Annotated in this window: 189 protein-coding genes and 19 pseudogenes (1 of these 208 cut by a window edge); 102 read left to right on the top strand and 106 right to left on the bottom strand. The window is 71.4% G+C overall.

Features of this window, described 5'->3' with window-relative positions; translation table 11 throughout:
* The 5 genes from AV521_RS09515 to AV521_RS09495 all read left to right on the top strand — a co-directional run.
* A protein-coding gene (locus AV521_RS09515) for an urease subunit alpha (protein ID WP_076086290.1) crosses the window boundary here: on the top strand, positions 1–552 show its end. 1,170 nt of this gene lie to the left of the window's left edge; the window shows 552 of its 1,722 coding nt (coding positions 1,171–1,722); the start codon falls outside the window, past its left edge; its stop codon occupies positions 550–552.
* Between the two features lie 10 nt (positions 553–562).
* Entirely contained in the window at positions 563–1,237 is a 675-nt protein-coding gene (locus tag AV521_RS09510) for an urease accessory protein UreF (protein ID WP_076086287.1), read from the top strand.
* 175 nt (positions 1,238–1,412) lie between these two features.
* On the top strand, positions 1,413–2,090 hold the full coding sequence (gene ureG, locus AV521_RS09505) for an urease accessory protein UreG (protein WP_076086284.1): 678 nt from the start codon (positions 1,413–1,415) through the stop codon (positions 2,088–2,090).
* Positions 2,087–2,845: an urease accessory protein UreD gene (locus AV521_RS09500; RefSeq protein ID WP_076086730.1), complete on the top strand. Its 759-nt coding sequence runs from the start codon at positions 2,087–2,089 to the stop codon at positions 2,843–2,845. Before ureG ends, AV521_RS09500 begins: the two co-directional genes overlap by 4 nt.
* Before the next feature lie 173 nt (positions 2,846–3,018).
* The gene (locus AV521_RS09495) at positions 3,019–4,620 is read left to right on the top strand and encodes an alpha/beta hydrolase (protein ID WP_179022955.1); all 1,602 of its coding nucleotides are present in this window, start codon (positions 3,019–3,021) and stop codon (positions 4,618–4,620) included.
* Positions 4,621–4,671: 51 nt separating this feature from the next.
* On the opposite strand, the gene AV521_RS09490 is transcribed toward AV521_RS09495, so the two are convergent.
* On the bottom strand, positions 4,672–5,697 hold the full coding sequence (locus AV521_RS09490) for an NAD(P)-dependent oxidoreductase (RefSeq protein WP_256725484.1): 1,026 nt from the start codon (positions 5,695–5,697) through the stop codon (positions 4,672–4,674).
* Positions 5,698–5,758: 61 nt separating this feature from the next.
* Entirely contained in the window at positions 5,759–6,484 is a 726-nt protein-coding gene (locus tag AV521_RS09485) for a 1-acyl-sn-glycerol-3-phosphate acyltransferase (RefSeq protein ID WP_076086278.1), read from the bottom strand.
* A 728-nt stretch (positions 6,485–7,212) separates the two neighbouring features.
* Between AV521_RS09485 and AV521_RS50645 the strand changes: the two genes are divergently transcribed.
* On the top strand, positions 7,213–7,521 hold the full coding sequence (locus tag AV521_RS50645; protein ID WP_256725483.1) for a hypothetical protein: 309 nt from the start codon (positions 7,213–7,215) through the stop codon (positions 7,519–7,521).
* 123 nt (positions 7,522–7,644) lie between these two features.
* Here AV521_RS50645 and AV521_RS09470 read toward each other — a convergent pair.
* Positions 7,645–7,801 (bottom strand): annotated as a pseudogene (locus tag AV521_RS09470) (cold shock domain-containing protein).
* 12 nt (positions 7,802–7,813) lie between these two features.
* Positions 7,814–9,961, bottom strand: coding sequence for a serine protease (locus AV521_RS09465; protein ID WP_076086272.1), 2,148 nt, complete (start codon positions 9,959–9,961; stop codon positions 7,814–7,816).
* 769 nt (positions 9,962–10,730) lie between these two features.
* Between AV521_RS09465 and AV521_RS47565 the strand changes: the two are divergent.
* Positions 10,731–11,472, top strand: a pseudogene (locus AV521_RS47565) (transposase).
* Positions 11,469–12,020 carry a hypothetical protein gene (locus AV521_RS09445; protein WP_076086265.1) on the top strand — a complete coding sequence of 184 codons (552 nt, stop codon included), beginning with the start codon at positions 11,469–11,471 and terminating at the stop codon, positions 12,018–12,020. Before AV521_RS47565 ends, AV521_RS09445 begins: the two are co-directional and overlap by 4 nt.
* A 22-nt stretch (positions 12,021–12,042) precedes the next feature.
* On the opposite strand, the pseudogene AV521_RS50640 reads toward AV521_RS09445, so the two are convergent.
* A pseudogene (locus AV521_RS50640) lies at positions 12,043–12,194 on the bottom strand (transposase); the annotation flags it as partial.
* Positions 12,195–12,272: 78 nt separating this feature from the next.
* On the opposite strand from AV521_RS50640, the pseudogene AV521_RS52615 reads away from it, so the two are divergent.
* The 4 genes and pseudogenes from AV521_RS52615 to AV521_RS09410 form a co-directional block, all read left to right on the top strand.
* Positions 12,273–13,016 (top strand): annotated as a pseudogene (locus AV521_RS52615) (WD40 repeat domain-containing protein); the annotation flags it as partial.
* A 58-nt stretch (positions 13,017–13,074) separates the two neighbouring features.
* Positions 13,075–13,317 (top strand): WD40 repeat domain-containing protein, encoded by a 243-nt coding sequence (locus AV521_RS52610; protein WP_371917015.1) that lies wholly within the window; start codon positions 13,075–13,077, stop codon positions 13,315–13,317.
* A gap of 439 nt (positions 13,318–13,756) precedes the next feature.
* Complete coding sequence (locus tag AV521_RS09415) at positions 13,757–14,173, top strand: DUF6153 family protein (RefSeq protein ID WP_076086262.1); 417 nt, start codon at positions 13,757–13,759, stop codon at positions 14,171–14,173.
* Between the two features lie 98 nt (positions 14,174–14,271).
* Positions 14,272–14,952 carry a DUF305 domain-containing protein gene (locus AV521_RS09410; protein WP_076086260.1) on the top strand — a complete coding sequence of 227 codons (681 nt, stop codon included), beginning with the start codon at positions 14,272–14,274 and terminating at the stop codon, positions 14,950–14,952.
* An 87-nt stretch (positions 14,953–15,039) separates the two neighbouring features.
* On the opposite strand, the pseudogene AV521_RS09405 reads toward AV521_RS09410, so the two are convergent.
* The 10 genes and pseudogenes from AV521_RS09405 to AV521_RS09365 all read right to left on the bottom strand — a co-directional run.
* Positions 15,040–16,113, bottom strand: a pseudogene (locus tag AV521_RS09405) (PP2C family protein-serine/threonine phosphatase); the annotation flags it as partial.
* A gap of 69 nt (positions 16,114–16,182) precedes the next feature.
* Positions 16,183–18,642, bottom strand: a complete 2,460-nt coding sequence (locus AV521_RS09400) for a SpoIIE family protein phosphatase (RefSeq protein ID WP_076086257.1) — start codon at positions 18,640–18,642, stop codon at positions 16,183–16,185.
* Positions 18,643–18,762: 120 nt separating this feature from the next.
* Positions 18,763–19,983 carry an ornithine--oxo-acid transaminase gene (gene rocD / locus AV521_RS09395; protein WP_076086254.1) on the bottom strand — a complete coding sequence of 407 codons (1,221 nt, stop codon included), beginning with the start codon at positions 19,981–19,983 and terminating at the stop codon, positions 18,763–18,765.
* Positions 19,983–20,792, bottom strand: a complete 810-nt coding sequence (ddaH, locus tag AV521_RS09390; RefSeq protein ID WP_076086251.1) for a dimethylargininase — start codon at positions 20,790–20,792, stop codon at positions 19,983–19,985. Before ddaH ends, rocD begins: the two co-directional genes overlap by 1 nt.
* Positions 20,793–20,946: 154 nt before the next feature.
* A complete protein-coding gene (locus AV521_RS09385) occupies positions 20,947–21,432 on the bottom strand; it encodes an Lrp/AsnC family transcriptional regulator (protein ID WP_076086248.1) in 486 nt (161 codons plus the stop codon).
* 307 nt (positions 21,433–21,739) lie between these two features.
* The gene (locus AV521_RS47560) at positions 21,740–21,907 is read right to left on the bottom strand and encodes a hypothetical protein (protein ID WP_023552597.1); all 168 of its coding nucleotides are present in this window, start codon (positions 21,905–21,907) and stop codon (positions 21,740–21,742) included.
* 104 nt (positions 21,908–22,011) lie between these two features.
* Positions 22,012–22,962, bottom strand: a complete 951-nt coding sequence (locus tag AV521_RS09380; protein ID WP_076086245.1) for a cytochrome c oxidase assembly protein — start codon at positions 22,960–22,962, stop codon at positions 22,012–22,014.
* 122 nt (positions 22,963–23,084) lie between these two features.
* Positions 23,085–24,110, bottom strand: coding sequence for a 6-phosphofructokinase (locus AV521_RS09375; RefSeq protein WP_076086242.1), 1,026 nt, complete (start codon positions 24,108–24,110; stop codon positions 23,085–23,087).
* A gap of 201 nt (positions 24,111–24,311) precedes the next feature.
* The gene (locus tag AV521_RS09370; protein WP_076086239.1) at positions 24,312–25,040 is read right to left on the bottom strand and encodes a type 1 glutamine amidotransferase; all 729 of its coding nucleotides are present in this window, start codon (positions 25,038–25,040) and stop codon (positions 24,312–24,314) included.
* A 21-nt stretch (positions 25,041–25,061) separates the two neighbouring features.
* Entirely contained in the window at positions 25,062–26,300 is a 1,239-nt protein-coding gene (locus tag AV521_RS09365; RefSeq protein ID WP_076086236.1) for a MurT ligase domain-containing protein, read from the bottom strand.
* A gap of 152 nt (positions 26,301–26,452) precedes the next feature.
* On the opposite strand from AV521_RS09365, the gene def reads away from it, so the two are divergent.
* Positions 26,453–26,992, top strand: coding sequence for a peptide deformylase (gene def, locus AV521_RS09360; RefSeq protein WP_076086233.1), 540 nt, complete (start codon positions 26,453–26,455; stop codon positions 26,990–26,992).
* 13 nt (positions 26,993–27,005) lie between these two features.
* On the opposite strand, the gene AV521_RS09355 is transcribed toward def, so the two are convergent.
* Positions 27,006–27,650, bottom strand: a complete 645-nt coding sequence (locus AV521_RS09355) for a TetR family transcriptional regulator (RefSeq protein WP_023552603.1) — start codon at positions 27,648–27,650, stop codon at positions 27,006–27,008.
* 170 nt (positions 27,651–27,820) lie between these two features.
* Here AV521_RS09355 and AV521_RS09350 point away from each other — a divergent pair, with 170 nt between their 5' ends.
* Complete coding sequence (locus AV521_RS09350) at positions 27,821–29,050, top strand: acyl-CoA dehydrogenase family protein (protein WP_076086230.1); 1,230 nt, start codon at positions 27,821–27,823, stop codon at positions 29,048–29,050.
* Positions 29,051–29,133: 83 nt separating this feature from the next.
* Here the strand turns inward: AV521_RS09350 and AV521_RS09345 are convergent, their stop codons facing one another.
* From AV521_RS09345 to AV521_RS09335, 3 genes are read right to left on the bottom strand one after another with little or no spacing between them, the layout of a single operon-like run.
* Entirely contained in the window at positions 29,134–29,655 is a 522-nt protein-coding gene (locus AV521_RS09345) for a cupin domain-containing protein (protein ID WP_076086227.1), read from the bottom strand.
* 7 nt (positions 29,656–29,662) lie between these two features.
* The gene (locus AV521_RS09340) at positions 29,663–30,877 is read right to left on the bottom strand and encodes a cytochrome P450 (RefSeq protein WP_076086224.1); all 1,215 of its coding nucleotides are present in this window, start codon (positions 30,875–30,877) and stop codon (positions 29,663–29,665) included.
* A 7-nt stretch (positions 30,878–30,884) separates the two neighbouring features.
* Complete coding sequence (locus tag AV521_RS09335; RefSeq protein WP_076086221.1) at positions 30,885–31,949, bottom strand: type III polyketide synthase; 1,065 nt, start codon at positions 31,947–31,949, stop codon at positions 30,885–30,887.
* A gap of 184 nt (positions 31,950–32,133) precedes the next feature.
* Between AV521_RS09335 and AV521_RS09330 the strand changes: the two genes are divergently transcribed.
* On the top strand, positions 32,134–32,781 hold the full coding sequence (locus AV521_RS09330) for a transcriptional regulator (RefSeq protein WP_076086218.1): 648 nt from the start codon (positions 32,134–32,136) through the stop codon (positions 32,779–32,781).
* A 14-nt stretch (positions 32,782–32,795) separates the two neighbouring features.
* Here the strand turns inward: AV521_RS09330 and AV521_RS09325 are convergent, their stop codons facing one another.
* The 5 genes from AV521_RS09325 to AV521_RS09305 all read right to left on the bottom strand — a co-directional run bounded on the left by AV521_RS09325 (position 32,796) and on the right by AV521_RS09305 (position 37,495).
* Positions 32,796–33,029: a DUF6213 family protein gene (locus AV521_RS09325; RefSeq protein ID WP_023552609.1), complete on the bottom strand. Its 234-nt coding sequence runs from the start codon at positions 33,027–33,029 to the stop codon at positions 32,796–32,798.
* Positions 33,030–33,054: 25 nt separating this feature from the next.
* Entirely contained in the window at positions 33,055–34,440 is a 1,386-nt protein-coding gene (locus AV521_RS09320; protein ID WP_076086215.1) for an NADP-dependent succinic semialdehyde dehydrogenase, read from the bottom strand.
* Positions 34,441–34,515: 75 nt separating this feature from the next.
* Positions 34,516–34,989 (bottom strand): NUDIX domain-containing protein, encoded by a 474-nt coding sequence (locus AV521_RS09315; RefSeq protein WP_076086212.1) that lies wholly within the window; start codon positions 34,987–34,989, stop codon positions 34,516–34,518.
* Positions 34,986–36,524: an ATP-dependent DNA ligase gene (locus AV521_RS09310; protein ID WP_076086208.1), complete on the bottom strand. Its 1,539-nt coding sequence runs from the start codon at positions 36,522–36,524 to the stop codon at positions 34,986–34,988. Before AV521_RS09310 ends, AV521_RS09315 begins: the two co-directional genes overlap by 4 nt.
* Positions 36,525–36,553: 29 nt before the next feature.
* Positions 36,554–37,495, bottom strand: a complete 942-nt coding sequence (locus tag AV521_RS09305; protein ID WP_076086205.1) for an NAD(P)/FAD-dependent oxidoreductase — start codon at positions 37,493–37,495, stop codon at positions 36,554–36,556.
* A gap of 65 nt (positions 37,496–37,560) precedes the next feature.
* On the opposite strand from AV521_RS09305, the gene AV521_RS09300 reads away from it, so the two are divergent.
* The 6 genes from AV521_RS09300 to AV521_RS09275 all read left to right on the top strand — a co-directional run bounded on the left by AV521_RS09300 (position 37,561) and on the right by AV521_RS09275 (position 42,779).
* Positions 37,561–38,136, top strand: a complete 576-nt coding sequence (locus AV521_RS09300; RefSeq protein WP_076086202.1) for a helix-turn-helix domain-containing protein — start codon at positions 37,561–37,563, stop codon at positions 38,134–38,136.
* A gap of 107 nt (positions 38,137–38,243) precedes the next feature.
* Positions 38,244–39,209, top strand: coding sequence for an NADPH:quinone oxidoreductase family protein (locus AV521_RS09295; protein WP_076086199.1), 966 nt, complete (start codon positions 38,244–38,246; stop codon positions 39,207–39,209).
* The gene (locus AV521_RS09290; protein WP_076086196.1) at positions 39,206–40,387 is read left to right on the top strand and encodes an acyl-CoA dehydrogenase family protein; all 1,182 of its coding nucleotides are present in this window, start codon (positions 39,206–39,208) and stop codon (positions 40,385–40,387) included. The genes AV521_RS09295 and AV521_RS09290 overlap by 4 nt, the downstream gene beginning before the upstream one ends.
* Positions 40,384–41,457: an acyl-CoA dehydrogenase family protein gene (locus AV521_RS09285; RefSeq protein ID WP_076086193.1), complete on the top strand. Its 1,074-nt coding sequence runs from the start codon at positions 40,384–40,386 to the stop codon at positions 41,455–41,457. The genes AV521_RS09290 and AV521_RS09285 overlap by 4 nt, the downstream gene beginning before the upstream one ends.
* A gap of 161 nt (positions 41,458–41,618) precedes the next feature.
* Positions 41,619–42,482 carry a phosphatidylinositol-specific phospholipase C/glycerophosphodiester phosphodiesterase family protein gene (locus AV521_RS09280; protein ID WP_076086190.1) on the top strand — a complete coding sequence of 288 codons (864 nt, stop codon included), beginning with the start codon at positions 41,619–41,621 and terminating at the stop codon, positions 42,480–42,482.
* Between the two features lie 102 nt (positions 42,483–42,584).
* Entirely contained in the window at positions 42,585–42,779 is a 195-nt protein-coding gene (locus AV521_RS09275) for a hypothetical protein (protein ID WP_076086187.1), read from the top strand.
* Positions 42,780–42,781: 2 nt separating this feature from the next.
* On the opposite strand, the gene AV521_RS09270 is transcribed toward AV521_RS09275, so the two are convergent.
* From AV521_RS09270 to AV521_RS09260, 3 genes are all read right to left on the bottom strand, one after another.
* Complete coding sequence (locus AV521_RS09270; protein ID WP_076086184.1) at positions 42,782–43,954, bottom strand: phosphodiester glycosidase family protein; 1,173 nt, start codon at positions 43,952–43,954, stop codon at positions 42,782–42,784.
* Positions 43,955–44,103: 149 nt separating this feature from the next.
* Positions 44,104–44,463 (bottom strand): DUF779 domain-containing protein, encoded by a 360-nt coding sequence (locus tag AV521_RS09265; protein ID WP_076086180.1) that lies wholly within the window; start codon positions 44,461–44,463, stop codon positions 44,104–44,106.
* Between the two features lie 103 nt (positions 44,464–44,566).
* Entirely contained in the window at positions 44,567–44,914 is a 348-nt protein-coding gene (locus AV521_RS09260; RefSeq protein ID WP_076086177.1) for a VOC family protein, read from the bottom strand.
* A 76-nt stretch (positions 44,915–44,990) separates the two neighbouring features.
* Here AV521_RS09260 and AV521_RS09255 point away from each other — a divergent pair, with 76 nt between their 5' ends.
* The 3 genes and pseudogenes from AV521_RS09255 to AV521_RS50635 all read left to right on the top strand — a co-directional run bounded on the left by AV521_RS09255 (position 44,991) and on the right by AV521_RS50635 (position 46,346).
* Positions 44,991–45,479 (top strand): hypothetical protein, encoded by a 489-nt coding sequence (locus tag AV521_RS09255; protein ID WP_076086174.1) that lies wholly within the window; start codon positions 44,991–44,993, stop codon positions 45,477–45,479.
* A gap of 108 nt (positions 45,480–45,587) precedes the next feature.
* Positions 45,588–46,196: pseudogene (locus AV521_RS09250) on the top strand (amidohydrolase family protein); the annotation flags it as partial.
* Positions 46,197–46,346, top strand: coding sequence for an amidohydrolase family protein (locus AV521_RS50635; protein WP_371917014.1), 150 nt, complete (start codon positions 46,197–46,199; stop codon positions 46,344–46,346).
* Between the two features lie 115 nt (positions 46,347–46,461).
* On the opposite strand, the gene AV521_RS09245 is transcribed toward AV521_RS50635, so the two are convergent.
* The 5 genes from AV521_RS09245 to AV521_RS09230 all read right to left on the bottom strand — a co-directional run bounded on the left by AV521_RS09245 (position 46,462) and on the right by AV521_RS09230 (position 50,553).
* Positions 46,462–47,088: a DedA family protein gene (locus tag AV521_RS09245; RefSeq protein ID WP_076086170.1), complete on the bottom strand. Its 627-nt coding sequence runs from the start codon at positions 47,086–47,088 to the stop codon at positions 46,462–46,464.
* A gap of 124 nt (positions 47,089–47,212) precedes the next feature.
* Positions 47,213–47,416: an isochorismatase family protein gene (locus AV521_RS09240; protein WP_305965155.1), complete on the bottom strand. Its 204-nt coding sequence runs from the start codon at positions 47,414–47,416 to the stop codon at positions 47,213–47,215.
* 23 nt (positions 47,417–47,439) lie between these two features.
* Positions 47,440–47,571, bottom strand: a complete 132-nt coding sequence (locus tag AV521_RS50630) for a hypothetical protein (RefSeq protein ID WP_256725494.1) — start codon at positions 47,569–47,571, stop codon at positions 47,440–47,442.
* Between the two features lie 861 nt (positions 47,572–48,432).
* Positions 48,433–49,395 (bottom strand): alpha/beta fold hydrolase, encoded by a 963-nt coding sequence (locus tag AV521_RS09235; RefSeq protein ID WP_076086168.1) that lies wholly within the window; start codon positions 49,393–49,395, stop codon positions 48,433–48,435.
* A 108-nt stretch (positions 49,396–49,503) separates the two neighbouring features.
* Positions 49,504–50,553 carry a YncE family protein gene (locus AV521_RS09230; RefSeq protein WP_076086166.1) on the bottom strand — a complete coding sequence of 350 codons (1,050 nt, stop codon included), beginning with the start codon at positions 50,551–50,553 and terminating at the stop codon, positions 49,504–49,506.
* Between the two features lie 146 nt (positions 50,554–50,699).
* On the opposite strand from AV521_RS09230, the gene AV521_RS09225 reads away from it, so the two are divergent.
* Entirely contained in the window at positions 50,700–51,611 is a 912-nt protein-coding gene (locus AV521_RS09225; protein ID WP_076086164.1) for a LysR family transcriptional regulator, read from the top strand.
* Here the strand turns inward: AV521_RS09225 and AV521_RS09220 are convergent.
* The 10 genes from AV521_RS09220 to xylB all read right to left on the bottom strand — a co-directional run bounded on the left by AV521_RS09220 (position 51,593) and on the right by xylB (position 68,647).
* On the bottom strand, positions 51,593–52,366 hold the full coding sequence (locus AV521_RS09220) for an SDR family NAD(P)-dependent oxidoreductase (protein ID WP_076086162.1): 774 nt from the start codon (positions 52,364–52,366) through the stop codon (positions 51,593–51,595). The genes AV521_RS09225 and AV521_RS09220 overlap by 19 nt on opposite strands.
* Positions 52,367–52,995: 629 nt before the next feature.
* On the bottom strand, positions 52,996–54,405 hold the full coding sequence (locus tag AV521_RS09215; protein ID WP_076086160.1) for a M1 family metallopeptidase: 1,410 nt from the start codon (positions 54,403–54,405) through the stop codon (positions 52,996–52,998).
* Positions 54,402–58,367 carry a Pls/PosA family non-ribosomal peptide synthetase gene (locus tag AV521_RS09210; RefSeq protein ID WP_079249188.1) on the bottom strand — a complete coding sequence of 1,322 codons (3,966 nt, stop codon included), beginning with the start codon at positions 58,365–58,367 and terminating at the stop codon, positions 54,402–54,404. The genes AV521_RS09215 and AV521_RS09210 overlap by 4 nt, the downstream gene beginning before the upstream one ends.
* 777 nt (positions 58,368–59,144) lie before the next feature.
* Positions 59,145–60,668 (bottom strand): aldehyde dehydrogenase, encoded by a 1,524-nt coding sequence (adh, locus tag AV521_RS09205; protein WP_076086158.1) that lies wholly within the window; start codon positions 60,666–60,668, stop codon positions 59,145–59,147.
* A gap of 56 nt (positions 60,669–60,724) precedes the next feature.
* Entirely contained in the window at positions 60,725–62,032 is a 1,308-nt protein-coding gene (locus AV521_RS09200) for a GAF domain-containing protein (protein ID WP_076086718.1), read from the bottom strand.
* Positions 62,033–62,090: 58 nt separating this feature from the next.
* Positions 62,091–62,735, bottom strand: a complete 645-nt coding sequence (locus AV521_RS09195; protein WP_076086715.1) for an N-acetylmuramoyl-L-alanine amidase — start codon at positions 62,733–62,735, stop codon at positions 62,091–62,093.
* 258 nt (positions 62,736–62,993) lie between these two features.
* Positions 62,994–64,007: an acetamidase/formamidase family protein gene (locus AV521_RS09190; protein WP_076086156.1), complete on the bottom strand. Its 1,014-nt coding sequence runs from the start codon at positions 64,005–64,007 to the stop codon at positions 62,994–62,996.
* A gap of 145 nt (positions 64,008–64,152) precedes the next feature.
* Positions 64,153–65,637, bottom strand: coding sequence for an APC family permease (locus AV521_RS09185; RefSeq protein ID WP_076086153.1), 1,485 nt, complete (start codon positions 65,635–65,637; stop codon positions 64,153–64,155).
* Positions 65,638–65,948: 311 nt separating this feature from the next.
* A complete protein-coding gene (locus AV521_RS09180; RefSeq protein WP_076086150.1) occupies positions 65,949–67,157 on the bottom strand; it encodes an ROK family transcriptional regulator in 1,209 nt (402 codons plus the stop codon).
* A 35-nt stretch (positions 67,158–67,192) separates the two neighbouring features.
* On the bottom strand, positions 67,193–68,647 hold the full coding sequence (xylB, locus tag AV521_RS09175; RefSeq protein ID WP_076086148.1) for a xylulokinase: 1,455 nt from the start codon (positions 68,645–68,647) through the stop codon (positions 67,193–67,195).
* A gap of 134 nt (positions 68,648–68,781) precedes the next feature.
* Here xylB and xylA point away from each other — a divergent pair, with 134 nt between their 5' ends.
* Positions 68,782–69,948, top strand: a complete 1,167-nt coding sequence (xylA, locus tag AV521_RS09170) for a xylose isomerase (protein WP_076086146.1) — start codon at positions 68,782–68,784, stop codon at positions 69,946–69,948.
* Between the two features lie 56 nt (positions 69,949–70,004).
* On the opposite strand, the gene AV521_RS09165 is transcribed toward xylA, so the two are convergent.
* Positions 70,005–71,312, bottom strand: coding sequence for an SWF or SNF family helicase (locus tag AV521_RS09165; protein ID WP_076086144.1), 1,308 nt, complete (start codon positions 71,310–71,312; stop codon positions 70,005–70,007).
* Positions 71,309–74,179 carry a DEAD/DEAH box helicase gene (locus tag AV521_RS09160; RefSeq protein WP_076086142.1) on the bottom strand — a complete coding sequence of 957 codons (2,871 nt, stop codon included), beginning with the start codon at positions 74,177–74,179 and terminating at the stop codon, positions 71,309–71,311. Before AV521_RS09160 ends, AV521_RS09165 begins: the two co-directional genes overlap by 4 nt.
* A gap of 256 nt (positions 74,180–74,435) precedes the next feature.
* On the opposite strand from AV521_RS09160, the gene AV521_RS09155 reads away from it, so the two are divergent.
* Positions 74,436–74,618, top strand: a complete 183-nt coding sequence (locus AV521_RS09155) for a hypothetical protein (RefSeq protein ID WP_031226809.1) — start codon at positions 74,436–74,438, stop codon at positions 74,616–74,618.
* A gap of 235 nt (positions 74,619–74,853) precedes the next feature.
* Here AV521_RS09155 and AV521_RS09150 read toward each other — a convergent pair whose 3' ends face one another.
* Entirely contained in the window at positions 74,854–75,768 is a 915-nt protein-coding gene (locus tag AV521_RS09150; protein ID WP_076086140.1) for a hypothetical protein, read from the bottom strand.
* Between the two features lie 138 nt (positions 75,769–75,906).
* Complete coding sequence (locus AV521_RS09145; RefSeq protein ID WP_076086712.1) at positions 75,907–76,203, bottom strand: hypothetical protein; 297 nt, start codon at positions 76,201–76,203, stop codon at positions 75,907–75,909.
* Between the two features lie 97 nt (positions 76,204–76,300).
* Between AV521_RS09145 and AV521_RS09140 the strand changes: the two genes are divergently transcribed.
* Positions 76,301–77,206, top strand: coding sequence for an oxygenase MpaB family protein (locus AV521_RS09140; protein WP_076086709.1), 906 nt, complete (start codon positions 76,301–76,303; stop codon positions 77,204–77,206).
* Here AV521_RS09140 and AV521_RS09135 read toward each other — a convergent pair.
* Positions 77,183–77,716 carry a PadR family transcriptional regulator gene (locus tag AV521_RS09135; protein WP_076086138.1) on the bottom strand — a complete coding sequence of 178 codons (534 nt, stop codon included), beginning with the start codon at positions 77,714–77,716 and terminating at the stop codon, positions 77,183–77,185. The genes AV521_RS09140 and AV521_RS09135 overlap by 24 nt on opposite strands.
* A gap of 113 nt (positions 77,717–77,829) precedes the next feature.
* Here AV521_RS09135 and AV521_RS09130 point away from each other — a divergent pair, with 113 nt between their 5' ends.
* On the top strand, positions 77,830–78,585 hold the full coding sequence (locus AV521_RS09130; RefSeq protein ID WP_076086136.1) for an alpha/beta fold hydrolase: 756 nt from the start codon (positions 77,830–77,832) through the stop codon (positions 78,583–78,585).
* 27 nt (positions 78,586–78,612) lie between these two features.
* Here AV521_RS09130 and AV521_RS09125 read toward each other — a convergent pair whose 3' ends face one another.
* Entirely contained in the window at positions 78,613–79,212 is a 600-nt protein-coding gene (locus AV521_RS09125) for a class I SAM-dependent methyltransferase (RefSeq protein ID WP_076086134.1), read from the bottom strand.
* 151 nt (positions 79,213–79,363) lie between these two features.
* Here AV521_RS09125 and AV521_RS09120 point away from each other — a divergent pair, with 151 nt between their 5' ends.
* The 5 genes from AV521_RS09120 to AV521_RS09100 all read left to right on the top strand — a co-directional run bounded on the left by AV521_RS09120 (position 79,364) and on the right by AV521_RS09100 (position 84,465).
* Positions 79,364–80,137, top strand: a complete 774-nt coding sequence (locus tag AV521_RS09120) for an MHYT domain-containing protein (RefSeq protein ID WP_076086132.1) — start codon at positions 79,364–79,366, stop codon at positions 80,135–80,137.
* A gap of 48 nt (positions 80,138–80,185) precedes the next feature.
* On the top strand, positions 80,186–82,726 hold the full coding sequence (locus AV521_RS09115; RefSeq protein ID WP_179022951.1) for a nitrate- and nitrite sensing domain-containing protein: 2,541 nt from the start codon (positions 80,186–80,188) through the stop codon (positions 82,724–82,726).
* Positions 82,723–83,160 carry a roadblock/LC7 domain-containing protein gene (locus AV521_RS09110; protein WP_076086129.1) on the top strand — a complete coding sequence of 146 codons (438 nt, stop codon included), beginning with the start codon at positions 82,723–82,725 and terminating at the stop codon, positions 83,158–83,160. Before AV521_RS09115 ends, AV521_RS09110 begins: the two co-directional genes overlap by 4 nt.
* Positions 83,161–83,179: 19 nt before the next feature.
* Entirely contained in the window at positions 83,180–83,590 is a 411-nt protein-coding gene (locus tag AV521_RS09105) for a DUF742 domain-containing protein (RefSeq protein WP_076086126.1), read from the top strand.
* 272 nt (positions 83,591–83,862) lie between these two features.
* Positions 83,863–84,465 carry an ATP/GTP-binding protein gene (locus tag AV521_RS09100; protein WP_076086703.1) on the top strand — a complete coding sequence of 201 codons (603 nt, stop codon included), beginning with the start codon at positions 83,863–83,865 and terminating at the stop codon, positions 84,463–84,465.
* A 10-nt stretch (positions 84,466–84,475) separates the two neighbouring features.
* On the opposite strand, the gene AV521_RS09095 is transcribed toward AV521_RS09100, so the two are convergent.
* A complete protein-coding gene (locus AV521_RS09095; protein WP_076086123.1) occupies positions 84,476–84,904 on the bottom strand; it encodes a PPOX class F420-dependent oxidoreductase in 429 nt (142 codons plus the stop codon).
* Positions 84,905–84,993: 89 nt separating this feature from the next.
* On the opposite strand from AV521_RS09095, the gene AV521_RS09090 reads away from it, so the two are divergent.
* Both AV521_RS09090 and AV521_RS09085 read left to right on the top strand, forming a co-directional pair.
* On the top strand, positions 84,994–85,407 hold the full coding sequence (locus tag AV521_RS09090; protein ID WP_076086120.1) for a roadblock/LC7 domain-containing protein: 414 nt from the start codon (positions 84,994–84,996) through the stop codon (positions 85,405–85,407).
* A gap of 126 nt (positions 85,408–85,533) precedes the next feature.
* Positions 85,534–86,370, top strand: a pseudogene (locus AV521_RS09085) (DUF6397 family protein); the annotation flags it as partial.
* 387 nt (positions 86,371–86,757) lie between these two features.
* Here the strand turns inward: AV521_RS09085 and AV521_RS09080 are convergent.
* Both AV521_RS09080 and AV521_RS09075 read right to left on the bottom strand, forming a co-directional pair.
* A complete protein-coding gene (locus tag AV521_RS09080) occupies positions 86,758–87,624 on the bottom strand; it encodes an acyl-CoA thioesterase II (RefSeq protein WP_076086117.1) in 867 nt (288 codons plus the stop codon).
* Between the two features lie 40 nt (positions 87,625–87,664).
* Positions 87,665–90,178, bottom strand: coding sequence for an RNA helicase (locus AV521_RS09075; protein WP_076086114.1), 2,514 nt, complete (start codon positions 90,176–90,178; stop codon positions 87,665–87,667).
* Between the two features lie 145 nt (positions 90,179–90,323).
* Here AV521_RS09075 and AV521_RS09070 point away from each other — a divergent pair, with 145 nt between their 5' ends.
* Complete coding sequence (locus AV521_RS09070) at positions 90,324–91,118, top strand: metal-dependent hydrolase (RefSeq protein WP_076086110.1); 795 nt, start codon at positions 90,324–90,326, stop codon at positions 91,116–91,118.
* A gap of 77 nt (positions 91,119–91,195) precedes the next feature.
* Here the strand turns inward: AV521_RS09070 and AV521_RS09065 are convergent, their stop codons facing one another.
* The 4 genes from AV521_RS09065 to AV521_RS09050 all read right to left on the bottom strand — a co-directional run bounded on the left by AV521_RS09065 (position 91,196) and on the right by AV521_RS09050 (position 95,922).
* Positions 91,196–91,459 (bottom strand): type B 50S ribosomal protein L31, encoded by a 264-nt coding sequence (locus AV521_RS09065; RefSeq protein ID WP_076086106.1) that lies wholly within the window; start codon positions 91,457–91,459, stop codon positions 91,196–91,198.
* Between the two features lie 42 nt (positions 91,460–91,501).
* On the bottom strand, positions 91,502–91,972 hold the full coding sequence (locus AV521_RS09060; protein WP_076086103.1) for a DUF5709 domain-containing protein: 471 nt from the start codon (positions 91,970–91,972) through the stop codon (positions 91,502–91,504).
* A 339-nt stretch (positions 91,973–92,311) separates the two neighbouring features.
* Positions 92,312–94,093: an ABC transporter ATP-binding protein gene (locus AV521_RS09055; protein ID WP_076086100.1), complete on the bottom strand. Its 1,782-nt coding sequence runs from the start codon at positions 94,091–94,093 to the stop codon at positions 92,312–92,314.
* Entirely contained in the window at positions 94,090–95,922 is a 1,833-nt protein-coding gene (locus tag AV521_RS09050; protein ID WP_076086096.1) for an ABC transporter ATP-binding protein, read from the bottom strand. Before AV521_RS09050 ends, AV521_RS09055 begins: the two co-directional genes overlap by 4 nt.
* A gap of 473 nt (positions 95,923–96,395) precedes the next feature.
* Here AV521_RS09050 and AV521_RS09045 point away from each other — a divergent pair, with 473 nt between their 5' ends.
* The 3 genes from AV521_RS09045 to AV521_RS09035 all read left to right on the top strand — a co-directional run bounded on the left by AV521_RS09045 (position 96,396) and on the right by AV521_RS09035 (position 100,327).
* On the top strand, positions 96,396–97,001 hold the full coding sequence (locus tag AV521_RS09045) for a L,D-transpeptidase family protein (RefSeq protein ID WP_371917008.1): 606 nt from the start codon (positions 96,396–96,398) through the stop codon (positions 96,999–97,001).
* A 171-nt stretch (positions 97,002–97,172) separates the two neighbouring features.
* Positions 97,173–98,783 carry a peptide-N4-asparagine amidase gene (locus AV521_RS09040; protein ID WP_305965154.1) on the top strand — a complete coding sequence of 537 codons (1,611 nt, stop codon included), beginning with the start codon at positions 97,173–97,175 and terminating at the stop codon, positions 98,781–98,783.
* Between the two features lie 167 nt (positions 98,784–98,950).
* A complete protein-coding gene (locus AV521_RS09035; protein ID WP_076086087.1) occupies positions 98,951–100,327 on the top strand; it encodes a cation:dicarboxylate symporter family transporter in 1,377 nt (458 codons plus the stop codon).
* 19 nt (positions 100,328–100,346) lie between these two features.
* On the opposite strand, the gene AV521_RS09030 is transcribed toward AV521_RS09035, so the two are convergent.
* The gene (locus tag AV521_RS09030) at positions 100,347–100,796 is read right to left on the bottom strand and encodes a MarR family winged helix-turn-helix transcriptional regulator (RefSeq protein ID WP_076086084.1); all 450 of its coding nucleotides are present in this window, start codon (positions 100,794–100,796) and stop codon (positions 100,347–100,349) included.
* A 114-nt stretch (positions 100,797–100,910) separates the two neighbouring features.
* Between AV521_RS09030 and AV521_RS09025 the strand changes: the two genes are divergently transcribed.
* The 3 genes from AV521_RS09025 to AV521_RS52605 all read left to right on the top strand — a co-directional run bounded on the left by AV521_RS09025 (position 100,911) and on the right by AV521_RS52605 (position 103,299).
* Positions 100,911–102,719, top strand: a complete 1,809-nt coding sequence (locus AV521_RS09025; protein WP_076086081.1) for an ABC transporter ATP-binding protein — start codon at positions 100,911–100,913, stop codon at positions 102,717–102,719.
* Between the two features lie 84 nt (positions 102,720–102,803).
* Positions 102,804–103,160, top strand: a complete 357-nt coding sequence (locus tag AV521_RS09020) for a hypothetical protein (RefSeq protein ID WP_371917007.1) — start codon at positions 102,804–102,806, stop codon at positions 103,158–103,160.
* Positions 103,150–103,299, top strand: coding sequence for a hypothetical protein (locus AV521_RS52605; protein WP_371917006.1), 150 nt, complete (start codon positions 103,150–103,152; stop codon positions 103,297–103,299). The genes AV521_RS09020 and AV521_RS52605 overlap by 11 nt, the downstream gene beginning before the upstream one ends.
* A 12-nt stretch (positions 103,300–103,311) precedes the next feature.
* On the opposite strand, the gene AV521_RS09015 is transcribed toward AV521_RS52605, so the two are convergent.
* The 5 genes from AV521_RS09015 to AV521_RS52600 form a co-directional block, all read right to left on the bottom strand.
* Positions 103,312–104,391 carry an NAD(P)-binding domain-containing protein gene (locus AV521_RS09015; RefSeq protein ID WP_076086075.1) on the bottom strand — a complete coding sequence of 360 codons (1,080 nt, stop codon included), beginning with the start codon at positions 104,389–104,391 and terminating at the stop codon, positions 103,312–103,314.
* 451 nt (positions 104,392–104,842) lie between these two features.
* Complete coding sequence (locus tag AV521_RS09010) at positions 104,843–105,856, bottom strand: ABC transporter substrate-binding protein (protein ID WP_076086072.1); 1,014 nt, start codon at positions 105,854–105,856, stop codon at positions 104,843–104,845.
* Positions 105,857–105,901: 45 nt separating this feature from the next.
* A complete protein-coding gene (locus AV521_RS09005; RefSeq protein ID WP_076086069.1) occupies positions 105,902–106,639 on the bottom strand; it encodes an ABC transporter ATP-binding protein in 738 nt (245 codons plus the stop codon).
* Entirely contained in the window at positions 106,612–107,502 is an 891-nt protein-coding gene (locus AV521_RS09000; RefSeq protein WP_076086066.1) for an ABC transporter permease, read from the bottom strand. Before AV521_RS09000 ends, AV521_RS09005 begins: the two co-directional genes overlap by 28 nt.
* A 145-nt stretch (positions 107,503–107,647) precedes the next feature.
* Positions 107,648–107,731, bottom strand: coding sequence for a putative leader peptide (locus AV521_RS52600; RefSeq protein WP_313884353.1), 84 nt, complete (start codon positions 107,729–107,731; stop codon positions 107,648–107,650).
* Positions 107,732–107,853: 122 nt separating this feature from the next.
* Between AV521_RS52600 and AV521_RS08995 the strand changes: the two genes are divergently transcribed.
* Both AV521_RS08995 and AV521_RS08990 read left to right on the top strand, forming a co-directional pair.
* Positions 107,854–108,276, top strand: coding sequence for a YjbQ family protein (locus AV521_RS08995; protein ID WP_076086063.1), 423 nt, complete (start codon positions 107,854–107,856; stop codon positions 108,274–108,276).
* A gap of 544 nt (positions 108,277–108,820) precedes the next feature.
* Positions 108,821–109,366: an aminotransferase class I/II-fold pyridoxal phosphate-dependent enzyme gene (locus AV521_RS08990; RefSeq protein WP_076086060.1), complete on the top strand. Its 546-nt coding sequence runs from the start codon at positions 108,821–108,823 to the stop codon at positions 109,364–109,366.
* Between the two features lie 196 nt (positions 109,367–109,562).
* Here AV521_RS08990 and AV521_RS08985 read toward each other — a convergent pair whose 3' ends face one another.
* The gene (locus AV521_RS08985; RefSeq protein WP_076086057.1) at positions 109,563–110,123 is read right to left on the bottom strand and encodes a nucleoside-triphosphatase; all 561 of its coding nucleotides are present in this window, start codon (positions 110,121–110,123) and stop codon (positions 109,563–109,565) included.
* Positions 110,124–110,231: 108 nt separating this feature from the next.
* Between AV521_RS08985 and AV521_RS08980 the strand changes: the two genes are divergently transcribed.
* Entirely contained in the window at positions 110,232–110,684 is a 453-nt protein-coding gene (locus tag AV521_RS08980) for a YbhB/YbcL family Raf kinase inhibitor-like protein (RefSeq protein WP_076086700.1), read from the top strand.
* 5 nt (positions 110,685–110,689) lie between these two features.
* On the opposite strand, the gene AV521_RS50615 is transcribed toward AV521_RS08980, so the two are convergent.
* The 4 genes and pseudogenes from AV521_RS50615 to AV521_RS52595 form a co-directional block, all read right to left on the bottom strand.
* Positions 110,690–110,896, bottom strand: a complete 207-nt coding sequence (locus tag AV521_RS50615) for a hypothetical protein (RefSeq protein ID WP_256725491.1) — start codon at positions 110,894–110,896, stop codon at positions 110,690–110,692.
* 146 nt (positions 110,897–111,042) lie between these two features.
* A pseudogene (locus tag AV521_RS50610) lies at positions 111,043–111,279 on the bottom strand (protein-L-isoaspartate O-methyltransferase); the annotation flags it as partial.
* A 401-nt stretch (positions 111,280–111,680) separates the two neighbouring features.
* Positions 111,681–112,778: a hypothetical protein gene (locus AV521_RS08970; protein ID WP_076086054.1), complete on the bottom strand. Its 1,098-nt coding sequence runs from the start codon at positions 112,776–112,778 to the stop codon at positions 111,681–111,683.
* A gap of 96 nt (positions 112,779–112,874) precedes the next feature.
* A pseudogene (locus tag AV521_RS52595) lies at positions 112,875–112,993 on the bottom strand (amino acid transporter); the annotation flags it as partial.
* Positions 112,994–114,197: 1,204 nt separating this feature from the next.
* Here AV521_RS52595 and AV521_RS08960 point away from each other — a divergent pair.
* The 3 genes from AV521_RS08960 to AV521_RS08950 are packed head-to-tail and all read left to right on the top strand — an operon-like array spanning position 114,198 to position 118,593.
* Entirely contained in the window at positions 114,198–114,560 is a 363-nt protein-coding gene (locus AV521_RS08960; protein WP_076086048.1) for a hypothetical protein, read from the top strand.
* A gap of 4 nt (positions 114,561–114,564) precedes the next feature.
* Positions 114,565–117,168 carry a substrate-binding domain-containing protein gene (locus AV521_RS08955; RefSeq protein ID WP_107480861.1) on the top strand — a complete coding sequence of 868 codons (2,604 nt, stop codon included), beginning with the start codon at positions 114,565–114,567 and terminating at the stop codon, positions 117,166–117,168.
* Positions 117,169–117,207: 39 nt separating this feature from the next.
* Positions 117,208–118,593: an extracellular solute-binding protein gene (locus tag AV521_RS08950; RefSeq protein WP_076086045.1), complete on the top strand. Its 1,386-nt coding sequence runs from the start codon at positions 117,208–117,210 to the stop codon at positions 118,591–118,593.
* 69 nt (positions 118,594–118,662) lie between these two features.
* Here the strand turns inward: AV521_RS08950 and AV521_RS50605 are convergent, their stop codons facing one another.
* Positions 118,663–119,361: an LLM class flavin-dependent oxidoreductase gene (locus tag AV521_RS50605; RefSeq protein ID WP_107480860.1), complete on the bottom strand. Its 699-nt coding sequence runs from the start codon at positions 119,359–119,361 to the stop codon at positions 118,663–118,665.
* A gap of 372 nt (positions 119,362–119,733) precedes the next feature.
* Here AV521_RS50605 and AV521_RS08940 point away from each other — a divergent pair, with 372 nt between their 5' ends.
* The 22 genes from AV521_RS08940 (at position 119,734) to AV521_RS08835 (ending at position 151,807) form a co-directional block, all read left to right on the top strand.
* On the top strand, positions 119,734–121,494 hold the full coding sequence (locus tag AV521_RS08940; RefSeq protein WP_076086039.1) for a peptidoglycan-binding protein: 1,761 nt from the start codon (positions 119,734–119,736) through the stop codon (positions 121,492–121,494).
* Between the two features lie 30 nt (positions 121,495–121,524).
* The gene (locus tag AV521_RS08935; RefSeq protein ID WP_076086036.1) at positions 121,525–121,818 is read left to right on the top strand and encodes a hypothetical protein; all 294 of its coding nucleotides are present in this window, start codon (positions 121,525–121,527) and stop codon (positions 121,816–121,818) included.
* 385 nt (positions 121,819–122,203) lie between these two features.
* Positions 122,204–124,051: a phage tail sheath C-terminal domain-containing protein gene (locus tag AV521_RS08930; protein ID WP_256725482.1), complete on the top strand. Its 1,848-nt coding sequence runs from the start codon at positions 122,204–122,206 to the stop codon at positions 124,049–124,051.
* A 25-nt stretch (positions 124,052–124,076) separates the two neighbouring features.
* Positions 124,077–124,601, top strand: coding sequence for a phage tail protein (locus tag AV521_RS08925; protein WP_076086030.1), 525 nt, complete (start codon positions 124,077–124,079; stop codon positions 124,599–124,601).
* A 6-nt stretch (positions 124,602–124,607) separates the two neighbouring features.
* Positions 124,608–125,354 carry a hypothetical protein gene (locus AV521_RS08920; RefSeq protein ID WP_076086028.1) on the top strand — a complete coding sequence of 249 codons (747 nt, stop codon included), beginning with the start codon at positions 124,608–124,610 and terminating at the stop codon, positions 125,352–125,354.
* On the top strand, positions 125,347–126,126 hold the full coding sequence (locus tag AV521_RS08915) for a hypothetical protein (RefSeq protein WP_076086025.1): 780 nt from the start codon (positions 125,347–125,349) through the stop codon (positions 126,124–126,126). The genes AV521_RS08920 and AV521_RS08915 overlap by 8 nt, the downstream gene beginning before the upstream one ends.
* The gene (locus AV521_RS08910) at positions 126,123–126,740 is read left to right on the top strand and encodes a DUF4255 domain-containing protein (RefSeq protein WP_076086022.1); all 618 of its coding nucleotides are present in this window, start codon (positions 126,123–126,125) and stop codon (positions 126,738–126,740) included. The genes AV521_RS08915 and AV521_RS08910 overlap by 4 nt, the downstream gene beginning before the upstream one ends.
* A gap of 20 nt (positions 126,741–126,760) precedes the next feature.
* Positions 126,761–128,791, top strand: coding sequence for an ATP-binding protein (locus tag AV521_RS08905; protein ID WP_076086019.1), 2,031 nt, complete (start codon positions 126,761–126,763; stop codon positions 128,789–128,791).
* Positions 128,782–129,150: a hypothetical protein gene (locus AV521_RS08900; RefSeq protein ID WP_079249187.1), complete on the top strand. Its 369-nt coding sequence runs from the start codon at positions 128,782–128,784 to the stop codon at positions 129,148–129,150. Before AV521_RS08905 ends, AV521_RS08900 begins: the two co-directional genes overlap by 10 nt.
* The gene (locus tag AV521_RS08895) at positions 129,147–135,989 is read left to right on the top strand and encodes a DUF4157 domain-containing protein (RefSeq protein ID WP_076086016.1); all 6,843 of its coding nucleotides are present in this window, start codon (positions 129,147–129,149) and stop codon (positions 135,987–135,989) included. Before AV521_RS08900 ends, AV521_RS08895 begins: the two co-directional genes overlap by 4 nt.
* Before the next feature lie 37 nt (positions 135,990–136,026).
* Positions 136,027–136,590 carry a hypothetical protein gene (locus AV521_RS08890; RefSeq protein WP_143658589.1) on the top strand — a complete coding sequence of 188 codons (564 nt, stop codon included), beginning with the start codon at positions 136,027–136,029 and terminating at the stop codon, positions 136,588–136,590.
* Entirely contained in the window at positions 136,591–137,250 is a 660-nt protein-coding gene (locus AV521_RS08885) for a hypothetical protein (protein ID WP_076086010.1), read from the top strand.
* Positions 137,251–137,256: 6 nt separating this feature from the next.
* On the top strand, positions 137,257–137,622 hold the full coding sequence (locus AV521_RS08880) for a hypothetical protein (protein ID WP_076086008.1): 366 nt from the start codon (positions 137,257–137,259) through the stop codon (positions 137,620–137,622).
* Complete coding sequence (locus AV521_RS08875; protein WP_076086006.1) at positions 137,615–138,760, top strand: hypothetical protein; 1,146 nt, start codon at positions 137,615–137,617, stop codon at positions 138,758–138,760. Before AV521_RS08880 ends, AV521_RS08875 begins: the two co-directional genes overlap by 8 nt.
* Positions 138,761–138,770: 10 nt before the next feature.
* Entirely contained in the window at positions 138,771–139,283 is a 513-nt protein-coding gene (locus AV521_RS08870) for a phage baseplate assembly protein V (RefSeq protein WP_023552719.1), read from the top strand.
* Between the two features lie 27 nt (positions 139,284–139,310).
* The gene (locus tag AV521_RS08865; protein WP_076086004.1) at positions 139,311–139,643 is read left to right on the top strand and encodes a hypothetical protein; all 333 of its coding nucleotides are present in this window, start codon (positions 139,311–139,313) and stop codon (positions 139,641–139,643) included.
* Positions 139,644–139,717: 74 nt separating this feature from the next.
* Positions 139,718–140,113 carry a GPW/gp25 family protein gene (locus AV521_RS08860; protein ID WP_076086692.1) on the top strand — a complete coding sequence of 132 codons (396 nt, stop codon included), beginning with the start codon at positions 139,718–139,720 and terminating at the stop codon, positions 140,111–140,113.
* Positions 140,110–143,313, top strand: a complete 3,204-nt coding sequence (locus AV521_RS08855) for a putative baseplate assembly protein (protein WP_076086002.1) — start codon at positions 140,110–140,112, stop codon at positions 143,311–143,313. The genes AV521_RS08860 and AV521_RS08855 overlap by 4 nt, the downstream gene beginning before the upstream one ends.
* Positions 143,310–147,209, top strand: a complete 3,900-nt coding sequence (locus tag AV521_RS08850; protein ID WP_076086000.1) for a putative baseplate assembly protein — start codon at positions 143,310–143,312, stop codon at positions 147,207–147,209. The genes AV521_RS08855 and AV521_RS08850 overlap by 4 nt, the downstream gene beginning before the upstream one ends.
* Positions 147,206–149,404: a hypothetical protein gene (locus tag AV521_RS08845; protein ID WP_076085998.1), complete on the top strand. Its 2,199-nt coding sequence runs from the start codon at positions 147,206–147,208 to the stop codon at positions 149,402–149,404. The genes AV521_RS08850 and AV521_RS08845 overlap by 4 nt, the downstream gene beginning before the upstream one ends.
* Positions 149,405–149,475: 71 nt before the next feature.
* Positions 149,476–150,966: a DUF6519 domain-containing protein gene (locus AV521_RS08840; protein ID WP_076085996.1), complete on the top strand. Its 1,491-nt coding sequence runs from the start codon at positions 149,476–149,478 to the stop codon at positions 150,964–150,966.
* 1 nt (position 150,967) lies between these two features.
* Positions 150,968–151,807 (top strand): N-acetylmuramoyl-L-alanine amidase, encoded by an 840-nt coding sequence (locus AV521_RS08835; RefSeq protein ID WP_076085994.1) that lies wholly within the window; start codon positions 150,968–150,970, stop codon positions 151,805–151,807.
* A gap of 124 nt (positions 151,808–151,931) precedes the next feature.
* Here the strand turns inward: AV521_RS08835 and AV521_RS08830 are convergent, their stop codons facing one another.
* Both AV521_RS08830 and AV521_RS08825 read right to left on the bottom strand, forming a co-directional pair.
* Entirely contained in the window at positions 151,932–152,549 is a 618-nt protein-coding gene (locus AV521_RS08830) for a LuxR C-terminal-related transcriptional regulator (protein WP_305965153.1), read from the bottom strand.
* 395 nt (positions 152,550–152,944) lie between these two features.
* Complete coding sequence (locus AV521_RS08825; protein ID WP_076085992.1) at positions 152,945–153,346, bottom strand: DUF5997 family protein; 402 nt, start codon at positions 153,344–153,346, stop codon at positions 152,945–152,947.
* Between the two features lie 130 nt (positions 153,347–153,476).
* Between AV521_RS08825 and AV521_RS08820 the strand changes: the two genes are divergently transcribed.
* Positions 153,477–154,259, top strand: a complete 783-nt coding sequence (locus AV521_RS08820; protein WP_076085989.1) for a LysR family transcriptional regulator substrate-binding protein — start codon at positions 153,477–153,479, stop codon at positions 154,257–154,259.
* Positions 154,260–154,304: 45 nt separating this feature from the next.
* Here AV521_RS08820 and AV521_RS08815 read toward each other — a convergent pair whose 3' ends face one another.
* From AV521_RS08815 to AV521_RS08805, 3 genes are all read right to left on the bottom strand, one after another.
* Complete coding sequence (locus AV521_RS08815; protein ID WP_076085986.1) at positions 154,305–155,768, bottom strand: MFS transporter; 1,464 nt, start codon at positions 155,766–155,768, stop codon at positions 154,305–154,307.
* Positions 155,769–156,391: 623 nt separating this feature from the next.
* The gene (locus tag AV521_RS08810) at positions 156,392–157,081 is read right to left on the bottom strand and encodes an HAD family phosphatase (RefSeq protein WP_076085983.1); all 690 of its coding nucleotides are present in this window, start codon (positions 157,079–157,081) and stop codon (positions 156,392–156,394) included.
* 27 nt (positions 157,082–157,108) lie between these two features.
* Entirely contained in the window at positions 157,109–157,585 is a 477-nt protein-coding gene (locus AV521_RS08805; protein ID WP_179022949.1) for an Lrp/AsnC family transcriptional regulator, read from the bottom strand.
* 230 nt (positions 157,586–157,815) lie between these two features.
* On the opposite strand from AV521_RS08805, the pseudogene AV521_RS08800 reads away from it, so the two are divergent.
* From AV521_RS08800 to AV521_RS08785, 3 genes and pseudogenes are all read left to right on the top strand, one after another.
* Positions 157,816–158,679, top strand: a pseudogene (locus AV521_RS08800) (FUSC family protein); the annotation flags it as partial.
* 199 nt (positions 158,680–158,878) lie between these two features.
* Positions 158,879–160,375 (top strand): FUSC family protein, encoded by a 1,497-nt coding sequence (locus tag AV521_RS08795; RefSeq protein WP_076085980.1) that lies wholly within the window; start codon positions 158,879–158,881, stop codon positions 160,373–160,375.
* Positions 160,376–160,992: 617 nt separating this feature from the next.
* Positions 160,993–161,273, top strand: a pseudogene (locus AV521_RS08785) (4-hydroxy-2-oxovalerate aldolase); the annotation flags it as partial.
* A 72-nt stretch (positions 161,274–161,345) separates the two neighbouring features.
* Here AV521_RS08785 and AV521_RS08780 read toward each other — a convergent pair.
* From AV521_RS08780 to AV521_RS08755, 6 genes are all read right to left on the bottom strand, one after another.
* On the bottom strand, positions 161,346–162,050 hold the full coding sequence (locus tag AV521_RS08780) for a hypothetical protein (RefSeq protein WP_143658588.1): 705 nt from the start codon (positions 162,048–162,050) through the stop codon (positions 161,346–161,348).
* Between the two features lie 72 nt (positions 162,051–162,122).
* Positions 162,123–162,470 carry a DoxX family protein gene (locus tag AV521_RS08775; RefSeq protein WP_076085974.1) on the bottom strand — a complete coding sequence of 116 codons (348 nt, stop codon included), beginning with the start codon at positions 162,468–162,470 and terminating at the stop codon, positions 162,123–162,125.
* Positions 162,467–164,500, bottom strand: a complete 2,034-nt coding sequence (locus AV521_RS08770) for an acetoacetate--CoA ligase (protein WP_076085971.1) — start codon at positions 164,498–164,500, stop codon at positions 162,467–162,469. The genes AV521_RS08775 and AV521_RS08770 overlap by 4 nt, the downstream gene beginning before the upstream one ends.
* Entirely contained in the window at positions 164,497–166,137 is a 1,641-nt protein-coding gene (locus AV521_RS08765; RefSeq protein WP_076085968.1) for a bifunctional 3-(3-hydroxy-phenyl)propionate/3-hydroxycinnamic acid hydroxylase, read from the bottom strand. Before AV521_RS08765 ends, AV521_RS08770 begins: the two co-directional genes overlap by 4 nt.
* Positions 166,134–167,072, bottom strand: a complete 939-nt coding sequence (locus AV521_RS08760; protein ID WP_076085965.1) for a fumarylacetoacetate hydrolase family protein — start codon at positions 167,070–167,072, stop codon at positions 166,134–166,136. Before AV521_RS08760 ends, AV521_RS08765 begins: the two co-directional genes overlap by 4 nt.
* Complete coding sequence (locus AV521_RS08755; protein WP_076085962.1) at positions 167,069–168,214, bottom strand: VOC family protein; 1,146 nt, start codon at positions 168,212–168,214, stop codon at positions 167,069–167,071. The genes AV521_RS08760 and AV521_RS08755 overlap by 4 nt, the downstream gene beginning before the upstream one ends.
* 138 nt (positions 168,215–168,352) lie before the next feature.
* Here AV521_RS08755 and AV521_RS08750 point away from each other — a divergent pair, with 138 nt between their 5' ends.
* Complete coding sequence (locus tag AV521_RS08750; protein WP_076085959.1) at positions 168,353–168,991, top strand: TetR/AcrR family transcriptional regulator; 639 nt, start codon at positions 168,353–168,355, stop codon at positions 168,989–168,991.
* Here the strand turns inward: AV521_RS08750 and AV521_RS08745 are convergent.
* The 3 genes from AV521_RS08745 to AV521_RS08735 all read right to left on the bottom strand — a co-directional run bounded on the left by AV521_RS08745 (position 168,957) and on the right by AV521_RS08735 (position 174,144).
* Positions 168,957–169,607, bottom strand: coding sequence for a TetR/AcrR family transcriptional regulator (locus tag AV521_RS08745; protein WP_076085956.1), 651 nt, complete (start codon positions 169,605–169,607; stop codon positions 168,957–168,959). The genes AV521_RS08750 and AV521_RS08745 overlap by 35 nt on opposite strands.
* A gap of 108 nt (positions 169,608–169,715) precedes the next feature.
* Positions 169,716–170,762, bottom strand: a complete 1,047-nt coding sequence (locus AV521_RS08740; protein ID WP_076085953.1) for a zinc-binding dehydrogenase — start codon at positions 170,760–170,762, stop codon at positions 169,716–169,718.
* A 160-nt stretch (positions 170,763–170,922) separates the two neighbouring features.
* Positions 170,923–174,144 (bottom strand): bifunctional cytochrome P450/NADPH--P450 reductase, encoded by a 3,222-nt coding sequence (locus AV521_RS08735; RefSeq protein WP_076085950.1) that lies wholly within the window; start codon positions 174,142–174,144, stop codon positions 170,923–170,925.
* A gap of 252 nt (positions 174,145–174,396) precedes the next feature.
* Here AV521_RS08735 and AV521_RS08730 point away from each other — a divergent pair, with 252 nt between their 5' ends.
* The 3 genes and pseudogenes from AV521_RS08730 to AV521_RS08720 all read left to right on the top strand — a co-directional run bounded on the left by AV521_RS08730 (position 174,397) and on the right by AV521_RS08720 (position 176,540).
* The gene (locus AV521_RS08730) at positions 174,397–175,050 is read left to right on the top strand and encodes a TetR/AcrR family transcriptional regulator (RefSeq protein WP_079249184.1); all 654 of its coding nucleotides are present in this window, start codon (positions 174,397–174,399) and stop codon (positions 175,048–175,050) included.
* Between the two features lie 407 nt (positions 175,051–175,457).
* Positions 175,458–175,931 (top strand): annotated as a pseudogene (locus AV521_RS08725) (MFS transporter); the annotation flags it as partial.
* A gap of 141 nt (positions 175,932–176,072) precedes the next feature.
* On the top strand, positions 176,073–176,540 hold the full coding sequence (locus tag AV521_RS08720; protein WP_079249183.1) for a PP2C family protein-serine/threonine phosphatase: 468 nt from the start codon (positions 176,073–176,075) through the stop codon (positions 176,538–176,540).
* A 255-nt stretch (positions 176,541–176,795) separates the two neighbouring features.
* On the opposite strand, the gene AV521_RS46430 is transcribed toward AV521_RS08720, so the two are convergent.
* From AV521_RS46430 to AV521_RS08705, 3 genes are all read right to left on the bottom strand, one after another.
* Positions 176,796–176,999, bottom strand: coding sequence for an NIPSNAP family protein (locus AV521_RS46430; RefSeq protein WP_079249182.1), 204 nt, complete (start codon positions 176,997–176,999; stop codon positions 176,796–176,798).
* Positions 177,000–177,041: 42 nt separating this feature from the next.
* Positions 177,042–177,383 (bottom strand): SsgA family sporulation/cell division regulator, encoded by a 342-nt coding sequence (locus tag AV521_RS08710; protein WP_256725481.1) that lies wholly within the window; start codon positions 177,381–177,383, stop codon positions 177,042–177,044.
* A 415-nt stretch (positions 177,384–177,798) separates the two neighbouring features.
* Positions 177,799–178,044: a hypothetical protein gene (locus AV521_RS08705; protein ID WP_076085938.1), complete on the bottom strand. Its 246-nt coding sequence runs from the start codon at positions 178,042–178,044 to the stop codon at positions 177,799–177,801.
* A gap of 578 nt (positions 178,045–178,622) precedes the next feature.
* Here AV521_RS08705 and AV521_RS08700 point away from each other — a divergent pair.
* The 5 genes and pseudogenes from AV521_RS08700 to AV521_RS50600 form a co-directional block, all read left to right on the top strand.
* Positions 178,623–178,832 (top strand): ferredoxin, encoded by a 210-nt coding sequence (locus tag AV521_RS08700; protein ID WP_076086686.1) that lies wholly within the window; start codon positions 178,623–178,625, stop codon positions 178,830–178,832.
* Complete coding sequence (locus AV521_RS08695; protein ID WP_076085935.1) at positions 178,822–180,177, top strand: NAD(P)/FAD-dependent oxidoreductase; 1,356 nt, start codon at positions 178,822–178,824, stop codon at positions 180,175–180,177. The genes AV521_RS08700 and AV521_RS08695 overlap by 11 nt, the downstream gene beginning before the upstream one ends.
* A 30-nt stretch (positions 180,178–180,207) precedes the next feature.
* Positions 180,208–181,392, top strand: coding sequence for a cytochrome P450 (locus tag AV521_RS08690; protein ID WP_076085932.1), 1,185 nt, complete (start codon positions 180,208–180,210; stop codon positions 181,390–181,392).
* Between the two features lie 471 nt (positions 181,393–181,863).
* Positions 181,864–184,326 (top strand): SpoIIE family protein phosphatase, encoded by a 2,463-nt coding sequence (locus AV521_RS08685; RefSeq protein ID WP_076085929.1) that lies wholly within the window; start codon positions 181,864–181,866, stop codon positions 184,324–184,326.
* A 605-nt stretch (positions 184,327–184,931) separates the two neighbouring features.
* Positions 184,932–185,402: pseudogene (locus AV521_RS50600) on the top strand (transposase); the annotation flags it as partial.
* A gap of 727 nt (positions 185,403–186,129) precedes the next feature.
* Here AV521_RS50600 and AV521_RS08675 read toward each other — a convergent pair.
* Both AV521_RS08675 and AV521_RS08670 read right to left on the bottom strand, forming a co-directional pair.
* A complete protein-coding gene (locus tag AV521_RS08675) occupies positions 186,130–186,867 on the bottom strand; it encodes a flavodoxin family protein (RefSeq protein WP_076085927.1) in 738 nt (245 codons plus the stop codon).
* A 512-nt stretch (positions 186,868–187,379) separates the two neighbouring features.
* The gene (locus AV521_RS08670) at positions 187,380–188,627 is read right to left on the bottom strand and encodes an FAD-dependent monooxygenase (RefSeq protein WP_076085925.1); all 1,248 of its coding nucleotides are present in this window, start codon (positions 188,625–188,627) and stop codon (positions 187,380–187,382) included.
* Positions 188,628–189,052: 425 nt separating this feature from the next.
* Here AV521_RS08670 and AV521_RS08665 point away from each other — a divergent pair, with 425 nt between their 5' ends.
* A complete protein-coding gene (locus tag AV521_RS08665; protein ID WP_076085923.1) occupies positions 189,053–190,732 on the top strand; it encodes a chloride channel protein in 1,680 nt (559 codons plus the stop codon).
* Between the two features lie 148 nt (positions 190,733–190,880).
* The gene (locus AV521_RS08660) at positions 190,881–191,315 is read left to right on the top strand and encodes an SPW repeat protein (RefSeq protein WP_076085921.1); all 435 of its coding nucleotides are present in this window, start codon (positions 190,881–190,883) and stop codon (positions 191,313–191,315) included.
* 42 nt (positions 191,316–191,357) lie between these two features.
* On the opposite strand, the gene AV521_RS08655 is transcribed toward AV521_RS08660, so the two are convergent.
* Entirely contained in the window at positions 191,358–191,894 is a 537-nt protein-coding gene (locus AV521_RS08655) for a MarR family winged helix-turn-helix transcriptional regulator (protein WP_076085919.1), read from the bottom strand.
* 41 nt (positions 191,895–191,935) lie between these two features.
* Between AV521_RS08655 and AV521_RS08650 the strand changes: the two genes are divergently transcribed.
* On the top strand, positions 191,936–192,412 hold the full coding sequence (locus tag AV521_RS08650) for a GtrA family protein (RefSeq protein WP_079249179.1): 477 nt from the start codon (positions 191,936–191,938) through the stop codon (positions 192,410–192,412).
* A 110-nt stretch (positions 192,413–192,522) separates the two neighbouring features.
* Here the strand turns inward: AV521_RS08650 and AV521_RS50595 are convergent.
* Positions 192,523–192,804, bottom strand: a pseudogene (locus AV521_RS50595) (hypothetical protein); the annotation flags it as partial.
* A 381-nt stretch (positions 192,805–193,185) separates the two neighbouring features.
* On the opposite strand from AV521_RS50595, the pseudogene AV521_RS08640 reads away from it, so the two are divergent.
* Both AV521_RS08640 and AV521_RS08635 read left to right on the top strand, forming a co-directional pair.
* Positions 193,186–193,791: pseudogene (locus AV521_RS08640) on the top strand (FUSC family protein); the annotation flags it as partial.
* 286 nt (positions 193,792–194,077) lie between these two features.
* On the top strand, positions 194,078–195,115 hold the full coding sequence (locus tag AV521_RS08635; protein ID WP_076085917.1) for a lactonase family protein: 1,038 nt from the start codon (positions 194,078–194,080) through the stop codon (positions 195,113–195,115).
* Positions 195,116–195,283: 168 nt separating this feature from the next.
* Here the strand turns inward: AV521_RS08635 and AV521_RS08630 are convergent, their stop codons facing one another.
* From AV521_RS08630 to AV521_RS08615, 4 genes are all read right to left on the bottom strand, one after another.
* Positions 195,284–196,210 carry a sirohydrochlorin chelatase gene (locus tag AV521_RS08630; protein WP_107480857.1) on the bottom strand — a complete coding sequence of 309 codons (927 nt, stop codon included), beginning with the start codon at positions 196,208–196,210 and terminating at the stop codon, positions 195,284–195,286.
* Between the two features lie 188 nt (positions 196,211–196,398).
* Positions 196,399–197,373, bottom strand: coding sequence for an N-acetylglucosamine kinase (locus tag AV521_RS08625; RefSeq protein WP_076085913.1), 975 nt, complete (start codon positions 197,371–197,373; stop codon positions 196,399–196,401).
* Positions 197,370–198,047 (bottom strand): uracil-DNA glycosylase, encoded by a 678-nt coding sequence (locus AV521_RS08620; RefSeq protein ID WP_076085911.1) that lies wholly within the window; start codon positions 198,045–198,047, stop codon positions 197,370–197,372. The genes AV521_RS08625 and AV521_RS08620 overlap by 4 nt, the downstream gene beginning before the upstream one ends.
* Before the next feature lie 144 nt (positions 198,048–198,191).
* The gene (locus tag AV521_RS08615; RefSeq protein WP_076086680.1) at positions 198,192–199,280 is read right to left on the bottom strand and encodes a sialidase family protein; all 1,089 of its coding nucleotides are present in this window, start codon (positions 199,278–199,280) and stop codon (positions 198,192–198,194) included.
* A 286-nt stretch (positions 199,281–199,566) separates the two neighbouring features.
* Between AV521_RS08615 and AV521_RS08610 the strand changes: the two genes are divergently transcribed.
* Positions 199,567–200,178: a hypothetical protein gene (locus AV521_RS08610; protein ID WP_076085909.1), complete on the top strand. Its 612-nt coding sequence runs from the start codon at positions 199,567–199,569 to the stop codon at positions 200,176–200,178.
* 309 nt (positions 200,179–200,487) lie between these two features.
* On the opposite strand, the gene AV521_RS08605 is transcribed toward AV521_RS08610, so the two are convergent.
* Positions 200,488–202,470: a PBS lyase gene (locus AV521_RS08605; RefSeq protein ID WP_076085906.1), complete on the bottom strand. Its 1,983-nt coding sequence runs from the start codon at positions 202,468–202,470 to the stop codon at positions 200,488–200,490.
* Between the two features lie 166 nt (positions 202,471–202,636).
* Entirely contained in the window at positions 202,637–204,310 is a 1,674-nt protein-coding gene (locus tag AV521_RS08600; protein WP_076085903.1) for a DNA alkylation response protein, read from the bottom strand.
* 71 nt (positions 204,311–204,381) lie between these two features.
* Here AV521_RS08600 and AV521_RS08595 point away from each other — a divergent pair, with 71 nt between their 5' ends.
* Together AV521_RS08595 and AV521_RS49180 are read left to right on the top strand one after the other, a co-directional pair.
* Positions 204,382–205,140, top strand: coding sequence for a PaaX family transcriptional regulator C-terminal domain-containing protein (locus AV521_RS08595; RefSeq protein ID WP_076085900.1), 759 nt, complete (start codon positions 204,382–204,384; stop codon positions 205,138–205,140).
* Positions 205,137–205,547, top strand: a complete 411-nt coding sequence (locus AV521_RS49180) for a DUF6221 family protein (RefSeq protein WP_179022947.1) — start codon at positions 205,137–205,139, stop codon at positions 205,545–205,547. Before AV521_RS08595 ends, AV521_RS49180 begins: the two co-directional genes overlap by 4 nt.
* A gap of 141 nt (positions 205,548–205,688) precedes the next feature.
* Here AV521_RS49180 and AV521_RS49175 read toward each other — a convergent pair.
* Positions 205,689–206,711, bottom strand: a pseudogene (locus tag AV521_RS49175) (DEAD/DEAH box helicase); the annotation flags it as partial.
* 471 nt (positions 206,712–207,182) lie between these two features.
* Here AV521_RS49175 and AV521_RS52235 point away from each other — a divergent pair.
* Both AV521_RS52235 and AV521_RS08580 read left to right on the top strand, forming a co-directional pair.
* On the top strand, positions 207,183–207,857 hold the full coding sequence (locus AV521_RS52235; RefSeq protein WP_305965152.1) for a hypothetical protein: 675 nt from the start codon (positions 207,183–207,185) through the stop codon (positions 207,855–207,857).
* Positions 207,858–207,867: 10 nt separating this feature from the next.
* Positions 207,868–212,157 (top strand): cation-translocating P-type ATPase, encoded by a 4,290-nt coding sequence (locus AV521_RS08580; protein WP_076085896.1) that lies wholly within the window; start codon positions 207,868–207,870, stop codon positions 212,155–212,157.
* Positions 212,158–212,263: 106 nt separating this feature from the next.
* On the opposite strand, the gene AV521_RS08575 is transcribed toward AV521_RS08580, so the two are convergent.
* Positions 212,264–213,343, bottom strand: coding sequence for an NADH:flavin oxidoreductase/NADH oxidase (locus AV521_RS08575; protein WP_076086677.1), 1,080 nt, complete (start codon positions 213,341–213,343; stop codon positions 212,264–212,266).
* Between the two features lie 132 nt (positions 213,344–213,475).
* On the opposite strand from AV521_RS08575, the gene AV521_RS08570 reads away from it, so the two are divergent.
* Positions 213,476–213,832, top strand: a complete 357-nt coding sequence (locus AV521_RS08570; RefSeq protein WP_076085893.1) for a helix-turn-helix transcriptional regulator — start codon at positions 213,476–213,478, stop codon at positions 213,830–213,832.
* 142 nt (positions 213,833–213,974) lie between these two features.
* Here AV521_RS08570 and AV521_RS08565 read toward each other — a convergent pair whose 3' ends face one another.
* The gene (locus AV521_RS08565) at positions 213,975–215,318 is read right to left on the bottom strand and encodes a nucleobase:cation symporter-2 family protein (RefSeq protein WP_076085890.1); all 1,344 of its coding nucleotides are present in this window, start codon (positions 215,316–215,318) and stop codon (positions 213,975–213,977) included.
* A 141-nt stretch (positions 215,319–215,459) separates the two neighbouring features.
* On the bottom strand, positions 215,460–216,794 hold the full coding sequence (locus tag AV521_RS08560) for an FAD-dependent oxidoreductase (RefSeq protein ID WP_076085887.1): 1,335 nt from the start codon (positions 216,792–216,794) through the stop codon (positions 215,460–215,462).
* Positions 216,795–216,858: 64 nt separating this feature from the next.
* Here AV521_RS08560 and AV521_RS50585 point away from each other — a divergent pair, with 64 nt between their 5' ends.
* Positions 216,859–217,731 (top strand): DUF6214 family protein, encoded by an 873-nt coding sequence (locus AV521_RS50585; protein WP_305965151.1) that lies wholly within the window; start codon positions 216,859–216,861, stop codon positions 217,729–217,731.
* Between the two features lie 24 nt (positions 217,732–217,755).
* Here AV521_RS50585 and AV521_RS08545 read toward each other — a convergent pair whose 3' ends face one another.
* The gene (locus AV521_RS08545; protein WP_076085884.1) at positions 217,756–218,424 is read right to left on the bottom strand and encodes a TetR/AcrR family transcriptional regulator; all 669 of its coding nucleotides are present in this window, start codon (positions 218,422–218,424) and stop codon (positions 217,756–217,758) included.
* Positions 218,425–218,933: 509 nt separating this feature from the next.
* Here AV521_RS08545 and AV521_RS08540 point away from each other — a divergent pair.
* A complete protein-coding gene (locus AV521_RS08540) occupies positions 218,934–219,188 on the top strand; it encodes a DUF2630 family protein (protein ID WP_076085881.1) in 255 nt (84 codons plus the stop codon).
* Here AV521_RS08540 and AV521_RS08535 read toward each other — a convergent pair.
* From AV521_RS08535 to AV521_RS08520, 4 genes and pseudogenes are all read right to left on the bottom strand, one after another.
* Positions 219,176–219,907, bottom strand: a complete 732-nt coding sequence (locus AV521_RS08535) for an HAD family hydrolase (protein WP_076085877.1) — start codon at positions 219,905–219,907, stop codon at positions 219,176–219,178. The two genes, AV521_RS08540 and AV521_RS08535, sit on opposite strands and share 13 nt — an antisense overlap.
* A gap of 10 nt (positions 219,908–219,917) precedes the next feature.
* Positions 219,918–220,403, bottom strand: coding sequence for a phosphatase PAP2 family protein (locus AV521_RS08530; RefSeq protein WP_305965150.1), 486 nt, complete (start codon positions 220,401–220,403; stop codon positions 219,918–219,920).
* A gap of 385 nt (positions 220,404–220,788) precedes the next feature.
* Positions 220,789–221,280: pseudogene (locus AV521_RS08525) on the bottom strand (M56 family peptidase); the annotation flags it as partial.
* A 299-nt stretch (positions 221,281–221,579) separates the two neighbouring features.
* Positions 221,580–222,209 (bottom strand): DUF5134 domain-containing protein, encoded by a 630-nt coding sequence (locus AV521_RS08520; RefSeq protein WP_076085874.1) that lies wholly within the window; start codon positions 222,207–222,209, stop codon positions 221,580–221,582.
* Positions 222,210–222,411: 202 nt separating this feature from the next.
* On the opposite strand from AV521_RS08520, the gene AV521_RS08515 reads away from it, so the two are divergent.
* Positions 222,412–224,094, top strand: coding sequence for an FUSC family protein (locus tag AV521_RS08515; RefSeq protein WP_076085871.1), 1,683 nt, complete (start codon positions 222,412–222,414; stop codon positions 224,092–224,094).
* Between the two features lie 26 nt (positions 224,095–224,120).
* Positions 224,121–224,822: a MarR family winged helix-turn-helix transcriptional regulator gene (locus AV521_RS08510; protein WP_076086674.1), complete on the top strand. Its 702-nt coding sequence runs from the start codon at positions 224,121–224,123 to the stop codon at positions 224,820–224,822.
* 171 nt (positions 224,823–224,993) lie between these two features.
* Here the strand turns inward: AV521_RS08510 and AV521_RS08505 are convergent, their stop codons facing one another.
* Positions 224,994–225,758, bottom strand: a complete 765-nt coding sequence (locus AV521_RS08505; protein WP_076085868.1) for a VOC family protein — start codon at positions 225,756–225,758, stop codon at positions 224,994–224,996.
* A gap of 670 nt (positions 225,759–226,428) precedes the next feature.
* On the opposite strand from AV521_RS08505, the pseudogene AV521_RS08495 reads away from it, so the two are divergent.
* Positions 226,429–227,025: pseudogene (locus AV521_RS08495) on the top strand (IS5 family transposase); the annotation flags it as partial.
* A gap of 495 nt (positions 227,026–227,520) precedes the next feature.
* Here the strand turns inward: AV521_RS08495 and AV521_RS08490 are convergent.
* A complete protein-coding gene (locus AV521_RS08490; RefSeq protein WP_076085862.1) occupies positions 227,521–227,958 on the bottom strand; it encodes a phage tail protein in 438 nt (145 codons plus the stop codon).
* Positions 227,959–228,280: 322 nt separating this feature from the next.
* Here AV521_RS08490 and AV521_RS08485 point away from each other — a divergent pair.
* Positions 228,281–228,622, top strand: a pseudogene (locus AV521_RS08485) (transposase); the annotation flags it as partial.
* Between the two features lie 83 nt (positions 228,623–228,705).
* Here the strand turns inward: AV521_RS08485 and AV521_RS08480 are convergent.
* On the bottom strand, positions 228,706–229,824 hold the full coding sequence (locus AV521_RS08480; RefSeq protein WP_076085859.1) for an RICIN domain-containing protein: 1,119 nt from the start codon (positions 229,822–229,824) through the stop codon (positions 228,706–228,708).
* 497 nt (positions 229,825–230,321) lie between these two features.
* On the opposite strand from AV521_RS08480, the gene AV521_RS48600 reads away from it, so the two are divergent.
* Positions 230,322–230,570: a hypothetical protein gene (locus AV521_RS48600; protein ID WP_143658587.1), complete on the top strand. Its 249-nt coding sequence runs from the start codon at positions 230,322–230,324 to the stop codon at positions 230,568–230,570.
* Positions 230,571–230,686 lie beyond the last annotated feature (116 nt).

Below are 230,686 nucleotides of genomic sequence, written 5' to 3'. Positions count from 1 at the left end.
CGGCGCGGCGCGCTGCCGGGCGACGGGCGCGCCGACAACCGGCGGGTACGGCGGTACGTCGCCAAGTACACGATCAACCCCGCGCTCGCCCAGGGCCTCGCCGCCGAGATCGGCTCCGTCGAGACCGGCAAGCTCGCCGACCTCGTGCTGTGGGAGCCGGCGTTCTTCGGCGTCAAGCCGCTCCTCGTGCTCAAGGGCGGCCAGATCGCCTACGCGCAGATGGGCGACGCCAACGCCTCCATCCCCACCCCGCAGCCGATCCTGCCCCGTCCGATGTACGGCGCGATCGGCCGCGCTCCCGCCGCCAACTCGGTCAACTTCGCAGCCCCGTTGGCGATCGAGGACGGGTTGCCGGAGCGGCTGGGGCTCGGCAAGCGGTTCGTGCCGATCGAGTCCACTCGCGCGGTGACCAAGGCCGACATGCGCGAGAACGACGCCCGGCCCGACGTCCGGATCGACCCCGACAGCTTCGCCGTGCACATCGACGGCGAACTGGTCGAGGCCGCACCGGCCGTCGAACTGCCCATGGCCCAGCGCTACTTCCTCTTCTGAGGGTGTCGTGATGGCACGGGCAGCACTTCTCGTCCTGGCCGACGGCCGCTTCCCCGCCGGAGGGCATGCGCACTCCGGCGGGGCGGAGGCCGCCGTCAAGGCTGGGCGCATCACCTCAGCCGCGAGCCTGGAGGACTTCTGCCGGGGCCGGCTGCAGACCGTCGGGCTGGTCGCGGGAGCGGTGGCGGCGGCCGCCGTACTCGGCGTGGATCCGGGGGAGCTGGACGCGGCGGCGGACGCCCGTACGCCGTCGCCCGCCCTGCGAGCCGCTGCGCGCCGCCTCGGCCGACAGCTGCTGCGGGCGGCCAGGGCCGCCTGGCCCTGCGACGAACTCGACGTGCTGGCCAAGCAGTTCCCGAAGGGCGCGCATCAGCCGGTGATCCTCGGTCTCGCCGCCCAGGCGGCCGGACTGGGGCCGGACGACGCGGCGTACTGCGCGGCGTACGAGAGCGTGAGCGGGCCGGCGACGGCCACGGTACGACTGCTGAGCCTCGACCCGTTCGACGCCACCGGTGTGCTGGCGCGGCTGGCGCCGGAGCTGGACCGTGTCGCGGATACGGCGGTGGAAGCGGCGCGGAGGGTGCTCGACGAGGGTGTCGATGCGCTGCCGGCCGCGTCGGGGCCCTTGCTGGAGGTCGGTGCGGAGTGGCATGCGGCCTGGCCAGTGCGGCTGTTCGCGTCGTAGAGGTCGCCCCTGCCGCCCCTACCCGTCCCATCCCCCAGGGGCTCCGCCCCTTCGACCCCGCCAGGGGGCTTTGCCTCCTGGACCCCCATCGGCCTGAACGGCCCCGTCCTCGTGCTCCCCCAGGGGGACCCCCGGACGGGCTGAGAGGACGAGCCTCGCCACATAGGAGCCGTACATGCACCTCGACCACACCCACCCCGGCCCCGCCGCCGTCAGCGCCGACGCGCGCCGCCCCGACGGAACCCGCCGCGCCCTGCGCATCGGGCTCGGCGGGCCTGTCGGGTCCGGGAAGACCGCGACCGTAGCCGCGCTCTGCCGGGCCCTGCGCGACGAACTGTCGCTCGCGGTCGTCACCAACGACATCTACACCCGTGAGGACGCCGAGTTCCTGCTCCAGGAGGCCGTGCTGCCGCCCGAGCGGATCACCGCCGTGGAGACGGGCGCCTGTCCGCACACCGCGATCCGCGACGACATCTCCGCCAACCTCGAAGCCGTGGAGGACCTGGAGGACGCGGTCGGCCCGCTGGATCTGATCCTCGTCGAGTCCGGCGGCGACAACCTCACCGCGACCTTCTCCAAGGGGCTCGTGGACGCGCAGATCTTCGTGATCGACGTGGCCGGCGGCGACGACATCCCGCGCAAGGGCGGGCCCGGCGTCACCACGGCCGACCTGCTCGTCGTCAACAAGACCGACCTCGCGCCGTACGTCGGCTCCGACCTCGCCCGGATGGCCGCCGACGCCAAGGCCCAGCGGGCCGAACTCCCCGTGGTCTTCCAGTCGTTGCGCGGCGGCACCGGTGTCGCCGACGTGGCCTCCTGGGTGCGCGGGCGGCTCGCCGCGTGGACGGCGTGAGCGCCACCGGGGTCCGGGCGGACGCCCGGATCGTCGCCCGTGCCGATGGGCACGGCGGCACCGTGCTGCCCGTGCTGGACGGCGACGGCCCGCTGGCCCTGCGCCGCACCCGCTCCGACGGCCGCGAGGCGAAGGTCATGCTGGTCGGCGCGATGAGCGGCCCGCTCGGCGGCGACCGCTTCTCGCTCACCGCGAGCGCGGCGGAGGGCGCCCGGCTGCACATCGGCTCGGCCGCCGCCACCCTCGCCCTGCCGGGCCAGGCCAAGGGAGAGGCCCGCTACGACGTACGGCTCGACGTGGCCGACGGTGCCGAACTGCACTGGCTGCCCGAGCAGTTGATCTCGGCCCGCGGCAGCGACCTGTACGTCACCACGCGGGCCGAACTCGCCGCCGGAGCCCGGCTCGTGCTGCGCGAGGAGCAGGTGCTCGGGCGGGCGGGCGAGGACCCCGGTCGGCTCACCAGCCGGCTGACCGTACGGGTCGCCGGCCGGGCGGTGCTGGACCAGGAACTGTCCTGCGGCCCGGGCGCACCAGGCGGCTGGGACGGCCCGGCGGTCCTGGCCGGTCACCGCGCGGTGGGCCAACTCGTCGTCGTCCGCCCGGAGTTCGCGGAACAGCCGGTCCAGGCTGAGGCCCTGGGGGAGTGCGCCGCCCTGATACCACTGGCCGGCCCAGCCGCCCTGGTCAGCGCGGTGGCCCCCGACGCACTGCGACTACGGCGGCTCCTGGACGAGGCGCTGGCCATGCTCCGCTGAGGCGAGCCGCCCGCGCCCTGTCGCGGCCCCACTTGACCTCTGGCTCGACAGGACATGATCGTCCGGTTATCGGATTGGTAAAGATGGGTGGCTACCCCTGTTCTCAGGTGGCTCACAGTCGCGAGGATCCTCGCTGACCACTCGCAGCGATCCTGATGTAGGGGGAAGCCCACTTGAGGGACAACAGACCGAAGAGCCGCCTGCTGGCGCTCGGTTCGGCCGGAGCGCTCGTCACCGCCACCCTGATCGCCGGCGCCGTCTCGGCACCCGCGGCCAGCGCCGCCGCCGCCCGGCCCGGCCCGGACCGGGAGGCCAAGGGCGCCGCGATCGCCGCCGCCCGCGCCGCCAAGGCCGGCATCGACTGGCAGGACTGCCCCGCCGACTGGGGGCTGGAGAAGCCCATCCAGTGCGGCTGGGTCAGCGTGCCCGTCGACTACGCCCACCCGTACGGCAAGCAGATCAAGCTCGCCGTCGACCGCATCGGCAACACGGGCACCCCGCAGGAGCGCCAGGGCGCGCTCGTCTACAACCCGGGCGGCCCCGGCGGCTCGGGCCTGAAGTTCCCGCGCCGGGTCACCACCAAGAACCCCGTGTGGGCCAATGTCGCCAAGGCCTACGACTTCGTCGGCTTCGACCCGCGCGGCGTCGGCCACTCCGCGCCCATCTCCTGCGAGGACCCGCAGGAGTTCGTCAAGGCGCCGAAGATGGACCCGGTGCCGGACACCGAGGCGGACAAGACCGCTCAGCGCAAGCTGGCCCGTCAGTACGCGGACGGCTGCCTGGAGCGCACCGGCCACGCGATGCTCCAGCAGATGACCACGCCGAACACCGCCCGTGACCTGGACGTCATCCGCGCGGCCCTGGGCGAGAAGAAGCTCAACTACCTGGGCGTCTCCTACGGCACCTACCTCGGTGCCGTCTACGGCACCCTGTTCCCGGGCCATCTGCGGCGCATGATCGTCGACAGCGTGGTCAACCCCGCCCGCGAGAACATCTGGTACCAGGCCAACCTGAACCAGGACATCGCCTTCGAGGGCCGCTGGAAGGACTGGGAGGACTGGGTCGCCGCGAACGACGCCGCCTTCCACCTCGGCACCACCCGCGCCGCAGTCCAGGCCAAGTGGCTCGAACTGCGCGCCACCGCCAAGAAGAGCCCGATCGGCGGGGTCGTCGGCCCGGCCGAGCTGATCTCCTTCTTCCAGAGCGCTCCGTACTACGACTCGTCGTGGGTGCCGGTCGCCACGGTGTTCAGCAAGTACTTCGCCGGTGACACCAAGGCGCTCGTCGACGCCGCCGGCCCCAACCTGTCGAACACGGCCGGCAACATCAGCGCCGAGAACGGCAACGCCGTCTACACGGCCGTCGAGTGCACCGACGCCAAGTGGCCCACCAGCTGGCAGAGGTGGAACCGGGACAACACCCGGCTCAACCGGGACTACCCGTTCATGACCTGGGCGAACGCCTGGATGAACCTGCCCTGCGCCACCTGGCCCGTCAAGCAGCGGACCCCGGTCGAGGTGGGGACCGGCAAGGGCCTGCCGCAGGTACTGATCGTGCAGTCCACCCGGGACGCCGCCACCCCGTACGAGGGCGCCGTCGAACTGCACAAGCGTTTCGAGGGCTCCCGTCTGATCACCGAGAAGGACGCGGGCTCCCATGGGGTGACCGGCCTGGTCAACCCCTGCATCAACCAGCGCGTCGACGCCTATCTGATCGACGGCAAGCTGGACGGTGCGGACGTGACCTGCGGCCCGCACGCCACGCCCAAGCCGTAATCACTCCCGTACGGTGACGAGGGGCGGCCGGACTCTCCGGCCGCCCCTCGCTCATGCCGCGTACCAGGCGTCCTCGGCCGCGTAGTCGAACAGGTCCGGATACACCTGGGCGAGGTACGGGAAGCACTCCCGCCAGTCCCGCCCGGCGGCCAGGACATCGGTCAGCCACGCGACGGTCTCCGGCAGGCTCTCGGCGTACGACACCACCGGCCGGTAGCCCAACTCCCGCTCCGCGGCGGACATGTCGGCGACGATCGGCAGCGGTGTCGACCACGGAGTCCGGCCGACGGAGCCCTCGGGCGGTCCGTCGAGGAGAGTCGTCTCCGTCTGCACACCCATCACCGCGTCGATCGCCGCGCCGATCTCGGCGACCGTCGGCGCCTCCCCGTCACAGGCGTTGAGCACCCGGGTACCGGGGCGGGCCGCCGCCGACCGGACCAGCTCGGCGATGTTCCGGGCGCTCGCCGGATGGAACCGGCTCTCGCCCCGGAACGACAGCGCTCGCCCGCGCCTGCCGTCCAGATTCCGCTTCACGAAGTACAGCTCCCGGGGGAGCGGGCTGTACGGCCCGTGCACCGCGCCCGGCCGCAGCACCGTGACCGGCAACGTGCCGGCGGCCGCGAGGAGTCCACGCTCCAGAGCCACCTTCCGGGTGCTGTACGACGTCGCGCCCGGAGGAACGGTCGGATGCGTCTCGGGGATCGGCACCGGGTAGGTGGGAAAGCCGCCCGGTTCGCGCAGTGTGTCGAAGTTCCGGCCCGAGCCGTCGTCGTACACGGACACGCTGGAGATCACCACCGCCGAGCCGATCCGGCCCGCCAGGGACGTCAACTGCCGGGCGTGTACGGCGTCGTAGGCGACCATGTCGACCAGCAGGTCGCAGTCGTCGCCGACCAGCGCTGACAGGGCCGCGTCGTCGGAGCGGTCCAGCCGGACCGTCCGTACCGCGTCGTCCCACGCCTCGTCCCGGCCGCCGCCCCGCGAGGCGGCCGTCACCTCCCAGCCGTCCCGCGCCAGCGCCTCCACGGTCGGCCGGCCGATCTGTCCGCCGGCCCCGATCACCACAGCCCTCTTCATACGGCGAGCCTAGGGGAGCGGACCGTCGGGACCACGCACCTTCTGCCGTCGGCAGAGGCGGTCAGCCGAGCGGCGCCCGCGGGAACCTGCGTTCCTTCGCACCCTTCTCGGCGGCCTGCCGCTCCTTGACGACGGCCGCGTACTCGTCGACGTACTCCTGCTCGGACAGCGTCAGGATCGCGTACATGATCTCGTCGGTGACGGCCCGCAGGATCGCCTTCTCGTGCTCCAAGCCCGCATAGCGGGAGAAGTCGAGGGCCTTGCCGAAGCGGATGGTGACGGGGTGGATGTTCGGAACGACCTTCCCGGGCGGCTGTGCCTCGAAGGTGCCGATCATCGCGCACGGTACGACGGGCACCCCGGCCCTCAGTGCCATCACGGCGACGCCGACCTTGCCCTTGTAGAGCCGGCCGTCGTGCGAACGGGTGCCCTCGGGATAGATGCCGAGCAACTCGTCCCTGCTCAGTACCTTGAGGCCCTCGCGGATCGCGGCCTGCCCGGCCTCCTTGCCCGAGCGGTCCACCGGGATCTGCCCGGCGCTACGGAAGAAGAACGCGGTGAGCCGGCCCCTGAGCCCCGGGCCGGTGAAGTACTCGGCCTTCGCGAGGAACGTGATCCGGCGCTTGAGCATCGCCGGCATCAGGAAATGATCGGAGAACGACAGATGGTTCCCGGCGACGATCGCGGGCCCGGAGGCCGGCACGTTCTCCAGCCCCTCGATCCGGGGCCGGAAGACCAGTCTCAGCAGGGGGCCCATCAGTACGTACTTGAGCAGGTAATAGAACAAGGGGTCGCTCCTCACTCTGGCGGATCAGCTCAACCGCCGCGTTCTCGCACGTCACCCCGCTTCTCATGGGGTGTCAGTGTATGTGCGCGTGTAGTCACCTGGAACCAGGTTCGGGCGTATCAGTGCTGACCCAATGCTGACCTTACTGATGGGTAATCAGGTTCACGAGTGCTGTGATTCTGACATCTACGGGGGTGACCGCTGGGTCAGCCTGCTGCTACCCGCCAGTAGGCATCAACCTGATCACGGAGCTTGGCGTGATCACAGGCAAGGCTGGCGAACAGGAGCCCCTTGAACCACAAGAGCGTCCGCCAGTAGGTCGTGGACGCGACTGCGAGGCGGCGCGACGGGCTGGGCCGGGGGCATGGGCCTGGCCGGTGCTGTGGTCTTGGGGGCCTGGGTGGGCGTGGCGCTGGTCTTCGTCGGGCTGGGGACGGTCGAGGCGCTCGCGTTTGTGGACTTGCCGGCGCCGGTGGCTTCTCCGATGGCACTGAGGAACCAGATGCCCATGATCTTGCCGATGCCGCGCTTCCTTCGGTGCCGCGTGAATGTATCCGTTGTGGGACTGACGTGAAGGAGAGGTGGGGGATATGTGACACGAACGAGGCGTGATGCGCAGGGCGAGCCGGTGTCCGGGGTCACCTCGATCTGCACCGTCGACTCGCCCTTCGGCAGCGCGCACCACCACGGCACGTTGATCGAACGGCCCGTCAACACCCACTGGGCTCATGGCGATCCGGTACGCCGTGCAGGCAGACACCCGGGAAGAGTGCGTCGAGGGTTTGGAGCAGCTCGCGAAGCTCGACCTGGTGCCCCGGCATGCTGCCCGCCGAACTCGGCGGCGGCCGATGGATGGCCCGAGCAGCATCCTGGTCGGCGAGGAGTACGACACGCAGTGGCACCGCTGGCGCAAGGCGTTCGAGGAAGCGCAGGCAACCATCACCGCGCACGCGGGGGCGTCCGGCGAGAACCGGAACGTGCTGGAGCAGGCCGTGAAGAAGGCGGCGCGGCACGCTTCGGAGGATCCGAGCGAGTAGCCGGATGCCTCGGACTGCCGCCATGCGTGGTCCTCTGCGCCGCGCGGGGCGTGTGGCATGGCGGGGACCGACGAGCCCCGGCAGGTGGGTGTATCCCGGCCGGGGCCTCGTTTGTGTTCGGTGTTACAGGGGGCGGATGTTCTCCGTCTGCGGGCCCTTCTGGCCTTGCGTAATGTCGAACTCGACCTTTTTGACCCTCGTGGAGCTCGCGGAAGCCCTGGGCGGCGATGTTCGAGTAGTGGACGAAGACGTCCGGGCCGCCCCCTGGGCCGAGGCCCAGGGGGGTTCGTGGTCAGCGACGGTAGTACGGCAGCGACGAGCCGGACGCGGTCGCGAGTACCGCTTCCGTGCCGAGGCTGTTGCCGCTGTCCTGGTACATGGACAGTTGGCCGTCGGACCAGCGCACGAGGTAGTCGTTGGGCCGGTTGTCGGTGCTGGTGGAGTTGCCCGCCGTGGTGAGCGTGGCGTGGGTCCACAGCGTGCTCGGGGCGCGCAGTCGCACCTCTCCGTGGAAGCCGTACTGGTTGATGTCCGGGTACAGGGTCAGTTCGCCGTCGGACCAGCGGACCACGAGGTCCGACTCGTTGGTCCCGGTGAGGTCGGCGGACGTGAACGATGTGGCGTGCGTCCAGGTGGAGTTGGCAGGGTTGAGTCGGACCTCGGCGTGGAGGCCGGTGGAGTTGATGTTCTTGTAGAGAGTGGTCTCGCCGTCGGACCAGCGCACGATCAGGTCGTCGGGCCAGTGGTCGTCGGTGGTGTAGCGGCCCGCGGTCATGGCGACCTCGTGCTGCCACAACGTGCCCGGCTTGACGAGTGTGATCTGGCTGTGCAGGCCGCGCGCGTCGACGTCGGGGAAGAGGGTGAGGCTGCCGTCGCTCCAGCGCACCAGCAGGTCGTAGGTGTCGGCGCCCGTGAAGTCGCCGGCCGTGATGGAGACGGCCTTCGTCCAGGTGGTGTTGGCCGCGACGAGCTGTATTTCCTTGTCGAACCGTCCGTTGCCACCACCCCGGTACAGCGTCAGCTCGCCGTCCGACCAGCGCACGATCAGGTCGCTCTTGTCCGGATCGGGCGAAGGCGAGGGCGTGAAGGAGCCTGAGGTGACGAGGGTGGCATGGGTGAGTGTGGAGGCGCCGGGCAGCACGTTGGGACGTGCGGGGGCGGTGCCGGCGACCGCCGCCTTGTACAGGTTCTGGACGTCGGAGCCGTAGGAGGAGCTGTAGGAGACGTCGGCGGTCGGTCCGCCGGTGTCCCAGCCGCCGATGCTGCCGACCACGTCGCCGGTGCCGGTGGTCGGGTCGAAGTTCTCCAGGAACGGGCTGCCGCTGGTGCCGGATGCGAAGCCGTTGCAGGCGATCTGGAGGTACGAGCCGGGGGTGCCGTCGGTCGGGGTGTACTGCGTGGTGTTGTTGTTGCAGGTCAGGGGCTGCGTGGCGGTGCCAGGGTAGCCGACCAGCCGAATGCTGGGGAAGGCGTAGCCGCGGCCGGTGGCCAGGTTGTTGCCGCCCACCACGTCCTGCACCTGCTTGCCGTCGCTGCGCGCGCCGACCTGGGCGAACGCCACGTCCCACGAGGCGCCCTGGACGTGTCCGCTGTCGTAGTAGCGGGGATCGACCCAGACCCGGCTGCGGCCTTCGGAGTCGGTGGCGACGGGGAAGATGCCGTACGGCTGGGGATTGGCCGCGGTCCACTCGGGGACGAACGCGAGCGAGCCGCCGCCTGCCCGCCCGTCCATGCAGTGCCCGGCGGTGAGCACGATGTTGTGGTGCGGGCTGTTGATGACGCTCGCGGTGCAGAAGTAGGAGCCGCTGCTGGTCTGCATGTACATCCGGCCGACCATCGGCAGCCCGCCGAAGTAGGAGCTGACGGGACCTGTCCCGCCCGTGCTCGTGGGGGACGGGCTGGGCGAGGCGGTGGGGCTCGCCGAGTCCGACGCGCTGGGGGAGGTGCTCGGAGAGGCGGACGAGGTGTCTGTCGGCGCGGCGGTCGGGGTGTCCGTAGCGGTGGCGGAGGGAACCGGGGTCGAGGTGTCGGTGGGTATGTCCGTCGGGCCGGCGGTGCCGGTCGGCGTGGCGTCCATCGGGACCTCGCGCAGGTCCTGGGCGTGCAGGCGACCGGTCCCGGGCGGCTTGACGAGGCCCTGGAGTGTGGGGTGCGCGGCCTTGCCCGCGGTCCGCGGTCTGGCGTCCGGAAGCGGCTTTGCTTCTGCCATGCGCTGCGCGGTCCAGAACCGCTTGGCCGCCAGGGCTGTCCAGTGCGGCGCGGCGGCTGGGAGAGGCGGGGCTGTGTCCGGTATCGCGGACGTGTACGCCGGAGGGGCGTTCGTGGCGCCTGCCGTATCGACCGAGACGACGAGGGTTCCGGCCAGCGCGGTGATCGCACCGACGGCGGCCACGAGGAGGGCACCGCGCCGACTCGCGCGGTGCCCGGCAGTTCTGCTCACTTTGGGCTGATTTCCCCCCACTTGGCGTGACCCTCCGTCACGCAGGAGATAGGACTAGCAGAGAGTACGGCACTGTTGCTCGGTGATCGAACCATGAGGCGAATTTCCTCGGGGATGAGCCGGGTGGCCGGTGCCGGCTCCCGGACGCACAGCGGGATCGGGGTGAGCCGCCGCGCGCGACGGACTGCTGGTGGAGGCCGAGGAGTGCGGCGATCACCGGTGGATTCCAGGCCTTGCGAACTTCTCGGAAGCCGTGGGCGCGCCGCGCGCATGGTCCGCCGCCCCGCCAACGCGGGCCGTTCGGCGTGCCGTTCGCAGGGGGAGCGGAGAGTCAAGCGGGTTGGTCTCGCCTCTGTCCTTTCCGGTCGTGCGGCACGTGGGACGGCGCTGCGGTGCCGGGGCCGGCACACGGTGCGCGTCGACGGTTGTGTCGCGGCTCGACGTGTCGTAACTCGGCTGCCAGCAGCCAGAACCAGACGGCGAAGGTGACCAGGTGGATGCCCTGGGCGATGCCCTGTCCTTCCGGGTGACCGAAGCAGGGGCTGGTGGAGGAGACGGTCGCGGCGGTCATGTGGCTGTCATGGGCGGGAGGCTGACCTGGTGGCCGAGGCGGTTGAGCTGGCTGACCAGGCCGGCGGGTAGCGCGGGTCTTGCCGTTGTGTTCGCCGTTGTGTTCGAGGAGGCGTCGGTAGCGGGCGGCGAGGCAGAGGTGGGTGTCCTTTGACGTCGTTGTATTTGGTTTGATCGCTATTGTTCGGGTGTGACGTTCGTGGAGCGTCTGGTCCCTGACAGGTTGTGGGAGTTGTTCGAGCGGGTCGTGCCAGCGGCGCCGGTACGACCGCAACGAGGCGGCCGGCGGCGGTATCGCGACCGGAACGTACTGGCCGCGATCTTGTTCGTGGCGGCCTCTGGCTGTACGTGGAGAGGGACGCCGGAGGCATTCGGTCCATCGTGGTCAACGGTGTACCGAGGCTTCGCTGAATGGAGCCAGGCTCGGGTATGGGCCAAGCTTCATCGCCTGGTCCTTGACGAGCTCGGCTCGCAAGGCGATCCGGACTGGTCGCGGTGCGCGATCGACTCCGTGAACACGCGGGCCCTGAAAGGGGGGATCTGACGGGCCCGAATCCTGTGGATCCCCACGAGAGTCTGGGACTTGAGCCGCTGGTGCGGGGCATACCGCCGGTCCGCTCCCGCCGCGGCCCCCGACGGCGCCGTTCCGCCAAGCTCCATGCCGACAAGGGGTACGACTACGACCATCTGCGTCAATGGCTCAGCAGTCGCCGCGTCGTGCCTCGGACAGCCCGCAAGGAGTCGGCTCCTCGGCCCGGCTCGGCCGACACCGCTGGACCGTCGAGCGGACGGTGAGCCGGCTCGGTGGCATCCGCCGACTCCACCGCCGCTACGAACGTAGGGGCAACCACTTCTTGGCCTTCGCAGGCATCGCAGCAACCCTCATCTGCTACGGCCGTCTGACCAGGGAGCGCACTGCTCGCCGGCATCGCCCCTCATGATCGCAGTGGTCGTCACCGTCGGGCTGGCGTTCGTCGGCTATGTCGTCACTTACCTCAACGGCTTGCGCCTGTCGCAGCGTCAAGAACATCTCGCTCGCGTGAATCGCCAGCTCAGCGACCTCTACGGGCCCCTGTTCGCCCTCACGGAAGCCAACAGCCGCACCTTCGGCGCGTTCGTGGAACGTCATGCTCGCCCTGGCGGAACGTCGCCGTTCGATCACGAGACCCCGCCCACTGCAGAAGAGTTCACCGAGTGGCGGCCGTGGGTGACTACCGTCTTTCTTCCGAACATCCAGGCCATGCGCGACCTGGTCATCAAACACGCGGACTTGTTGAGCGAATCAGAGATGCCGCCGCTTCTGCTCCAACTGTGCGCGCATGTGTCGGGCTACGAGATCACAGCCGCCCGGTGGGCACAGGGAAACCACGACCAGCACCTCTCGGTGGTGTCGTTCCCCAGCGAGGAGCTCGCCGCCTATGCGCGTCAGGGATTCGCCACGCTGAAGAAGGAACAGGCCCGCCTGCTGGGGCAACGGCAGGGGAGCTGACCAATTACAACGACGTCTAAAGCGGCATGTCACGCCACGACTGCCGGTCCGGAACCGCCAGATCACGCCCTCGAACTGTGGCCGCAGCCGCTCGGGGTAGGGGCCGAACCTGCCTTTCGGCAGGAACGGATCGATCAACTCCCACTCGTCATCGGTAAGTTCCGCACGCGCCACGCTGGCGTTCTGCCAGCTCAGACCAATGATCCGGAAACTTACACCCGTTACCTGGCAGGCCGGGTCCACACTGGCCTGGTGCAGGAGTGGATTTCGCAGCATTGGGGCTATCTGGTTGCAGCGGTTGGCGCCCTGGCCCTGCTCGACCAGGGATTCGCCGCCGTCAGCAAACATGTAAGCCGCCTGCGCGCCCTCTGGGCGTTCGGCGCGCGCCGCATCTGGCGGCGCGCGGTAGCCGAGACAGGCAGGTCTGAATCGGAGGCGACGCCCAGTGCCACCGACACCGATGCGGCGGGCACCGCTGAGAGCGAGGCTGCACAGGCGTCGACCCCGCGTACCCCGCCCATTGTGCTCACTCCGAGTCGAATCGAATCGCTCAACGGCGCTGCGTGGCCGGTCGCTTGGCCACGGCAACTGACGGATCCGAGAGGACCGTTGGTGACGACGTCGGAAACCTCAGGCCGAACCTCGGATCCACGAACCCTGACCGGGCACAGGAAACGGATCAACGCCGTCGCTTGGTCGCCCGACTCAGCCCGCATCGCATCAGCAAGCAGTGACCGAACGGTGCGGATCTGGAACAGTACGGACACGACCGCGGACCTGGTGCTCTCGGGACACGGCAAGGATGTCAAGGCGGTCGCCTGGTCCCCCGACGCCGCACAGCTGGTTTCCGCGAGCAGCGACCGGACTGCTCGAATCTGGGACGCACACACCGGGGCACTGGTCGGCATCCTGGAAGCGCACAGCAAATGGGTGCTGACGGCGACGTGGTCTCCGAACGGCCAGTACATCGCAACCACCGGCCTCGACCGAGATCTCCGCATATGGGACGCCGAGCGACTCGTCGGCGTGTACTCGTTCTACGCGAAGAGGCTGAATCTGGAAAACGGGCTCTCGTGTACGGCCGGCCTGGTCGCCGGACAGCCGCTTCCTCGCCGTCGGCAGCTACAACGGGACCGTGCGAATCTGGGACATGGAACGTGCCGCCCTCGTGCACACCCTGCTGACGCCACGAAACGTGCTAAGCGTGCTCCGCGTCGCCTGGTCGCCGAACGGTCAATACGTCGCGGCCGCAGGGGATTCGGTTGCCTGGGTATGGGAGTGTCCCGACTGGAACTAGCTCAACTACTGGAAAGGCCAATTGCTTCTTGCAGCCAACCGGGCGCCCGATTGCAACACTCTCGCAGTGGGGAACACGGACGGAACGCTCCACCTGTGGTCGAGTGAGAACAGGTTCGGCCTGTGACGCCTTGCCGACCGCAGCATTGGGGGCAGCCGTGCTCATTCGTGCATGCACTTCTTTTTGAAGGTGCCCATGCCGTGTGCGAGAGTCTTGACGGCCAAGAGGAGCTACTCCGGGGTCCAACGCTGATCACGTCGTCCAGGCCGTCCCAGCGTGTGCCTGTGGTCATCTGCAACCGCAACCGGCCATGCTCATGCCGGGGTCGCCACCCCCTCGGTACGGTGATTGTCCGACAGTAGTGCGAATGACTGGCTCATGAGCCACGGACCCGCGAGCCGTGGCCGGTCCTCGCTCCCACCTCCGTACGATGACGCCCATGCACAGCGCCGGACCCCGCACCTCGTGCCCGCCCCAGCGGCGGCGGCACGGGCTGCTGGTGCTGGCGCTGCTGGTGGGGCTGCTGGGGATGCATGCGCTCGGGCCCGTCGGGGGTGTGGGACATGCGGAGTACGGGGGGCCGGGACGGCACATGGTCGCGGCCGGCACCGTCGTCGCCGTCGCGCAGGACGACTGTGCGGACGCTGACGGGCACTGCGGTGGGGGCCGGCTGCATCACGCCGATCCCGCCTGTGCGTCGGGTGCGGTGAACGGCGGCCCGGAGCTGCCCGCGCTGGTCCCTGATCACACGGTCGTTGCCGCGCCGGACGGTTGTCCGGGCTCCCGTGCGGCCACCGGACCGGGAGGCGCCCGCGCCCCGCCCTCCCTGGCCGAACTTCAGCTCCTGCGGATCTAGAGGGCCCCGCCAGCCGCACTCGCCCGCCTCTACACGGCGGAGCCCGCGGTCGTGCTCACGCCTGTCCTGAATCCCCCGAGAACCACAGGAGTTCCAGCATGACCATCCGTACTCTCACACGCCGTGCCGCCCTGGCCGCGGTCGCCGCGACCTCCGCCCTCGTCCTCGCCGCCTGTGGTGGCAGCGGTGGCAGCGGTGGCGCTCACGCCGCGCACGGCGCCTCCGCCTCCCCGGGCGCGCCCGGCGCGACGGCCAGCACCGCCCACAACGCCCAGGACGTCGCCTTCGCACAGGCCATGATCCCGCATCACCAGCAGGCCCTGGAGATGGCGCGGCTCGCCGCCGACCGGGCCTCCTCGGCGCAGGTGAAGGACCTCGCCACCCGCATCGAGAAGGCGCAGGCCCCCGAGATCCGCACCATGACCGGCTGGCTCAGGTCCTGGGGCGAGAAGGTGCCCATGGCCGGCATGGGCCACTCGGGCCACTCCGGTATGTCCGGGATGATGAGCGACGCCGACATGGCCGCGCTGAAGAAGGCCGAGGGCAAGGACTTCGACAAGAAGTTCCTGTCCATGATGGTCGAGCACCACCAGGGCGCCGTGGAGATGGCCGGCACGGAGAAGGCCAAGGGCGCTTACGGGCCCGCCAAGGCCCTGGCGGGCGCCATCGTCACCACGCAGAACGCCGAGATCAAGGAGATGAAGAAGCTCCTCGGTCCGAGCGGCACAAGCAGCTCGGGCGGCATGAACGGCATGAATGGCATGAACGGCATGGGCTGACGTACGGCGGGCGGGGGCCCTGTCCTCGGCACCGGCCCCCGCCTCCCCTCATCCGTCACAGCCCATCCGTCACAGCCGCACGATGACCAGCCCCGTGTCGATGTCCTCGCCGCGGCGCTCGATCAGGCCGTCGGTGTAGAGGACGAGGGTGGCGGCGCCCTCGGCGTAGTCCGTGCAGGCCTCGGGCCTGGGGACCGGGTCGGGGCGGGCGTCCAGCGGCGGGTCGGTGGCCTGGTCGAGGAACTCCACGCGGCCGTCCGGCTGGACGAGCGCGGGCGGCGGATGGCCGGCGCTGCTGTAGGTGATCGTGTGGTGGTCGAAGTCGATGAACGTCGTGACGGCGGTGGCCGATTCGGCGCCGTCCACGACGTGCGCGTACCGCCCGGGATGTTCAGCGCCTCGCCCGGCCCCGCGCGACCCGGGAGGCGGCGCTCAGCGCGCTGCGCAGCTTGCCCATCACCCCGGCGGCCTCCAGGCCGTGCCCGACCACGTCACCCACGGCCACGGCCATGCGGTGGCCGCCCTCCAGGTCGACGATGTCGTACCAGTCCCCGCACACGTTCAGCGCGCCGACCGCGGGCCGGTAGCGCACGGCCGCGTGATGGCGGCCGACCTCCCGGCGGGCGGGCAGCATCGCCTCCTGCAGGGCGAGGGCCACCTCGCGCTCGCGGGCGTGCGCCTGGCGCAGCCGTTCGTTGAGCTCCTGCAGCTCACGGGCGCGCGTGTACAGCTCGGCTTCGAGGACGCGGGCCCGGCCGCCGACGGGGCCGCCGCGGACCCGGATCAGCTCGGTGACCTCCTCGACCCGGTGCACCAGCAGCACCACCTTCCCGTCCGCGTCGGACACCGGCGCGTTGACCGGGCTCCAGTAGCGCTCCTCCCACTAGCCGGGCCGCTCGGGGTTCTCGACGTCGTACCGCTGCAGGGCCATGGCGTCGCGCTCGCCGGTGGCCGCGACCTGGGTCAGCGAGGCGGCCAGGTTGCGCATGCCGGATGCGCCGGGGGCGGCCGGGTTGTCCGGGAAGACATCGAAGAGCTAGCGCCCGGCCAACCGCGGAACTCCTCGTCGGCGTCCGCGTAGACCAGGTCGGGCGTCAGCAGGGCCACCATGCCGGGCAGCGCCTGGAACACTCTCGCGTGGTCGATGGCCGTGTCGTTCATGGCTACCGCCCACCCGCCGGAATAACGCCGTTTTCCCATGTCATGCGAGGTATATCCGTGTCGAGCGGGTCAGGCCGGCGGCTCCGTCAGCGACTGCTCCGCCCAGATGACCTTCCCCTCGGGTGCGAAGCGGGTTCCCCACCGCTGGGTGAACTGGGAGACCAGCAGCAGTCCGCGGCCGCCCTCGTCCAGGGCGCGCGGATGACGCAGATGCGGCGCGGTGGCGCCGCCGTCGGTCACCTCGCAGATCAGGGTCCGTTCCCTGATCAGCCGAAGCCGGATGGGACCCTCCGCATGCCGGATGGCGTTGGTGACCAGCTCGCTCACGACCAGTTCGGTGGTGAACGCCAGCTCCTCCAGATCCCACTCGGACAGCTGCCGGGTGGCCTCCTTGCGGGCGTCGGCGACCACGGCCGGGTCGGCTGACAGGTCCCAGTCGGCGACCTGCCCGGCGCCGAGCAGCCTGGTCCGGGCCATCAGCAGGGCCACGTCGTCGTGCGGCCGGGCCGGGACCAGGGCCTCGATCACGGACCGGCAGCACCGGTCGAGCGAGGAGCTGCGCCGCTCCAGCGCGCGGCGCAGCCGCTCGCGGTCCGCGTCGGTGCCCCCGACGGCCCCGTCGCCCGCGTGCGCCAGCAGCCCGTCGGTGTGCAGGGCCAGCGTGCTGCCCTCGGCCAGGGCCAGCTCGACCGCCTCGTAGGGCGGACCGCCCGCCCCCAGCGGCGGCCCCTGCGGGAGGTCGACGAAGGCGGCGGTGCCGTCGGGCCGGACGACGGCGGGCGCGGGATGGCCCGCGGCGGCCATGGTGCACCGCCCGTCGACCGGGTCGTAGACGACGTACACACACCCGGAGCCCAGTGCCTGGGTGTCGGCGTCCTCCGGGAGCTCCGGCACGCCCTCCTCGTCGGCCGTCCGCGCCACCAGGTCGTCGAGGTGCGCGAGGATCTCCTCGGGCGGCAGATCGAGCGCCGCGAGAGTGCGTACGGCGGTGCGCAGCCGCCCCATGGCCGCGGCGGCGTCGATGCCGTGCCCCGGCACCTCGCCCACGACGAGGGCGACGCGCGACCCGGACAGCGGGATGAGGTCGTACCAGTCGCCGCCGAGGCCGGTCAGCTCGTCGGCCGGCCGATAGCAGGCGGCCGCCTCCACCGCGCCCTGCTCGGGCAGCCGGTGCGGCAGCAGGCTGCGCTGCAGGACCAGGGCCGCGTCCCGCTCGCGGGTGTAGCGGCGGGCGTTGTCCACGCAGACGGCCGCCCGGGACACCAGGTCCTCGGCGAGGCTCAGGTCGTCCTCGTCGAACGGGTCCTGCCGGCGGCGCCGGAAGAAGGTGGTGACGCCCATCGTGACGCCCCGCGCCCGGATGGGCACGATCATCACGCTGTGCAGTCCCAGGTCCAGGAAGGCCGTCGCCCGGCCCGCCGGGATGTCCGTGGCCCACTCCCTGGCCAGCGGGTCGAGCTGTTCCCTGCGCCAGGACCGGCCCGTGGTCAGGCAGCGGATCAGTGGCGACCCGGCGAGGTAGGTGGCCACCTCGCCGATCTCCACGGCGGCCTCCGGGACCCCGGGGTTCACCGACTGGTGCCCGGCCCGGCGCAGCGGCACCTCGTCCGTGTCGCTCGGCGGCTCGGGCTCGGCGCCGCGCAGCACCGAATCCAGCAGGTCCACACCGACGAAGTCGGCGAAGCCCTGCACGGCCACGTCGGCCAGTTCCTGCGCGGTCCGCCAGATGTCCAGGGTGCGCCCGATCTGCTCGCCGGCCCGGTCGAGCAGGGCCAGCCGCTGCCGGGCGCGGTGCCGCTCGGTGACGTCGACGACGGTGTAGTACACGCCCATCGGGTGACCCAGGTCGTCATCGAGGCGGGTGAACGACATCATGTGCGCGGTCTCGCGGTGCGGCGCGGACCGCACCTGGCCCACATGCTCGTACCCGACCACCGGCCGGCCGGACTCCAGCACCCGCCGCATCTGCGTCTCGATGTCCGCGGAGTCGATGCCCGGCTGAATCTCTGCCAGCCGCCGCCCCAGCCGCTCCCGCGGAGAGCCGCCGCCGTAACGTTCCAGCGCCGCGTTCGACCAGACGCACCGCAGATCGCAGTCCACGATCGCTATGCCGACGGGGGAGTCGGTCACCATCTGCTCCAGCACCGCACGGCTCATGTCCCAGCCGCGTGCCCCGGAGACCTCGGAGAGCAGAACCAGCCACTGCGGCGCCCCGCCGGAATCCACCGCCGAAGTGATCCGCACCATCAGCCGGACCGGCCGCCCGTCCCTGTGCCGGGCGGTCAGCAGCCCCGCCCAGCCGCCTTCCCTGCGGCACCGCTCGGCCAGCTCGGGCGCCCGCTCGGCGTCCTCGGCGGACAGCAGACCGACCGCCCGGGTGCCCACCACCTGGGCGGCCGGGTACGCCAGCAGCCGCTCGGCGTTGGGTGTCCAGCCCGTCACCACGCCCCGGGCGTCGAGCAGCAGGGGCGCGGCGTCGGCCACGTCGAACCGCTGCCGGGCAACGTCCTGCTCCTCGTGAGTGCCCACGGTCGACCTCTCTGTAGCTGAGAGTGGTCTACCCCCTCTTGGCTCAATCGTCACTCTTCGGCCATCGGGTGGAGGAGTACGGACGAGTGGGGAGCGGCGCGCGGCCGCCCCCCACCCCCGTCACGAACCCAGCACCTTCTCCAGCGCCGCCAGCGCGGAACGCAGTTCCTCCGCCGTGATCGTCAGCGGGGGCGCCAGCCGGATCGTGGACCCGTGGGTGTCCTTCACCAGGATCCCCTCCCGCATCAGCCGCTCGCTGATCTCACGGCCGCTGCCGATCGCCGGGTCGATGTCGACGCCCGCCCACAGCCCGCGCGCCCGGAAGCCGACCACACCCTGGCCGGCCAGCGCGGCCAGCCCGTCCCGCAGAACCGTGCCCAGCTCGGCCGCCCGCCGCTGGAACTCACCGGTCTCCAGCAGCTCGACCACGGCCGTGCCGACCGCCGCCGCGAGCGGGTTGCCGCCGAAGGTCGAGCCGTGCTCACCCGGGTGCAGCACCCCCAGCACGTCACGCCGGGCCACCACCGCCGACACCGGCACGATCCCGCCGCCGAGCGCCTTGCCGAGCAGCAGCACGTCCGGCACGACATCCTCGTGCTCGACGGCGAGGGTACGGCCGGTGCGGCCGAGGCCCGACTGGATCTCGTCGGCGATGAACAGACAGCCCTTGCGGCGGGTCAGCTCGCGCACCCCGGCGAGATAGCCGTCCTTCGGGATGATCACGCCGGCCTCGCCCTGGACCGGCTCGATCAGGACGGCCGCCGTCGTCTCGTCGACGGCCTCCTCCAGCGCGGCCAGGTCGTCGTACGGCACGCTCTTGAAGCCGGGCGTGAAGGGGCCGAAACCCGACCGGGCCGTCTCGTCCGTGGAGAAGCTGACGATCGTCGTCGTACGGCCGTGGAAGTTCTCCGCCGCGACCACGATCGTCGCCCGGTCGGCGGGGACGCCCTTCACGTCGTACGCCCACTTGCGGGCCACCTTGATGCCGCTCTCCACCGCCTCGGCGCCGGTGTTCATCGGCAGCACCATGTCCAGGCCGGTCAGCTCCGCGAGCCGCTCGGCGAACTCCGCGAGGCGGTCGTTGTGGAAGGCCCGGGAGGTCAGCGTGAGCTGGTCGAGCTGGCGGTGCGCGGCCTCGATCAGCGCCGGGTGCCGATGGCCGAAGTTCAGCGCCGAGTAGCCGGCCAGCATGTCGAGGTAGCGGCGGCCCTCGACGTCCTCCACCCAGGTGCCCTCGGCGCGCGCGACGACCACGGGCAGCGGGTGGTAGTTGTGTGCGAGGACCGGCTCCTCCGCACGGATCAGGTCGGCGGACGTACGCGTGCGCGCGGGTGCGGTCATCAGCGGATCTCCTGGGTGCAGCACTTGATGCCACCGCCGGCCTTGTGGAACTCGGACAGGTCGACGGGGACGGGGACGTAACCGTGGCCGGCGAGGTTCCCGGCCAGCGCCTCGGCCTGCGGCGCGATGAAGACGTTGTGGCCGTCGGACACGGAGTTCAGGCCGAAGGCCAGCGCGTCCTCGCGGGTGGCGAGCACCGCGTCGGGGTACAGGCGGCGCAGCACCTCGCGGCTGCCCGCCGAGAACGCCTCCGGGTAGTAGCAGAGGTTGTCGTCGTCGAGGACGAACAGCGCCGTGTCCAGGTGGTAGAAGTACGGATCCACCAGGGTCAGGCCGATCACCGGATGGCCGAGGAACTCCTGGGCCTCCCGGTGCGCCTCCCGGGTCGTGCGGAACCCGGTGCCGGCCAGCACATACCGGCCGGTCCACACCAGGTCGCCCTCGCCCTCGGTCACCGACTCGGGGCGGTACACGTCGTAGCCGGCCGCCTTGAACCAGGTGTCGTAGTGCACCGACTCCGGGCGCCGCTCCGGCGCGTGGAACAGCGAGCCGAAGACCCGGCCGCCCACCACGAAGGCGGCGTTCGCGGCGAACACCATGTCCGGCAGGCCGGCCACCGGCTCGACCGAGTCGACGGTGTGCCCATGGGCGCGGTAGGCGCGGATCAGCGTCTGCCACTGCTCCTGGGCGAGGTCCACGTCGACGGGTTTGTCGGGGTGCATCCAGGGGTTGATCGCGTACTGAACGGCGAAGTGTCTGGGTTCACAGACGAGGAAGCGCCGAGGGCGCAGCACACGGCTTTCGGACACAGAGGGTTTCCTCCGGTTTCCTGTGTGTCACTGAGGGGGTGCCACAACGGTAGAAACGGAGATCGGCAACCGACAAGTGCGAAAAGCTGCGCGCTTACGCAGCATTACTGCGTTCTGAGTGCCATCCACGCACGAGTGCTGCGCATGTTGCGCGTCATTCCGGGGCCGGCTGTGTGGCGCCCGCCTCCGGGCTGTCCGGGAGGAGATGGGACAGCACCATCACGCTGATCGTCTTCCGGATGAACGGCTCGGTGCGGATCCGCTCCAGCACTTCCTCGAAGTGCTCCACGTCCCGTGCCCGGACATGCAGCAGCGCGTCCGCGCCGCCGGTGACCGTCATGGCCGCCGTGATCTCCGGATGGTTCTGGACGACCTCCGCGAGCCGCCGGGGCGGGGCCGCGCCCTCGCAGTACACCTCGACGTACGCCTCCGTGCGCCAGCCCAGTGCCGACGGCTGCACCGTGGCAGTGAACCCGGTGATCACCCCGGTCTCGCGCAGCCGGTCCACGCGCCGTTTGACCGCGGTGGACGACAGTCCGATCGTCGCGCCGATCTCGGCGAAGCTGGTCCTGGCGTTCGCCATCAGGGCGGTGATGATCTTCCGGTCCAGATCGTCGAAGGAGGCGGTCCTGCTGTTCATGCGGGCACTGTAATCAGCCAAGCCCGCCGAGAGGGACCCGGGACGGTGACCCAGGCCTGTCCGGCGGATCCTGCCGCAGACGCGGGGGCCGGCACGCCCGTCTGCGGCGTTGTCGTCGGTTGCCGATTCCCCCACGCTCGGCTTCTCCCCCACTCTCGACTTCGCTCGAGCGGGAGGGACCCCCACCGCGGGGGACCCCCATCGCGTCGACGCCCTCCTCCACCTTGCAGCCGGACGCATCAGCCCCCGCTCACCTGCACTGATGAGGTGCTGTCGACTTCCTGCGGCCTGATCCGCCGGACAGGCCCTAGGACTGGGTGACGACCATGGCGAGGGTCAGCAGGCCCAGGACGACCCAGCCGAACCACAGCCAGCCGTTGCTGCCGATCGCGACCGTGTAGGCGGTCACGACGACGAGTCCGCCGACCGTGAGAGCCCCCATCGCCTTGGTGGAACCGTTCGTTGAACCGGGCATCGCGACACCCTCCTCATGGTCCGTCCTCGACCATGGTGCCCCGGATTCCGCCCGGAGGGGACGGCTCCGCACAGCTCTTGTGTACGGCCGGCCCTCGCGTGCGTTCAGCCCTCGCGCGCGTTCAGCGAGGCCAGATAGGCGTTGTACGCCTCCAGTTCCTTGTCGCCGTCCCGGTCGGCGGCGCGGTCCTTGCGCTTGGCCTGCCGCTGCTCGGAGCCGTACCACTGGAACAGCAGCGCGATCAGCACCAGCACGGACGGGATCTCGCTGAACGCCCAGGCGATCCCGCCCGCCGCGTTCTGGTCGGACAGCGCGTCGATGCCGAGCGAGGCCGGCGGGTTCTTGAATGTGCCCACCATCGGCGTCGACGCCATCATCAGCGCGATACCGAAGAACGCGTGGAACGGCATCCCCGCGAACAGCTCCAGCATCCGCATCAGATACCCCGGCCGGTGCGGCCCCGGGTCGATGCCGATGATCGGCCAGAAGAACACCACGCCGACCGCGAGGAAGTGCACCATCATCGCGATGTGCCCGGCCCTGGAGCCCATCAGGAGGTCGAAGAGCGGGGTGAAGTACAGCGCGTACAGGCTCGCGATGAACAGCGGGATCGTGAACGCCGGGTGGGTGATGATCCGCATGTACCGGCTGTGCAGCAGCGCCAGCAGCAGCTCGCGCGGGCCCTTGCGGCCCCGGCCGGCGGTCGGCAGCGCCCGCAGCGCGAGCGTGACCGGCGCACCGAGCAGGATCAGGATCGGCGACAGCATGCTGATGATCATGTGCTGCACCATGTGCACACTGAACATGACCATGCCGTAGTCGTTCAGCTTGGTGCACATCACCAGGGCGATGGTCAGCACACCGACGACGTACGACACCGTACGGGACACGGGCCACGCGTCCCCGCGCCGCCGCAGCCGGACGACACCCCAGCCGTACAGCCCGAGTCCGAGCAGGCAGGCGATGAGGAAGAACGGGTCAGTGGACCACTGAAGCCCCCGTCCCAGCGTGAACGGCGGCAGATCCATCATCATGCCGTGCCCGCTGTGATCCATCCGGCGGCTCCTGATTCGTGGGGGTTGTGCAAGTTGTCCGCCCCAAGACTAGAACCGCCCCCGGCCACGAACGTGACCGGGGGCGGGTTGTTCTCGGGTGAACCACAGGAGTCCCGGGTGAACTACAGGACGCACTCCGCCTCGTCGTACCGCTCCACCGGCACGGTCTTCAGGGTCTCGACGGCCTCCGCCAGTGACACCATCACGATGTCGGTCCCCCGCAGAGCCGTCATCTTCCCGAACTCGCCACGGTGCACGGCCTCCACCGCATGCCAGCCGAACCGCGTGGCGAGCACCCGGTCGTAGGCCGTCGGCGTGCCGCCCCGCTGCACATGGCCCAGGATCACCGGCCGCGCCTCCTTGCCCAGCCGCTGCTCCAGCTCGATGGACAGCTGCCGGGCGATCCCGGCGAAGCGCTCGTGGCCGTAGATGTCCCTGCCGCCCTCGTCGAAGTCCATGGAGCCGGCCTTCGGCTTGGCACCCTCCGCCGCGACGACGATCGCGAACCGCTTGCCGGCCTCGAACCGCTCGCCGACCCTCGTCGCCAACTCCTCGATGTCGAAGGGCCGTTCGGGGACGACGATGGCGTGGGCGCCGGCCGCCATGCCGGAGTGCAGCGCGATCCAGCCGGTGTGCCGGCCCATGACCTCCACGATCAGCACGCGCTGGTGCGACTCGGCGGTGGTCTTCAGCCGGTCCAGTGCCTCCGTCGCCACGGTGACGGCCGTGTCGAAGCCGAAGGTGACGTCCGTGACAGCGATGTCGTTGTCGATGGTCTTGGGCACGCCCACGATCGGCAGCCCGCCGGCCGACAGCAGCTGGGCCGCCTTCAGCGTGCCCTCACCGCCGATCGGGATGATCGCGTCCAGGCCGAGTTCGGCGACATGGCCCTTGGCCCGCTCGACACCGTCCCGCAGATGCTCCGGGCGGACCCGGGAGGAACCGAGGATGGTGCCGCCGCGCGCCAGGATGCCGCCCACGGCGTCCAGGTCGAGTTTGAGGTAGTCGCACTCCAGGAGGCCCTTCCAGCCGTCCCGGAAACCGATGACCTCGTCGCCGTGGTCGGCGACGGCACGGTGCACGACGGACCGGATGACGGCGTTCAGGCCGGGGCAGTCGCCGCCGGACGTGAGGACACCAATGCGCATAGCCCGAAATACCTTCTCAACGTGGGCCGGGTAACCGGACCACGTTGTCCGGCGGATTCCCGGCCACCCTACCGGCGTGAGGGGGTCGCTCCGTAGCGGGCGTCCGCCTGCTGGACGCGCCCGCACATGTGAGCGGACGGTCCGTCAGGCGGGCCCGCCACGAGGCTGCGGGAGCGCGCTGGAAAATCGGTCCAGCGGGGCTTACGCGGGCTGCTGAGCAGCGGCGATACGCTCGTCGCGCAGTGCTTCGTACCAGCGGTCGTCGACCGGCGGCAGCGCGTTGACGTCGAGCGCCAGCTTCAGCAGCAGGTCGGCGATCTGCGGGTTGCGGGCGAGGACCGGCCCGTGCATGTACGTGCCGAACACGGTGCCGTTGTACGCGCCCTCCGTGCCGTCCCCGGTGCCGTTGCCCTTGCCGATCTTCACCCGGGCGAGCGGGCGGGCGGTCGGGCCGAGGTGGGTGACGCCCTGGTGGTTCTCGAAGCCGGTCAGCTGGGGCAGTGCGAGCTGCGGGTCGATGTCGGCGAGGACGTCGCCGACACACCGCTCGCCCTCGCCGCGCACCGAGACCACGTCGAGCAGGCCGAGACCCGGCTCGCGCTGGCCGAGGTCGTTGATGAACTCGTGGCCGAGGATCTGGTAGCCGGCGCAGACGGAGAACACGATCGCGCCGTTCTGCACGGCTCGGGACAGATGTCCGTCACGGCGCAGCCGCTCGGCCGCGAGCCGCTGCGGCCGGTCCTCGCCGCCGCCGATCAGATAGATGTCGCCGGAGGTCGGGATCGGCTGGTCGCTGCGCACGTCGAGCCGGGCCACGTCCAGGCCGCGCTGCCGGGCCCGCCGCTCCACGACGAGGGCGTTGCCCTGGTCACCGTAGGTGCTCAGCAGGTCCGGGTAGATCCACACCAGCCGCAGTTGGTTGTCGCTCATGAGGTGATCGCCCTTCGAAGATCAGTTGCCGACGCGGCGGCGCAGGTCCTGGAACGCGGTGTAGTTCGCGATGACCTCGATCCGGCCGGGCGGGCACATCTGCACGGCCTGGTCGAGGTCCTCGCAGACCTGGAAGTGCTGGTTCGCGACCTCCAGACGGACGGCGAGGTCCAGCTTGCGGTCGCCGATCACGAAGATCGGGTGGCCGGTCAGCCGGGTGTAGTCGACGTCCCACAGCCAGGAGGTGTCGGTGCCGTCGGCACCGCGTGCGTTCACGGACAGGATCACCGGGGCGGGCGGCGGGTCGATCAGGGAGAAGGTCTCCAGCCAGCCGGCCGGGTTCTTGGCCAGCAGCAGCCGCAGATCCCGGTTCTGGAACTGCACGACGTCGTACCGGCCGGCCACGGCCTGCACCTGGTACATCCGCTCCAGGGCGACCTGCGGCGGCACCCCGAAGACGGCGGCGACGGCCGCGGACGAGGCGGCGTTCGCCTTGTTGGCGCGGCCCGGCAGCTGCAGATGGATCGGCCAGGCGGAGCCGTGCGGGTCGAGCACGTGGTCCCCGGACAGCGCCCAGCTCGGCTGGGGCCGCCGGAAGCCGCACTCGCCGCAGAACCAGTCCTCGCCGGGGCGCTGCATCACGCCACCGCAGGACGGGCAGGACCAGGCGTCGTCCTTCCACATCTGCCCGGCCGCGACCCAGATCACGTTCGGCGAGGAGGAAGCGGCCCACACCACCAGCGGGTCGTCGCAGTTGGCGACGACGACGGCCTTGGAGCCGGCCAGGCCCTCGCGCCAGTTCTCGGCGAGCATCCGGGTCTCGGCGGCGCGGTCCAGCTGGTCCCGGGAGAGGTTCAGGAGCGCGATGCACTTGGGAGCCGTGTCCCGTGCCACACCCGCCAGGTACTTCTCGTCGACCTCGATGACACCGAACTTGGCGTCCGAGCCACCCGCGAGCGCGGAGGTGATACCGGCGGGCATGTTCGCGCCGAGCGCGTTCGACACGACCGGGCCCGCCGCGCGCAGCGCCTCCGCGATCAGCCGGGTGGTCGTGGTCTTGCCGTTGGTCGCGGACACCAGGATGACGTCCAGGTGCTGCGCGAGCCGGGCGAGCAGGTCGGGGTCGAGTTTCAGCGCGACCCGGCCACCGATCACCGACCCGCTGCCGCGCCCCGCGGCGCGAGATGCCGCAGCGACCGCCTTGCCGGCGGTCACGGCCAGCTTGGCCCGCGGCGTGAGCGGGTCCGAGTTGCCTGCCATCAGTTCTCGATCCTCCTTGCGTACGCGCCGCGCCTGGGGCCATCCGGCAACGTGGTGTGGGCCTCAGCCTATCGAGATCCATTCGCACACCCGAATCCCGGCCCACGCCATGCGCGGCGAGCATGAGCTGAACGAACCGTACCCTTGCCGCTATGCGACACGGCACGATCCCGGGCGCCCGCGGGCGCGTCCGGCCACTTTCCCTGCTCGGCGACAGCGCTCTGCGCGAGCCCTGCCGCGAGGTCACCGGCTTCGGCCCCGAAGTGGCCGCCCTCGTGGAGGACTTGTTCGCGACGATGTACGCCGCGCAGGGGGTGGGGCTGGCGGCGAATCAGGTCGGGGTGCCGCTGCGCGTTTTCGTCTATGACTGTCCGGATGACGACGATGTGCGCCATCTCGGACATGTGGTGAACCCCCGCCTGGTCGAGACGGACGGCGTGGTGATCCGCGGCCCGGAGGGCTGCCTGTCCCTGCCCGGGCTGGAGGCGGGGACGGAGCGCTACGACCATGCGGTGATCGAGGGCCACACGATGACGGGCGAACCGGTCACCGTCCACGGCACGGGTTTCTTCGCCCGGTGCCTGCAGCACGAGTACGACCACTTGGAGGGCCGTGTGTACGCGGACCACCTCACAGGGTGGCGCAAGCGGCGGCTGGCGAGGCAGATCGAGCGAGCTTCATGGCACCGGTGAGGGGGTTTGCCCCTCAGAACCCCGGACCTCCCATTCTGTCCCCGGCGGCCGCGAGACGACCCCACAACAGATCGGCGAGAGACCGCACCAACTCGGCCCGGGAACAAGGCCGTTCCCCCAGCCACCAGTCACCCGCGGCATGCATCATCCCGACGATCCCATGCCCCCACACCCGCGCGAGCTGCTGACTCTCCGGCCCGAGATCCACCCGCTCCTCGATGACCTGAGCCAGCTCCTCGCCCATGCGCCGAAGCAGCGGCGCCGAGTGCTTGCCGACGTCGAAGCCCTGGTCGCCCCCCTGACTCCCCTCCGCCGGATGCATCAGGAACCGGTACACCTGGGGCCGTGCCTCGATAGCGGCGAGGTACGTGTCCAAAGTGGACTCGACCCGCTCCCGCCGGTCCGCAGGAGCGTCGAGCGCCGCCCGCAGTGAATCGAGCAGCGCGTCCGTGTGCCGCTTGGCAAGCGCGGCGTAGAGCCCGCCCTTGTCGCCGAAGTGGCGGTACAGAATCGGCTTCGTGATCCCCGCCTCAGCCGCGATCGCGTTCATCGACGCCTGTGGGCCGTCGCGCAGCACCACCCGGTCGGCGGCTTCCAGCAGCTCGCGCCTTCGGCGGTCGGCGGACCGCTGCTGCTCGGTCCGCTGTGTGGTGTCCATGTGCTCTCCCCACCCGTGCTGATTCGGTGACGCCTGCGCAAACTAACACTGACTGCCCCCCTGACATCGAACGGGATACCGAGGCGTCATCGGCGGTTGACTTTTTCTACCGGTCAGTAACAAACTTGGGTTACCGCTAGTAACACCGTACCGCCGCCGCTGGAGGGGACATGGCCGAGTTCACCATGGAGCTGAACGACGAACAGAGGGAAGTCCGGGACTGGCTCCATGGCTTCGCCGCCGATGTGATCCGCCCGGCGGCCGCCGAGTGGGACGAGCGCGAGGAGACCCCCTGGCCGGTCATCCAGGAAGCCGCGAAGGTCGGCATCTACTCCCTCGACTTCTACGCGCAGCAGTACTTCGACCCCACCGGCCTCGGTATCCCGACGGCCATGGAGGAGCTGTTCTGGGGGGACGCGGGCATCGCCCTGTCCATCGTGGGCACCGGCCTGGCCGCCGTCGGTGTTCTCGCCAACGGCACCGAGGAACAGATCGGCACCTGGATACCGCAGATGTACGGCGACCAGAACGACGTCAAGGTCGCCGCGTTCTGCTCCTCCGAGCCCGACGCCGGCTCCGACGTCGCCTCCATGCGTACCCGTGCCGTGTACGACGAGGCCAAGGACGAGTGGGTGATCAACGGCACGAAGACCTGGGCGACCAACGGCGGCATTGCCAACGTCCATGTCGTTGTCGCCAGCGTCGACCCGGAGCTCGGTTCCAAGGGCCACGCGTCCTTCATCGTCCCGCCGGGTACGGAGGGCCTCGCCCAGGGCCAGAAGTTCAAGAAGCACGGGATTCGTGCCTCGCACACCGCCGAGGTCATCCTCGACAACGTCCGAGTCCCCGGCTCCTGCCTCCTCGGGGGCAAGGAGAAGCTGGACGAGCGGCTGGCCCGTTCCCGCGAGAAGGCGAAGGCCTCCGGCGGCGAGCGGGTCAAGAACGCGGCGATGGCAACGTTCGAGGCGAGCCGGCCCGCCGTGGGCGCGATGGCCGTCGGTACCGCTCGGGCCGCCTATGAGGTTGCCCTCGACTACGCCAGGACCCGGGAGCAGTTCGGGCGGCCGATCATCGACAACCAGGGTGTGGCTTTCCAGCTCGCGGACATGAAGACCCAGATCGACGCGGCCCGGCTGCTCGTTTGGCGTGCGTCGTGGATGGCCGTCAACGGCAAGCCGTTCACCGCCGCCGAGGGGTCGATGTCCAAGCTCTTCGCCAGCGAGACCGCGAAGAAGGTGACCGCGCAGGCCATTCAGGTCCTGGGTGGGAACGGGTACACCCGTGAGTACCCGGTCGAGCGGATGCACCGGGACAGCGCGATCTACACGATCTTCGAAGGTACGAGTGAGATTCAGCGGCTTGTCATCGCGCGGACCTTGGCTGGGATGCCGATTCGGTAGCGACGTCGGGGTCGCTGCGCGATCCGGTCACACCGCCGAGTGTGGCTGGTCGCGCAGTTCCCCGCGCCCCTTGGCAGGGACACTCACCTGTGTCTCAAAGGTGTGAGTTGCTCGATGTCGTACTTGGCTCGTAGCGCCTCGATCGCCTCCTGGTCCGGGGGGCCGCCGTTGCCCAGGATCTCCAGTAGCTCCTCGAAGTAGCGTTCGTGATCCGGTGGCGGGCTGGCCTGGAAGAACATCTTCGCCGGTGTGTCCGTAGGGTTCGTGAACGCGTGCGGGCAGCCCGGGGGTACGACGATCAGCGTGCCCGGAGTCGCCCGTACCACCCTGCTGCCCGAACTCGACTCCCATCTCTGCCAGTTGTCGGGGGTGCGGACGAGCGGCTCGAAGGCGAGTACGTCCAGTTCGCCCTCCAGGACGTAGAACAACTCCTCGCTGCGGGTGTGCACATGGGCGCCCACGTCGAAGCCCGGCGGGACCTCCACCTCGAAGGTGGAGGCCATCCGCGAATGCGTGCCGGTGACCTTGAACGTCACGCGCTGAGCCGGTGTCTCGACGACGCGGCCTTGGCCCGGCGGTACGTACAGTCCCTCGGTCCATGTCATGCGTCGCTCACCAGGTCACCGGCAGAGCTTCGGGGCCCCGGATCAGCGCGCCCTTCTTGAAGGGCACCTTCTCCGGCGGTACGGCCAGCCGCAGGCCCGGCACCCGGTCCAGCAGGGCGTCCACCATGAGTTCCTCCTCCAGCCGGGCCAGCATGTTGCCGGGGCAGAAATGCGGGCCGAAACCGAAGGACACATGGGGGTTCGGGCTGCGGGAGAAGTCGATGGTCTCCGGGTCGGGGAAGACCTCCGGGTCGCGGTTGGCGGCCAGGTAGGAGTTGTACACCGCGTCGCCCGCGCGGATCCGCACACCCCGGATCTCCACGTCCTCCATGGCGATCCGGGACAGGCCGACCGCGCTGCGGTGCGGGATCCAGCGCAGCAGCTCGTCGATCGCCCTGGGGCGGATCGCCGGCTCCACGCACAGCCGGTCCACCAGGTCGGGGCGGGTCAGCAGCAGATAGAACATCTGCCCGCTGTTGTTGGTGACCGCCTCGCCGCCGATCTGGAGGAGACCGGCCAGTCCGACGGCCTCCTCCAGGGTGACCTCGCCCCGGCCCACCGCGGCGCCGAGCAGTGAGGTGACGTCCTCGGCCGTGCTGTTCTCGCGCAGCCCGATCAGGTCCGAGAAGTAGGCGGCCATCTCCCGTTTGGCCTTCTCGCTGACCTCCTTGCCGTTCGAGGAGGACAGGATGAGCTGGGTCCAGGTGTGCATGGTGTGCCGGTCGGCGGCCGGGACGCCCATCATTTCGCAGATCACCGCGATCGGGAACGGGCTGAGGATCGTGGCCGTGAGATCGGCGGGCGGGCCGTCCTGGAGGAGTTCGTCGACCAGTTCGTCCAGCATGGCGCGCGCTTTGTCGCGCACCCGTTCCACGCCCTTCGCGGTGAACGCGGCCGCCACCGAGCGGCGCAGCCGGGTGTGGTCGGGCGGGTCGAGGAAGCCGACCGCGCCCGGGTCGGGGATGAAGTGCGGGGCCAGCCGGGTGACCGGCTTCTTCATGACCTCCTCGCGGCTGAATCGGGGGTCGTTGGTCACCATCCGGACGTCGTCCATCCGGGTCACCAGCCAGGCCCAGCCTTCGCCGTTGGGCAGCTGGATGCGGGTGACCGGTCCTTCGCGCATCAGCTCTCTCAGCACCGGGTCGAAGTCCGTCCCGGTCAGATCGAGCGCCGGCCAGTGCCGGATCGGGGGCAGGGTCTCGGTGAGCGTCTCGTCGGTCATGCCGTACTCATGCCGTTTCTCGGTCAGAGCTGCGCCAGCGGCCCAGCGCCATTTCCGCGGTGATGCCGGGTCCGAACCCGGCGAGGAGCCCGCGCGCCCGGTGCTCGGCGCCGCCCTCGTCGAACATCCGGCGCAGCGCGTCCAGCACGACGCCGGAGGCGATGTTGCCGTACTCGGTGAGGGTGGACCGGCTGAACCGGAAGGCGTGCGGGTCGACCTGGAGGAACTTGCTCAGGTCGTCGAGGATGCGGGGCCCGCCGGCGTGGACGATGTAGAAGTCCAGGTCGGACGCGTCCCAGCCGTGCGTGCCCGCGAGGTCCTGCAGGGCCGGGGCCAGCGGTTCCATGGTGGCCGGCACCCGCTTGTCGAGCAGGAAGTGGAAGCCCGTCGCCCGGACGTCGTACATGATCCACTCCTCGGTCTTCGGGATCAGGTACGAGCCGTTGCGTTCCAGCTCGACGCCGGTGCCGCCCCTGCCGCGGACCACGGCCGCGGCTATGCCGTCACCGAACAGGCCGTTGGAGAGCAGCGAGCCGACACCGAGGTCGGTGGGCTGGTAGCACAGCGAGCAGAACTCGCAGGCCACGATCAGTGCGTTGGTGTCGGGGTAGGCGGTGCAGAAGTCGTGTGCGCGGTTGATCGCCGCGCCGCCGGCCGCACAGCCCAGCTGGGCTATGGGGAACTGTCGGGTCGTGGGATCGAAGTCCATCTCGTTGATCAGCCACGCCGTGAGCGAGGGCATCATGAAGCCCGTGCACGAGACGTAGATGATCATGTCGATGTCGGTGGTGAGGAGTTCCGCGTCGTCGAGCGCCCGCTGTATCACCGCGGGGACGCGTGCCTTGGCCTCGGCCTCGTAGAGCTTGTTGCGCTCCTCGAAGCCGGGGTGCTTGAGGGTCTCCTCGATGGGCTGCACGATGTGCCGGGTCTTGACGCCCGTGTTCTCGATCAGCCGCAGCGCGAGCGGCAGTTGCGGGTGATCCGCGTGACGGGAGCGCGCCAACTCCAGCGTCTCCTCCATCGTGATCACGTGCTCCGGAACCGACACCGAGGGTCTGCACAAAGTCGCCATGAACCGTGCCTGCTTTCAGCCTTCCGGAAGGCCTTTGCCCGCCGGTCAGAGGTCGTTCACCCGTGAGAGGTGGTTCACCCACGATCACTCGGACCGGCGACGATCTCTCGCCGAACTACTCCAGACCGGGGACACCGTGTCAGGCTCGGACGAGAAGCCGCACGTCCGCGCGAGGGAGAGAAACATGACGGCAACGGCCGGGGACCTGCTGCAGACGACCATCGGGGCGCTCGCCCCGGACCCGACGGCCAACCCCGTCGTCCCGCTCGTGGAACGCGGCGAGGCACCCATTCGGACCCTGGCGAGGCTCGCCCTGGAACAGCGGTGGGTGATCCCGGCCGACCGCCGCTCCTTCGCGCACCTGGCCCAGCGCGCCGACCCCGCCGCCGCGGCCTTCTTCACCACCCTCGCGACCGGCGAGGAACTGGCCGCGGCGCACCTGGAGGCCTTCGCCCGGGCCTGCGGCGTGACGGAGCACCGCTCCCGCGCCTACGTCCCCCTGGCGGGCTGCCAGGCCTACCCCGCCTACGTCTCCTGGCTGGCCCTCAACGCCGCCCCGGCGGACGCCGTCCTGGCCCTCACGGCGAACTTCTCCGCCTGGGGCGGCTACTGTGCCCGCATCGCCGAAGGCCTGCGCACCCACTACGGCTTCACGGACGAGTCCTGCGCTTTCTTCGACTTCTTCGCCGGGCCGTCCCCCGACCTGGACGAACAGGCGACGGCAGCGGTACAGGCGGGCCTGGATACGGGCACCTTGGACACGAACAGCGCACACACGTACGGAACCCTGCTCCAGAAGTACGAGAGCATGTTCTGGGCAGCGCTGAGCTGACTGAGCCGAATGACCTACGGCGCCCCACTGCTGTGCGCAATGCAAGCCACGTCGATACGATCCGCGAGTTTGGCCAGCTCGATGGTCAATGCCGCAACCGTATCCTCGTCCAGCCTCTGCTCCCCGCCCTCGACAAGTCGCAGCCACCGAGCCCCCACGGTCCGCAGCAACTTACTCACATCGGCCGCGGCCACCTGCAAGGTCCCACGGTCGTCCACGATCAGAGGCAGAGTCACTTCGCCGTTCACAGACCGGATGCTAGCCGCGCAGCGCTCACGCACCCTGCCAAACGGTGGTGATGTTGCAGAACTCGCGGATTCCGTGCCCGGACAGCTCACGCCCGTACCCGGACCGTTTGACGCCGCCGAACGGGAAGGCCGGGTGGGAGGCGGTCATCCCGTTGACGTACACGGATCCGGCCTCCAGATCGCGCGTGAACCGCGCCACCTCGCCGTCGTCCCGCGTCCACACATTGGAACTCAGTCCGAACGGCGAGTCGTTGGCGATGAGCAGCGCCTCGTCCAGGTCGCCGGCCCGGTACAGCGTGGCCACCGGCCCGAACGCCTCTTCCCGGTGGATGCGCATCTCCCGGGTGATCCCGGCGAGCACGGTCGGCGGGTAGTACCAGCCCGGCCCGTCCGGCCGCTCGCCGCCGCACAGCACCTCGGCGCCGCTGCGCTTCGCGTCGTCGACCAGTTCCTCCAGGTCGGCACGCCCCCGCTCGGTGGAGAGCGGCCCGACCTCGGTGTCCTCCTCCAGCGGGTCGCCGATCCTGAGTGCCCGCATCCCGGTGACGAACTTGTCGACGAAGGTGTCGTAGACGTCCTGGTGCACGATGAACCGCTTCGCGGCGATGCAGGACTGCCCGTTGTTCTGCACGCGCGCGGTGACCGCCACCTGGGCCGCCCGGTCCAGGTCGGCGGACGGCATGACGACATACGGGTCGCTGCCGCCCAGCTCCAGCACCGTCTTCTTGATCATCTCCCCGGCGGTGGAGGCGACCGCCCGGCCCGCGGGCTCGCTGCCCGTCAGCGTCGCCGCCTTCACCCGCTCGTCGCGCAGGATCTCGTCCACCGCGCCCGCACCGATCAGCAGCGTCTGGAAACAGCCCTCCGTGAAGCCGGCCCGGTGGAACAGGTCCTCCAGGTACAGGGCCGTCTGCGGGACGTTGGAGGAGTGTTTGAGCAGGCCCACGTTGCCGGCCATCAGCGCGGGCGCGGCGAACCGGACGACCTGCCACAGCGGGAAGTTCCACGGCATGACCGCGAGCACCGGCCCGAGCGGCCGGTAGCGCACCCGGACCCGGGACGCCCCGGAGTCCGTCACGTCCGACTCGGCGGGCTCCTCGTCCGCCAGCAGCGACTCGGCGCGCTCCGCGTACCAGCGCATCGCCTTCGCGCACTTCGCGGCCTCCGCACGTGCCTGCTTGACCGGTTTGCCCATCTCCAGGGTCATGGTCCGGGCGATCTCCGGGTGGTCCTCGTCCAGCAGTTCGGCGGCCTTGTTCATCAGGCGGGCCCGCTCGGCGAACGGAGTGGTCCGGTACGTGCGGAACGTGGCCTCGGCGAGCTGGAGCCGGCGTTCCAGCTCCTCCTCGCCCATGGGCTCGTACGTCTTGAGCGTCTCGCCGTTCGCCGGGTTCACCGTCGCGATGGGCATGGCTGACCTCCCTGGGAGCGGGCTTGACTCGACCTTCGCGCGCGGGCGTGCCGTCCGCAACGCGTGGCGTCCGGTTCAGCCCGAGTGCTCGGCCAGGCGGTCGAGAAACGTGGTCTGGGCCGTGATGATCAGCTCCCGGGCCCGGTCCAGGCCGAGCCACTCCACCCGGTCCAGCTCCGGGAACTCCTGCTCCCTGCCGGACCTCGGCGGCCACTCCATGGTGAAGGTGCCGGGTGTGAAGGCGCTCAGGTCCGGGTCCGCCTCAACGGCCCAGGCCGTGACGATCTTGCCGTTCTTCTGCACGACCTCGCCCAGCGGTACGGCCGTCCCGTCGGGCGGCGCCAGCCCCAGCTCCTCGCGGAACTCGCGCCGGGCGGCCTCCCAGGCAGGCTCGTCGGGCTCGTACTCGCCCTTGGGGACCGTCCACGCGCCGGCGTCCTTCTTCGCCCACAGCGGGCCACCCATATGGCCGAGCAATACCTCCAGGCCGTCATCGGTGTGCCGGAACACCAGTAGTCCCGCGCTGCGCTTCGTCGTACGCACCGTCACGGTGTGACCTCCGGGTGTGCCGCCAGCAGGGCCTCCACGGTATCGGTCTCCTCGGGGCGTTTGTCCTCGCGGTAGCGGACCACGCGGGCGAAGCGGAGTGTGACGCCGGCGGGGTAGCGGGAGGAGCGCTGGAGGCCGTCGTAGGCGATCTCCACGACGAGTTCGGGGCGGACCCGGACCACCCAGCCGTTGTCCTCGACGGCCAGTTCCTGGAGCCTCTCGGTCTGCCAGGCGAGCATCGCGTCGGTCATGCCCTTGAAGGTCTTGCCGAGCATGGCGAAGGTGCCGTCCGGGTTGCGGGCGCCGAGGTGGAGGTTGGAGAGCTTGCCGGTGCGGCGGCCGTGGCCCCATTCGGCGGCCAGCACGACCAGGTCGAGGGTGTGGACGGGCTTGACCTTCAGCCAGGAGGCGCCGCGCCGGCCCGCGCTGTAGGGCGCGTCCAGCGCCTTGACCACCACGCCCTCGTGACCGCGGGCCAGGGTCTCGCCGAGGAACCGTTCCGCCGCCGCGATGTCCCCGGGGCCGGAGGCGACCGTGCGGCGCACCCGCATCGGCTCGGGCACCAGCCGGGCCAGCCGCGCGTGCCGCTCGGCGAAGGGCAGATCCAGCAGTTCGGTGCCGTCGACCGACAGGGTGTCGAAGAACACGGGGGAGACCGGGACCTGATCGGCCGCCTTCGCCACGTCCGCCCGGGAGCCGACCCGGCCCGCCGTCTCCTGGAAGGACCGGGGCCGCCCGGCCGCGTCGAAGGAGATCACCTCGCCGTCCAGGATGAACCGCTCGCCCCGCAACTCCCTTGCGGCTGCGGTCACTTCGGGCAGCCGGTCGGTGATGTCGTCCAGGGTGCGGGTGTGCACCCGGACCGTGTCGCCGTCCCGGTGGACCTGCACCCGGATGCCGTCCAGCTTCTCCTCCACCGCGCACGCGCCCAGCTTCTCCACCGCCTCGGCGACCGAGGACGCGGTGTGCGCGAGCATGGGCAGCACGGGCCGGCCGACCGTGAGCCGGAAGCGGTCCAGCGCCCCGGGGCCCTCGGCGAGCAGGGCCTGGGCGACCGTCTGCAGCGACCCGGCGAGCATCACCGCCCGGCGTACGGCGGCCGGGTCCGCGCCTGTCGCCAGGGCGAGGCCCTCCACTGCGACCGCGTCCAGCGCGCCCTGCCGTACCTCGCCGGTGAGCAGACCGCGCAGGAAACGCTGTTCGTCCTCGGTGGCCGCGCCCATCAGCTCGCCGACGAGCCGGGCCCGCTCCGCCTGCGAACCCGGCCCGGACACCTTGCCCAGCTCGCTGAGCAGCGCGTCGACCTCCCGGACCGTGCGGGTGGGCTCGGCGGCCGGCGGCACCGGGCGGCTCAGCACCTTCGAGCCGACGCCGAGCCGGCCCTGCGGCAGCCGGCCGGCCAGATACGGGATGACGACCGGCACGTCGTCCGCGTCCGCCTCCCGGAACAGCTCCGCGAGCAGCGCCGTCTTGCGGGACCGGGCCGCCGTCGCGGCGACCTCCCGGGACACCTGGGCGAGCCGGGCCAGCAACATGCAGCCATGGTGGCACCGGAGCCGGGCGACTACACCCGCACGGTCGCGTCGAGATCGGCCATCAGCAGCTCCCCGTTGATCGCCGCGCCGGCCCGGTAGCCGCGGCTGGCCGCGTTGATCACCTGCTCGGCGAATCCGCTCGCGTTGCCCGCCGCCCACAGCCCGGGCACGCTCGTCAGGCCCCGTTCGTCGATCACCGGGTAGCTGCCGAACGGCGTCTCGCGCAGCTCGGCGCCCAGCTTCACGAGCAGATCGTTCTGTGGAACGGCGCGCGGGGCGACGTAGAGCACATCGCGGTCGTGGACCGTGCCTCCCCCGGCGAGCCGGACCCCGGTGAGCCGGTCGTCCGTGATGACGAGCTCCGCGACCTCGCCGGGGACGACCTGGATCCGGGCGGCGGCCAGCCGGCGCAGGTCGTCGTCCGTCAGCTCCGACTCGCCGACCTCGTGCAGGAAGAGCCGCACGTCCTTCGTCCACTGGGTCACCATCAGCGCCTGGTGCACGCTCAGCGGCGAGGTCGCGAGCACCCCGGTCGGCAGGTCGCGGACCTCCCAGCCGTGGCAGTACGGGCAGTGCACCACGTCCCGGCCGAACCGCTCGGCCAGCCCCGGGACCCCGGGCAGCTCGTCCTTCAGGCCCGTGGCGATCACCAGCTGCCTGGCCCGCACCGTCCTGCCGCCGGCGAGCGTCGCCGTGAAGCCCTCGGCGTCCTCGCCCGCGTCCACCACCCGGTCCCGGACCAGTTCCACCCCGTACCGGGCGATCTCCTCGCGGCCGACCGCCAGGAACTCGGCCGGCGACATGCCGTCCCGGGACAGATAGCCCTGCATGTGCGCGGACGGCGTGTTGCGCGGCTCGCCCGCGTCGACCACCAGCGTGCGGCGCCGGGCCCGGCCGAGGACCAGCGCGGCGGACAGCCCGGCGGCCCCGCCTCCGACGACGACTGCTTCGTACCTGTTGTTCTCGGTCATGACGCGACGGTCGCCCGGTCCCCGCGCGATTGACAAACAGATTTGCCGATCCTGCAATAGGGGTCATGAGCACGGACGACGTACTGGCGGAAGTCGGCGCCCGGCTGCGGCGCACCCGCAAGGAGCGGGAGGTGACCCTGGCCGCGCTGTCCGAGGCGACCGGGATCTCCGTGAGCACCCTCTCCCGGCTGGAGTCGGGCCTGCGCAAGCCCAGCCTCGAACTGCTGCTGCCGATCGCCCAGGCCCATCAGGTGCCGCTGGACGAACTGGTCGGCGCGCCGCCGGTGGGCGACCCACGGGTGCGGTCCAAGCCGATCGTGCGGGGCGGGCGCACCCACTGGCCGCTGACCCGCCAGCCCGGCGGCCTCCAGGCCTTCAAGGTGCTGGAGCCACAGCGGAAGCAGGAGCCGGAGCCGCGCACCCACGAGGGGTACGAGTGGCTGTACGTGCTGTCGGGACGGTTGCGGCTGGTCCTCGGTGAGCACGACGTGGTGCTGTCGGCGGGGGAGGCGGCCGAGTTCGACACACGCGTGCCGCACTGGTTCGGGTCGACGGGCGAGGGACCGGTGGAGTTCCTCAGTCTGTTCGGGCCGCAGGGGGAGCGGATGCACGTGCGGGCGCGGCCGACGTCCCGGAAGTGACCGACGCGACGCGCGCCGAGGTGGGGCCGACTGTTCCCTGATCGGCAAGCGACCGCTTAGTATGCGGTCGGACCCGGTCAGACGAAGCAGTCCCGTGGAGGCCCCGCATGCAGGCATGGCAAGTGCACGAGAACGGCGAGCCCAGCGAGGTGATGCGCCTGGCGGAGGTGGAGCGGCCCACGCCCGGGGAGGGCCAGGTGCTGCTCCGCGTGCGTGCCGCGAACGTCAACTTCCCGGACGCGCTGCTGTGCCGCGGCCAGTACCAGGTGCGCCCGCCGCTGCCGTTCACGCCCGGCGTGGAGATCTGCGGCGAGACCGAGGACGGCCGCCGGGTGATCGCCAACCCGGCGCTGCCGTACGGCGGTTTCGCCGAGTACGCGCTCGCCGACGCCCGCGCCCTGCTGCCCGCGCCTGAGGCGCTGGACGACGCCGAGGTCGCCGCGCTGCACATCGGTTACCAGACCGGCTGGTTCGGTCTGCACCGCCGGGCCCACCTGGAGGCGGGGGAGACCCTGCTCGTGCACGCCGCCGCCGGAGGTGTCGGCAGCGCGGCCGTGCAGCTCGGCAAGGCGGCCGGCGCCACCGTGATCGGTGTCGTCGGCGGCGCGGACAAGGCCGCCGTGGCCCGCGAGCTGGGCTGTGACGTGGTGGTCGACCGCCGCAGCGAGGACGTGATCGCGGCCGTGAAGGAGGCCACCGGCGGCCGGGGTGCCGACGTGATCTACGACCCCGTCGGCGGCGAGGCCTACGCCCAGTCCGCCAAGCTCGTCGCCTTCGAGGGCCGGATCGTCGTCGTCGGCTTCGCCAGCGGCGGCATCCCCAGCCCGGCCCTCAACCACGCCCTGGTGAAGAACTACTCGATCCTCGGCCTGCACTGGGGCCTGTACGCCACCAAGAACCCGAAGCTCATCCTGCGCTGCCACGAGGAACTGACCGAACTGGCCGCCCGGGGCGCGATCAAGCCGCTGGTGAGCGAGCGGGTGCCGCTCGGCGAGGCCCATCTGGCCGTGCAGAAGGTGGCGGACGGCCGGTCCACCGGCCGGATCGCCGTGGTGATGGAGGGAGCAGCATGACCGACGCCGACGAACTGGTCCGCCGCACACGGGAGTTGCTCGCCGGGCATCCTCCGGCGAGCACGGACCGCCTGGACTTCCTGCGGGCCCGCTTCGACGCCGGCCTCGCCTGGGTGCACTACCCGGAGGGCCTCGGCGGACTGGGTGCCCCGCGCTCCCTGCAGGGCGTCGTGGACGCCGAACTGGAGGCCGCGGGCGCCCCCGACAACGACCCCCGGCGCATCGGCATCGGCCTCGGCATGGCCGCGCCGACGATCCTCAAGTACGGCACCGAGGAGCAGAAGCGGCGCTTTCTGCGGCCGCTGTGGACGGGGGAGGAGGTCTGGTGCCAGCTGTTCAGCGAGCCCGGCGCCGGCTCCGATCTGGCCGCGCTCGGCACCCGGGCCGTACGGCAGGGCGAGGACTGGTTCGTCAACGGGCAGAAGGTGTGGACCTCCAGCGCCCACCTCGCCCGCTGGGCCATCCTCATCGCCCGCACCGACCCGGACGTGCCCAAGCACGCGGGCATCACCTACTTCGTCTGCGACATGACCGACCCCGGCGTCGAGGTCCGGCCGCTGCGCCAGATCACCGGCGAGGCCGAGTTCAACGAGGTCTTCCTCACCGACGTCCGCATCCCCGACACCCGCCGCCTCGGCGAGGTCGGCGACGGCTGGCGGGTCGCCCAGACCACCCTCAACAACGAGCGCGTGGCCATCGGCGGCATGCGGCTGCCCCGCGAGGGCGGCATGATCGGCCCGGTTGCCCAGACCTGGCGGGAGCGCCCCGAACTGCGCACCCACGAACTGCACCAGCGGCTGCTGAAGCTGTGGGTCGAGGCCGAGGTCTCCCGCCTCACCGCGGAGCGCCTGCGCCAGCAGCTCACCGTCGGCCAGCCCGGCCCCGAGGGTGCCGGTATGAAGCTCGCCTTCGCCCGCCTCAATCAGGAGATCAGCGGCCTGGAGGTCGAACTCCGCGGCGAGGAGGGCCTGTTGTACGACGACTGGACCATGCGCCGCCCCGAGCTGGTCGACTTCACAGGGCGTGACGCCGGCTACCGCTATCTGCGCTCCAAGGGCAACAGCATCGAGGGCGGGACCAGCGAGGTCCTGCTGAACATCGTCGCCGAGCGGGTCCTCGGCCTGCCCGCCGAGCCGCGCACCGACAAGGACGTCGCCTGGAAGGACCTGGCCCGATGAGCGATCTTCTCTACTCCGAGGAGGAAGAGGCGCTGCGCGCCGCCGTCCGTGACCTGCTCACGGACCACTGCGCGCCGGCGGACGTCATCGCCCGCGGCGAGTCCGACGCCCCGCACGACCTCGCCCTGTGGAAGTCCCTCGCCGAGGGCATGGGCCTCGCCGGGCTCCTGGTCCCCGAGGAGCAGGGCGGCCAGGGCGCGTCCGCGCGTGAAGTAGCCGTCGTACTGGAGGAGTTGGGCCGCGCTGTCGCTCCCGTGCCCTACCTCACCAGCGCGGTCGTGGCCACCGAGGCCCTGCTGGCCTGCGATGACGAGGAGCTGCTGGGCCGGCTGGCCTCGGGGCGCGCCATCGGCGCCCTCGCCGTCGGCCTGCACACGGCTCCGGGCGCCGCCGTCAAGACCGTACGACTCGAAAACGGCACGCTGCACGGGGAGCTGACCGGCATCGCCGACGCGGCCGTGGCCGACGTCCTGCTCGTCCCGGCCGACGACGGCGGCCTGTACGCCGTGACCGCGGACGCCGTGACGGTCACCCCGCAGGTCTCCCTGGACCTGACCCGGCCGCTGGCGACGGTACGGCTGGTGGACGCCCCCGGCCGCCGCATCGGCGCCGCGGAGCCCGCCGTACGACGTGCCCTGCGTGCCGCCGCCGGACTGCTCGCCTCCGAGCAACTCGGTGTCGCGGACTGGGCGTTGACCGAGACCGTCCGCTATCTGAAGGAGCGCAAGCAGTTCAACCGGCCGGTCGGCGGCTTCCAGGCACTCAAGCATCGGCTCGCCCAGCTGTGGCTGGAGGTGGTCAACCTCCGGGCGGCCGCGCGGGCAGCCGCGGACGCGCTGGCCTCCGGCGAGGACGCGGAGATCTCGGTCGCCGTCGCGCAGGCGTATGCGGCGCCCGTCGCCGTCCACGCCACGGAAGAGGCGGTGCAGTTGCACGGCGGCATCGGTATGACCTGGGAGCATCCGGTCCACCTGTATCTGAAGCGGGCCAAGGCCGACTCGATCGCCTACGGCACGGCGGGAGCGCACCGGGAAGCGCTGGCCGAACTGGTCGACCTCCAGGCACCCTGATCCCGGCCAGGTGAAGCCCGCCCCACCAGGGGCGGGCTTCCTCACGGGGCTGCTCCGCCGAGGTGAACAACGCGCCAACTCCCCGCGAGGCAGGGCCCCTTGGTTGGTGAGGCCACGCATACTCTCCCCGGTCCCATCCGGCACCTCCAGGGAGGCAGAGCATGGCCCTCACCACCCGTCGCAGAGCCCTCACCACCCTTGGCGCCGCGCTCGCCGGCGCGGTCGTCCTGCCCGGGTCGCAGGCCTGGGCGGGCAGCCCCGACCGGAGTCGGCGTCCGCTGTGGAACGCGCACGCCCACAACGACTACGAGCACCCCCGGCCCCTGTTCGACGCGCTCGACCACCGTTTCGGCAGCGTCGAGGCCGACATCTTCCTCGTCGGCGACCAGCTCCTCATCGGTCACGACAGCTCCGAGCTGGATCCGACCCGCACCCTCGAATCCCTCTACCTCGATCCGCTGGCCGCGATCGTGAAGAACAACCACGGCTCGGTGTACCGGGGTTGGCGCCGACCGCTGCAGCTCCTCATCGACATCAAGACCGAGGGCTCCTCGACGTACGCTGAACTCGACCGCCATCTGCGCCGCTGTCCGCACCTGTTCACCCGGTACGACCACGGCCGTATCCACCGCGGACCCGTCACCGCCGTCATCTCCGGCGACCGCGCCGCCCGTGTCCCCATGGAGGCGCAGGACGAGCGGCTCGCCTTCTACGACGGCCGGCTCACCGACCTCGGCAGCACCGCGCCCGCCTCCTTCATCTCGCTGATCAGTGACAACTGGACGCAGGTCTTCACCTGGTCGGGTGACGGCACGTTCCCCGACGCTGAACGGCGGAAGCTGTACGGCATCACCGCCGCCGCGCACGCGCGGGGGCAGCAAGTGCGGTTCTGGGCCACGCCGGACGTCGCGGGCCCGGCCCGCGACGCCCTGTGGACGGAACTGCTCGCCGCCGGTGTCGACTACCTCAACACCGATGACCTGGCAGGCCTGGAGGCCTTCCTCGACTCTCATCCCACCGCGTAACACCACACGTTCGGGGGACACGTCAGCCGCCCGGACGAACCCTCCGCTACGCCACACTTACGGCCGAACGCCGCACAAGGGGCGTGGCGGAGGAGGTTCCCGATGGCCATTTCCATCTCGGCGGTGCTGTTGCTGCTGATCCTGGCCGTGATCTTCATGCGCAACGGCGCGCTGAAGATCTCCCATGCGCTGGTCTGCGTGCTGCTAGGCTTCTATCTCGCCGGCACGAGCATGGCACCCACCATCCACAGCGGACTCACCACGACCGCCGACCTGGTGAGCAGCTTGCACCCCTGAGATCAGCCGGCGGAGAACACGCCGATGCCGTTCGCCACGGGACGCTCGGCGCCGCTGCTCGGATGGTTGCGGACCGTGACGGTGCTCGCGCCCGCTTCGCGGGTGACCAGCTCGGACGAGCCGCCCCCGTCGAGGTTGAACGCGTCGGACGCGCCCAGCGAGCGCATGGTGCCGGCCTCCTCGGCGACCGTCATACCGGTCCGGTAGTCGGCGGCGCCGTCCAGGGCCAGGATCAGCAGTTGCCGTCCGTCGTCCTTGAAGCCCACGACCGTCCGCACCGCCGAGGTGACGTTGTCGAGGCCGGAGCGCGCCTCCCCGCCCTCCAGGACCGGGAAGCCGCCGATCGCGAACGCGTACGGCACCGCGGACGAGGCGGCCACCAGACGGTGCGTCACGGTCACCGCGTCACCGACCGAGAGCTTGCGCAGCCGCTGTGCGCCCTCCTCGCGGCCCACGAGGACCGTGGTGTCCGCCGGGATCGTGCCGCTGCCCGGGGTGTCGGCGGCGGAGACCACCCGACCGCCCCGCACCTTCACCTCGTACGTGTCCGTGCTGCACGGCGCCGATCGCCGGGTGTCGGTGCCGCACACGGAGCGCGTCCGGGAGGCGCTGCCCCACCGGTAGGTGAAGGCGCCGACGGAGTTCACCGGGAGCGCGTACTGGTTGAGGCCCTTCAGTGTCACGGTGCCCTCCGGTGTGTCGACGTTGCCGACGAGGGACAGCCGGTCCAGCCGGGCCCGCCGGTCGGTGCCCACCCCGAAGACGTCCTCGGTGGTCGTGCCCGGCGGCAGCGGGGGCCCGAACCGCTGGCCGTTCGGCACCGCCGCCTTGAGTACCTGCCTGTCCGCGATCGCCGGTCCGACGCTCGCGCCGGTGGCTTCCACGCCCGGGTGCTGCGTCTCGGTGATGTTGAAGAAGTCACCGTTGACGCCCGCGACCGCCCCGGCGGAGTCCGCCATCGCCGAGACGGTGGCCCGGACCGCCACCGCGCCCGGATGGAGCAGATCGACCCGGACGTGCGGATTGGCCAGGTCGACCGTGAGCAGATGGGCGTGGGTCGGGCCCGCGCTCGCGTCGACGTCGAACTGCCGGTAGGTGACGCCCGGCGCGATCCGCTTGCCGTCCGGAACCGCGTCGGCCGGTGCCGCCCCCGCGAGGGCCGCACCGGCCAGCATCCCGAACGCCGTGACAACTGTGAGAACCGCTCTGCCCGCTGCCGAACGCCTGTGACGTCTGGTCACCGTGCCCCCTGATGTCTCGTCAACTGTCCCTGTCCTGCGGGTGTCAAGGGCAGTGGACCAGAGCGCGGCGACCGCCGGGCCGACTAGACGTCGACTACGCGAGAACGGGTGAGAAAACGCACTCCCTCGGGTGCTTCCAGTGAGAATCCGCTCCCCCGTCCGGGGACGACGTCGACGATCAGCCGGGTGTGGCTCCACGCCGCGTACTGACTCCGGGACATCCAGAAGGTGACGGGCTCGGCCACACCGTCCACGGTCAGCTCCGCCAGCAGCACGTCCGAGCCGCCGGTGCGGAACTCGCCGTCCGGGTAGCACATGGGCGCGCTGCCGTCGCAGCAGCCGCCCGACTGGTGGAACATCAGCGGACCGTGCTCGGCACGCAGCCGCCGCACCAGGTCGGCGGCCTGCGGGGTGAGTTCGACGCGCGGGGTTTCCTCAACCATGGGTCACCGTCCAGAAGAGCCGGGGCACGGGCGTGGACCCGGTCCAGTCTCACGGATCGTCACAGGCCCGTCCAGAAGGCGTCGTTGGCTGCGGCGGACGGGTTCAGCGATGGCCGAGCACGTTCACGACCCGCCCGTCGGGGTCCCGCACGAAGAACCGCCGTACGCCCCACTCCTCGTCCGTCAGCGGGTGCACGATCTGCGCGCCACGCTTGACCATCGTCGCGTAGGCCGCGTCGACGTCCTCGACCTCGATGCTCAGGTCCGGGGCGACGGGCGCGGTGCGGTCCTCGGTCATCACGCTGAGCTGTACGGCCGGGTTCCCGGGGGAGGCCAGCGTCACGATCCAGCCGTGGTTCATGACCTCCTCCAGCCCCAGTTCTCCGTAGAACTCCGCGCTCTGCTGCGGCGCAGCCGAGTGGATGTTGGGCACGACACGGCGGACAGGCATCTCGCGGCTCCACGGACGGTGGGCTGTTGTGGACGGTGGCCACAGTAGTGGGCCATGAGCTTGAGAGGATGCGGGCATGTGCGCCTTCTTCGGCCGGCCCGAGCCGCGCCTCGTGGTCACCGGCGACTATCCGCTGTGGGACGAGGCACTGGCGGTCGTCAACCAGGACCTGGCGGCGACCCTTCCCGACCAGCGCCCCCTGCGCCTGATCGCCCACCCGGAGTCCGCGGACCTGGACGAGCAGGTCTTCGTTGCCCTCTCCAACGGTGAGGCGCACGGCAACTCCCTGATACCGGCGGAGTCCGCCGCCGAAACCCTGATGGCCGTCGCCGACGCCGCCCAGGAGACGGTGACGGAGCGGCTGTGGCGGGTGTGGCCGCTCTGCACGGTCCATGACCTCGGCATGCACCCGCGCGACGTCGACGGACGGCCGTCCTGGTGGTGCGCGGGCGGCTCCCGCCGGGGCGACCTGGCCCATATCCGCGCGGCGGTAGGCGAACTGGACACGATCCACCGCCCCCGCCGTCCCAACCGCAAGCGCCCCAAGGACCGCAAGCTCCGCTGACCTGCCCGGCGTTCGGCGTCCTCAGGAAGTGGCGCGGACCCGGCGCATCAGCAGCGCGTACGCCGCCGAGGACACCAGCAGGCCCGCCGGCAGGGCCAGGTCGACACCGTGCACCCGGTGTCCGGCGCCGAGCGCACCATGGGCGTCGACCTGTCCGGTTGCCGCGACCTGGACGCCGTACGGACCGCGCTCGCCACGGCGGTACGGGAGCTGCGGCCGGGCGCCTGGCTGCGCGGCTGGGGCCTGGACCCCAACGCCTTCGGCACCGCCCCGGTCGGCAACGCCGCCCTCGGCCCGGTCCTCGACGGCATACCCGCCCTCATCGACCTCTTCGACGCGCACTCGGCGCCGGCCAGTGAGCGCGCGCTGGAACTCGCCGGCATCGACGGTCCGCGCCGGTTCGAGCAGGGTTCCGAGATCGTCTGCGACGCCGTCGGCCGGCCCACCGGGCTGCTGCTGGAGGACGCCGCCTGCGAACTCGTCGAGGCCGTCGCCCCCCGGCCCACCGAGGCCGAGGTGCGCGCCCGGACCGCCGAGGACGCCCTGCCCCTGCCGCTGCCCCTGCGGATCGCGCCCTGGTGCCGGCCGGAGACGGACGACGAGGCCGTCGCCGAGCTGATCCGAATCCAGGGCACCGGCGGTGCGCTGTGGCGGGTGGCGGGCGTGAAGCTGTTCATGGACGGCACCATCGACAACGGCACCGTCAATGCCGACCGGGTGGCGGGGGAGGAGGACCGGGCGAGCCGGCTCGCCGTCGGTCACCGGGCCGACCTCACGGTCCTGTCGGAAGACCCGCTCACCGTGCCCGACACGGACCCGGCGGAACCACCCGTGCTGCTCACGGTCGTAGGGGGCCCGATCACATAGCGGGAGGCAGGGGTATAGGCGCCCTCCAGGGGCGCGACGCTGTATCGATATGCGCCGCGTGGTCGCGATCAGCCACGACGGCGCCGCAGACCATCGATGGCACAGCGCGGCACTCTCAACGGCGTTCGCGCCGTCCCCGCCACGTTTCGATCAGCAGCGGCAGCATCGACACGACGACCACCACGGCCACCAGCGGCAGCAGATAGTCGTCGAGGTGCGGAACGGACGTCCCCAGGCTGTACCCCGCGAGGACGAGCGTCTGCGACCACAGCACTCCGCCCACGGTCTGCCACAGCGTGAACGTCCGCACGGGCACCCCGAGCGCGCCGGCCACCGGGTGCAGCACCGTCCGCAGCAGCGGCACGAACCGGCCGATGACCAGCGCCTTCCCGTAGCCGTACCGTGCGAGCAGTTCCTCGGCTCGCGCGGCCGCCGTCTTCACCCGCTGGCTGGAGGTGCGGGCCAGCAGGGCCTGTCCGCCGCGCCGGCCGATCAGATACCCGGCCTGTCCGCCGGCCACCGCCCCGACGGCCGCGCACAGCAGCACCTGCCACAGCGCGAGCCGGGGCGGCTGGTGAGCGGTGCCGGCGCACAGGACACCGGCGGGGAACAGCAGCGTGTCACCAGGGAGGAAGAAGCCGACCACCAGCAGACCCGACTCGGCGAAGATCACCACCAGGACGCCGAGCGCGCCGAAGGCGGCCAGCACCGAGGCGCTGTTCATCGGGTTGACGGCTATCACCTGGCCGAGCCTCCTCGCAGGGGTACTCGCTCACCAGCATCACCCGCGCATCCCGAAACCGCCCGCGTCATGACCGGCCCGTTCCGGTGATCGGCCGCGACAGCGAGCGGGGCCGGGTGCTGCCTCAGGCGGACCGGAGCAGTTCGCGCAGCACGGTGGTGTCGATGACGTGGGCTCGGGACGGGAAGACCTTGTCGACGAGCACCCGCTGCGTCTCGGGGGCGGGGTCGGCGACGCCGTCGGACAGGACGAGGACGCGGTAGTCGCGATCGGCGGCGTCGATGAGGGCGGACAGGACGACGCCGCCGGTGCTGACTCCGGCGAGCACCGGGGTGCCGATGCCGCGGACGCTCAGCTGCCCGCGAAGCCGAGGATGCCGGGCAGGTCGATCCGGTCGGCGACCTGACGCGGGCCGCTGTCACGGCGGTCGAGCGGGGGATCCTCGGACAGTCCGCGCACGGCCATCGTCATCGCGATCGCCATGACCGGGAATTCGATCAGAAGCCCGGCGCCAGCCCGCGGTGCCCACCAGCAGCCCGCCGATTGGCGGTCCGACGGCGGCGTTGGCCATGCCCGCGATCACGACTCCCCCCGAGCACCCCGCCGGCGGATCCTGCGGACCGGCCCAGTCGGCACGGCGCCGGATCAGCACCATCGCACAGGGGAAGGCGGCCGAGGGGCCGACACCGACCATGACCCGGGCGACGGTCAGCATCGCCAGATTCTGGCCGAGGCCGCCGACCAGCACGGCGGTGCTGCCCAGCGAGGTTGAGGCTGGAGCCCACGTAGAGCGGGGTCGTGAACGTCCACGAAGGGCTGGTGGGCGAGATCGCCGGCCGGGACCGGATATCGCGCCGGCGCCCGGATCGGCTGCGGCGAGCCGCTCCAGCGGTTCGATGGCCTTCTCCACGTCCTTGCGCTCGTCCGGGGCGATGACGATGACCTGGTCGATGGCGCGCGCCAGTGAGGAGGCGCGACCGGTGAGCAGCCTGTGGACCAGATCGGTCGCGGACGGATCGGGACTCATCAGCTTCCGGCGGCCGTCCTGCGGGTCCGGCTCGCTGTGGATCAGGCCGGCGCGGCCTTGAGTACCGCCAGGCTCTGCGTGATGGACCAGCGTGGCGAGCCGCGCCGTGGTGACCGGGCCCCACGCAGCTCGCTGGCACGCCGGTCGCATGCTGCCCCGACTCCGCGCGCAGGGGAGTGCGCAGCCGTTTCATCGCGACGTGGGGGCGCTGCGCGGTCGCAGTGGACTGCTGCGGCCAGGGGTTCGTGTTCATCACCGCAGTACAACTCGACAAGCAACTTCGCCGAGTTGCTTGTCGAGTTTGCCGGAGGTGGCGCTCAGCGATGAGCCCTGAGGAATTCGATGAGCGCCGTGTTCACCTCGTCCGGGCGCTCCTGCTGGGTCCAGTGTCCGCAGCCCGCCAGTGCGAGGGGCTCGCGCCACAGGTTGGGCATGAGCTCGGGGAGTTTCGCGATGAGCTCGGGCGTACCCGGGAAGGCGGGGACGACATCGCGGTCGCCGTAGATGTAGAGGGCGGGCCGGGTCACGCGGGCGCCGTGCCACGGAGCGGTCAGTTCCCAGTTGCGGTCGAGGTTGCGGTACCAGTTGAGAGCACCGGTGAAGCCCTTGGAGAAACTCTCGGTGAGCGCGTCGAGGTCGTCCTCGGTGAACCACGCCGGCAGTACCTCGGGGTCCTGCATGTCCGCGAGCCAGCCGCGGTCGGGGTCGACGAGTGGCTGTTGGCCGTCGCTGGCGTGCGGTGCGTCGCCGGAGCCCCAGTAGAAGAACTTCCGCAGAGCGGTGCGCGTGTCCTGCGCGAACTCGGCGTCGGCGACACCGGGCCGGTTGAAGTAGTTCCAGTAGAAGCGGCCGCCGAACATCTTGTCCATGGCGGCCAGCGGGGGCTGTGTCCCCCGGAACGGCGGCGGCACGCTCAGGCCGGCCACCGCGCGCACCAGGTCCGGCCGCAGCAGCGCGGTGTGCCAGGCCACCGGTGCGCCCCAGTCGTGCCCGACGACGTACGCCTTCTCCTCACCCAGGGCCTGGACCAGCCCGACGACGTCACCGACGAGGTGGAGGACGGAGTACGCGCCGACGTCCTCGGGATGGTCGCTGCGTCCGTATCCACGCTGGTCGGGGGCGACCACGTGGAAGCCCGCCTCGGCCAGCGGGCCGAACTGGTGGTGCCAGGAGTGCCATGACTCGGGGAAGCCGTGCAGAAGCACCACCAGAGGGCCGTCGCCCTGCTCGGCGATGTGCAGCCGAATGCCGTTCACGTCAATCATTCGATGCTCAACCATGCATCCGAGCGTACGTGAAGTGATCTTCGGCGCGGCGCTTTGAACTCCCGCTCCGCGGCGGCGTGTACCTGCTGCTGACGGTGGTCACCGCCAGAAAGGGGAGCGAGGTCAGGACGGGGCGGGGATGTAGGCCAGGCCGTGGGTGCCGGACGCGCCGAGTGCGGGGTGGCCGAGCCGGGTCAGGTGCTGCGGCGTCTCCAGGTCGAGGAGGTCGACGGTGGCCGACGCGTAGCAGGCGACATAGGCGATCCGGCCGTCGGGCGACGAGGCGATGGTCAGCGGGCAGAGCCCCACCTCGAAGTCGGCGATCCGCCGGCGGGTGCCGGCGGAGAACACCGTGAGGCGACCCGGTGTCATGCGGCTCGTTCGGGACACGGGGTCGTGCTCCGTGCGGACTTCGCCCGCGAGCAGCTTGCCCGTCGACGTCAGGTGCACCGGCATGACGGCGGACTCGACGGGCAGGGTGTCGACCACGGACACCGTCCGGAGGTCGACGACCTTGATGCCAGGGGGCATTGCCTCCTCGGGGGAGACGGAGCCCTGGTACGGCGTGGCGACGTAGGCGTACGTGCCGTCGGCGGAGACCGCGATCCCCTCACAGCCGGGCACCTCGACCTTCGCCGTGAGGATCCCCCGCTTGAGATCGAGGACGGACACGAACGGCGCCTCCTTGTTGGCGACGCAGCCCGTCGTACCGGCCGCATCGACGGCGACCCAGTGCGAGCCGGGCGCGTCCGTGTCGATCCTGCCCACAGGACGGCGGGTCTCCGTGTCGATGACGACGACACCGCCGGACCGGTCGGCCCCGCTCTCCACACTGACGTACAGACAACCGCCCGCCGCGTCCAACGCGATCCCGTGCGGCGCGTGTTCCGGGGCGAGGTCGACCACCTCGACGACGCGGCGCGTGTCGGGGTCGATGACGGTCAGCTCGGTCCGCCGGCCGCTGTTCGCGCGATAGAAGCCCGAGTGATACGTCATCGTGCACCACAGCAGTCGCTGAACCGGGTCGAAACACAGCTCGTGCGGCTCGGCGTGGGTGTGCACCGAGCCCAGGTGCCGGTCGGAGGCGGCGTCGAAGAACGAGACCGAGGGGCCGCTCTGGCTGACCACGGCCAGCACATCACCTTCCCGGCCGGCGCGCGGGGAACTCTCCATGGCGAATTCCTTCTCAGGAGTGGATGGATGTCCGGCGTCTCGCGCGGACATCCCCACTCTCCGCGCGCACCGGTGCCGCAACAATGCAAGAATCGGCACCCAGTTCTTGCCTCAGACGCAAAAATGCACTTCAGGAGCAATCCGTCATGGACCTCAACCTACTGCGCGTCCTGGATGCCCTGCTCCAGGAGAACAGCGTGACCCGGGCCGCCGAGCGCCTCGGCACCTCACCCGCGGCGGTCAGCCGTACCCTGGCCCGCCTCCGCCGCGTCGTGGGCGACCCACTGCTGGTCCGGGCGGGGCAGGGCATGGTCCCCACGCCCAGGGCCCAGGAACTCCGCGAAGAAGTGGGTGCGTTGCTGCGCGGCTGCGACAACGTCCTCAGGCCCGGAGCCGGCTTCGAGCCCGTACATCTCCAGCGCACCTTCACCGTGCAGGCCACCGACCTGCTCCTGGCGGGCATCGCCGGGACCCTGACCGATCGGATCAGGGCAGAGGCCCCGCGGGTGGACGTGGTCTTCCTGCCCGAAGCACTGGAAGGCGGCCCGGCCCTGAGACAGGGCGAGGTGGACGTCGAACTGGGCGTACTCGGACACCTGGACCCGGAGATCCGCACCCGGCACCTCACCCAGAAGACCCTGGTGGGGGTCGCCCGCAGCGGTCACCCCCTCTTCGAGAAGCGGATCGACGCCCGCCGCTTCGCCGCCGCCGACCACATCGGCATCTCCCGGCACGGCAAACGCCTCGGCTCCATCGACCACGTCCTCGCGGAGCGGGGACTGAGACGCCGTATCGCCGTCGTCGTACCGAGCCACACGAGTGCCATGATCCTCGCCCGGGACACCGACCTCGTCGCGCTCGCCCTGGCTGACTGGCTCCCCGACACCACCGCCGCGCTGGGACTGCGTACCTTCCCCATCCCTCTCGACCTGGCCCCGCTCGACTTCGGCATGGCCTGGCACCCGCGCAACTCGGCGGATCCTGGCCACCGTTGGTTCCGAGACCGCTTGGCGGCCACGTTCCTGGCCCCGCCCGGGGTTCAGAACATTCGAGGCTGACCGTTGGAGGCGCCGAGACCGCCGTCGACAGGGATGTGGGCGCCGTTGACGAAACGGGCGTCGGAGCTGGCCAGGAAGGCGATGACATCGGCGACCTCGGCGGGTTCGGCCGGGCGCCGCATGGGGATGCGCCGCTGGAACGCGGCGAGCATCTCCTCGTTCTCGACGACGGGTGCGGCCACCTCGGTGCGGGTGAGACTCGGGTGTACGGCGTTGACCCGCACGCCCTCGTGGCCGTGGTCGAGGGCCATGGCGTTGGTCAGGTTGACCAGTGCCCCCTTGGCGGCGTTGTAGGCGGCGAGGCCCCAGTCCCCGCCGAGTCCGGACACGGAGCCGACGTTGACGATGCAGCCGCCGTCGCGCCGCAGATGAGGCAGCGCGGCCCGGGACGCGAAGAAGACACCGTCGACATCGACCGCGAAGATCTGGCGCCAGGCGGGGGTGCCGATGTGCTCGACGGTTCCGGGTACGGCGATGGCGGCGTTGTTGACCAGCACGTCCAGCCGGCCGTATTCCTGCGCCACTTTGTCGATCACCGCGGTGATCGCCGACTCGTCGGAGACGTCCGCGACACGCGTGACGATGGTCGAACCGGCCGGGGCCTCGGCGGCAGCCGCCTTGAGCCGCTCCTCGGTCCGCCCGACGGCGATCACCGTGGCGCCTTCGCGCCCGAGACGGTACGCGGTGGCGGCGCCGATGCCGGACCCGCCACCGGTGACGATCACGACCTTGCCGGTGAACCGCTTCTCGTCCACTGCCACTCCCCATCGCACGCCGAACCATCAGTCACCGGCGTCAGGTAAACCCGACAGCGGGAGACGGCGCAAGAGTGCCTTCTGCCAGTTGTGCCCTACATCGTCGTGGGCCCGGTCCGGGTTCTCGTGCGATTACGGTGTGGCCTCTTCTGAAGGACATTCACCGAACGGCGAAGGGGCAACGAGTTCGTTGACCACTTCCTGGAAGCACACGTCAGCGATTCGGTCGAGCGTGCGGTGTCGCGCTGGACGGGACCGGCAAGGCCTGTGTCGCCGACTGGAACGACGGACAGCTCGTCGCGGTCGACCCGCAGAGCGGTGAGCGGTGAGAAGAAGACGATCGCCAGCGGTCCGGTGTGGCCGACGGCACCAAACGCGTCGTGACCAGCCTCCGCCGGGGGCGAACACCGCCCGCGTCGCGCTGGACGGTGGCAACGGCCATGTCTGTGTCAGCAACCAGGAGGGCCGGCTGGGGCGGCTCTCCCAACGCGCCGCCCAGGCCCTGGGAAGCATCGGGAAAGTCGTGGCGTAAGCGGCCCGTGCCTGACGGGTCGTCCGGAAGCCCTGCCCCGGACGACCCGGCATCGCACCACTGCGCCCTCCACCAGGAGACCGTCTGGCACCCGGACTCAGGTCCGTGCCGGTGGCAAGGGCGGCAGCTGTTTCTCGTGGAGCCAGGCGTGCAGCACCGGCTCGACGGCCGCCGGCGCGTACCGGCCGGCATGCGCGATGAAGGCGGCGGTGTCGGCGCTGCTGCCGCGGTGCGCGTGGTGCCAGCCGCGCAGCAGGGCGAAGAAGCGGTCGTCGCCCAGTGTCAGCCGCAAGGCGTGGAGCGTACACGCGCCCCTGTTGTAGACGCGGTCGTCGAAGATGTGGTCCGGCCCGGGGTCGGCGATCCGCAGGCGCTGCGGGCTCTTCGCCAGCGTGTGCCAGGCCGCCCGGGCGATGGAGTCGGCGGAGTCCTCGCCGATGTGCTCCGACCACAGCCATTCGCCATAGGTGGCGAAGCCCTCGTTCAGCCAGATGTCGCGCCAGTCCCGCAGACTCACACTGTTGCCGTACCACTGATGGACGAGTTCGTGGGCGACGAGCGTCTCCCACGTCCGGGCGCCGTCGACGTGGTTGCGTCCGAAGACGGACGCGGTCTGGTTCTCCACGGGCTGGTCCAGCTCGGCATCCACGACGACCGCGCCGTAGGTCTCGAAGGGATACGGCCCGAACCAGCCGGTGAACACCTCCAGCATGGCGGGCTGGCGGGCCAGGTCGTACCGGGCCCGGCGGGACAGATGGATGGGGTAGGCGTTGCGGCCGGTGACCCGGCGGCCGGAAGAGGTGTCCCGGGCTTCCCAGGTCTCATGGGTGAAGCGGCCGGTGTACAACGCGGCGAGATAGGGAGCCATGGGACCGGGGTGGTGGTACGTCCAGCACTCCGTGGACCCCCTGCGACTGCGCTCCACGAGAGCGCCGTTGGCGAGCGCGTGGTGGCCCCTGGGTACGGTCACCCGGAAGGTGAACTCGGCCTTGTCGTCCGGACGGTCGTTGCACGGGAACCACGACGAGGCACCGAGCGGCTGGGCGGCCACCAGTGTCCCCTCGTTCGCGTCGCCGGTACGGTCCCAGCCGATCTGACCGAACGGCGTGTGCACCGGTCCGGGCCGCCCGCCGTAGCCGATCTCCATCGTGAAGGGCGTGCCCGCCGCGATGGGGCGCCGCACGGGCAGGACCAGCTTGTTCCGCTTCCGGCCGGGACCGACGACGGCCCCGTCGACCCGGGCGTCGTGCACGGTCAGCCCTGTGAGATCCAGCTCGACCTGCCGTAGCGGCCGGTCCGCCACCGCCTGGATGTGCGCCCGGCCGTCGAGCGCGCCGGCGGCCGGGTCGTACGCCAGGTGTAGGTCGTAGGAGAGCGTGCGGTGGCCGTACGTTCCGTGGCCCGGAAAGTAGCGTGCGGCCTGCCTTACCCCCTCGTCGTCGGCCGCCGCCGCCAACGGCACCAGCGCGGCGCCGCGGATCAGGGTCCGCCGGCTGCACCAGGTCATGCCGCCTCACCGTCGGCGAGCGGCGCGGCGGCGCCGGTCGCGGAGACACCGGCGATGGGGTTGCCGGCCCAGCGGGTGCCGTCGGGGACCGTCTCACCCCGCATCACGAGGGACGACGCGGCGATCGACGCGCCGGTTCCGATGGTGGTGCCGGGCAGGGCGATGCTGTGCGGGCCCAGGGAGGCGCCGGCCGCCAGGTGCACGGTGTCCATCCGCATGATCCGGTCGTGGAAGAGGTGGGTCTGCAGCACGCATCCGCGGTTGACGCTGACCCCGTCGTCCAGGCGGATCAGATCGGTCTCCGGCAGCCAGTAGGACTCGCACCACACCCCGCGTCCGATGCGTGCGCCGAGGCTGCGCAGCCACCAGTTCAGTGCGGGCGTTCCCAGGTGCGCTCCCGCCCCCCACGGCACGGCCAGCACCTCCACGAACGTGTCGAACAGCTCGTTGCGCCACACGAACGACGACCACAGCGGACGCTCGCCCGGCTGGAATCGGCCCACGAGCAGCCATTTGGCACCGGTCGTGGTCAGACAGGCCACCAGGGACGCGGCCAGCAGCAGCGGAGCGCCGACGAGCGCGACCAGCGGCAGTCCGCCGAGGTCCAGGGCGTCCTGCTCGGCGAGCAGCACACCCTCGGCCAGCAGCGTGCCGATGACCACCGGCAGCAGACGGCACAACTCCACGGCCGCGCGGGCCGCCACCAGCCGCCGGGGCGGGGCGAACGTCCGGGCCGGATCGGCGGCCCCGGCCACCCGGGGCAACGGCATCGCCGGCCGCCCGATCCACGACATCCCGGGCTCGCTCCGCGCCGGCGCGTCGGAGAGGACTCCCACCAGGGCGTGGTCGTCGACGTCGCGGCCGGGGCCGACGATCCCCGAGTTGCCGACGAACGCCCGCGAGCCGATCCGCACCGGCCCCAACCGCATCCATCCGCCGCGCAGTTCGAACGGCGCGACGAGCGTGTCGTCGGCGAGGAACGCCCCGTCGTCCACCTGGAGCAGGGACGGCAGGGGCAGCACGGTCGAGATCTCGGTGCCACGGCCGACGCGCGCGCCGAGCAGCCGCAGCCAGTACGGCGTGGCCAGGCTCGCGTACAGGGGGAACAGGCTTCCCCGGGCGCCGTCGAGGATGCGAGTGACCAGCCACGCGCGCCAGGCCACCCCGCCGTCCGCGCGGTGCAGACCCGGTGTGATCGAGCGGTTCAGCAGGCGCACGGTGAGCGCGCTGATCAGCATCCCGCACACCGTGGTCGTCAACGCGAACACCGGTGCGGCGGCGAGCAGTTGTACGGCCGCCCCGGACAGCGTCGCGGTGTGGCGCACCAGCAGCCAGGTGGCGAACAGCGCGGGCGCCGCCGCCACCAGGGACAGCAGCGGCAGCACGGTGAGGGACAGCGCGTAGGCCAGGTGCCAGCGGCGCCGGCGGTCCTGCGGAGGCGCGGGCCACCCGGCACCGGCGATGCGTTCGGCGGGCTCGGCCGGCCGGGCCGGTGAGCCGGTCCACACATGACCGTCCGGGACCCGGGCGTCCAGGCAGCTGCCCGCGGTCAGCTCCGCACCGCGCCCCACGACCGCCCCCGGCAGCAGCGTGCTGCGGTGGCCCACCCGCGCGCCCGCGCCGATGGAGATCCGGCCGATGTGCAGCGTGTCACCGTCGAGCCACCAGCCCGCGATGTCCGCCTCGGGCTCGATGCTGCATCCGTCGCCCAGCTCGGCCTGGCCCGTCACCGGGGGCATGGTGTGCAACCGCACGTCCCGCCCGGTTCTGCAGCCCAGGAGCCGGGCGTACCGCGCGGCCCACGGGGTGCCGAGCAGCGACGGGACACCGAACGCCGCCACCGCCCGTTCCGCGCTCCACAGCCGCAGATGGACCGCTCCGCCACGCGGATGGGCGCCCGGAGTGATAGAGCCGGCCAGCGCGCGGGCCAGGCCCGCCCCGATCAGGCAGCGTATCGGTGCGCTGAACAGCACCGCCCAGCCCACGAGGACCAGCCACCACGACGTGTGCGGGGCCCAGCTGTGCGGCGCCACCCAGCCGAGCACGTCGTCCGCGGCCGCCAGGCCGACCAGGCCGCGCAGCCCGGTGATCGCGTAGCCGGCCATGGAGACGAAGAACTGCACGACAGCGGTCCGCCGGGGTACCGGCCGGGCGGGCCGTACGGCCTCCGCGGTGCCGGCGAGGGAGTCGAGGTGGGCGGCCATGCGCTGCAGCACCGAGTGCCGGTAGAGGTCGGCGACGGACAGTCCCGGATACTCCTCGCGCAGCACCGACGCCATACGGGCCGCGGTCAGGCTGGTGCCGCCGAGCGCCACGAAGTCGCTGTCCGGGCCGGGCCGCAGGCCGAGCAGTTGCTCCCACACGTCCGCCAGCCGCGCGGACGTTCCGTGCAGCTGGTGCGCCGTGCCACCACCGGCACCCTCGCCGTCGGCGAGTGGCACCGGCCACGGCAGGGCTTTCCGGTCGACCTTCCCCGAGGCACGCGTGGGCAGGTCGGCCACCTCGGCCAGCAGCGGCACCAGCGGTGCGGGCAGCCGCTCGCTCAGCAGTGCCCTGGCCTTGTCGGCCTCGAATCCGGCCTGTCCGTCGCAGCCCGGCTCCGGGACGACGTAGCCCACCAGCAGCTGTGCTCCGGCCGCCGTCGACTGCACGGCTGCGGCCGCCCCACGCACTCCGGGCAGGGCGAGCAGGGCCGCGTCGATCTCGCCGAGTTCGATGCGCCGTCCGCCGACCTTGACCTGGTCGTCGACGCGGCCGAGGAACACCAGTCCCTCGGCGTCGGCGCGCACCAGATCGCCCGAGCGGTAGGCGCGCGGTGAGTCGAGGGCGGGGCAGGGCCGGAAGCGCTCCGCGTCCTTGACGGGGTCGAGGTAGCGCGCGGTTCCGGCGCCGGCGATGACCAGCTCGCCCTGCTCCCCGTACGCCACCGGTTCCCCGGCCTCGTCGACCACTGCCAGCTCCCAGCCGGTCAGCGGCAGTCCGATACGGACGGGACGCCGGGGCTCCAGCCGGGCGGCACAGGCCACGACGGTGGTCTCCGTGGGGCCGTAGGTGTTCCACATCTCCCGCTCGGGATTCGCGAACCGTTCGACGAGGCCGGGAGGGCAGGCCTCGCCGCCGAGGATGAGCAGCCGGACCCGGCGCAACGCCGCTTCGGGCCACATGGCCAGCAGGGTCGGGACGGTGGAGACGACGGTGATGTCACGCTCGTCGAGCCAGCCGCCGAGCTCGTGACCGGCCCGCACCAGGGAGCGTTCGGCCGGCACCAGGCAGGCGCCCGAGCGCCAGGCCAGCCACATCTCCTCGCAGGAGGCGTCGAAGGCGACGGACAGTCCTGCCAGGACGCGGTCGCCGGGGCCCAGCGGCCGGCCGGGCAGGAACAGGTCCGCCTCGGCGTCGACGAAGGCGGCCGCGGAGCGATGGGTGACGGCCACGCCCTTCGGCGCGCCGGTCGAACCGGACGTGAAGATGATCCACGCGTCGTCGCCGGGAGCGGGCGCACCGCGGTCCACCGCGGCTCCGCACGGTGGCGAAAGGTCCACCGGCTGCGGATACGGCCCCAGTACGCGGCACACGCCCGCCTCGCGGAAGACGGTGGCGGCACGCTCCTCGGGGTCGTCGGCGTCGACCGGCACATAGGCCGCTCCGCAGCGCAGGATCGCGAGGATCGACAGATACAGCTCCGCGGTACCCGACGGAACCCGGACTCCCACCCGGTCGCCGGGGCCGATCCCCAGTACGGCGAGCTGTTGTGCGCGACGGCCGGCCTCGGCGCACAGCTCACGGTAGGTCAGCACCTCGGTACCCGTGTCCAGGGCGGGCGCGTCCGGGTGTATGGCGGCGGTGGACTGAAGGACGTCGATGAGGGTGCGCGGCGACGCAGCTGCCCCGGAGCGGAACAGCGCCCGGTCGCCGGGTGGTTCGTGGGGAGAGTGAGGCGCATCGAGTGCGGGCGAAGACAATGTCGTGCCTCTGGTGTTCGGCCCCGACGGGCTTGGTTGTTTTACACCGTGTCAGATGCCGTTGCGGCACAAGACGGTTCACCAACCCATTGCAATTTGTTCACAACCTACTCATGGGCTGAAATTGATGAACTGCAAACCAGGATGAGGGGTATTGGTTTGAGTGGGTGTGCGTGGCTCGATACCCCGGAAAGAAAGCGGTGTGAGAACGGTTCGGATTCTCTGGCGGTATTCTTGCCGAAGTCATGTAACCGGTTTCGCACACCCGTCCTTCCGCAGGTCAGCGCATCCGTCTCCGCGCGTTCAGGGGACTACGGCAGTTCCGGCGCGGACAGTGGATTGCCAGCGCAGCACTTTACTGAGCTTGAACTCGGGACGCTACCGATGTTGAAAGCGCGGCGTCGCTGTGGGCTGACGACTCAACTGCGGGCCTGCCTGTCATGACCAGTTGGGGGATGGAGGCGGCGGCCGAGAGGTTCGTGTGCGGCGACGACAACGCGGTCATCGTTCGCGAGCTGCGGGTGAGCATCCGGTCGGTGCGACGGTGACGCAAAGCCTGGCCGGAAGGCGGTCTGAACGCGGTGTCATCGAAGGGACAGGCCTCGCTGCCGCTGCTGAGCGACGAGGTGGCCGCGGTCCCGGAACCCGAGCCGGACAGGGCCCGGTGCCCACGGCGTGGCTCGCACCGCCTCCGGACAGTCCCAGCCGAGCCCCCCACTTGGCGGCCGAAGGCGCCTGACGGGCAAAGGCCCAGTTCAGGCGCCTTTACTCGTACCTCTAGAAGAAGCCGAGCCTCTTCGGCGAGTACGACACCAGCAAGTTCTTGGTCTGCTGGTAGTGCTCCAGCATCATCTTGTGTGTCTCGCGGCCGATCCCGGACTGCTTGTAACCGCCGAACGCCGCGTGTGCCGGGTAGGCGTGGTAGCAGTTGGTCCACACGCGGCCCGCCTGGATGGCGCGGCCCGCGCGGTAGGCCGTGTTGGCGTCCCGGGTCCAGACGCCCGCGCCGAGTCCGTACAGGGTGTCGTTGGCGATCTTGATGGCGTCGTCGAAGTCGTCGAAGGAGGCCACCGAGACGACCGGACCGAAGATCTCCTCCTGGAAGATCCGCATACGGTTGTCGCCCTCGAAGATCGTCGGCTGGACGTAGTAACCGCCCTTCAGCTCGCCGTCGTACTCGACGCGTTCACCGCCCGTGAGTACCTTCGCGCCCTCCTGACGGCCGATGTCCAGATAGGAGAGGATCTTCTCCAGCTGGTCGTTGGAGGCCTGGGCGCCGATCATCGTGTCGGTGTCGAGCGGGTGCCCCGGCTTGATCTGCCGGGTGCGTTCGACCGCCGCCTGGAGGAAGTCCGCGTAGTGGCCGCGCTGGATCAGCGCCCGGGACGGACAGGTGCAGACCTCACCCTGGTTGAGCGCGAACATGGTGAAGCCCTCTAGCGCCTTGTCCCGGAACTCGTCGTCGCGCGCCCACACGTCGTCGAAGAAGATGTTCGGCGACTTGCCGCCGAGCTCCAGGGTGACGGGCTTGATGTTCTCCGAGGCGTACTGCATGATCAGCCGCCCGGTCGTGGTCTCCCCGGTGAACGCCACCTTCGCCACGCGCGGGCTCGACGCCAGCGGCTTGCCCGCCTCCACACCGAAGCCGTTGACGATGTTCAGCACGCCCGGCGGCAGCAGGTCCGCGATGAGACTCACCCAGTAGTGGATGGAGGCCGGGGTCTGTTCGGCGGGCTTGAGGACGACCGCGTTGCCTGCGGCTAGCGCCGGCGCGAGCTTCCACGCCGCCATCAGGATCGGGAAGTTCCACGGGATGATCTGCGCGACGACCCCGAGCGGCTCGTGGAAGTGGTACGCCACCGTGTCGTCGTCGATCTCGGAGAGCGCCCCCTCCTGCGCCCGGATCACCCCCGCGAAGTACCGGAAGTGGTCGATCGCCAGCGGGATGTCGGCCGCCAGCGTCTCCCGGACCGGCTTGCCGTTCTCCCAGCTCTCGGCCACCGCCAGCGGCTCCAGGTGGGCCGCCATGCGGTCGGCGATCTTCAGCAGGATGTCGCCGCGCTCCGCCGCCGACGTACGGCCCCACGCGGGCGCGGCCTCGTGCGCCGCGTCCAGCGCCCGCTCGACGTCCTCCGCCGTGCCGCGCGCGATCTCCGTGAACGGCTGCCCGTTGACCGGCGACGGATTCTCGAAGTACTGCCCGCGCACCGGCGGCACGTACGCGCCGCCGATGAAGTGGTCGTAGCGCGCCTGGTAGGAGACGATCGCGCCTTCGGTGCCCGGCGCCGCGTAACGAGTCATGCTGGTCTGCCTCCCGGTGCAGCGCTGCCCGCCGTTGGGCAGCGGTCGGCGCGAGGCTAGGCGGGCGGACGTTGCAAGTACGTTGCGCCGCGGGTCCGTCCCCGTACCCGGCCGGCCGGTGCCGTCAGTTCGGCCTCCAGCGCGGCGAGCCGGGCCCGCACCGGCGCGCTGGGCCGCACCGCGGCGAGCGCCCGCCACACCTCCAGGTCGTCCTCGCCCCAGGGCGCGTGCGCCCAGTCCGCCAGCAGGTCCGGGTCACGGTGCGCGACGAGTGCCGTCCGCAGCCCGTCGGCGACCAGTTCCCGCAGCCGTACGACCGCCGGCGCCTGCGAACCGGGCAGCAGCGGACCGGTGTACGCCTCCGCCGCCGCCGTGACCGCCCCCGCCCGCAGCCGTCGCTGCACCACGGTGACGTCCGACTCGACCGCCGCGGTGAGCCGATACGGCCGCGAGGCGAGCAGTCCTGGTCCCAACACCCGGCGCAGCCGGGCCAGTTCGGCACGCAGGGTCACCGGGGTCACCGACTCGTCCGCGTACAGCGCGCACAGCAGCTCGTCTCCGGTCAGTCCCTCGGGATGCCGGGCGAGCAGGACGAGGATCTCGCTGTGCCGGCGGCTCAGCCGGACCCGGCCGCCGCCCAGGACCAGCTCGGCCTCGTCCCGGCCCAGCGCACCGAGCAGCGGCGTGTCCGGGGCGGTCCGAGGCGGCGCGAGCAATGCGAGCTGCGCCTCCGCGGCCCGCGCCACCGCCTGCACGAAACCGAGGCTGTGCGGATGCGCCAGCCCGTCCCCTCCGGTGATGTCCACGGCACCCAGGACCCGGCCGGTGCGCGGATCGTGCACCGGTGCCGCCGCGCAGGTCCATGGCTGGACCCGCCGAATGAAGTGCTCCGCGGCGAACACCTGCACCGGCCGGTCCACGGCGACCGCGGTGCCCGGCGCGTTGGTGCCGACCGCGCTCTCCGACCAGCGCGCCCCCGGCACGAAGTTCATCCCGTCCGCCCGGCGCCGGGTCGCCCGGTGTCCTTCGACCCAGAGCAGCCTGCCATGCGCGTCGCACACCGCCAGCAGATGCTCACCATCGGCGGCGAACGTGCCCATCAACTCCCGGAACAGCGGCATCACCCTGGCCAGCGGGTGCTCCGCCCGGTAGGCGCCGAGGTCGCTGTCGGTCAGCTCGACGCTGGCGGTGCCGTCCGGCCCGACACCGGCTCGTGCGCTGCGCTGCCACGACTCCGCCACCACCGACCGCACCGGGCGCGGCACCGTACCCACCCTGGTGAACGTCTCGTGCGCCCGGCGCAGCACACGGACCCGCTCGGCGGGGTCGGCCCCCGGCTCCAGGGCCACCCACGGATCGGTCAACTCGGCCTCCCCGGACGGTGAAACGGCGATGTCGGTGCTGCGCCCCATCGTCTTCCGGCTAGGCGAAGTTGACCAGTCTCATGTACCGCACCCAGTCCCAATTCGGACCTGGATCGGTGTGGTCGGTGCCGGGCACCTGGTAGTGGCCGATGATGTGCTCCCTGTCCTTCGGGATGTCGTACTTGGTGCAGATCGCCGCCGTGAGCTTCGCCGACTGCTCGTAGAGGGCGTTGGTGAAATAGGCGGGCTGGTCCACCCAACCCTCGTGTTCGATACCGATGCTGCGGGTGTTGTAGTCCCAGTTGCCCGCGTGCCACGCGACGTCGGCCTCGTGCACGCACTGGGCGACGTGCCCGTCCGCCGAGCGGACCAGATAGTGCACGGACACTTGCTTCTGCGGGTTGGCGAAAATCGCCAGTGCGTTGGTGTACGTCTCCTGCGTGACGTGGATGATCACGCGATCGATTTCGTAGCTGTCGGGGCGCTCGGACGCCGTGTAGTTGGAGGTGCTCGCCGGCTGCCACTCGGCGGGCGGGTAGTCGACGCTCGCGGACTGCGCATCGGCTCGTGGATCGGGAAGCAGCGCATGGGGAACGGCGGCGAGCGCCGCCCCCTTCAACAGCCAGCGCCTGCTCAGACGCGGCAGCGCCGGGCTCGCCGCTTGTGCCGTCTCTCTTGGCTGTGCCGGACCGGCCGGGTCCATGTCCATCGGCGGGTGCCTTTCGGGGTGTGGGGGTGAGGCGGTGTCAGGGGACGTGGGGGCTCAGGAGTCGTGACCGGTTTCGGGAGTCGTGGGGGCGTCAGGAGTTGCGAGGGTGCCGGTCGTCGTGAGGGTGTGGTGGCGTGTGGGTGACGTGACTCGGAGGCAGGAGGTGCCCCACTGGGACGGCTGCCGGGAGCCGCCCGTGGGGACGCCTACCGGGAGCCGCCTGCCGCGACGCCCACGGGGACCTGGCCGGCCTCAGCCGCGCAGCGCTCGCGCGGTCTCCCGCAGCCGCGCATGCACTCCGCGGTACGTCTCGCGGGCCGGCAGCCACTCCTTGCGGAGCTTGGCCACGCACGTGTAGTTCGTGTCGCACACGTTGGCCAACGGTGACTCGACCGCCTGGGTTGCGAATTGGTACGCGTCCGGCGCACTGAACCCGTAGTCCCGCACCAGCCACTGCACCAGGTCGAGCTGCGATATCCGGAACGCGTCCTCCAGGGGACGGGCCGAACCCGTCGAGATGATGTGGGTGTCCGACTCCAGCCGGGGCCACGGCGTGGCGATGTCCTTGAGGAGGTCCACGACCACCACGGTGTTCATCGCGCACTCCACGGCCACGCCGCAGGTCTCGCCCTCACCCTGCCGGGCGTGTCCGTCGCCGAGGCTGAGCAGGGCCCCCTCGACATTGACCCCCAGGTAGCAGGTGACCCCGGCCCGCATCTCGGGCGTGTCCATGTTCCCGCCGTGCGCGTCCGGGACCAGGGCTGAGCGCACCTCCAGGTTGGCGGGGGCCACGCCGACCGTGCCATGCATGGGGTCCAGGGGCAGCTCCACCTCGATGTCACTGTCCTGCGCCTGGAACAGAGCGGTGTGGCGCGCACGGTCCAGCTGCCAGATCCAGACACGCTCCGGCAGCGGGGGCTGCAGCGTGGCCGTGGTGTGTGTGGAGGTGAGTGCGCCGAAGAGCGGGACCGTCGTCGACGCCGCCCAGTCCCGGGCCGGTTCGATCGACACGAAGTGCACAGCCACGGTGTCGCCGGGCTCGGCGCCCTCGATATGGAAGGGGCCGGTCTGCGGATTGAGGAACGGGAACTCGCAGACCTCGGAGACGAGGTCCTTCTCGGAGCGCACCCGCCCGGCGAAGCAGTCCTCCGTGAACAGGTCGAGAACCGTGCCGGGCGCGATCCGCGCCATGGGCGGCGCGCCGCCGAACGTCCAGGCGTATGCGTCGGGTTCCGGGCGCACGGTGAGGATCCGGGAGTCGGTCATCGTCGAGGTGGTCCCTTCTGACGGGCGGTCGTGGGACGGAAGCCCGCGGCTGCGGCCGCTCCGGGCCGACGGGCTTGCGGAGGGGTGGCTCAGCCGCGCGGCGCCGGCGGGTGGGAGGGCAGCCAGTGGGCGGGGCGTGGCCAGGTCAGCGCGGCACCGTCCCGTCCTGTCGGTCGCCCGTCGGGTCGTACGTGTCGAGGTGCACCCGCGCGGTCTCGGCTATGCGCTCGGGGTGACGCCGTATCAGCAGGAGCAGCACCACTAGACCTGCCGCCATCCAGACGCCGACGATCGGGCCGGCGTAGGACACCGGAGGCGTCAGCACGGTGACGAAGTCGAATGCGGGAATGCCGGCCGCCGTCAGCAGGGCCGGGACGAACGCCGCCGTGCCGAGCACCGGGAACAGCAGATGCCGAAGCGGCTTGACGGGGGTCCGGCCCGCCCGCAGGAAGTAGCCGGCACAGGCGAGGTTCACGACGATGTAGACGCCGACGACGACCGTGACGATCACCGTGGCGAGCAGCAGGAACGCCGTCACCGGGTCGTAGCCGAAACCGAGCCCCAGCACCGCCCCGACCGCCACGAGGGTCTGCAACGCGATACCGGCGACCGGGGAGCGGTGCCGGGGGTGGAGCGTGGCCAGCAGGCGGGGCAGGACCCGGATGCGGGCCAGGGCGAAGGCCGTACGGGTGGAGACGTTGGCGCACGCGTTGGCGTTGGCGACCGTGGAGTTGATCACCGCCAGGAAGACCAGCACCCAGAGGAGACCGAAGGAGGCCCGGGCGACACCGTCCCAGGAGGCCGCGCCCGAGGCGCCGAACTTCGCGAACCGGTCCGGGCCGAAGTAGACGGTCATCGCATAGGTCGTGAGCACGTAGAACAGTCCGATGCCCAGGGCCGCTCCGAGAACCGCGCGGCGCATCGTCCGCCGGGGGTCGCGTGTCTCCTCGGCGAGCGGCGCCGCCGCCTCGAAGCCGGCGAAGGCCAGCACCGTGTACACGGACCCGGCGAACACGCCGCTGATCCCGGCGTGCCCGTCGGCGGTGTGCGAAGTACCGAACACCGACAGGGTGTTGGCGTCGCCCGCCTTGCCGATGAGCAGCACGGCGAACACCAGGAAGACGGCGATCTCGAAGACGCCGAGGACGGTGCCGAAGCGGGCCGAGGCGCGGACACCCAGATAACCGGCGACGGCGATCACACCCGCGCCCGCCAGGGACCACGGCCACCACAGATCCGCCGGATACGAGGACCACTCCTCGTGCAGCGTGCCCGCCGCCGTGAAGCCCAGCTGCAGGAGCAGCAGCGGTGGGACCAGCATCTCCACGAAGACGTAGCCCCAGCCGACGAGAAAGCCGATGGCAGGGTGCAGGCCGCGCGCCGCATACGTGGCCACCGAGCCCGCCGCAGGCAGCTCCCGGGCCAGCTCGGCCACGCAGGACGCGGTGAACAGACAGGCCACCAGGGCGATCAGCACCGCCAGCGGCAGGCTGCCGCCCGCGAAGGCGGCACCGGCTGGGATCGACGCGGCCACCGCGGCGGCCGGCGCCATCGCCGTGACACTCTGGAACAGCACTTCGCGCAACCCGACGGCGTCGCGCCGCAGCGCCCCGGTCGTCTCCTCGTCCATGTCCGTCCCCCGATGCCTGTCAGCCCGCTGCCACCTGTTGTGTATGAAGTACCGTCATCCGTTCAGCACCGGTCGGTCTTGACGATCCGTCTGCTGGTGCCTCGCGTGAATCACGGTACGGCGCAGGTGGGTTGCGCAGAAGAGCCCGCACCGGTTCCGTGGAGAAGCCCTCCCTTGTGGAAAACCAGGCCACCCGTTCGGGTGAACAATGGCCGTCACCGGGCCGGTTGTCCCCAGCCCGGCGCAGGGGCAGCAGCCCCTCCCGCCGGTCGTATGCAGCGCTCAGCCGCAGGTCCTGGCACGGGGGGATCTCAGGATCGTTCCGCCACCACGGCCGGATCGTCCAGCACGCCCCGGACGACCGAGTGCGCCGCGCCCAGCAGGGGGCCTTCCGGGCCCAGCCGGGAAACCTTCACCGGGCAGGGCGGGCCCGCCGTGCGGCTCGTCAGCTCCGTCTCCAGGGACGGCAGCAGCCAGGGAGAAAGGCCGGCCAGGGCGCCGCCGAGAACCACCGTCTCGGGGTCGAGGAGATTCACCGCCCCGGTCAGAGCGATGCCCAGCGCCGTACCGGCGTCCCGCAGGGCCGCACGTACGCTCTCGTCGCCCTGTTCGGCACGCCCCGCGAGCAGACCCACCAGGTCCTCGCGCGGCTCCAGCCCGGCCGCACGCAGCACCGCCTCCTCACCCGCGTACTGCTCCAGGCAGCCCCGGCCGCCGCACGGACACTGCGGCCCGTCCGGCCGCACGGGTACGTGGCCCAGCTCGCCCGCGAAGCCGCGGGTGCCGCGCAGCAGTCCGCCGTCCACGACGACCGCCGCGCCGATGCCGATCTCGGCCGACACATGCAGGAAGTCGCGCGGGATGCCGTCACCGAGCCACAACTCCGCGAGCGCACCGAAGTTGGCCTCGTTGTCCACGGTCAGCGGCCAGTCACCCGGCAGCAGGGCGCCGAGGTCGGTGTCGTGCCAGTCGAGGTTCGGGGCGCGGACGACGGTACGGCCGTCCCGGGCCACGAGTCCGGGCACGGCGACCGCGAGCCCCGCGGGCCACAGTGCCTCCCGCTCCGCCTCCGCGACGACCCGACGCACCAGGTCGATCAGGTCCTCGACCACCGGTCCGGGCGCCCGGCCCCGGTTCGCCGTGTGCCGCACGGCTCGCGCGCGGATCTCGCCGCGCAGGTCGACGGCGCACACCGCGAGATGGTCGACGCCTATCTCGGCCCCGATTCCGGACGGACCGCGGCCGCTCACCGCGAGCGCCGACCCGGGCCGGCCCACCCGGCCCGGCCGCTCGGGACCGAGTTCCTCCAGCAGCCCCCACCGGATCAGCTCGTCCACCAGCGTCGACACCGCCGCCCTGGTCAGCCCGATGCGCGAGGAGACCGCGGCCCGCGACAGCGAACCCTCGGCACTGACGGCGTGCAGCACGCGGGCCAGGTTGCGCCGGCGCATGCCCTGCTGGGTGTCCGGCAGGGCGCGGCCGGCGCCCGGCGGGCGGGCCTCGTGCAGCGGTGCGGTCATGCCTGAAGCCGATCCTCGGTGTCTTCCGCCCGGCGTCATGCGCGCGGTGTGGTGTCCGTCCTCCGCTCCAGCAGCGGGGCCGCGTCGGAGAGTACCCCGGTGATCCGCTCCAGCGTCTCCTGGTCCCGCTCCACGGCCTCCAGCACCGGGCCCGCGGCCGTGTGCCAGCGGCGGGCCACCGCGGCCGGGTCCTCGCCGGTCAGCAGGCCGGCGGCCTGTGCCGCGGCCCCGAGGGCGACCAGTTCCCTGGCCTCCGGGACCTGAACCGGCCGCCCCGACAGCCGCCGTACCGTCTGCTGCCAGGCCGTCCCCCGCGCCCCGCCGCCGATCAGCATCAGCGGGGTGCTGCGGTCCGCGTCCTCGTCCAGGACCAGATCGAGCGCGCCGAGCAGCGAGTGCACGGCGCCGTCGTACGCGGCCTGCAGCAGTTGCCCGGGGGTCGTGTCATGGCGCAGGCCGTGCAGCAGGCCCGAGGCGTTCGGCAGGTTCGGCGTGCGCTCGCCGTCCAGGTACGGCAGCAGGGTCACCGAGCCGCCCGGCTGCACCGCCTCGCGGTCCAGGCCGAGCAGCGCCGCGACGCGGTCCACGGCGAGTGTGCAGTTCAGGGTGCAGGCCAGCGGCAGCCAGTCCCCGTGGGCGTCGGCGAACCCCGCCACCGTGCCGGTCGGATCGGCCGGGCGGTTCCTGGAGACGGCGTACACCGTGCCGGACGTGCCGAGGCTGAGCACCGGGGTGCCGGGCCGCAGGCCGAGGCCCAGGGCCGCCGCCGCGTTGTCGCCGGTGCCGGGCGCGACCAGCGTTCCCTTGGAGAACGGCAGGTCATGGCTGTCGCGCACGGTGCCGGCCACCTCTCCCGGCCGCACCACCCGGGGCAGCAGCGCCGGGTCGAGACCGACGTGCGCGAGGGTCTCCGCGTCGTACGTCTCCGTCCTGGACGCCCACCAGCCGGTGCCGGACGCGTCGCCGCGGTCGGTCGTGCCCTGCCCGGTCAGGTGCTCGGTGAGGTAGTCGTGCGGAAGCCGTACCGCCTTCGTCGCTCTGACCGACTGCGGCTCGTGCTCGGCCAGCCACGCCCACTTCGTGACCGTGAACGACACGCCGGGCACACTGCCGGTGCGCTCCGCCCAGGCCTTCGGCCCGCCCAGTTCCTCCACCAGCCGACGGGCCTGTGGTGCCGAGCGGACGTCGTTCCACAGCAGCGCCGGACGCACCGGCTCACCCCGCTCGTCCAGCGTGACCAGGCCGTGCTGCTGGCCGCCGATCGACACGGCCGCCGCCTCGTGCGCCGCCTCGCCGCACTGGTGCAAGGCCTCGCACAGAGCGTCCCACCACTGACGCGGATCGCTCTCGCGGCCGGCACCGGAGGACACGGTGTGCGGGGCCTGGCCGCTCGCCACCACCTCGCCGGTGGCCGTGTCGACGACCAGTGCCTTCGTGGACTGGGTGGATGTGTCCACGCCGACGACGAGCGGACCCTCGGCTGCTGACATCGAGCTCTCCCTTTTCCGCGACGTTCCGCGACTCTGCGGGGACAAAGACATCTTGTCTCTTCCCAGAGGTGCGAGCGCATACTAATTTGTAAACGGCCATGACGAAATAGTCGTACGCAGCAAGGAGCCGTGGCATGAGCTACCAGCCCACCCCCGAGGACAGGTTCACCTTCGGCCTGTGGACCGTCGGCTGGCAGGGGAGGGACCCGTTCGGCGACGCCACCCGCCGCGCCCTCGACCCGGTCGAGACGGTGCAGCGCCTGGCCGGGCTCGGCGCCTATGGGGTGACCTTCCACGACGACGACCTGATCCCCTTCGGATCCTCGGACACCGAGCGCGAGTCGCACATCAAGCGGTTCCGCCAGGCCCTGGACGCGACCGGCATGACCGTCCCGATGGCCACCACGAACCTCTTCACACACCCCGTCTTCAAGGACGGCGCGTTCACCGCCAACGACCGCGACGTGCGCCGCTACGCGCTGCGCAAGACGATCCGCAACATCGACCTGGCGGTCGAGCTGGGCGCGAAGACGTACGTCGCCTGGGGCGGCCGCGAGGGCGCCGAGTCCGGTGCCGCCAAGGACGTACGCGCCGCCCTGGACCGGATGAAGGAGGCCTTCGACCTCCTCGGCGAGTACGTCACCTCCCAGGGCTACGACCTCCGCTTCGCCATCGAGCCCAAGCCGAACGAGCCGCGCGGCGACATCCTCCTGCCCACCGTCGGCCACGCGCTGGCCTTCATCGAGCGCCTGGAACGCCCCGAGCTCTACGGCGTCAATCCGGAGGTGGGGCACGAGCAGATGGCCGGCCTGAACTTCCCGCACGGCATCGCGCAGGCCCTGTGGGCGGGCAAGCTGTTCCACATCGACCTCAACGGCCAGTCCGGCATCAAGTACGACCAGGACCTGCGCTTCGGCGCCGGCGACCTGCGGGCGGCATTCTGGCTGGTCGACCTGCTGGAGAGCGCAGGCTACGACGGGCCGCGCCACTTCGACTTCAAGCCGCCGCGGACCGAGGACCTCGACGGCGTGTGGGCGTCGGCGGCCGGCTGCATGCGCAACTACCTCATCCTGAAGGAGCGTTCGGCCGCCTTCCGTGCCGACCCGGAGGTCCAGGAGGCGCTGCGCGCCTCACGGCTGGACCAGCTGGCCCAGCCGACCGCGGCCGACGGCCTGCAGGCCCTGCTCGCCGACCGTGCCGCCTTCGAGGACTTCGACGTGGCGGCTGCGGCCGCGCGCGGCATGGCGTTCGAGCGTCTCGACCAGCTCGCGATGGACCACCTGCTGGGGGCGCGGGGCTGAACGCGGGGCGGGCCGGCAGGGCTGCCGCGCGCGGCCCTCCCGGCCCTCTCTCGGTGTCAGAGGTCCTCCGCGGCTCCCGGATCGGTGGTGAGCCGTGCGGCGGCCAGTGCCGTCGCCGGATCACGGTCCGGTCCGCCCGCGGGAACCCAGGAGCCGGCCTCGTCGCGATACGGCCACCAGCGGCCGTCCTGGCCGAGGCGCAGCTGGACCCCTTCGCCGGGGTCGGTCCACCGGTTGCCGCTTCTGTGGAGCGGCGGCCGCTCGTCCGCCTCCCAGGCCGCTTCGAGTGCCGCACGCGCGCGTGCGAGCGCCAGGCCCTCCACCTGCCACTCCTCGTCGAGCAGGGCCAGCGCTGCCGCACCCCCGGCACGCCAGGCGCGGACCGCCGTCGCCAACCCGGCGCGGCCGCGGCCCGATTCCTGGGCGAGCCGCTCAGCTGTGGCGTCGGAGGGTGTCCCGCACGCGAGTCGTACGGCGTCCTTGGCGGCCGTACGACCAGTGCCGTCCCAGAGGTCTGAGCGGAGGGCCGCCGGAGCCGAGCGGAGGGTCTCCGCAAGGAGCCGGTACGCCTCCACGGCGGTGCGGCCCGCAAGGTGTTCCAGTGCCGCGGGATCGATCCCGGGTGCCGGAGCCGTCACGGTGGTGAGGGGTGATGGCGTGCCGGGTGCCTGCGGGAGTCCGGGCAGCTCGGGCAGCGGAGGCAGGATGTCCCCGGCTGCCCACGCCCCGGCCGCGTCCACGCCCGCGGTTTCGGACGCGGAGGCTGTCGTGCGGGGCGCTGTACTGCGCAGATGCAGGTCCGCCAGGAACACGTCCTTCTCGCGCCCGCGCAACAGCAGAAGCAGAAACGGATCCTCATCCAGGAGCCGCGCCACCTGGTGACACAGTGCGGCGGTGTGCCCGCAGTGGTCCCAGGTCCCGCAGTCGCACTCGGGCTCCAGATCGCCCAGGCCCGGCAGCAGCTCGACACCGCCGACCGCGGCGTCCTCGATCAGATGCGGCGGCAGCTCCCCGTCGAGAAGCGCGGCCAGGTGTCCGGCCTGCTCCACGGTGACGTCCAGCAACCGTCCCCACTCCTCCTCGGACAGCTGCGGCACGAGGACGTCGGCCCGGTGGGCCGCGCCCCCAGGGTCACGTACGACGGCCGTGACCCGGCCCGGCCGTACGGTCACCGCTCCCACACCTCCCGCGCGGGCGAGCCGGCGGCCCGCCTTGACCGCGGCGCCGTCCAAGGCGGCGTCCTCCAGGGCCCGCAGCCATGCGCGGCCCCACCAGCTCTGCGCGAACACACGCCCGCGCGCGGGTGGCGGTGCGGTGAACGTGCGCTCCGCGGCGCCGCCGTGCTCGTCGTCGTGGCTGCTCATCGTGTCTCCCCGCGCAGTTCCACCAGCGCCGCCAGTTCCGCGTCCGTCAGCTCCGTCACAGCGGTCTCGCCGGTGCCGAGCACCGCGTCCGCCAACTTCCGCTTGCGCCCGAGCAGGTCCGCGATCCGGTCCTCCAGGGTCCCTTCGGCGATCAGCCGGTGCACCTGCACCGGACGCGTCTGCCCGATGCGGTACGCGCGGTCGGTGGCCTGGGCCTCGACCGCCGGATTCCACCAGCGGTCGTAGTGCACGACATGCTCGGCCCGGGTGAGGTTCAGGCCCGTCCCTGCGGCCCTCAAGGACAGCAGGAACACCGGCACATCGCCGTCCTGGAAGCGCCGGACCAGTTCCTCGCGCGCGGTGACCGGGGTCCCGCCGTGCAGCAGCAGTGAGGGCACCCCACGGGCCGCCAGATGCCGTTCGAGCAGGCGGGCCATGCGCACGTACTGGGTGAAGACGAGCACGCCCGAACCCTCGGCGAGGATCGTGCCGAGGAGTTCGTCGAGCAGCTCCAGCTTCCCCGAGCGCCCGGCGAGCCGCGGCTCGTCCTCCTTGAGGAACTGCGCCGGGTGATTGCAGATCTGCTTCAGCCCGGTCAGCAACTGCACGATCAGGCCCCGGCGGGCCATGGCATCGGCTGTCGCGATCCGGTCCAGCGTCTCGCGCACCAGCGCCTCGTACAGTCCCGCCTGTTCGGATGTGAGGGCCACCGGGTGATCGCTCTCGGTCTTCGGCGGCAGCTCGGGGGCGATGCCGGGGTCCGACTTGCGCCGCCGCAGCAGGAACGGCCGCACGAGCCTCGCGAGCCGCTGCGCCGCGACGGCGTCGAGACCGCCCTCGACCGGTTGCGCGTAACGCGCGCGGAAGGTGCCGAGGCGGCCCAGCAGGCCGGGAGTCGTCCAGTCCAGGATGGCCCACAGTTCGGTGAGGTTGTTCTCCACCGGGGTGCCGGTGAGCGCCACGCGCGCGCGTGCCCCGATGGAACGCAGCGCCCGCGCGGTCGCCGAGTAGGGATTCTTCACGTGCTGCGCCTCATCGGCCACGACCATGCCCCAGGGCTGTGCGGCGAGCCGCTCGGCATCCAGGCGCATCGTGCCGTACGTCGTCAGGACGAACTCCCCTTCCCCGACGGACCCGAGAGCGCGCCCGGCCCCGTGGAACCTGCGCACCGGTACACCCGGAGCGAATCGCTCGATCTCGCGCTGCCAGTTGCCGAGCAGGGAGGCCGGGCAGACGACGAGCGTGGGACCGGCGGACGAGGCGTCCGCCTGCCGGTGCAGATGCAGTGCGATCAGCGTGACCGTCTTGCCAAGGCCCATGTCGTCGGCCAGACAGCCGCCCAGGCCCAGGGAGGTCGTGCGGGCCAGCCAGTCGAGGCCCTGGAGCTGGTACGCGCGCAGGGTGGCGGCCAGGCCGGGCGGCTGCCCGACGGTGTGTGCCGTCCCGGTGTCCGTGAGGTGCGTCCGGAGCCGCTCCAGCCACCCCGACGACCGTACGTCGACCTGATGCCCGTCGACCTCCGCCGAGCCCGTCAGGGCGGCGGCCAGTGCCTCGACGGGGGCGAGGGTCTGGGCCTGACGGGTCCGGGCACGGTGTGCCTGCCGTGGGTCGACGAGAACCCATTCGTCGCGCAGCCGCACCAGAGGACGCTTCGCTTCTGCGAGCCGGTCCAGCTCCTCCCGGGACAACTCCCGTCCGCCCAGCGCGAACCACCAACTGAAGCCGACCGTGGTGTCCGACGAGAGCATCGACGCGGGCGCCGTGTCATCCCGCGGGGCGGTCGTGCCGTCGTCCGGCGAGCCGACGGTCGCGTGCGCCGTGAGGTCACGCGACAGCTCCTTCGGCCAGTGCACGTCGACTCCCGCCGTGGCCAGAGCCTGCTTGCCCCTGCCCAGCAGTTCGGCGATCTCGTCGTCGGCGAGGTCCACGCAGTCGGGTACGGCGGCGGAGAGCAGCGGTGTCAACGGCGGCCAGGCGTGGGCAGCGCGGCGCAGCGCCAGCAACGTGTCGGCACGCGCGCGTGGACCGGCCGTTTCGTGAACGGCTCCCTCACCGGCCCACAGGGCGGCGGCGTCGAGGATGTCCGCCGCTCCGCTCACGCCCTGCACTTGCAGTACCGCCCGGAACCGGACCGAAGCGTCGTCCCCCTCTGCGACGTCGTCCAACCCGTCGGCCTCCACGCGCAGCGACAGCCGCACACCGGCGTCATGGCCGGCGGCGATGTCGTCCGCCCACGCCCGCAGGGCGGGCAAGTGCTGCGGTTCGTGCGCCGCGTACGCGGGGCCACCGGTCGCGGACGGGGCCGCGGGGGAGCGGGGGAGCACGTCGGCGACCGCGTCCAGGAAAGCGCGCAGCAGCCGTTCCGGGTCCGGCAGCCGGGGTGGCCCTTCGGCCGCGAGCGGTACCGCGTGGGCCTCCGGTGGCATGGCGGCGGCGAGTTCGCGGATCAGTTCCGCGTCCCGCACGGACAGCGGAGCCACCCGCCAGACGTCGTGATCGCCGGGGGAGAGCCCCGGCAGCAACAGGCCACGCGCCAGGAAGTGCAGGGCCAGTTGGCTGGCGGCACCCCAGAAGACTGACGAGCGGTGCCCCTGTGGCAGTGCACGCGCGCGTGCGAGCAAGGGCAGAGCGCGGTCCACGGGCATGAGGAGCGCGGGCGTACGGACCGGCTCGACGCCGCCGTCCGCCGTGGGCATCACGATGTCCCATTGCGCCGGCGATCCGTCGGCGACAGCGGGAGGGACCTCACCGTCCAGCCGCCAGAACACGATCCGGCCCGTGCGAGCGGGGTCGGAGGGCAGGAACGTCGTGCAGCAGCGGGCCAGTTCGGAGAGTTCGGAGGATGGTGCCGTCGGGATGGTCTGCACAGCTCTGCCCGCACTCCTCAAATTTGACTACCTGGTTGGAGTCGCCGAGGGTACAGCACGGCGCGGGCGACCCGGGCATACTGACGTCGTGATCCAGGCCACTTCACAATCTGTTCGATGGTGAAGGGTCTCACCGACCAGGAACCCACTAGGGGTGGGCTTCGGGGGCGTATCAGGGTCGCGTTTCGGAACTGCGCGGACCTGGGAGCCGTTTTCACAGCAGAGAGCGGCAGTGGCCGTGAAGGAGGCGACGCTCATGTCGAACAACGCGAAGATCGCCGTCGGGGGTGTGGCGGTCGGGCTGATTCTGTTGATCTGGCTGCCTTGGTGGGTGGCGTTCCTGATCGTGGTCGGAGTTCCGGTCGCCGCGTATCTGGCGCTGGACCCCTCACAGCGGCGCAGGCTCCGTAGGGTCACCCGCAAGGAACTCGGCCGCTGAGGCAGGACGGACGTCCCTGAGAGGCCCGCACAGGCGGCTGCGGGGCCGGACCGGTCCGAGGGCTGGTCCGACCCTCGCGGGGGCGGCGCGCGGCCTCGGGGTGCGCTTGGACCTTGAGCCTGGGTTATGGCTCTGCAGGACCCCCCCGGCGTGGGGCGCCTGGCCGTGGAGGGTGCCTCGGGGTGCACGCCGTTCCTTGGGCGCGCACACCGCACCCGCGTAGAGGCGTGGGGCCTCACATGGGGCGTACGGCCATCTTGTCGAGTGCGTCCAGCAGGCCCGGCAGCTCGGGGCCCCTGCCCACCGGGAGGACCTCGCCCGGCTCGTCGTCGAGCAGGACGAAGGCTATGTCGTCGGTGCGAGCCACGATCGACCAGCCAGGACCGTCTGCGCGCAGCGTACGAGCGTCCCCGGGGGCGAACGACGAGCGCACCCGGCCGAGAGGCGGCGGTGAGTCGACGTAGGCGCGCGCCTCCGCGAGCACCCGCCTGACTCCCCGGTGACCGCTCTGCGGCACGCCCTGCCGGTCCTCCGGCGAGGACTCCTCGTCCTGCTCGTGCCTGTCCGGGTTGTCCTGCGCTTCGGGCTTCTCCTGCCCGTCCGGTGTCGGCTGCCCGCCCGGCGCGTCCTGTCCGCGCGGCACGGAGAATTTCTCGTCGTCGATCTGCCCGCGCCACGCCGCCCACTGCAGCGCGATCTCGTCGGCGCCCAGGCGGCGCTGGGCCGGCCCCCAGGTGCTGGTGTCCGGCGGGCTCAGCGCGGGCCGGTCCACCACGTCGGGAGCGGGATCGTGCGGGGCGGGGATGCCGGGAGCCGCGACGGCGACGGCCAGCGGCCAGCCCGGCAGGGCGGCCACGACCGCGCGCTCGTCCGGCGACAGCTCGTACTCCATGCCGCAGTCCCAGGACGCGATCGCCACGGCGACCAGCGAGACGTCGTCGATGACGACTGTCCAGCGGGCGCCGTCGCCGTCCTGTCCCAGCACCAGGCCGTACCCGTCGGCGAGGGGTGCGAGTCCCAGTGCCGCGCATGCCTCCGGATAGTCGTCGCCCAGAACGCTCGGAAACTGTGCCGGCGTCAGCAGCACCGCCGTCAGTACGTACAGCGCATCGTCCGCGGCGGCGACGGCCTCTTCGTCGGTCCTGGCCATCCCAGCCTCCCAGTGGTTCGTCCAACGGCGCGCACCCTAGTGCGAGCGGAAGCCGCTTGTCACGACTCCTCACACCACGCGGACCTGCAGGTTTCCACCTGGACGGGGGCGAAACGACCACAGTTGGCGCCGTCTTCCTCACCCCGTGGGCAGCCCGAGGAGATCGTGGGCCACCGCTGCGGGCGACTCGGAGCGCTCCCGGGCCAGCGCGACGACGGCACGGCAGGCGAGTTCGCTCACCCCGAACGACAGCGCCTCCGGAGACACCCAGGCCGCGGCTTCCTCCATCCGTTCCTGATCGTCGTCCGCGCGGGCCACGATGTAGGCGGCCGCCGCTTCGAACAAGTTGTGTGCACGCCTCTCCCGCGCACCCGCCGGCTGCGCGGGCGTAGCGGTGCGGAGCCTGGCGGCGTACTTGCGTATCTGACCGAACACGCGGACCACCCTCCCTCTGAACGGGGCCATGTCCATCGCCCATCTGCTGTCATTCAACGTAGAGTTGGAATTTCTGCGGCAGAAGGGGGAGGGCGCGGTGAAGCGCTTCGAGCGGCTCGGGCGGATCCGCCGGCTGGACCCGGTGGCGGACGCGCTGGAGATCTACCGGCTCAGTGCGGCCTTCGAGTTTCCATGGGACTACACCCGCGCACTCGAACTGGCCCTGTACCGCACCTACGCCGTGCCCAGCATCGGGCGGCTGCTCGCGCGGACGGCAGAGCTGACCGAGCGCACACAGAAGCGGTATGACGACACCGCGCTGCTCCTCGACACCATCGTCGAGCACGGCTTCGCCGCCGAGGAGGGCCGTACCGCGATCCGTCGCATCAACCAGATGCACCGCAGCTACGACATCAGCGATGACGACATGCGGTATGTGCTGAGCACCTTCGTCGTGGTGCCCCGGCGCTGGATCGACACCTACGGCTGGCGACGGCTGTCCCGGCACGAGGTCGTCGCCGCGACCGAGTACTACCGCACCCTGGGCCGCCACATGGGCATCCCCGACATCCCCGAGACGTACGACGAGTTCGAGACACTCCTCGACGCCTACGAGCGGGAACACTTCCGCTGGGACGAGCAGTCCCGGACGGTCTCCGACGCCACCCTCGACCTGATGGTGTCCTGGTATCCGCGCCCACTGGCCCCGCTGCTGCGCACTGCGACGCTCGCCCTGTTCGACGAGCACCTGCTGCGCGCGTTCCGATACACCCGGCCCGGCACGGCCACCACGGCGTTCGTGCGCCGCGCCGTACGCACGCGTGGCCGGCTCGTCCGGCTGTTGCCGCCGCGCAGCTCCCCGCACTTCGCACGCCAGAACTGGGAGATCAAGGGCTACCCGGACGGCTACCGGGTAGCCGACCTCGGCACCCGCCCGGTTCCCGGGCTGCGCGGCTGCCCGGTGCGGCACGGGGACGCCTCAGCGGCCGACACCGTCGAGTGACGCCAGGGTGTCACGCAGCCAGGCCAGTTCGGCCCGGCTCGTGGCACGCGCGATGAGGAGCACACCGCGCCGGAACGGGTCGTCCACCTCCTCGGCAGGCAGTGGCCGGTCGCCGTCGTAGAAGAAACTCGCCGGCTCCTCCAGGAAGGCCAGCCGGCGTCGCAGTACGACCGCCTGGGTGGCAGGGTCGTCCAGGTGCCGTAGGAACGCGAGCAGTGTGAACCAGTGGTTCTCGTCGGTGATCTCGCGCTGCGCGGGTTCGGCGAGCCGGCGCTTCAGCTCGGCGCCGCCCTCCTCGGTCAGCCTCAGCACATGGCGCGGGGCCGCCACCGCGCCGGGCTCGGTGGCCCGGACCAGCAGGCCCGCCTTCTCCAGCCGCTTGATCGCCGGATACAGCGTACTTTCGGCGACGGGCCGCACATGGCCGGTGAGGGCCGCGATGTGCCGGCGCAGGACGTATCCGTGCAGCGGGGCGTCGTAGAGGAAACCGAGGATGGCGAGTTCGAGCACGGCCGCATTCTTGCGCAGGGCGTTGTACCTCGCTATCTCGATACACCGTCGCAGTTATACCTCGGTGTCGATGTATAATGATCAAGCGTCGGAGGACACCAGGGAGGGGCACTGTGAAGCAGGCCGTGTTCGACAACGAGGGAAGCCGGATCCGCTGGACCGAGGTGCCGGGCGCGGAGCCCGCGCGGGTGTATCTGCATGGACTCGGCTCGATGTCCGCCGTCTACCACGCCCACATCGCCGCCCGCCCCCAACTCGCGGGTCGGCGCAGCCTCTTCGTGGATCTGCCGGGACACGGCATCAGCGACCGGCCCGGCACGTTCGGATACACGCTGGAGGAGCACGCCGACGCCGTGGCGGCCGCGCTGGACGAATCCGGAGTCCGCGGCGCCGAGTTGATCGCGCACAGCATGGGTGGCGCCGTGGCCATCGTGCTCGCCCACCGCCGGCCCGACCTCGCTTCCCGGCTCGTCCTCACGGAGGCCAACCTCGACGCCTTCCCGCCGCTCACGGCCGCCAGCAGCGGAATCGCCGCATACGAAGAAGACGATTTCGTGGAAAAGCAGCACACGCGCGTGCTCGAAGCCGTCGGCCCGCTCTGGGCAGCCACCATGCGCCTGGCCGACCCCCGCGCCCTGCACCGCAGCGCCGTCGGGCTGTGCCGGGGCTCTGCTCCCGTGATGCGCACGATCCTCGAAGAGTTGCCCGTCGAGCGCGTCTATCTGCAGGGCGAAATCAGCGGTGAACTGAAGGGCCGGGAGAGCCTGGAAGCCGCCGGGGTGCGCGTGGTGACGGTGCCCGGTGCCGGGCACAACGTCATGTTCGACAACCCCGACGCCTTCGTGGAGGCCGTGGCCGGAGCGGACTGACCCGCCCGGCCTTCAGCGCCACGAGGTTCAGTTCGCGCACACGGCGAGCGCGAGAAAGCGGCTGTCCTCGTCGACGTACGATGTCATGCTCCACCCCGAACGGGCCAGCACCGGGGCGAGGTTGGCCTCGGCACGCAGATCGTCGGGCGTGATCTGCCGGCCCTGACGCGCCGCCAGGGCCGCACGCCCGATGGGATGGAACAGCGCGAGCGTGCCACCGGGACGCACCACACGGGCCAGCTCCCTCAGATTCGCCTCCGGACGCGGCAGATGGGCGATCAGGCCGGCCGCGAACACGGCGTCCAGGGACCTCGACGCGAGCGGCAGCGCGGCGACGTCCGCGCGGAGCAGCCGGCCGTCCCGGCCCCGGCCCGCCCGCACGGCGGCCTCGAGCATCGCCGGGGTCAGATCGGCGCCCAGCACCACCCCGGACGGGCCCACGGCAGCCCGCAGCGGCGGCAGGGCGCGCCCCGTACCGCACCCCGCGTCCAGCACCCGGTCGCCCGGCCGCAGTTCGAGATCGGCGACAGCTGCCGCATAGGCGGGACCGTCGTCCGGGAACCGGCTGTCCCAGTCGACGGCACGGGCGGTGAAGAACTCCTGCACATGTGTGTGGTCATCGCTCATGCTCGGCATGATTCCTCACTGTCACGGGGGATATGTAGGCGCACACGTTCGAGCCGGACCCGATCGTTCCGTCGCATCCGCCTGTCATATTCCAACAGCTTTCGAAATGCGCCCCCTTCGTGCGCCCGTGCCCCCCTAGCGTCCTTTGGCCATGGGACACCTGGACCACGCCGCCTTCGGCTGGCTGACCCCCGTGCTGTCGTACGTCATGGCCTGCATAGGCGCCGCGCTCGGACTGCGCTGCACCGTCCGCGCGCTCGCCACCACCGGCCGCTCGCGCCGCAACTGGCTCGTCACCGCGGCCTCCGCGATCGGGACGGGCATCTGGACCATGCACTTCGTGGCCATGCTCGGCTTCCGCGTCAGCGGCACCGACATCCGCTACAACGTGCCGCTGACCATCCTCAGTCTCCTCGTCGCCATGGTGGTCGTCTGCGCCGGCGTCTTCGCGGTCGGCTACAGCCGGGACCGCAACCGGGCGCTCCTCCTCGGCGGCCTCACCACCGGCCTCGGCGTCGCCAGCATGCACTACCTGGGCATGGCGGCGGTCCGGCTGCACGGCGACATCCGCTACGACCCCGTCCTCGTCGGAGTGTCGGTGCTGATCGCCGTCGTCGCGGCGACCGCCGCTCTGTGGGCCGGCCTCAACATCAGGTCGCCCCGCGCGGTCACCGTCGCCTCCCTCGTCATGGGAGCGGCCGTCAGCAGCATGCACTACACCGGGATGTTCGCGGTGAGCGTGCGGGTGGACCCCTCCGGCCACACCCTTCCCGGGGCCACGGCGATGCAGTTCATCTTCCCCCTCGCCGTCGGCCTCGGGTCCTATCTCTTCATCACCTCGGCCTTCGTCGCCCTTTCACCCACGGCCGACGAGCGAGAGGCCTCGGCCTCCGCTCAGCGGCCCGTCGAGAGCATCGCCCGCTAGCGGGAGCCCGGCCCGAGCGCCCCGACCCACGTCCCGAGCGAGGAGGCCATGCGCCCACCCCGTACCACCCTGAAAGCCGGCACCCCGGCGCGCCCGCCGCGCGGCCGCCGCGCACACGCCGGACCGCCCGCCGCCGAGGGCACCGGCCGCCCGCCCGGCACACCACCGGCCAAGGCACGCGCGCGTGCGGACCGCCGGCACCTGCGCCCCCGCACGGTGCGCGCCAAGGTGGTCAGCCTGCTGATGGTCCCGGTCGTCTCGCTGCTCGCCCTGTGGGCGTACGCCACCGTCACCACCGCCCAGGACGTCGCCCGGCTGCGGCAGTCCCAGCAGATCGACGCCGAACTGCGCACCCCGGTGGCCACCGCCGTCGCCGCCCTCCAGGCCGAGCGCACCGCGGCCGTGCGCTTCGCGACCGCGCCGGGCGCGGGCGACGGCAGCGACGTCCAGAGCCTGGCCGATCGCACCGACCGGGCCGTGGCCAAGCTGCGGATCGGCCGCGACAACACCGTCGCCGACACCGAGGAACTGCCCGCCGGCGTCTCCGGACGCCTCGACGCCTTCGTCACCGGCGCCGAGCACCTGCGCGCACTGCGGACGGCCGTACTCGACCACAAGGCCGGCTGGGACACGGTCTACGCGCAGTACACCAGGACCATCGGCGCGGCCTTCGCTGTGGACGGCGCCCTCACCGGCATCCAGCAGGCCGACGTCGGCTCCGACGCGCGCGTGCTGCTCGAATTCAGCCGGGCCGCCGAGGCACTGGCCCAGGAGGACACCGTCCTCGGCGGCGCGCGGGCCGCCGGACAGCTGCAGAGCGAGCGGCTACGGCTGTTCGGCGCCGCCGTCGCCGCACGCCGTACCCTCACCGAGGCCGCCGTCGCCGATCTGCCCGCCGCCCAGCGAGCCGCCTGGCAGAACCTGACCGAAAGCGATTCCTACACCGCGCTCGCTGCCGCCGAGGACAAGATCCTCGCCGCCCGGCCGGGTACCAAGCCGACCGACGCGGCACCGCAGGCCGCCTGGGACGCTGCCCACGCGCGCGTGCAGGGCGCCATGCGGGACATCGCGACGGACACGGGCCGAGCCGTCGCCGGCCGTGCCGACCCGGTCACACGTGGCCTGGTCAGCCCCGCGGGTGCCGCGGTCCTCCTCGGCCTGGCCGCGGTCGCCGCGTCGCTCGTCATCTCCGTCCGTATCGGACGCGCACTCGTGGTCGAACTCGTGAGCCTGCGCAACGACGCCCTGGAGATCGCCCGCCGCAAACTCCCCGAAGCGATGCGCAGACTGCGCGCGGGTGAGGAGATCGACATCCAGGCGGAGGCGCCCGCCGAACCACCCGCCGAGGACGAGACGGGTCAGGTCGCGGAAGCCCTGACCACGGTCCATCGCGCCGCCCTGCGCGCCGCCGTGGAACGTGCCGAACTGGCCAGCGGTATCTCCGGCGTCTTCGTCAACCTGGCCCGCCGCAGCCAGGTACTGGTCCACCGTCAGCTCAGCCTCCTGGACAGCATGGAGCGTCGCTCGGACGACCCCGACGAGCTGAGCGACCTGTTCCGCCTGGATCACCTCACCACACGCATGCGGCGGCACGCCGAGAGCCTGATCATCCTCTCCGGCGCAGCACCCGGGCGGGCCTGGCGCGTGCCGGTGTCCCTGACGAACGTCGTACGGGCCGCCGTCTCCGAAGTCGAGGACTACGCGCGCGTGGAGGTTCGCCAGCTCCCCGAGGCCCACGTCATCGGCGCCGCCGTCGCCGACCTCACCCACCTTCTCGCCGAACTCCTTGAGAACGCCGCCCAGTTCTCACCGCCCCACACACGTGTGCGCGTCACCGGCGAACCCGTCGGCAACGGCTACGCCCTGGAGATCGAGGACCGGGGACTCGGCATGGGCGCCGAGACTCTCGCGGAGGCCAATCGCCGCATCGAACAGTCCGAGGCCCTCGACCTGTTCGACAGCGACCGGCTCGGACTCTTCGTGGTCAGCCGCCTCGCCTCCCGGCACGACGTCAAGGTGCATCTGCGGACCTCCCCATACGGAGGCACCACCGCCGTCGTCCTGGTGCCCACCGCCCTGTTGCACAGCGGCGCGGCGGAACGCGCCTCCCACCAAGGCGAGCAGGCCCGCCACGAGCTGGAACGCGAGTACGCGCGTGTGCCCGACACGAGCCCGCACCAAGAGGCCGTCGCCCCCCGCTCGGACCGGCCCGCCCTCGCGGCGACCGCTCCCGGCCCGCACGGCGCCGTGGAGGAGCCGGCCCGGCACGCGACCGTCGACGAAACCCCGCCCCCCGGAGTCACCGCCCTGAGACTGCACCGACCGCCCCAGGACCCGGAGACCGCCGACGATCTCCCGCGCCGTGTGCGTCAGGCGAGCCTCGCTCCCCAGCTCCGGCAACAGCGTTCCGAAGCGCCGGTGCCGGAGACCGCACGGCACAGCGACGAACAGCGCACCCCCGAAGTGGTACGGGACCGCATGACGGCCTACCGCGACGGCTGGGCGCGCGGTGGCGGCAGACAACCCGGCCGCGGCAGCGCCCCGCGACCCGAAACGGGCAGAGACAGCAGCGAAGGAGACCCGGCATGATCCAGGACCCGAACACGAGGACCGGCCAGCGTTCCGGCGAACTGGACTGGTTGCTCGACGACCTGGTGATGCGTGTGCACGAGGTGCGGCACGCCGTCGTGCTCTCCAACGACGGGCTGGCCGTCGGCGCCTCCACCGGTCTCGCCCGGGAGGACGCCGAACACCTCGCCGCCGTCGCCTCCGGCTTCAACAGCCTCGCCAAGGGCGCGGGACGGCACTTCGGAGCGGGTGGCGTGCGGCAGACCATGGTCGAGATGGACGACGCGTTCCTCTTCGTGGCCGCCGCCGGCGACGGCTCCTGCCTCGCCGTCCTCACCGCGGTCACCGCCGACATCGGACTGGTCGCCTACGAGATGGCACGCCTGGTCAAGCGGGTCGGCGAGCACCTCTACACAGCACCGCGTGTCACCGCGCAGCCGCCTGCGGCCGGATGACCGCGAAAGGGCGGCACCGATGACCGAGAACCGCGGCGGCTCGTGGGAGCCGGGCAGCCAGTGGTACGACGGCGAGGCCGGACCACTGGTCCGCCCCTACGCGATGACGGGCGGACGCACCCAGCCGGGACCCACCGGGGTGCGCTTCGACCTGATCGCCCTCGTCACCCTCGACCCCACGGCACCGGCGCTCGACGACGGCACCGCGCTCGGCCCCGAACACCGGACCCTGATCGAGCTGTGCCGTACCGAGACACAGTCCGTCGCCGAACTCGCGGCGGACGCGGACCTCCCCGTCGGCGTGGTCAGGGTGCTGCTCGGCGACCTCCTGGAGCTGGGCTGCGTGGTCATCAGCCGTCCGGTGCCCCCGGCACAGTTGCCCGACGAACGGATTCTGCGCGAGGTCATCGAAGGATTGCGAGCGCTGTAGATGACAGTTCAGAACCCGCCGCGCACCGCGCTGTGTGCGGTTCCCCGCGCCGATCCGTACACGTCGCATCCTGGTCTGTGGGCGTCGTCTGCCGACCCGTGCGCGTGGGATACCGATCCGTGCGCGTTGCGCCTCCGACCGGGCGCGAGTCGGTCACATCAGGTGCGTTTCGGTCCAACCGCCCCCAGACGCGGCCCCGTTGTCATGATGCTGCCTTCATCCCCGCACCAGGCGGACGCCGACCGCAGCCGGCCCTCCCGAGAGAAGTGATCATGGTCACCGAGCACTCCGAAGCCGCCGACGACACCACCGCCCTGGCGCTGAAGATACTGGTCGCCGGCGGATTCGGCGTCGGCAAGACGACCCTGGTCGGGGCCGTCAGCGAGATTCGGCCGCTGCGTACCGAGGAACTCCTCAGCGAGGCGGGACAACTCGTGGACGACACCGACGGCGTGGACCAGAAGGTCACCACCACCGTCGCCATGGACTTCGGGCGCATCACCATCCGCTCCGGCCTGTCCCTGTACCTCTTCGGCACCCCGGGGCAGGACCGCTTCTGGTTCCTGTGGGACGAGTTGTCCCAAGGCGCCCTCGGCGCCGTCGTCCTCGCCGACACGCGGCGCCTGGAGGACTGCTTCCCCGCGGTCGACTACTTCGAGCACCGGCGCATCCCGTTCGTGGTGGCCGTCAACTGCTTCGCGGGAGCCCGTGCCCACGGCGCCCACGACGTCTCCCGCGCCCTCGACCTCGACCGTGGCACACCCGTGGTGCTGTGCGACGCGCGGGACCGGGACTCCGGCAAGGAAGTCCTGATCCGGCTCGTCGAGTACGCCGGACGGATGCACACCGCCCGGCTCCTGGACTCGGTCGGCTGAGCCCGCCGCCTCAGTCCGCCAGATCCTTCACGGCCACCACCTGGTCGACCGTGACGCGGACCAGCAGCTCGCCCGGAACGCCGTTGCGGGCGCCGTACTCCTCGGCGCGGTCCTCGCCCATGTACCGGGCGGCGATCCGGGTGGCCCAGTGGCGCACCTCGTCCAGGTCCTCCGACAGCCGTGCGCGGCCGTTCACCACCACGAAGTGGAACGGTGGCCGATCGTCGTCCACACACAGGGCGATGCGTCCGTCACGGGCGAGATTGCGCCCCTTTACGGTGTCCTTACCGGTGTTGAAGACCAGTTCGGCCCCGTCCAGCAGAAACCAGATCGGGGCCACATGCGGGCTCCCATCGGCGCGAACGGTGGACAGCTTGCCGGTTCGGGTGCCGTTCGAGACGAACGCCCGCCATTCGTCGTCGGTCATCTTCTGTGCCATGCGCCCATCTTGCTTGCCCGGACGCCGGTCGTGGGGAAGGCTGGCGCAGAGTTCCTCCAGCCAGGGGGAGATCCCACGGGGAGACGGAGATGGGGCAGAACCAGGGACTCGGATGGCTCCTGGACGATCTGACCGAGCGTGTGGACCATGTGCGGCACGCGCTGGTCCTGTCGAACGACGGACTGGTCACGGGGGCGAGTACGGGCCTGCGCCGAGAGGACGCCGAGCATCTGGCCGCCGTGGCGTCCGGACTGCACAGCCTGGCCAAGGGGTCGGGACGCCACTTCGGCGCGGGCGGAGTACGCCAGACCATGATCGAGTACGACGACGCCGTACTGTTCGTGACCGCTGCCGGCACCGGCAGCTGCCTGTGTGTGCTCAGCGGCGCGGAGGCCGACATCGGTCAGATCGCCTACGAGATGACTCTGCTCGTCAATCGCGTCGGCGAGCACCTCGGCGTGGACGCCAGGCAACCCGAGCGAACCCCCATCAAAGACGCCTGACCTGCGGATTCTCCTTCCGTCGCGGAGTTATCCACAGGTCAACCATGGCTTGCGCCGGATTGGCTACGGTGTGTCCACGGCGAACGCACAGGGCGTGAGCCAAGGACTCCACGGGGGAGTACGACCATGTCCGCAAGCACTGTCAGCCCATCGCGGCCCGTGACCTGCACCCCGAGCCTTGCGGCTCGAGAACTGGAGCTGAAACGAGGCGAGTTCGACCTCGCCGTTCATCTCGGCCACATCCGGACCCTGCCAGACGAGGGCGGGGGAGGAGGCCGGAGGGTGGAACGCGCGGAGATCGACCGCCTGCGTGCGCAGGCGGGGCACCCGGAAGCCCTGCGCGATCGTGTGCGGGTGGTGGGCACGACGGAGGGCGCAAGGCTCATGGAGATCCCGGCCGCCCGGTTCACCCGCCTCGCCCGACTGGGCCTGCTCGTGCCGGCGAAGTGGTACCTGAACCGCTATCGGGCCGTGGTCTGGCTCTATCTGGCCGAAGACCTGCGCGCGTTCGCCTCGGACGCCGGGAACGCGCATCTGCTCAAGGGGCGTACACCTGAGAACCTGCGCGGCCAGTTGGAGGCCGGGGTGGACCTGCGCGCCCGCAACTGGCGAGGGCGCCACCTCGGGTTTCTGCTGCGTCAGGTCGACGAGCCGTGGGCCCGGGCTGGAGCCGTGGCCGCCTTCCTCTCGCCCGTCGAGGTCGCCGACGTCGTCAGGGACCCGTACGAGCGGGCCCATGTGAACCGGTTCCGGCCCACGCCGCCGGGTCAGGGCACTCCGGGATCGCCTGCCGCGTACCTCGCGGAGCGGATCACGACGGCGCAGGACGCGGACGAGATCGCGTGGCTGCGCAGCGAACTGGCCCAGGTGATTGAGGAGGCCCGCGCCCTCTCACGGGCCCCACGCCCGGCCGCCCGCCGTCCCGCACCGACCCCGCGAGCGACCGCACGGCCCATCCCGCCGATGGCCCGAACGGTCACGCGCATCACGGAGCCGACGGCACGGGCATCCTCGGCGCCCGACGAAGAGCCGGTCGCGGCACGCGCCCCCGAGCCGCTGCCGGGACCGTCTGAGCCGACGACCGGGCCGCCGGCGGGGGCGTCCGGGCCGAACGGAGGACGGCTGCCGGGGTCGTTCGAGCCGGCGGACGAGCCCATGACCCGAGCGTTCGAGTGGCATGGCACGCCGGTCGTGCCGCAGTCCGCGGCGTCCCCGGCCCGCCGGGGGCGCCGTCGGGCCGACGCGCCCTCGCCGCGAACCGACCGCGGCCTGCGGGCTTGGCTACGGCGGAGAAGCGCTCGGCCCGCCCGGGTGTGAACCAACCCGGCCGAGGCCCCGGCAGCCGGCTCGCTACAGGGACCTGAACAGGCCCTCCTGGACGACCGAGACGAGCAGACGCCCCTGCAGGTCGTAGATGCGCCCGCGAGCCAGACCGCGCCCGCCCGTGGCGATGGGCGACTCCTGGTCGTACAGGAACCACTCGTCCGCGCGGAACGGCCGGTGGAACCACATCGCGTGGTCCAGCGAGGCCAGATCGAAGTTCCGCGGACCCCACAGGGGTTCGACCGGGATACGGACCGCGTCCAGGAGCGTCATGTCGCTGGCGTAGGTCAGCGCACACGTGTGGACCAGCGGGTCGTCACCGAGCGGTCCGACCGCGCGCATCCACACCGCGCTGCGCGGCTCGGCGCCCTGTATCTCCTCGCTGTTCCAGCGCAGCCGGTCGACATAGCGGATGTCGAAGGGCTGGCGGCGCGCCATCCGCTCCAACTGCTCAGGCAGCGCGCCCAGGTGCTTGCGGATCTCCTCGGAGACCGTCGGCAGCGACTCCGGGTGCGGCACCTCGCGGGCCGGCGGCAGCTGGTGCTCGAACGGTCCTTCCTCAGGCTTGTGAAAGGAGGCGGTCAGGTTGAAGATCGTGCGACCCTGCTGCACGGCCGTGACCCGGCGCGTGGTGAACGACCGGCCGTCGCGGACCCGCTCCACCTGGTACACGATCGGCACCCCGGGGCGGCCCGGGCGTAGGAAGTACGCGTGCAGCGAGTGCACCGGGCGGTCGCCGTCCGTGGTGCGGCCGGCGGCGACCAGCGCCTGGCCCGCCACCTGGCCGCCGAAGACCCGCTGCAGGGACTCCTGCGGGCTTCGGCCACGGAAGATGTCGACCTCGATCTGCTCGAGGTCCAGCAGGTCGACCAGTCTCTCGGCCGGGTTCGTCATCGGTGGGATTCTCCTTGGCTCACAACTGGTCGCGAACGGCTCACAACTGGCCGACCTCGGTGACTCGGACGACCGCACGGCCCTCGGCGTCCGAGGCCGCGAGGTCGATCTCCGCGCTGATGCCCCAGTCGTGGTCGCCGTTCGGGTCGTCGAAGATCTGGCGGACCCGCCAGAGGCCGTTCTCCGGCTCCTCCTTGATGACCAGCAGCTTGGGGCCGCGGGCGTCGGGACCGGTGCCGAGATCCTCGTACTCGTCCCAGTACCTGTCCATCGCCTCGCCCCAGGCGTCGGCGTCCCAGCCGGACTCGGCGTCCAGCTCGCCCAGCTCCTCGACCTGGTCGAGGGCGGCCAGCTCCACGCGGCGGAACAGGGCGTTGCGGACCAGGACCCGGAAGGCGCGCGCGTTCGTGGTGATCGGCTTCACCTCGTCGGCCTTCTCCTGGGCCTCCTCGGCGGTCATCTCCTCCGGGTTCGCGAGCTGCTCCCACTCGTCCAGCAGGCTGGAGTCCACCTGGCGCACCATCTCGCCGAGCCACTCGATCAGATCCTGCAGGTCCTCGGACTTGAGGTCGTCCGGGATGTTGTGGTCGAGGGTCTTGTAGGCGCTGGCGAGGTAGCGCAGCACGATGCCCTCGGTGCGGGCCAGCTCGTAGAAGGACACCAACTCGGTAAAGGACAGTGCCCGTTCGTACATGTCCCGGATCACGGACTTAGGCGACAACGGGTGGTCGCCGACCCACGGGTGGCTCTTGCGGTAGGTGTTGTACGCGTGGAAGAGCAGCTCTTCCAGTGGCTTCGGGTACGTGATGTCCTGAAGGCGCTCCATGCGCTCCTCGTACTCGACACCGTCCGCCTTCATCGCGGCCACGGCCTCGCCGCGCGCCTTGTTCTGCTGGGCGACGAGGATCTGCCGCGGATCGTCCAGGGTGGACTCGACCACGGACACCATGTCGAGGGCGTAGGACGGCGACTCGGGGTCGAGGAGTTCGAACGCGGCGAGCGCGAACGTGGACAGCGGCTGGTTGAGCGCGAAGTCCTGCTGCAGGTCGACCGTGAGCCGGACGATCCGGCCCTCGGCGTCGGGCTTGTCGAGCTTCTCCACGATCCCGCCGTCGAGCAGCGAGCGGTAGATCGCGATCGCCCGGCGGATGTGACGGAGCTGCTGCCTGCGCGGCTCGTGGTTGTCCTCCAGGAGGTGACGCATCGCCTCGAACGCGTTGCCCGGGCGGGCGATCACCGACAGCAGCATCGTGTGCGTCACCCGGAAACGCGAGGTCAGCGGCTCCGGCTCCGACTCGATCAGCTTCTGGAAGGTGTTGTCCGTCCAGCCGACAAAGCCCTCCGGCGCCTTCTTGCGCACCACCTTGCGCCGCTTCTTCGGGTCGTCGCCTGCCTTGGCGAGCGCCTTCTCGTTCTCGATGATGTGCTCCGGCGCCTGTGCCACGACCAGTCCCGCCGTGTCGAAGCCGGCCCGGCCGGCCCGGCCGGCGATCTGATGGAACTCCCGGGCCCGCAGCGTGCGCACCCGGCTGCCGTCGTACTTCGTGAGGGCGGTGAACAGCACTGTGCGGATCGGCACGTTGACGCCCACGCCGAGCGTGTCCGTGCCGCAGATGACCTTCAGCAGTCCGGCCTGGGCGAGTTTCTCCACCAGCCGCCGGTACTTGGGCAGCATGCCGGCATGGTGGACGCCGATGCCATGCCGGACGTAACGGGAGAGGTTGCGGCCGAACTTGGTGGTGAAGCGGAAGTTGCCGATCAGCTCGGCGATCTGGTCCTTCTCCTCGCGCGAGCACATGTTGATGCTCATCAGCGCCTGCGCCCGCTCCACGGCCTGCGCCTGTGTGAAGTGCACGATGTACACCGGCGCCTGCTTGCTCTGCAGCAGGTCGGTGAGTGTCTCGGTGAGCGGGGTGAGCTGGTACTCGTAGGAGAGCGGCACCGGGCGGGTCGCCGAGCGGACCACCGACGTGGGGCGGCCGGTACGGCGCGTGAGGTCCTTCTCGAAGAACGACACATCGCCCAAAGTGGCCGACATCAGGATGAACTGCGCCTGGGGGAGTTCCAGCAACGGGATCTGCCACGCCCAGCCGCGATCGCCCTCCGCGTAGAAGTGGAACTCGTCCATGACGACCTGGCCGATGTCCGCGTCCTTGCCGTCGCGCAGCGCGATCGACGCGAGCACCTCGGCGGTGCAGCAGATCACAGGAGCGTCGGCGTTCACGGAGGCGTCGCCCGTGAGCATGCCGACGTTCTCGGTACCGAAGATCTTGCAAAGCTCGAAGAACTTCTCCGACACCAGCGCCTTGATCGGAGCCGTGTAGAAGGTGACCTCGTCCCGGGCCAGCGCGGCGAAGTGCGCGCCCGCGGCGATCATGCTCTTGCCGGAGCCGGTGGGGGTCGAGACGATCACGTTCGCCCCGGAGACCACCTCGATCAGCGCCTCCTCCTGGTGCGGGTAGAGGGTGAGGCCGCGCTCCTGCGTCCACGACTCGAAGGCTTCGTACAGGGCGTCGGGGTCGGCGGTCGGCGGCAGCTGATCGATGAGGGTCACGCACCCATCTTGCCTGCCCCGGTCCCCAAGAGGGGAATCGGCTGTGAGCGCGAAGATCACGGCAGCTACGCTGTGTCGCCGACGGAGCGTCAGCGCACCAGGTCAACTGGACAGCGGCACACGAGGAATGGGGCGGGAAGCGGCCATGATGGGACCAGCACACTCACTGTCGGGGGCCGCGGCCTGGCTCGGGGTCGGAGCCGCCGCCGCGGCGGCGGGGCATCCGATGCCCTGGCCGGTTCTCCTCGTGGGGGCTCTGATCTGTGCCGGTGCCGCGCTCGCCCCGGACCTCGACCACAAGGCGGCGACCATCTCGCGCTCCTTCGGCCCGATCTCTCACTGGACCTGCGAGATCGTGGACAAGCTGTCGTACGCCGTCTACAAGGCGACCCGGATGAAGGGCGACCCGCGCCGCAACGGCGGCCACCGCACACTGACGCACACCTGGCTGTGGGCGGTCCTGCTCGGCGCCGGCTGCTCGGCAGCGGCGATCGCGGGCGGCCGGTGGGCGGTACTGGCGATTCTCTTCGTGCACATGGTGCTGGCGATCGAGGGTCTGCTGTGGCGGGCGGCCCGGGGTTCCAGCGCCGATGTCCTGGTCTGGCTGCTGGCAGCGACCAGCGCGTGGATCCTCGCGGGGATCCTGGACAAGCCCGGCAATGGCTCCGACTGGCTGTTCACCGCGCCGGGCCAGCAGTACCTGTGGCTGGGACTGCCGGTCGTGCTGGGCGCGCTGGTGCACGACATCGGGGACGCGCTGACCGTGTCGGGCTGTCCGATCCTGTGGCCCATCCCGCTGGGCCGCAAGCGGTGGTACCCGGTGGGGCCGCCGAAGGCGATGCGCTTCCGGGCCGGGAGCTGGGTGGAGCTGAAGGTGCTGATGCCCGTGTTCATGCTGCTCGGCGGAGTGGGCTGTGCGGCGGCCCTCAACGTGATCTGAGGCGCCCCTCACTTCCGGGGCGTTTCCTTCCGCGTAGCCCGGTGCCTGACCCGAGGCACGGATCGGGAGCAGGTGGATCAGGTCGCCTCGCCGGACTCCGCCCCGCCGTACCGGCGCTCGAAGCGGGCGACGCGGCCCTCGGTGTCGACGGTCCGGGCCTTGCCCGTGTAGAAGGGGTGGCTCTCCGAGGAGATCTCCACGTCGACCACCGGGTAGGTCCGGCCGTCGTCCCACTCGATGGTCTGCTCGCTCTGCGCGGTCGAGCGGGTCAGGAACGCGTAGCCGGCGGCGCGGTCACGGAAGACCACGGGGTGGTAGTCGGGGTGCTTGTCCTGCTGCATGGCGGCTCCTCGTGCGGGGCGGTCGGGCAGGGGGCGCGCGGCTCAGCCGGACAGCGATTCCTCGTCGACGATGTGCATCGCGGCCTCCTCGGCGGAGGCGGCGGCGCCGTCGATGCCGACATCGGTGGCGACGAGGGCGGCCTCTTCGTCCTCGTGCGCTCCCTCGTCCGGAGCCACCAGCCGGCCGGAGCGCAGGTTGCCGACCTCGTTGTCGAGGAGTTCCCCGTCGGTTCCGGCACAGTCACCGAGGTCGTCGCCGTCGGGCGTGGGCAGGTCCGGCTGCTCCTCGGCGAGCCGCTGGTCGAGAGTCTCGCCCGCCTGGCGCTCGGCCGCCGTCACACCGGTGTGCTCCACCGCCCAGGGGCGCTCAGGAGGGGACCAGCCGCGGTCGAGCGGGTCCTCGACGCCGTCGAAGTCCAGTGTGTCCTCGACGTCGAGCACCCCCGAGTCCTCCCGGATCTCCGAGGAATCGGGCTGGTAGACGTCGTCCCCCCAGCTGTCGGCGCGGTCCACGAGTACCTCCAGGTGGTGAGGACGGCCATGTGCCACCACAGCGGGCGGCGGGCCGCCGGCACGCGCGACACGGGGGCCACACGCCGTGAACCGGGTGGTTCCGAGGCGTGCCCCGAGCCGGTGCCGTTCTCCAGCCTTCCACCCCTGCTCGGCACCGCGCAACGTCACGGACGTGGCTCCGTGCCCGCACACGCGCACCGGCGCCCGGCACGCGCCCCAGCCCGCCCGTTTGCCGCGGCCCGGCCGCCGCATTCCCCGGCGATCGTGGCCACGACCGCCGGCATCCGGCACTCGGCGTCAAACACCTGGCACCCTGGCGCTCGCGCACAGGGCGGAGTCTCACCCGTGCCAGGATCGCCAGAGCGCCGCGTAGGGGCCGTCCGCCGTGACCAGGTCGTCGTGGCTGCCCAGCTCGCTGATGCGGCCGTTCTCCACGACGGCGATCACGTCGGCGTCATGGGCGGTGTGCAGGCGGTGGGCGATGGCGACTACGGTGCGGCCGTCCAGGACCCGGGCCAGGGAGCGTTCCAGATGCCGGGCCGCGCGTGGGTCCAGCAGCGAGGTGGCCTCGTCCAGGACCAGCGTGTGCGGATCGGCCAGCACCAGCCGGGCCAGCGCGATCTGCTGGGCCTGCGCCGGGGTCAGCGCGAGCCCGCCGGAGCCGACCTCGGTGTCCAGGCCGTCGTCCAGTGCCCGCGCCCAGCCGTCCGCGTCGACCGCGCCCAGCGCCGCCCACAGCTCGGCGTCCGTGGCACCGGTACGGGCCAGCAGGAGGTTGTCCCGAAGGGAGCCGACGAAGACGTGGTGTTCCTGGTTGACGAGGGCGACGTGGGAGCGGACCCGTTCCGCGGGCATCCGGGACAGCTCCGCGCCGCCCAGGGTGATCCTGCCGTCGCGGGGTGCGTAGATCCCGGCCAGCAGCCTGCCCAGGGTGGACTTGCCCGCGCCCGAGGGGCCGACCAGGGCCAGCCGGGTGCCCGGGGCGACCTCCAGCGACACCTTGCGCAGCACGTCGACGCCCTCGCGGTAGCCGAAGTGCACCCGGTCGGCGTGCACGTCACGCCCGTCCGGCGCCAGCGAGACGTCCCCGGCGTCCGGCTCGATGTCCCGCACACCGACCAGCCGGGCCAGCGACACCTGGGCGACCTGCACCTCGTCGTACCAGCGCAGGATCAGGTTCACCGGGTCGACGAGCATCTGCGCGAGGAGGGCACCCGTGGTCAGTTGCCCCACCCCGATCCAGCCGTGCAGGACGAACGCCCCGCCGACCATGAGGACCGAGCCGAGCACGATGATGTGGACGGCGTTGATCACCGGGAAGAGCACGGACCGCAGCCAGAGCGTGTACCGCTCCCAGGCTGTCCACTCCTTGATCCGCCGCTCCGACAGGGCGACGCGGCGGGCGCCGAGCCGGTGCGCCTCGACGGTGTGGCCCGCGTCCACCGTCTCGGCGAGCGCGGCGGCGACGGCCGCGTATCCGGCGGCCTCGGAGCGGTATCCGGAGGGCGCCCGCTTGAAGTACCAGCGGCAGCCGATCACGAGCACCGGCACGGCGAGCAGCACGGCGGCCGCGAGCGGCGGAGCCGTCACGACGAGCCCGCCGAGCAGCAGCAGGGCCCACACGACACCGATAGCCAGCTGCGGCACGGCCTCGCGCATCGCGTTGGCCAGACGGTCGATGTCGGTGGTGATGCGGGAGAGCAGATCACCGGTGCCGGCCCGTTCCAGCACGCCCGGCGGCAGCCCGACCGACCGGACGAGGAAGTCCTCGCGCAGGTCGGCCAGCATCCGCTCGCCGAGCATCGCGCCCCGCAGCCGCACCTGGTGTACGAAGACGGCCTGCACGGACAGCGCGAGCACGAACAGCCCGGCGGTCAGGCCCAGATGAAGCTCCCGCGACCCGTCCGACACCCGCTCGACCAGGCCGCCGAGCAGGTAGGGACCCACCATGGAAGCGATCACGGCCACCGTGTTCACGCCGATGAGCAGCAGGAACGCCCGGCGGTGCCGGCGGAACAGCTCGGCGACGTAGCCGCGCACGGTCGCCGCCGCGCCGACAGGCAGGGTGGTGGCGGCCGTCGGGGCCGCCGGGTCGTACGCCGGCGGCGCAACGCCGATCATGCGCTCTCCTCGCTCTCTTTCCGTTCCTGGCCCGCGCCCACGAGGGCGCCCTCGTCGGCCGTGTCCACCAGGGCGCCCGCGTCGCCCGCGGCCAGCTCGGCGTCCGGCTCTCGCGTGACCACGGCCCGGTATCGCGGCTCGCCGTCGATCAGCTCGCGGTGCGGACCGACCGCTACGACCTCGCCCTCGTGGACCAGGACGACGCGGTCCGCGCGGTCGAGCAGCAGCGGTGAGGAGGTGAACACCACCGTCGTGCGTCCCGAGCGCAGTCGGCGCAGCCCGTCCGCGATCCGTGCCTCGGTGTGCGAGTCGACCGCGGACGTCGGTTCGTCCAGCACCAGCACCTGGGGGTCGGTGATCAGTGACCGGGCCAGCGCCAGCCGCTGGCGCTGGCCTCCGGACAGGGACCGCCCGCGCTCGCTGATACGGGCGTCCATGGGGTCCGCGGCGTCCAGCGAGCCCTGGACGAGTGCGTCCAGAACGTCGTCGCACTGCGCCGCGGCCAGCGCGTCCGAGGCTCGCACGCTTCCGGAGGCGGGCACGTCGAGCAGCTCACGCAGCGTGCCGGACAGCAGTACCGGGTCCTTGTCCTGGACAAGGACGGCGGTACGGGCGCTGTCCAGCGGGAGTTCGTCCAGGGCGACGCCGCCGAGCAGCGCCGAGCGGCCCTGCTCGGTCGCGTGGCCGCCCAGCCGCTCCGCGAGCCTGCCCGCCGCGTCCGGATCGCCGCAGACCACAGCGGTGAGACGGCCCGCTGGAGCCAGCAGATCGGTGCCGGGGTCGTACAGGTCGCCGCACGGCACCTGCGTCTCGCGGATGCCCTCGGTGGCCGTTGACCGCTCCAGCGACAGCACCCGTGCCGCCCGTTTGGCCGACGGCCGCGAGAAGGAGTACGCCATGGCGATCTCCTCGAAGTGCCGCAGCGGGTAGTTCAGAACCATGACCGCGCTGTAGACGGTGACGAGTTCACCGACGGTGATCCGGCCCTGGCGGGCCAGGTGGATGCCGTGCCAGACGACTGCGATGAGCAGCAGTCCGGGCAGCAGCACCTGGAGGGCGGAGATCAGCGACCACATCCGGGCGCTGCGCACCGCGGCGTGCCGGACCTCCTGCGAGGCACGGCGGTAGCGGTCGAGGAACAGCTCCTCGCCGCCGATGCCGCGCAGCACGCGCAGCCCGGCGACCGTGTCCGAGGCCAGCTCGGTGGCCCGGCCCGCCTTCTCGCGCTGCACGTCGGCGCGGCGGGTCGCCCGGGGCAGCAGCGGCAGCACCGCGAGCGCCACCACCGGCAGTCCGACGGCGACGACCACGCCCAGGGCGGGCTGGTAGACGACGAGGGCGACACAGACCACCACGACCGACAGCGCGGCCGCGGTGAACCGGGACACGGCCTCGACGAACCAGCCGATCTTCTCGACGTCGCCGGTGGAGACCGCCACCACTTCGCCGGCGGCGACCCGCCGGGTCAGGGCGGAGCCGAGCCGGGCGGCCTTGCGCGCCAGCAGTTGCTGGACTCGGGCGGCGGCCGTGATCCAGTTGGTGACGGCGGTCCGGTGCAGGAAGGTGTCGCCGACGGCGATGCCCGTGCCGCACAGCAGCATCAGACCACCCGTCAGGGCGAGCCGGGTGCCGGAGCGGTCGACGACCGCCTGGACAGCGAGGCCGACACAGAAGGGCAAGGCCGAGACGGCGACGAAGTGCAGCAGGCCCCAGGCGAGCGACTTCAGCTGTCCGCCCAGCTGATTCCGCCAGAGCCACCACAGGAATCGGGGGCCCGAACGTGCGTCCGGGACGCCCGGATCGGAGTACGGAAGGTCTTGAATCTGCATGAGTTCTCAGTGGCTCGTGTCAGGAGGGAAGGGAGGAATAGGGAGGCAGGGGGAAGCGAGGGGAGGGGAGGCGGCGAGAAGCGGTGACGAGCTGTGAAAGGTTGGCGTCGCTGAGTGGTGAATTTCAAACGGTTTTCCTGACCGAGCGGTGAAATCCACCGGCTTCCGGCCACGGGCCACGGGGTCCGGCATCGCCGGGAGAGGAGTCCTGTCCGGCTCTCGGCGGTCGGGTGGACGGCCGGTCCATCGTGCGCATGAGGCCGTCACCCGAATGTCCAGAAGATCGCACTATCAACCGGTACGTAAGCCACGATGGTCATGTGCTCATGGACAACGTGCGGCGAATGACGGTCGCGGCGACGGCCTTTGGGGCACTTGTGGCGACTCTGTCCGCGTGTGGGACCGACGCGTCCGGTCCGGTTCGCGCCGGCGGGGCGGTGGGCCCCCACGGACAGGTCACGCGGAGTCCCGTGGTGTCGACCGCTCCCGTGGCCGACCCGACCCGCGTCCCGGACGTCGGCGACCGGCTGTACCGGCAGATCTCCCGGGACACCGGCCAGGTCCTCGTGGTGTACGGCGACGGCGAGAACTCGCCCGACTCCACGGCCGTGCTGTACATGCGGGAGGGGCCGGAGTGGCGACCGATGGCCACGTGGCCGGCGCACAACGGCCGCAACGGCTGGACCGGGCGCCATCGCGAGGGTGACGAGCGCAGTCCCATCGGTGTGTTCGGCCTCTCCGACGCGGGCGGTGTGCTCGACGACCCAGGCACCAGGCTGCCGTACCTCCAGGACGCGAACTCCTTCGCGCCCCCGAACCGGGCCGAGGCGCATCAGCATGACTTCGACTACGTCATCGCCATCGACTACAACCGCCGCCCGGGCCACCCGCCGGACGACGGCGCTCGCCCCGAGGGTGACGCGAAGGGCGGTGGCATCTGGCTGCACCTCGACCACGGCGACGGCACGTCCGCGTGCGTCAGCGTGCCCATGGACGCCATGCAGTTCCTGCTGCGCACGCTCGATCCGGCCCGGCGCCCGGTGATGGTGATGGGCGACAGGCAGGAACTGCGCGCCTGACGCACCGGCCCTCCGGCCGCCTCGGGCGGTCTTTCCAAGGCCGCCCCGACACCGACGCGCCCCGCGTGCATCTCGGGGCCGACAAGCCCCTGGGGCCGATCAGGCCCGATCGCGTCGTTCTCCTCGACGCGTCATTGCGGGCCGCCCCCGACTCCCCGTAGAACACCGGCCATGAGTAGACAGATAGTCATGTCCATGCTGGCCGGTGTGGCCCTCCTGGTGAGCGCGATCCTCGGTACCGGAGCCGTCGTCGCCCAAGCGGTCGACGTTCCGCCCGAGTTCGGTACCGACTGGCACGACCCGGTCACCGCGGCACCGCCCGCCGACCGGCCGCACACCAGGTCGTGCCAGGTCACCCTGGCCGACGCCCAGTTCCGCGACTTCACGCCCTACCGCGGCGCCTACACCCCGCCCCAGGACTGCGGCGACCACTGGAGCAAGGTCGTCCTGCGGCTCGACGGCAAGGTGAAGGGCCGTCAGTACGACCGCCTCGGCTATCTGCACGTCGGCGGGGTCGAGATCCTGCGTACCTCCACACCCGAACCCTCGCCCGACGGCATCGCATGGCACGTCGAGAAGGACGTCACCCGCTACAGCGACACCTTCCGCAGCCCGCAGGACGTCGAGATGCTGATCGGCAACGTGGTGGACGGCACGTACACCGGTGTCATCGATGTGCACGCCAGCCTGACCTTCTATGCGGGCCGCCCCGCCGAGCGGACCCCCGACCGTGTCCTCACGCTCGCGGACTCGCCCGGCGGCACAACCCTCACCGCCCCGCGCAACAGCGAGCGGATCGTCGCCGAGGTCTATGCGACCGGTTCGGGCGGCGGCTGCGAGGAGTTCTGGTATCTCACCGTGGCCGACCCGGCGTCGTACTCCTGCAAGGCCGATCACGGTCCCTACCGTGAGGTGCAGATCAAGGTCGACGGTCAACTCGCCGGTATCGCGGCGCCGTTCCCGAACGTCTGGACCGGCGGCTGGTCCAACCCCTTCCTCTGGTACGTCCTTCCGGCGCCGGGCGCCTTCGACGTGCGGCCCATCGAGTACGACCTCACGCCCTTCGCGGGCCTGCTCGACGACGGCCGTCCGCACCACGTCGACGTGTCCGTCGTCGGCGTCCCCGCGGGCCAGTCGGGCTGGAGCGCGCCGGTGAACGTCCTGGTCTGGCAGGACGCGCACCGCACCCAGGTCACCGGTGCGCTCACTGCGGACCGGGCGACGGACATCGCCAATTCCTCCACCTACACGCCCGGTTCGGAGAACCGTGTGAACACCGAGGCGGGACACCGGCTCACCGTGTCCGGCTACCTCGACACCTCGCACGGCCGTGTGACCACCACCGTCACCCGGAGGCTCGCCAACACCTCCGTGCACCGCTGGACCGAGGGTGAGAACACGGACGGACTGGACGCGGCGTGGTCCGACGACCAGACGGTCACCGTCGGCGGACAGGGCCCCGCGCGGACGACGCACACGCACCGGACGTACACCATGAACGGCGCCACGACCATCGGCACGGACAACCGGCTGCGCACCGTGCTGACCATCGGCGACCGTGCGTCGGTCGTGGACCTGCGGGACGGCCGGCGCACCACCTGGTCACAGCTCGACGACACCTACAGCGGCGACGCGGCGTACACGATGAACGTCCCGCGCGACCAGCGGCACGCGGTCGGCACGTCGAGCGAGCGCTACCGGCTGTACGGCTCCGACGGCTGCTACGACCATGTACTGACCACGGTTCAGGGGGTGTTGACGGAGGATCGCTACCGCTGTTGAGCGCGGCGATGTGGAGTGCGCCACGGGCGGTGTGATTTACCTGGCTGTGACACGGGTGTCTCCGTGGGGATCTACAACGGCTGCAGAGTGATCGATACGGAAGCCGCTTTCCGTATCGCAGAAGTACCGCTCGGCTTCTGCGTGCCGACGTCCCCCTAGGAGTGCCCGTGCCGCAGTCCGTACCGTCCCTGCCGCGACGCGTCGCACGCATACTGCGTACCTCCCTCTTCGCGCAGGTCGCCTGCGCGCTCGTGCTCGGCATCGTCGTCGGGAAGCTGTGGCCCGAGTCGGCCACGGCCTTCCAGCCGCTCGGCGACGGTTTCGTGCGCCTGATCAAGGCGGTCATCTCGCCGCTGGTGTTCTGTGTGGTCGTCGTGGGCATCGCCAAGGCCGGTGATCTGAAGGCCTTCGGGCGGATCGGGCTCAAGGCCCTGATCTGGTTCGAGGCGGCGTCCACGGTTGCCCTGCTCCTCGGCCTGGTCGCCGCCAATGTGGCCGGTCCCGGCACCGGGATGCACGTGGACCCCGCGAAGCTCGACGCCTCGGCGGTCGACCGGCAGACCCAGGGCGGCGCACTGCCGTCCACGACCGCGTTCATCCTGAACGCCTTGCCGGACAGTGTCGTCGGAGCCTTCGCGGACAACGCCCTGCTGCAGGTCCTCGTCCTGGCCTGTCTGGTCGGCGCGGCACTGCTCCACCTCGGCCACACCAAGGTCCCCAGCGTCCTGCCGGCGATCGAGCAGGCGCAGGAGGTCGTCTTCGCCGTCGTCGGCTTCGTCATGCGGCTCGCGCCGCTCGCCGTGTTCGGCGCGATGGTCCACCTCGTCGGCCAGTACGGCCTCGGGGTCATGAAGACCTACGGCAAGCTCATCGTCCTGTGCTACGCCGTCGCCGCGGCCTTCCTCGTGCTGCTGGGGGTCGCGCTGTGGCTGGTCAGCGGGCTGAGCCTGTGGAAGTTCGTCCGCTACACCCGTGCGGAACTGCTGCTGGCCCTCGGTACGGCATCCAGTGAGAGCGTCATGCCGCGCGTGATGCAGAAGCTGCGGCAGGCCGGCTGCCGGGACGACGCCGTGGGCCTGGTGCTGCCCACCGGCTATTCCTTCAACCTCGACGGTGCCTCGATCTACCTCTCCATCGGCACCCTGTTCATTGCGCAGGCGGTGGGCGTCGAACTCGATCCGGGCCGGCAGATCACGGTCGTCCTCGTGCTCATGCTGACCAGTAAGGGCATGGCGGGCGTGCCCGGTTCGGCCTTCCTCGCGATGTCCGCGACCGCGACCTCGCTGGGCGTCATCCCCGCCGGAGCGGTCGCCCTGCTCCTCGGCGTCGACCGGATCATGGACTCCATGCGGGTCACCACCAACCTGCTCGGCAACTGCGTCGCCGTCTTCGCAGTCTCCCGCTGGGAGGGCGCGCTGGACACCGCGCGGGCCAAGAGGGTGCTGGACGGGGAGATCGCCCCCGTGTCCGACGAGGGCCGGGAAGGGCAATCCGCCGAGAGGATGCGGCCGACCGTCAAGGAGCCCGCGCCGGAGGCGGGCTGACCGGATGCCGGCGCGCGGCTCAGCAGCGCGTGTCCCGGTCCCCCTCGATCAGGGTGTCCAGCAGCACGCCGAGTACCTGACGCTCCTTCTCCGTCAGGGGCGCGAGGATCTCCTCGGCCGCGGAGCGGCGTGCGCCCCCCAGCTCGCGCAGGGTCGTGCGCCCCTCGTCCGTCAGCTCGATCCGGGTCACCCGCCGGTTCGCCGGATCCGGCATCCGCCGTACCTTCCCGCTCGCCTCCAGCCCGTCGACCAGCGTCGTCACCGCCCGCGGCACCACCTCCAGGCGCTCGGCGAGATCGGCCATGCGCGGGGGCGAGGCGCAGTGCGCGAGGGTGCGCAGCAGCCGGGACTGGGCCGGGGTGATGCCGAGGTCGTTCTGTTCCAGATGGCGCCTCTGGATGCGGTGCACCCGGCGGGTCAGCCTCAGCAACTGCTCGGCGAGCATTCCGTCGGGATCGGGCGTGGTCATGCGGGAACAATATCAGGATGCCGTTCATTGTGAGTATAGGTAACAATGAGCTATGATCCGTTCGTCATCGTCGGCCGACCTCCGGCCGGCGCCCGTTCACCTCCGTAGGAGCCCATGCATCCCGACCGTGAAACGTCCTGGACCCCGCCTGCCGACGCCAAGGAACAGCCCCGGCAGGTGCGGCGCATCCTGAAACTCTTCCGTCCCTACCGCGGGCGGCTCGCGATCGTCGGCCTGCTGGTCGGCGCCGCCTCGCTGGTCTCGGTGGCCACGCCGTTCCTGCTCAAGGAGACCCTGGACGTCGCGATCCCCCAGGGCCGCACCGGCCTGCTCAGCCTGCTCGCGCTCGGCATGATCCTCAGCGCGGTTCTCTCCAGCGTCTTCGGCGTGCTCCAGACGCTGATCTCGACCACCGTCGGCCAGCGCGTCATGCACGACCTGCGCACCGCCGTCTACGGCCGCCTGCAGCGCATGTCACTCGCCTTCTTCACGCGCACGCGCACCGGCGAGGTCCAGTCGCGGATCGCCAACGACATCGGCGGCATGCAGGCCACCGTCACCTCCACCGCCACCTCCCTGGTATCCAACGCCACCAGTGTCGTCGCCACGATCGTCGCGATGGTCGCCCTCGACTGGCGGCTCACGATCGTCTCGATCCTCCTGCTGCCGGTGTTCGTATGGATAAGCCGCCGCGTCGGCAACGAACGCAAGAAGATCACCACGCAGCGGCAGAAGCAGATGGCCGCGATGGCGGCCACCGTCACCGAGTCGCTGTCGGTCAGCGGCATCCTGCTCGGCCGCACCATGGGCCGCTCCGACTCACTGACCGCCTCCTTCGCGGACGAGTCCGAGCGCCTGGTCGACCTGGAAGTGAAGTCGAACATGGCCGGGCGCTGGCGCATGGCCGTGATCACGATCGTCATGGCCGCGATGCCCGCCATCATCTACTGGACGGCCGGTCTCGCCCTCCAGTTCGGCGGCCCCAAGGTCTCGCTAGGCACCATCGTCGCCTTCGTCTCGCTCCAGCAGGGACTGTTCCGCCCAGCCGTGAGCCTGCTCGCGACCGGTGTCCAGATCCAGACGTCCCTCGCGCTCTTCCAGCGAATCTTCGAGTATCTGGACCTGCCGATCGACATCACCGAGCGCGAGCGGCCCGTCCATCTCGACCAGGTCAAGGGCGAAGTCCGCTTCGAGGACGTCGAGTTCCGCTACGACAACGACGACAGAACCCGTCCCGTCCTGGACGGCATCGACGTCACCGTCCCCGCGGGCGGCAGTCTCGCCGTCGTCGGGCCGACCGGAGCCGGCAAGTCCACGCTCGGCTATCTGGTGCCCCGGCTCTACGACGTCACCGGCGGCCGTGTCACGGTGGACGGCGTCGATGTCCGGGACCTCGACTTCGACACCCTTGCCCGCGCGGTCGGTGTCGTCTCGCAGGAGACGTATCTCTTCCACGCCTCGGTCGCCGACAACCTCCGCTTCGCCAAGCCGGACGCCACCGACGAGGAACTGCAGGCCGCGGCCAGGGCGGCGCAGATACACGATCACATAGCCGCGCTGCCCGACGGCTACGACACGGTCGTCGGTGAACGCGGCCACCGCTTCTCCGGCGGTGAGAAGCAGCGCCTCGCGATAGCCCGCACGATCCTGCGCGATCCGCCGGTCCTCATCCTCGACGAGGCGACCAGCGCGCTCGACACCCGCACGGAGGCCGCCGTCCAGGAGGCGATCGACGCCCTGTCGGCCGACCGGACGACGATCACCATCGCCCATCGTCTGTCCACGATCCGCGGCGCCGACCAGATCGTGGTCCTCGACTCCGGGCGGGTCGCCGAACGCGGCAGCCATGAGGAACTGCTGGAACGGGACGGGCGGTATGCCGCTCTGGTGCGCCGGGACGCACAGCTGGAACCGACGAGCTGACGCTGCGGAAGCCGAACGGGGCAGATATCAGGTTTAGAGCGGTATGCCGTCGCAGCCGGCGTCGCCGTGGCGGTGCCGCTGCTGATGCCGGACAGGAGCCCCAAGGAGCCACCGCCCGCCGCGCTGGTCGTCCCGGAGCGCTGGCGCGCGAGTCAGGTGTACGACGCGATCGACGAGGCCCTCGTGCTGCCCCCGCGCAGCACGCGTGAGTCCGGCGCACAGCACAACGCGATGAACGTCTACCAGGCCCTCACCATCGCCGGCACCGTCCAGGCTGAGGCCGACGCCGAGGCCGCGACGCGGGCGACATGGGCAAGGTCGCCCAGGTTGTCATCAACGGGCTGGAGTGCGGAATGTCGCTGCAGATGGGCTCGGCGATCAACTACGCGCCAGCGCATGGGCCTGCCGCCCACGCCGATCGACAACCCCGGTGAAGGGTAAGCCGGGAGACAGCCGCTGCACCGCCGAGTGTGCGACGCATCCGCGCAGCGTGGTGGACTTCAACGCCGTGCGCCAGGGCGCGGTGCGGGCGCAGGAACCGTCCGAGAGCCCGGCCGGGCCCGCGCTCGCGGTCCGCTGAGGCCGTGGGACGTCACGCGGCAGCCGGCTGATCCTCGGCCAGCAACCGTGTGATGTCCCGGACCGCCGCCCGGCCGGCCCGGTTGGCGCCGATGGTGCTGGCCGAGGGGCCGTAGCCGACGAGGTGGACACGCGGGTCGGACACCGCCCGGGTGCCCTCGACCCGGATCCCGCCGCCCGGCTCGCGCAGCCGCAGCGGACGTAGATGGTCCAGCGCGGGCCGGAACCCGGTCGCCCAGAGGATGACGTCGGCGGTGACGTGTCGTCCGTCGTCCCACGCCACGCCGTCCGGGGTGATCCGGTCGAACATCGGCTGCCGGTCCAGGACCCCGTCCGCGAGACCCTGCCGGACGGCCTCGTTGAGGGGCAGCCCGGTGACCGAGACCACGCTGCGCGGCGGCAGCCCCTGACGGACCCGTTCCTCCACCAGCGCGACCGCCGCGCGGCCTGCCTCCTGGTCGAACGGACCCTCGCGGAACACCGGAGGCCGCCGGGTGACCCAGGTGGTCGCGGCCGCGTACGGGGCCAGCTCCAGCAGATGCTGGGTGCCCGAGGCGCCGCCGCCCACGACCACCACCCGCTGCCCGGCGAACTCCTCGGGCCCGGCGTACTGCGCGGTGTGCAACTGCCGCCCGCGGAAGGTCTCCTGACCGGGATGGCGTGGCCAGAACGGCCGGTCCCAGGTGCCGGTCGCGTTGATGAGGGCCCGGGTCGACCAGGTGCCGTCCGACGTCTCCACGAGCAACCGCCCGCCGTCCCCCTCCCGTACGGCTCGCACGTCGACCGGCCGCCGTACCCGCAGGTCGAAGGTGCGCTCGTACCGGTCGAAGTACTCGCCGATCACCTCCGCCGAGGGCCGCCCGGGATCGGCGTCCGTCAGTTCCATGCCGGGCAGCGCGTGCATCCCGTGCACCTTGCCGTATGTCAGTGAGGGCCACCGGAACTGCCAGGCACCGCCCGGCGCGGGGGAGTGGTCGAGGACCACGAAGTCGCGGTCGGGCGCGAATCCGCTGCGCCGCAGGTGATGGGCGCTGGACAGCCCCGCTTGACCAGCGCCGATGACGACAACCTCGACCTCGCCCGATTCGTTCACGCTTCTACCAACCGGAAGCCGGGCGGGGATCTTCCCGGGCGGGGTCCGCGGGGCACACGCCCTCCCCGGACCGGCACCCGCCCACCGGTTCAGGATCGATCTCCAGCCGGTCGGGGGAACTGTCGTGTATCCGGTCCGCGGGCGCCCAGGACTGAGCCGAGGAGTCCCGGGAGATCGTGTGCAGACGGATCCCGAAACGGACCGTACGGTCCTCGCGCTCGGCCGGCTTGTGGATCCAGTCGATCTTCCCCTTTACCCTGGTCCGACGGTTCGCCCCAGGTCAGATACACGTCCGCGGGCGGGCGGCAGCGCGGTCAGCCCGCCCTCGCCCCGGTGCTGGGCGCCGTCGAAGCCGTACGGCTGCCCGCGCCACAGCAACAGCCGCCCCCGCGTCACCCGCTGATGCGGGCCGCCATCTGCAGTCGGACGGTCGCCTCGAAAGCCTCCTGCCTCAGCGCTTGGCCGGAGTCGTCGACGGCGGCAGGTCGCCGTTGAACCGCGTGTCCACGAAGCCGCCGAAGTCCACCTTGTTCGGGATGAGCTTCAACTCGGTGAAGGCGTCGGCGATCTGCTGCTCGGAGGCGACGAGCGGCTTGTCGACGGCGACCGCGACGCGGGTGGCGTTGGTCCGCTTCACCGAGGCCAGCGCCACGTCGTACGGCAGCCCGGTGTCCTTGGCCCATACCTTCGCCCACTCCTGCTGATGGCTGTAGACCCAGACCTGCGCCCGTCGCAGCCGGGTCAGATAGTCCTTGACGACGGCGGACTTCTTCGGGTCCTTGAGCGCGGCGGGCGCGGCCACCTGGAAGGTCAGCCCGTTGGTGATGCCCTCGCCCGTGGTCAGCACGCGGCCCTGCTTGGCCTGCAGGATCTGGGAGGTGTACGGGTCCCAGACCGCCCACGCGTCGACCTTGCCGGAGGTGAACGCGGCGAGGGCGTCGGCCGGCTGGAGGTACTTGACGTGTACGTCGGACAGGCTCAGCCCGGCCGCCTTGAGCGAGGCGATCAGCTGGTAGTGCGCCGACGAACCCTGCGCCACGGCGATGGACCTGCCCTTGAGCCGGCCCGGCCCGGTCAGCTTGGAGTCGTTCGGCACGAGGATCGCGTCGCCCTTTGAGGTGCCGTGCCAGGCGGCCACGACGGAGATCTTCGAGCCTGCGCCGGCGGCGAAGACGGGCGGGGTGTTGCCCACGCCGCCGATGTCGACGGCCCCGGCGTTGACGGCCTCCAGCAGCGGCGGGCCGGAGGTGAAGGTCGACCACTTGATCTTGTAGTTCAGGTTCTTCAGCTCGCCGGCGGCACGCAGGATGGCCGCCGAACCGCCCTTCTGGTCACCGACGTTCAGTGTGACGGAGCCCTTGCCGTCGGTTTCGGTGCCCGTACCGGCGGACGAGTTTCCGCCGCACGCGGTGAGCAGGAGGGCGAAGGGGAGGAGCAGCGCGGCGGGGACGAGTCGTCGGCGCATGGGGGTTCCGTTCGTGTGCAGGGGTGTGCAGGAGTTTGATGGGGTTCAGGCGGCTGCGCCGGCGGTGTCGACTCCGAGCCGTTCCAGCAGACCGGCACGCAGGGCGGCGAAGCGCGGGTCGGCGATCTCGCGCGGCCGGTCGAGGTCGATGGACTGCTCGTGGGCGATCCGGCCGCCGTCCATCACCAGGACGCGGTCGGCGAGCAGCACGGCCTCCTCCACGTCGTGCGTGACCAGCAGCACGGCGCAGCCCCGGCGCTGCCACAACTCACTGACCAGCCGCTGGGCCTTGATCCGGGTGAGCGCGTCGAGGGCGCCGAACGGCTCGTCGAGGAGCAGCAGATCGGGCTCGCGCACCAGGGCGCGGGCGAGCGAGGCGCGCTGGGCCTCGCCGCCGGAGAGGGTCTTCGGCCAGGCGCCGGTCCGGTGGCCGAGGCCCACCTCGTCCAACGCCCGGTCGGCGACGGCGCGTTCTGGCTTGCCGGGCAGTCCGAGCAGGACGTTGCGCCACACCTTCTTCCAGGGCATCAGCCGGGGAGCCTGGAAGGCGACGGCCCGGCGGCGCGGTACGAGTGCGGTGCCCTGGATGTCGCGGACCAGCCCGGCGAGGATGCGCAGCAGCGTCGACTTGCCGCAGCCGCTGTGGCCGAGCAGTGCGACGAACTCGCCGGGAGCGATGTCGAGTCGGAGGTCGTCGATGACGGCGCGGTCGTCGAAGGAGCGGGTCAGCCCCTCGACGTGGACCGCGTGCGCGGTCACCGGCCGGTGAACGTCGGTCGCCATTGCAGCAGCAGCCTTTCGAGGGAGCGGACGATGAAGTCGGCGAGCAGGCCGAGGAAGGCGTAGACGATCAGGCAGACCACGATCACGTCGGTCCGCAGGAAGTCCCGCGCCTGCACCATCAGAAAGCCGATACCGGCGTCGGCGTTGACCTGCTCGGCGAAGACCAGCGCGAGCCAGGCGATGCCGAGCGAGTAGCGCAGCCCGGTGAGCGCGCCGGGCAGTGCGCCCGGCAGCACGACGTGCCGCACCAGACCCCACCGGGAGAGCCCCAACGACTCACCGGCCTCGATGAGTTGGGCATCCACGCCGCGGATCCCGGCGTACACGTTGAGATAGAGGGGGAAGGTCACGCCGAGCGTGATGATGGCGATCTTCGGGGCCTCGCCGATGCCGAACCAGATGATGAACAGTGGGATGAGACCGACGAACGGCACCGTCCGCAGCATCTGCACCGGCGCGTCGACCAGGTCCTCACCGCTCCGGAACAGGCCCGAGACCAGGGCGAGTCCGGTGCCGATCACGGTCCCGAACAGCAGGCCGAACGCGACGCGCCGGAGCGAGGTGCCCATGGCCGACGGCAGCGAACCGTCACTCACCAGGTCCCAGCCGACCTGGGCGATCCGGCCCGGCGAGGCCAGCACGTCGGCCGTCAACACGCCTGTGGCACTGAGGGCTTGCCAGAGGGCGAGCAGCAGGATCGGGCCCGCGGTACGGCGCAGCCAGCGCGGGATGCGGAGCCGGCGGGAGGAGGCGGGGACGACGGGCTGGAGGTCGAGGGGGCGCCCCGTTCCGGCATCCTTGGAGATGGATATACCGGAAATATCAGGTTCTGGAGAGCTGGGTGGGGCATGGCTGATGCTCATGAACGCTCCACACGGAAGTGGGAAGAGAGCGGGGCGGGGAGTCGGCTCGGTGGCCGGCACGTCATGCCCGCCTCAACGGCAGGTCACGGACGCGGCGGTAGCGGAGCCGGGAAGAAGCGGGAAACGGAGAAGGCCGTGAAGGGCGTCAGCGGCCGCGGCGACACGCGGCGGAAGCCACCCGCAGCAGGTCGATATGACCGCGCGTGGTGAGCAGGGCTGAACGCAACATGCGCCAGAACGTAGCCAGCCCGCTGCTCCATGGTCAACGGTGTCTCGATCTGTGGACCTCGCGTATCAGGAAACGGTTGTGCCGCAGAGTGTGAAACCCGGCGTATGGGCCAGGATGGGCGCATGCCAGATGCCTTCACCACCCGAACGCTGCACGTCGCCACCGGCTCCCGGGAACGCGTCGTCGACCTCACCGCCGACTGCGAGGACTTCCTGCGGGAGGCGGCGGCCGGCCGCGACGGTCTGCTCAACCTCTTCGTCCCGCACGCCACCGCCGGAATCGCCGTGATCGAGACGGGCGCCGGCAGCGACGACGACCTCCTCGCCGCCCTGCACACCCTGCTCCCGGCCGACGACCGCTGGCAGCACCGGCACGGCAGCCCCGGTCACGGCCGCGACCACGTCCTCCCGGCCATCGTCCCACCCCACGCGACCCTCCCGGTCATCGCCGGCCGTCTGGAGCTGGGCACCTGGCAGTCGGTCTGCCTCGTCGACACGAATGTCGACAACCCCAACCGTCAGGTGCGGCTGAGCTTCCTGGCGTGACTGCCTTCCGAGGAGCAACTTTGGCGGTCGCCCGACGGCCGAGAAAGGTGAACGCCGTCCTACGCGTGACGGAATCAGTGAGTTCGGGGTGCCTCGTCCCTGTGTATGTGTCACGTGGTGTTGATGTGATCTCGATATCTCGCATGTGGAGTGCGTGGCGATTTTTGAGCCGGTAGGAAAGAGCGCCTGGCCTGAGGTTCTGCGTGCGCGGGTGCTGAGCGTTCAGGACCCGCCCTCAGCCCTGGTACGGGCCTGGGGGCGGATGGGCGTGGAAGGTGAGCCCGGTGATTCGGCCTGATTGGATGACGGGGCCGTGTTGAACGCCGCCTTTGATGTCGTTGTGTACGGTCCCAGCATGCGTCGCCGGGGTGGCGGTGAGCCGCTGCAACGAGGCGAGCAGGATGCGCAGTTCGCCGCTGGGGATGGATCCGGCTTCGACGAGCTGTCGTAGGTGGACCTGGCACTGCGGGGCGTAGGAGGAGCTCGCAGAATCCGGCGCCACACTCGCCGCGGCGAACGGCTGAGTCCGCTTAGTCGGCCTGGCGTGCCAGGGGCTCGGCGACGGCCTCGCGCCGACCTGAGGGCGCACCGGATACTGGCCGAGCTGCTGGCCGAGGTTCTGATCGCCGTCAGCTGCTCCAAGAACTTCGACCTCCACGGCGACCGCACCGGGTGTGTCATGGTCGTGGGATCGTCGGGGAGGGCGCTGAGGCACGACGAGACGGCACTCCAGAACGCCGTGCGCACCCTGTACTCGATGCCGCCCCGGCTCGGCGCCGTCGTTGCCACCGTCCTGGAGGACGAGCGGCTGTGGGCCGCGTGGCTGGGGGAACTCGATGGCATGCGCCATCGGATCTCGGCCAACCGCGCGGACCTCGTCGCCCGTCTCCGTGCGCTCGGCCACGGGGAGCAGGCGACGTCGCTCGTGCGGCACAAGGGCATGTTCTCGATGCTGCCGTTCACGCCGGACCAGATGCGCCGGCTGCGTGGGCAGTTCGGCATCTACGGCACGACATCGAGGCGCATCCATCGCGGGTGTCTCCGCGCACCGGATCCGATACCTGACGCAAGGCATCGCCGCCGTCCTTGAGACGCCTGGTATGCCTCCGAGGGTGTCGGGCGGCAGGGGAGGGGCGGGCGTCGAACCGGGTGGTGAAGGCGATGCCGGCCGCGTACTCGGTGGGCAGGCACTGACCCTTGGTAGTGGGCGCCGCCGGTCGCACCGACCGGGCGACTTCACATCCTGTCGCCTCGACTCTGCTGTGTGTGGGTCGCAGGCCGGTCTCTCATCCGTGAGAGGGAGGCCTTCCGCGCGTCCGGGACTGCTGCAGCCGGGCCGCGAGCTCTCCCGGCAGGACGTCCCGGTTTGCCGGAGTGAGCTGGACGACCTCGATGTCGGCGCGCCGCTTGAGGGCGTCGGTGAACGGATCGCGGTGCGTGTGGACCGTGGCGACGACGTCGACCTCTGCGACGAACAGCGCGTCGACCGCGTGACGGAACGCCGTGCACGTCAGTTCCATCCGCCCCAGCTCGTCGATGAGCACCAGCCGCCCTGTCGCCTCCTCGGTTGCCGCCGGCCGAAGAGACGGCAGCGCCAGTCGTTCCATGACGCCCGGGTCGACGCCGTATTTCCCTACCCGTGGCGGACCGGGCAGGTCGACATGGGCGAGCACTTCCCGCCGGCCTGCAAGGGTCTCCAGGGCGAAACCGACGCGGGCGCCGGACTGCCGGATCTCCTCCGTGGTGAAGCCGGTGGCCGCGTGGGTGGGCAGCAGCGCGGCGAGCCGCCGCAGGGCGGTCGTCTTGCCCGCGCCAGGGCGGCCCTCTAGCAGGATCCTTGTCGGCACACTGCCATCTTCCCCCGCTTCCGGAGACGGCCCGGGTGGGCTCGGCCGAGCGGGGGTTTTGGGGTGCAGACCGGTGCCGGTGCCACCGTTGCGGGTATGGCGGCGCGCATGAGCGGAATTGAACTCAGCAGCACCGCGTTCGACGACAAAACGGTGATCCCCCGTCGGTACAGCGGGGAGGGCGAGAACATCTCACCGCCCCTGACCTGGTCGGGGGTGCCCGACGAGGCCACGGAGCTGGTGCTCCTGTGCGAGGACCCGGACGCGCCGGGCACGACCTTCCTGCACTGGCTGGTGACCGGCATCGATCCGGGGACCACCGGGGCGGCGGAGGGCCAGAAGCCCCAGGGGGGCCTGCCGTGGCCCAACGGCTTCGGCCGCGTTGGCTGGGGAGGGCCGATGCCTCCACCGGGGCACGGGCCGCACCGCTACTTCTTCCGCCTGTACGCCCTGTCCGAGCCGCTGCCGCTGCACGACCACCCGGGCGCCGAGGATGTGCACCGTGCCCTGAAGGGCAGGGAGCTGGCCTCCGGCACCCTGGTCGGGACCTATCAGCGCTGAGCGCGTCACCGCTGGTCGTAGCCATGGGCGCCGTACAGCCGGACGAACCGGGCCGCGGTGACCGTCCTGCGGTGCACCAGCTTGTGGGCCCACCGCTCGCACAGCTCGACATGCTCCTGCCCGCCGTGTCCGATCGGCTGGACGAGCCGGCCACCGGTGCGGAGCTGGTCCACGAGCGGCTCAGGCACCCGCGGGAAGGCCGCGCAGACGATGACGGCGTCGTACGGGGCACGGGTCGGCAGCCCGAGGATCCCGTCGCCGAGTACGACTCGGCATGGCCGACACCCTGCCCGGCCGGCCGCAGGCGGGCCTCGTCGACCAGGTCGGGCCGGCGCTCGACGCTGACGACGTACGCGCCCGAGCGGGCCGGCAGCGCGGTCTGCCAGCCGTATCCGGTCCCGACCTCCAGGACCTGTTCGTCTCCGGTGAGGCCGAGAGCGGAGACCATCATGGCGATCAGCGAGGGCTGGGTGGTCACCTGCCCGTGGGGGAGCGGAGCGGGCGTGTCCCGGTAGGCGGATGCCACCTCGTCCGCGGGGACGAATTCCGCCCGGGGGATGCTCCGTACCGCCTCCAGGAGACGGGCGTCGGTCACGCCCACGGCGGTGGCTGCGCGGACCAGGTCTTCGGGGGCCCTTCATGGGCCATTGTGCCGATCGGCCGTGGGGGTGGCGCCGGCGGCCCCGGTCGTGGTGCGTTCCGGAAGCCGCGCGGCGTGATCGTGCTCGCCGCCCGACGTCTCCTCGTTGCTCACATGCATAGCGCCGTTCTCGCAGTACTCGTCGGGTGCCGGAGGGAGTACCGCAGCGGGTTGGCCACCGCTGGCACGCCTGCCGCCCAGGTCTTGGGGGGTGATCGAAACGTCCGTCTCCACCACGCCACTCATCCGCCGCGCTTCCGCTCCGGCCCAGTGTCGGCATGTCCCGCGCGCGGCGCGATTCGGGGCGGTCGGGCGCACGGGGCGACCCGTGATCCGGGAGGCGTAGCGCGTCGGCGTCAGGACGGGGTCCCCGGGTCGGTGTACCGCAGCAGGGCGCCCACGCCCTCGTACAGCCTCAGCTCGCTCTCCGGCACGACGACCAGCTCGGCACCGGTGCCGACGAGGGCCCGGACGAGAGCCTCGTCGGCGCGTTCCTCGCGCGGGGCCCGCACGCCGAAGGACATCAGCTCCGCCTCGGTCAGGGCGAGCTGAGTGGGCTGGGAGCCCGCCCAGAGCCGCAGCGAAGACACGGGCGGTCGGTTCAGCAGCAGCGCCGCGACCTGGCCGCGCTGGAGAGCGGCGACCGTGGCGGCCAGCCCGTCCGTCATGGGCCCGTCCAGAGCACGCCGGCCGATGAAGATGTCCACGAGTTCCCGGTCGTGCGCGGCCATGCGGCTGCGGAAGACGCCGTCGAGCTGCGGCTCCAACAGGGCGCGTCCGGTGTCGGTGGGGGTCCGGCCGCCCACGCGTACGACCTTGTCCCGCAGGGTGTGCGGCAGGCGGCGGATCAGTACGTTGCACGCCCACTCGTCCCCGCCCACCACGACGGCGTCGGCATGGGCGCGCCGCGCCCGTTCGTCCAGCCGGTGACCGAGCCGGACGCAGGCGCGGTGCCAGGTCGCCACTTCGACCCTGCGGTGCAGCCGCTCACCCGGGGTGACGGTGGACGCGGGCCAGGTGCCGGTCTCCGCCTCCAGAGTTACCCAGCCGTGGGTCTCGGCGGTCGGAAGGCCGCCGTAGAGGACGACTACGGCCATGTAGGGGATCTCCGGAAGGTGCTGGGTGACCAGGGGCATCGCGTCAGGCAGGGTGCTGTAGCGCGCGGAGTCGTGCTCGGGCGGCCTGGGCAACTCCCCGTCCAGGACGAGCGTGCCGTGGGCGGCGAAGATGGCCTGACCGTGCGCCCCCGGCACCTCTGTGTCGGCGCCGACCACCTCCTCCAGTACGTTCAGCAGTGCCCGCTCCGAGCCCTGACGGGACAGACTCTCGCGCAGCCGCCGCCAGCGCAGCGCGATCGCCCGCTCGGGATGCTCGACGTTTCGGGAGGTGTCCAGGTACACGGAGGCGAACGGGCCCGGCTCCGCGTAGAGGGGTTCAAGGAACGACAACCTCATCGCCACTCCTCGTCGGTGGTCTCCCCTCCCTTGATGATGCGCGCCCCCGGGGCGATGGAGCTCGACGAGCGCACAGCGGTGCGGAACGCGGGGCGGTCAGGCGCCGGCCGGCAGCAGTCGGCCTATCGTGAGCATGGTGGCGGCGACCAGGCCGTCCGGCACCGCCAAGCCGCGGGCCGGGACAGCAGGCCGCTGAGCAGCCGCGCTCCGTAGCCGGATGAAGGAGCGGTCTGCGTGGGGGCACCGGATTGTGGCGGGGGCCGCCTTGCCCCAGGTCAATACCGGATTCCGGGCCGTATGCGACAGACCGAGCAGCGCGTCCGTGAGCTGCGGATCCAGCACGGGCCCACCATCGCGCGCTGGACCGCGAGTACAGCGGGGTGATCCGGCGGCCGTCGGCTCCCGAACGACCTCGGTTGAGACTGCCCCGGGACCGCGGCCTCCCATCGTTGCCATGGATCACTCGTTGGAGCTCCGGCAGGTCTATCGATAGCGTCGGGGTTGCCTTGACGGAGGTTGGCGGACACGAGTGTCGACAACCTCCGTGCGAGGGAGCGTCGGAGGTCTTCGGGCAGTCGCGGAAGGTTTCCACCGGCCACCTTGGCCTTGCTCCCGCCTCGGTTTGGATCTGCTTCTTGACCCTGTCGTCGGTGATGTTGGGAACGGGACGGTCGGGCTGCCACGTTGTGGTGGAGGCCGGTCACCTTGGTGAGCCGCCTCCCGCCCCGCCACGCGCGTCGCACGGGGCCGCGCCGAGGGGTGCTGCCGCACCTCCGCCGGGCGCGCCACTCGGAGCCACGCCGGTCGGCACGCCGCTGGGCGGGGCCCGCCCGCACCTCCTGTGCCGCCGCCGGGTGCGGTTGAGGGCGCTGCTCCGCCGGTGGGCGCGCGAGAGGGTGCCGCGCCGCCGGGGGCCGTCCGCGCCGCTGCTCCCGCTGCCGCCCGCGGAAGTTCCCGCAGACGTCCCCGTGGACGTCTGCGGGCTCGTGGCCTTCGCGACGAACGCCGCACGGCCAGTCGGTGCCGTCGCCGTCCCCGTCGTACCCCTGCCGCCGGCTGCCGAGGCCCCTGCGGCGGCGAGTCTGCTGCCGAGGAGCCCGCGCTCGCGCCGCTGCCGCACGCCGTGCCCGTCGGTGCGAGTGCCGTCATGGGCGCGGCCGGACCTCACGTCGCGCACCTGCTCGTCGCGCGCCCTCCGCTTTGTCTTTCAGTGGGCTTGGCAGTCGACGAGCCTTGGCCAGGTGCCGGCCGTGCAGGAGTTGTGAGCAGGGTGAGAGATCGGGCCGCTGCGGGCAGCCGATGACCCCGGGCGTACCGGCCTCGACAGCCGGTGTACGGCCGTAACGGTTGTGAAGCGCTTGGGGAAGGACCGGACCGAGCCCTCCCGGGTGGCCAACGGCAATGCCATGATGGGGAGTTATGGCTGAGGGGGATGGTGTGGCCTACCGGGAGATCCGTGTGCGCCTGGACGGGACCGCGAGCGAGCGGGACGTCGCGGCGCTGAAGAAGTGGCTGGAGCGCGAGCCGCCACTTGAGACGCGGGTGCACGAGGGCCTCTTACAGATCCATGAGCGGCCCCGCACGGACGAGGGCGGTGCCCCGATGGGCGTGGGCATGGACATCGTCCTCGCCCTGGTCGGCGCGGGTGCAAAGACGATCTTCGACGAGGTGTTGTCCCAGGTCAAGCAGGCGGTGGAGGCCTGGAGAAACAATCGCCGTGAGGTGGAGGACGGCGATCCGCCGACCAGCAGCGTCGGACCGGTGCACCCCGACGCGAGGTAGTCCCGTGGAGCCCTTCGACCCGCGCGGGCAGGTGAACCGGGCGCTGCTCGTCGGCGTGTCCGACTACGACAACACTGAGCCGCCGCACGGGGTGCCCGGCAACCTGCCGGCCGTCCGGCACAACCTGACCGAGCTGAAGCGCGCGCTGCTGCGGGGCGGTGTGCTGAGCGAGGCGGAGATCGTCGTCTCCGACTCGCCCACGCAGGACGAGTTCGTCGACGCGCTGCACGCCGCCGTGGATGAGGCCAGAGGGCTGCTGCTGGTCTACTTTGCCGGGCACGGCGCCATCCCCAGTGCGGCGGACGAACTGTTCCTGCAACTGCGCAACGCGCGTGTCATCGCGGGCGATCACGCCGTGTTCCGTAGCTCGGAGATGTTCACCGACGTGCTCGGCGTGCTGGGCAGCGCCAAGGCGCATCACGTGGTGGTGGTCCTCGACTGCTGCTTCGCGGGCAACGCGGCCCGGCTGTGGGAGGCCGAGGCCGGTCGACGGCGCGCTCTGCTGCTGATGAGCGTGCAGGCCAACCACCGCGTCGACGCGGGCGACGACGCCTCGCCGACGCCTTTCACCGGTGAGCTGGTCCGACTGCTCGACGAGAGACGGGAGTGGGGATTCCAGGACCTTGCCGAGGCAGTGCGCGCCAGGATGAAGGAGGTGGGCCACCGGACGCTGCGCGACGCGAAGTGGGAGCCGCAGAGCAGGGCGGAACCGGAGGCGGACGTACTGCTGGCGGTGGCCACAGGTCCGAAGAGGGGGCCGGACCCGAAAGAGGAGCCCAAGTCCAGGTCCTCTCACCTGCCTTGGTGGCGCAGACTCCTCAACGCCATCCGCAACGCCGGCGCCGCCGTCCTCGCCACCCTGGCCGTCTGGGCGCGCGCCGCCTGGACCTGGTTCCTCGGCCGCGGTGTCCTCGGGCGCATCATCGCCATCGCCGCCGCACTCGGCCTGCTCGTCGGCCTCGTCATCGGCGGTGTCACCGTCTTCGGCGCAGCCCGCGTCTCCTGCGCCCCGCCCCTGGAAGTGCGCGTCCTGACCGACCCGGACCTGGAGACGACCGTACGCACGGCCGCGAACGCCTATCTGACGGCGCAGGAGAACACGACCGGTGAGGGCTGCCGTCGTACCGGCATCACCGTCTACAGCGCCCGTGCCGCCGACGCGGTCAACGCGTTGCGCGAGCAGACCGACGCGTGGCAGCAGCCGCGTGACGAGGACACCAACCCACAGCGGGACGTGGGTCCACAGCCGGATGTCTGGATCCCGGCCTCCGCCACGGACGTCGCCCGGGTCACCGCCGAACAGGACACGCGCGCGTACGCCCAACTGTTCCCGGACAACGGCCCCTTCGCGTACTCACCGCTCGTGCTCGCCGTGCCGCAGAAACTCGCTGCCGGTACGACGGACACCGACCGGGTCGGCAGCCCGCTGGTCCGTTTCATGGACGACCTGCGCTACAAGGACAAGGCCGCCGAAGTGCGCCGCGCCGACCCGGAGTTCACTGATTCCGCGCTGCTGGCGACGGTCGGCCTGTACGGTACCGGGACGACCGACGCGGCAGCGGCTGAGCAACGGGTCGCCCAGGCCGGACCGCCCTCGTCCAGCGCCGCCGACTTGTTGTGCACCCTCCCCAACGACAACGCGGTGGACAACCGCACCGCCGCCCTCGCCCCCGAATTCCTGATGAAGAGCGGCGTGGGCTGCGACCGTACGACGCGGGTGCCGCGTGTCGCCGAGTACCCCGACGACGTACCCGGCCTGACCCCCACCTTTGTAGGGGTCCGCTGGCAGGAGGCAGACCGCGACACGCAGGCCCGCGACGCGGCTGTCGCCGGCTTCCGCGCGTGGCTGACCGGCAGGCAGGGCCTCGCCGCGTTCGCCGACGCCGGCTTCCGCTCGACCGGGGCGGGCCACGCCCTGCTCGACACCAAGCACGTCGGCAGCGGGATCGTGAGCCTCCCCGGTCCGCTGCCCGAGAAGACCGGGCAGCAGGCGATGGACACGGTGCTGACGGAGTACCGCGGTGCCAACGGACCCGGCCGGGTGCTGTTCCTGCTGGACAGTTCGGGTTCGATGGGTGCGTGGTGGGACGGCCCGAGCGGCGGCCCCGGCCTCGTGAAGCAGTCGCTCGTCGGACTCGGCGACCAGGACGAGTACGGAGTGTGGGCGGTGGCCGGCACCGACGGCGCGGCCGACCACACCGTCCTGCTGCCCTTCGGCCGCCATCGTCGTACGGACGCCGAGCACACCATCGACAGCAGGGCCGGCGTGCAGGACGCCGAGGCCGACCCGCACGCGGCGCTGCTGGCCGCGCTCGACGACATGGCGCATCGCGGCATCGACGACGACCATCCCCAGCTGATCGTCTACATCACCGACGACGAGGACAACAACCGCCTCACGGGCTCCAATCTCGACGACGTACTGAAGAAGGCACGCGCGGTGAACGTGCCGGTCGCCATGGTGTCCCTCGCGGGCGGCGGCTGCGCCGCGGGCAAGGCCGACGCGCGGGTCTCCCAGGCGAGCGGCGGGCGGTGTCTGGACGCCGGCGGCGACCTCGGGGCCGGCCTCAAGGACGAAGTGGCGCACACCGGGACGGGTGAGGGCTGACGGGACGGGTGAGGGCTGATGAGAAACGCAGGTGCGTCGATGGTTCGCCGTCTGACCGTCCTCCTCGCGTTGCTGCTGCCGGCCGCCTGCACGAGCGGAGGCGGGAACGGGACGACCACGACGCCCGCCGACACACCCGGTGAGATCGTGGTCGCCAGCGGGCGGGACGTCACCGGCAAGAACGGCATCCGCCAGCAGCTCATCGACGCCTGGAACCGGCAGCAGGAGAAGGAGGGCAGCAACTACCGGGCCCGCCTGGTGGAGCTGCCCGGCTCCAGCGACGAACAGCGCAGCCAGCTCCTGGGCGCCCTGCAGTCGGGCAGTGCCCGCTATGACGTCGTCAACCTCGACGTGACCTGGGTACCGGAGTTCGCCGAGGCACATCTCGTGCGCGCGCTGCCCGACTCGGCGATCGACACCGGTGATGTCATCAAGTCCGTGGCGGACACGGCACGTTGGGACGGCAAGGTGTACGCGGTGCCGTTCAACAGCGACGTCGGACTGCTCTACTACCGCCGCGACTACCTCAGCGAGGCCGGAGTCCAGCAGACCGACCTGAGCGGCGGGCTCACCTGGGACCGGTTGCGGGAGCTGATCGACAGCATCGAGGGCCATCCGCCGAAGGGCTACGAGAAAGGCTGGACGACGCAGCTGGCCGGGTACGAGGGCCGCACGGTCAACGGCATCGAGGCGTTCGCGTCGGCCATTCCCGACTTCGCACTCACGAACTCCTCCGGCCGCTACACCGCCACCGTCGACCAGCTGACCGCCGGGGTGGCCGAACTGCGTCGCCGCACCGAGCCGGCGTACACCCTCGACAACGCCGTCCACTCCGACGAGACGACCTCACTCAGCGACTTCGCCGCTGGCAGGACGGCCTTTCTGCGTCACTGGCCGTATGCCTACCGCACGCTCTACCAGACCTTCGACACCGGGCAGCTGGGCGTGGCTCCGTTGCCCGGGCGTGCCGTGCTCGGTGGCCAGAACCTGGCGGTGACGCAGGCGTCGGAGCGGCCCGGCAAGGCGTCCGAACTGATCAGTTTTCTCACCGGCAAAGAGAGCGAACGCTGCTTGCTGGACGCCGGTTTCGCCGCCACCCGGCAGAGTGCGTACGTCGACGACGGCGTGGCCTGCGCGTCCGCGAGGCCCTCGGGCACCGGACCGAAGACCACGCCCTCGGCCTCGCCGACCGGCGAGCAGACCGACCGCATGCCCCGCGACACCGCCGGCCGCCCCGCCTATACCGGCGCCATCCTCCTCCCGGCCCTCCAGCACGCCGTCCAACGCCCCCGCACCCCGCTGTACGGCGCCTTCACCCAGACCTTCGACGCCCAACTGGGTCCTCTCTTCGGCTCCAGTCCGCCGAGCGATGCGGAACTGGCGAAAAGTCTGGACCGGGCGTTGCGGAGGGCACTGCCGAACTGAGAGACACGCGCGTGTGCCGGCGCCGGTGTTGAGCGCTGCTCCACGTGTGCGCGTGCGCCTCACCGCCACTCAGCCCCCTGCCGGCCCACCTCCGCGTGCCCCCGCACCAGCGGCCGCCGGCCGCCCGAGCGCGTGTACCGATTGGGGCCGATGCCGCGGACCGAGAGGGGTGGTGACGCCGCGCAGCGTGATCAGCGGGGCGTTGCCCGTGGCCACGAGGCAGAATCCGAGGCCGACGAGAGGGGTGACGACCGCGGCGAAACCGGTCAGGGTCTCCTCGCAGGCCTCGCAGGCCTCGCAGGCCTCGCAGGCCTCGCAGGCCTCGCAGGCCTCGCGGGTCTCGCAGGCCTCGCGGGTCTCGCAGGCCTCGCGGGCCTCGCGGGTCTCGCGGGCCTCGCGGGCCTCGCGGGTCTCGCCGGCCGCCGGCACCTGCATCCGCGGCCCGACCCGGCAGCCCTGCCGCAGGACGGGCTCGGCGGACCGGGCGATCGCCTCCGGGACGTCGGCGTACCGCAACCAGCGGTCGCCGTGCCGCACGGCATTGGCCTGTGCCACGGCCGAGGCGCCGCTGATGTAGATCTCGGGCCGGCCGCCACCGTGGAAGCCGAGGCCCAACCGGGCGTCCCTGCCCCGGCAATGGGCGCCCTCGTAGTCCAACGGCGTGTCCGGGGTGCGCCAGAACCGGAGGGCGACGTCCAGGAACTCCGCGACGCGGGCGTAGCGCTCGTCGTGCGGGCCGAGTTGGGCGAAGCGCCGGAACCCGTCGATGACGACGGTGCTTGGGAGACCGAGAACGGGCGTTGGCGGCGGCGCTTGTGGGGACGGCGATTGTGGTGACCAAGCGCTACGACTCCTGAACGGGTGCGCGAAACGGACGGAGCGCCGCCGTCCCCTGTTCGAACTCTCCGCCGCGGGCGTGGAGTTGTCCCTCGCGTCGGCGCCACGGCGACCGTCGCTCCTCGGCTGCCCCGTCGCTCATGTGGATGAGGTGTGGAGATCGCCCGAGCCGACAGATGAAAACGGATGAAAGTCCTGAGGGCCGCGTGACGTGGGGCTCTGGGTGCGGCTTTACTGGGCGTTACCCATGGACCATCGCCGGGATCAGGCGTGGCGGGGATCAGGGTAACGGGAGGACTGTCGATGGCTTACGCCAAGGGGTACGACGTGTCCGACTTCCAGTCGGGCACACCGGGGGACGCGGGCTTCGTCTTCATCAAGGCCACCGAGGGAGCGCACACCGAACAGAGCAGCTACAGGCAGAAGTTGGCCGACGCTCGACGCCGCAAACTGGTGGTCGGGCACTACCACTTCCTGCACGCGGAGAACGCGGTCGCGGACGAGGTGGACCACTTCTGCAGGGTCGTCGGCCATGTGCCGCAGGGCGAGTTGCTGGCGCTGGACTTCGAGCCGTACGGCCAGAACGTGAGCGACGAGCACGCCACCCAGGTGAAGAACCAGTGGCTGGCTGCGGTGAAGCGGCACTATCCGGACAACCGGGTCGGCCTCTACATCGACCGTGACTTCTGGTTCCGGACCGATGACAACGCGGGTGACTTCCTCTGGATAGCGGACTACGTCACACCGGGCGCGCCCAGGATCCGGTCCCCGTGGAAGTTCCACCAGTACACCGACCGGCCGATGGACGTCGATGTGTACCACGGCACGATGCAGGAGCTGAGGGAGTGGGCGGGCGCCGCGGCGGCGCAGCCGACCCCCACGCCACGGCCGCACCCTCAGCCCACACCGCACCCTCAGCCCACGCCGCATCCGGGGCCCCAACAGCCCTGGAAGGGACTGCAGTTGGTTTCGCGCGCCGAATGGGGCGCCCGCCCCTGGCGGGAGCCGAACGGGTCGATCCCGTACCACGAGCCGCGCAAGGGTGTGAAGATCCACTACCTGGGCACGCCCTACACATTCGGCCCGCATTCCACCTGCGCGGCCTATGTGCGCCGCATCCAGGCCGGGCACATGGACTTCGACAAGTGGTCCGACATCGGCTACAGCTTCGTGGTCTGCGAGCACGGCGTGGTCTTCGAAGGCCGCGGGCTGCAGCGGCGCAACAGCGCCAACGGGAACGTGCCGCTCAACGAGGCGCACTACGCGGTCTGCGCACTGGTCGGCGCCTCCGGGTCCACCAGGCCAACCTGGGACCAGCTCAACGGCCTTCGGGACGCGATCGAGTACTGCCAGAAGCACGGACCGGCCGGTCCGGAGATCAAGGGCCATCGGGACGGGTACGCCACCGACTGCCCCGGGCCGGTGCTCTACGCGTGGGTTCGTGAGGGGGCACCGCGGCCGTCGGGTTCGGGCACCAGCCCCACGCCGAAGCCCCAGCCACAGCCTCAGCCCAATCAGCCGACACGCCGTCAAGTCACCCTCGGTGGGCTGCAGTACGGATTCGGCGCCAACGGAATGCACGTCACCGCAGTCGGCCGGGCGCTGGTCGCCGCCGGATTCGGCAAGCACTACCACGACGGCCCCGGCCCGGAGTGGACGGACGCGGACACCCTCAACTACGCCGACTACCAACGCAGTAAGGGCTTCTCCGGCGCTGACGCCGACGGCGTACCCGGCGAGCGGTCACTGCGCTCCCTGCTGCGCGGGGCGATCCCGCTCGCCACCGTCGCGCACACCAAGGTGGTCGACTCGGCACGGCAGGACCCGGGCGCGCCGCAGGGCGGAACCAGTAACCCGGACCATGTCCTCACGGTCGAACTCGCCCTGGCCGACGAGGGGTTGCTCGATCGCAGGTGGGTCGACGGCTCCTTCGGCACCAAGACCGTCACCGCCTACTCGGAGCTCCAGAAGCGCTACGGCTACACCGGGATGATGGCCGACGGCATCCCCGGCAAGGACTCGCTGACCAGGCTCGGCCATGCGCACGGCTTCGCCGTCGAGTGACCTTCTGCCACGAACGACTGAGGATCCGTCATGTATCAGATAGCCCTGTCCCTTTGGCGTACCTTCGTGCCCTACCTGGTGGCCTTCGTCGTGCTGCAGGCCGCACGGCTGGGTATCCATCTGGACAACGCCACCGTGAACTCCGCTCTCACCACCGGCTTCGGCACGGTCTACTACGCGGTCTTCCGTGTGCTGGAGCACCGCTACGGCGCCCGCTGGGGCTGGTTCCTGGGAGCGGCCAGACCTCCGGCCTATGCGCCCAAGGGAGCTCCCGCCACCGGCAGCCACGCGATCGACTACACCAAGCTGCCCGAGGGCGGCTGAGCTGACATCTTCTCAAGTGGCTTTGATCTCCACAGAGTTGTGAAGGCGGTTGGGGTGAAGCGTGCAGATCTCCGTCTCCGGTCGGGAATGACCAGTACTGACCGGATGCGGTCCTTGACTGGCGCGTAACCGTACCGTGAGACTCATCCTGCGTTCAGGCACCAGGGACTTCATGTGCAACCAGCGCAACACCCCGCGGTACGGGTGCCGCGGGGGATGCGACGGGGGAATCAGGTAACGGCCGCACCGGGCCTCTCCGGTGCTCGTATGTCGTGACTCAGTACGCGTTCGGCCGCGGCGACAGCGCATTCGCGCCGTCGGCCGGCTTGCGTGCGTCTTCCTCCTTCTTCGTGTCCCCGGGTGCGACAAGGGAATGGAGGGGGAATTGACGACGACACCGACCTATCCCGGGGTCTACATCGAGGAGCTGCCCAGCAGCGTCCGCACGATCGGCACCGTGACCACTTCGGTCACCGCCTTCGTCGGCCGCACCCGGCGGGGACCGGTCGACCGGCCAGTGACCATCACCAGCTTCGCCGACTACGAGCGGCAGTTCGGTGGCCTGGACCCGCAGAGCCCGGTCAGCTACGCCGTGCAGCAGTTCTTCGTCAACGGCGGCACTGTCGCCGTCATCGTCCGCGCGGTGGCGGCCGGCACGGGCAAGTCGGCCACGGTGACACTGCATTCGACCGAGAGCAGCACCGAGACCCCGGTCCTGGAGGTCACCGCCGAGCAGCCCGGTGCCTGGGGCGCGAGCCTGCGGATCTCCGTGGACTACGACACCACCGCTCCCGAGAGCACCTTCAACCTCCGGGTCTTCGACGTCACCGGCGGCGTCAGCGAGTTCTTCTCCGGGCTGTCGGTCAAGGCCGGCGACCCCAACTTCGCCGAGACGGCGGTCAACGGTGGCTCCGACGCCATCAGGGTGAAGGTCCTCGCCGAGCAGCGCCCGGATCCGGTGGGCACCGTGTCCAAGCCCTTCGCGGCCACCCTGCCCGACCTCACGCAGCAGATCGAGGTCAAGATCGGGACGGTCCAGCGCACCTTCCGTGTCTACGACGCCGGGCAGGACGGCAACGCCCCGGTCACCGTCACCGACCTCGCCCTGCTGCTGGAGCGCAAGCTGCGCGCGCTGCCCGACGCACCGGGCCGGCGGGTATTCGCCGGGACGACCGTCACCGCCTTCGGCAACCGCCTGCAGATCGTGGCCGGTTCCAACGATCCGGCCGACACTGTGCGCTTCGTCGGCGAGGCCGCCAACAACCTCGGCCTGGAGGCAGGCGTCAACCCGCCGGTCTTCGCGCTCGCAGGCGGCGAGGACGGGGGAGCACCCGGCCCGACCGACCTGATCGGCAGCGAGCCGGAGAAGAGCGGCATCCAGGCGCTGCGTGATGTGCAGGACGTCAACCTGCTGGTTCTGCCCGAGATTTCGGCCTATCCGAACATCGAGGACCAGCTCACCGTGCTCTCGGCGGCGCAGGCGCTGGCCGAGGAGAAGCGGCTCTTCGTCATCGCCGACGCCCCGCAGACCTGGTCGAGCGTGGACGCGGCGCGGGCCGGTCTGTCCGCGTTCGACCCGGTGCGCAGTAACCATTCGGCGCTGTACTTCCCGCAGCTGGAGCTCATCGATCCGCTCACCGGCCGGCTGCGCTCCTTCCCGCCGTCCGGCACCATCGCCGGGGTCTACGCCCGGACCGACGCCGCCCGCGGGGTGTGGAAGGCGCCGGCCGGGACGGAGACCCCGCTCTCCGGGGTGCGGGCGCTGGGCGTCAAGCTCACCGACAAGGAGAACGGGCTGCTCAACCCGCTCGGGCTGAACTGCGCGCGGAGCTTCCCGGTGGTCGGCCCGGTGGTGTGGGGCGCCCGGACGCTGGCGGGAGCGGACGCGCTGCAGTCCGAGTGGAAGTACATCCCGGTGCGGCGGCTGGCGCTGTTCATCGAGGAGAGCCTCTACCGCGGGCTGCGGTGGGTGGTCTTCGAGCCGAACGACGAGCGGCTGTGGTCGCAGATCCGGCTCAATGTCGAGGCCTTCCTGCAGAAGCTCTTCCAGCAGGGGGCGTTCCAGGGGACGACTCCGCGCACGTCGTACTTCGTCAAGTGCGACAGCTCGACCACCACGCAGGCCGACATCGACCGTGGGGTGGTCAACGTGCTGGTCGGCTTCGCTCCCGTGAAGCCCGCGGAGTTCGTGGTCGTCCAGATCGAGCAGATGGCCGGGCAGTTCGAAGCCTAGGTTCAGGGGTTAGGAAGCAGCTTTCATGGCCGAGTTCACCATCAACCCGCAACGATTCGACCCCTACAAGAACTTCAAGTTCCTGGTGGTCTGGGACGGCCGGGTGGTCGCGGGCATCAGCAAGATCAGCCCGTTGAAGCGGACCACCGAGGTGGTCAAGCACCGCAACGGCGGCGACCCCAGCTCGCCGCGGAAGTCCCCGGGCCGCACCGAGTTCGAGGCGATCACCCTGGAGCGCGGGGTCACCCACGACCCGGAGTTCGACCGCTGGGCCAACAAGGTCTGGCAGGTCGGAGCCGGTCCGGGCTCCGAGGTCTCGCTTGCCGACTTCCGCAAGGACCTGGTCATCCAGGTGCTCAACGAGGCCGGTCAGGTGGCCGTCGCGCACAAGGTGTTCCGGGCCTGGCCGAGCGAGTACCAGGTGCTCGGCGAGATGGACGCCAACGCCAACGCGGTCGCCATCCAGAGCCTCAAGCTGGAGTGCGAGGGCTGGGACCGGGACTGGTCGGTCCCGGAACCGCAGGAGCCGTCGTACACCAATCCCGCGTAGCCGACAGTGAGTTCGGAAGGTTCGGTCGGTGCGGCCGCCCTGCTCGCCGTCTGGGAGGCGGGGCTGGCCGCGGGGTACGCCAAGCGCGCTCTGCTGCTGCACTCCGCCGCCCGGCCGTCGGCGGGCAGCGAGGAACTGCTGTCCGTCCCGGTCGGGCGCCGTGACGCCGATCTGTTCGCGCTACGGCGTGAACTCTTCGGGGAGCGGCTGGAGGTGCGCGTGACGTGCCGTCGGTGCGGCGGGGAGATGGAGTTCGCGCTCGGGGTGCAGGACGTGATCGGCGCCGGGGCCGCCGAGGTCGCGGACGGACCGCTGGCCGTCGAGGCCGACGGCTGGACGGTGCGGTTCCGGCTGCCGACGGCCGGGGACCTGGCCGCGGTCGAGGCGTCGCCCTCTGCGGCGCCCGGTGCCGAGCTGGTCGCCCGCTGCGTGCTGCACGCCGAACGTTCCGGAGCCGAGGTGGCGGCCGACGCACTGCCCGAGCATGTGCGGCAGCGCGTCGCCCAGGCCGCGGCCGAGGCCGACCCGGGGGCCGACGTCCGGCTCAACCTGGCCTGTCCGGACTGCGGTCACGCGGCCACCGCCGAACTGGACATCGGCTCGTACTTGTGGGCCGAACTGGACGCCTGGGCGCGGGGCACCCTGCAGGACGTCCATCTGCTCGCCGGCCACTACGGATGGAGCGAGTCCGAGATCCTGGCGCTCAGCCCGCTGCGGCGCCGCTACTACCTGGAGCTGTGTGCGGATGCCTGACCACTTCGACCGCCTGGTGGGGCGGGCCGTTCCCGCGGCCGCGCCTGTCGGCGGCACGGACGGCGCGGCGGACGCCGGTGTGGTGCGGGTGCGCCCGCGCCTGCCGGGTCCGTTCGAGCGGATGGACGCCTTCGGGGCGCGGATCGAGCCGTTCGGACAGGACTTCGAGGAGCGGGTGTCGGCGGAATCCACACGGCGGACCGAGCCATCCGGCCTGCACCACAGGCCGGTTGAGACTGCTCCGCGTCGCGACGTGATGCCGGTTCAGGCGGGCCTCCAGCGAAGGCCGTTGGCGCTGCTTGAGCAGACCGCGCCGCAGCGCGGGGTGTTGATGCCCGCCGCCGTTCCGCAGCCCGCCACCGAACCCGCCGCACGGCCGGCCGGGCGTACCTCCGGGGAGGGCGAGCGCGACGACACGACGCGGCGACCGCGGGCCGTCGGGCAGCAGGCCACCAAGTTGACGGTGCGCCGTGAGCCCTCCGAGGCCCGCCGGGAGGCCGCCGCACGCCCCGCCGTCGTCCCCGCCCAGACCGCGCGACCCGTGGCACGTCCGGCCGGGCCCGCCGGCGGACGCCAGTCCGCCCGCGACAACGCGCGGCAGCGCCCGCAGGAGCGCACCGTGCACATCAGCATCGGCCGCCTGGAAGTACGCGCCGCGGGCCGACGCAACGACGCCGACGCACGCCCGCGCGAGCGGGCACCGCAGTCCGGTCGGCAGTCGCCCGTCCTGAGCCTGGAGAAGTACCTGTCCCGAGGGGAGGCCCAGCGATGAGCAACACGCTCGCCGTGGCCACGGTCACCGAGGCGCTGCGCCAGCAGATCGCGCAGTCACTGGCGCCCGACATCCCGTTCGCCGTCGACGTCGCCGCGCGCAAGCCGCCCACGGACCCGCCGGCCGAACCGACGATCACCGTCTTCCTTTATCAAGTGACGCCCAACGCCTCGCTGCGCAACATGGACGCGCCCACCCGTGCGGCCGACGGCACCGTGCTCACCCGGCCCTCGACCGCTCTCGACCTGCACTACCTGATCAGCTTCTACGGCGACGAGGCCGAGCTGGTCCCGCAGCGCCTGCTGGGCTGCGTGGTGCGCACCCTGCACGAGAACCCGGTGCTGTCCAAGGCGATGATCGAGGCCGCCGCCGAGCAGCCCTACCTCCAGGGCACCGACCTGGCCGACGCCCCGCAGCGGGTGCGCTTCACGCCCACCGCGCTGGACATCGACGACACGTCCAAGCTCTGGGGGATGCTCTACCAGAACAACACCCCGTACGCGCTCTCCCTCATCTACCAGGGCATCGCCGTGATGATCGACGGTCGTTCGACGCCGGTCGAGCCCAAGCCCGTGAAGACCCGCACCGTGCACGCCGTGCCGGAAGCCGGCTGAGCGGGAGCGGAGTCACGACCATGGGAGGGGGGAAGGTGAAGGTGCCGGGTGGCGGCGATCTGCACCACAAGGCGCTGTCCGTCGCGGTGGAGGCGGTGCTGGCCAGTCTGGACGCGCATGCGTCCGGGCGTGCCGACGACGGCGCGTCCGGCGCCACCGCCCGGTCCGAGCCGGCCACCTGCCCGGAGCCGGAGCCCGGCAGCGCCCTGGACACCCTCTGCTCCTGTTTCGGCCTGAGCCCCTTCGAGCGCGACGTCCTCGTCCTGGCCGCCGCCGCCGAGCTGGACTCCACCACCGCGAGCCGCTGCGCCGCGGCCTGCGGTGACCCGGCGCGGCCGTACCCGACCTTCTCGCTCGCCCTGGCCTGCCTGGACGACGCGCACTGGAGCGCGCTCGCCCCGGTCGGCCCGCTGCGCCGCTGGCGGTTGCTCGAACTCGACGACCGCGAAGGGACGGTGGCGCTCACCGCCTCGCGCATCCGGGTCGACGAGCGGATCCTGCACTTCCTGGTCGGCGTCGACTATCTGGACGTCCGCCTGCACGGGCTGCTCAACCGGATCGCCCCGCAGGCGGAGGCCCTGCCGGCCGCCCACGAGCGCACCGTGCGTGAGGTGTCCGAAAGCTGGGCCGCGGCCGAGCTGGACGCACTGCCGCATGTCGAGCTGGTCGGGGCCGACCGGCAGACACGCTGGGAGATCGCCGCCGCCGCGGCCCGCGAGTCCGGGCTCACCCTGTACACGGTTTCCGCCGAGGACCTGCCGACCGATCCGGGCGAGCGCGACCGACTCGCCCGACTGTGGCAGCGGGAGGCGGTGCTGCTGCCCGCGGCCCTGCTGGTGGAGCTGAACGACGGTTCGTCGGTTTCGCTGGGTGAGGCGCCGTCCGGGCTTTCCGCCCGGGACACCTCGGCCGCCGTCGACGCCCTGACCGGCGGGCTCGCCGTGCCGGTGGTCCTCTCCGCCGACGACCCGCGTCCGGCGACCGCTCGCGCCCGCGCCGCGCGGGTGACCGTTCCGGCGCTCAGCGCGGAGGAGCAACTGGACGTCTGGACAGGCGCGTTGGGCGATCTTCCGGAGGTCACCGAGTTGGGACTGCGCGGACTGGTCGCCCAGTTCTCGCTGCCCGCGCACGTCATCCGCTCGGCGGCGACCTCGGTCCGGCGTACGTCGGGCTCCGGCGACGGGGGCGGCGACGCGACCCAACTGGCGTGGCGGGCCGGTCTGGTGGAGGCCCGCATGGCCCTGGACGAACTCGGCCGCCGGGTCGAACCGCGGGCCGGCTGGGACGACCTGGTCGTCGCCGAGCGCCAGCGAGCGACACTCCGCGAGATCGTCGCCCATGTGCGGCGCCGGGCCACCGTCCACCAGGAGTGGGGCTTCGAGAGCGTGCTGCGCCGCGGACTCGGCGTCACCGCGCTCTTCGCGGGCGGTTCCGGCACCGGCAAGACCCTGGCCGCCGAGGTCATGGCGGGGGAGCTGGGCGTCGACCTCTTCGTCATCGATCTCTCGCAGGTGGTCAGCAAGTACATCGGCGAGACGGAGAAGAACCTCCGCCGGGTCTTCGACGCGGCCGAGCGCGGCGGCGCCCTGCTGCTCTTCGACGAGGCCGACTCGCTCTTCGGCAAGCGCAGCGAGGTCAAGGACAGCCACGACCGGTACGCCAACCTGGAGGTCAGCTACCTCCTGATGCGCATGGAGGCCTACCGCGGACTGGCCGTCCTCACCACCAACATGAAGAAGGCCCTGGACAACGCCTTCATGCGGCGGATCCGCTTCGTCGTCGACTTCCCCTTCCCGTCCGTGCCGGAGCGCGCCGAGATCTGGCGCCGTGTCATCCCGGACCGGACGCCGACACAGGGGCTCGACCCCGAACGTCTCGCTCAACTCACCGTCGCCGGTGGCTCGATCCGCAACATCGCGCTGGCCGGTGCCTTCCTCGCCGCCGAGGAGGGCAGCCCGGTGCGCATGCAGCACATGCTCGCCGCGGCGCGCACCGAATACCTCAAACTCGAACGCTCCCTGACGCCTTCGGAGGTGGACGGGTGGGTCTGAACGACGTGCACGGCGGGACCGACGTGACCGCGGAAAGACGGCGGGTGCCCATGGGCACCGAGCCGACCGCCATCCGCATCGACATCGGTGAACTCGCCTTCGAGGGCCTCGACCTGAGCCCGCGCGACGCCGACCGTGTCCGCGAGTCGTTCCACGGCGAGCTGGACCGGCTGGTCCGCGAGCAGGGAGTCCCGGCCGCCCTGCTCGCCGACGACGGCCGCGCATTCGACTTCCTCTCCGGGCTGCCCGAGCTGCCCGCCACGGGCAACCCGCGCCGCCTGGGCGAGGCCCTCGCCCGCGCGGTCCACGCCGGCCTGTCCGGTGCCGGTGCCGCTGACCGCCGCGGGGGGCGCCGATGAGTAGCACGTACGCGCCCGCGCAGGGCCGGCAGAGCAGCGGCGGCGGCAACAAGCAGAAGGCCAGGAAGCCGCAGCGTGCCGCCCGTACGCCCGAGCCCAAGGAGATCATCAGCGGGGCCGGACACCCCCTCGATCCGGGCATCCGCAGGGAGTTGGAGGCGCGACTCGGCCACGACTTCAGCCGTGTCCGCGTGCACACCGACGAGGACTCGGCCGCGCTGGCAGACCTGGTCGGGGCCGACGCGGTCACCGTCGGCCAGGAGATCTTCTTCCGCAAGGGCGCCTTCCGCCCCGGCACCGAGGACGGCCGCCGGCTGCTCTCGCACGAGCTGCTGCACACGGTCCAGGCCCCCGACCAGCCGGGCCGGCTGCGCGCAGGCCGTGACTTCGGCGGCGTCAGCCTGCCCACCGACGCGGTCGAGCAGCAGGCCGAGCAGGGCGCGCGCGGCGCGGAAGCGGGGCAGCCCGAGGTCACACGGGACGGCTCCGCCAACCCCGGCTGGCTCCGCTACGCCCGCGTCGACGCCGACCGGCTGCGCAGCGAGCGCCTGGACCCGGCCACCCTGGTCGACCGGTTGACCGCCGGCATCCTCCGCTCCCTGCGCGGCGACCCCACCGACTCCTCCGGGCGTGTGCGCAAACAACTGGTCCGATTCGCACCGGAGTTGGAGCAGGCGGTGCTCGCCAAGCTCGAACTCCGGCTGCCCTCCTCCGACTACCAGCGCGTCCTCGCCCTCGCCGAGCAGACCTCGCATCTGCCCCAGGGCATGGACACCCCGCTCACCCCCGTCCCGGTCACGGACACGGTCGACCGGACCGAGGCCGAGCACGACCAGGACGACGTGCGGGAACGCGACCACCGCGAGACCGAGCAGGAGCACCGCGACGACGCGGCCGAGGGCCGTCGACGCGAGCGCCAGCGCCCGGACGGTTCCGCCCGAGAACGAGGGGATGGGCGGGACCGGCAGCGGCCCGAGCACGAGCAGCGGCACGAGGAAGAACACCCGCAGCAGCGCGACCACCGGGAGGAGCTGAAGAAGCGCAGCCCCTCCGAGCGGCGTAAGCACGGGACGCGGAACTCTCAGGAGCAGGACGGGACTTCGTCGTCGTCCGGCGCCGACGGTGACGCCTCCGCGGCCACGTCCGCTGCCCCCTCCGCGTCCTCGGAGTCCTCGGCACCCGAGGGGGCCTCCGCCGACCAGTCCGCATCCGCCCGGTCCGGCGCCGCGACCTCGGACCAGGCGCAGGCAGCCCAGCCCGGTCAGGACCAGACCCAGGGCCAAACCGCCGCCCAGCAGCAGGCCGACGCCAAGGACGCCCAGGACAAGGACCGCAAGGACCAGCAAGCCCGGCAGGACCAGCAGGAGAAGAAGGACCAGCAGGCCCAGCAGCAGAAGACCGACCAGAACAAGGACCCCAAGGACAAGCCCGCCGCCGCGAAGGCCGAGGGCTCCCCGGAGCATGAGCGCAAGTCCGCGGCCCAGCAGCCTGTCGCCGGCAGCAAGGCGCACAATCCGGACCACCTGCCCACCCCGCAGCCCGGCCCCGTCCGCCCGGAGGAGGTCGACAGGACTGCCGAGGAGCGTGACGGCTCCCTCGTCCGCCACGGCGTCCTCGAGGACGACGAGGAACACGGCGAACCCGCCGAGCAGGAGCACCCCGAGGGCCTGGAGCCGGGCGCCGACAGCGACGTCGACGGTCCCCACGGCGGAGAAAAGCCCGGTGCCACCGGCGAAGCGGAGACCGCGCTCAAGCCGGAGGACTTCATGCCCTCCACCGACCTCGACGTCTCCTCCGTCCCGACGGCCGACCAGATACGCCTGCCCGCCGACGGATCCGCCCCGGCCCCCGCCGAGGCCCCCAGCTTCCCGGCCCCGCCCCCGACCAAGGCGGAGAAGGTGCAGACGGCGCGTGAGAGCGAGCGCGAGGACGACGAGCCCGCCGAGCCGCCCACCGCGGCGGCCCCACCCGCTCCGGGCCGCCGTACTCCGCAAACGGCCCCGCAACCTGGCCCCGTCGCCGAGAACGAGGCCGGGGACCGCACCGAGCGCGACCTCCAGACCGAGAAGCCGGTCGAGCAGGAGGTCGGCCCGGACCCCGAGCACGCCCGACCGGCCGACGACGCCTCCCCGGCCGCGAAGCCGGAGGCCGAGCCAAAATCCGGGCCGAGCCAGCAAGTTGATGATTCATCAGCGCGCCGTCCGCAGACCGAAGACGGCGCCGCTCCCACCCCCGCCCAGCAGGAGAGCGCGGCCGAGCACAACGAGCGCCAGGAGGCCGAGCACGCCCCGGCACCCGCGACGCCGACCTCCGCCCGCGCCTCCGCACGGCCCGCCGAGGCGCTGCACCCGCACCAACCGGCGGGCGCCCCACATGGACCGGGCCCCGCCGCGGGACCGGCCCCGGGCCGCGCACTCGCCTCCGCCGGCCCTGCAGCCGGTGCCGCGGGCCCGGTCGGCGCGCCCGAGCCGGTGGGTGCGGTCGCGGGACCGGGTGCGGCGCCCGGCGCCGCCGTTCCTGCCCGCGCCGCCGCGCAGTCCCCCGCCCTCGGCCCCGCCGACCAGCAGTCCGACGCCCCCGGCGCCCTCGGAGCGCCCGGCGCCCAGCCGGCCCCCGGCGCCTCGCTCGAACCGGGCGGCGGCGCCTGCGCGGGTTCCCCGCAGCCCAGCACCGATGCCGACAAGCCCGAAGGCAGCGGCGGCGGTTGCGGAGGCGGAGGTGGCGGCGCGGCCCAGGAGCAGAAGAGCCCCGCTCCGCCCAACGTCTCCAACCAGGACCCGCAAGCCGCCCTGGGTACCGCCGCCGCCGTGCCTGCCGACCAGACGGTCACCGTCCTCGACGGTGCCGACGGCGCCGTCGACCACTCCGTCGGCCAGCAGCAGGCCCAGCTCAAGGCCGCTCCGCCGACCGCGCAGCGACCCTCCGGCGCGCCGCAGACCCTGCAGGGCAAGCCCCCGGAGGAGGCCGCGGCTCCACAGGTGTCGGGGCAGCTGGAGCGAGTGGCTCCGCCCGGGCAGGGGCAGCAGCAGAAGGCCGACGGCCAGCAGGTCCAGGGCCAGAACCCGGCCCAGCAGGTCCAGACCCCGAACGTCCCGGACACCAACACGGGGAACGCCGACGCGCACGACGTCCAGAACATGCAGGACGCGGTCAACGACGTCCCCTCGACCGACCCCGGGCTGAACGTCACCGTCGGCCCGGCCCCCCAGGTACAGCTGACCGGCGACGCCGACCCGAAGCTGACGGACCAGCAGTCCGGCAAGTACAACGACAAGACGTCCGCGATCCAGGACACCGGCCGCCAGGACGCGGCCAAGCCGCTGGGCGAGGACCACATCTACCCGGACGTCCCCAACGAGACACTCAAGGGCAACGTGTCCGGCGGCGTGGGCGGCCAGGGCGGCGGCCAGGGCAAGAGCGGCGAACCGCTGAAGCCCGGCGAGGCCACCGTCGTCCAGCAGCAGCGCGGCCCGCAGATCAAGCAGGCCATCGGCCAGGGTCAGGGCCAGGTGGGCAGCGCCCAGGCCAAGAACAAGCAGCAGCAGGCCGAGGCGCGCAAGAAGAACCAGTCGGACATCGACAAGGAGACGGCGGACAACGCCGCGAAGCAGACCGGCAAGCGCGGTGAGGTAGGCGTCCAGGCCACGCAGGCGCGCGATCAGTGGCGCTCCGAGCAGGACAAGAAGGTCGCCGACTCCGACAAGCAGGCCGATCAGTCGCACACGGAGAACAACCAGAAGATCCTCGCCAAGCGCGACGACAGCAACAAGCAGGTCAAGGACCGGCAGAGCGACGACAACAAGAAGATCCAGGACAACCGTCAGCAGGCGCAGCAGAAGGCCCAGGACGAGAAGGACAAGAAGAAGGACGAGTCCTCGGGCTGGTTCGGCTGGATCACGTCCAAGATCAAGGACGCCTTCAACGCCCTGCTGTCCGCGGTGACCAAGATCTTCGACTTCTTCCGCAAGCTGGTCAACGACATCATCGACGGCTTCAAGAAGTTCGCGGACTCGGTCATCGACACCTGCCGCAAGCTTGCCGTAGATCTGATCAAGGCCGTCGCCGATACGCTGATCAAGATCTGCGACGTCCTGCTCGCCGCGTTCCCGGCCCTGCGCGACAAGTTCCGCAAGGCCATCGAAGCCCTGCGTGACGCGGCGATCGCGGCGGTCAACGCCCTCGCCGACGCGCTCAAGGCGGCGGTCAACAAGCTCCTCGACGCGCTGGGGGCCGCGCTCAACGCACTGCTGAAGCTGGCCGAGGCCACCCTCAAGGCCATCATCAACCAGGTGCGCGCGGCGGTCGAAGCCGCGATCAACTTCGTCAAGGCCGCCATCGCCGCGCTCGGTCAGCTCGCGGCGCTGATCGCGGACATCGCCCCCGACCCGGGCGGCTGGCTGAAGAAGATGGGCGCCGCCGCGATGGACGGCATCCAGCATCACCTCTGGGGTGCGATCAAGACGGCGGTGAAGGCCTGGTTCGACCAGAAGGTCGAATCCGTCGTCGGCCTGACGTCCACCCTCCTGAACATCCTCATCAAGGGCTGCATCTCCCTCAAGAAGATCGGGCAGATGGCCTGGAAGGCGATCATCTCCGCCCTCCCGATGATGCTCGCGCAGATCATCATCGAGAAGGTCATCTCGATGATCGTGCCCGCCGCCGGGGCGATCCTGACGATCATTCAGGGCCTCATGGCCGCCTGGGGCACCGTCAGCAAAATCATCGCCGCCTTCGGCAAGTTCTTCGCCTTCCTGAAGGCGGTGAAGGCCGGCCCGGCCGCCTGCCTCTTCGCGGAGGCGGTCGCCGCGGGGGTCGTCGCCCTCCTGGAATTCGTCTCCCAATACCTCCTCTCCAAGCTCAAGGGCGCCGGAAAGGCGGTGGGCACCAAGCTCAAGGCCCTCGCCCAGAAGATCATGAAGGCCCTGGCAAAGGCAGGCAAGGGTGCGAAGAAGGCCGTAGGCAACGCCGTCAACCGCGCCCGCTCGGGGCTGCGCAACGCGATGTCCTCAATCCGCGAGCGCTTCCCGTCGCGCCGCCGCCCGGCCGAGTCGACCTTCGGCGAGCACCCTCATGAGCGCCCGGGCGAACCCCATGTGACGTCACGTCACCCTGAGGAAGAGCTTCCGAAGACTCACCGCCCCGAGGAGACGAGCCCGCGGTCGCATCGCCCCGAGGAGCACCCCACCGAGGCCAAGCACCCGAGCGAGCACGAGGACCCCAGGTCCACGAAGCCGCACGAGCAGGAGCCCAAGCCGTCCAAGCCTCATGAGCCCGGGAAGCCGAAGGAGCCGTCCCGCCCCCGCCGCCCGGTCTCCCGCGTGGGCCGTGTCCTCAGCCGTGCCAAGGGCGCCGTCAAGAGCGCCCTGGCGAAGGCCCGCAACGCGGCTCGTGCCCTGGGCCGCAAACTCAGGAACAGCAAGCTCGGCCGCGCCATCCGAAACGGCGCGCACAAGGTGTACGACGCCTACAAGCGCAAGCGCGACCAGCTGCGCAACTGGTGGAACAAGCGCAAGGAGCAGCGCAAGCAAAGCCGCGAGGACCGCCACAAGAAGGAGAACTCGCCGGAGGCGAAGCAGCAGCGTCTTGAGCGGATTGTCGCTCGCATAAAGCCGCGCTTGACCTCGCTGCTCAAGAGGGGTTCGCGTGGTCTGGTGTTCCGTGGCGTCCTGGCTGCCATGAGGCTCTGGTACCGGCTGACGGAGCTCAACCGAAGTGGCGGTCGGGAGTTCTCCGTCGAAGCGGTACTCAATCCGCGTCTGCCAGCAGTCGAAAACGGTCGACAGCTGATGGAGCAGGATATTGAGAAGCGTGTTATGCAGTACATCCAGCAGGCACTTGAATCCTCCAGGCTGGGGAGCCATAACGGCCTCCTCAACGTCTATTCCGAGATGAAGGGGGACAAGGACTTCAAAGGCCTGGCGAAGGGGGATTCCAAGTCCTACACGGCGGGAGAAAAGGGCTCGGAGCTGAATCTCACCCGCACACGAGGTCCGAAGTCCGATCCGTCCGGCGAGATCAATGTGGTGCCGGGTGCAAATGAGCCGGAGAGTCCAGGTGACATAGCCTCATACGCCAAGATGGCCGGTGCTGTGGAAAACGGCGACTGGGGACCGGAACTCGGACGACAGGGTCTGCAGACGGTCAACAATGTCCATGATCTCGACAAGTTCCCGCGGGGTCGCCAGCTGCCGGCCCAAGTAGCCGTGGTCAGGTCCCTGGCGGAATCCCTGCGCGTTGAACTCATGCTCATGGTCGGCCCTGCCGAACTAAGGCTTGTGGAGCTGGGAGCCAGATCGCCGTCCCAGGCGCTGCGCAAGGGGCCTCTCACAGCATCCGGTGCACTTCGTATTACCGCGCCGATTCGCGGTTATATCCAACGTATGGCGACCCGGCTCAGGGAGCTGGACGACCTGGCCCGAAGGCTGGTCAAGGGGAATGTCGAAAGCCCCGAAGAGCGGTTCGCCAAGGTTCACGACAGTATCCAGAAGGTCCAGCAGGGCGCGGACAAGGGGCCGACTGCGGCTTACAAGGACATAGCCTGGCAGAAGCGGCGGCCGAAGAAGGTGGACGGCGAATGGGATGTGAAGAAGTCGGATATCACATCTGCTGAAGTCGAAGCCCAAAGGCAGCGGATTGGGACTCCCTTCGGTGAGGTGGCCAAGATGCGGGACACTATTGTCGCCCTCCTGGTTGCCGAAGGCGTTGTCACGACAGAGGACGCCAAGGAGCGGAACGTCGAAGCTTTGGTCGAAGGTGTGGACAGACTTCTCGGTGACCGTGAGTGGTTGCTCAAGGTGTATGGTGTGAGCGGCGGATCGCGGAATGCTGGGGAAGGCTGATATGGCGAGGGATTCCGGAAACTACAGGACTCGGCGCATGATTCTCAAAGATTGGGCCACGGAAGAGCGTGTAATGCAACTCGCCGCAGGGCTGGATCTTGAGGTCGTCAAGGACTCCTCGCCGGATGTCGAGCTTGGCATTGTGCGCCATGTGACCTGGCGCGTGGTGGAGGGGCTGATCCTTGAGTATGCCGTTGACAGCAGGTCCAGGACCTCCTTCCTGGCGGTCGGTGGCAGCCCTGCGGAGGGGGTTCGCGAGATCGAGCGTTCGATTGAGAAGAACCTTGAGCCATGGACCCTTCGGGAGCTTCTCTCCGCTGTGGACCGAGTTTCAGGTGTCGGCGACTTGACCCAGGCGCTCCTCAGGGCGGGTGTCGGGTCTCCGCATGATTTCGACAGGCGGTTCTTCAAGCGCATCAAGGCGGCATTCGGTCACCCGGATTCGCGCGTCCGCTACGCAGGGCTTTGGGCTACTGCATATTCGCGATGGAGCGAGTTTCGTGACCTGATCGCGGAGATGGCGGAATCGGATGACGTGGATGATTTGCGTCGGGATGCGCGGGTTATCCTTCATTACTATGCAGAAGGGCGGGAGGGGTAGATGGCTGGCTATGCCGACATACCCAAGCCCATCCGCTCGGGCTTGGTCATCATCGACCCCCAACGCGGAACCCCCAAGGAGATCATCGTTCTCCAGTTCAACCCGGACAGTCTCGAGCGCAGTATCGCGCCGCAGGCCGCCGGTGCTGACAACTCGTCCGGGGATCGGACGGAGGCGCTGCGGCTCAAGGGGCCGGCGGTCGAGACGTGGAAGTTGACCGCGGAGATCGACGCGACCGATCAGTTGGATGTCGCGGCGCCGAACGGGATCCATCCTCAGCTCGCCGTGCTGGAGATGCTGGTGAGCCCGTCGAGCGCCAGCCTGCGGCAGTTGGAGGCGTTGGCGGCCGCCGGGACGCTGGAGATCACTCCCGTCGAGGCACCCCTCACCCTGTTCACATGGGGCAACAAGCGCGTCGTACCGGTCAGACTCACGGAGTTCTCGATCACCGAGGAGGCGTTCGACGTCGACCTCAATCCGATCCGGGCTCAAGTGGTCATCACCCTGAGGGTTCTGACGGTCAGTGATCTGCCGGTGACCAACCGGGGGTACGAGCTCTACCTCGCGTACCTGGCGCAGAAGGAGCGGCTGGCGGGTCCCGCCGCGACCGGGCGGCTCAGCGCGCTGGGGCTCAGCGGAAGCGGACTGGGAGGGGTCTGATCAACCATGGCGTCACTGGAGAACCCGCTGGACGCGGTCGCGCTCACACAGGCGACCACCGCCTACCCGCGATCGAGCCGCTACTACGGGCTGGGCACCGCCCGTTTCACGGAAGCGGACGGTCACGAAATCACCTATCTGCGCCGCCGCCTCCTCCCCAACCCGGACGGCATGGCGGACCTGACCACCCACACCGTCAGCACCGGCGACCGCCCCGACCTCCTCGCCGCCCGCTACCTGGGCAACGCCGAGCAGTGGTGGCAGATCGCGGACGCCAACCCCGTTCTGGACCCACGGGAGCTGACCGGCGAGCCGGGCAGGCAGATCCGCATCACCCTCCCCAGCGGCGTGCCCGGAGGGGCGAATGGCTGAAAACGGGCCGATCACGACCGGGCCGATCCATCTCACGCTGATGATGGGCCCGCAGCTCGCCGTGCCCGTCGCGCAGGAGGTCGCGGATTCGCTCCTCTCCGTGCAGGTGACGGTGGCGTCGGGGCAGCGCAGTGGCTTCCAGCTGGCGTTCGATCTGGCAAAGGGCAGCCTGATCAGCAACAGCCTGCTGCCCGGCGGGTACTTCGACCCCAAGACGCGTGTGATCATCACGGTCACCGTGCAGGGCACCCCCACCGTGCTGATGGACGGCGTGATCATCCGTCAGGAGGTCGGGATCAGCAACAAGCCCGGCCAGTCCACGCTCACCGTCACCGGGGAGGACCTGACCGTCCTGATGGACCTGGACGAGCGCGCCGCCGTCCCGTACCCCGCGATGTCCCCGGCCGCGCGCGTGCAGGCGATCATCGCCCAGTACGCGCAGTACGGAATCAGGCCGCTGGTCATACCGGAACTGATTCCGCAGACGCCGATGCCGACCCAGCGTGTGGATTTCCAGAAGGGGACGGACCTCGCCTACATCAACCAGCTGGCGCAGGCGAACGGTTACGCCTTCTACCTCGACCCGGGGCCCGTCCCCGGCCAGAGCCGCGCCTACTGGGGTCCCGAGGTCCGCCTCGGCGAGCCGCAGCACGCGCTGAACGTCAACATGGACGGCCTGTCCACCGTCGACCAGCTGACCTTCGCCTTCGACGGCACCGCGCGGGAGCAGCCGGAGGCGCGCATCCAGCTGCCGGCCACCCGCGTCTCGTCCATCCTGCCCGTTCCAGAGGTGAGCATCCTGCGGCCGCAGTTGGCGCAGCGCCCGGCGCCCGCGCTGAAGAAGACGGTCATCGGGGACACCGCGAAGAAAGACAGCGGACAAGGCATCGCCGAGGCCCTCGCCAAGGCCGCGGAGTCCGCCGACGCCGTCACCGGCTCCGGTCAGTTGGACGTCGTCCGGTACGGATATCTGCTCCGCGCCCGTGAGCTGGTCGGCGTCCGCGGCGCCGGGATCACCTACGACGGCCGCTACTACGTCAAGTCCGTGACCCACAACCTCCAACGGGGCTCGTACACGCAGAACTTCACCCTTGCTCGCGAGGGGCTGATCGCGCTCGAGCCGACGGTCGTCCCCTAGGAGACAGAGAATGGCTGCTGAACCCACCCGCTACCTCGGCAAGTACCGGGGCACCGTGGTGAGCAACGCCGACCCCATGGGGGTGGGCCGACTGCAGGTCCAGGTCCCGGACGTGCTCGGTGACGTGACCTCGACCTGGGCCATGCCGTGCTTCCCGCTGGCCGGCCCCGGGATGGGGCAGTTCCATCTGCCGCCGGCGGACTCGGGCGTGTGGGTGGAGTTCGAGCAGGGTGACCCCAGCTACCCGATCTGGACGGGCTGTTGGTACGGAGCCGCGCACGAGGTGCCCGAGGACGCGGTAACCGCCACCAACAACCCGAACGTCGTACTCCAGACGCCCGGCCGGCGCCAGATCGTCCTCTCCGACGAGCCCGGCGGCAAAGGCATCACCCTCAAGCACCCCTCGGGCGCTTCGATCGTCATCGACGACACAGGGGTGCACATCAGTAACGGCCAGGGCGCGGTGATCTCCCTTGTGGGGCCGACCGTGACCATCAACAACGACGCGCTCAGCGTCACCTGAATTCCGACGGGGGAAGGCCAAGTTCACGTGTCCGGAAATCTTGTCACCATCAGTGCCACGGTGATGTGCCCGCACGGCGGTCAGGCGAACGTCCTGCCCGCCCAGTCCCGGGTGCTCGTCGACGGCAGCCCGGCCGCCACCGAGGCCGACGTCTACACGGTGACCGGCTGCACCTTCACCGCCGGCGGAAATCCCCACCCCTGCACGACGATCCGCTGGACGGGGCCGTCCGCACGCATCCGCATCAGCGGTTCGCCCGCTCTGCTGCAGGACTCAACAGGGCTCTCCCACACCGCCGATGGCGCGACCCAGGGCCCACCGAACGTCACCGTCGTGCAGCAGCGGGTGGTGGGACGATGAGCCCGCGCACCCGCCGCACCGCGGCAGCGGGCGCAGCCGCCGCGGCCGTAGCCCCCGCCGAGCGTGTCATCCAGCTGCCCGCGCCACAGCCGTACCCGCCGCGCACGGACATCGCCTTCCCCTTCCGTGTCGACAACCGCGGCCGCACCGCGCACACCGACTACGACGGTCACGTCCGGGACATGATCGAGCAACTGCTCTTCACCAGTCCGGGGGAGCGGGTGATGCGCCCCGACTTCGGCTGCGGGCTGCTCGACCTCGTCTTCGCGCCCAACAGCCCGGAGCTGGCCTCCGCGCTCCAGCTTTCCGTGCAGGCCGCTCTGCAGCGCTGGCTCGGTGATGTGATCGAGGTCGACGCGCTCGACGTGGTCAGCGAGGAGAACGTGGTGCGGGTGCACCTGGCCTATACCGTCCGGCGCACCGGGACGCGCCGGACCGATGTGTTCGAGGGGAGCGGGGGAACAGCGTGAGCAGCGCAGACTGCCGAACCGACCAGCGCCGCGGCGCCGTCCGCGCCGCGCACCTGCACGGCGTGGACGAGGTGGATACGAGCGACGACGGCCGTACGCTCACGGTCACCTTTCTCGGCAAGGCACCCAATCACCTGACGCATCATCACATTCGTATCGATGGCGGCCGTCGCATCAGGGACATCCACGCACTGGCGGTCGAGATCGTCCGTGAGGACGATCCCGAGCTCGACGACCGGTTGTACGTGACCCTGGACAAGGCGGGCGACACCTCGCCCTACCGCCTCCGCGTCGTCGAGGCCGACGCCTTCGGCCGCCCGGGAACGCAGCCGCGCCGAGGCTTCGACGTCCGTTACGCCGCCGCCGAGTTCACCTTCACCCAGGGCGGGCCCAGCCCGTACGACTGCGGGGAGGACGAGGAGGACTGCGCCCCGCGGTACGACCGCCACCCCGTCATCGACTACACCGCGCGCGACTACGACAGCCTGCGACGCCTGATCCTGGACCGGATGAGCCTGACCGCCCCCGGCTGGGTCGAGCGTCATGCGCCGGACGTCGGCACGGCGCTGGTCGAGCTGCTCGCCTACACCGGAGACCAGCTCTCCTACCACCAGGACGCGGTGGCCACCGAGGCGTACCTCGCCACGGCCCGCCGTCGCGTCTCGGTCCGCCGCCACGTCCGCCTGATCGACTACGCGATGCATGACGGCTGCAACGCCCGCACGTTCGTAGCGCTCAGGACGGACCGCCAAATCACCCTGCCCAAGGGTGAGTTCCGCTTCGCCGCCATCGACCTGTCGCGCCTGGGCCCGCAGGAGCGTCCCGACTTCGGCACCGTCATCGCCGACGAGGACCTGGACGCCCTTGCCGACCTGCCCGTCGGCCTGGAGATCTTCGAGCCGCTGAACCCCTCCGCCGACCTCGGCCTTCGCCCCGAGCACAACGAGATCCGCTTCTGGACCTGGGGCGAGGAGGAGTGCGTCCTTCCCAAGGGCGCCACGTCGGCGACGCTCAGCGACACCCCGAAGCGCGGGCTGAAGCTCAAGCCCGGCGATCTGCTCGTCCTGGAGGAAGTCCTCGGCCCCCGCACCGGCACGCCCGCGGGTGCCGACCCGACACACCGTCAGGTGGTCCGGCTCACCTCCGTCACGCCCGGCGAGGACGAGCTCTACGAGCAGCCGACCCTGGAAGTCACATGGGGTCAGGACGACGCCCTGACCTTCCCGTTGTGCCTGTCCGCGCGCGGCGGGCTCGACTGCGCGCTGATCACGGACGTCAGCGTCGCCCGCGGCAACGTCGTCCTCGTCGACCACGGCCGTTCGCTGACCTTCTGCGGTGGCGCCCCCGAGCGCTTCGCGGTCCCGCCCGCGGCCGCCGAGCTCAAGCCCTGCGGCCCCACCGCCTTCGGCTGCTCCGACGGGCGCACGCAGGGCAGCCCCGCCGCCGAGGCGGTGCACGCCCTCCTCGACCAGACCCGCTCCGGACGGCCACTGACGCCGGATCAGATCCGTGATCTGGAACCGCTCCTCGGCGCGGAGGCCGTTGCCCGGGCAGGCATATCCGTCGTCCTCGCACCCGGCACCACGGTCGAGGAACGCGTCCAGCCCTCCACCGCCGAAGCCCAGGCCACAGCCCTGGAGACACTGCTCGCCCAGGCGACCTACCCGGCGATCGCCCCACGCTTCCGCCCGGTCCTCCGCTACGCCCCCGTCACCCAGGCCACCCCCTACCCCGACCCCGCTCGCATCGCCGCAGGCCAGGCCACCCGCCTCGCGACCATACCCACCCGCCTGCGCGAGCGGATCGAGGAGCTGTGGCGCCGCGCCGAGGAGGGCGAGCCGCCCACCGAGGCCGAGATCGACGAGCTGACCGTGGTCTTCGGTGCCCGCACGATCCAGCGCCTGCGCATCGGCGAACACCCCGGCCGGGCGCTGCGCGAGCTCTACGACCGCCGCACCCGCCTGCTCGCCGGCAAGCTCCGCCGCCTGGAAGTGCTCACCGCCCGCGCCCACGCCGGCACGGTGCTCAACCGCTACGTCGCCTGGGAGATCGCCCAGAGCTGGGGCGAGCGCTACGCCGCCGAACTGGACCCGAGCGATCCGGTTCTCGCCGGACCGGCCGCCGACGGCCTGCGCCAGAACCCGCGCTCCGCTCTGCCCGCCATCCGCGCCCAGGCCGGTGACGGAGTGTGGACTGCCCGCCGCGATCTGCTCGCCGACGGCCCGCGCGACCACCATGTGGTCGGCGAGGTCGAGGACGACGGCCGCCTGGCCCTCCGCTTCGGCGACGGCAAGCACGGCGCCCCGCCCCCGCCCGGCGCCACACTGGAGGTCGCCTACCGAGTCGGCAACGGCGCATCGGGCAACGTCGGCGCCGAGGCGGTCAACCACCTTGTCGTCTGCCGCGGCAGCGACGAGAGCGGCCGCGGCGCACGCTCCCGCCGAGCCGCCTTCGAGGCGGTCACGGCGGTCCGCAACCCGCTCCCCGCCGTCGGCGGCACCGAGCCCGAGGCGGTCGACGAGGTCCGCCGGCTCGCTCCGCTCGCCCCGCACCGCGAGCTCAAGCGCGCCATCACCCCCGGCGACTACGCGGCCCTGGCCGCGCAGCTCCCGGGCGTGCGCCGGGCCGCCGCCGAGCTGCGCTGGACCGGCAGCGGCCAGGAGATGCACATCGCCGTCGAGGCGGTGGAGCGCCCGAGGGCCGCCGTGGCGGGAGGACCCGCCGGAGCCGTCGACTTCCCCGAGCCGGGCGAGGCACTGCTGCAGGCCGTCGAGCACAACCTGCTGCCCTACCGCCGCATCGGTCATGAGCTGGTGGTGCGACCCGCGCTCCAGGTCCCGATCGACCTCGCGCTGTCGGTCTGCGTCGACCCAGTCCACCAACTCGGCCATGTGATGGCCGAGTTGCGCCGGGTGCTGGGCAACCGCCGCCTGCCCGACGGCAGGCTCGGCTTCTTCCACCCGGACGCGCTGACCTTCGGTGAGCCGGTCCGGGTCAGTCGCCTGGTCGCCGCCGCGGCGGCGGTGCCCGGTGTGCTCAGCGCCAAGGTGACCCGGCTGCGGCGCCTCTTCCGCAGCGACCAGGGCGAGTTGGCGGCCGGGATCCTCCCGGTCGGCGCGCTTGAGGTCGCCTCCTGCGACAACGACCCCGCCCGGCCCGAGAACGGCCGGCTCACCATCGAGATCGGAGGCGGCCGATGAGCGCCAACCGGTGCAGCTGCGGCTGCGGTGGCCCCGGCGCCCAACCGGCGACGCCGGTCGAGGTGTTCAACCCGCCAGGACTGGACACGGTCCGCTACCGGGTGGGGGAGTACGGGCGCTTCGTCTCCGCGATGCTGGACCGGCTCTCCGCCCCGGCCTACCCCGCCCTGCGCAACCTCACGGTGCGCACCCCGGACGATCCGGCGATCGCGCTGGTCGACGCCGCCGCCGTGGTCGGCGATCTGCTCACCTTCTACTCGGAGCGGATCGCCAACGAGGGCTATCTGCGCACCGCCACCGAGGAGGGCTCGCTCGCCCTGCTCGGCGGTCTGGTCGGCCACAAGCCCCGTCCGGGCGTCGCCGCCGAGACCTATCTGGCGTACACCGTCGACCGCGATCCGCGCAGCGGCCGGGAGACCACAGTGGTCGTACCGTGCGGCACGCGCTCGCAGAGCGTCCCGGACCAGGGCGAGGACCCGCAGTCCTTCGAGACGGCGGAGGACCTCACCGCCCGCTGGGCCTGGAACGAGCTCAAGGTGCTCCAGCGCCGCCCCTACCAGTTGTCGGTGAGTCAACTGGCCAAGCGCAGGCAACTGTTCGCCGCAGGCACGACCAACAACATCAAGCAGGGCGACCAGCTGCTCTTCATCTTCAGCGCCGACCGCGCCGCCGACCGCAGCCAGCGCGTACTGCTCACGGTCCCCGGCGTGAGCGTCGACCGGGAGAGCGGCACCACGGCCATCGGCCTGCCCCAGGCCTCGCTGCCCTCGCTCCAGGGGATCAAGGCCGAGCTCACCCGATGGATCACTCCCGGCGGGGAGCACAACCCCAGCCCCTGGCCCGAACACAGCCGCATCGTCAGCGACTTCGACGACCAGGTGCTGACCCCGCTCCGCAGCGAGCTGGACACCCTCGACACCCCGCCGAAGCTCGCCGACCGGCTCACCCAGACCCTTGCCCGACTGCGTGAGGCCAAGGCGTACGGGCAGGACTACCGGGACGTCTCCGACTGGTTCGAGGCCCTGGACGCCGAACTGACCCGGCTGCGCGTGCAGGCCCTCGGCCTCCAGCCGCCGCAGCCGCCCGCCGCCGGGACGGGGACGCACACCGCCGTCGCGGCGGCGGCCGTGCCTGACCTGACGTCAACTTCTCCGGCGTCCGGCAGTGAGCCGGGGGACTGCCCCGGCGAAGCGAACGACCCTGCCCTCTCCGGCCTCGGCCCGCTGCTCTCCGCCCTGCGCACCCCGCCGGCCAGCCTCCCCTCGGACGCCCGCTCCCTTCCCCGCGATCCCGAGCGCAGCTACGCTCCGGGCTCCGACCTCGGCGCCCAGTTGCTCACCGCGCTCGACCCCCGGCTGAGCGGCGACCTCTACTCCGCCTGGGGCAACGCCGACCTCGGCGCACCCCTCGCGCTGCTCGACGCCCAGGCCATGCGGGTCACCGGGACGCCCTTCGGCGCCACCGCCCCGCTCAAGCCGGTCTACGACGTCACCGGCCGCGTCGTCCGCTACACCGACTGGCCGCTCACCGGTTCCAAGCTCACCAGCATGCGCATCGACTACGACACGGACGGTGCCACGCCCCGCCGCGCCGAGTTCAGCTACGTCGAGGCCGGCGGCTCGGTGAGCATCAACTTCACACTCCCCGGCGACGACGGCACGCACGACTTCGGCCCCGGCCGGATCGAACTCTCCACCTCCGGCAACGAGTCGGCGCTGCGCCGGGCCTTCGAGGCCGGTCAGGAGCAGGGTGTCACCGCACGCCTGCTGGCCCACCTCCCGGAGCGCGACCTCTTCGTCTCCCGCCCCGGCGACGACGGCCGTATCCATGTCGGGATCACCGCGACCGGCACCGCCGACGAGGGTGACGGCGACGGCCCCAACCCGCCGCTGCCCGAGCCGCTCGACTTCCACCTCGCCCCCGGAGAGCAGCAGACCGGCACCCAGGGCGCGTACCAGATCACGGTGAAGCGTTCCACCGATGACGGCCCGGCCTCCGTCGAGGTCGCCCTCGCCGCCCGACTCGGCCTGACCGCACGCAATGTGCTCGCGCTCGACGCGGTCTACGAGGGCATCGCCCCCGGCAGCTGGGTCGCCGTCGACCGCCCCCGCAAGGGTGTCACCGGCGGCGTCCCCGGCGATCCCAAGCTCTCCCGGGTCATCACCCGGGTGAGCGGCGTCCGCGTGCTCTCCCGTGCCGACTTCGGCATCACCGGCAAGGTCACCGAGCTGACCCTTGAGGACCCCTGGCTGGACGACAAGGACACCCTGCTCTCGCACATCCGCGACACCAGCGTCTACGCCCGCGGCGAGAGCTTCCAGCTGGCCGACGAGCCGCTCACCGACGACGTCGGCGGCGACCTGGTCGACCTCGCCCAGCTCTACGGCGGCCTCGCCCCCGGCCGGTGGATCGTCGTCTCCGGCGAGCGCACCGACATCCCCGGCACCCCGGGCGTACACGGCAGCGAGCTGGCCATGATCTCCCAGGCGCTCCAGGCCGTGGATCCGGCCCTGCCCGGCGACACGGTCCGCACCACCCTCATGCTCACCGCCCCGCTCGCCCACCGCTACAAGCGCTCCACGGTGAAGGTCTACGGCAACGTGGTCCGCGCCACCCAGGGTGCCACCCGCGACGAGCCGATCGGCAGCGGCGACGCGAGCAAGGCCGGCCAGAGCTTCGTCCTCTGGCAGGCCCCGCTCACCTGGCTGGCCTCCGACACCCCGGAGGGCGCGGCCAGCACCCTCCGCATCCGTGTCGACGGAGTCCTCTGGCACGAGGTGGACACCCTGGCCGCAGCGGGCCCGCGCGACCGCGTCTACACCACGAGCACCACCGGGGACGGCCGGATCCGGGTCACGTTCGGCGACGGCATCCACGGCTCCCGCCTGCCGGGCGGCCACGAGAACGTGCGGGCCACCTACCGGACCGGCATCGGCAAGTCCGCCAACGTCGTCGCGGAGAAGATCACCCAGCTGACCACACGCCCGCTCGGCGTGACCGGGGTGACCAACCCGCTCCCGGCCACCGGCGGAGCCGACCCCGAGGGCGCGGCGGGTGCCACCGACACCCGCGCCCTCACCCGCGGCTTCACACCGCGGCGCCGCCAGGTCCCGCTGGCCGTCTCGGCCCTGGACCGCCTGGTCTCCGTCCCCGACTACGCGGACTTCACCCGTGCCCGGGCCGGTATCGGCCGCGCCAAGGCCGACCAGCTCTACGACGGCCGACGCCAGTTGGTGCATGTCACGGTCGCAGGCGTGGACGACATCCCGATCGCGCCCGACTCCGGCCTGCTGACCGCCCTCCGCGCCTCGCTCGCCGAGTACGGCGACCTCCGGCTGCCGGTGGAGGTGGCGGTCCGGGAGAAGGTCCTGCTGCTCTTCGCAGCCCAGGTGACGGTCGGTCAGGACGAGGACTGGGAGCAGGTGGAGCCCCGTCTGCGCACGGCCCTCCTCGCCCGCTTCAGCTTCGACGCCCGCGAACTCGCCCAGCCCGCCTACCTCTCCGAGGTGCTGGCCACCGCCCACTCCGTCCCGGGCGTCGACCACATCGAGGTCACCGCCTTCACCGGGGTCCCGGGCGACCTCACCCCGCAGGGACTTGAGCGGCTCGGCGACCGACTGGCCGTCCCCCAGGACGTGGTGGTGGCTCAGCCCGCCCGCCACCGGGTCGAACGCCACCGGGTCACCGGCCCGGCGCCGGAGACCCTGACCGACATCGCGGCCCAGTACGGCATCTCCCTCGTCGAACTGCTCCGCCTCAACCCCGACCTCACCGGAACCCAGCCCCTGCTGCCGGGCAGCAGCGTGGTCGTCTTCCGCGGGATCCGCCCGGCGCAGCTCGCCGTGCTCTCCCCGGACCTGCCGGACACCCTGATCCTCAAGGAGGCCTCCGCATGAGCCGGGACCCCGACGGCCTGCTCGACCTGCTCCCGGACTGGTACCGCATCCGCGACGCCCAGTCCGGCGAGCCGCTGCGGGCACTGCTCGCGGTCATCTCCGAGCAGGTCGACCTGATCCGCACCACCGTCGAGCAGCAGTACGACGACTGGTTCGTGGAGACCGCCGCCGACTGGGTCCTGCCCTACCTGGGTGACCTCGTCGGCTACCAGGTGCTCCCCGGCTACCAGGACACGTTGAGCACCGACCCCGGCCTTGCCACCCGCCTCGCCCCGCGCCGCGACGTGGCGGACACGGTCGCCAGCCGCCGCCGCAAGGGCACGCTGGCCGTGCTGGAGGAGATCTGCGCGGCCACCGCCGACTGGCCGGCCCGCGCCGTGGAGTTCTCCCGGCTCCTGGCCACCACTCAGCCGGTGCGCCTCTTCCGGGCCGACGAGACGTCGGCCGACCACCGCCGCCTGCGCCGTGGCCGCCTAGCCGACCTCCGCGACGGCGCCGGCCTCGACCTGCTCGGCAGCCCCTTCGACACCTCGGCCCACACCGCCGACGTACGCCGCGCCGCCGCCACCCGCCGTCAAGGCGGGCTCACCCCGGCCGGCGTGGGCCTCTTCGTCTGGCGCCTCAAGCCGTACGCGATCTCCCGCGGCCCGGCCTACTGCCTCGACCGGGCCCGCAACCACTACACATTCTCCATCCTCGGCAACGACACCCCGCTCGTCACCCGCCCCGAGCCGGAGCCCTCGGCGACGCACATCGCCACCATCGACAACGTCCCGGGCCATATAACCCGCCGCCAACTCAACGACCGGCTCAGCGACTTCTACGGACCGGGCAAGAGCTTCGCCATCTGGCGCGACGACGAGTTCACCCCCATCCCGCTCTCCGACATCGTGGTGGCCGACCTCTCCGGCTGGCACTACCGGCCCAAGTACGGCCAGGTCGCCGTCGACCCCGAGCTCGGGCGGATCGCCTTCGGCGCCCGCTCGGCGCCCACGCGCGGCGTCTGGGCCAGCTATCACTACGCGTTCTCCGACGACATCGGCGGCGGCCAGTACCCGCGCGACCGGGTCGATCCGCCCGAGGCCACCGTCTACCGGGTCGGCCCCGGCCGCCGCTTCGAGCGGATCACCGACGCCTACGAGCAGTGGCGCACCGACAAGTCCGCGGGCACGGCCGGCCCCGAGGCGATCATCCAGATCACCCACGGTGGCGCCTACCAGGAACAGCTGGACTTCGCCCTGGACCCCGAGGACCGTCTCGAACTGCGCGCCGCCGAGGGCACCCGCCCGGTGATCCGCCTGCTCGACTGGTACAGCAACCGCCCGGACGCCCTCAACGTCCGTGGCGCCGGGGGCACTTCACCCGACGCCCGGGGCGGCCGCCTGGTCCTGGACGGCCTCCTCATCACCGGCCGCGGCGTCAATGTCACCGGTCACCTGGGCGAGTTGGTCATCCGGCACTGCACCCTGGTCCCCGGCTGGTCCCTCACCGACCACTGCGCACCGCACTCGCCCGAGGAACCCAGCCTGGTCCTCGACCGCACCACGGCCTGCGTCCAGATCGAGCGGTCGATCCTCGGCACCGTCCAGGTCGTCGGCGACGAGGTCGACGACGACCCGCTGGCGATCCACATCGCGGACAGCATCCTGGATGCCACCGCCTCCGACCTGGAGGCGCTCTCCGCCCCCGACTGCCGCCACGCCCACGCCGTCCTGCACGCCTACCGCACCACTGTGATCGGCGAGGTGCACACGCACGCCGTCGAGACCGCCGAGGACTGCGTCTTCACCGGCCGGATGAACGTCGCCCGCCGCTCGGTCGGCTGCCTCCGCTTCAGCTACGTGCCGCCCGGCTCGCGCACCCCGCGCCGCTACGGCTGCCAGCCGGACCTGGTCCGCGAGGCCGTCCAGGAGCTCGTCGAGAGCGGCCGCCTGGCCCGCGCGGACGCCCCCGCGCTGGCCGCCGCCGAGACCGACCGGGTCCGCCCGCGCTTCACCAGCCTCCGCTACGGGACCCCGGCCTACGCCCAACTCGCCCACGGCTGCGCCCCGGAGATCGCCCGAGGCGCAGCCGATCGCTCCGAGCAGGGCGCCTTCCACGACCTCTTCCAGCCGCAGCGCACGGACAACCTCCGCGCCCGCCTGGCAGAGTTCGCCCCGGCCGGCACCGACGCGGGCGTCTTCTTCGTGACCTGACGCCCGACCAGCCCAAGACGCAGACGCAGAACACCCATCGGCGCAACAGCACACGAAAGTTGAGGGGGACCATGTACGGCGACTTCTCTCGCCTGACCTACCAGCCCGGCAAGCACTACTCCGCGGTGCTCGCCCAGCAGGGCCGCGTCCAACTGGACGCCGACGCCAACGAGCAGACGGCGATAGAGCTCTTCCGTTCGCGCACCCTGGCCCGCGACCTGATCGGACCCGACGGGGGGCCCGCCCACAGCGCCGACGGCCACGACGGCCCCGGCTTCGAGATCGCCTACGTCAAGGGCACCCACGACCAGGACGACCTCACCATCGGCGGCGGCCGCTACTACGTCGACGGCATCCCGCTCGACGCCACGTGCCCCCAGCCGGTCCCGGCGGTCCCCACCGGCGGCCTGCCGCCGCTGGACGGCGACGGCGCGGACAGCGACGGCGTCATCCCGTCCCCCGTCCCCGCCACCTGGACGTACTGGAACCAGCCCGACGCCTACCGCGACCCCGAGCTGCACAGCGACCAACTTCCCTCCGCATTCCCCTTCCTGGCCTACCTCAAGGTCTGGGACCGCAGCGTCACCGCCGTCGAGGACCCCGAGATCCGTGAGGTCGCGCTCGGTGCCGCCATGCCGGACACGGCCGCGCGCGCCAAGACCGTCTGGCAGGTACTCACCCTCTCCGCCCAGGACCTGGAGGTTCGCGACGGGGGACCGGCCACCGTCCGCGCCGCCTTCAAGACATGGACCGACGCCCAGCGCTCCACCGGCCGCCTGGCCGCCCGCGCCGAGCGGCCGGAGGGAGCGGCGGACGAGCCCTGCCTGGTACGGCCCGACGCCCGCTACCGCGGCCCGGAGAACCAGCTCTACCGCATCGAGATCCACCAGGGCGGAACGGCCGAGCGCGGCGCGACCTTCAAGTGGTCGAGGGAGAACGGCAGCGTCGTCTTCCCGATCGCCGAACTCGACGGCACCTGGGTCGCGCTGTCCACCCTCGGCGACGACGACAAGCTCACCCTGGACGTCGGCGACCGCGTCGAGGTCTGCGACTCCGCCTACACCAGCCGCGGCGAGCCGGCGTCCCTGCTGAGCGTCGAGGAGATCGACCTCCCCGGCCGCCGCGTCCGCCTCTCCGCCGAGCCTCTTCCCGGCATCGGCGCGCTGCCCGAGCGCCACCCCTTCCTCCGCCGCTGGGACCATGCCTCCACCGGCACCCCCGGCCACCGCCCGCGCACCGACGGCGGCGCCCTGCCCGTCGAGGAGGGCGCCTGGATCGAGCTGGAGGACGGCCTCCAGGTCTACTTCAACCCCGGCGGCTCCTACCGCTCCGGCGACTTCTGGCTGGTTCCGACCCGCACCGTCACCGGCGCCGTCGAGTGGCCGGCCAACGCCGCCGGAGACCCCCTCCTCCAGCTCCCGCTCGGGATCGACGTCCACTACGCCCCGCTGGCCTGGATCACCGGCGAGAACTCCCACTCCGACCTCCGCAGTGTCTTCCGCCCCCTGGCCACGCCGCTCTCGGACGTGAGCGCGCACCCCCAGGAGACCGAGGAGAACTGACGTGCCCCTCTGCCCCTTCGCCTCGGTCCGGCTCCTCGCCCGGCCCAAGCCGCCTTCACCCCTGCAGCCGACCCAGATCATCGTCCACACGGCGAACGCCACCCTCCCCGCTGTGGACGTCCGCTTCCGCCGGCCCGGCGCCCGCGGCTGGAGCCATTTCGGCGTGTCCGCCACCGGAAAGATCACCCAGTGGCTGGACACGTCCGACCCCGCCGACTCTGCGTACCGCGCCAACCTCCGCTCCGACGGCACCGGCGCGGTGTCCATCACGACGGAGGGACACGTCTCCGAGCCCTGGACGGACGCCCAGCTGGACGCCCTGATCCGCCTCCACTGGTGGCTGATGCGCTCTCATCCCGCCATCGCCCACCGAGCCTGCCGGACCTCAGCCGACCCCGGCCTGGCCCACCACACGCTCCTCGGCTCGCCGGGCCCCTGGACTCCCATCCCCAAGTCCTGCCCGGGCCCTCGCCGCATCGCGCAGTGGCAGGACTCCCTCCTCCCACGCGTCCTGGCCCCCTACGGCATCTCCGTCTCGGACATGCGCCCGCGCCACGAGCGCGCCGAGGAGATCGTCCGGGATCTCCTGTCGGTGCCGATCGCGACCGCCTCAGCCACCGGAGAAGCGCTCCTGACTCCGCCGTCGGACCAGTCCTCGGCGACGCCGCCGGAGCAGCCGCCCGCCGCGGCCGATCCAGTACCCCGACCACGCGCACAGGACCCCGCGGCGACGGCCGAGCCCCGCCAGCACCACCCCGTCCGCGAAGCCCTCCTGGACTTCTTCCTCCCCGACTCCGCGCCCCACGGCGCCAAACCGCCCCCGCCTCCGGAGGAACACTGACCCGGCGGCCCCGGGGCCATGCGCCCGTCCTGGTGGGGGACAAGTTGGCTGACACCCCTTCAGGTCGGCTCGGTTCCGGCGCGGACCGGTCCACGGTGACGAATCCCGGAGGGCAGGCCCAGGCTCAGGGGGGACCGGGCCCTGGCCCCAGGCCCAGTTGCTGGGCCCGCAGTACGGTACCCACGCGATCGCGGGTGCCCAGTTCGCGGTAGATGTTCTCGACGTGCTTGTGCACCGTGCGGACCGAGATGCCGAGGCGACGGCCGATGGCGTCGGTGGTGAGCCCGCCGGTGAGCAGCAGCAGGACGGTCGTCTCGCGGGGCGTCAGCGCACAGTCCGCCGCTCGCTCGTCCGGCGCTCCGGCCGGGCCGAGCACGCGCCGCCACTCCTCCAGCAGCTGCCGCTGCCGCTCGACGGCCGCCGGCAGTGGCTGTGCGCGCTCCGCCATGGCGAGCCGGCCGTCGGCGAAGTCCGCACCGGCCCGGCAGACGAGGCACCCGATGACGGGGGCGGTGCTGTCGGGGAGCGGTACGCCCAGCACGTGGTCGACATGCCACACGTCGCCGAGCAGACGCGCCGTCGCGCTGTCCGGCCAGGCGCGGCCCACCGCCCGGTGCGCGCCGACCGGCGTCCGGTCGGTCCTGTGCGCGTAGTGGTGGGCGGGGGTGGCCCGCGCGCAGCAGTGCCAGATCCGCGTCCCCGAGCCGCTGCAGCTCGACGGCGGCAGCGTCGGGCGCCACACCGATCGTGCCCTCGTGCTCGCTCCACTCGTCCAGCTTGTGGATGACCGCCTCGCCGCCGCACAGATCCGCGAGGGCACCGGCGAGCATCGGCTACAGGCGCGCGGGATCCCGTTCGTGCAGCGCCGCCACGGCGACCGCCGTCATGCGTTCATAGGCCCTGATCGTCGGCGATCTTCGGCGGCACCGACTACAGGTGCCGTCCGGACGCGTTGCGGCAGACCACCTTCCCGTCGTCGAGGGCGACCTCGTAGTCACCGGCCGACACCCACCCCATACGTGCGCCTCCCCGCACCCGCGTTGATCAAGTGACGGGAACTGTAGGGCAGAGCACTGACAACGCCCTCCGGAGGCCGGAGGGCGTTGTGGAAAAGCGGTTGTGTGAGAACGGAGGAGGTCAGTCGCGCTCGGCGGCGCGCTGCTCCTTCTCCTTCTTCAGCTGCTTGATCCGCGTGGCCTCCTTGCGGACCCCGGCCTGGGTGGCGCGCTCCTTCTCCAGCCACTCGGGCCGCTCCTGCTTGAGCGCCTCGATCTGCTCGGTGGTCAGCGCTTCGGTGACCCCGCCGCGCGCGAGGCCGGCGATGGACACGCCGAGCTTCGCGGCGACCACCGGACGCGGATGCGGACCGTTGTGCCGCAGCTCGCTCAGCCACTCCGGCGGGTTCGCCTCCAACTCGTTCAGCTCGGCGCGCGTGACGACGCCCTCCTGGAACGAGGCGGGGGTGGCGGGGAGGTACACACCCAGCTTCTTCGCCGCGGTCGCGGGCTTCATCGACTGGGTGCTCTGCTGCGAACTCATGAGGTCAAGGGTAAGGGCCGCGTACCCGGCCGCCGACCACGGCCGGTGACGGAGGCCGGGCCGCGGCCGCTGACCTGGTGCGGGCCACCGCCGGTGACCGAGGGCAGGCCACGGCCGGTAACCTGGCCTGGTGACAGGCTCGGAGGAATCACCGTCGTTCCGGCTGGCGTACGTACCCGGAGTGACTCCCGCCAAATGGGTGAGGATCTGGAACGAGCGCCTGCCGGACATCCCGCTCACCCTCGTCCAGGTCCCGGCCGCGCAGGCGCCCGAGGTACTACGGGCCGGCGAGGCCGACGCGGGGCTCGTACGGCTCCCCGTGGACCGTACGTACCTCAGCGCGATCCCCCTCTACACGGAGACCACGGTGGTCGTCGTCCCCAAGGACCACCTGATCACGGCCGCGGACGAGGTGACCGTCGCCGACCTCGCCGAGGAGGTGCTCTTCCACCCCCTGGACGACGTCTTCGACTGGGCCGGCCCACCAGGTGAGCCCGCCTTCGAACGGCCCGCGACGACACCCGACGCGATCGAGCTGGTGGCCGCGAACGTCGGTCTCCTGGTCGTCCCGCAGTCCCTGGCCCGCCTCTACCACCGCAAGGACCTCACCTACCGCCCGGTCACCGACGCCCCCCAGTCGAGCATCGCCCTGTCCTGGCCGGAGGAGGCCACCACCGACCTGGTGGAGGACTTCATCGGCATCGTCCGCGGCCGTACGGTCAACAGCACCCGCGGCCGCGCCAAGCCTCCGGCCGAGCAGAGCCGGCAGCGCTCCGAACCGAAGGGCACCCGGCAGAAGCCGGCGGCGAAGGCCACGGGCCGCACCCCCCGCACCCGCGCGGCGGGAGGCAACACGCGCACAGCGGGAGCCAGGCAGCAGCCCAAGCGGGGCAAACCGCGCCGGAGGTCGTGAGAACCGGAGCGGCGGCTTCAGCCGGATGCCACGCCTCCTGGGCCCCTACGCCTCCTGCCGTGCCGCCTCCCGTTTCCGCTCCGCCTGCGGATGCGCCCGGCGTTCGTGCAGGTCGGCGAAGGCCAGGCAGAGCGCGAGCAGGATGATGGCGACGGAGGTGAGCAGGCCGTACTGGAGCGCGGTCGCGGGGGCGGCGTGGTTGGCCAGGTGGGCGAAGTACACCGAGCCGACCACGGCGACACCGGCCGCCGAGCCGATGCGCTGCGCGGTCTGCAGCACCCCGCCCGCCGCTCCGCCCCGCCGCACGGGCACGAGGGACAGCGTGAGGGTGGTGTTCGGGGCGATGGTCAGGCCGGAGCCGATGCCGGCGACGAGCAGGGGGAACGCGGCCGCCCAGGCCACGCCCCGCCCCGGTACCCAGTGCACGGCCGTGACGACGCCGAGCATCCCCACCGCCACCGTGCACAGCCCGGCGATCACCAGCTTGCGTCCGAAGCGCACCACCAGGCGGCCGCCGGCCGCGGCCCCCGCCGCGGACCCGGCCGCGAACGGCATGGACGACAGGCCCGCCGCCAGCGCGCCGTAGCCCATGCCGTTCTGCAGGAACAGCGTGTAGACGAAGAACAGCGTCGTGAAGCCGCCGAAGTACACGAGGCTCAGCAGCGCGCCGAGCGAGTAGGAGCGCAGGGAGAAGAGCCCGAGGTCGACCAGCGGTGCGCGGTCGCGCCGCCCCTGTCGGCGCTCCCAGGCCCAGAACGCCGCCAGCAGTCCGGCGCCGAGCGGGAGCAGGGCCCACTTCAGCCGGCCCTGCCACTGCTGTTGCTGCACCAGGGGCAGCATCAGGGCGAGCACACCGGAGCCGAGGAGCAGGACGCCCGGCACGTCGAAGCACTCGCGTCTGTCCGGCGAGCCGGGGGAGCGGGGCAGCAGCCGCAGTCCCGCGCAGAAGACGGCCACGCCGATGGGCAGGTTGACGTAGAACACCCAGCGCCAGCCGTCGGGGCCGCCGGCCGCCTCGATCAGCAGCCCGCCCGCCAGTGGTCCGACGGCCGTGGAGATGCCGATCGTGCTGCCCATCAAGCCGAACGCGCGGGCCCGTTCCGCGCCCTGGAACATCTGCTGGATCAGCGCCGAGGTCTGGGGCGCGATCAGGCCCGCCGATGCCCCCTGGACCAGCCGGAACAGCACCAGCCAGGTGGCGCCGGTGGACAGCCCGCAGGCCGCCGAGGCGAGGGTGAAGAGGGCGAGCCCGGTCAGGAACGTCCGACGCCGCCCGCGCAGGTCGCCGAGGCGTCCCGCCGGGACCAGGACCAGACCGAGGGTGAGGGCGTATCCGGACATCACCCACGACAGGTCGGCGGTGCTGGCGCGCAGTCCGCGCTCCACCGAGGGCAGCGCCACGTTCACGATCGACGTGTCGAGCAACGTCATGAAAGCCGCGGTCAGACAGACGGCGAGCGCTTTCCACCGTCGGTCGTGCCGGTCCGGGCCGGCTCGGTCTGTGGTCATGGGATCACGCTAGGCAGCCATCGCGCCCCCCGCACGGCGGGAACTCCCCGCTCCACCCCCGCCGACCGGGTACGACACACCCTCAGGACACGTACGACGCCTCGCGCGACCGCAGCACCGTAAGCCCGTTCCAGCAGCCCGTCCGCCACCCACGCGTCCACCACGTCCCCGACATGCGCGAGCAGCGTCCCCTTGCTCCGGAAGGGTGCCCCGGCCCACACCGCGTCGAGGAACGTGGTGCCGTCGGACCGGGCGGGGCCGGTGAGGCCGGAGTCGAGGCCGCCGGAGCCCCCCGGGCTCGCAGCGGCGGACGTAGGCGCGGGTGGAGCCCTCGGTGCCTCCTGAGAACGGGGCGCAGCGGGGAGCCCGGTACCGGAGCCGGGGAGGGCAGCAGGTTGCCGGAGGGCGAGGCATTGCCGTACAGGCTCGCCTTCAGGGGCTCCGAGGCGGGATCGCGGGCGAGCAGGTCGACCGGGCCGAGGAACAGCGCGACGGCACCGCCGGTGTTCAGGCCCGCGTTGGCCCGGAAAGACCCGGAGCAGCCGGTTGACGTCGTACCCGCGCGCGTACCCGAAGATCATGGCCCGCTTGTCAACAGTCCCGTCGGGTGCGGATGTTGCTGCTCAGGCGGATGTCCCGTGGAGCCACGCGTACGCCGACCGCGCTGTGAACTCCGTCTGGCCGCCGCGCAGGAGCAGGCTCGCGGTGGCGAACTCGGGGGCGTCGGCCTGTGCGGCCACGTACGGGATCGCGATGCAGCGCATGCCGGCCGCGTGGGCGGCGGCCGCGCCCGGTGCCGCGTCCTCCAGGACCACACAGTGCGCGGGATCCGCGCCGAGCCGCCGGGCCGCCTCCAGGAAGACGTCGGGTGCGGGCTTGCCGTGGGGGACCTCGTCGGCCGAGACGACCGTGCGCAGGAACGCGTCCAGGCCGGTGCCCGCCAGGATCACCTCGATGGCCTCCGGCGAGGAGCCCGAAGCGACCGCCATCGGTACGCCCTCGGCGGCCAGCAGTTCCACGAACCTGCGCATCTCCGGGTACGCGCGCGTGCGGGTGCGGGCCAGTTCCAGATAGCGCCGGTTGGTCGCGGTCAGCAACTCGTCCAGCGAGACGCGCAGGGCGTGGCGCTCCCGCAGGCCGGCCACCGTCTCCAGGGTGCTGATGCCGATGTAGCTCTCGTGCTCCGCCCGGGAGAAGTCCGGCACGCCGTGCTCGGCCAGGATCTGCCGGCTCGCCTCGTAGTAGTTCGGCTCGCTGTCCACCAGCGTTCCGTCGAGATCGAAGATGGCCGCAAGGGCGCCGGGCCGGCTCATACGGTCAGCATGCCAAGGGCCGGGGCGTCAGGTGCGGACTGCCCGGCCCACCGACTCCACCAGGGGCAGCAGCCGGTACGGGACGCGCTCGCGCAGTGCCACCTCCGTGCGGGTGCGCACCACGCCAGGCAGGCTGATCAGCTTCTGGATGACGTCCTCCAGATGGGCGTTGTCCCGGCCCACCACCCGGGCGAGCAGATCCCCGCCGCCCGTGATCGAGAACGCCTCCACGATCTCCGGTACGGCGGCCAGCGCGTCCCCCACGTCGTCCAGGTGGCCCTGGGTGACCTCGATGTGCACGAACGCCAGCACCGGATGGCTCAGGGCGGCGGGGGAGAGGGAGGGGCCGGTGCCGGTGATCACGCCGTCCCGCTCCATGCGCTCCAGCCGGGCCTGGAGCGTGCCGCGGGCGACGCCGAGGACGCGGGCGTACTCGCGCACGCTGGTGCGCGGCTGCTCCAGGAGCAGCCGCAGGATGCGGGTGTCGAGTTCGTCCACGGCCATGATGGACGACTGTACCAATGGCTCAGCGGACGCGCGTCCGCGTATGCCGCCCGACCTGGTCCGTTGGCTTTCCGGTAGGCACGATGGACCGCACTCTGCTGGACCAATGGCTCAGCGATTCAGGGGACACTTGAGCCAGTGACCTCGGGGATGCTCTCATGGACGCGTCGATGGCGCTGCGGGTCCCCGCGGCGCCTTTTCTGTGCCGGTGTTCCATGGGGAGGGCAGCAGTGCTGAAGAGGGTGTTCGTGGCTCCGGACCCGGGCCGGGCGCGGTTGCGCTTCGCCGCGCGGGCCGTCCTCGGCATCGGCCTGGCGGTCACCGTCTGTCTTCTCGCCGGACACTCCCTCGTCGGCGCGGTCGCCGGCGGGCTCGCCGCGCTGCTCACCCTGTTCACCGTCGCCGACCCGACCGTGCGCGGACAGGCGGTCACCACCGCGCTGCTGCCTGCCGTGGGCGTGCCGGTGCTCGCCGCAGCGGCCGAGCTGCACGCCGTCCCGGTCGCCCGTGACCTGGCCTTCCTGGCCGTCGTCGGCGCCGCGGTGTACGCGCGCCGCTGGGGTCCGCGCGGGCACAGCCTCGGTGTGTTCGCGTTCATGACCTTCTTCGTGGCCCAGTTCCTGCACGCCACCCCGGCGCAGCTGCCCGAGCTGTACGCCGCCGTCCTGCTGTCCGTGCTCAGCGCGGCCGTGGTGCGCTTCGGCATGTGGTGCTACGAACGCCGGTTGCCCCCGGCCGCCGTACCTGCCCCGCCCGCCGGCCACGGCCTGGCCCGGGTGACCACGCGGCAGGCCGTGCAGGCGACCGCGGGCGCGGGCTTCGCGCTGGTCGTGGGCCAGCTGGTGTCCGGACAGCGCTGGTACTGGGCCGTCGGTGCCACCTGGTGGATCTTCGTCAACACCGCCTCGCGCGGCGAGACGATGGTCCGTGGCTTCCGCCGGGTCCTCGGCACGGTGATCGGCATCTGCCTGGGCTTCCTCGTCGCCGTACCCGTGCACGGGGCACCGGTCCCGACGGCCGTTCTCGTCGCCGTCGCCGTCTTCGGCATCTTCTGCACGGCCGCCGTCTCCTGCACCTGGATGATGTTCTTCGTAGCGTCAACCAGGCGGGTCGCGAGGATAGCGGGCCTGGGGCGTGTTTTCGCAGACCAGGCACGGTTTTCTTGGTGTCGCTTGATGTGCGGGTGTGGGCATCTTCGGCAGTCTGTGGGTGGACGGATGCTGACCTTTTGCTGACCTTCCTGACTGCATGTCAGTTTCGTGGATTGATCGTTTTGGGTGTCAGGGAGATGTCGTGTTGAAGCGGGTGTTCGTTGCGCCGGATCCGGGGCGGCTGAGGTTGCGCAGTGCTGCGCGGGGTGTCCTGGGTGTCGGTCTGGCGGTGACGGTGTCGGATCTGGCGACGCAGTCGCTGCCGGCGGCGATCGCTGGTGGGCTTGCCGCGCTGCTCGCCTTGTTCACGGTGGCCGATGGCTCGGTGCGGGGGCAGGCGGTCACGACGGTGCTCTTGCCGGTGGCAGGTTTTCCGGTGCTGGCTCTCGCGGCGGTGTTGCACGAATACGCGTGGATACGGGACGTGGCCTTTGTTGCCGTCCTCGGCGCGGGGATGTATGCCCGCCGGTGGGGGCCGCGGGGCCACGCTCTGGGGACTTTCGCGTTCATGATGTTTTTCGCGGCGCAGTTCCTGCATGCGGTGCCGGGCCAGTTGCCGGAGCTTTATGCGGCAGTGGGCCTTGCCCTGCTGGCGTCCTCGGCGGTGCGCTTTGGCCTGTGGTGTTACGAGCGGCGGCTGTCGCCGCCTGCTGTTGCGGTGGTGGCGCCGGGCGGTACGGGTTTTGCCCGGGTGACCACGCGCCACGCGATCCAAGGGATGGCGGGCGGCGCTTTCGCTCTGGTGGTGGGGCAGCTGGTGTCGCACGAGCGCTGGTATTGGGCTGTGGGTGCGGTGTGGTGGATTTTCGTGAACACCACCTCGCGGGGCGAGACCCTGGTGCGGGGCTTTCGCAGGGTTTTGGGCACGGTGATCGGTATTGCCATTGGCCTGGTGATCGCTGTGCCGCTGGATGGGGCTGGTGCTCCCACCGCGGCGCTTGTCGCGGTCTGCGTGTTCGGCATTTTCTACACGGCGGCGGTGTCGTATACGTGGATGATGCTGGCGGTGACGGTGATGGCCGGGCTGTTGTATGGCCTGTTGGGGGTGCTGAATCCGGGGCTGCTTGCTCTGCGTGTGATGGAGACGGGGGTGGGGGCGCTCGGCGCGGGGCTCGCGGTGTTGTTGGTACTGCCGGTGACCACGCACGCCACCACTGACGCGTGGATCCAGCGAGCGCTGCACTGTGTCCATGCGTGCACTTCTGAGGCTGCGGCCCGCCTGGCCGGCTCTCCGGCTGCGGATCCGGCCCGGTATGTCGCTGAACTGGAGCTGCTGTTGGGCAGGGTGAGGCTGTCGCTGGCGCCGCTGCTGCACCCGTTCACTCCGCTGCGGGCGCGTAAAGCGCGGGCCCGTCAGGTGATCGAGCTGCTGGACCGGTGTGCCCGGGAGGTGCGTGGCCTGGCATCGGTCGCGGCGGATCCGGATGCTTCCCACGACGCGAGACTTGCGGCAGCGTGCTGGCGGGTGGAGGCAGCAGTGGAGGCACTCATCACGCCCGGTGCCACGCCAAGCGAGGGTCATGCGGCGGTTGCAGCACCGCATCCTTCCGGTGGCGAACTGGCCTTGGCCCATCTGCATGGCCTGGAACAGGCACTGAAAGCACTCGCGGTCCCGTTGCAAGGCCCCGTCACGGCCTGACGGCCGCCGCCCCGGGAGAGTTACGAGGCTCGTGCTCCGTGACGGCGCCCACTACGCGATGGCGATTCGCCGAGTGGGTAGTCGGCCAAAGGCCTGGAACATGCGGTGTCTGCCAGGGGTGTGCGTGTACTGAATGGGCTTGATCCGCTTCGGGTCCGGCTGTGTGGCGAGTGCGGAGCTGACTGGCGGTCAGAGCTGACCTCGGTACCACCTGGCACGGGTTGTAGAGACCGTCTTTGGGCGTCCACGTCAGTCCAGGGCGGGTGCGTAGTAGCAGGTCAGGGCATCGCGGTCCGGAGGAGTCGACGTAGTTGGTGACAGACGTGTGAGAGCGTCTGTGAGAGGTTCGTTCGACGGCAAGCCCCTGCAGGCGCGGCCGGCGGGGGCTTGCGGGTGGGTGTGCTGCAGCTCCGGCGTCGGCACCGCTGCCCCCGGGTTCTCCTCCCTGCGCCCTCGCGTCGAGTGCTCGGCAAATCCGGCCGGGGCCCTTGGCGACCAACAGTCACAGCCTTCGCCCTCGCAAAGTCGAACGCCCCTGGAGGCGTCTGAGGCGATGCCTGCCCCCGCCGAGGGGCGCACGGGCTTCTCGGCCGCAGGCTGTTCATGGTCGCGGAAGCTGCGACCCGTTTCGCCTGATGGACGCTGCCGACCGACATCGTCCGCCCCCTGCAGGCCCGCGAGGTGTGGGTGGACCCCCAGACGCTCGCCCTCGGGTACGCGGGCGTGTACTCCGGTTTCCTCCGGAACGCCGTTGCCGCGGCGCGCCGTCACGGCCTGGACACCCCGGGCGATCCCTGTCGAAGCCGGCCGGCGCAGGATGGTCGGCGGCCAGGCGGACATGATCACGGACATGGCGCTCGACCTCGCGGCGGCCGGTTGCGTCGACTGGCGCGAGTGATCGGTGCGGTGGCTGTGGCGGCCCGGCGGGGCCGGTGCCACCGCTGTCCACATCAGAGGACGGACGGCGATGTCAGCGGCTCGTGTCGGCGTCACCTTCGTCATTCGGAGGGTCTCCCTGTCTCCTGCCGCCCGGAGGGGAGCCGTCCCCGTGCTCTTCCAGCAGCTTGAGGAGCGCGGCATCCGCTCTTTTCCGGTCTTCCTTCGTCAGCTCGACCGGTGCGTTGTCGTAAACGGTGTAGCGATCTGGATCGATGATGTTGGCGGCCCTCAAGGTGAACGTCAGCAGAGGGCGCCACCCCTTGCGGTGGCCGACCCGCACCTGTATCTGGGCCTTGTAGTCACGGGCCTCCGGGAGGAATCCGGAAAACGGTGCCTCGAACTCAAGGAAGAGCTGTTGCGCTTCTCTGCCGGGCACGACGAACCCCGCCGGCAGCTTCGCCTCCTCGTCCGGCCCCGGTTGGAGCCGGGACGGCGAGGACACCCACAGGAGTGGCAGATGAGAGGCGGGCTCATCAGGGAAGGTCAGGATGAGGTCCTGCACGACGATCGGTTTGGGACCGGTGTTGTGCAGGACGAGCGGCAGTCGTAGGCGTGCCGTGGAACCGTGGACGATGGCCGCGAAGGAATGAGGTTCCCACGCCTGCAGGCGTCCCTGCCGGGCGTTGAGCCACCAGAACGACGCGACGGTGAAGAGCAGTGCGCAGACTGATACCACACTGGCGCCGGTAAGCGACGAGGACGCGATCTGATCCGCCGCGACCATCAGCGGAACCACAGATTCAGTCTGCCAGCCCCGCCGTGGGCTCGCTAACAGGACGAGTGGAGGCTGACAGTCCCCCGGAACGGGTCAGGGGCCGGCGAGGAGTACGAGATACCAGGCGACCAAAGCAGCGCATGTCACCGCGGGGAGGAGTTTGGTCAGCCCGTCGCCCTTGCGTACGTGCGTGGTCACGGCACCGGCGAGCAGCATCAGCAGTCCGATACCGGCCAGGCCGCCGCACAGCGGTACGACCGGGCCGAGGGCCACGCCGATGGCGCCCGCCAGCTCCAGGCCGCCGATGACCCGGTAGGCCGTGGTGGTGAAGCCGGCGTGGGCGGCGAGCTCGGGCATCGGGCCCAGGGCCAGGATCTTGGCCGCGCCCAGCAGGGCGAAGATCAGCGCGAGGAGACAGGTCAGCGAGGCGGAGAGGATCACGAGGCGCCTTCGGGGGTGTGCGGGCGGCGGGCCTGGCGGCGTTCGGCTCCCAGGACGGTGAAGTGGGCGATCAGGTCGGGGTTGTCGACCGCGGAGGGGTTGAGGACCTGGTCGGCGCGGGCGCCCTGGAGGAGGCGCTTGACCGGGACCTCGAGCTTCTTGCCGGTCTTCGTGTGCGGGATGGCCGGCACGGCGAGGATCTCGTCGGGGACGTGGCGGGGTGAGGCGCCGGTGCGGATCGCGTCGCGGATCTTCTCGCACAGGGACTCGTCCAGACCGACCCCGTCGGCGAGGACCACGAAGAGCGGCATCCAGTAACCGCCGTCGGGTTCCTCCGCCCCGATGACGAGAGCCTCGGCGATCTCGGGGAGGTGTTCGACGATGTCGTGGATGTCGGCGCTGCCCAGGCGTACGCCGTTGCGGTTGAGCGTGGCGTCGGAGCGGCCGTGCACGATCACCGAGCCGTGGGAGGTGAGGGTGATCCAGTCGCCGTGCCGCCACACGCCCGGGTAGGCGCTGAAGTAGGCGTCACGGTAGCGGCTGCCGTCGGGGTCGTTCCAGAAGTACAGCGGCATCGACGGCATGGGCCGGGTGACGACCAGTTCGCCGACCTGGTCGACGACCGGCCGTCCCGCGCCGTCGTACGCCGCGAGCGCCACGCCGAGGTTGGGGGCCGACAGTTCACCCGCCCACACCGGGGTGGTGGGGGCGCTGCCGGCGAAGCCGGAGACGACGTCCGTGCCGCCGCTGGTGGAGGCGAGCTGGACGCCTGCGCCGACGTGGTCGCGGACCCAGGGGTAGGCGGAGGCCGGCAGGGCGGAGCCGGTGCAGCCGATGACGCGGATCGCCGAAAGGTCGTGCATGGCGGGGTCGACGCCGAGCTTGGCCATGGCCAGCAGGTACTGGGGACTGGTGCCGAAGACGGTGACCTTGTGGCGGGCCGCCAGCTCCCACAGGACGTCCGGGCGCGCCACCGGCGCGGGGCTGCCGTCGTAGGTGCAGGTGGCGGCACCGGTCAGCAGGGTGGAGACGACCAGGTTCCACATCATCCAGTGGGTGGTGGTGTACCACAGCAAGCGGTCACCGACGCCCAGGTCGCAGTGCAGGCCGAGGATCTTGAGGTGCTCCAGCAGGACGCCTCCGTGACCGTGGACGATGCCCTTGGGCAGCCCGGTGGTGCCGGAGGAGAAGACGATCCACAGCGGGTGGTCGAACGGCACCGAAGTGATCCCGAGGTACTCGGTGCGGCCGGCCGCGTCCTCCCAGGGAACCGTCAGGCCCGCGGCCCGGGTCTCGGACCACGCAAGGCCAAGGTGATCCACGAGGACCGTGGCCTTGAGCGTGGGCAGGGCGTCGGCGAGGTCGAGGGAGGCTGCGCGACGGTCGTGGCGGGTGCCGTTGAAGAGGTAGCCGTCCGCCGTGATGAGCACCGTGGGTTCGAGCTGGGCGAAGCGGTCGGCGGCGGCCTTGGGCGCGTAGTCCTGGCCGCACACGGACCACACCGCGCCCAGGCTGGCGGTGGCGAGGAAGGCGATGACGGCGTGGGGGGTGTTGGGCAGGTAGCCGATCACCCGGTCGCCCTGTCCGACGCCCAGGTCGCGCAGGGTGGCCGCGACGGAGGCGACCTGGGCGCGGAGCTGCCGGCCCGTGATCTCGTAGGTGGCTCCGGTCTCGTCCAGTGCGGTGATCGCGGGGGCGTCCGGGTGCAGGTTGCGCAGTGCGTGGTGGGCGTAGTTGAGGGTGGCGCCGGGGAACCAGCGGGCGCCGGGCATGGCTTCCTCGGCCAGCACCCGCTCGTACGGAGTGGTGGCGTCGATGTCGAAGTACTCCCACACCGCGGCCCAGAATCCTTCCAGGTCCGTGACGGACCAGTGGTGCAGGGCCTGGTAGTCGGTCGGGTCGGGAATCCCTTCGGCGCCCTGGTGTCGGGCGGCCCAGCGGGCGAAGTCGGCGATGCGGCTGCCGGCGGCCGTTTTCGGGTCGGGCGGCAGGAACGGTGCCGGATGCGGCGTGGGCGGCGGGATGGTCACGGTGCGGTGCTCCTCGGCAGGGAGACGGATCGGGCATCGGTGGTGGGGCGGGCCGTGTGGAGCAGGGAGGCCCAGGCCGTGGGGTCCGGGAAGTGGCCGGATCCGGCGGGGACGGTGTCCATCACGACGCGGTCGGGGCGCAGCAGGACGGCGTCCGCCCGGCCGCGTGCCAGCCAGGCGGCGAGCGTGCCGTCGTCGTCCAGGTCACCGACGTGGATCGTCGGGGCGCCCAGTGCCGTGGTCACTGCCGTCATCTGCGCCGTGGCCGGTACGGCGGTCAGGACGACGAAGGCGTCCCGGACGACGTCATCGAGACGCACTCGCCTGCCGTCGTGCCGTATCCAGGGCTGCGGGCAGAAGGTGCCGGCCAGCGCGCGGCCGGCCAGCCTGGGCCGGCGCCGTACCAGCGGGCCGGCGGCCAGGGCGGGGCTGAGGTCACGGCTCGCCGCCTCGGTCACGCCGGGGATGCGACAGACCGTGCCCACGACGGCCCGGCGAAAGGCCGCACAGCGGTCCTGTCCGCCGGTCATGGCCCAGCCGACGGCCACCGCCACGCGGATCACATGGCGGGCGTGCGGCTTGCGCTCGCGTTCGTAGGTGTCCAGCAGTTCCTCGGGCGCGCCCTGTTGGAGGACCCGGGCGAGTTTCCATGTGAGGTTGTTGGCGTCGCGCAGGCCGGAGCACAGACCTTGCCCGACGAAGGGCGGGGTCAGGTGGGCGGCGTCGCCCAGCAGGAAGACACGCCCCCTGCGCCACCGGTCGGCGAGACGGGCCTGGAAGGTGTACTGCGCCTGCCGTACCACCTCGAAGTCGTCGCTCCGCGAGGCCGGCAGGTCCACCCAGGGGGCGACCAGCTCGCGCAGGCGCTCCCATCCGTCCGGGCCCTCCAGGTTCTGGTCGTCGGCCAGCCGGAACTCCCAGCGGTAGCGGTCCTCGCTGATGCGCATGAAGGTGGCCGGCCGGGTGGGGCAGCAGATCTGCTCGGCGCCTTCCCAGGTGCGCACCGGGCGGCTGGTGCGCACGTCGATGACCCGCCAGCTCTCCTGGAAGTGCAGGTCCTCCCAGGCGGCGCCGATGGCGTCACGGGTGAGGCTGCCCGCCCCGTCGCAGCCGAGGACGGCATCGGCCCAAAGGTGTTCCTCCTCGTCACTGCCGCCGCGCCGGAAGGTGACCCGGACGGGACCCGCCGGATCGTCGGGTGTGTCGGTGTTCGGTGTGTCGGACTCGGTGACGGACACGACCTCCACCCCGCTCCACAGCTCGCACTCCGGGCGGCGCGCCAGGGCGCCCCGCAGCAGACGTTCCAGCTCGGGCTGGTTGAACATGCTCAGCTGCGGGAAGCCGTGGAGTCCGTGCATGGACCGCGGGAACTCGCTGATCACGCGGCGCCGGGCGTCCAGCAGCCGTAGCCCGGGCGCCGGCCGGGCGATGGCGGCGAACTCCTCGTGGACGCCGGCGCTCTGCAGGATCCTGCGGACCTCGTCGTCCACGACGACGGCGCGCGGCAGGGGGTAGACATCGGGGTGGCGTTCGAGGAGCAGGCTGCGCACTCCGTAACGGGCCAGCAGGAGCGCGGCCGTGACTCCCACGGGCCCCGCCCCGATGATCACCACCGGTCTGCGGGTGGTGGCGCTCACGTCGCAGCCCCCACAGCGGTCCGCTGCTCGCCCAGGTCGATCCGCCCGTCCGGGGTGGCGATCGAGGCGGTCACGAGGTCACCGTCGCGCAGGTACAAGGGGTTCTTGGCCTGGCCGTTGAAGAACGCCTTCCACTTCAGCGCGGGCGGCAGCAGCGCGGCGATCTTCTCGACCGGCTTGGGCGGGGCCTTCAGGGCGGTGCCGCCGGGCGTACCGGTCAGCAGCAGGTCGCCCGGGTCGAGGGTCTGGAAACGGGCGAGCAGGGTGAGCGCCTGGGCGGGCCGCACGATCATGTCGGCCAGGGTGCGGTCCTGACGCGTTACGCCGTTCACCGACAGCCGCAGTCGCAGGTCGATCAGACGGTCGAAGTCCTCCGGCTCCAGCAGGGCCAGGTACGGACCCGTCGGCGTGAAGGTCGGGTAGGACTTGCTCTCGTAGAACTGGGTCTTGGTCAGCTGGACGTCGCGGGCGCTGACGTCGTTGGTGAGGACGAGCCCGGCGACGTACGAAGGAAGGTCCTGCTCCTCCACAACCGTGCCCACCGGGAGCGTCGCGCCCATGACGAGGCCGAGTTCGACTTCGTAGTCGAGGAAGTTCACGTGCGTGGGGCGGACGATCGTGTCGTGCGGGCCGCTGACCGAGCCGGACGCCTTGCGGAAGAAGGTGGGCGGTATGTCGCCCGTGAAGCCCGAGTCCTTGGCGTGGCTGCGGTAGTTGACCATCTGGGCGACCACCCGGCAGGGGGTGGTGACCGGGGGCAGCGCCACCAGGTCGGCGACGGGTGTGCCGCGCTCGCCGGAGGCGGCGGCCTCCTGCACGGCGGCCCGGTCGGCGAGCAGTTCGGCGGTGGTGACCGCCTTGGTCTCGATGCGGACGGCGCGCTCGTTTCGGACGGCCCACCAGCCGTCGGGGGTGCGCAGCACGTTGGTGCTCATGAGCTCATCGCTTTCATCAGGCCCAGCAGGCGTGCGGGGTCGAGTTCGTTGTCGTCGCGCAGGGCCGTCATGACCTCGCGGAGCTTGGCGGGGGAGGGGCTGGTGCCCAGGAAGTCGCGGGTGACGGGCGGGCCCCACTGGGCCAGTCCGCTCGCCGACATCGGTGCCCATCCGGGTTCGAGGTCGCAGGAGAACAGGTCGCCGTCGGCGAAGTGCTCCAGCATGAAGCGGTCGGGGTCGCGCCAGTAGTCGAAGAGCTGGCTGCCCTGGATGTGCCGGCCGATCCCCCAGCTGCGCTGGTAGCCGCGCTCGGCCAGGTACTCCCCGCCGGCGGCGATCGCGTCGAGGTCGGTGACCTGATAGGCGGAGTGGACGTAGCCGCTGCCCGGTCCGAGGTGCAGGGCGAGGGTGTGGTGGTCCACGGGCAGGCTGCCCTGGTCGCAGCGGATGAACGCCATGGTCGGCCCGCGTCGGCGCTGCCCGTCCAGGAACAGGAAGTCGGACACGATCATGCCGAGGGTGTCCAGGTACCAGTCCAGCGTGCGGGTGAACGTCCGCGTCTCCAGCACCACATGGCCGAGGCGCTGGATACGGGACGGCTCACGAGGCGGGCGCTGGGTGGTGTTCGTACGAGGGCCTTCGATGCCGGTGTTGAGGATCAGCGGCTGCTGTCCGGGCAGCGCGGGCAGCGGTTCGGCGCAGTGCACCACCCGCACCGGGAGTCCCGAGGGATCGAACAGGGCGACCGACCGGCCGCCGCCGGGGACGTCGATGTCCCGGACGGTGTGGCCGACGGCGGCGGCGAGCCGGTCCACATCGGTCCGCTCGGCGGCGCGGAACGCCGGCCCGAGGAAGCGGGAGGCGCGGCCGCGCCGGATGACCATGCAGGGCGAGCCCGCGAACGTGCCGCGCAGCCACAGCTCGTGATCGGTGCGGGCGGCGACGGCGAATCCGAAGTCGCGGGCGAACACCTCGGCCCGGTCCAGGTCCGGCTTCTCGAACTCAAGCCAGGCCAGGTCCGCCACTTTGATCACGGGATTCCGAGCTCGTCCGGGGTGTTCACCGCGTAGGGCGCCCTGCTCACTGTGGAGGTCTTGGTGGGGCGTCAGAGGACCGCCCTTGTTAACGGGGATGTGGGACATGGTGTCCTCCAAGCAACACTGCCGCAATGAGGAAATCATCAACTCTGCCGTTTCTTGTCGTCAATAGGCGCAGCCCGAATAATTGAGGATCTCATCAGTAATGGCAGCATCATCGTTGCGGCGGTTACACTGGGCCGTATGCCGACGTCAGCCCCGCCCAAGAACCGCTTCGAGCGACGCCGTGCCGAGACCCGCCAGGCGCTCGTCCGCGCGGCCCGGCAGATCCTCGCGGAAACCGGGGACACGAGCGCGAGCATCCAGGCCATCGCCGAGCGCGCCGATGTCGGGTTCGGGTCCTTCTACAACCACTTCGAGTCGAAGACGGAGCTGTTCGACGCGGCGGTGACGGACGCCCTGGAGGAGTTCGGGCAGGTCATCGACGTGCGCGTGGAAGGCATCGACGACCCGGCCGAGTTGGTCGCGGCCGGCTTCCGGCTCACCGCCCGGATGGCCGACTCCCACCCGGAACTCATGCGAATCCTGCGCGACCGCGGCCTGTCCCACATCCACTCCGACCGCGGCCTCGCCCCACGCGCCCTGCGCGACCTGGAGATCGGCATCGCCTCGGGCCGTTTCACCTGCGGCAACGCGACCACCGCCCTGTCCGCCCTGGGCGGCACCCTGCTGTCCCTGGTGGCTCTCCGGCTGGACCGCCCGGACCTCGACGGCGACGAGGCGGCCTCTGACCTGGCCGAGATGGTCCTGCGCATGCTCGGCCTCGCTGCGGACGACGCCCACGAGGTCACCCGTCGCCCGCTGCCCGAACTCGCCCGATGACCTCCCGCACCTGAAGCGCGGCCCTCTGTGGTGCTACGCCGGCGGCGACGAGGAACGCGGTTGCCGCGGCCTCACCAGTAGGGTCCGCCCATGGGGATGCGGCGTTCTCCTCGGCGAGGGCCAGCATGAGTGCCTCCAGTGCCTGGGCGAGGACGGGCGCTGGAAGGTGGTCCGTGAAGACGCCTTCGCGCTGACCGCGCCGTAGGGTTGCGACGGCCTCAGCGCGGGCCGGTGCCAGAGTGGTACGGATCGCGTCCTCTCCCAGATGGCGCCGTCCCAAGGCGATGAGCATGCGGTAGTGGTCGCCCCCCGCCCATGCCGCCAACACCATCCGTGTCATCGCCTCGACCGGGTCGGCATCCGCGGTACGGGCTCTGGCGAACGCCTGCCGGAGTTCATGGCCTGCTTCCCGTGTCAGGTCGGCGATCAGCGCATGCCGGCTGGGGAAGTGTCCGTAGAGGGTGCGCCGGGCGACGCCGGCCGCCTGCGAGATGCTGTCGAGACTCGCGTCCGGGTCCTCCCGCAGTTTCCGCCGGGCGGTCGCGAGGATGCGTCGGCGGTTGGAGTGAGCATCCTTGCGCTGCACAGTACGGCCAGGGGCGTCGGTCGCCTGCATGGTTCTTTCTCTCCACGATTGCCGGAAAGCCGCGGGCGCCGGTGCTCCCTCACGCACCGGCGCCGACTCACCCCTGCCCAGGGTGGCTTGTTGTCCTGCTGACGGGCGTCAGGGGACGAGGATGAGGCGGATCGGGTCGCCGATCTTGTTCTCCAGTCGGTGGACGGCGTCGGCGGCCTCGACGAGCGGGATGTGGTCGGTGATGGAGGGGGCCAGGTCGAGGCGGCCGGCTGCGGTCAGCTGCACCAGCTCGGAGACGGACTCGGGGAAGCCGCCGTAGTGGCCGCGCACCTGCTTCTGCAGGTAGTTGAAGGTCAGGCCCTCGGTGATGGTCAGTGGCCGGGGTGTGATGCCCACCAGGATCAGGGAGCCGCCCAGGCCGAGCACGGAGGCGGCCTGGTCGCGGACGGCGGGGACGCCGGCGCAGTCGAAGGCGAAGTCGAGGCCGCGTCCGCCGGTGGCTGCGCGGACCTGGTCGGCGAAGTCGGGGGCTGCCGGGTCGAGCGCGAGGTCCGCGCCGAACGCCAGGGCGCGCTCGCGGGCGCTGGGCAGCGGGTCGACGGCGATGATCGGGGCGGCGCCGACCAGGCGGGCGAGACGTACGTTGTGGGCGCCGACTCCGCCCACGCCCCAGACGCCGACGGACTGGGCGGCACGGACGCCCGCGGTGGCGACGACGGCGGCGTAGGGGGTGGAGACCGCGTCGGGGATGATCGCGGCCTGGTCGAAGGGGAGGCTGTCGGGGATGGGAATGAGGGTGTCCTCGCGGGCGATGACGTACTCGGCCCAGCCGCCGTCGTAGTCGATGCCGGCGGTGAGCATCTGGGTGCAGGGGCGGTGGCGCACGCATCCGGCGCACGTGCCGCAGGTCTTGCCGGCCGCCAGGGTGACGCGGGTGCCGACGGGCAGGCCGCGCTTGAGATCGGGGCCGAGCGTGTGGATGACACCGGAGACCTCGTGGCCGACGGTGATGGTGTCGGAGGTGGCGAACAGCGGGACGAGGGAGCCGTCGAGCAGGTGCACGTCGGAGAGGCAGACGCCGGCGGCCTTGACCTCGATGAGGACCTCGCCCGGACCCGGCACGGGGATCGGGACTTCCTCCACGGCGAACTTCTTGCTGTCCAGGTGGAAGCGTCCGGCGAGCATGGTGTCCATGGTGATCTGCTTTCTGTGAGCGGCACGGCCCGGTGGTTCGGGCCATGGGTGCCACGGGGTGTCTGAATGGCTGGTGGGGCCGGGAGGCGTGCGGGGGAGGCTGGACGTCCGCACGCCTCCCGGCGGCTGGGGGTCAGCGCGCCTTGTCGGCGTGCGACGGTCAGGCGAAGACGTCCTGCTGGTAGCGCTCGTCCGCTTCGAGCTGGGCGAGCCACTGCTGGCCGGTCTCGTCGTCGCTGCCGGTCTTCTGGCGGTGGATGGCGGCGAGTGCCTCGCGGACGGCGGGGGCCATGCGGCGGCCGTCACCGCAGACGTAGATGTACGCGCCGTCCTCGATGGCCTGCCACACCGTGTCGGCGGCATGGGCGATGGCGTTCTGCACGAACCGGGCCGGGTGGCCGGTCACCGCGGAGAAGGCGGTGTGGATCTGCGCGATCCCGGCCTGCTCCCAGTCCTGCATCTCCTGCTTGTAGAAGTAGTCGTGCTCCGGGTGGCGGCAGCCGACGAACACCTGGGACAGGCCCACCTGGGTGCCGTTCGCGTGCTGTGTCGCCCGCTCCTCCAGGAAGCCGCGCAGCGGCGCGATGCCGGTGCCGGGGCCGATGAGGATCAGCGGCGCGGCGGGGTCGGCGGGCGGGGCGAACGTCGGGGAGGGCACGCGGACGTAGCCGTAGACGACGTCACCGGGCTCAAGGCCCGCGACGTAGGAGGAGCAGGTGCCGCGGTACTGGCCGTCGCCGGACAGGGCCGGGCCTTCCAGCAGGCCGACGGTCAGGCGCACATGGCGCGGGTTGGCGGACGGGGCGGAGGAGATGGAGTAGAAGCGCGGGCGGATGGGGCCCATCATCTCCAGGAACACCGCCAGCGGCAGCTCGACGGCCGGGAAGCGCTCCAGCAGGCCCAGCACCGAGATGCGCTTGCCGAGGATCTCCTTCTGGTAGCGCTCCTCGGCCTCCTGGGTGTCGGCGGTGTACGCCTGGAGCTGCGGCCGGGTCCACGGGCACTCGGTGTACTCGGCGAGCGTCTGGATCTGGGACCGGGCGGCCACGTCCTGCAGCTCCAGGAACTCGGTGAGCAGGATGCCGGCGGTGACCGGGGTGCCGACCGGCAAGTGGGTGCGGCCGCCGCTGGGCTGGTCGAGCCGGAGCACCTGGTCGTACTCGACGCCGAGCCGCCTCAGTGCGCGCTCCACCAGGGCGAGTTCGTTCTTGGCGAAGACGGCCAGGTGGTTGCCGGTGTCGTAGGTGACGCCCTCGGGCAGCTCGAAGGTGATGGACTTCGCGGACGGGCGCGGCGGCTCGATCTGGAAGTCCCACAGGCCGGTCGCGTCGGCCACGAGCTCGTCGTTGGTCACCACGGTGAGCGGGTACGCCTGCTCGGAGACGATGGCGGGACGCACGTCGGACTCGGTGAGCAGCTGGACCTGGTAGCGGCTGCCGCTCGCCTGGGAGGTGTCGGCGGCGTACTCCTCGGCCAGGGTGGCCCACAGGTTGTCCATCCACCGCGTGGCCATGCCGTCGAAGTCCCCGGCGGCGTCCGCGATGCCGCGCTCGACGATGGGGGTGGCGCCGGCGGCCAGCAGACCTTCCTCGATCCGCTTGGGGAATGCCTGGTAGGTGGCCACCCACTGGGTGTTGCCGGCGCCCAGCAGCGCGAACCTCACATTCGCCAGCGAGCCCTCGGGCAGCCCGGCGGCGAGCAGGTCGTCGAAGCGCTGGGCGTTGTCGGGAGCCTTGCCGTTGTAGCTGGCCGCCACCACGGCGAGCAGGCCCTCGGAGGGCAGGTTGTCACCCAGATCGTCCAGGCTCACCAGCGTGGTGCCGAAGCCGGAGCGCTCACCTCGGTCGGCGATGGTGCGCGCCAGGTCCTCGCACGAACCCAGGCTGGAGCCGTAGGCGACGGTCAGGTTCACCCCGACACCGCTGACCGCTGCCTGCGCCTGCGTGTCGCCGGTCTGCAGGTCCGCGGCGCCGAAGACGGTCCGCTCGTGCTCCTGACGGCGACGGACGATCAGCTCGAAGTTGCCGGGCTTGCGCGTCAACGCCTCCCGCACGTCCATCTTGTAGTCGCTGGTGTCCGAGAGCTTGAACTTCTGCAGCACCAGCGCCAGGGCAAGGCGGGCCTCGGTGAGCGCGAACTGCCGGCCGATGCAGGCACGCACACCGTTGCCGAACGGCTTGTAGGCGTGCGGGTGCTGCTGGGCGCGGTTCTCCGGCAGCCACCGGTCGATGTCGAACTCCTCCGGCCGGTCCCACGCCTTGGGGTGGGAGTGCAGCGCGCCCATGAGGATGTTGGCCCTGGTTCCCTTCTTCAGCTCGTACCGGTCGCCGATGACGGTGTCGTCGATGGGTGCCTTGGCGATCAGCGGGATGGGAGCCCACAGGCGCAGGGTCTCCTCCAGGATCCGCGGGATCACGTCGAGCTGCATGATCGTGTCGTAGTCCGGGACCGTGTCACCGGGCAGCAGGCGGTCGACCTCGGCGTACGCCTGCGCCAGCACGTGCGGGTTGCGCATCAGCGAGTACGTGGCGAACGACAGCAGACCACTGGTGGTCTCGTGACCGGCGATCAGGAAGGTCACCACCTGGTCGCGGACGTTGTCGTCCGCCAGCAGCTTGCCGGTCTCAGGGTCGGTGGCCTCCAGCATCAGGCCGAGCAGGTCCTCCTCGCCGGTGCCCTTCCCCTCGCGGCGCTCCTTGATCACGCTCTCGACCAGGTCGCGCATCAGCTGGATGTTCTGGCGGTACTTCCTGTCGTCCGCCTTGCGGAGCTTGGTCATCATCGGCAGCTCCTGGGAGCGCCGCATCGACTCGATCAGCGCCTCCAGCAGCGAGTTGAGGAAGGGGTGCAGTTCCTCCTTGTCGAAGGACTTGAACCGGTAGCCGAAGCCGGACAGGGCGATGGTGTCCAGGGTGAGCCGGGTGTAGTCGTCGGTGATGGCGACCGGCTGACCCTCCCGGCTCTCCCACTTGCCGACGAGGTTCTGGGCGATCTCCAGCATCTGACCGAAGTAGGTCTTCATGGCCCGCTGGCTGAAGGCCGGCAGCAGGATCCGGTGGGCCATGGCCCATTCCTCTTCGTGCTGGTGGGCCGTGAACAGGCCCGCCCCCGTGTAGTCCCGCACATGGCTCAGCGGCGTCTTCTCGATCTGCTTGAAGAACCGCGTCTCGTCGCAGACCTCGGCCACCAGGTCAGGGTCGTAGACGAAGACCTGCTCGACGCCTGCGATGTCCATGCCGTAGATGCCCTCGGGGAACTGCTTGGACAGCTCACCGAAGTACTCCACCGGATTGGTGTCGGGGATCTGCGGCGTGTTGCCGAGGAGGGGGATCCCGCGCGGGGACCGGATGGGGCGAAGGTCGTTCGCGGAGTGCGTGGTCATGTCTTGCTCCTCTGCGGAGGGGGTGGAGGGGGATGGGCAAGGGCGCGCTGCGTAGGTCGATGCCGCGGCGCCATACAGAAACATACGCCGTATGGAACTCGAACCATACGCGGTACGGAAAGTGGAGTGCAACCCCGGGACTCCAGGTGGGACCGTGATGAAGCTCATTTCCATACTGCGTACGGAACTGATACCGTACGAGGTATGGAAAAGAAGGTGAGACGTCCCCCGCGGGGAACGAGGAAGAGAGACGTGCCTCTGACCGAGGCCGGGATCTACGCCGCCGCCCTGCGGCTGATCGACGCGGACGGTGTCGAGGCGCTCACCATGCGCAAACTCGCCACCGAGCTCGACGCGAATCCGATGTCGCTGTACCACCACGTGCCGAACAAGGAAGCCGTGCTGCGTGGCGTGACGAGAATGGTCGGCGCCCAGTTCCGCACCGTGACGCTTGAGGACGCTCCCTGGCAGGAGCGGATCCGTCTGCTCGCAACGGACTTCCGGACGCTGGCGCACCGTCACCCCAAGCTGATGGCCTACTCGTTCAGCCACCAGCCGGACTTCATCCAGCCCGACGACCCGTTCTGGACCGCGCTCACCGCGATCGTGGCGGCCGCCGGGGTACCGCGGTCGAAGGCCCCGGAGATCGCCGCGCTGATCGCCGCCGTCGTCGTCGGTGTCCTCGCCGCCGAACTCAACGGCGCTCTCCACCAGTGGTCGACCCTCAAGTCCCACGGCCCTGAAGCCGACGAAGACGGGGCCGCGGACGCAGACCCTGGCTCTACGAGTGCGGCCCCTGAAGGCCCGGACCAGGACCACATGTTCCGTCTAGTGATGGACACGCTGATCACGGGCCTGGAAGGCCGCCTCACCGCCGGTCGAGACGGCCGGCACGCCGGCCATTGAGCCAGTCAGCCTGAGACGCTGCGCCATAGGCGCTGGCGCCTGAGGCGCGCCCGCAGCCGGGGGATCCCGGGCTGCGACACACGGGAGCCACCTCGTCACATCGGGTGAGACCGCCCGGCGGGGTGGTTCCACATCCAGCCCCTGCACGGCAGCCGTAGGCCGACGCTGAACCGTGAAATGACCATGGTCGTCGGCTTGTTCCTGGTCTCCCTCCTGAGGGGGGAGACCGTCGGCCTCGTCGAGCTGAATCACCCGCGTCATCCGTTCACCGAGGCGGCTACGTCGCCGAGTGCTCCCGCCCGTGAGCGCGAAGTGGCGCCCCGTACCGGATGAGACCTCCCCGATCTCTCGATCCGTTCTTTTCTCTCTTCCTCCATCGCCCATTCGCTGTCCGGAGGGCTGCCCCCATGTCCCAGAACGCCACCGTCGCTGCTTGCGGCGCCGAGACCACAGCTGAGAATGCGCCCGACCTGTCGCACCGGCGTCGCTGGTGGATTCTGTTGGTCATTTCCCTGTCGATGCTGATGGGTGTCCTCGACGGCACCATCGTGAACATCGCCCTGCCGTCCGCCCAGCACGACCTGGGCTTCTCGGACGCCGACAGGCAGTGGGTGGTCACCGCCTATGCGCTGGCCTTCGGCAGTCTGCTGCTGCTCGGCGGCAGGGTCGCGGACCTGGTCGGGCAGAAGGTGACGTTCCTGGTGGGTCTGGCCGGTTTCGCGGCCGCTTCCATGGTGGCAGGCGCGGCGAACGGTTTCGCCGTGCTCGTCATCGCGCGCGCAGTTCAGGGCCTGTTCGCCGCCCTGCTGGCCCCGTCCGCCCTGTCGGTCCTGATGACCACCTTCACCGATCCGCTGAGGAGGGGGCCCAGATCGGGGGTGACCTCTTGGCGGTCGCCCGCGCCGATCATCCCAGCCCCCGGGTACTCATCGGCGACGTACGAGGCCATGGGCCGGCCTCCATCGGCGAGGCGTCGGTGGTGATGGGCGCGTTTCCGTGAGGGCGCTCACCGGTACGACTCCCTGCCCGAACACGTCACCGCAGTCGAAGACAGCGTCTGCCGGAACCTGGAGGAGGTCGCTGATACCGCGCACGACGCCGACGAGCACTTCATCACTGCTGTCATGCTCGACATCCCCGATCAGGGCCCCCAGGCCGAGATGCTCGACTGCGGCCATCCGCCGCCCCTGCTGGTCCGGGGAGACCAGGTGATCGTCCCGCACTCCCGCCGGCCCGCGCCCCCCTTGGGCCTGTGCGCCCTCTGCGTCCGCAAGGACAGCACCGACCCCTTCACCTTGGAACCGGGTGACATGCTGCTGCTCTACACCGACGGCGTGATCGAAGCACGCTCACCAGCTGGAGCCTTCTATCCGCTTGCCGAACGAGTCGCCGCCTTCCCGCCTTCAAGCCCCGACGCGCTGCTGCACCACATTCACCGTGACCTGCTCGCGCACACCGGAGGGCGACTCACCGACGACGACGCTTTCTGATCACCGAACGCACCCCCTCGCGTCATCTGCACCGGCCGCACCTCATGTCCCGTGCCGGGGAATCCTCCCCGTGACAAGAGCCGTTGGACCATGGCCCCTATGGCCGAAGCGCCGGTCGCGCGGGAACCGTCAGCGCAAGGGTGAGTCGGAGGTGGGCGTCAGCGCGGTCTCGGTGACACCGACGATCTGGCCGAGGTCGAAGCCCTCCATGTCGGCGCTGAACTCGGGGCTGGCCAGGTACGCCAGCAGCCGTTCCTACACGTCGTCGCCGTCCTTGTAGGAGACGAGGGCGTACAGCTTGGGCGTCTCACTTCCGAAAGCCGCGGGCACCGTCCAGATGCCGTGCGTGGTGATCCGGTACTTCGTCATACCGGGGATGTGCTTGGACCAGATGTTCTCGTAGGCGACGAGCGCCTCAGGGCTGCACTGCGTGTAGACACGGAGCTGGTACTGGGACATGGACACTCGTTCCTTTTCTGTCTGAGCGTGGATAGTCAGTGGTCAGCTTTGCGAGAGCCGGTGTGCCAGTTCGACATCCCAGTCGATGCGTCCGGCCTCGGTGCCCCGTGGCACCAGAGCCTCCGTGCGCTCCAGGAATGCCTTGACGTCCTGCACGGGAACCTCGAATAGGGCGGTGCCCGCGCGAGACCCGAGAGCGATGTACATCGCTTGGTCGCCATGGCCGACGGCCGACCAGATCCGGACGTCCCCATGACCTGCGGAACCTTTCAGACCCTCGGTCAGAAGATCACGCCCCAGGACCCATTCGACCGGCTCGTCGCTGTGGGGGAAGAAGGCGGCACGGACGATATAGGGATCGGCGGGCTCGTACCGCAGACGCATACACAGGGGGAGCGAGCAGGTGCGCGAGACGACGAGCTGCGCGGTCAGTCCTTGAACCACGGTCCTCAAAGACTCCATCGGTATTCACTCCCAGGCATCCCCTGCCTCGGCTGCGTCCTGCCGCTTGCGGCAGCGCAAAGGCATCGGAGGAAGAGGCGTTGTAGCAGGGCTCGGGCGCCGGTCGGCATCGGCGGGCCATGCGATTCGTGGCGGCGCGGCAGCGTGGCGGCGCGTGCCTGCGACACGGGTAGGTGTGCGCAGGCAGGTTCAAGAGGAACAGGCCCTGACTCAATCGCCCGCCGGGGCGGCGGTCAGGGGACCGTTGATCCTTGACCAGCGGTCGCGTCCCTGCCGCCGGCAGGCATCAGAGCGAGGGGTACGGCTTCGGCCCATGTGGGCACAAGCAGTACCTGTCTCACCGGTCGCCGTGGTTTTGGGCGTAGTGGTCCCAGCCGAGGTAGTCCCGGTCGCCGTGGTACTGGTCGTGGTGGTCCCAGTCCCGGCCGTCGCGCTCGTAGCGGTTCCAGTTGTGCCGGTACGACCTGTCGGACTTCCACCCGCGCCCCTCGTCGTCCCAGCGGTAGCAGCGACCGTCGCGGCTGTGCCAGGACGGTCGGTGACACGGTCGTCGTAGTGCCAGCCACGGTTTGCGTCCCAGCAATAGCCCTGCTCGATCAGGTAGCCGACGCCGTGGTCCCAACGGTAGTCGGCGGCGTCGACGCCGACGGCCGGCCGCTGGACGTGCACGGGGGAAGTAGTCGCGGCCGAAGCGGTGCCCCCGGCACCGACAACGGCGACACCCGCGACCGCCACGGAGGAAACAGCGACAGCAATCCGCCTCGTGAGCTTCTTCATGATCTTTCCTTCCGGTTGGTGCGATCTGCAGCAACGGCTGCTTTTGCAGGCGATGTGAGGCGCCTGGCGTTGTCCGGGCAACAGTTCCATACGTTGTATGGAATCGCCCCGCCAAGATAACCATACGTCGTATGGAAATGGTGGGGTGGTGACAGTGACTCGGGTCACCCGGACGAGCTGACCGCAGGGTGCACCACTGCTTCGGTGAGGTGTCACCGCTGAACGCTGATGGGCAACTGGAAGGTAGTTCCCGGGGGTTCATCCATTTCTCTCTCATCGTGCCGGCCCGAATCCCAGCTCTCGATCACAAGGCATGCAGGCACCCGGGTCTGGCCCCATGCTGGAGATGAGGGGGGTGTGACAACGGAGGAAGAAGTGGTGGAGATGCGGACCGTTGTCGACCTCACACGCTGCCAGGGCTATGCACAGTGCGTGTTCCTCGCCCCGGAGGTGTTCGAGCTGCACGGGGAGGAGGGGCTGCTGTACGCCACTGCCGTCCGAGACGACCAGGTGGAGCGGGTACGCCAGGCCGCGGCGGCGTGCCCGGTGCAGGCGATCCTCCTCGGGGAAGAGGTGAGCACCGGTGTCCGGTGACCTGAAAGACGGCCGTATCGTCATCGTCGGCGCGTCGCTGGCCGGGCTGAGAGCCGCGGAGGCGCTGCGCGAGGAGGGCTTCACCGGGTCTCTGACCGTGGTCGGGGACGAGCCCCATGCGCCCTACGACCGGCCGCCGCTCTCCAAGCAGGTGCTGCTCGGGCAGGCGACGGCGGACACCCTTGAGCTGCCGATGCGGCGGGACCCGGACGCCGAGTGGCGCCTCGGCGTGCGCGCCACCGGCGTGGACCTGCTGGCGAAACGGGTACTGCTGGCCGACGGCGAGTCGCTGCCCTACGACCGGCTGCTGATCGCCACCGGAACCCGGGCACGGCCCTGGCCCAACCCGGAGGAAGGCGCCCTGGACGGGGTGTTCACCCTGCGCACGCGCGAGGACGGCGCGGGACTGGCCGAGCGGCTGGCCGCGAGACCAGAGCGGGTACTGGTGATCGGCGGCGGCTTCACCGGCTCCGAGATCGCCTCCGCCTGCCGGGAACTGGGCCTTGAGGTGACCGTCGCCGAACGCGGCCCCGCACCCCTGGTAGGTGCGCTCGGCGGCACCCTGTCCAAGCTCGCCGCCGTCATGCAGCGCAACCACGGCGTGGACCTGCGCACCGGGGTGACAGTCACCGCCCTGAACGGCAACGGCGCCTTCACCGGCGCGCAGCTGTCCGACGGCAGCCGCGTCGAGGCGGACGTGTGCGTCGTGGCGCTGGGCGCGATCCGCAACGTGGAGTGGCTGGCGGAGTCCGGGCTGGCGGCGGGTCCACGCGGCATCGCCTGCGACGCAGGCTGCCGGGCCTTCAACATGTACGGGATCGTCACCGACGACGTCTTCGTGGCCGGCGACGTCTCCCGCTTCCCCCACCCACTGTTCGGCTACCAGATGCTCTCCCTGGAACACTGGGGCAACGCGGTCGAGCAGGCCGAGGTCGCGGCCCACAACATGGTCAACCCGGGGCCGCTGCAGCGCCCGCACCTGGCCATCCCGGTCTTCTGGTCGACCCAGTTCGGACTCAACATCAAGTCGGTGGGCGTCCCCACCTACTCCGACCACGTGGTCATCGCCCAGGGCTCCCTGGAGGCACGCCGGCTCGCGATGGTCTACGGATACAAGGGCCGGGTCACCGCCGCCGTCACCGTCGACATGGCCAAGGCGCTCGACTACTACCGGCACCTGATCGAGACCGCCGCTCCCTTCCCGCCCCCGCCCGGCGCGCAGGACCGTGCGATCGCCGCCGACATCACGATCCCCTCCGCCGTACCGGACCCCTCCGTGCTGTCCCACGGCCCGACCGTCGCACTCACCGGTCACCTTCCCGACCGCCGGCTGACGGTGGTGTAGCCCACATCCCGCCCCCTACGAGGAGCCACCATGGACTCCGCGACCTTGCTGGCACGGATCACCGACTACGCCAGCCGCCCCAACCCCTATCCGCTGTACGCGGAACTCCGCGAGGCCGGTCCCGTGGTCCAGCAGGCCGACGGCAGCTACCTGATCGGCACCTACCACCACATAGCCGCTCTGCTCCACGACCCACGGATGAGTGCCGATCCCCGCACCCGCGGCGAGGTGACCCACAAGCCGCCGTTCCTGCGGCTCGACGACCCCGAGCACCACAGGCTGCGCACGCTCGCCATGCGGCCCTTCGGGCCCCCGCACAGCCCTGGCCGGGTCGACGGCATGCGCGGCGAGATCGACCGGATCACCAAGGCACTGCTGGAGCCCTTCGAGGCAGGCCGGCAGATCGACATCGTCGACGACTTCGCCTACCCGCTGCCCGTCACCGTGATCTGCCGCCTGCTCGGCGTGCCGCACGAGGACGAGCCGCTCTTCCGGGCCTGGTCCGACGCGATCGTCGCAGCCGCCGACGTCAGGCCCGACGACGACTCCACCGAGCCGGACAAGGCCGGCGACCAGGCACGGATGGAGATGGGCGGCTACCTGTTGAACCTGGCCGAGCAGCGCCGTGGCAAGCCGGGCGACGACATGCTCTCCGCCTTCGTCAACGAGCCGGACCCGGCCCTGCGGCTCACCGACGAGGAACTCGCGGAAACCGCCGTACTGCTCCTCATCGCCGGACACGAGACCACGGTCAACCTGATCGCCAACGGCGCCCTCACCTTCCTGCGTCAGCCCGAGCAATTGGACCGGCTGCGCCGGGAACCGGAGCTGCTGCCGCGTGCGGTGGAGGAACTGCTGCGCTACGAGCCCCCGGTCCACATGCGCGAGCGCATCCCGCACGCCGACGTGGACGTCGCCGGTACGCCCATCCCCCAAGGCGCCTCCGTGATCCTGGCCCTCGCCTCCGGCAACCGCGACCCCCAGCGGTTCCCCGACCCCGACCGGTTCGACCCCGCCCGCGCGGACAACCAGCACCTCGGCTTCGGCAGTGGCATCCATGCCTGCTACGGCGGCCCCTTGGCCCGTGTCGAGGCTTACGCCGCGCTCGGCGCGCTGCTTCCCTGTCTCGCGACGGCAAGCCTGGCCCAGGACCCGCCCCCCTACCGGCAGAACGCCATGCTTCGCGGACCCCGCCACCTGCCCATCCACCTATGAAGCGGAGGGGCACGGCGCCCTCGTCAGGCTGCAGCGGCAAGAGGGCGCCGGAGGCCGCCGCGGCCTCATCCGTGTGATCCGGCCATGCGGGCGCAGGTTCGGCTTGCCCGTGAAGTGGTTGGAGAAGGAGCCGAAACCCCGTCCGCCCACTCGAGAGCCCCCCAGGTCTCGGAGCGACGGCGTTCGCAGCGGATTCCAGCGGGGCTGCCACCGGCACGCCAGACGCCCCCATCCGGCGCGCCGCGGCGGAAAACACGCATCCACGGAATTTGATCATTCGATCAATCCTGATGAGGACTTGACGATGAAAGGATTACATCTGACTATTTCATCATAAATGTGCAGAATGCGGCATACAGGCATATGCCCCACGTGTGCCGCACCGGACAACGTCGTTCACCACCGCTGCACACAGAGCCGCGGCACTACGCCGACGCTCTCTTCACCTCCGCACCGATGGGATGAACCGCGATGACATACACCGACCACACCCCCCTCGCCGAGCCGGTGAGCCCGCCTGAGATGCCCGATGCCGCGATCGCGATGCTCGATGCGGAGGGCATGGTGGTCGGGTGGACGCAGGCCGCGCAGCAGCTTGTCGGCTACTCGGCCGGGGAGGTGGTGGGCCGGTCCGCCGCGCACGTGCTGCGGCCGCCCGAGGAGGCACGGAGGGCGTCGGCCTTCGCCGAGGAGCACCGCGCGCAGGGTGGCTGGTCGGGGACCGTAGCGATACGCCACCGCGACGGCCACACGCTCAGGATGACGCTGCGGGTCTCGCTGCTGCGAGGGCAGAACGCAGGCACCCGGTGGCTGGTGTCCGTGGCGGACATCGATTCCTTGTCCTCAGGGGCGACCGGGGGACCGGTGCGGGAGTCGCTCCTTGCCCGAGCCCCGATCGGCATCGTCGTCTATGACCCGCGACTGCGCTGTGTCTGGGCGAACGACGCCATGGAACGTCATGACGGCGTGCCTTGGCACCGGCGCTTCGGGGGTGGCCTCAAGGACTCGCTGCCCGCCGTCGAGGCCGAGGCGCTGGAGGTGGTGATGCGGCAGGTGCTGGAGAGCGGGACCACGAGGGTGCACGAATACCGGGCATGGCCGCCGACCGACCGGCGCCGTGAACATGCGTTCTCGGCCTCGTTCTTCTGCCTGCAGGGTGCGGACGGCGCGCCCCTGGGCGTGTGCTCCATGACCGTGGACGTCACCGGAAATCGGCGGGCACGCGAGCGCCTCGCCATCCTCAGCGAGGCCAGCACGCGCATCGGCAGCACTCTCGACGTGATGCAGACCGGGCAGGAACTGGCCGAGCTCACCGTGCCCCTGCTGGCCGACCATGCCCTTGTCGACCTTGTGGAGTCTGTTCCGTTCGGTGTCGAGCCGTCGGCTCGGATCGGCACGATGAGTGGCCGTCCGCCGCTGCTGCGTCGTGCCGGTGTGGCCTCCGTCGACCTGGGTGTCCTGGAGTTGCCGTGGGTGCGCGAAGAGGTGGTGCACGCCCACCCGGACTCGCCGTTCACCGCCGCCGTGCGTACGGGCCGGTCCTACCTGGAGCCGGTGCTGGACACCCGCTCCGGCCCCTGGGTCGACCACGACCCGGTGCGGGCGCAGAAGGTACGCGACAGCGGCGTCCACTCCTTGATGGTGGTACCCATCCGTTCGCGGCGCTGCGTGCTGGGACTGGCGTTGTTCGGTCGCTCCGTGGAGGAGACGCCCTTCCAGGAGGACGACCTGCTCCTCGCCGAGGAACTGGTCACCCGGGCGGCACTCTGCCTGGACAACGCGCTCCAGTACGCCCGTGAACGCACTGCCGCCCTCACGCTGCAACGCGACCTGCTGCCCCACCGTGTGCAGGGCGGTGCCGCCGTCGAGGTCGCCTCGCGCTATGTGCCGGCCGACATGGATCACGGTGTGGGGGGCGACTGGTTCGACGTGATCGAGCTGTCCGGCGCCCGGGTGGCCCTCGTCGTGGGCGACGTGGTCGGACACGGCATCAACGCCGCGGCGACCATGGGCAGGCTGCGCACGGCTGTGCGCACGCTCGCCGACCTCGACCTGCCCCCGGACGAACTGCTGGCGCACCTCGACGACACGGTCCGGCGGCTGAACGACGAGGACACCGATGACTCCGGCCAGGCTCCCGCGGTGGTGGGCGCCACCTGTCTGTACGCCGTCTACGACCCGGTCACCCGGCACTGCACCATGGCGCGCGCCGGGCATCCGCCGCCCCTGATCGTCGGCGCACAGGGCCGGGTCACCGTCCCCGATATGCCCGCCGGAGCCCCGCTCGGCCTCGGTCTGGACCTGGTTCCCTTCGAGTCCGTGGAACTGGAACTGCCCGAGGGAAGTGTGCTCGCTCTCTACTCCGACGGGTTGGTGGAGTCCCGGGACGAGGACATCGACGTCGGCCTGCGCCGCCTGGGCGCCGCCCTGGCACAGCCGGGCGGGTCCCTGGAGGAGATGTGCTCCCGAGTGATGGAGACCTCGCAAAGGCGCACACCGGCCGACGATGTCACCCTGCTCCTTGCCCGGACCCGCGCGTTCGAGCCCGCCCAGGTCGCCTCCTGGGACCTGCCGAACGAACCGGTCACCGTCACAACAGCTCGGCACCTGGCCGCCCGTCAGCTCAGGGAATGGGGACTGGAGCCGCTCGTGACGCCCGTGGAGTCGATCGTGAGTGAACTGGTCACCAATGCCATCCGCCACGGCGGCGGACCCAGCCGGCTACGGCTCATCCAGCACCGGATGCTGACGTGCGAGGTCTTCGACAGCAACACCGGCCAGCCACGCCCCCGCCGTCCCCACACACTCGACGAGCACGGCCGCGGCCTCCACCTGGTCGCCCAGCTCTCGCGCAGGTGGGGATCCCGCTGTGCAACGGACGGCAAGGTCGTCTGGGCCGAACAGGACCTGCCCGCCAGGGCCGGTGCCCTGTGACCCGTCGGCGAGCCGCGCGCGACGGCGGTCGTCCACGCGTGTCGATCTATCGTAGCCGCAGGCTCTCACAAGGAAGCCCGCGTCACGGACCACCCAGTGAATGGTGAAAACGCCAACTCGGTAGGCGCCTCCCCAGCAGCTATCAGTGTCTCTGGTGCCGGTCCCGGCCGGGATGTCCGCCCTGGACGGCCGGCAGTCGCGGTGCTGGACGACCGAGGCGTTGTGGTGAGGGGGACCGGGACAGCAGAGGATCTGACGGGGTTCCACGCCGACGACGTCCACGGCCGCCCCGTGCGGGAACCGGTGGCCGACCTCCCGGACGACATGAGCAGGGCCACGCACGTGCCGGCATTCGGACAGGCACGGCTGTGGCACGGGTGCGGACGAACCGTTTGGCGTGGCACAGCGCACGGGACGTTGGCCGGCCCTGCTCTTCACCGCAGAGGCCGCAGCCGTGGTGATGAGGCGACTTGCCAGTTCCCGAGCGTTGCCTCATCGCACGATCCACCCGCCCTCGCCAGGCCGGGCGTAGACCACCGCAATCGTCGACCGGCTCACCAGTTCCGGTCGCTGCCGGCCTCGGGAGCGTCTGCCATCCACTCAGCATGTCACCACGCGGGAGGCGAACCGCCATGACGACCAGACAGCGCAGCACCTCCTCCAGTACGGATCCTCCCGTGCGGAGAGAGGTCGTACTGGGCGTGGACACGCACGGTGAGGTGCACGTCGCCGCCGTGGTGTCCCCGCTGGGGAAGATCCTGGACGCCGAGTCCTTTCCGGCGACGGCGGCCGGCTACCGGCGGCTGCTCGTGTGGGCCCACAAGCGGGGGACGGTGCGCCGGGCCGGTGTGGAGGGCACCGGCACCTTCGGCGCGGGCCTGTCCCGCTACCTGCTGGCACAGCAGGTCGAGATATACGAAGTGAACCGCCCCGACCGCTCAGCCCGCCGGCTACTGGGGAAGTCGGACCCGCTCGACGCGCAGGCCGCCGCGCGGGCCGTGCTCAGTGGCCGCGCCCGGGCCCGGGCCAAGTCCGGCGATGGTCCGGTACACAGCGCCCGGACCTTCAAGCTCGCCAAGGACTCCGCGGTCAAGGCCCGTACCCAGGCGATCAACCAGCTCAAAGCCGTCCTGGTCGTCGCCGATCCCACACTGCGGGAACGACTGTCCAGCCTGGGCAACCGCGAGCTGTTCCGCATCTGCGCACGCCTCGGCCCAGGCGACGGCGAGGACGGCGAGGGCGCGGTGGCCCAGGCCACCCATATCGCCCTGAGAATGCTCGCCGAGCGCATCGAACAGCTCACCGGGCAGATCAATGAGCTGAACCAACGCCTGACCCAGCTCGTCGAACACCATGCCCCACAGCTACTCGTACCGGTGGGCACCGGCCTGGACAGCGCCGTCACCCTGCTGATCACCACGGGGGACAACTCCGAGCAGCTGAATACCGAGGCGTCCTTCGCCGCCCTATGTGGGGTCAGCCCCGTCCGCCATCTTCGGAGCATGCACAGCCGCGTACTCGCCGGCGTGGTCGCTGTTGACGGCGACCGACTCAGCGACAGGATCCAGCTCTCCGCCGGCGGACGTGGTGTGAGACATCATCCCGGCCGTCCTGGCCGGTTCCCGCGTCACCAACCAGTAGCCGGCGCGGAAGAGGGATCAAGCTCATACACGCCGCGTAGCCCATCCACTGCATCCCTTCCTCCCTCCGGGCCGCATGAGCGGCAACGGCGCCAGGGCCGTGACCGGCGCGGGGACGGACCCCTGCTTCCGACCGACGCCGCTGCCCTTGCCGCCCCCGTGCCTAGCGGTGTTCGGGGTTCTCGTAGTCACGGCGGCAGCCCGCGTCCCATGCGGTGCGCTGGTTGCCGTAGGCGGGAATGCCGCCGAGATCCTTCAGAACCCGTGCCAGGTGCAGCAGGTTCCAGGTCATGAAGGTGGTGTTGCGGTTGGTGAAGTCGTTCTCCGGGCCGCCCGAACCGGGGTCGAGGTAGGAGGGGCCGGGGCCGGCCTCGCCGATCCATCCGGCATCGGCCTGGGGAGGGATGGTGTAGCCCAGATGCTGGAGGCTGTAGAGGACGTTCATGGCGCAGTGCTTGACGCCGTCCTCGTTGCCCGTGATCAGGCAGCCACCGACCCGGCCGTAATAGGAGTACTGGCCGCGTTCGTTGAGCAGGCTGGAGCAGGCGTAGAGGCGTTCGATCACCCGCTTCATCACGGAGCTGTTGTCGCCCAGCCAGATCGGGCCGGCCAGGACGAGGATGTCGGCCTCCATGACCTGCAGGTACAGGTCCGGCCAGGCGTCCGTCTCCCAGCCGTGTTCCGTCATGTCGGGCCACACCCCTGTGGCGATGTCGTGGTCAACGGCTCTTACGACATCTACGTGCACTCCTTGCGCGTCCAGGATCGCGGTGCTCCGGTCGATGAGCCCCTGAGTGTTGCTGGTCTCAGGCGAGCGCTTGAGGGTGCAGTTGATCACCAGGGCACGCAGGTCGTCGTACCGGGCCAGCGGTGCGTCGGCGGCGGGCGACGAAGCAGTCACGCGGTCCTCCAGAACCCTCTGCGCAGCTCGATGCTCGGCGGCGCACGTCCATATCCGGCTCCAGCGTGTGGGACGCCCGCGGCAACCGCCACCCCGACGCCGCCGAACGGCCCCGGCATGCCCGCTCCATCGCCACCACCCACAGTGGCACGCTCGGTGTCCAGGGCCCACCAGCTCCCACAGCGGCACCCGCCTCGTCCCACACCTGCCCGATGAGCCTCCGAACGTCACTACAGATAAGAAAGTTGAGGGCGGCAGGGCTCTTGGCCCGGCAGACCCAGCCCGTCCAGGCGATTCCGGCGACGTACTCGGCGCTGGCACACTGAACCTCCACGGAATTACTCAGAGCCGACCGACAAGACGAACGCGGGACGCATCCGGATGTAGCAGCCCGGCTCATGACTGCCGGTGGGCGGCTTCGACGGCTCTGCGTAGGGGGGTGGTCATGGTGCTCGGGCTGGCGGACATCGGGGCCTTTCCGGGGCGCGTGGCCGGCGACACCCCGAAGGTGTTCACGGTCTGCGTGGTCTTGCTCCCTCCCGTACGGCGCCGGAGCCATGGTTCTCGGTCACCCACGACGGAATCGAGGCGAGTCGGCGCAGAGGTGGTCCCTGCCTTCCTGTGAGCGAGATGCCCGCGAGGCGTTGTGCACCAGGCAGGTTGGAAAGCCGGAGGGCGGTCCGGCGGACCCGTAGGTGTCGTGGTGATTCGGGTATGAACCAGCGGGCCACTCGCCGGGCGGCACGCTGCTTGTGCGTGATGACGGGCCGCCAGAGCCGTTCGTAGCCGTGCAGTGCGTCCTCGATGTGGGAGGTGCGGGCGAGTTGGTCGGCCAGGACGTATGCGGCGCCGATCGCCAGGGAGGCGCCTTGTGCGGCGAGGAGGGAGACCGCCTGGCAGGCGTCACCGACCAGGACGACCCGGCCGCGGCTCCAGGCCGGGAGGGTCGTCTGTGCGACATGGTCGTAGTAAATCCGGGAAGACGGCGGGCAGTTCGCCAGGACGCGAGGTACGAGCCAGCCGAGCGTGCCGTACTCGTGGCGCAACGCCGCCTGCACGTCCCTGGGGCGAGGGGCGTCGGTGGCGCGGTGCACGGCGAACACGGCGACCGTGCCGTCGCGCAGCGCGTACAGCCCCATCTGCCGGCCGACGGTGTCGGTGAGGCAGAACCGGTCGCCGACTTCCGCGTGCGTCTCGGGGTCGTCGAAGGTGAATGCGGCGGTGTGGTAGCCGAGATGGTGGACGTACCGTGCCTCCTCGCCGAAGACCAGGGCGCGCACGGTGGAGTGGATGCCGTCGGCGCCGACGAGTAGGTCGGCGTCGATGCTGTCGCCGTCGGTGAGGGTGACGCGCACTCCGTCCGGCCGGGCATCGACGCGGGCCGGCCCCACGCCGAAGCGCAGACGCACCGCGAGGGACAGCCGCTCCCGCAGGGCGAGTTCGAGGTCGGGCCGCATGATGCTCAGCAGGCGCCCGTTCAGGAAGCGGGCGAAGCGGTCGTAGCGGAGCCGCACCCGGTACTCGCCGTGCTCGTCCACGAGAGCCGCCTCGGAAACCTGATAGCTCAGATCCTCCAGGGAGGGCAGCATGCCCATGGCCTCGGCCGCGTCGTATCCGGTCCCGAAGAAGTCGATCATGTAACCGTCGGTGCGGGGCCGCGGTTCCTTCTCCAGGACGACGACGTCCCAGCCGAGCACGTTGTGCAGCCGGCCGGCCAGCGCGAGTCCCGCGATCCCGGCCCCACAGATGACGACCCTCATCGGTTTGCACCGCCTCTCTCCGTCACCTAAGTTTTGCATCATGCAAAGCTTGTGCGTCAAGATGGCCCACGGGCGATGAATGCGCACTGGAGTGGACCGACGACCGGGTGAAGGTTAGTTGCCGTCGCCACACATGCGAGGGCTGGGCAGGCGGCATGCTGCGCGCTGGCCGACCAAACCCAAGGGAATGCCGGCGAAAGCGCTCCTGGCGCGTGCGGAAGCGGGTGTCGAGGGTCGTTCGGTCCCAAGAGGCGGGCAGGTGGTGCACACCCCTGACATCTTTTGCATAATGCAAAAGTAAGGAAGGGGAATCGATGAGCGGCATACGGGCAGCAACAGGCAGAGGACAAGGGGCCGGCACGGCGGCAAAGGGCCTTGCACCGGCGCCGGTGATCGCGAGCCTGCGGAACGCCCCTTGGGGTGTGATGGCGCTGGCCGTGGTGGTCGGCGCCGGGGCCGGCGCGGGCTCGGTCGTCTTCCGTTGGTGCATCAAGACCTTCACCGGTCTGCTGTCCGGTCACTCTGACTACTCCGCTTCCCCCGGCGCGAGCAATCCGCACGTGCCGTGGCTGGGCCCGTACTTCGTGCTGCTCACCCCGGTGATCGGCGGCCTGCTCTACGGCCCGCTCGTGAACCGGTTCGCCAAGGAGGCCCGTGGGCACGGTGTGCCGGAGGTGATGCTGGCCGTGGCTCAGCGCGGCGGGCGGATCAGCCCGAAGGTCGCCGTCGTCAAGACGCTGGCCTCCGCGCTGACCATCGGTTCCGGCGGCTCGGTGGGCCGCGAGGGGCCGATCGTGCAGATCGGCTCGGCGCTCGGCTCCACCCTCGGCCGTGTGACGAGGGCTGCGGAGGGCCGTACGAAGCTCTTGGTCGCATGTGGGGCGGCGGGCGGCATCGCGGCCACCTTCAATGCTCCCCTGGCCGGTGTCTTCTTCGCCATGGAACTGATCCTCGGTACTTTCAGCGCGGAAGCCTTCGGCGCAACCGTGTTGGCCAGCGTGACCGCGAGCATCATCGGACGCGCGTCCTTCGGTGACGTCGCCTTCCTGAACCTGCCCGCGTTCCACGTCGACCACCTTGCCCAGTACGGGCTGTTCGTCCTGCTTGGCGTGGTTGCCGCTGTGGTCGGGATGGGCTTCGCGCGATTCCTGTACATGGTCGAGGACGCCTGTGACTGGCTGTGGCGCGGCCCGGAGTGGCTGCGCCCCGCGGTCGGCGGACTGGCGCTCGGCCTGGTGCTGTTGGCCCTACCGCAGATGTACGGCGTCGGCTACCCCGTGCTGGAGAAGGCCACGGAGGGCGGCTATGCGGTCGGCTTCCTGCTCCTGCTGCTGGTGGGCAAGATGCTGGCGACCAGCCTGACCATCGGCATAGGCGGGTCCGGCGGTGTCTTCGCGCCCAGTCTGTTCATCGGCGCGATGCTCGGCTCGGCGTACGGCATCGGCGTCCATGACCTGATACCCGGCACGGCCGGCGCGGTGGGCGCGTACGCCCTGATCGGCATGGGTGCGGTGTTCGCCGGCGCGGCCCGGGCGCCGATCACTGCCGTGGTCATCCTGTTCGAGTTGACCGGCGAGTACTCGATCATCCTCCCGCTCATGCTGGCCATCGTGCTGGCCACCGCCGCCAGTCGCCTGCTCTCCCGCGACACCATCTACACCCTCAAGCTGCGCCGGCGTGGCATCGACCTCGAAGGCCCCGTCCCCGGGGCGGCGATCGGCGGCCAGCACGTGGGCGCCGTCATGGAACCGCTCCCCTCCGCCCTGCCCGCGGCCACGTCCCTGACCGACGCCGCCGACCTGCTCAGCCTCTCGGGCCACGGCGCCCTCCCTGTCATGGACGCCGCCGGCCGGTACGTCGGCGTCGTCACGGCGCAGGCAGTGGCCGAGGCTCTCGCGGAACAGCCGGAAAGCGCCCCTGCACTCGTCGGACAGCTCGCCGCGCCGCCCGCAGCGGTCACCGCCGACCAGCCCCTCGCGCAGGCACTGCACACCCTGCTGTCAGCCGCCGGGACCGGGGTGCCCGTGCTCGACGCCGAGCAGGGCAAGCCGGTGGGCTGGCTCAGCCACCAGAGCGCGTTGCGCGCGGTGCAGGCGACTGCCTGAGCGCCCACCGGGCTCTTCACGGCCCGGCGGTCAACGGCCGGCTGATCCGAGTCTGCTGAAAAAGGGCGGATGCGACAGCCGCGGAGAGCTCAATCCGGACTTTCTTCGCATAATGGAAACGTCCTCATGTGAGAGGGGATCGACTGCCATGTCGTATCCACGTCACTCGGCCGTATTCCGTGCGCCTGGATCGACCGGGATGAGGGCTGGCCGCGAGGTCGCGACCACAAGCAGCCCGGCAGCCGTCGTTGACGGCTTCATGCTGCTGGCTGGCATCTATGCGGCGATCTCGCCCTGGGTGATCCACTTCTACAGGACGAACCCCTATCTCACGGCGAACAACCTGATCACGGGGCTTGGCGTCGCCCTTCTCGCTATCGAAACCCCCCTCGCTCCACAGCGGATGCACCGATTCGCATGGACCATGATGCCGCTCGGCCTCTGGCTGATCCTCTCCCCGACGGTCGTGACGGCATCCCACGGTGTGTCGCCCGGGATCGTGTGGAGCAACACGTGCGCGGGCGGCGCTGTGTGCCTGCTTGGCCTGTTCGCCGCGAATCTGGCTGCCGACGCATCGGGGTAGGCAACACGGATCCGCCCATGCCATGACAAGCTGCCGTGCGTGTCAGGCGTCGTGCGCCATCGCTCCGTCCCCCATCCAGCCGAGCGGGTGCGGCTCCGGGGCGTCCGCTGCCGGGGCCAAAGGCTCGCCTCCCGCCTCGTTGAAGGCGTTGAGCGCCTCGACGAGCGCGAGGCGCTCGGTCGGGCGGAGCCGTTCGACGATGCCGGCGATCTCGGCGCGACGCCGGGCGGTGACTTCCTCGACGGTGCGCCCGCCTTCCTCGGTCAGCCGCAGCAGAGTCTCGCGGCGGTTGGCGGGATTGGCTTTGCGGTCGGCGAGTCCGGCGGCGATGAGCCGGTCGACCATGCGCATGGCGGTGGAGGGGGCCACCTGGAGAAGCTCGGCGAGCGCGACCAGCTTGGTCTCCCCCCGGGTGGCCAGCACGACCAGCATCCGGAACTGCGGGAGGGTCACGCGCTCCTCGACCTCGGCGAGGGAACGGGCGGAGACCGCCACCAGCAGCCGGGACGCGGTCAGGACCGCCCGGGTGACCGCATCAACGTCGTCCATGGTTCCCGCAGGGGGCTCACGCTCCGGCATGTGTCCTTTCTACCTTGCCGAAGCCACTGCCTTCTCACTCGATGCGAACAGACTTTCCTCCCGCATGGCTGTGGTGGCAGAGCACCAGCGCACGGCGCAGCGCCGCCACCTGGCTCGGCCGCACCGCGCTGACCAGGGAAGTGTTCTGGTTCGTCGTGATCGGCGTCGCCTCCACGGTGGCCCAGGCCATGCTGTACTGGGTTCTGCGCCAGTGGTCGCCGCCCATCCTGGCCAATTTCACCTCCCTGCTTGTCGTCACCGTCCTCAACACGGAGGCCAACCGCCGGCTGACCTTTCACGGGTCCCCGGTCCGGGCCGTCCAGGCGCATCTGACCGCGGGTGGCCTGTTTGTCCTGGCGTATCTGGTCACCTCAGGCGCCGTCCTGCTCCTCCGTCACTACCGGCCCACCGCCTCACCAGCAGCGGAAACCCTGGTACTTGCGCCGAGCTTCGCCCTGGTGACCGTGGTGCGCTTCACGGTACTGCGGACGGTCGTCTTCAGACGCCGCCAGCAGTGACTCCCTCGCGCCCGATGCGACCGACACGCCTGATGTTTTCGACACGCGGTTCTCCGACGCGGGCGATGACGAGGAGGTCGGTGACGAAGCGGTGCTGCAGGCCACTCGGATCATGCTGGGTCTGCTTGCTTACCGGATCGGCCAGCTCTCCGAGTGGATCCGGTACGTGGACGCGCCGCGAGGTGAAGGGTGAGGACGGCCTTGACGACCGCGGTGATGCGGTTGGTGCTGCAGCGCAGCTTGCGCAGGCGGCGCCGGCACTTGAGCGCGGCCATGGCCTGCTCGCCGACGCAGCGGATCTTGGCGTGGGTGGTCTTGCGGCGTAGTTGCCACAGCTTCAGGCGGCGCCCCTTGAACGGGACTCGGACGTTCCGGGCCGCACCCTGACCACCAGGGCTTTCCGGGAACGGCACCGTTCTGAATGCGGTGTCACGGCGGGCCTCCGCGTGAATTGAGTGGTGATGCATCGGCAGTAGCTGGCGAGGCTGTGGGCGGAAACCGAACTCCCGACCGATGCCAGCGTTCCAGCCCGGGAAATCTGATCGTTCCCCGCTCGGCCGACGGCTCCTTCTCGGTGCGAACCGGACAGCCGGTGTGGCGCGCCGCTCGGCTGTCCGTCAAAGCCGGTCATGGGTGGACGAGGAGTCAGCTCATCGTTATCCCGTCCAGAGCAGGTTCGGTGCCGGTTCGGACGAAGTCTCCCGGGAGCGGTTAGGTCATGCGGATGTGCCGGGAGCGGTGGGACGGTTGCGTAGCACCGTTCGGCGCGGGGGTCTGAACTGCTCTACGGCCTCCTCGGCGTCCTGAATCCCGGCCTGCTCGCCCTGCGTATCGCCGAGACCGGTGTGGGCGCGCTCGGCGCCGCGCTCGCCGTGCTGTTCGTCCTGCCGGTCACCACCCACGCCATCACGGACGCCTGGATCCAGCGGGCCCTGCGCTGCGTCCACGCCTGTACGGCCGAGGCCGCGGCCCGGCTCGCGGGCTCCGCGACCGCCGACCCGGCGCCGCGCGTGGCCGAACTGGAGCAGTTGCTCGGCCGGGTCCGGCTCGCGGTGGCCCCGCTGGTGCACCCGCTGAACCCGATGCCGGCCCGCAAGGCGCGCGCCCGCCGTGTCCTCGCCCTTCTCGACGACTGCGCCCGCGCGGTTCGTGGCCTGGTGGCGGTCGCCGCCGATCCCGAGGCCTCCCACGACGCCCGGCTGACCGCGGCCTGCCGACGCGTGGAGGCCGCCGTCGAGGCCCTCACCGCGAGCCGTCCGGAGCCCGTCCACCGCCCCGCCGAGCCGCCCGCCGAGCCCGCCCTGGTCCACCTGCACGGCCTGGAACGAGCCCTCGCCGAGCCCCTGCGTGCACCGTCGGGGTCACGGCTGGTGGGAGCCTGTCCGGCACCGGCCGGCGCGGGGGCGGGGTTGGCGGGGTCTGAGTCGGGCGCCGCCGGGGGCGCGGCGCCCGCACTACGACGCGCCCGGCGTCGGTGCTACGACTCGCGCGGCATCGGTACGACGGCTCACGAGGAGCCGCCACAACGACTCGCGGGCAATGCAGCGGAAAGTCCCGCGAGGAAAACAGCGGAAAACGATCGGCCCCACCCCCGCCCTTGGTCTAGACCGCCCTGATCGACTGCTACCGTCGGCCCCGGACGGGCTCGACCGAGAGGGGACAGCGGTGGCACAGGACGGCAGGCCCGGCAGGCGCCGGGCGTTCATCGGCTCGTTCACGGCAGCGGGCGGACCCGGCCTCGTGACCGCCGATGTCGCGCAGGACGGCGGCGCCCTCACCCTCGGCGTCGCCGTGAACGACGTACGCGACCCGTCCTATCTCGTCCTGTCGCCGGACGGCGGGACGCTCTACGCGGTCAGCGAGATCGCCGACGGCGCCGTGGCCGCCTACCGCGTCGACGGCGAACGGCCGGAACTCACCGGGGCGCCCGTGCCGTTGGACGGCAGCGGGCCGACCCACCTCGGCCTGTACGCGGGGCACGTGCTGACCGCCAACTACGGCTGCGGCAGCGTCACCGCCGTACCCCTGCGCCCGGACGGAACGCTCGCCGCCAAGCCCTCCGGACGGCTCCAGCACACCGGTTCCGGCCCGCACGACCGGCGGCAGCGCGGCCCGCACGCCCACCAGGTGCAGGCCGACCCGAGCGGCCGGTGGGCCGTGAGCGTAGACCTCGGCACGGACTCGGTACGGGTCTGCACCCTCGCGGACGGCGCGCCCGCCCTGCACCGCGAGTTCGCCCTGCGCCCCGGCTCCGGCCCCCGCCACCTGGCCTTCCATCCGGACGGCGCGCACGCCTACGTCGTCAACGAACTCACCCCGACGGTGACCGTGTGCCGCTGGGACGCCGAGGCGGGCTCCCTCAGGCCGCTGACCGAGGTCCCCGTGCTGCCCGGCGCCCCGGCCGGCGACGCCTATCCGTCCGGGATCGTGGTCTCACCCGACGGCCGCTTCGTATGGACCGCGACCCGTGGTGAGGACGTCCTGTCGGTCCTCGCCGTCGAGGGGGAGGGGCTCCGGCTGATCGGCACGGTGCCCTGCGCCGGCCGCTGGCCACGCGCCCTCGCCGAACACGCCGGCTTCCTCTACACGGCCAACGAGCGCTCCGGGGATGTGGCCTGGTTCGCCGTGGACGAGGCAACGGGGCTGCCCCGCTACGACGGCGCGGTACGGGTCCCTGCGGCCTCGTGCGTCGTCTTCGGCTGAGGCCTTGCGGGGCGCGGGGCGCGGGACCGTCGGCTGAATCCCGCAGGGCAAGGCGCGTCCGGCTGAGGCCCGGCCTCCCGGCCTCGTCGGCTGGGCGCCCGGGGCAAGGCGAAGGGCCCGCTCCGGGATGTGGAGCGGGCCCTGTGTCGTGCGGGTGCCGTGGGCGGGTCAGCGGACCGGCATGCCCTGGGGCTGCTGCGGGGTGATGCCCAGCGCAGTCGTGTACTTGGCGAGGGCGAGCTTGCCGATCGCCGGGTACGCGCCGAGCGCCTCCGCGGTGGCGCAGCCCGCCTCCTCGGCGGCCGCCGCCAGCAGCGCCGGGTCGATCTCCGGGCCGATCAGATACGGCGCCAGGGCCAGCTGCTGTGAGCCCGAGGAACGCAGCTGCTCGGCGACGGAGGCGATCGAGCCCTCCTGGTCCAGGGCCGCAGCCATCACCGGCACGGCCAGGCGCGCGGCGAGCAGCATGCCGGTGATCCCGGCCGCCTGCACCGCCTCCTCGCCCCCCACGGACGCCAGGATGATGCCGTCCGCGGCGGTGGCCACGGTGAACAGGCGGGCGCGGTCGGCACGGGCCAGCCCCGCCTCGGACAGCCGCACGTGCAGCGCCTCGGCGAGCAGCGGGTGCGGACCGAGGACATCGGTCAGATCGGCGGCGACCCGGCTGTCCATCACGGACTGGCGGATCTGCCGCAGCAGGGCGCTGTCCGGACCGGCCAGCAGCGGGACGACGACGGCGACGGGGCCGTCGGGCTGCTTGAACCCTTCGAGCCCGGCGGCGACGGCCTGCTCGTAACGGGCAGTCCGCTCCTCGGCGGCGCGTACCAGCACGGACCGGAGCGTGGGGAACTCGGTGTCGTCCCCGTCCAGGTACCCGATCCGGGCGTCCAGGCCGGGCAGCTCGGAGCGGGCGATGCTCACGACCTCCTCGGCGAGGCCGCGCGCGGCGGCGCTGGGCGCACCGGGCACCGCGAGGGCGAGCGCGGGCGCGCCCTCGGGAGCCACCAGCGGTTCCGGTCGGCGGTGCCGTCCGGGCTGGCGGGGTCGCGGCATTCGTACTGGCAGGCCGGACTCGGGTCCAGTGGGGGAGCTCATGGCGCCGCATGTTACTGGCTTCGAGGGTTCCTCCGTTCGGGGAGGGTGCAGGTGAGCGGTATCCGTCCGGATTTGTCTGATGAGTTACGCGGCAAGGACACATGTTCCGGGCACGTGCCCGGAACATGGGACGACAAAGGCTCCACAAGGGGGAACAATCCGCTTTTACGGTGAACTGGATCCCGTCATCAATCGCGTCGTACGGAGATCACACAGAGCATGGTCGATTCACCCGGCAGGGTGAGGCGGCCGGCCGCCAGATCGCTCGCGATCCGTACCGAGCCGTGCAGCGGATCGCCCTCGGCCGGCACCTGCCGGGCGTGCGGCAGCCTGGCCGCCAGCTCCTCCCGCAGGGGTACGAGGAGGGGGTCGCCCAGGCGGAACAGTCCGCCGGTGAGTGCCACTTGGGGTGTCCCGTTCGCCGGGCACACGGCTGCGGCGGACTCGGCCATGTGCCGGGCCGCGGCCCGCAGGATGTCCGCGGCGACCGGGTCGTGCCCGGCGCACGCGGCCACCCGGGGCGCGAAGGAGGCCAGTACGGCGGGCCGGTCGGCACGGGGGTAGAGCTGCCCCGGCAGGCCGCGCACCGGGCCGAACTGCTGCTCCGCGCAGTCCAGCAGCGGTGTGGAGCCGCCGTCCCGGCCGTCGTGGGCGCGCAGCGCCGCCTCCAGGCCGGCCCGTCCGATCCAGGCGCCGCTGCCGCAGTCACCGAGCAGATGCCCCCAGCCGTCGGCCCGCCGCCAGGACGTCAGATCGGTGCCGACGGCGATCAGCCCGGTGCCCGCGGCGAGCACCGCGCCCGGACGCGGCCCGAGGGCGCCGACATAGGCGGTGACGGCGTCGGCGGCGAGCGCCACGCGCTGTACGTCCAGCTCCCGGGCGAGGGCGTCCGGCAGTTCGGCCCGCAGGCCGTCGCCCAGGCTGGCGAACCCGGCGGCGCCGACGACGGCCGTGTCCAGCGCACCGACTCCGGCCTCGTCGGTCAAGGCCCGGGCCAGCGGGACGAGTTGGGCCATCAGGTGAGCGGGATCGATGCCCCGCGCACCCGTGCGGACCGGTTCCCGTGACTCCCGCTGTGCGGCGGGTGCCCGGCCCGGCACGCCGACGGCGACCCGGAGACCGGAGCCTCCGGAGTCCACCGCCAGATAGCCCGCGACGGTCACGGCAGGCGCCAGTCCACCGGCTGTCCGCCCTGCTGGATCAGCAGGTCGTTGGCGCGGCTGAACGGGCGCGAGCCGAAGAAACCGCGGTCGGCCGACATCGGCGAGGGATGCGCGGACTCCACCGCCGGCAGGTTGCCCAGCAGCGGTCGCAGATTGCGGGCGTCCCGGCCCCACAGGACGGACACCAGCGGCTTGCCTCGTGCCGCCAGCGCCCGGATCGCCTGCTCGGTGACCTCTTCCCAGCCCTTTCCGCGGTGGGCGGCCGGGCTGCGCGGTGCCGTGGTCAGCGCTCTGTTGAGCAGCAGGACACCCTGCTGGGTCCACGGTGTCAGGTCGCCGTTGGCCGGCTGGGGCAGCCCCAGGTCGGTGTTCAGCTCACGGAAGATGTTGATCAGGCTGGGCGGCAGCGGGCGGACCTCGGGCGCGACCGAGAACGACAGGCCCACCGCGTGCCCCGGGGTCGGATAAGGGTCCTGACCGACGATCAGCACCCGTACGTCGTCGAAGGGCTGTTGGAAGGCCCGTAGGACGTTGGGTCCGGCCGGGAGGTACGTGCGTCCCGCGGCGATCTCCGCGCGCAGGAAGTCGCCCATCTCGGCGATCCGTCCGGCGACGGGTTCGAGGGCCTTCGCCCAGCCCGGTTCGACGATCTCATGCAAGGGTCGTGGTGCCACGGGCGTCACCCTACTGCCGTGGACCGGCAGGTGATCAACCGATGGCCGAAGGTCGACGGGCCGCCCCCTTGCGGCCCGCCCGCGTGTCTCAGCCGATCACCAGCCGGTCCCCCGTCCGCCGATCGTCTCTCGGCCGGTCACCCTTCAGCCGATCACCGCCGCCCGCACGCACAGCACGTCCGGGAGATGCCCGGCCAGCTGCTGCCAGCTGTCGCCGTCGTCGGCCGACGCGAACACCTCGCCGTTGCGGTTGCCGAAGTAGACGCCCGCCGGATCGGCGTCGTCGGTGCACAGGGCGTCGCGCAGGACCGTGCCGTAGTGATCCTCCTCCGGCAGGCCCTTGGACAGCGGCTCCCAGGTCCGGCCCGCGTCCGTGGTGCGGAAGACCCGGCACCGGTGCTCGGCCGGCACCCGGTCCGCGTCGGCGTTGATCGGGAAGACGTACGCCGTGTCCGCCCGGTGCGGATGGGCGGCCACCGCGAAGCCGAACGTGGACGGCAGATCGGCGCCGATGTCGGTCCAGTGCGCGCCCGCGTCGTCGCTTCTGTACACCCCCCAGTGGTTCTGCAGATACAGCCGGTCCGGGTCGCCCGCGTCCTTGGCGATCTTGTGCACGCACTGGCCGAACTCCGGGTTCGGGTCCGGCAGGAACACCGCGGACACACCGGAGTTGGACGGCGCCCAGCTCGCGCCGCCGTCGGTGGAGCGGAACACCCCGGCCGTGGAGACGGCCACGGTCACCGTCTTGGGGTCGCGGGCGTCGGTGAGCACGGTGTGCAGGCCCTCACCGCCGCCGCCCGGCACCCACCGCGAGCGGGTCGGATGCTCCCACAGCGGCCTGACCAGCTCGAAGCTCTCGCCGCGGTCCTCCGAGCGGTACAGCGCCGCCGGTTCCGTGCCCGCGTAGACCACGTCGGGCTCGGCGGCGGCCGGGTGCAGCTGCCAGACGCGCTCCAGGGAAGCGCCGGTGTCCTGGGGGAACTTGACGGCCGGACGCGGCGGCTCGGTCCAGGTGCGGCCGAGGTCGTCGGAGTGGAAGACCGACGGGCCCCAGTGCGCGCTGTCGCCGCCCGCCAGCAGCCGAGGGCGGTCCTGGCGGGTGTCGATCGCGACCGAGTAGACCGCCTGTGCGTTGAAATACGGGCTGTCGTCGAACTCCCAGGCTGCGCGGGCCCTTCGCCGCCCGATGAACAGTCCTTTGCGGGTGCCCACCGCCAGCAGTACCTCGGTCATGCCGATCACCTCCGGGACGCCTTCGTCCAGGTAGTCGTGAGACAGGTAGTCGTCGGTTATCGGCCAGTCTGCGCCCCACCACTGACACTCTCCCCTGTCGTGTTTGTTTTCGCAGGTCACAACGGTGTCGTCGGCTGGTGACGAAGATCGGCCGGGGTTCGTTGGGGCATGCGCCTGCGCGAACGGGGTGTCTCGTGCGACCGTCGGGGAGACGGCTTCGTGAGCAACGGGGCGATCTCCCGCGTATGGGAGGGCGTTCCGGCCGGTCGGTGCGCTCGTGAGGAGGATGCCTTTGAAGGCGATCCGTGGTCCGAAGGTGTGGCTGTGGCGCTGGCGGCGCAGCCCGCTCAAACGCCGGGCCGACGTGATGGAGGCCTGGGTGGTGCTCGGCACCTGGTTGCTGACCGTCCTGGCAGGGGTCTCGGCCGGACTCGTGGCGGCCCACTCGGTGGAGAACGGACTCGCCAAGGAGCGGGCGGACTGGGGTCCCGTCGTGGCCCGAGTCGTGGGACGGGCGCCAGGAGAGGCCCCCCTGCACGGCCACACCTCCGCCGGGGATCGGGTCTGGGCCGAGGTGCGGTGGACCGTGGCCGACGGCTCCGCCCACACCGGGCAGGTCCGGGTGCGGCCCGGCAGCAAGGCGGGCACGCCGGTCACCGTCTGGAGCGATCCGCAGGGCCATCTCGTCAACCGGCCCACCTCCGCCGCCGAGGCCGCTTTCCGCGGCGCGCTGATCGGCTGCCTGGTGGGCGTGAGCGCGGCGGCCGTCCCCTTCATCGGCGGCCTCGCCGTGCGTGCCCGGCTGGAGCGGCGTCGCATGGACGCCTGGGACACGGAATGGGCACGGCTCGGACGCCAGTGGGGCGGCTGGTCCGACCACGGCCGCCGCTCCGGCTGAGGCCTGCCCGGGGCGTGGCGGTCCGCCGCTCCGGCTGAGGCCTGCCCGGGGTGTGGCGGTCCGTCGCTCCGGGCGGAGCGGCTGTGGGCCCGAGCTGAGCATCGCGTCCTCCGGACCCGGTTGCTCGGGCGTGTGTCTGCGGTGCCGTCCCTACATGGCGGCCTGGGGCAGGGGATGGACGCGGTTGGGGCCCCAGTGGGGCGGCTGGTGAGCCGGTCCGCCCCTCCGGCCGGAGCGCGGCGGTGCGCCCGAGCTGAGCATCGCGTCCTCCGGACTCGGTTGCTCGGGCGTGTGTCTGCCGTGCCGTCCCTACATCGCCGCCAGCGCCTTCCGGCAGGCTCTCAGCAGTGCCTCGTCCTCCGGTACGCCCCGGCCGCCGAATCCGCCCGCGGGGGCCGGAGGGCGGCGTGGGGCGGACAGTTCAGCCGCCACCAGGTGCCGCAGGGGCGCGGCGGCCGGACCCATCGCGGTGAGGCAGCGGGCGATCGGGGCGCGGGTGAGCGGGTCTTCGAGCCAGGCTGTCCGGAACACGGGCAGCACCGGCGCCGGATTCGCCTCGATGCGCCACAGCGCGCACGCGGCCGCCACCCGCTCCCGCGCGGGCCGTGACCGGGCCGTCCGGCGCAGCGCGGGCAGTGCGGCGTGCGCGGCCGGTCCCAGTCTGCCGAGCTGCCCGGCGGCCAGCCGCCGGTTGGCGGAATCACCTTGGGTCAACTCCCTCAGCAGCGCGGGGAGTACGACGGAGGCGTCCTCCCGCGCCGACCAGAGCGCGCGGGCCGCGGCGGTGGCGTGCCGGGTACCCAGGAGCGCGCGGAGTGTCGGTACCGCCTGAGTGGCGCCGCCGAGGGCCTCCAGCGTCTCGATGGCCTGGCCCGCGACAGCGTCCCGTGTTCCGAGCCCGTCGGGGGCGCCCGACAGCAGACGCAGCACCTCGGGGACCGCGTTCTCGTCTCCGATGGCACCGACCGCGGTCAGCAGCGGGGCGGCGTGCCGGGCAGCGGCGGGGGAAGCCAGGGGGATCCGGCCGAGCCGGTGCCGTAACGCGGGCGCGAGCGGGGCCGCGGCGGTGCCCAAATGGGCCAGTTCGAACCCCAGGTCCATCGGCGCGGCCGGTCCGGCCAGCAGTTGGGCCAGGGGCGGGACCGCGCGCGGATCGCCACTCCTCGCCAGCGCCTTGAGTGGCCCGCCCAGCGTGGGGGAGTCGCGCTCGAAGCGGTGTGTCCACAGGTCGGGGCGGGTGCGGACCAGCGCGTGCAGGGCGTCCGCGGCGGGCTCGGCCGACGTGAACAGCTCCGCAAGGACCGCTGCCGCCGCGTCCCTCAACCAGTCTTGCTCCGCCGCGAGTTGGGCGCCGAGCAGCCCGACCGTTGCGCTGTGGTCGCCGCGCCAGCCGCGCAGCAGCGCCGCCGCCATCCACACCGCGTTGCACCGGTCCACCGGATCAGGGCTGGTCAACTGCCCCTTGAGCAGTGCGGTCCGCTCGGCCACGCGGTCGCCGAGCGCGGTGTGCAGGGTGCGCAGCAGCCGGGCGCCCTCCTCGTCCGACGGGCGAAGCCGCCGTATACGCCCGACGAGGGTGTCGGTGGCCGAGGGTTCGGGCACCCGGGCTCGAAGCGCCGAGCGCTCCCGCAGGAGCCGGACCGCCGTCGGCACCGGTTCGGCGGGCAGCCGGGCGGGCGCGACGAGTGCGAGCTGCCCGAGTGCGGCGAGCCGCAGGCCCGGCGCGTACGGCGGTGCGCTCTGCTCGGCCAGGAGGTCCACCGCGCTGTCGGCGTACGCGGGGTACCGGCGGATGAACAGGCCGAGCGCCTCCGTGAGGGCGAGCAGGGCGCGGTCGTCGCGCTCGGCCCGCAGCCGCTGCCGTAACAGGTCCAGGACCCGCCCGGGCGTGGCCAGGAAGTGCACGAGGGCCCCGCAGGCCGCCCGGCGCACCGTCGGGTCCGGGTCCCCGGCGAGCCGGACGAAGACCTCGGCACCCTCGCACACCGCCTCCCGTGCCCGCGGATCCCCGTCCGCGCTCTCCGCGCCGATGACGACCAGCAGTTCCACGATGTCGCCCCGGTCCGGCAGCTCCTCGCGGGCCACGAGCGAGAGCAGGAAGGGGACGCTGGCCAGGGTCGAGTCGTACACACACCCCTGGTGGTGCAGCGCGCCGTGCATCCCGTCGAGCGCGGTCGCCCGCTCGGCGGTGTCCGCGGAGGCCAGGGCCCGTAACCACCCGGGCACGTCCTCCGCGCTGCCGTGCGCGTGCCGCAGCGAGGCCCAGTCCACCTCGTCGATCCCCGTGAACACGTTGTCCTCCCCAGACGAGTGCCACCTGATCGCGAGTGTGCACCACGACACTGACAACGGTCCGGAACCACGCTATGACTGTGTGCGATCCGTCGGCTGTCACCGGCCAGGCGTGAGCGCCCCGGCGGGAGGAGCGTGCGGGGCCCGTACTCGCCCGGGGGAGGGGTCAGTTCAGGCCGGGCAGCGCGCGCTCCAGGATCGCGTCGAGGCCGGCCGAGGCGGGCAGGGTGCCGAACGCGTGCCCCCAGTCGCCGCCCAGCCGGCTCGCGCAGAACGCGTCCGCGACCGGGTGCGGGGCATGCCGGACCAGCAGGGAGGCCTGCAGAGCGAGCGCCATCCGCTCGACCAGCCGGCGCGCACCGACCTGGTCGGTTTCGGCCAACTGGTCCTTGAGTGCGGCCACGTACGCGTCCAGGCGGGCGTCCACCCCGCGCGCGAGGGCGAGTTCGCCGAACAGGGCCTCGACGCTGTCCGGTTCACGGCCGAGGGCGCGCAGCACGTCCAGCGCGTTGACGTTGCCCGAGCCCTCCCAGATCGACAGCAGCGGGGCCTCCCGGTAGTGCCGGGGCATGCCGGAGTCCTCGACATAGCCGTTGCCGCCCAGGCACTCCAGCGCCTCCGCGGTGAACGCCGGGCCCCGCTTGGTGACCCAGTACTTGCCGACAGCGGTGGCGATCCGCCGGAAGGCCCGCTCCCCGGCGTCCCCGCGCACCGCGCGGTCGGCCGCGCCCGCCAGCCGCAGCGTGAGCGTCGTCGCCGCCTCCGACTCCAGCGCCAGATCGGCCAGGACGTTGCGCATCAGCGGCTGTTGGACGAGCCGGGCGCCGAACGCGCTGCGGTGCCGGGCATGATGGCCCGCCTCGACCAGCGTCTTGCGCATCAGGGTCGCGGAGGACATCACACAGTCCAGCCGGGTGCAGTTGACCATCTCGATGATGGTCTTCACCCCTCGCCCCTCGGGACCCACCAGCCAGGCCACGGTCCGCTCGAACTCCGGCTCCGAGGACGCGTTGGAGCGGTTGCCCAGCTTGTCCTTCAGGCGCTGGATGCGGAAGGTGTTGCGGCTGCCGTCCGGCAGCACGCGCGGCACCAGGAAGCACGACAGCCCGCCCGGGGCCTGCGCGAGCACCAGGAAGACGTCGCACATCGGCGCCGACGTGAACCACTTGTGCCCGCGCAGTGTGTACACCCCGGGCTCACCGGTGGGCGTGGCCACGGTGGTGTTCGTCCGGACGTCCGAACCGCCCTGCTTCTCGGTCATTCCCATCCCCGCGAGCAGACCCGGCTTCTCGGTCGGCACGCGCAGTTCGGGGTCGTACTCCCGGCTGGTGAGCAGCGGTTCGTAGACCTTGGCCAGATCCGGCTGTGCGCGCAGTGCGGGCACGGCGGCGTACGTCATCGACGTCGGGCAGCCGTGCCCGGCCTCCGTGTGCCCCCACACCAGTCCGCCTGCGGTGCGGGCCACATGGGCACCGGGCCGCTCGTCCGCCCACGGAGCCCCGGCCAGCCCCTCGGCGACCGCCGTGCGCATCAGGTGGTGCCAGCTGGGATGGAACTCCACCTCGTCGACGCGATGGCCGTAGCGGTCATGGGAGCGCAGCACCGGCTCGTACCGGTTCGCCAGCTCACCCCACTCCTGTGCCTCCGCGCTCCCGGCGTGCGCCCCCAGCCGCCGGATGCCGTCCTCGGCCCATCCGGCACCCTCCCGGCGCAGCCCCTCCAGCAGGGCCGGGTCGTCGGAGGCGTCGTACGGAGCCAGGGGCGGGGCCTGGTTGGTGACGTCGTGAGTGGCGTACGGCGACGGTGACTGCGAAGGCGAGGACGCGGGAATCGGGACCATGAGAGCATGTTGCACTCTTCCTGCGACCGTAGCAATAGTGCAACACGGAGGGCGCCGTACAGTACGTGCCCATGCGCATGAACGTCTCGCCCGAGCCGGCGGAGGCAGGCCTGCGGCCGCTGTCCGCGCGGTCGGTCGTGCTGAGCCTGCTCCTCGGCGCGCACCCGGCGCAGCTGCCGGTGAAGGACCTGGTCCGGCTGGTGGAGCCCTTCGGGGTCGGCGGCTCCACGCTGCGGGCCGCGCTGAGCCGGATGGTGGCCGCGGGCGACCTGCGCCGCACTGACGCCGTCTACCGGCTCAGTGACCGGCTGCTGGCCCGCCAGCGGCGCCAGGACGAGGCGCTGCGCCCCGTCACGCGCGCGTGGGGCGGCGACTGGGAGATGGTGGTGATCACGGCGACCGGCCGCGGCCCCGCCGAACGCGCCGAACTGCGCGCCCGGTTGACCGCCCTGCGCCTGGCCGAACTCCGCGAGGGCGTGTGGCTGCGCCCGGCCAACCTCGACCGCGCTCTGCCGGACACGCTCGACTCCGTCGCCCTGACCTGCTCCGCACGCCCCGACGAACCCCCGCACGACCTGGTGGCCCGGCTCTGGCCGCTGGACGCCTGGGCGGCCACCGCGCGGATGCTGCTCGCCCGTACATCGGCCGCCCGGGACCCGGCGGACCGCCTCACCGCCTACGCCGCGGCCGTACGGCACCTGCTCACCGACCCGGTCCTGCCGCCCGGCCTCGTCCCCGCCGACTGGCCGGGAGACGCGCTGCGCACGGCGTACGCGGGCTTTCAGCGGGAGTTGGCCGCGTCGGTGGGGCGAAGGGAGCGTTGCGCATGACGCCGGTGAACCTTGAAGAGTTTCTGCGGGCCCGGTTCGAGGAGGAGGGACGAGTGGCCCGCGACGCGATCGCCGGTGCGCCCGGCGCGGTCTGGGGCGTCATGGCCGACGACATCGAGCAGGTGCTCACCTCCCAGGACCACGGGACCACGCACACGCCGATGGTGCAGTTCGGCGCCGACGACCCGGTGCGGCTGCTCACCCATGTGGCCCGGCACGATCCGGCCCGCGTGCTGCGCGAACTCGACGCGAAACAGGCGCTGTTGGAGGAGCACCGGACGCGCGACGACGGCAGGTGCCGCACCTGCCGCGAGGAAGCGAGCCCCCGTTCGCCCTGCACCACGCTGCGCCTGCTCGCCGTCCCGTTCGCCGGCGATTGCGGATACGACGACTCCTGGCGGCCGTAGGCCGGATGCCCAGGCCGGGCGCCGACCGGTGATCTCCGACAGGGAAGAACGGCCGTCGGCGCCTTCACCAGGTGCGTCGCCGACGTCGTCGGATGGGCCGCCGATGCCGCCGCAGGGGCTGCCCACGGCGCCGGTTTCGAAGCCCAGGCGGCCCTGTTCCTCCGCCACGATCCGGCGGGCCGTCTCCGTGTCCGACACGTCGACCTCGTCCGGGGTCGCCTCCGCCACCGCGCTGCGGCGGGCGTAGCTGTCGAACAGGCGGGCCTTGCGCTTCGGCATCTCCACCATGCGTTCGTCCACGCCGCCCGGAGCCAGCAGGCGGTGTACCCGGACCGGCCGTACCTGGCCCGTGCGATGGGCCCGTGCCACCGCCTGCTGTTCGATGGCCGGCTTGATCTGGGGCTCGCAGATGATCAGGACGGAGGCCGCCTGGAGGTTGAGGCCGACGCCCGCCGCCTGGATCTGGGCCGGCAGCACCGCCGGACCGGACACGGCGGTGAACTCGTCGACGAGCAGCTGGCGCCGTTCGGGCGGCACGCTTCCGGTGAGCGGGCCGACCACGGGGTGCCGGTCCGCGGCCCGGCGTCGAGCGCGTCCCGGACCACGCGCAGGACGTCCCGCAAGTTGGAGAACACCACCACCTTCAGCCCGTTCTCGCCCGCCTCGTGCACGATCTCGCGGAGCCGGACGAGTTTCGCGGACTTCTCCGGGCAGGCGTACGCGGCCCGGCGCATCGCCATGAAGTTGCCGGACCGCACCGCCTCGCGGTACGCCTCCTCGTCCGTGGCGCTCGGCGCCTCCCACTCGTCCGTCTGCTGCGGGGCGGGCAGTTCGGCGAGGACGTCCACCTGGTTGCGCCGCAGTCAGACGGGGGCCACCGCCTTCCGGAAGGCCACCGAGCCGGGCACCCCGGCCTGGTCGCCGATGCGCTCCGCCACCGTCTCGTCGATCAGTCGTCCAGGTCGCGGAACTCGGCCACCCGGTTCTCCATCGGGGTGCCCGTCATGAACAGGACCCGTTCGCAGCGCCCGGCCCCCCGGGCGAGGGCCTGGGAGCGAAGGTCCTGGGGTTCTTCACGACGTGAGCCTCGTCCGCCACCAGCATCCCGGTCTCGCCTCCGCCGCGTCCTGGACCGGCTTCAGCGCCGCCCGTACCGCGTCGACCGCCCTGGCGTGGTCGTCGGCCGGCGACCGCGCCGGCTCTTACAGCCGCGCCGCCCGCGCGACCGCCTCCCGCTCCCCGCGCCCCATCCGCTCTCCCGCGGCACATCCTCGCATCGCGCGGCCCGGGCGCCCTGGGAGACCCGGTGCGGAGCACCGCGCGCAGGCGGGTCGGCGACGAGAGGGCCGGGGCTGTGGCCCGCGGCGACGGCGGCCGAGGCGCGGACCCGGCAGCCCTCGGGGCAAGTGCGGCCCGCGCCCGGCGTGGAGGGCGGCCGGCGGCCGTTCCGGTGTCGTCCCGAGCGGGGAGCGCGCACGCGTTGCGGTGACGGGCGAGGTTCTTAGGGGTTCCCGGGAAGCGGGAGGTCTGTGGCGCTCCCTGGAATCGGGGGGACTGCGGGGCGAAACGGCGGATGACCAGCGTGGTGGCGGGCACTCGGTGAGGTGCGTAAGGCGATCTCACCCGAGGAGAGTCATGGCTGAGCAGAAGTCGTCGTCGGACCTCACGGCACCCCTGCGCGGCGCGGCCTCAGCACTGCGCAGGGTGCCCGGTGGCTCCATGGTGAGCAGGGCCGCGGCGGAGACCCTGGACCAGGTCGGCGCGGTCTCGCCCCGCGGGCGGCGCATCGCGGTGTACGCCGGGGCCGGAGTGCTCGGTGCGGTGGGCGTGGTCGAGTGGCCCGTCGCCCTCACCGGCGCGGCCGTGGCCTGGCTCACCCAGCCGCGGCCCGAACATCCCGCCGACGGCGGGAACACGGCCGCGCACGGCCCCGAAGCCGCCCACGACCTCGGCACCGCGGACCTCAGGTCGGGCCACGGCAGCGGCTCCGGGGGCGCCGGCGACACGGGTGGGGCGGCGAGGGCGGAGGCGTCCGGCGGTGCCGAAACCTCCGGAGGCAGCCGGAAGTCCCGAAGCAGCCGGTCGTCCGCCGGCGCCAGGGCATCTGCCGGCACCCCGGCCTCCGGCTGCCGCGCCTCCGCAAGCACCAGGACGCCCCGCAGCGGCCGGACCCCCGGAGGCAGCCGGTCGTCCCGTGGCACCAAGGCATCCGGTACCGCCCGGACCACCCGCGGCACCGAAGGCTCCGCGGGCAAGGCGTCCACCGGTCCGCTGGGTCCCACGGCGCGGCCCGACCGCACCACGCTCTGAGGGGGCCGTGATGGTCGGGCTGCTGACGGCACCCCTGGGAGCCGTGCGGCTTCTGGCGCCTGCGGTCGGCATGGCCGCCGGTGCCGCCGCGGGTACGGCGCGTGCCGGAGTGCGCGGTGCGGACGCCGCCGTACGAGTGGCGCGGGTCGCGCGCAACGCGCTGCCCGGCGCCGATGACCACTGGCGGGCCGGTGCCCGTGCCCATCTGGCGCTGCGACCCGTGGTGCGGGAGCGGGTCCGGCGCGCGGGCGGTACGGCGCAGCTGGCGCGCCGGGTGGCGAAGACGCTGGCCGAGCGGCCCGACGTGCTGGCCGCGTACTGGGACCAGGGGCTCGCGCGTCTGGTGGTGACGGCGACCGGCGAGGAGGCCGCCGAACGGGTCGTGGCGCACGCCGCCGACCTGGCCGGGCGGCACGGGCTGGCACTGTCCGGCGGGGACGTGGACGAGACCACGCATCCGGCCGACCCGGCCGGGGTGCGCGCGGCCGTGGCCACGCTCGCCGCCGACGGGATGGGCATCGCCGCCGCGCTCACCGCCTGCGCGCTGCGGCTGCCGCCCTCGCCGCGCGCCGCGACCGCGGTGGTGACCCTGCTGCGGGAGAACCCGGGCTTTCGCGCCTGGCTGCGTGCCCGGCTCGGGGATTCCCGCACGGACCTCGTGCTGGCCTGCGTCAACGCCGCGGTCCACGGCGCCGGGCAGACCCCGGCCTCCCTCCTGCTCGACGCCGTCCTGCGGGCCTGCCAGGTGGCCGAGACGGTGGCGCGTGCCGCCGCCTTCGACGCCGTACACGACCAGCTGTGCGCGCCCGGCCGCGTCAGCCTCCCGGCGGACGGCGCTCCCCGGCCGCCGCTGCCGGAGACACCGGCCCAGGAGTACGCCGACCACGCCGCCGCGGGCAGTGTGCTGGGCGCCGCGGCCACCCTGCTGGTCAAGCACGACGGCACCGAAGCGGCCGAGGCGATCCTCGCGGGCTCGCCGAAGGCCGCCCGCTACGGCCCCGCCGCCTTCCACGCGCTGCTGAGCGCCGCGCTCGCCCGCACCGGCGTGCTGGTCCGCGCCCCGGACCGGCTGCGCCGGCTGGAGCTGGCCGGGACGGTCGTCCTGCACCCGAGCGTGCTGCGCACCGACGAGGGCGAGGCCGACCCGTGGGCCGAGCCGGTGCTGGACGCGGCCCGCCGCGCGGGGCTCAGGGTCGTACTCGTGGACGACCCCGCCCTGGAGGACTTCACCGGCCTCGCCGACCAGGTCGTGGACGCGCGCCGGCCGCTGGACGACGTGGTGTACGAGGCACGCGGCGACGCGGGCGCGGTACTCGCCGTCGCCCGGGTGCGCACGGCCGACGAGCGCGACGTCCTGGCCGGGCTGCGCGCCGCCGACATCGCCCTCGCCCTGACCGACCGCGAGGGCGCCGTGGTCTGGGGCGCGGACATCCTGGCTCTGCACGGGCTGCCCGACGTGTGGCGCGTACTGACGGCCATCCCGGCTGCCCGCACGGTCGGCCGGCACGCCCAGACCCTCGCCCGCTCCGGCGCCGCGCTCTCCGGTCTGCTCGTGGCCGTCGGCGAGTCCGGCGGCGGCCACGGACGCCTGGCCGCTCTGCCGGGGCTGCGGCACGCGCCCGTCGACATCGGCGCCGCGACCGCCCTGCTGTCCGGGGTACGCGCCGCGCTCGGCGTGGCGGCGGCCCGGCCCCCGCACCCGCGTCCGCGCGTGCACTGGCACGAACTGGACCCCGAGCAGGCCCAGGAGCGGCTGGAGCACGAACCGGCCGACGAGGCCGGGGCGTTCGAGGCGCTGACCGCCCGCACGCGCAAAGCCGCCGCCGGTGTCGCCCGGCACCCGGTCGCGGCGCCCGTGCGCTGGTCCTACCAGCTCGCCCGGGCCGTACGCGGTGAACTACAGGACCCGCTCACCCCGGTCCTCGCGGTCGGCTCGGCGGCGTCGGCGATCCTCGGCTCCGTCGTGGACGCACTGCTCGTCGTCGGCGCGCTCGACCTGAACGCCCTGGTCGGCGGCGTCCAGCGGCTGCGCGCCGAACAGGCGCTGTCCGGACTGCGCGAGGAGCAGCAGAAGAAGGCACGCCTGGTGCCACCGGAGGAGGAGGCACCGGCCGGCGGTACGCGCACCGTGGACGCGGGCAAGCTGCAACCAGGTGACGTGATCCAGCTGAAGGCGGACGACGTGGTACCCGCCGACGCCCGGCTGTTGTGCCAGGACGGCCTGGAGGTCGACGAGTCGGCGCTGACCGGCGAGTCGCTGCCGGTGGAGAAGCAGACGGACCCGACCCCGCACGCCCCGGTCGCCGACCGGCGCTGCATGGTCTTCGAGGGTACGACCGTGGCGGCGGGCCAGGCCCGGGCCGTGGTGGTCGACACCGGTGAGCGCACGGAGGCCGCCCGCGCCGTCCACCTCGCCGCCCGCACACCCCCGGCCGGTGGCGTGCAGGCCCGGCTGCGGGAACTCACCCGCGAGGCACTGCCGTTGACCCTGGTGGGCGGCGCCGCGGTGACCGGCCTCGCGCTGCTGCGCGGCACCGCGATCCGGGAGGCGGTCAGCGGGGGTGTGGCGGTGGCCGTGGCGGCCGTACCGGAGGGGCTGCCGCTGGTGGCCACGGTCGCGCAGCTGGCGGCCGCCCGGCGGCTGAGCCGCGGCGGTGCCCTCGTCCGCACCCCGCGCACTCTGGAGGCGCTGGGCCGCATGGACACCATCTGCTTCGACAAGACCGGCACCCTCACGGAGAACCGGCTGAGGCTGGTGCGCACGTGTGACGCGGACGGCACGGTCCGCGCGGTGGACGACACGGGGTCCGCCGCGACCGTACGGGCCGCCGCCCGCGCCAGTCCGCAGCCTGACGGTGGTGCGGAGCAGCCGGTGCACGCCACCGACGAGGCCGTGCTGGCCGCGGCAGGCCCCGACCCGGACTGGACACTGGTGGCCGACCTGCCGTTCGAGGCGGCGCGCGGTTATGCCGCCGCCGTCGGCCGGAGCGGGGACGGCTCGCTCGTGCTCGTGGTCAAGGGCGCCCCGGAGACCGTGCTGCCCGCCTGCCTCGGACTTCCCGCACACGCCTCCGAGGCCGCGCAGACCTTGGCCGGGAACGGCCTCAGGGTGCTGGCGGTGGCCGAACGGCGGCTCGGCGCGGACGAGCAGGAGGACGCGGGGGAGGCCGCCGACATCCTCGAACAGCCGCTGCGGAAGCTGGAGTTCACCGGCCTGCTCGCCCTGTCCGACGTACCGCGCGAGACGTCCACGGCGCTGGTGGAGGGGCTGCACAAGGCGGGCGTACGACCGGTCATGCTCACCGGCGACCATCCGCAGACCGCGCGGGCCGTCGCCGCCGAGCTGGGCTGGCCCGAGGACACCGTCGTGGTCACCGGGGACGAGCTGGCGGCGGCGGACCGGGCGGCCCGAGCCCGGATGCTGCGCGACGCGGGCGTGGTGGCGCGGGTGGCGCCCGAGCAGAAGCTGCAGGTCGTGGAGGCACTGCGGGACGCGGGCCGGGTCGTCGGCATGGTGGGCGACGGTGCCAACGACGCCGCGGCCATCCGCGCGGCCGACATCGGGGTCGGCATCAGCGCGCGCGGTTCGGCCGCCGCGCGCAACGCCGCCGACATCGTCCTCACCGACGAGGAGGATCTGACGGTCCTGATCGACGCGGTCGGTGAGGGCCGGGCCCTGTGGCACAGCGTGGCCGACGCCATCGCCATCCTGATCGGCGGCAACGGGGGCGAGGTCGGCTTCGGCATCCTCGGCACGCTGCTGTCCGGCCGGGCGCCGCTGTCCACCCGGCAGATGCTCATGGTGAACCTCTTCACCGACCTGTTCCCGTCGATGGCGGTGGCGGTGACCGAGAAGGCCGACGAGCCGGGCACGGCCCGCGTCCGCATCGGATCACCCGAGGACGCCTCGGCCGTCCTCGGCGCGCCCCTGCTCCGGCAGATCCGGCACCGGGCACTCACCACCTGCCTGGGCGCGGTGACGGCATGGCTGATCGGCCGCTTCACCCCCGGCACCGCGCGCCGCTCCAGCACGATGGCGCTGTGCGCGGTGGTCGGCGCCCAGCTGGTGCAGACGCTGCTGGACCGGCGCGAGAGCCGTCTGGTGCAGGTGACCTGCCTGGGGTCCGCCCTGGCGCTGGTCGCGGTGGTGCAGACCCCGGGCGTCAGCCACGCCGTCGGGTGCACCCCGCTCGGTCCGGTGGCCTGGGCCGGGGTCCTGGCGGCGGTCGCCCTGGCGCCGGCGGGGCAGCGGGTGCTGCCCCGCCTGGAGGAGACGGTCGGCCGGCTGCTGCCGGGCTGACGGGCGGGCCACCGTCCGTGGGAGCGGGCGGCCCCGGGCAGCCGTCGGGTGCGCCCGCTCGGTCCCGTCGTCCGAAGGAGACGGCCGGCCTGCGGGACCGGCCTGCTCAGACCGCGCGGTGGTACTGGTCGGGCACCCTGACCTCGCCGCCCAGCTCGCGGGCCGTGTGCCGGGCCCAGGACGGGTTGCGCAGCAGCTCGCGGCCCAGCAGGACGGCGTCGGCCTCGCCGTTCGTGAGGATCTTCTCGGCCTGCTCGGCCTCGGTGATCAGCCCCACGGCGGCGACCGGCAGCGGGGTCTCGGCCTTCACCCGGGCGGCGAACGGCACCTGGTAGCCGGGCCCGGCCGGAATGGTCACACCGGAGGCGTTGCCGCCGGTGGAGACGTCGAGCAGGTCGACGCCGTGGGCGTGCAGATCGCGGGCGAAGCGGACCGTGTCCTCCTCGGTCCAGCCGCCGTCCTGGAGCCAGTCGGTGGCCGAGACGCGGAAGAACACCGGCTTGTCCGCGGGCCACTGCGCCCGTACGGCGTCCACGACCTCCAGGGCGAACCGGGTGCGGTTCTCGTACGAACCGCCGTAGGCGTCGGTGCGCTGGTTGGAGTGCGGGGAGAGGAACTCGTTGATCAGGTAGCCGTGGGCGCCGTGCACCTCGGCGACCTCGAAGCCGGCGGCGAGCGCCCGGCGCGCCGCGGCGGCGAACTGCCCGACGACCTCCTGGATCTGCTCCACCGTCAACTCGGTGGGTACGGGGTGGCGTTCGTCGAAGGCCACCGCGCTCGGGGCGACCGGCTGCCAGCCGTGCGCCTCCGGACCGACCGGCGCGCCGCCCTTCCAGGTGCGCTCGGTCGACGCCTTGCGTCCGCTGTGGGCCAGCTGGATCCCCGGCACTACACCCTGGGCGGTCAGGAAGCGGGTGATCCGGCGGAAGGCCTCCACCTGCGTGTCGTTCCACAGGCCGAGGTCGTACGGGGAGATCCGGCCCTCCGGCGAGACCGCGGTGGCCTCCACGATGATCAGGCCGGTGCCGCCCGTGGCACGCGCCCCGTAGTGCGCGAGGTGCCAGTCGTTCGGGGCGCCGGCGAGCGGCCCTTCCGGCTCGGCCGAGTACTGGCACATCGGGGGCATCCACACCCGGTTCGGGATGGTCAGTTCACGCAGGGTGATGGGCTCGAAGAGCGCGCTCACGACGGACTCCATTCGTCACGGGACCGCTGGGTCGACTCGTACGATAACCCTCGTACTACGAGGTGTGTCAAACTACGACGCCTCTCGTACAATGGTTATGGCCGACGAGTTCCGCGACGAAGGGCAGCCGCCGTGACCGACACCGCCACCACGGGCCGCGCACTGCCGCACCCGGAGCCGGAGGAGATCCGCCTGGAGACCGTGCTGCACGCGCTCTCCGATCCGATGCGACTTCAGATCGTCCGCGAACTGGCCACCGCGAAGGCCGAGTTGCCCTGCTCCCACTTCGACCTGCCGGTGACCAAGTCCACCACCACGCACCACTTCCGGGTGCTGCGCGAGAGCGGGGTCGTCCGGCAGGCCTACCGCGGCACGGCCAAGATGAACGCCCTGCGCCGGCACGACCTGGACCGTCTCTTCCCGGAGCTGCTCGACACCGTCCTCGCCGCCGCGGCACGACAGTCCGCCCGCCTCGGCGACGGCAGCTGATTCAACTCGCCCGGCAGGGCCGGGCGTCGCCGCCGGACGGGCCCGCACCTCCTGCTCGCGGGACCGGGGTAAACGGCGTGGCGGTGGGTGCCGACCGCCGGAGGGGCTCAGCCGGTACCCCGTACCGCTACCGACGGACGACCTAGACGGCCCCTTCCGTCTCGGTCACGGTCTGCGAACCCGCCCTTGAGGGGAGGTGGTTGAAGAGCAGGTTCAGTGCGATCGCGGACAGGCAGCCCGCGCTGATGCCGCTGTTCATCACCGTCTGGAACCAGTCCGGGAACTTCGCGTAGACCGTCGGCACGCCCACCGGCAGCATGCCGACCGCCACCGAGACGGCCACCACGGTCAGATTGTGGTTGTCCTTGAAGCCGACCCGGGCCAGTGTGCGCAGCCCGCTCGCCGCGACCGTGCCGAACATGACCAGCCCGGCCCCGCCCAGCACCGGCGCCGGGACTGCCGCGACCACCGCGCCCAGCTTGGGCAGCAGCCCGAGCAGCACCAGGATCCCGCCCGCCGCCGCGACCACCCAGCGACTGCGCACCCGGGTCATGCCGACCAGGCCCACGTTCTGCGCGTACGCCGTGTACGGGAAGGTGTTGAAGACCCCGCCCAGCACCGTCGACAGACCGTCCGCGCGCAGCCCGTCGGCGAGCGAGCCCGGCTCGACCTTCCGGCCGGTCAGCTCGCCCACCGCGATCAGGTCACCGGTCGTCTCCGTCATCGTGACCAGTGCCACCACCAGCATGGACACGATCGCGGACGCCTTGAAGTCCGGAGTCCCGAAGTGGAACGGCGTGCTGATGCCCACCCAGTCCGCGTCGGCGACCCCGCTGAAGTCCGTGAACCCGAACGGCACCGCGACCGCCAGGCCCACCCCGATGCCGATCAGGACGGCGATCCGGCCGAGGGCGGCGGGCGCGAACCGCTGCACGCCCAGCACGACCAGCAGCACGAACGCGGCCAGCGCCAGATTCTTCGGCTCCCCGAAGTCCTTCGCGCCGACCCCGCCCGCCGCCCAGTTGCCCGCGACCGGCAGCAGCGAGACCCCGATGATCAAGATCACCGTGCCGGTCACCAGCGGAGGGAAGAACCGCAGCAGTCGGCCGAAGACCGGCGCCAGCAGCATGATCGCAAGGCCCGCGACGATCACCGAGCCGTAGATCGCGGGCAGTCCGCCGCCGGTCGTCCCGATGAGCACCATCGGCGACACGGCCGCGAACGTACAGCCCTGCATGATCGGCAGCCGGACGCCGAACCGCCAGAAGCCGACGCACTGGATCAGCGTCGCGATACCGCACACCAGCAGATCGGCCGTGATCAGATACGCAAGGTCGGCGGGCGACAGCCTCATCGCGCCGCCCACGATCAGCGGCACGGCGACCGCACCCGCGTACATCGCGAGCACATGCTGCAGCCCGAAGGCGGCCAACTGCCGCACCGGCGGCATCTCGTCGACGGGATGGACGTCTGCGGTGGTGGCCATGGGGACTCCAACGGTGCCGGGCGGGAAGGGACATCCGAACAGCACGAGACCGTAAGCGGCTTGAACAGTTTGTTGATTTCCGGTCTGTTGCCGCTGTGTGTCATGCCCACCGGACTGCTGGGAAATCCCTGGCCACCAGGCCTACGCCGACCGGGCCGCCGTGAGCAGCGCGTCCCAGTCGGCCAGCTTGACCACGCTCCGCCCCAGCCGAGCCCCCAGTGCGGCCTCGGCCCGCTCGATCGCCAGCCACCCCGACCACTGCACCGGTTCGATCCCGGCCGCCCGCAGCGCCGCCAGCGGATCCTCCGGCACCTGCCGGGCGAGCAGCGCGGGGGCATCCGCGAGCAGCGAGGCCACCGTCTCCTTGGCGCAGGGGCGGTTGGTGCCGATGACACCCGTCGGGCCGCGCTTGATCCACCCGGCGACATACTCGCCGGGGGAGGGGACGCCGTCGCGCACGATGCGCCCCGCCGCGTTCGGCACCGTACCGCTCACCGCGTCGAACGGCAGCCCGTCCAGCGGCACTCCGCGATAGCCCACCGAGCGCAGCACCACCTGGGCGGGCACCTCCTCGAACCGGCCCGTGCCCGTCACTCCGCCGTGCCCGTCCGGCGCCGTCCGTTCGAAACGCACGGCGCCCACCCGGCCGCCGTCCGCGAGGAACTCCATGGGGCGCAGATAGAACCGCAGCCCGATCCGCCGCGCGGCTTCGGCCGGCGGCCGGGCGGCCCAGCCGCGCAGCACCTCGAGGTTGCGGCGCTGCACGGCGGGGAGCGTGGCGGGGTCGGCCGGGTCCAGCGCCAAGTCGGCCGGATCGACGGTGACTTCGGTACCGGGCAGCCCGCCCAGCTCGCGCAGTTCCTTGGTGGTGAAGCGGGCCTGCGAGGGACCCCTCCGGCCCACCATGTGCACCTCGCTGATCCCGCTCGCCGTCAGCGTGTCCAGCGCGGCCTGCGGGATGTCCGTCGGGCGCAGCTCCGCGGCACCCCGGACCAGCATCCGCGTGACGTCCACCGCCACATTGCCCACGCCGATGACGACGGCCGACCGCACCCCGCGCAGGAAGTCCGCGTCGGCCGCGTCCGGATGCGCGCTGTACCAGGCCACGAAGTCGGTCGCCGACCAGCTGCCCGGCAACTCCTCGCCCGGTATCCCCAGCCGTCGGTCGGTGGCGGCGCCCACGCAGTACACCACCGCGTGATACAGCTCCCGCAGCCGCTCCACCGGCAGCCCGCCGGGGCCGCCCACCCGGACGCCGCCGAGGAACCGCACCCGCTCGTGCTCCAGCACCGTACGGAGACTGCCCTGCAGGGACTTGATCTTCTCGTGGTCCGGGGCGACGCCGTACCGGACCAGGCCGTACGGGCACGGCAGCCGGTCCAGGACATCCACGCACACCTCGGCATCCCCCTGAACCAGGCTCTGGGCGGTGTAACACCCGCTCGGCCCGGAACCGACGACGGCGACACGCAGCACAGCGGTACTCCTTGCCCGAAGGAGGGTGGTGTGCGGACGGCTCCAGCATTGCATCCCCTGGCCCATGGCGGCAGGGTCCGGCGGGGTGACCCCGACGCGTGTCCGTTCGTATGGAGTGCGATCATGCGGTTACGTTGCGTGTGTGCTAGAAGCATCCTTGCTTAATCTTTCCGATCGAAACGCGGAGGACGGCGCGGTGTCCGTGTGGCCCGCGTGGAAGGTGCGGGAGCACTGCGGCACCACCTCCTGGTTCCAGGTCCGACTGGCCTTCCCCGACGGCGCCCGGGTCGACGCCCTGGCCGTCCTGCACAACGGATGCGTGTCCATCGAGGACGTCACCGCGCAGCCCGCCCTGTCCCTCGCCGACCTCACGGCACTCGCGAACTGGATCGAGGGCCCCCTGTTCGCATCCTGCGGGGTGGCCCCGGTGCGGTCGTGCGCGGACGACGGCGACGAACGCCCCGCAGAGCGGCCCGAGGGTGAGCGGCCCGAGGGACAGGGGCCGGAGTGGCGGCCTGAGGACGAGTGCCTGGAGGAGCGGCCCGAATGCGAGCCGCCGGGGCAGCGACAGGCACCGGAAGCCCGCGACTCGGCAGAGCGGCGCGAAGGTGAGCGGCCGGTGGGGCGGGGCGACGATGAGCGTCCGGAGAGGCTGTACGAAGGCGAGCCTCCGGACGGACGCTGCGAACCGGAAGCCCGCGGCGCAGCGGAGATCGCGCTCGGTGTCGGTCCCCGGCGTGCCTGGGCGGGCTGGCCGCGTGGCATCGAGGGCCGCCGGCTCGTCGCACGGGAGTACCGTGCCGCACAGCAGGGCGGCGTCGACCCGGTGCTCGCCGTGATGACCGCGACCGGACGCAGCCGCCGCCGCTCCCTCAGGATGATCGCCCAGGCGCGGGACGACGGTTTTCTGACGCCACGTCATGCGCGTCGCAGCTGAGGCGAGTTGAGGCTCGATCGGTCCTCAGGGGCCGCTCGGGCGCTCCTCCGTGGCGAAGAACCGGGACAGATCCCGCTTCCGCGACTCCTCGCCCGAATCGCTCTCCGGCGGCACCCCCGCCTCCCGGTCGAGTCCGTACCGCTGGAACAGTTCGGCCCGCAGCACCGGGACGGGCATCGCCACCCCCGGGATCAGCGCCGCGTACACAGCACCCATCAGCAGAGCCCGCAGCATCGGATAGTCGGCGGTGACATCCTCGGAGCCGTACCTGGCGACGGTGTCGCTGAGCAGCTCCGACAGCCGGCGCTGCTCCGGGCACTGCACGAAGCCCTCCGCCTGCAAGAGCCCCGCCATGTGCTGCCGCATGAGCACCGGGCGGTCGTGGGCCAGGCCCAGGATCGCGTCGATGGCCCGGGCCAGCCGCTCCCGGCCGTCCTCGGTCTGCGGCTCCCGCTCCAGCGCCTCCTCCAGCGTGCGGTGCATCAGCCGGTGCACGGCGGACTGCACCAGCTGGCGCTTGCCGGGGAAGTAGTACGACACCAGTCCGCGCGCCGAACCGGCCCGGTCCGCGATGTCGCCCAGTGTCGTGGCCTCGAAGCCGCGCTCGTCGACCAGTTCCACCGCGGCCTGCAGCAGCCGCTCCCGGGAACGTCGCCGCAACTCTTCATTGACCGAGGCGCTGCGCGGGGACATCCTGAAACTCCTGCGTTGACTGGCTGCCAGCCAACTATACTCAACGCAGCGGGCGTCGCCATGCGCGGGCCTGTCAAGAGCTGCCGTCCGTCTGGGGCGACGCGGGGGATCGTCTCAGGCGGACGGCGCGGGGGCGAGCGTTTTTCACACGCGGGTGAGGCCTTTCCCATGGCTGCCGCCGCGCTCCCGGTGCCGTGCCCGGCGGTCCCCGAGCCGCCTTGGGCCACGCGTCCCGCCAGGCGTCCGTCCCCTTGGTCTCGCACACCGGCCGCCGTCTCCCTGGTGCCCCGGCAGGCAACGTTCGCCCGTCAAGGAGCGGCGTCCGGTGCGTGCTCTGGGGGTCCTCGGCCGAAGGCTGGGGGAGTGCCGGCCGGAAGGCCTCGTACTGGACGCACTTGGGCTTTCGGCCGGTGCTGCGAGAGGGCGTGCCCGGCGTCGCGACAGGGGCGAACGTTGCCTGTTGGGGCACTAGAGTGGGCACCGGTGCCGAGGCGAGGAGGCGGGCGGTCATGGACCAGGACCAGGACCAGCGGATCCTGAGCCGGATCACAGAAATGGTCGAGGACGAGCGGCGGCTCCGCGAGGCGCTGGCCTCGGGCCGGATCGACAGTCCCACCGAGCAGGAGCGGCTGGGCGAACTGGAGCGTGAACTCGCCCGGTGCTGGGACCTGTTGCGGCAGCGCCGCGCCAAGACCGAGTTCGGCGGGAACCCGGACGAGGCACAGGTGCGCTCCGCCACCCAGGTCGAGGGCTACCGGGGCTGACGGCTCCGCGACCGGAGGCTTTCCGGTCCCGGGCCCGCCAGGTTCAGCACCGGCAGTAGTGCGTCAGGCCGGTCCGTCACCGGCAGGTGGTCGACGTAGTGCACGCGGCAGCCGAGCGCGGCCGCGCCGCCGTCCGCCTCCTTGCTGTCACCCACCATCACGACCTGCCGCGGATCGGCGCCCAGCGCCGCGCAGGCGACCGAGAACAGCCGCGGGTCCGGCTTCTGCACCCCGTGCTCGTACGACAGCACATACGCGTCCACATACCGGTCGAGCCCGTGCGCGCGGAACACCGGGCGCAGATCCCAGCCGATGTTGCTGACCACGCCCACGCCGACTCCGCGCTCGTGCAGGATGCGCAGCACCTCGGTGGCGTCCGGGTACGGGGCCCAGGCGGCGGGGGTCATGTGCCGTTCGTACAGGGCGTCGTACAGCGCGGGATCGGGCAGTGGCACCTGCCGGGACAGGCCCGTGTAGGCGGCCCGGTGCAGCTCCGCGCTCTCGTCCCGCACGGCCCAGACCCCGGCCAGGTCCGTCGGCAGCTCCACCGGTGACGCGCCGCCGGGCAGGGCGCCGGCGGCCTCCAAAGCCCTTGCGGTTGCCTGCAGTTCAGGCTCGGGCAGGGTGTTCCCCGTCTCGGTCAGTACCGCACGCAGCCAGGACTCGGTGGACTCGACGCGGAACAGCGTCCCGGAGAAGTCGAACAGCACGGCAGTCATGCGTCCGACCCTATCGGGGTGGTGCACCGGCGTTGTCGGGCCGCCCGGTCCGCGGCCACTCGTGGACCGCCACGGCCGGCGCCACCACCAGCGCCCCGAACAGCCGGCCGCCGAGCACGTCCGAGGGCCGGTGGACGCCCGGCCACACCCGGGTCACACCCACGCCCACCACCGAGACCACGGCCACCGCCACGGCCGTACGCCGCCGGGCGCGGCCCGCGCCGAAGCGGTGCGCCAGTCGCAGCAGCAGCCCGCGCACCGTGGTGGCCGTCACGAAGTGGCCGGACGGGAAGGCTGCGTAGCGGGCGGAGTCGACCGGGTCCGGCCACACCGGGCGAGACCGGTCGACGGCGCCCTTCACCGTCTGCTGCACGAGCGCCGACAGGGCCACGGTGACCATCAGCCGCAGCGCCGTCCACCAGGCGCCGCGTCGCCGCACCAGCCACACCGCGACGGCCGCGCACACCAGGCGCGGCGCATGGTCGGCGGGTCCCACACCCAGCCCGTCAGCACCCGGAAGACCTGTGTGTGAGAGCGCGGTCGTGGACGGCCCAGCGGTGGGTCGTGCGGGAGAGGGCGCCGTCCACGGTGAGCATCGGCTCCCAGTCGGTCACGACGGGGACCGACAGCGGAGTGCGGCACACGCCGGGGGCGGCGGCGAGGGGGGCCGCGGTGCGAACCGTCGAAGGGCGCGGCCGAGGCGGGTCGGGGCTGCGGCGCATGCCGCGATCTTTGTCGCCCCGGGCGCCTCGTGGCCACCGTCCGCCGGGTCCGGCGAGGACGCCGTGCGCGGCGCGTCGGCCGTCGGCCGGCGGCCGTCGGCCGGCGGCCGCGTGGTCACCATCCGGCCGGCCGCACGGTTCACCGTGCCGTTGGCCTCGGCCGGGCGCCCGCAAACCGGGAACCAGAGCCGCCAGCACCAAAGGCACCGGCATCAGCGACGCCACCGCCGTCAGCCGCGGCCGGCGCCGTGCCGGGAGCCGGTCCGGGAGAGCCAGCAGCCGGTGCACGCGCTGCGGCACATGGGCCTGCGGGGTGGGCCAGGGCCCGAACACGCCCCGTTCCTCTTCGAGTTCGACCAGCGCGGCGTGGTCGTCAGCCGGCCGAGGCGCCGGGACGCCATGTCGTCGGCGACCGGCTCGACCAGCCGATGCGTCTCGTCGCGGAACGCAGCGAGCACCGGCACCTGTGGGAACCCGGCCGCCGGCGCCGCCGAGCAGTGCGGCAGCCGGCCGTGCCGGGTCTGCGCATGACCCTGCTCATGTGCAGCGGTGCGTCCGGCTGACGTCCTGTCAGGCGGGCAACGCGGCCGTCGTGATGACCGGCCGCGGTGCCGTACCGCGCAGCGACCAGGCGTCGGGGCGCTCGTCCTCCGGCCCCGCCAGCCCGCGCCGACCGGCCGGACCGCGAACCGGTCGTCGCCCTCTGGGCGTGGGCGGGGTACCCCTCTGGAGGGCGACGAAGGCGGTCAGCGCGTCGAGCAGCAGGGTCACGGGGACCAGCATGGTCAGCACGTTATGAGCGCGAGGCCGCTCACGGGTACGGTCCGCGCGGGCGAAGGGACGCACGCAACGCGCCCGTGGCCCGCTCACCGGGGGAGCGGTGCCCCCGTCAACTCCCCGTGGTCCGCCCGGCTGGTGAGTGATATCGCGGCCATGCCTCCAAGGCCCGCTCACATGGTCATCAGCATGGCCACCATGCCGATCCCCATGGACAGCCGGCAGGCCCGTGCCAGCTCCGGCCGGTCACCCCAGCCGGCGGCTCCGGCCCGGATCCCGGCCCCGGCTCGCGCTGTGCCTCGCACCTCGGTCACGGCTCCCGCCCCGGTCACGGTTCCGGAGCCGCTTCCGGTGGTCGCGACTGTGGCCGGCACCAGGCGGGCGCCGGCGAGCAGCACGTAACCCGCGAAGTACACCAGCAGCACCCCGGTCAGCACCGGCACCCCGGTGCCGTCGTGCGCGTGGTGCGGGCCGGGCGGGGTCACGGCCATGGCCGCTGCCATATAGACCATCGCGGACGCGCCGACGAGGTGGTGCAGATGATGAGGGGCGGCGCGCGCGGCCCACAGCGCGCGCAGTGCCGCCGCGCCGAACACCGCCGCGTACACCGGCCACGCCCACCGCGGTGGTGCGAACACCGCCGCCGGTACGGCCATCACGGCCATGCCGAAGCCCATCAGCGCCTCGCCGCCCGCGGACCGGCGCTGCTCCTCGACACCGCTGCGCATCCGCAGCAGGCAGTAGGTGCCGGTCGCCGTGCAGAGCGCGACCAGCAGCCACGCTGCCGACACCGGTCCGTGCACGCGCGCACCTCCCCGCTCGACGGTCGGTCGAGGGTTCCGATGCCCACGCCGGGCGGAGCGCACGCGAGCGCAAGGGTGTACATGGGGAGCACTCGGCGGAGCACGGCAGGTGAGTGCGCTCTCGGCGGCGAGTTGGGCAGCGAGTGCGGGAACGCATCCGCAGCATACGTTTTACTAGTAAAACATGTGCTAAATTGATGCTATGAGCAGTGCCACCCGCCACCGACTTCCCCTCGCCGGAGTGCTCCGCCTCGGGCGGCCCTCCGGCATCTGGTTCAAGCCCGCGCTGAGCGTGGTCGCCGCGGTCGCCCCGCCCAACCTGACCCTGCTGGCCCTCGGCCGCCTCGACCTCGCCATGTACACGATGGCCGGATCGCTGTGCGCGCTCTACGGCCACAACCGGCCCTACGCCGCCCGGGCCCGTGTGCTGGCCTGGGTGGTGCTCGGGATGGTCGGCGGCCTCGCCGTCTCGCTGCTCGCCGCGTCGCTCACGACCGACGCCGCCGTCCTCGTCACCGTCGGTGCCGTCATGGCGGCCGTCCAGAAGACCGTGTCCGACGCCACCCGGCTCGGACCACCCGGGAACGTGGTCCTGACCTTCATCAGCTCCGCCTCGCTGTTCGCGCCGCAGACCCTCGGCCAGGTGCCCGGACACATCGGGCTGGCCCTCGGGGCCGGTGCCTGGGCCTGGCTGGTCGGCATGGCGCCCGGACTGCTCCGCCCGCACGGCCCCGAGCGCCGCGCCACCGCGCAGGCCCTGAACGCCGTCGCCGCGTACGCCGACACCCGCGGCACCGCCGACGGCCACTCCCGGGCCCGTGCCGCGAGCGCCGCCGCGATCCACGCCGCCTGGCAGTCCCTGCTCGCTGCCGGCACCCGCCCCGACCGCACCCGGCGCGCCCTCGAAAGGCTCCTCGTGCGCGCCGAGGTCGCCCTCGCCGCGCCCGCCGAATCCGACCCCGTACGGCTGCGCGGCTGGGCCCTCGAACTGCGCGGCACCAGGCGGATACCGCGCGTCGAGTTCCCGCGCGAGTCCGTCGACGAACTCCTCGGCGTCGACACCGAACTCGCCCTGCCGCGACGGCCGTTGCGGCACCGCCTGGCCCCCCTCGCCCCGCTCGCCGCGCGCACCGCGGTCGGCTGCGCCCTCGCCGGCTGTGCCTCCCTCGCGCTCGGCGTCGGCCGCCCCTACTGGGCGCTGGTCACCGCGGCCTCCCTCTACCAGGCCAACGTCACGCTCACCTGGAGCCGCGGCATCCAGCGCGTCGTCGGCAACGTCCTCGGCGTGCTCGCCTTCGCCGCCCTCGCCCCGCTGGCCCATCTCCACCCGGCCGCCCTGGTGCTGTGCTGCCTCGCCCTCAACTTCGGCGCCGAGGCGCTGATCGGCCGCAACTACTGGCTCGGCAGCGTCTGTGTGACCCCGATGGCCCTCCTCGTCACCGAGTTCGCCCGCGCCCAGAACCCGTCCGAGCTGATCACCGAGCGGGTCGCGGACACGCTCGTCGGCGCCCTGGTCGGCTTCGCCGCCGCCGTCGCGGTCACCAACCGGCGCGCGGGCGACCGCCTCGAACACGCCCTGACCAGCACGGAACGCGCCCACGAGAACGCCGCCCGGCTGCTGGCCGAGCCGCACCCCGCACCCCGCGACCTGGAGTCCGCCCGCCGTTCCCTCGCCGCCGCGCTGGCCGACCTGCGCGCCACGGCCGACGCCGCGTCCGGCGAGTGGTGGCAACGTGCCCTGCCCGAGGAGCGGGTCGTCCTCGCCGAACAGACCGGACACCGTACGCTCGCGGCGACGGTACGACGCCAGGGCTTCGTACCGCGGGAGCAGGACGAGGACCAGGGCCAGGACCAGGGCAGGAAGACGGAGGGCATACGGCCATGAGGGCGACGAACGGCGGACGGGCGCCGGTGGACGACGCGGCCGGCGAGGCGGGGGAGGCGGGGGAGACCGGCTCGGATCCGGCGCATGGCCGCGGGCCCGCCGCCGAAACGCCGGCGGCCGACACACCACCGGGCAACAGCGACGCCACGGCCGGCAGGCGAACACAGCACAGCGGCCCAGCCGCGACCGGTGCAGCCCCCGGCACGGACACCCGCACCGCCGTCCGCCAGGACACCGTCGCCGCCGTCGTCCGGCAGTGGCAGGCCGTGCACCCCGAGCTGGACACCGGGCCCATGGAAGTCATCGGACGGATCAACCGCTGTGCCGCGCTGCTCCAGCAGGCCGAGGACGCGCCGCTGCGCCGGGCCGGGCTCAGCCGTCCCGAGTTCGACCTGCTGGGCGCGCTGCGCCGCACCGGTCACGAGCTGACCCCGGGGGAGCTGGCACGCGAGACCTTCTCCTCCGGGGCCGCCGTCACCAAGCGGCTCAAGCAGCTGACGGAACGCGGACTCGTCGAACGGCGCGGCGACACCCGTGACCGCCGCGTCGCCCACCTCCGTCTCACCGACGCCGGCCGTGAGCTGGTCGACGGCATCCTCCCGGAGCAACTCGCCTACGAGACCTCTGTACTGTCCGTACTGGAGCCCGAGGGCCAAGGCGAACTCGCGGGTCTGCTCGCCGAGTTGCTCGGCCGTCTGGAGGGCAGAATGGGGGCGCTGCGGGCGTAGGCGAGGGCGTCGAGCGGGTGCCGGGAGGCCGCTCAGAGGACCTCGTGGGCCGTACGGCGACCGGCGGACCGGCGGTCCCCGATGTCGGCCCAGCGGTCGCCCTAGACGTTAGCGCGCACGAAGGCAAACCCGGGCCTCAGCCCCCCGGCTCCCGGGTGCACCCTGGACGTCTCAGCCCTCCTCGCCGGCCCGGTGCACCCCGAACGCGGCGCCCTGCGGATCCCGCAGCACCGCGATACGCGGCCCGTCCGGCACCGAGACGGGGGCCAGCACGACGGCACCGCCCGCGCTCTGCGCGACCTCGGCCGTCGCGTCCACGTCGGCCACCGCGAAGTACGGCAGCCAGTGCGGCGGTACCTCGGGCGGGAACCGGTCGCCCATGTCGGTCATGCCGCCGAAGTCGTCGCCGTCGATGCCCCACTGCGTGTACCACTCCGAGGCGTTGACGCTCCAGCCGAACACCGTGGTGTAGAAGTCCTGTGCCCGTTCGGTGTCCCGGGTCGCCAGTTCCACCCAGCCGAGGGAGCCGGGCGCGTTGAACAGCCCGGCGCCCGGGAAGGACCGCGCCTGCCAGAGCTGGAACACCGCGCCGGTCGGGTCGAGGACCACCGCGAACCGGCCCACGTCGAACACGTCCATCGGGCCGAGGATCACCGTCCCGCCGGCCTCCTCCACACGTCGTACCGCCGCGTCCGCGTCCGGCACCGCGAAGGAGACGTTCCACGCCACCGGCTGGGACTCCTGGTACAGCGGGGTGAGCGCGGCGACCGCCGCGTCGCCCAGGTGCGCCACCGTGTACCCGCCGGCCTCCTTCCGCGGATCGGTATCCGGCCGCCACCCGAACAGCTCGGTGTAGAAGCGCTTGGCCCCCTCCAGATCGCTGGTCCCGAGCTCGGTCCAGCACGGTCCGCCGGTCACCGGCTTGTCGAACTTCATCACGGTTCCTTCCGGCCGGGTCGGGCCGCCGCAGCGCCCAGGAACGTCTCCCGGCACGCTAACCCCGGCTTCCCGCCACGGCCATCCGGGGCGCTCCCCGCGGGCCCGGACACCGCTTGCCGACGCGGCCCGGAGTGCGCGCAGTTCCGGCCATGGAAACCGAGGGCCCCATGCACCCTCGCCGGCCCGGGAGACAGGGACGCACCCAGGATGTCCCGCGAGGCTCCTGCCGCCTGCTCCGTCCCGGATCCTCGACGTGGGCCCAAGCGCACCAGGTGGTACGGCCGGGAGGTCTCATGGTCGCCGCCACGATCAACCGGTTCGCACCGCTGCACGACATCCTGAGCACCGGGCTCTGCTTCGACGCCGCACACCGGCCGCGGACCGGGTCCGCCGCGGGTGACGGACGCCCGAACCCGAGTGCCCTGGCAGGCGACGTTCGCCCCGTCGCGACGCCCGGCACGCCCTCTCGCCACACCGAGCCGAAAGCCCACGGACGCCCAGCCCATCGGGTACGGTCTCCGGCCGGCACACCGACCGCACCCACCGCACGCCGCTCCTTGACGGGCAAACGTTGCCTGCCGCGGCACTAGGGCGTGTTTCAGAAGTGGATCTAAGGCGTGTCCGACGGGTCGTGTGACCGAACGGTGCCTGGGTCGTTCCGGCCAATGTGGGGCGTGGCGATCTGTCGGATCGGGAGTGGGCCCGGATTGAGCCGCACTTACCGAAGAACGCGGGACGGGGCGGGCGGTGGGTGTGTCACCGCACGGTGATCAACGGGATCTTGTTCCGGCAGCGGACCGGTATCCCCTGGCGGGACCTCCCTACGCGGTTCGGGAAGTGGAAGACCTGCCATGACCGGCATCGGAGGTGGTCGGCTGACGGCACGTGGGACAGGCTCCTGCGGGCTGTTCAGGCCGATGCCGATACTGAAGGCCGGATCGACTGGTCCATGGTCAGCGTCGATTCCACATCATGCTGCGCTCACCAGCACGCTGCCGGGGCCCGCCAGCGCCCGGCGCGGATACCAGGCCGACGCAGTCGGCCCGTCCATCACCGGCCCGACGAGGCGATCGGCCGCTCACGCGGCGGGCTCACCACCAAGATTCACCTGGCGGGCGACGGCGGCTGCCGTCCGCTGGCCGTCCTGGTCACCCCCGGGCAGTGGGGTGACGCCCCGCAGATGATCCCTGTCCTGGACCGTATCCGTGTCTGGCTTTGTCGGCGAGTTCCGAGAGCGCTTGTGGCTCAGCGACAAGAACGCCCCGTTCTGCAGAAGACTGATGTCGCCGAGTTCTGGAAGCGCTTGGGCGCTTGCTTTGGTCCGATCGCTGTGCGTCGCATGACGAGGGGAGCCTGCCAGGCCGCCGTCAGCGGATCGCGGTAGTTCTCGCGGAAGAAAACGCCAAGCGGTTCGCTCTGCCAGCCACCTGGTCAGAGGACGTTGGCGCGGTTCGCGCCCGGTCGGCTCGGTCGGTCCGCCACTGCGCCTACCCTGGCGGCCGCAGTGCCGACCAGGACCACCAGCGTGCTCGGGAAAGCCTTCCGGCACCGCTCCCACGCCCGGTCCGACCCGCCGGGGCCAGGCTCGGCCGGGCCCGGGCCGCGAGGTGCTCCTCGGTCCGCGCTCGCTGGCGCCGGGGTGGTGGCGCTCAATGGACGCGGGTAAGCGGTGATGCTCGTTTCGCGGGGGCTCCGGTGTCCGGGTGTCCTCAGTGAACCCGGTCTGTGCCCAGCGGGGTCGGCCGGTGTGCGGCGGTGCTTACTCGGCGTCCAGCTCGAAGGTCTCCACGACCAGCACCAGCTCCTCGACGGCGACCTCGGTGGAGGTTCCGCTGAGTGAGGGTGCCGTGTACTGCTTGGGCCAGGCGTTGGTGAACTTCCACCGCACCGTCGGCTTGCCGGCCTCGTCGTTGAACGTGATGCGGCCGCTGCGGCGGGTCACCGTGCCTTCCAGCACGTTCCGCCGCCAGTCCCAGAGCTCGCGGTTGGTGGTGAAGCCGCGCTTGAGCGTGATGTCACCAAACTTTTTCAGCCCCGGGAGCTTGATGACCGAGCTGTCCATGTTCCCCTCGCGGTACTCGATCACGTCCTGCTCGGTGTTGGCCCCGCTGCACTCCGAGAAACCGTGCGAGCCCGACAGTCCGTCGATCTCCAGGGTGAAGGTGAACGGGTCGACCCGCTTTCCGGCCTGTGTCACGGCTGCTCCTCTCTGTGTCCGCCTGGCTGCTGCCAGTGATCTTGCGATCACTACCCACCCTTGAGGGACACCAACTCGAACAAGCGCACCAACTACGTTTTGACCGCCCCTTGCGTCATCGCGGCCGCCTGCCTGGAACGTCTTGTGCACATCCGTAAGCATGCGATAGCTCGTGCCACCGAACACGGCTGAGCCTGAATACGAGACAGTCCGACACGCCGACTGGCGTTCCCAGTTCTCGTCAACATTTCGGGCATCCACGGCGCAGGAGCGTTCTTCCCGCTCAGCCACAAGCGCTCTCCGTTCTCGCCTACGTAGCCACCGTGTCCCTCGCCCCGCCGGCGGGCATCCGAGAACGCGCCCGGACCACGTCTGCGGCGACAAAGCGTACAGTTCCCGCCGCAACCGCCGTTATCTGCGGCGACGGCAGATCCGGCACACGATCCCCGAACGCCGGGACCAACGGGCCAATCTTCAACGGCGTGGAAGCCGGGGCGGACGCCCGGCCGGCTTCGATCGGAACAGATATGCCCGCAGGAACGAAGTCGAGCGCACCGTCAATGCGCTCAAGGGATTCCGTGCCGTGGCCACCCGATACGACAAAAGAGCATACGTATTCCACGGCACGGTCACCCTGGTATCAATTCGGCTGTGGATCCGGTGACGATCTGCCGGACGGTCCCCGGAGCCACGGGCTGCACCTTTCACTGTTGTGCAGGGAAAGAGCCACGGGTCCAGGATGTGCGGTCAGGGCTGTTCCGGGCTGGATTCGAGAGCCTGGGGAGGGTACGCGTCGGCGATGGACGTGTTGGGGTCGCGGGTGGTCCAGCTGAGGACCTCGGACCCGTCGAGACGTTCGAGAACGTACTTGTCGCAGCGGTACCAGATCGCCTCGGTCACCCGCTTGCCGGCCTGGTAATTCCGCTCAATCGTCACCTTCCTGGAGTGGCTCTTCACCTCCTCGTGGGTGGTGACGACCTTCAGCTCGTGGCTGATCGTGGAGCTGAGCGACGCGCCGAAGCCCTTGAAGCCGAAGCTGGCCTCGGCCGTGACCGAGATGGTGGTGGTCTCCTCCACGGTCCTGGCGTTGGTGGTCGTCAGACCCACGGTCGTCTCCTCGGTGTGGGTGTAGTCCGAGGCGCCGCCGTGTTCGTAGGAGTAGATCCGCTCCCAGAAGCCGTATCGGCGCAGGATGTAGTAAGGGTTCTCCCGGGCTTGCCGCTGACGGTTGAAGGCGGGGTCTTTGACCAGCGGGAAGGGGTAGGCCATCGTCGCGACCTCAACCTCTTCGGTCTTCGTGGAAGGTGTCGGTTGGTAGCTGGTCATCCGGTGGATGTCACCGATCCCGACGTCGGGGATGTCGGGAAGGTCGAGCACGGGCTTGTACTCGTCCTCGACCTCGAAATGCCACCGCTGAGAGGCGGGAGAGGCGGTGGGATCACCACTGACCACGCCGAACTGCGCGACACTGTCCGACGGATTCGAGGTGTGGCGCCCGACGGTCAGCAGTAACTGGCTCTTGTCGTTGATCACTTCCAAGGTGCCGCTGGCCGCATCGCGAAGCAGCCACTGCTGGGCGGGCCGCGCGTCCGTCTGCTGGAGGCGGTACTGCTCCGCTGGCGCGAGCGGTTCGGTGCTGTTCCCGCGGATGTTCACGACGAAGCCGCTGGCCTTGTTGGCCAGCAGGTACTTGCCGAAGTCCAGCGGGAAGACGTGCCAGACCTGGCTCATGCGGTTCTGGCCGGACTGGAGGTGCCACTGTTCAAGGTGCGCGGACTCGTCCTGGTTGTAGCCGGCGACGTTGAGGTACAGACTGCTCCGCTGGTTCTTGATCCGGTATGACCTGCCGGCCGGGATACGTGCCATCGCGATCACCTCTCGCCTTCGGAAGGAACTGGCCTCACCGCATCAACAGACGCATCTCCGGCATGCCCGGACAAGGCGCTGCTTTGGGTGCTTTCAGCGGAGACCGAGTCAATCGCTCACGATGAAGAACGTCTAGGGTGCGATCCAGCCGCTGTGCTCGGCCATACGACCTGCATGAAGACAGCCGGTCTCGTCGGCACCACAGCACGTTGCCCCAAGCCCACCAGCTGCCTGCCATGGCTCGTACGTCACCAGCAAGGGCGATTCCGGCCTGCGTTCTGCTGGCGGCCGCAGGCGATCGCCTGACCCGTCGGACAGGCTCTAGCGCTGGACCCGTCGGACGCTGCCTCGGGCACGTCCGGCGAGTCGCGGGGCAGTCATACGGGGCAAGCCGTACAGCTGTTCCGTCTGAGCTTCCTTCGGGTGATACCGCGCGTGTGTCGGCAAGGGTTGGGCATCAACTGCGGCACCAAGTACGCCTACCGGGAAGGCATATCATGCGTCGTGCCGCCGCCGTCACCCTCGGAGCCGCCGCACTTCTGGGCGCTCTGGCTGTCCCCGCCCATGCTGATCCGATCGTTGGTGTGCAGCTTGGAGCACCAACCCGCCTCAGCTTCGACACGCGAAGCACCTTCCTGCTTGGGGGAGACGGCCACGCGGCGCTTTATGCGGAGATCGTCGATAAAGAGGGCCATGTGGTGACGACCGCATACGCACTGGGACTGCCCCTCCCAATCAACCGATGACTGCCCGCGTCATAGGCGCCTGAGCTGAGGTGCTCAGTGGGGCGACCACACGACGCCAATCCGCCGGACGTGCTAGGGCGTGTTTCGAGAGTGCTGGTCACAGCCACTCATTGATG

The sequence above is a fragment of the Streptomyces sp. IMTB 2501 genome (genome assembly GCF_001953885.1).
Classification (GTDB): domain Bacteria; phylum Actinomycetota; class Actinomycetes; order Streptomycetales; family Streptomycetaceae; genus Streptomyces.
The sequence above is the reverse complement of the archived record's forward strand: the minus strand, read 5'-3'. Positions and strand labels throughout refer to the sequence as shown.

What these genes read in the sequence shown, in the direction of transcription:
- AV521_RS09510 (WP_076086287.1), top strand. Translation starts at nt 563, where the DNA reads ATGGCACGGGCAGCACTTCTCGTCCTGGCCGACGGCCGCTTCCCCGCC.
- ureG (WP_076086284.1), top strand. Translation starts at nt 1,413, where the DNA reads ATGCACCTCGACCACACCCACCCCGGCCCCGCCGCCGTCAGCGCCGAC.
- AV521_RS09490 (WP_256725484.1), bottom strand. Translation starts at nt 5,697, where the DNA reads ATGAAGAGGGCTGTGGTGATCGGGGCCGGCGGACAGATCGGCCGGCCG.
- AV521_RS50645 (WP_256725483.1), top strand. Translation starts at nt 7,213, where the DNA reads ATGGCGATCCGGTACGCCGTGCAGGCAGACACCCGGGAAGAGTGCGTC.
- AV521_RS09445 (WP_076086265.1), top strand. Translation starts at nt 11,469, where the DNA reads ATGATCGCAGTGGTCGTCACCGTCGGGCTGGCGTTCGTCGGCTATGTC.
- AV521_RS09415 (WP_076086262.1), top strand. Translation starts at nt 13,757, where the DNA reads ATGCACAGCGCCGGACCCCGCACCTCGTGCCCGCCCCAGCGGCGGCGG.
- AV521_RS09410 (WP_076086260.1), top strand. Translation starts at nt 14,272, where the DNA reads ATGACCATCCGTACTCTCACACGCCGTGCCGCCCTGGCCGCGGTCGCC.
- rocD (WP_076086254.1), bottom strand. Translation starts at nt 19,983, where the DNA reads ATGACCGCACCCGCGCGCACGCGTACGTCCGCCGACCTGATCCGTGCG.
- AV521_RS09385 (WP_076086248.1), bottom strand. Translation starts at nt 21,432, where the DNA reads ATGAACAGCAGGACCGCCTCCTTCGACGATCTGGACCGGAAGATCATC.
- AV521_RS47560 (WP_023552597.1), bottom strand. Translation starts at nt 21,907, where the DNA reads ATGCCCGGTTCAACGAACGGTTCCACCAAGGCGATGGGGGCTCTCACG.
- AV521_RS09380 (WP_076086245.1), bottom strand. Translation starts at nt 22,962, where the DNA reads ATGGATCACAGCGGGCACGGCATGATGATGGATCTGCCGCCGTTCACG.
- AV521_RS09375 (WP_076086242.1), bottom strand. Translation starts at nt 24,110, where the DNA reads ATGCGCATTGGTGTCCTCACGTCCGGCGGCGACTGCCCCGGCCTGAAC.
- AV521_RS09370 (WP_076086239.1), bottom strand. Translation starts at nt 25,040, where the DNA reads ATGAGCGACAACCAACTGCGGCTGGTGTGGATCTACCCGGACCTGCTG.
- AV521_RS09365 (WP_076086236.1), bottom strand. Translation starts at nt 26,300, where the DNA reads ATGGCAGGCAACTCGGACCCGCTCACGCCGCGGGCCAAGCTGGCCGTG.
- def (WP_076086233.1), top strand. Translation starts at nt 26,453, where the DNA reads ATGCGACACGGCACGATCCCGGGCGCCCGCGGGCGCGTCCGGCCACTT.
- AV521_RS09355 (WP_023552603.1), bottom strand. Translation starts at nt 27,650, where the DNA reads ATGGACACCACACAGCGGACCGAGCAGCAGCGGTCCGCCGACCGCCGA.
- AV521_RS09350 (WP_076086230.1), top strand. Translation starts at nt 27,821, where the DNA reads ATGGCCGAGTTCACCATGGAGCTGAACGACGAACAGAGGGAAGTCCGG.
- AV521_RS09345 (WP_076086227.1), bottom strand. Translation starts at nt 29,655, where the DNA reads ATGACATGGACCGAGGGACTGTACGTACCGCCGGGCCAAGGCCGCGTC.
- AV521_RS09340 (WP_076086224.1), bottom strand. Translation starts at nt 30,877, where the DNA reads ATGACCGACGAGACGCTCACCGAGACCCTGCCCCCGATCCGGCACTGG.
- AV521_RS09335 (WP_076086221.1), bottom strand. Translation starts at nt 31,949, where the DNA reads ATGGCGACTTTGTGCAGACCCTCGGTGTCGGTTCCGGAGCACGTGATC.
- AV521_RS09330 (WP_076086218.1), top strand. Translation starts at nt 32,134, where the DNA reads ATGACGGCAACGGCCGGGGACCTGCTGCAGACGACCATCGGGGCGCTC.
- AV521_RS09320 (WP_076086215.1), bottom strand. Translation starts at nt 34,440, where the DNA reads ATGCCCATCGCGACGGTGAACCCGGCGAACGGCGAGACGCTCAAGACG.
- AV521_RS09310 (WP_076086208.1), bottom strand. Translation starts at nt 36,524, where the DNA reads ATGTTGCTGGCCCGGCTCGCCCAGGTGTCCCGGGAGGTCGCCGCGACG.
- AV521_RS09305 (WP_076086205.1), bottom strand. Translation starts at nt 37,495, where the DNA reads ATGACCGAGAACAACAGGTACGAAGCAGTCGTCGTCGGAGGCGGGGCC.
- AV521_RS09300 (WP_076086202.1), top strand. Translation starts at nt 37,561, where the DNA reads ATGAGCACGGACGACGTACTGGCGGAAGTCGGCGCCCGGCTGCGGCGC.
- AV521_RS09295 (WP_076086199.1), top strand. Translation starts at nt 38,244, where the DNA reads ATGCAGGCATGGCAAGTGCACGAGAACGGCGAGCCCAGCGAGGTGATG.
- AV521_RS09290 (WP_076086196.1), top strand. Translation starts at nt 39,206, where the DNA reads ATGACCGACGCCGACGAACTGGTCCGCCGCACACGGGAGTTGCTCGCC.
- AV521_RS09285 (WP_076086193.1), top strand. Translation starts at nt 40,384, where the DNA reads ATGAGCGATCTTCTCTACTCCGAGGAGGAAGAGGCGCTGCGCGCCGCC.
- AV521_RS09280 (WP_076086190.1), top strand. Translation starts at nt 41,619, where the DNA reads ATGGCCCTCACCACCCGTCGCAGAGCCCTCACCACCCTTGGCGCCGCG.
- AV521_RS09275 (WP_076086187.1), top strand. Translation starts at nt 42,585, where the DNA reads ATGGCCATTTCCATCTCGGCGGTGCTGTTGCTGCTGATCCTGGCCGTG.
- AV521_RS09270 (WP_076086184.1), bottom strand. Translation starts at nt 43,954, where the DNA reads ATGCTGGCCGGTGCGGCCCTCGCGGGGGCGGCACCGGCCGACGCGGTT.
- AV521_RS09265 (WP_076086180.1), bottom strand. Translation starts at nt 44,463, where the DNA reads ATGGTTGAGGAAACCCCGCGCGTCGAACTCACCCCGCAGGCCGCCGAC.
- AV521_RS09260 (WP_076086177.1), bottom strand. Translation starts at nt 44,914, where the DNA reads ATGCCTGTCCGCCGTGTCGTGCCCAACATCCACTCGGCTGCGCCGCAG.
- AV521_RS09255 (WP_076086174.1), top strand. Translation starts at nt 44,991, where the DNA reads ATGTGCGCCTTCTTCGGCCGGCCCGAGCCGCGCCTCGTGGTCACCGGC.
- AV521_RS50630 (WP_256725494.1), bottom strand. Translation starts at nt 47,571, where the DNA reads ATGGCGATCGCGATGACGATGGCCGTGCGCGGACTGTCCGAGGATCCC.
- AV521_RS09235 (WP_076086168.1), bottom strand. Translation starts at nt 49,395, where the DNA reads ATGGTTGAGCATCGAATGATTGACGTGAACGGCATTCGGCTGCACATC.
- AV521_RS09230 (WP_076086166.1), bottom strand. Translation starts at nt 50,553, where the DNA reads ATGGAGAGTTCCCCGCGCGCCGGCCGGGAAGGTGATGTGCTGGCCGTG.
- AV521_RS09225 (WP_076086164.1), top strand. Translation starts at nt 50,700, where the DNA reads ATGGACCTCAACCTACTGCGCGTCCTGGATGCCCTGCTCCAGGAGAAC.
- AV521_RS09215 (WP_076086160.1), bottom strand. Translation starts at nt 54,405, where the DNA reads ATGACCTGGTGCAGCCGGCGGACCCTGATCCGCGGCGCCGCGCTGGTG.
- adh (WP_076086158.1), bottom strand. Translation starts at nt 60,668, where the DNA reads ATGACTCGTTACGCGGCGCCGGGCACCGAAGGCGCGATCGTCTCCTAC.
- AV521_RS09195 (WP_076086715.1), bottom strand. Translation starts at nt 62,735, where the DNA reads ATGGACCCGGCCGGTCCGGCACAGCCAAGAGAGACGGCACAAGCGGCG.
- AV521_RS09190 (WP_076086156.1), bottom strand. Translation starts at nt 64,007, where the DNA reads ATGACCGACTCCCGGATCCTCACCGTGCGCCCGGAACCCGACGCATAC.
- AV521_RS09185 (WP_076086153.1), bottom strand. Translation starts at nt 65,637, where the DNA reads ATGGACGAGGAGACGACCGGGGCGCTGCGGCGCGACGCCGTCGGGTTG.
- AV521_RS09180 (WP_076086150.1), bottom strand. Translation starts at nt 67,157, where the DNA reads ATGACCGCACCGCTGCACGAGGCCCGCCCGCCGGGCGCCGGCCGCGCC.
- xylB (WP_076086148.1), bottom strand. Translation starts at nt 68,647, where the DNA reads ATGTCAGCAGCCGAGGGTCCGCTCGTCGTCGGCGTGGACACATCCACC.
- xylA (WP_076086146.1), top strand. Translation starts at nt 68,782, where the DNA reads ATGAGCTACCAGCCCACCCCCGAGGACAGGTTCACCTTCGGCCTGTGG.
- AV521_RS09165 (WP_076086144.1), bottom strand. Translation starts at nt 71,312, where the DNA reads ATGAGCAGCCACGACGACGAGCACGGCGGCGCCGCGGAGCGCACGTTC.
- AV521_RS09155 (WP_031226809.1), top strand. Translation starts at nt 74,436, where the DNA reads ATGTCGAACAACGCGAAGATCGCCGTCGGGGGTGTGGCGGTCGGGCTG.
- AV521_RS09150 (WP_076086140.1), bottom strand. Translation starts at nt 75,768, where the DNA reads ATGGCCAGGACCGACGAAGAGGCCGTCGCCGCCGCGGACGATGCGCTG.
- AV521_RS09125 (WP_076086134.1), bottom strand. Translation starts at nt 79,212, where the DNA reads ATGAGCGATGACCACACACATGTGCAGGAGTTCTTCACCGCCCGTGCC.
- AV521_RS09120 (WP_076086132.1), top strand. Translation starts at nt 79,364, where the DNA reads ATGGGACACCTGGACCACGCCGCCTTCGGCTGGCTGACCCCCGTGCTG.
- AV521_RS09115 (WP_179022951.1), top strand. Translation starts at nt 80,186, where the DNA reads ATGCGCCCACCCCGTACCACCCTGAAAGCCGGCACCCCGGCGCGCCCG.
- AV521_RS09110 (WP_076086129.1), top strand. Translation starts at nt 82,723, where the DNA reads ATGATCCAGGACCCGAACACGAGGACCGGCCAGCGTTCCGGCGAACTG.
- AV521_RS09105 (WP_076086126.1), top strand. Translation starts at nt 83,180, where the DNA reads ATGACCGAGAACCGCGGCGGCTCGTGGGAGCCGGGCAGCCAGTGGTAC.
- AV521_RS09100 (WP_076086703.1), top strand. Translation starts at nt 83,863, where the DNA reads ATGGTCACCGAGCACTCCGAAGCCGCCGACGACACCACCGCCCTGGCG.
- AV521_RS09095 (WP_076086123.1), bottom strand. Translation starts at nt 84,904, where the DNA reads ATGGCACAGAAGATGACCGACGACGAATGGCGGGCGTTCGTCTCGAAC.
- AV521_RS09090 (WP_076086120.1), top strand. Translation starts at nt 84,994, where the DNA reads ATGGGGCAGAACCAGGGACTCGGATGGCTCCTGGACGATCTGACCGAG.
- AV521_RS09080 (WP_076086117.1), bottom strand. Translation starts at nt 87,624, where the DNA reads ATGACGAACCCGGCCGAGAGACTGGTCGACCTGCTGGACCTCGAGCAG.
- AV521_RS09070 (WP_076086110.1), top strand. Translation starts at nt 90,324, where the DNA reads ATGATGGGACCAGCACACTCACTGTCGGGGGCCGCGGCCTGGCTCGGG.
- AV521_RS09065 (WP_076086106.1), bottom strand. Translation starts at nt 91,459, where the DNA reads ATGCAGCAGGACAAGCACCCCGACTACCACCCCGTGGTCTTCCGTGAC.
- AV521_RS09055 (WP_076086100.1), bottom strand. Translation starts at nt 94,093, where the DNA reads ATGATCGGCGTTGCGCCGCCGGCGTACGACCCGGCGGCCCCGACGGCC.
- AV521_RS09050 (WP_076086096.1), bottom strand. Translation starts at nt 95,922, where the DNA reads ATGCAGATTCAAGACCTTCCGTACTCCGATCCGGGCGTCCCGGACGCA.
- AV521_RS09040 (WP_305965154.1), top strand. Translation starts at nt 97,173, where the DNA reads ATGAGTAGACAGATAGTCATGTCCATGCTGGCCGGTGTGGCCCTCCTG.
- AV521_RS09030 (WP_076086084.1), bottom strand. Translation starts at nt 100,796, where the DNA reads ATGACCACGCCCGATCCCGACGGAATGCTCGCCGAGCAGTTGCTGAGG.
- AV521_RS09025 (WP_076086081.1), top strand. Translation starts at nt 100,911, where the DNA reads ATGCATCCCGACCGTGAAACGTCCTGGACCCCGCCTGCCGACGCCAAG.
- AV521_RS09020 (WP_371917007.1), top strand. Translation starts at nt 102,804, where the DNA reads ATGCCGGACAGGAGCCCCAAGGAGCCACCGCCCGCCGCGCTGGTCGTC.
- AV521_RS09010 (WP_076086072.1), bottom strand. Translation starts at nt 105,856, where the DNA reads ATGCGCCGACGACTCGTCCCCGCCGCGCTGCTCCTCCCCTTCGCCCTC.
- AV521_RS09005 (WP_076086069.1), bottom strand. Translation starts at nt 106,639, where the DNA reads ATGGCGACCGACGTTCACCGGCCGGTGACCGCGCACGCGGTCCACGTC.
- AV521_RS09000 (WP_076086066.1), bottom strand. Translation starts at nt 107,502, where the DNA reads ATGAGCATCAGCCATGCCCCACCCAGCTCTCCAGAACCTGATATTTCC.
- AV521_RS52600 (WP_313884353.1), bottom strand. Translation starts at nt 107,731, where the DNA reads ATGTTGCGTTCAGCCCTGCTCACCACGCGCGGTCATATCGACCTGCTG.
- AV521_RS08995 (WP_076086063.1), top strand. Translation starts at nt 107,854, where the DNA reads ATGCCAGATGCCTTCACCACCCGAACGCTGCACGTCGCCACCGGCTCC.
- AV521_RS08980 (WP_076086700.1), top strand. Translation starts at nt 110,232, where the DNA reads ATGAGCGGAATTGAACTCAGCAGCACCGCGTTCGACGACAAAACGGTG.
- AV521_RS08970 (WP_076086054.1), bottom strand. Translation starts at nt 112,778, where the DNA reads ATGAGGTTGTCGTTCCTTGAACCCCTCTACGCGGAGCCGGGCCCGTTC.
- AV521_RS08960 (WP_076086048.1), top strand. Translation starts at nt 114,198, where the DNA reads ATGGCTGAGGGGGATGGTGTGGCCTACCGGGAGATCCGTGTGCGCCTG.
- AV521_RS08950 (WP_076086045.1), top strand. Translation starts at nt 117,208, where the DNA reads ATGGTTCGCCGTCTGACCGTCCTCCTCGCGTTGCTGCTGCCGGCCGCC.
- AV521_RS08940 (WP_076086039.1), top strand. Translation starts at nt 119,734, where the DNA reads ATGGCTTACGCCAAGGGGTACGACGTGTCCGACTTCCAGTCGGGCACA.
- AV521_RS08935 (WP_076086036.1), top strand. Translation starts at nt 121,525, where the DNA reads ATGTATCAGATAGCCCTGTCCCTTTGGCGTACCTTCGTGCCCTACCTG.
- AV521_RS08925 (WP_076086030.1), top strand. Translation starts at nt 124,077, where the DNA reads ATGGCCGAGTTCACCATCAACCCGCAACGATTCGACCCCTACAAGAAC.
- AV521_RS08915 (WP_076086025.1), top strand. Translation starts at nt 125,347, where the DNA reads ATGCCTGACCACTTCGACCGCCTGGTGGGGCGGGCCGTTCCCGCGGCC.
- AV521_RS08910 (WP_076086022.1), top strand. Translation starts at nt 126,123, where the DNA reads ATGAGCAACACGCTCGCCGTGGCCACGGTCACCGAGGCGCTGCGCCAG.
- AV521_RS08905 (WP_076086019.1), top strand. Translation starts at nt 126,761, where the DNA reads ATGGGAGGGGGGAAGGTGAAGGTGCCGGGTGGCGGCGATCTGCACCAC.
- AV521_RS08895 (WP_076086016.1), top strand. Translation starts at nt 129,147, where the DNA reads ATGAGTAGCACGTACGCGCCCGCGCAGGGCCGGCAGAGCAGCGGCGGC.
- AV521_RS08890 (WP_143658589.1), top strand. Translation starts at nt 136,027, where the DNA reads ATGATTCTCAAAGATTGGGCCACGGAAGAGCGTGTAATGCAACTCGCC.
- AV521_RS08885 (WP_076086010.1), top strand. Translation starts at nt 136,591, where the DNA reads ATGGCTGGCTATGCCGACATACCCAAGCCCATCCGCTCGGGCTTGGTC.
- AV521_RS08880 (WP_076086008.1), top strand. Translation starts at nt 137,257, where the DNA reads ATGGCGTCACTGGAGAACCCGCTGGACGCGGTCGCGCTCACACAGGCG.
- AV521_RS08875 (WP_076086006.1), top strand. Translation starts at nt 137,615, where the DNA reads ATGGCTGAAAACGGGCCGATCACGACCGGGCCGATCCATCTCACGCTG.
- AV521_RS08870 (WP_023552719.1), top strand. Translation starts at nt 138,771, where the DNA reads ATGGCTGCTGAACCCACCCGCTACCTCGGCAAGTACCGGGGCACCGTG.
- AV521_RS08850 (WP_076086000.1), top strand. Translation starts at nt 143,310, where the DNA reads ATGAGCGCCAACCGGTGCAGCTGCGGCTGCGGTGGCCCCGGCGCCCAA.
- AV521_RS08845 (WP_076085998.1), top strand. Translation starts at nt 147,206, where the DNA reads ATGAGCCGGGACCCCGACGGCCTGCTCGACCTGCTCCCGGACTGGTAC.
- AV521_RS08840 (WP_076085996.1), top strand. Translation starts at nt 149,476, where the DNA reads ATGTACGGCGACTTCTCTCGCCTGACCTACCAGCCCGGCAAGCACTAC.
- AV521_RS08825 (WP_076085992.1), bottom strand. Translation starts at nt 153,346, where the DNA reads ATGAGTTCGCAGCAGAGCACCCAGTCGATGAAGCCCGCGACCGCGGCG.
- AV521_RS08815 (WP_076085986.1), bottom strand. Translation starts at nt 155,768, where the DNA reads ATGACCACAGACCGAGCCGGCCCGGACCGGCACGACCGACGGTGGAAA.
- AV521_RS08810 (WP_076085983.1), bottom strand. Translation starts at nt 157,081, where the DNA reads ATGAGCCGGCCCGGCGCCCTTGCGGCCATCTTCGATCTCGACGGAACG.
- AV521_RS08805 (WP_179022949.1), bottom strand. Translation starts at nt 157,585, where the DNA reads ATGGCCGTGGACGAACTCGACACCCGCATCCTGCGGCTGCTCCTGGAG.
- AV521_RS08760 (WP_076085965.1), bottom strand. Translation starts at nt 167,072, where the DNA reads ATGAGCACCAACGTGCTGCGCACCCCCGACGGCTGGTGGGCCGTCCGA.
- AV521_RS08755 (WP_076085962.1), bottom strand. Translation starts at nt 168,214, where the DNA reads ATGTCCCACATCCCCGTTAACAAGGGCGGTCCTCTGACGCCCCACCAA.
- AV521_RS08750 (WP_076085959.1), top strand. Translation starts at nt 168,353, where the DNA reads ATGCCGACGTCAGCCCCGCCCAAGAACCGCTTCGAGCGACGCCGTGCC.
- AV521_RS08745 (WP_076085956.1), bottom strand. Translation starts at nt 169,607, where the DNA reads ATGCAGGCGACCGACGCCCCTGGCCGTACTGTGCAGCGCAAGGATGCT.
- AV521_RS08740 (WP_076085953.1), bottom strand. Translation starts at nt 170,762, where the DNA reads ATGGACACCATGCTCGCCGGACGCTTCCACCTGGACAGCAAGAAGTTC.
- AV521_RS08735 (WP_076085950.1), bottom strand. Translation starts at nt 174,144, where the DNA reads ATGACCACGCACTCCGCGAACGACCTTCGCCCCATCCGGTCCCCGCGC.
- AV521_RS46430 (WP_079249182.1), bottom strand. Translation starts at nt 176,999, where the DNA reads ATGTCCCAGTACCAGCTCCGTGTCTACACGCAGTGCAGCCCTGAGGCG.
- AV521_RS08710 (WP_256725481.1), bottom strand. Translation starts at nt 177,383, where the DNA reads ATGCGTCTGCGGTACGAGCCCGCCGATCCCTATATCGTCCGTGCCGCC.
- AV521_RS08700 (WP_076086686.1), top strand. Translation starts at nt 178,623, where the DNA reads ATGCGGACCGTTGTCGACCTCACACGCTGCCAGGGCTATGCACAGTGC.
- AV521_RS08690 (WP_076085932.1), top strand. Translation starts at nt 180,208, where the DNA reads ATGGACTCCGCGACCTTGCTGGCACGGATCACCGACTACGCCAGCCGC.
- AV521_RS08685 (WP_076085929.1), top strand. Translation starts at nt 181,864, where the DNA reads ATGACATACACCGACCACACCCCCCTCGCCGAGCCGGTGAGCCCGCCT.
- AV521_RS08670 (WP_076085925.1), bottom strand. Translation starts at nt 188,627, where the DNA reads ATGAGGGTCGTCATCTGTGGGGCCGGGATCGCGGGACTCGCGCTGGCC.
- AV521_RS08665 (WP_076085923.1), top strand. Translation starts at nt 189,053, where the DNA reads ATGGCGCTGGCCGTGGTGGTCGGCGCCGGGGCCGGCGCGGGCTCGGTC.
- AV521_RS08660 (WP_076085921.1), top strand. Translation starts at nt 190,881, where the DNA reads ATGTCGTATCCACGTCACTCGGCCGTATTCCGTGCGCCTGGATCGACC.
- AV521_RS08655 (WP_076085919.1), bottom strand. Translation starts at nt 191,894, where the DNA reads ATGCCGGAGCGTGAGCCCCCTGCGGGAACCATGGACGACGTTGATGCG.
- AV521_RS08650 (WP_079249179.1), top strand. Translation starts at nt 191,936, where the DNA reads ATGCGAACAGACTTTCCTCCCGCATGGCTGTGGTGGCAGAGCACCAGC.
- AV521_RS08630 (WP_107480857.1), bottom strand. Translation starts at nt 196,210, where the DNA reads ATGAGCTCCCCCACTGGACCCGAGTCCGGCCTGCCAGTACGAATGCCG.
- AV521_RS08615 (WP_076086680.1), bottom strand. Translation starts at nt 199,280, where the DNA reads ATGACCGAGGTACTGCTGGCGGTGGGCACCCGCAAAGGACTGTTCATC.
- AV521_RS08610 (WP_076085909.1), top strand. Translation starts at nt 199,567, where the DNA reads ATGCCTTTGAAGGCGATCCGTGGTCCGAAGGTGTGGCTGTGGCGCTGG.
- AV521_RS08600 (WP_076085903.1), bottom strand. Translation starts at nt 204,310, where the DNA reads ATGGTCCCGATTCCCGCGTCCTCGCCTTCGCAGTCACCGTCGCCGTAC.
- AV521_RS08595 (WP_076085900.1), top strand. Translation starts at nt 204,382, where the DNA reads ATGCGCATGAACGTCTCGCCCGAGCCGGCGGAGGCAGGCCTGCGGCCG.
- AV521_RS49180 (WP_179022947.1), top strand. Translation starts at nt 205,137, where the DNA reads ATGACGCCGGTGAACCTTGAAGAGTTTCTGCGGGCCCGGTTCGAGGAG.
- AV521_RS52235 (WP_305965152.1), top strand. Translation starts at nt 207,183, where the DNA reads ATGGCTGAGCAGAAGTCGTCGTCGGACCTCACGGCACCCCTGCGCGGC.
- AV521_RS08580 (WP_076085896.1), top strand. Translation starts at nt 207,868, where the DNA reads ATGGTCGGGCTGCTGACGGCACCCCTGGGAGCCGTGCGGCTTCTGGCG.
- AV521_RS08565 (WP_076085890.1), bottom strand. Translation starts at nt 215,318, where the DNA reads ATGGCCACCACCGCAGACGTCCATCCCGTCGACGAGATGCCGCCGGTG.
- AV521_RS50585 (WP_305965151.1), top strand. Translation starts at nt 216,859, where the DNA reads ATGGCGGCAGGGTCCGGCGGGGTGACCCCGACGCGTGTCCGTTCGTAT.
- AV521_RS08545 (WP_076085884.1), bottom strand. Translation starts at nt 218,424, where the DNA reads ATGTCCCCGCGCAGCGCCTCGGTCAATGAAGAGTTGCGGCGACGTTCC.
- AV521_RS08540 (WP_076085881.1), top strand. Translation starts at nt 218,934, where the DNA reads ATGGACCAGGACCAGGACCAGCGGATCCTGAGCCGGATCACAGAAATG.
- AV521_RS08535 (WP_076085877.1), bottom strand. Translation starts at nt 219,907, where the DNA reads ATGACTGCCGTGCTGTTCGACTTCTCCGGGACGCTGTTCCGCGTCGAG.
- AV521_RS08515 (WP_076085871.1), top strand. Translation starts at nt 222,412, where the DNA reads ATGAGCAGTGCCACCCGCCACCGACTTCCCCTCGCCGGAGTGCTCCGC.
- AV521_RS08505 (WP_076085868.1), bottom strand. Translation starts at nt 225,758, where the DNA reads ATGAAGTTCGACAAGCCGGTGACCGGCGGACCGTGCTGGACCGAGCTC.
- AV521_RS08480 (WP_076085859.1), bottom strand. Translation starts at nt 229,824, where the DNA reads ATGGCACGTATCCCGGCCGGCAGGTCATACCGGATCAAGAACCAGCGG.
- AV521_RS48600 (WP_143658587.1), top strand. Translation starts at nt 230,322, where the DNA reads ATGCGTCGTGCCGCCGCCGTCACCCTCGGAGCCGCCGCACTTCTGGGC.